The organism is Paenibacillus wynnii (assembly GCF_030812855.1).
Lineage (GTDB): Bacteria > Bacillota > Bacilli > Paenibacillales > Paenibacillaceae > Paenibacillus_AQ > Paenibacillus_AQ wynnii_A.
This window is the reverse complement of the sequence record NZ_JAUSTK010000005.1, coordinates 1-230,686: the sequence shown is the minus strand read 5'-3', so window position 1 is coordinate 230,686 and position 230,686 is coordinate 1. Positions and strand designations below refer to the sequence as shown.

Below are 230,686 nucleotides of genomic sequence, written 5' to 3'. Positions count from 1 at the left end.
GAACTGAGTGGATTGGTTCATGAATATTAACACCAAGACTAGAACTGGATATGAAAGCTCCATTGTAAAATACAAAAGAGCCAACATCTAATAATTCCTTTGGTAGAAAACTATATACGGCTCTTGGAGGACGAGCAGTAGCGAAGATTATTTGCATTCCTTGCTTATGACAAGCCATGACACTCTTGTAATTTCTGTCTGAAATCTTTTTTTCCGAGTTAAGTAGTGTTCCATCTAGGTCTAAAACTACTGCTGAGTACCTCATTGATTCACCTACTTACAATATTTATCTTCTAGGTTATTTCGGATAACGTTTCCGTGTTCACGACGCCCCACCACCTTAAAGTCCGAAGGACCGGCCGCGATGCGTTTAGGTGGTGCGGGTGTGTCCGCCTGAACTGCTTCCTTGCTACTGAAAATGCCTCATCGAATCCACTTCTAACTTCTGCCGGACCGAGGGCCGAATGGCCCGATGCGTGAATATGGTGTTAGCTGATGGAATTGCCTTCTTCGAAACAACTGACATATTCTCTTCTAAGTATTGAATACATCTTCTGGTCTGTAAATTCCCCCTTTACTTTTAATTGTTCTCTTAATATCCCTTCAAATGTCATCCCTAATTTCTTCATTACTTTTTCTGATCCTAGATTTTCAAAATTACAACGTCCTTCAATCCGGTTTAATTCTAACTCTTCAAACCCATACCTAATTATCGGTTTTGTCGCTTCCGTAATAATTCCCATGTTCCAAAAATCGTTTGATAGGGCAAATCCAATCTCAGTTCGTTTATGTAATTCATCTATACTAACAAATCCAGTTCTTCCAATAATCTTGTTCGTATCTTTATAAACTATTCCCCAATGATATGCTCCTTGAGAGTTATACTTATCAATTACTTGATTTATGTAATTTACTGAATCTTCTAATGACTTATGATTATCCCACCAGGTAAAAGTTGTAACTAACGGATTAGATGCAAATTCAAAATAATCACTAACATCTTCTAAATTCAATCTTCGTAAAAACAAGCGAGGTGTTTCGAAGACCGGAGAGTAATCAAATAGTTTATTAATTTCCATGTGTTTTATTCCTTTATAATAGATTTGCAGTTCTTTCAGATAACGTTTCCGTGTTCACGACGTCCCACCGACTTAAGGTCCGAAGGACCGGCCGCAATGCGGTTAGTCGGTGCGGATGTGACGCCTGAATCCACTTCCTCGACTTAGTGAACATATTGTTATATGCTGTGGCTGCCTTCAGTGAAATTACTACCTAATGTTTGATCAATCCTTGATCTATCATAATTTAATATCCATTCATTATAATCTCTATATAAATTCATTAATGCAGTTTTTGAATTCGAGACCACATCGCATCCCCTATCATCGTATACATGAAATATTGTTCCTGTAGTAAAATTAACAAAAAATACATCATGATAAATTTTTGGTTTGATCGCCACATCATTATTACAAATTGCTTTAATCATGCTCATATACTTAATGTCCCTTCCAAAACACTTTAAGATAAACCGATGTGTTTCAAAATCATCTATTCCATATACATCAGCAAATACATATGGAATTACTTTATGCTTTAAGCCTTTTAATACCTCTTTATTTGTAATATATCTTCGATAAACTTTAGGTTTTCGTCTTATTAGATTAGGCTCATCAGCAAAATGAGCATTAGTTACAACAAATATTTCATCGCTCTCTTTATGTAGGTATTTATAGATACTAATTGCCCTATCGTAAACTTGCTCCATATATTGTTGCTTATCAATCCTGAACATAGGTGGGTTCCCAAGCTCGAAACGAATCCCAATTTCCCAACTATAAAAGAGAGGCGGACATAGCATTAAGTCTGGAAAATGCTTATTCATATAGTCATCCAGGGTCATCTTACACCTCTTTTCATAGTCCTTGCAGCCATTGTATATAACGTTGTTGTATTCACGACGTCCCACCGACTTAAGGCGACGAATGTCGCCGAGCGCGATGCGCTTAGTCGGTGCGGATGTGTCCGGCTGAATCCGCTTCTTAGTTACTGCCAATTACATCACCGAACCCTCATCTAACTCCGGTCCGGACCGAGGGCCGAATGGCCCGAAGCGTGAATATCGTGTTATCTGATGTGCGACTCTTCTCAGAATTACCTTCATAGCATTCATTTTATTTCATCATTTCACTATTCTTCTTCCTATTTCATGTCCAAGTAATACTATTGGCACTAAAATCAAACCTACTGGAACACTCAATATAACCTCTTTCCATGTTACTAATTCTTTACTTGTCATATGATAAAATAGATACAACGTATAAGGCAGTACGATAATCACAGCGCTTACTACTCCCGGCGTATACATCTTTAAGTAAAATGATTGTCCTATATGTGTAAACACGTGTAATAGAAACAAAGCATTAAAAGATAAGAATATGAAGAACTTTCCTTGTTCTGCAGCTAAAAAAGTAAATGGAATAAAAACAATAAACTCGAGTAAAACTGCTACGGCAAATTGACTACTAGTAATATTAAACATCTTCTCTATCTGTTGCTTTATTCTAATAGGAACCTCAGTAATTACTTGATTTCTGTTTTTCTTAATCCACGGCTCAACCCATATAATTTCCTCTAAATCATGGAGAATAAAGACTACTATGAATAACCATACGAGTGTTTGTGAAGTCATAATGTAATCAATCTCCTCCGAATACTTTCTTAATATTAATTCTCTAGTCGCATTTCACATAACGGTTCCGTGTTCACGACGTCCCACCACCTTAAGCGAACGTAGTGAGCGGCCGCGATGCGGTTAGGTGGTGCGGATGTGTCCCGGAAATCACTTCTTCAACTTATCTCCCGGGACCGAGGGGGCTTGTCCCCCAATACGTGAACACATTGTTATAGGATGTCAATGCCTTCTATGAATTTGCTCCCACAATTCTTTTTCTAGGGTCATTTCTATTCCATTCCAATACTCACCGGTTAATGATTGGTATACGTTTTCATGTATCTGTCCTTTAATGAAGCCAACTTTCTCATAGCAACGAATCGCTTGCGTATTGATATGAAAGACATTTAGTTTTATTCTTTTCAATGAGAATTCTTCAAATCCTATTCGAACTAATTCTTTTAGTACTGTGGTTCCTATGCCTTTACCTCGATATTGTTCTGACTTAATTAAAAATCTACCTACAACTGCTTCACTTTTTATTAGATCCATCCTACATAGCTGGACTGAGCCAATAGTTTCTTGTGTCGAAGTATCAATGATCTTATAAATAAAAACACCGGCATCTATTGCATTGATCCCTTTACTATAATGATCTTCTATTTGTTTGACTGTTAATGGATAGCTATAAGTATTTCCTGCCCACTGATAGATAAAATCTTCGTCGTGAGCATTTACCCATTCTACGATTAGCGAAAAATCGGCTTCTGTTAGTGGTTTTAATTCGATCTTCATTCTTTCAACCCTCACTTAATTGATTTGCATTGATTTCTTATAACGTCCGCGTATTACCGACGTCCAAACGGCTTAAGGACCATAGGTCCGGGTGGCTCTGCCACTAAGCCGGTTGGATGTGTCACCTGAATTTACTTCTTCGAAATTTCCTCCTGGTGACCAAGGAAACGTAGTGACCGCTGTGGTAATGCAATGTTAGATAATGTCGCCACTTCTCCGAAATGCTTCGTAAATTATTTAATTAGTTTTTAACCATTCTTTCTCTTCCATCATTAGCTCCAACGTTATACCTTCAATAACAATAGCAGTTAAGCCTGTTTCTGTTTTTGTTTCATGCCATTCCTCTGCTTCCCAGTATGCTGCAAATCCTGCCTTAATAATTAATTCTTTATCCCCTTTGCCCTTAACGATTCCTTCACCACTCATAACTAAAAACAATTGTGGTGTCACCGCTTGATGAAGGCCAACTATTCCATTTGCTTCAATGTACATACATCCAACGTGAGTATCTTTAGTTCCATTTAAAATTTTTGTCATTATAAGGTTTTTACTATCAAAGGCATCAATTTTCTTCCCTGTTTCACTTCCAAAGTTATAAATTTTCATTTTGCCCCATTCTTGTTTCTGTAGTTATCAGTATTTTCTTTATGTTTTTTACCATGTTCGGCGATTTCATCTAACGTTGGTGTATTCACGAACCCTCACTGGCTTAAGGAGGGGAAGCCCCGGGTCCGACGGACTTAGCCAGTACAGGGTTGTCTGCTGACTCCACTTCTTCGAAAACCCTCTGCAGACCAAGGCCCCGTCAGGGTCCACAGCGTGAATACTGTGTTAGCTGATGTTGCTGTCTTCTTCGAACTACTAAAAATATATCTTTACATCTTTAAATTCATGCACTCCCGATCCATGTCTAGCTAGTCCTTTATTCAATAGATCTTGGCATGCTCTATTGACTTCAGTGATAAAATTCTTATTCAAGTCCATTTCATTATGTCCAGGCAATATCTTTGTTATATGTTCTATACGGCTTATCTTTCCTACTGATTTCACAAACAACAAGGGATCTGTTGTGGGGTAGAATGCAAACAAAGTTCCCTTGTAAAGTAAATCTCCAGTATATAAGTACCCTTGCTCTGCTTCATAAACACAAAGATGTCCTGGGGAGTGACCGGGTGTATGTAAAATAGTTAGAATTCTGTTGCCTAGATCTATCATTTCATTATCCCTTAATAATGCGGTGGGCTTACCCCGAAAAGGTTCATATTCTTCTATTTTAAAACTCTCTGGTAGGGGCTTGGTAATATCTCTAATTACATCACGACGAATAACTTCGATTGGTAATCCAGGCATTCCATTCTCTAACCAATCTTTCTCAAATTCATGCACATATATTTCATCAAAAAGCCCGTGGTTACCTATATGATCCCAATGTACATGAGTTGTAATCACTTTAATTGGTAATGAAGTTAGTTGATCAACTACTCTTTTGATATTACAAATTCCGATACCTGTATCTATCAACGCAGCATATTCATCACCTATAACTAGATATGAATGAACTTTCTCCCAATGACCATATTCACTTATAGCAAATGTCATTGAGTCGATCTCTTCGATTGTAAACCAATTATTTATGTTCAAGGATGCTCCTCCTCCTTTATATATTCTTTACAGCAATTTCAGCTAACGTTGTTGGATTCACGAACCCTCACTGGCTTAAGGGGCATAAGCCCCGGGTCCGACGGACTTAGCCAGTGCAGGGTTGTCTGCTGACTCGACTTCCTCGAAATGCCTCTGCAGACCAAGGGCCGTACGGCCCGAAGCGTGAATACGTTGTTAGGCGATGGTAATGCCATCATTGAAATTACTTACGATAGGTCTTTAATAATTTGTATAGCCCTTGGGTTTCCTATAATTCTTATGCCTTTATTAAAGTTTCTAATCTGCCATGATTCCTCATCATTCGGATCTGATACAAATGTTTTTAATATATTCCCTTCATCTATTTCGATCACTACATCATTCGTTATTGGTTCTATAGATAATTTCTTTATTGTCTTGAAATATAGAGTTTTTAATTGTTCTATAATATTGGAATGTTCTACTTCATCATCGGTTTGAGCTTCTCTTGATCCGGTAATCACTCGTTCAGTATTCCTAAAATGCCATGTTGGTTCTAACCAAATACTAAATCCTTGGTTCAGGTCATCTGGTTCACAATCACAATATATAATTAATGAATTCCTGGCCAATCGAACAAATCGAACTTTTCGATCCTGTATTGATTGTATTGTTTCAATTATTTCTTCTGGCATCATCGCATCACCTTTAATATTGAGTTTGCATTACTTTCGCCTAACGTTTCCGTGTTCACGACGTCCCACCACCTTAAGGTCTGAAGGACCGGCCACGACGCGGTTAGGTAGTGCGGATGTGTCCGCTGAATCTGCTTCCTTGCTACTGAAATTCCTCTCCGAATCGCACTTCTAACTTCTGCGGACCGAGGGGGCTTGTCCCCCGATGCGTGAACACATTGTTATAGGATGTCAGTGCCTTCAATGAATTTACTCATATCAAACCCTCTTCCAATCATCCGGGACAAGCAACCATATACCAGGCATTACACATTTATTCTCATCAATATAGTCTGAAGGAGTATACCTAAAAGGATTTTTAAGTATCTGCTCCACCTGATTAATTGTATTTTGATTTGTTAGAGTTATTTGTTGCTTATCATAAGAATCCAGAAAAGATGTTATTCTTTCTTTATCCACTTCATAAATCTCGTTTTGCAATTCACTAAACCAACCTTCATAGTAATCAGATAAGGGGCCGCCCATTCCATGAGGGCACCCTGTTGAACTTTTACTAGGATCTACATAACACCACCAAGTTACATCAGATACTAGGATCCCTATCTCAGAAACTGCATTAATAAATGGTTTTAAAAAATCTTTCATAGTAATGCAGTCGATATATCCACTACCTACCGGCTGAACTTTATATTGAGTCAATAAATAATCTATTTGATCAATAAATTCCTTCTTCATTGAATTCAAATAATCAAAATACTTCATCGAAATCACATCCAGTCAATGGTTTGCACTGATTTCCTATAACGTTCCCGTATTCACGAACCCGTAGGGTTGTCTGCCTGTTTCAACACCCACGAATTATCTACTTGCAGACCCAGGGCCGAACGGCCCGCAGCGTGAATGATGTGTTATGTGATGTTGCCCCTACCTGAGATTTCTTTCAAAGTACTTAAATATTTCTAGACCTTTATAGTGTCTTAAATCTTTATATTGATTTCTATAATTACAATTCCAATAACTTATCATTCTAGCTCTTGTCTTCTGATAATAAGTTGGGTTCTCGGATATAAAGTTTAGATAGTTGTCTATGTTTAGATAGTTTAAATGTTCATATATTATTTCTTGAATTTCATAGACATATTCACCTGCTAATTGAATAACAAATGGTACGACAAGAGGTCTATCTACCAATATAATTTCTTTAAGTTTCCGTTCCCTTATATAGCCATTGTAATGTCGAGTAAAAAAACAATTCAATATATCTACTTGTTCAGAACTCAACTGACTCATTTGTTCGGTAGAAGGCTCCTCAAAATATATTCTATACGGTATGCTCAATAATTCATTATTCAAAGTAACCTCAAAGCAATCTGAATGAGGTAATGAACCTTGAAGTTTTAGATTACTATTGATTGTAGAAATATTACTTCCTTGATAAGACGGAAAGGCAGCATAATTAATTATATTTCGCATCCTTGATCCAACTTTCTTTAAATATGTTCAGGCAATTTCACATAACGTTGTTGTATTCCCGACGCCGAGAACCTTAAGGGAACTTGATCGCCCTTGCGAAGCTGGGCGATCATAACCGGCTGCCGCTTGCGGCAGTTAGGTTCGCAGGTGTGTCGCCTGAATCCTCTTCCCCGAAATACATCTTTAGCGACCAAGGGCCGTTAGGCCCGCGGCGGGAATGCGGTGTTATCCGAAGGAACCGGCTTCTTTGAAATACAAAAATAATTGACCTTAATATTCCTTATCTCATTCTCTCTTAAATTATTTCTCACCAATCATAAAAAACTGTTTGATTTGTTGATTCTCCGTACTAAAAGGTCGCCCATCATAATCTAGAAACCGAATATTCTTAAATCCCGCAGCCTCCAAAACTTGTACACTACAATGATTATTTACGTTTTTGGCATCAAGTCCTGTCTTATGTATCATCGTATCATTTGGTATATCAAATATGATTTCTTCATGTTCTGATGCACATGTTATTTTATTGTATTCGTGTCTTATTAGGTGATAAATTCCGTCCTTGTATGTCCAAGTACGACAATCATTGTGTCTAGTATCGGTATGATATTTATAGTAATTGTCATTCCACATTTCATAAATAAATACACCATTTTGTTTTAGTGCTTTAAATATTCGATGGACAGAGATTCCAGTTAGTTCTACCGGATCGGTCCAAATTGCAATATCAAATTCATTCTCGAAATTCAACTCATTAAAATCACATACTAAATAACGTGCTTTCTCAAAATCTATATAGTAGTCTCTAGAGTATTCAATGAACGTTTTAGAAATATCTATGCCAGTAACCTCATATCCTGATTTCAACCATACCTGATGATATCTAGATATTCCACAGGCAATATCAACAATTGTATTTGCATTACTTGGAAATAATTTTTGGAGTTTCTTCGCCATAACGATTTGGGTTTCTAGATCATCAAATCCCCAACTAATATATTGAGTATCATAGTCTTCTTCCCCATAGCGGTTGTATTTTTCCTCAATAATTTTCAACTTAATTCCCCCTTAATAGAATAAGTAACTACTTCTTTTTTTTCGGTTCTTTCGGATAACGTTGTCGTATTCCCGAACCCGTAGGGTTGTCTGCTTGTCTCCACTTCCTTGACCTAGCATCATGGCAGACCAAGGAGCGTAAGCGACGCAGCGGGAATATTGTGTTATGTGAAGTCATTGTCTTCTTTGATTACACTCAATTACTCAATTAATATTTATATAGCTTTATCGATCCCTTACTTCTTTATCATTCATCTAATATTTTTTCTCTAATCCATTCCTCTTTTTCATCCTTTCTAAAGGCGATCCAGCCAAGTGGCAAATTCGCTAGTTCCATAATACTTGGGTCGATCTTTGTAGCCTCTTTCAATGAAATGATTCTCGCATCTTCTTCTTTTGTTTGTTCACCAGTGTGAAATTGCCAGGCTCCATCTTCTTCATCATGACTTACGTATCTTATAGGTTTTACTCGTTCTAGGATTTCCTTCGTTGTAAATACAGCTAGATTTTCCGGATCTTCGAATAACCAGCTTTTCTTCACCGTCATCTCCTCCTGTATTTATATAGGTTTTGAATTTTTTATGATTTCACATAACGTCTTTTTTACGAACTTCGTAAAAGCTTTCTTCACCGGTGGTATTTGTGTACTTCGTAAATACTCGTCATATCGCTTTTTTGTGTACTTTTTCTTTGGTATCTCTGTCGTTACTCTCCAATTTGGTCACGAGGACTCTTAATTCGTCGAACATCGGTTACACTTACATGTGTATACAGCTCAGTTGTACGGGGGTTTTTATGGCCTAGTAGCTCTTGGATAAACCTCAATTCCTCCCTATTATAGTTTTTCATATTATTACGGATTCACGATTATTATGCCTTTGTCACCAACCGGATTTGCATTATCATTCTGATCCATTTCCATATATTCATAGGATATCCATTCAAAATTCCTTAAGCCGATTAATTCCGCAACTCGATATGCAGGATTAAGTTCAAATAATTCTTCTATATCACTTATCTTAAAGTATTTTAAGATTTCAAAAGCTGTTATATCGTTCTCTCTATCAGGATTACTATTCATAATTTCAATAATTTTACTCTTGTTAATCTCTTGATAATTATTTTCCACTTCCTCTTCCCAGGTACATTCATAATGAAACGTTCGATTTGTGCGCTCAAAAACACTAAGCGACCAGCCATGATCTTCAGCATAAATATAGTGAAGCAATAAACCGGAATTTTGAGTGATCAATTTATTATTTAACTCGAAGATTTCCCCTTCAGGTAGTAGGGTCACCCAGTTATTAGTTTCTGGATATACAAAACCTCCGATACCCGCATTTTGAAGTAAACTTATTCCTTCTTGTTGGTTATTGGATAGCAGGTGATAGCTTTCGCTGAATTCACTCATGTTTTTATCTCCTTCATTTTTAATTTTTTAACTCACACTTCACTCATATTTAGTAGTTTATTAAGTTCTCGCTTGGTAACTGGATGATATGTAAGAACGCGACCGTTTAAAATCACATTAAACACCCCAAAAGCAGAGGGAGCACTTTGTGCTTGTTTACAGTCCGTCAAATCGATAACTTGTGATCGCATAGCCCTTTCTTCTGCCACTTCAAGAATCATCTTCACAGCATCCTCAATATAGGGGCATTGGTCAGATTTTAAAATGGTTATACCCTCAATATATTCACTAGCCCGCTCATCCCAACCCACATTAAATCTAGGTATGGGTTCCTCATCGAATCTCTTAACGATTAATTCAAAGCAAGGTGGTGCTTGATCTACAGATTCAAAACCAAACTGCATAAAAAATGATTTATCCGCTAACCACGTTTCCGAACTAGTAATCATAGCCACTCCAGATTTCCCTTGTAATCTTGCATCATTTATACAGGCTTCAAGCAATATAGACCCGTAACCCTTACCCTTTCCTCTACCCACAATCCAAAGGCAATGAATGATCATGTAATTATTCCCGCTTATTCCTCTCCAGGCTACTTCGCTTGGCATATATTCTATAAATCCTTTGGGTTGTCCATCCTCTTCTATTATCTTTAATTTCAAATCTTCTTGAAATCTCTGTTTTAGCCATGCAAGTTTGTTTTGATACCCTTTTGATTTAGGTTTACTTCTCATACAGAAAAATCCTTTTTCATCCACATTTCCGTTATTGACATCGATAATTTCGAACATCTCAAGCCTCCTGTGGTCGATGTTAAGTCCTCCATTTTCTACTCAAAGAATGCTTCTGGATATCGGAATCCCCTAACTAAAACTTCATATGGTTTATCCTTATGTATTGTTGAGAAAAATAGTATTACGAACACTCTCAGTATACCAGTCGTTCTATATTTTGGAAATTAAATAAGGGAGATTGCAAAGTCTAATTAGACTTCGTAATCTCCCGCTGCTCTCGGAATTTTATTATTTGAATCTCTCATTCCAGCTTCATTAAAAACCCCGTTTTCAGATCTTTCATAAACCCTGCCCTCTCATAAAACCGAAGTACTTCTTCACGTTTAGAGCTCGTCATTAACATAACTTTGTAGCAATTATGTTGCTGAGCGACCTCTATAGCCTTTTGTAAAACCGCCTTTCCAAGCCCTTCTCTCCTGTAATCTTTATGCGATACTACATTCTCAATCAGGCCATAAGGTCTAGCATTTCTAGACAAATTCTTCAAAATATTAAGTACACACGAGGAAAGTAGTTCGCCATTTCGTTCAATAACAATGACCTTCATATATTTATCGTCAAGCATCTCATACCAAAGCCTTAGTAAGTCCTCATTAATTTCTAAATCAGGATAATCCAATATTTGGAATTCTCATAGTGTACATAATGTCGGATTTTCTACGATAGACCTTCAGATATAATAATTTCTGTCGTTTCAAATGCCTTTATCTTTGCCCGCCCACCAATTGGAAATGTAATTAAAGGGGATGTATGTCCAAAATCCACATCGGCAATCACAGGAATCCCAGCTAACTCCTTTTTGGTTTTAATGATTTTTGTCAGTAAATCCCTGGTCATCTTTGATGCTTTTTGAAATCTGCCTATAACGATACCATTTACTTTATGAAAATCCGATTGATGAATTAATGATTGCAAATCTCGTTCAAAGGTAGCAGGAGAGGATTCGTAATCATCTTCTAAAAATAGTATGGAGTTAGCCAGGCTAGGCATGTACTCGGTACCCTGCAGCAGGTTTAACGTACACAAATTGCCGCCAATTATCGTCCCCATCGCTTCCCCGTTGTTTATGGTGTATGGGCCTTCATTTTTTTCGTAGGTACGATTCTCCTGATCCAAGAACCACAGATCATCGCTCCACTGCTCGGAATGACCAATTGTAAAATCTTTTTCCTCAATCATTAATTTTTGAAAATATTCCAATGTATAATCATTTCCATAACGCATGGCGAAGGTTGAAAAATGGGGTCCGGAGTATGTAATTAATCCTGTTTTTGCGTAAATAGCATTGCTTAACGCTGTTATATCCGAGTATCCGCATAGACGCTTTGGATTGCTCTTGATGATCGAATAATCAATCTCTCTAAGTAACTGATTACAATTGAATCCTCCTATGGATGTTAATATACCCTTGACCAACGGATCCAGAAAAGCAGCGTGTAAATCCTCTATTCTGGACTCTATCGCCGATGAATCGAAATCATCTCTTTCATTTGCGTGTTTTGAAAAGGTAACCTCAAACCCGAATTTGTTAAGCTGCCTTACGGCCTGTTCTATATTCTCTGCTGCTACAATCGATAAACTCTCTGAAGGTGAAATCACCCGAATTTCGTCCCTGGGCTTTAACTTTTCTGCTCTCATAGGACACATCCTTTTTTTATGATCTTTTGATTAGATCCTCCCCGGATTGTGAAAAATATTAATCTAGAACCTTAAAGGAAGGGATAATTCCATGCATAAAATTCTCAGCCTCATCCTGGTTATGGGTGTTTCGCTGTTCAACCCTTTAAATACACATACATTCGCTCAAGAGAAGCCTCCTAAGGCCACCTCTGTTCTCAATCAATTAGAGAAAGATAGCCATGGAACTATGAATGTAAAATGGAACCCGAACGTTAATACTCCCTCATTGATCACCGGGAAATTATCATTGCCATCCAAACATTCACCGGAATGGATAGCACGAGGGTTTCTGAACAAATTAAGAACATTGTACGGTCTTCAAAATCTAAGTCGCGATCTAAAGGCGGTCAAAGTCGAGAAGAAAACAAATGTAATCAGGGTTCATTTTCAGCATCTGCTGTTCCAGATACCCGTCTGGAAGGACCAGTTAATCGTTGAAATGAGTAGTGATGGTGTTATACGAAAGGTCGAAGGCACCATACATCCGAATTTGGAACGTCAGCTCTTTCATCGGCCCATGCATGCAGCCATTTCAGAAAAACAAGCGATTAGAAGGGCCAAGGGATTAATTCCGAGGGAACTCGCAAAAGAACCCGAAGTGGAAAGCTATTACCTGCCTACACGTCCGGGAACTCCTCTCGTTTATGCCGTAAAGCTACAGTACGTCACACCTGACAAAACCACATTAACCCTTATCCACTCCCTCACTGGACGAATCATTGAAATTCAAGTACTCTGACTCGCAAAAAACAGTGCGTGCCGATGTTTACGTCGGCACGCACTTATGTTTAGATTAACTCCACACTGCACTTTCTACAAGGCGGTATTTCATTAACGCCAGGATAAAATCTACATAATAATCTTTGCGAACAATAACACGGAAGCGGTGATTCTCATAGGCATAAAATAATACGTCCGTATACACTCTATCTTCCTCAAAGAACTTTTGAATTTTCTTCATTCCCGCCCATTTATCTTCTGCCAAAACCCGAATTTCAAATTCAACATCCGTTTCCATCACCGTTTCTGAGATCTCAATAACATCCTTGTTAATTTGATAGGTTAGTTCCATATTAATCCTACGCCTCCTTTAATTCCTACATTAAGTATCTAAAGTATACGTAAAAACTCGAGATAACAATAGATAAAATCATTAGTGGAAAACCGTATTTCAGGTATTTCATGAACTTAATGGGATGCCCCTCTTTACCTGCCATGCCAGCAACAATAAGATTGGCGCTTGCCCCAATTAGAGATCCATTCCCCCCCAGACAGGCTCCTAAAGCCAGGCTCCACCACAGAGGCTCCAGATTACTAACACCCATATTGCCCATTTCTTGAATCATAGGGATCATTGTTGCAACAAATGGGATATTATCCAGGAAGGCTGATGCTATGGCACTGAGCCATAAAATTAGCAAGGAGGTCGCAACTGGGTCGCCGTTAGTTAATTCGATGGCTTGTGCAGCTAGTTTGGCGATTACACCTGTTTCTACGAGACCTGAAACCAGAACGAACAGTCCTACGAAGAAAAATATGGTAGTCCATTCTACTTTAGTGAATGCTGTTTCCATCATATGCTCACCCGTAAGCAGAAGCAGTATAAAAGCCCCGGCTAATGCCACTGTAGCTGATTCCAAGTGTAAAGACTGATGAAGGAAAAAACCAAGAATGGTAAGACCTAATACAGCTAGACATTTACGAAGTAATTTTGAATCCGCTATCAGCTCTTTTTCATCCATATCCATAATACTCTTGGTTAACGCTGGCGTTGTTTGTATTTGTTTGCGAAACAAGAGGATGAAGATAGGGACATAGACTATTAATACAATTACCGCGATGGGTGCTAAGTTGCTGATGAAGGACATAAAGGTTAATTCCTTAACTGCACTACCAATCATAATGTTTGGCGGATCACCAATTAGTGTAGCTGTACCTCCGACATTTGAGGCAATAATTTGTGTTAATAAAAATGGAATTGGCGGCACGCGCAGTTGACGTGTGATACTAAAGGTAACAGGTACCATAAGGAGCACTGTTGTCACGTTGTCCAGAAACGCCGAAGCAACAGCTGTAATCAGCGCCAAGGCTATAAGGATGCTTACTGGATTCCCTTTAGACTTTTTGGCGGCCCAGATGGCAATAAATTTAAACAGTCCCGTATCGGCGGTTATGCTTACAATAATCATCATCCCGATTAGTAGACCAAGTGTATTGAAATCAATATGATGCAGTGCCGTTTCCTGATCAACAATTCCTAACCCAACCATAAGTAATCCGCCGATCATGGCTACGATGGTCCGATGTATCTTTTCAGAAATAATTAGTGCGTAAATAACTAGAAAAATTCCTATTGCCCAGATTGCTTGCTGTTCCATGATGTTTTAATTCCTCCACTTTCCAAAAGATAATTTTGTATAGCTGAAAATAAAAAGAAGAAGCCCTTGGTGACAGGCTCCTCCGTTTTTGTATACCCTTATGAAATTAAGCAGTTCGCTTCGTAATAATTGAGTTAAGAATACAATGACACCCATTGGAAAGTCAAGATTAAGTACGGAGGATTTCCATTGCCCTCTTCATCTTCTTAATGTATTCCGGATCATTACTGGAGCACATATATTCTACCCTTGAAGAGCTATTTGTATGAATGTGATCCGTGCTTTGCAATAATTGGGATAATCTATTTACGGTACCGGCATTTCCATCAACAACTTGAATATGCTCAGGCAGCATCTCTTTCAAGATGTCGGTGTAGAAAGGAAAATGTGTGCAACCAAGTACAATCGTGCCGTAGTTCTCTAGGTCAAAGGTTGCCAGTTTTGTTGTAAAAAAATCCTGAATATTATTCCTGTCGAAGTTAAGTGCTTCGCAGTGCTCTACAAGCTCAGGTAAAGGCATCGAATCTACGATGCACTGTTCATCTACACGCGAGACCAGATTTGTATATTTGGATTGCTTTAAAGTCAGTTCGGTGGCAAAGACCAGCACTCTTTTACCGGTTGTACGGTTCATTTCCACAGCAGGTTTAACCGCAGGCTCCATCCCGATAATAGGAATACTATAGGAGTTTCTCAGTTCTGATATGGCTGAACTAGTTGCTGTATTACATGCGATGACCAGTGCTTTAACCTGCTCATTCATTATTCTGTCTACAGATTGTTTAACACATGCATTAACTTCTTCCATGGATTTCGTTCCGTACGGAACATGTAGGGTATCTGCGAAATACAAATAGTTTTCGTCAGGCAGTTGCTTTAATGCCTCATTTAAAACGGTGATCCCACCGATCCCTGAATCCAAAAACGCGATCCTCATGTCTCACACTCCTATAAAAAAACCAGCACATACATACACTATGCCGGAAGTTGAAGCTATGGTAAATGGTCATATTACTTATTAAATGGGTTTAGATGCGGTTTCCGCTCTTACCGGAATTGCTGCCTTTTGTTGATTCCGATCCCTTTGCCCCAGGTCCAGCAGGCACACCCTTTTTGACCTTAATAGGCTTAGCCGTTTTATTCCAACGGGTCCAGCCTTTGCTGCCTGTACCGCGTCCTGTGCCGCCACCCTTGCTTTTTGCACTCATATATCGATCTCTCCTTCAATATTCAGCATTCGTGTATTTCATCCATATATCTATCTTACCATTTTATTCAGCAGAATATTAAGAATAACACAAACCAACCGTCAGGCACACCTTTAAAGTGTTTATTCTTTGATGAAGTTTATTTGAACCAGCCCTTCTCTTTAAAACGGGTAATAGCTTCAATCCGGTTGCCTACACCAAGCTTATCCAAAATCACAGAGATATAATTACGTACGGTTCCTGTTGTAATGTACAGTTGACTGGCGATTTCCTTCGTATTTTTGCCGTCGGCTATTAGTCCGAGAACTTCTTTCTCCCGCTGTGTGAGCGGATTAGATTCTCCGCCGCCATAAGCCTCATCCATAAGCTCGGGGGCATATATCCGACGCCCGGTCATTACGTTGCGGATAGCAAGCGCCAACTCCTCGCTCGGGCTATCTTTCAGCAGATAAGCATTAACCCCAGCTTTTACTGCACGTTCGAAGTAACCTGCCCGGGCAAAAGTAGTGAGAATCATCACTTTACAGCCTGACCCCTTAATCGCCTCTGCGGCTTCAAGACCGCTCATAGCCGGCATCTCAATGTCCATGATACATACATCCGGTTTATGGATCTGCACCAGCATTACGGCTTCTTCCCCGTTGCTTGCCCTGCCTACCACCTTCATATCCTCTTCTAAATCAAGCAGCGAGGCCAATGCCCCCAGCAGCATTCGCTGATCCTCGGCAATCACAATTTTTATCATACATTAGCCTCCTGTCCGGGCTGTTGAAATACATTGGGCACTTTAATGACAAGGGTCGTCCCCTGATCACTAACGATATCCATACAGCCGTTTACAAATTCTAGTCTCTCTCTCATTCCTTGCAATCCATGTCCTTTAAAATATACATTACTAACTGCAATTCCTGCTCCATTATCCTTCACCTTAATCGTAAGGTCCGTACGGGACGGCTCAATAATGATTTGACACTCCTTGGCTTTACTGTGCTTTACCACATTGGTAACGGCTTCTTTAATACACATGCTTAAGACATTCTCAGTAATAAGTGACGTATTGGTCAGCTTCGGGTTACCTTCTAATATGAATTCAATTTCAGCTGCCTCTAAAAGCTGTCGTATCCGCAGAAGCTCATCCTCCAACCGAATACCGCGCATCTGCGTAACCATCTCACGTACCTCTTTCAAGGCACTTCTTGCCGTCTGGCGTACATCATTAATCTCAGAAATCGCTTGCGTCGGATTTTTGGTAATCAGCTTGCCGGCCAAATCGCTTTTCAGCCCAATGAGTGAGAGCTTCTGACCCAACGTATCATGCAGATCACGGGCAATCCGCTGACGCTCTTCTTGCTTGACCAACTCCGAAATACGCTTATTTGCATTCTCCAGCTGACCTTGCAGCTTATCCTGATTGTTGCGGTTATAGGTAGTCACTGGAAGCAGAACAACAGCAATCATACTCACAAGAACGAAGGGCAGCTGGGTAATGAACACTGGGTTTCGCGAAAGTAATCCATAGTTTATCGTAACGATAGTCGTCACCAAATGTATTGAATATAGGGTAAAGAAACCAATACGATTCTGTATGTTACCAATAAAAAAAGCCAGGAAAAGTGCAAAGTAAACATATCCGAACAACAGTGTCATCGCGATGGAGACCACAATCTGTACACTTGTCCAGAAATAAACGACCCAGCCTTTGGATATAAAAGAAAGCACATAACATACGAAAAAAACAGCAATCATGATAATTCCGGATACTACTTCATACGTGGAGGAGGACCGAAAAATAAAGTAAAAAGGCAAAATGTAAAAAACAGCCCAGACATAAGGACTTAGACCCGTACTTTTGTGAAAGATATGATGCCACTTCTGCATGTCCGCCATCCTTTTTCCATGGATTGATACCCTTATTTTAGCATAAACCCGACCACATCCGGTAAACCACATTAAAAAGAGAAGAAGATCAAAACCGGTAAGCATTGCTCGGCTTTGATCTCCCTATAAATTACTGCTTATGGTCTGCACTGATTTATGCTATTCATTTTGTAATCTGCGCTGCTTAATGATTAGAGCTTCAGCCGCGGGTTCCGGATTGCGAAGTCTTGATTTTAGCTGTTTGAAGTTGATAAAAGCTTTATTCTCCTCATCCCATAAGCGGTAGTGCAGCGCCTTAAGGCTTGTTTTGATGGTGATGGTCGTTGCCTTTTGCAGCGGCGGTGTAGCGTTATGTGCTTTTTCCAAATTATAATTAGGTACTTTTGGACTCAAATGATGAACATGGTGGAATCCGATATTACCCGTGATCCACTGGAGCAGCTTAGGCAGTTTATAGTAGGAGCTTCCTTCTACAGCCGCTTGGACATAACTCCAATCCTCTTCCTTCTCGAAGAAGGTGTCCTCGAACTGGTGCTGAACATAGAACAACCAAATCCCGAGAAAACCGGATACAAATATAATAGGGAGCTGAACCAGAAGAAAAGACTGCCAGCCGATAGCCCATGTAAGTAATCCGTACACAGCAGCAATGGAGAAGTTAGTCAGATAGGTGTTCATCCGTTCCTTACGTTTAGCGCCTTTGGCATTAAACCGGTATTGAACCACAAAGACTGCAATCGGTCCGATCCCGAAAATCACCAACGGATGACGGTAGAACCTGTAATATAGTTGCTTCCAAGCACTTGAGGCCTCATATTCCTCAACGGTCATAATCCAGATATCACCGATTCCTCTTTTGTCGAGGTTGCTGCTGCCGGCATGATGAATGGAATGGCTATGCTTCCACTGCCGATAAGGAACTAGGGAAATGACACCCGTAATGGTGCCGATAATATCGTTGGCCTTACGACTTTTAAAGAACGATCCATGACAGCAATCATGGCAAATAATAAACGTTCGGATCACAAACCCGGCTGTCGGAACCGCCAACAGAAGCGTAAGCCAGTAGGAAACAGACAGGCTGAGATAAGTTGCGTACCACAAGAACACAAGCGGCACCAAGGTATTCACAAGCTGTCTTATGCTCGCTTTTCGATCATATTTTTCGTAAGGGGCAACACTCTTTTTTAGGTTGGTGAGCTGTTTGGTGTGATCTTTGTTCATTGTAAGGGTTCCTCCTTGATGTTTCTGGGAAAGAAAATCTACATGTATCTATATTTAATTATAGATATTGTATCCCCTGTTTGTTAGACATAAACATCAAGTGGAGAGTATGACATTTGTCATACTCAAGAGCAAAATTAATGGTTTGCAAGGTTTTAATTGACGTTTAGAGAAAATTAATTATATAGACTGAACTTTTGATTTACAGGTGAATTCAAAGCCCATCATTAACTTCCAACAGGTTCGTATTGATGCTTCTCATCAACGTAGTAACGTTAATTCGGATACAAGGCGCTTGCTACCGCTCCTATGGTTTTCATATTACCTTTCGTTCCTTCTCGCTCTTTGAATTTTTTTTCTTCAGCTTATTCAGCTTATTTAGAAGGAATTTTTCCTACTAATTTAAAGATTCAAACCCTTTGGTTTTATTTAGAGGGAATCTTCCCCTCTAATATCAGGTTTTAGTACAATATAGATAATTTTGTTGAATTTATAGGGATTTTTTCCCTCTATATGTTGATTAAACGGTTTTATTTATGATTTACAGGGAAGCTTTCCCTCTAAACTTTATTTATGACGGTTGTCCTACATGAACACCTAATTATTTTCGTATGGCTGCTCTCGGCTCGAAGTCTAAACATTCGCCGTTGTTATTACACACTCCCAAAGAGAAATCTTAAGTACAATCTATGTATATAGACTGAACTAAATAACAACCTCGGGGTGGTAGTAACGAAAGGTGATTTTGGAACTGGAAGAGCGTCAGCGACCGCCCGAAAGCTTTCCGTAGGAAAGCTCGCATCGTAAGCATAAGCTGTCTCTGGATTTCATCCGCGGACAGCGGTACAAATCAAAGAAATCGGGAGACGACAACAGCGGCTGGAAATCCAAACATTCACTGTAGTAACTACCACACTCCCAACAAGTAAGTCTTTAGTACAATCTATATAGAAGTAATAAAATGGTAAGATGCCTACTCGCGAATATTTACTACTGTGGAAAATATAGAGGAAGGCCAGTGATGATGGCAAATAAATTGATTTAATAAACAGTTCACACTGAAACCAGCGGAGAGGACGGACTGATTGCGGAAAAGCGGTAGCGGTCGCCTTTGTCTCCGGATGTACACTGCTAAGTGTTATTCAATACATCTGGAGACAACAGCGATTGTAGCAACGGTCCGTTCGCGGAGGTCCATTCAGCCACATCTTGCCTAATTTACCTCTTTAGCATTCTGCTCGCGATACTCTGTAGGCGTCTTGCCTGTAGCTCTTTTGAACACCTGAGTAAAATATCTGGAGTCCTGGTAACCGACAAGCGGTGCAATCTGGTACACCTTTACATTACTGTTCTGCAGAATATATTTCGCTTTCTCCATTCGACAGTTGGTAACATACTCCAAAAAGGTATAGCCTGATATTTGCTTGAACAGCGTACAGAAATGGCTAATGCTAAGATCCGCCAGCTCGGATACTTCCTCAATGCTAAGATCTTTATGATAATTACTGTCGATATACCGTATGGCTTTCTCAATAACACTTCGTCCGTCCTCACGGGTCACGGTCTTGTTGCTTTGCAGCATCCATTCCCGAAATTCCTGCTTCAGAGCATCTATCATCTCATTTAGGGTTTCCAGCGTATGCAGTTTGCCTAGCAATCCGTCCAAGGACCAATCTGCCAGTAAATTTAAATGCTCAAATTGTCTATACAGGACAACAACCATCTCAATGATGAGCCGCTCAGCTATTTCTTTGGGAAAAGCCTGCACCTCGATAAATGCTGACATCTCATCGAATAGGGTTAGCATTCGCTCCAAATTCAAGGTTCGGATACTGTCTATTAACGCGGCTTCCAATTCCTTAGGGTATTTGATTTCCCGACTTCCTGGAATTAACTTATCTTCATCAATATATACTCCAGCCTGACCGGAATAGAAACGTTGATATAATGCTTTTGCTGCCAAAGGATAGATGGTGCTCAGTTGATCAATTCCACGCGTGTTGCGGCTAATTCCTACGGAGCAAGATAATTTGGAATATCTTTTAATCGAACGAGTCAAGTTTTCTCCGAGACTTACCTTCTCGTTGCTTAATGAACCCGGAAACAGAATAATCCACTCGCCGTTATGAAAAGGAAACACCGTCAGCCCACCATTTTCCATGGACCATTCCTCTGTTATATTCCGGATCGCGAACAGCCATAGTCGTTTCTCTTCGGCACTCCACTTCGCAGTCAGGGACGCATAATCGTCGAGTTGGACGACTGCCATGAAATAATCTCCCTCCAGCTCACTGTTCTCCAGCCACTGTAGATGCTGTAAGGGACGCGGATTGCCCAAGGTGAATTCTGCAAACATACGCTCTCTGGCTAATAAGGACAGCATATGTACCGAATGTAGCAGCTGATCATTCTCTTTCTGTTGGTCCAACCTTGCTTTGGCTCGGGTTAGCATTTCAGTCAGCTCTTCATGATCAATAGGCTTCAGTAAATAGTCGAAAGCTCCCTGCCGGAGTGCTTCCCGGGCATACTCAAACTCCCCATAGCCGCTTATAAAAATAAAGATCAGCTTGGAATTGCGGGACAGTACTTCTTTCATTAAAGTAATTCCATCTATAACAGGCATTCGAATATCGCTAATGATAATATGCGGAGAGCTTTCGCTGATCAGGCGAAGAGCTGCCTCCCCGTTCCTCGCTTCACCAACTATATCGAGCTGAAGATCATTCCACGGAATGGCCATTTTCAAGCTGCGAAGAATGATAGGTTCGTCATCGACCAATATCACTTTGTAGTTCTCTTGTTGCACTCCCAATTGCAGCACCTCCAAGTATTAATTAACGATCGAGCTTTGAATCAGTTTCCAGTACTGCTCAGAAGCCGACTGCAGTTGCTGTAGTGCATGGTCTGAATCCACACTGTCACCAATCATTTCTTCGATCACACTCAAAAACGTCTTTTTCACTTCCGGTGACAAAACATTGTCATAGGGAACAAAGCTCAGACGACTCTCCTCCATAAGGCGCATGACCTGAGCAAAGACAGGCCCTGTCTTCTCGGGATCAAAGGATATCCGCATGGACGGAATACGCAAACCTTCATATACAATACGTGTCTGCACGTCCTTCGTGTAAAAAGCCTTCATTAGCTCTAGGGCCGCTTCCCGCTTAGCTCCATTTAGATTAGAGGACAGACCGATCCCCATGGTATACCCACCGGCAATGGACGCCTCCTCACCAACCTTTAACGTAGGGAATGAGATAACCCCCACTTCATTTTGAAAATTAGCTGGCGTATCCCCGCCGGAGAATAAATTAATATCCCAGTTTCCGTTCAAATACATGGCGGCTTTTCCACTGGTAAACAGGTGCACGGCCTTCTCCGTGGATAGATCGTTAGCTTCCGGACTGAAAGCACCGACTTTGATCCATTTATCTAGATGGTTGAAGGCTTGTAAATATTCTTTATTCTGAAATGTAGACTGTTCCTTCCCTGTCACCAGATTATTGATAAGCGTTGAACCTGCATACCTATCCATCAAGTATTGGGCAAAAATCCCCGCCGGCCACCGATCCTCATTCCCTAGCGCAAAGGGGATATATCCGTTCTTCTTCAATTTGATGATAGCTGCATCCAATTCCTCTATGGTCTCAGGGATCCTTATGTTCAGCTTACTGAATAGAGTTTTGTTGTAATACAAAGGTTCGGCGTTCCCCTCAATGGGCAGGCCATAGATATGTTTGTTCAACGTCCACAGATGAATATCCTTGAACTGGTTGCCCAGCTCATTCTCTTCCACAAAATCAGATAAATCCATCAATCGGTTGGAACGTATATAAGGCTCAATCTCCGCCCCCCCGAATAATACAAACATATCCGGAGGTGTGCCGGTTACCATCTCACTCTTCAGCTTTTGTTCACGGTGGATGGTCTGATCGAGGCCTTCAAAGTTTACTTTAACGTTCGGATGTGATTTCTGATAGTCACTCACGATCTCTTCAAAAATACTCAGCAACGGACGGTCATGCTCCTTAATCCAAAAGTGGCGAAACGTCAGCGTTATTTTATCCGGTGATTGATCTTCTATAGGTTCCCTGTCACCCAGGGTTATAAAAAGGACGGCACTAGTCATAGAGACAACATATAGCAGGATCCATCCCCATTTCATTAGCCACTTCACGGCATTCTCCCCTTTTGTCCCTGATGTTCAAGGTAGTATTTTTGGTATCCGGATGCGAATGGTTGAACCGAACCCAGGGGATGAACATACAAGAATGCCGTAAGGGCTGCCAAAACGAATGTTTAAGCGTTCATGTACATTTTTGAGTCCTACACCGCTGTCATTGTATTTCTTCTGATTGCCGGTTTCTTTATCCCAAAGACTTTGCAATGTCAAAAGGTCGAAGCCCGGCCCGTTATCCTTCACCATAATGATAAGATCAGGCCCGACCTCGCTTGCCTCAAGTACAATCGTACCCGGATCCTCCATCTGCTCTATGGCGTGGTACAGAGCATTCTCTACAATAGGCTGAACAATCAGCTTCTGTGTCATATAGGTTCTGAGATTCTCAGGAATTTCAATAGCATAGGAGAATTTATCCTCAAAACGGAATTTCTGAATATCCAAGTAATGACGAACGTGCTCGAATTCCATATGCAGCGGGATAAGCTCTTGGTTTTGACTGATACTGATACGCAGCAACTTGCCGAGAGAGATCACCATTTTACTAATATCCTTATTGCCCTGCAGAACGGCCATCGAGTTAATGGATTCCAGTGAATTATAGATAAAATGAGGATTTATCTGCGCCATCAGCGCTTGCAGCTCCGCTTCTTTCTTGCGCCCCTGCTCGGTCTGCACCTGTTCAATCAATTCATTGATTTGCGTACTCATCTGATTGAATCCGTCAATCAGCAGGTCACTTTCGTCATCCGCGCGATGGGGTGTAGTAATGGGCATAAATATCCCCTGCTTCACCCGCTTCATTCCGTTCACAGCACTGTTAATACTACGTACAAGTCGGGTAACGAAATAACGGTCAAACAAAACTGCAGACAGCAGAGAAACCATGACCAAGATGATCGCAATGTTGCGGATCGTGTCCGATTCCGAGGAAATGAGATTCATCGGTGTAATCGCTACCAAATACCAATCTAAATTATGCGAAGGGAGGAAAGTAATCAGTGATTTCTCGTCCTCATAATTGTCAATGTAATAGTCTTGTTCTTTGGAATAATCGCTTTCCAGAAACGGAAAATCTGTCCGCTGCCCAATGTGTTCACCGGATTTATTGAAGACTATATTCCCTTGCTTATTCACAAGCAAAATATCACCTTTCTTCAAGGTGGCTGCTTCCCAAAAAATCTGATCGAGCAGATCCGGTTTCACATAGACGACCAGATAGCCGATATCCTCCAACGAGTAATAATCCTTAATGACTCTGGCCTGAATGAGCACTGGATTTCCGGATTGAGCAGATCCATTCTCCCCGGGACCGTACCAGACAGGACGCCCTTCAGCGCTTACCATCGAACCGAACCAGGTTTGTTTTTTCATATCTTCATAAGACATGGGTGCATTATATTGATATAACAGCTGATCCTTACTATAAAGACTGAATGAAGTAATCATAGGATGATTGATCAGCAGGTTATTGATTTCTTGTTTGCGGTCATAAGTAATTACAAAATCAGGTTGCTTAAGTGTCTGTTGAATGGCTGGCTGTGTGATTGCGGAATTTGAAATAGAGGCTATTTCACTGAGTGCGAATTTCAGCTTACGGTCGGTCTCCAGAAGAGAGATCCAGTAGAAATTACTTGATTTCTTCTCCATGGCATTCGAGAAATTAATATACGTTACGGTTCCCATTAATATCACTGGAATAAACACGAGAAGAATAATAGCGAACAAGATTTTACGGCGGAGCTTCATCGTCTTTCCCTTCCTCCTGCTGTCTCTGTTCTCTAGTATTCTTCACCATGTTCAAAAGTCCTTGCTTGCACTGGAAAAGAGTCTTAACTTTTTATAGCTCCTGAGGTAAGACCGGCTATAACCCAACGGCTGAACAACAGGAATACAACTAGTAAAGGAAGTGTTGCTGTAAAGGTCGCTGACATAATCATCCCGTAATCGATACCGTCCCGCGTAGTAAACAGCTGCTGCAATGCGATTTGAATCGTGTAATGCTCCCGACTTTTTAACACAACCAAAGGCCAGAAGAAATCATTCCACACCGTCATGAAATTCAAAATACCAAGTGTCGCCATCGCCGGAGTAATGACCGGGATCGCAATGTTCCAAAAGATACGGAAATGTCCGCCTCCATCAATCCGGCCTGCTTCAATCAGTTCCGTATGTACAGCGGTGGAAATATACTGACGCATCCAGAAAATCCCGAATGCATTTACCATGGCAGGAACGATTAGTGCCTTGAAGGAGTCGATCCAGTGAAGCTTGGCCATAATGACATACGTTGGCAGAACCCCAAGCTGCTGTGGAACGAACAGTGTAGCAATGACAAAATAAAACAATATATTTTTGAACGGAAATTCATACTTAGCAAAGGCATATCCAGCCAATGTGCAGAAGAACACAACCGAAATCGTAACCATGGAAGAAACGAACAAGGAGTTCCCTATCGCTTGGAAGAAATCAGACTTCTCCAACACTCTTTTGAAATTATCTATGAACTGATCTCCTAAGGTTAGAAGCGGTGGTACGTGAAACACTGCACCCTTATCGTTTGATGCGACAACAAACATCCAATAAAAAGGGAATACTGAGACTAGAGCACCAAGAATGAGAATGAAGTAAAAGCCGATTTTGCCTAGCAACCCCATATCGTCCGGTTTCTTACGAAAAACACCTAATGTACTCATTTTTTTCTCCCTCCTGTATCTCCGCCCATGCGGCTGGAGACCAGCATATTAATAACAGAGAAAATGATCGTAACTAGGAACAGCATAACTGCGGTAGCCGCTGCCGTACCGAAGAATCCATTACGGAATGCCTCACTGTACAAATAAGTTACCATAGTAACACCTTCCTGCCTTGTTGAGCCTGTTCCGGATTGACCTAGGAATACATAAGGTTCCGTAAATAATTGCAGGGCGCCAATGGTCGAAATAAGGGTTACAAAGACGATGAACGGTTTCAACAACGGCAATGTAATGAAGGTAAACTGCTGCCTTCTGTTCGCACCGTCAATTCGAGCCGCCTCATACAAGTCTGTAGGTATGCTCTGGAGTCCAGAAAGGAAAATAATTGCGTTATAACCCGTCCAGCGCCACATCACCATCGTGGAAATTGCTATTTTCACACCCCACCAACCGGAGTTAAAGGCCATGCTTTCGAGTCCAAGACCATTTAACATCCAGTTAATCATTCCGTTATTACCGAACAGGGTGCTGAATACCAAGGTAACCGCCACAATCGAAGTAATATTGGGCATAAAGAATAAAATACGGAAGGTTTTCTTAAAGCGAGTCATTCCTGACTGCAGCAGTACTGCAATCAAGAGTGCCAACATGATTTGGGGAACGGTTCCCATTACTCCCATAATCAGCGTATTGCTGAAAGATATCCAAAAGGTAGGGTCACTCGTAATCAATTCATAGTTTTTCATGCCCACATATTTCATAGGGCCCATAGCATCCCATTTGAAGAAAGACAAATAAATTGTGAAGAATATCGGGTACAGTCCAAATATCGAGAACAGAATAAAGAATGGAGATATGAAAGTATACGCAGTTATGCGGCTCCGTCTTTGTTCAGTTAAAAAAGGACGTTTGCTCTCGGCATGCGGACTAATCAATACAGGTTGTGCCATGTCACACCTCCAGTTAATATACGGATAAATCCGGGTTCACAGAGCTTACAGCTCCCCGTTAAACCCGGACATTTCACTCATTTTGGTTCGAATTTAGCTGCGTTCTGCAAGCTTCTTCGCTTGTTTTACTGCTTCATCCCACTCTTTGGCCGGGTCTGCCTTTTTCTCCAATACGTTTTTCAGGGCGTTTTTGAAGAAAGTATCTGTTTGGTCATGCAAAGGTCCGTAGAATACCGGTTTTACGCGTTGTGCAGCTTTACCATATTCAACTGCTGTAACTTGATCTCCGAAGAATGCATCTTTACCTTCTGTGAAGGCAGGATCTTCGAACAATGCTGGAATCGAAGGCATAAGGCCTACAGATTTAAATGATCCCAATTGGTTCTCTTTGTTAAGTGCAAATTGAATGAAATCGTAAGCCTCTTTAGAATGCTTGCCTTCTTTAGGCAGTGTCAGGAATGAACCGCCCCAGTTACCAGCACCTTCTGGAAGTTGCGTAATGGACCATTTTCCAGTTGAATCCGGAGCATTGGTCTTGATGTTGCCAGCCATCCATGCAGGTCCAAGAACGACTGCAAATCCGCCGTCTGTCATGCCTTGACCCCATTCAGGGGACCATAACATTGCATTGCTGATCCAACCTTCTTGAATGCCTTTAACTGTAAAATCATACGCTTTTTTCACTTGTGGATTGGTGTCACCAATGAATGAGCCATCTGTTTTGCTGAAATAGATTTCATCTTGAGACTGGTCACGAAGTGCATTGAACACCAAATCTGTTACGTCTGCAAAAGGTTTACCGGTTTTTTCCTTGTACTGTTTGGCAACGGTTGCAAACTTATCCCAAGTATCAAGTGCTGCTCCTAATCCTGCTGGATCTACTGGCAGGCCGGCTTCCTTCATCAGATCTGAACGGTAATACACAACCGTTGGACCGATATCCGTTGGAAGACCGAGTTGGAAGCTGCCGTCCACAGAGGAACCTTGTTTCCATTTCCAGTCGAGATAGTTAGCTTGAATGTCTTTCGCACCTAAATCATTCAAGTTGTAGAATTTATCCTGAGCGCTGATGAAACGTTCCATGAAACCGATCTCAAGTTGGAAAATATCAGGAGCACCCGATCCTGCCGACAACGCTGTGGTCAGGTTGTTGTGGTGAGCGGTTTGATCGCCTGTATTTTGGAACTTGAAGGTTACGTTTGGATGTTCTTTCGTATACTCTTTAGCCAGATCTTCATAGTCAACAATACCGAGTGTCCAGACGGAAAGCTCAACCTTTTCTGCGGGCTCAGCAGTCTCTTCAGTTTTTGTAGCATCGTTTGTTGCAGCGGTGTTACCTGAAGTGTTCTTGGAATCATTAGTGCTGTTCTTGGCATTGTTGTTGCCTCCGCATGCTGCAAGTGAAGCTACAAGCATGATAGCAACCAACATCAGTGCCAAATGTTTTACTCTTTTCATTCATCTGTACCCCTTTCGACTATTTCTCTTACATTTTCCAGTGTACAGTAGGCATTCTTTTTTTTTGAGGAGGCAAACTTCCGATTTAAGGTGGAAATACTTACGGTTTTGTTTGTACATTAAAAAGAGTTGCCCCAACAGCCCATAAATAGCTGTTAGGAAAACTCTATATTTTGATGATAATAGCCCGTTAATTATCCCGTTTAAGCAGCTGGGAATTGGCAAGATACAACGTAATGACCAGTACCAGAATTGCTACGGCGTAAACCAGTGTGTCGAATGGATTCTCGTGATCAATAATGATCAGTCGAATAATCGCCGTAATTCCGATATAGATAAAATAACGGAGTGGGAAATGATGTCTTGCCTCGAAATACTTGATGATTAAGGCAATGAACTCGAAATACAAAAAATAAATCAGAATACCCTCCAATAAATCCAGCTTACTTAAATCTCCCTTGTCATTTATGAAGCCAAAGATATACAGCGTCTCCTTCCCTAGAAATGTAACAAGAATGAGCGCCAACACAATTAGAGCGATGTTCAAAACCCACTGAAGGACTTGCGGAATGTACTCAAATTTATTTTTCATTTTCAACTCGATCACCTCCTCCACTAAAAGTAACTTCAGTATAGTAGTGATTCCGTTTTCACAGCAAGCACGCCATGGAATTTCGGTTAAAGGTTGGTTTTCTTTTTCACCAAAGGTATACTGTTGTTACTTCTATTTATAGCTTTGAACAACTTGATCAGAGGAGATTTCTAACCTATGCCTATTAACCGCCCTATAATTACTGATACCGAATTACAGGAAGCGATGGATCGCAAATTGCATGTCCGTGTCTTCCAGGATGATCACATGGTGGTTTCCAGTGCTGCTGTCGTGCGCTTTACTGATGCTGATGTCGTGTTGCAGTCAAGAGTAAGCGATCTAGCCTATTATTCCCGACGAACCTGCGAATTCTATGAGGTTAGATCTTAATCTAAGTACAGGAGTGGATGGAGATGACCGAAAAACACATTCTTCGTGTGGCAACCGTAGAAATTCCCGTAACAAATTTGGGAGAGTCCATTTCTTGGTATTCAAAGAATCTTGGCACATCTATCCTTACAAAAACTGATCATACAGCTATGCTGACTTATTCAGCCACAAATTCCTCGGGTGAACCTACTCTTTATCTGGTAGAAACCAGTGACAATGAGCGTTTAACCTTTAAAAACAGTCATACAGATATCACCCATAGTGTTATTGATTTCTATGTTCCTGACCTCATAGCATTTCATGCATTCCTATCCGAGAATGGAGTCACCGTAACCCCATTACATCTATTTCCGGATGGAAAAGGACTAGGGGGATTCGGGTTTCGCGATCCGAGTGGAAATTCCTTCGGAGCTACTAATATTGTTCATTCCTAATGGCTAGAACAACAAAAAGCCGAATGCATCGACCCTAACCAAGGGCCTTACATTCGGCTTTTCACATGTCAACCTATTAGGAAGTTCTTTATTTGCTTGTTCCATGGTTTGATCTCAATTTCTCGTTCAGAACTTCCTGAAAGCTTAGGGTGGTCTTATCGGATTTCTCTAGCTTTGGATTGACCACGGGCTGAGGTCTAAAAAACTGATGATTGAAAGCCATAAGATTATGTACTGTCATACTCATTTACTTCAACCTCCTTCCGTAATCTTTCCAATGAATTTACGATAGATGCGAAATTTCTTATTCCTTATTTACCCCGGTCTTTCCAATCCTAAACATTTTTTTAATGATCCCTCACCTAAAAAAAATGACTTAAGTATCAGCTTTGTAGCTAATACTTAAGTCGACTTCATAAACCATAGGAATTAAATTCAATCGTTTATTTCTGGGATAACCCTTCTATGACTTTATCAATATTCCATTTAATCATCTTAAGGTAAGTGTCCCCTTCTTCGCCTTTTTTAGCTAAAGAATCGGTAAATATTTTTGAATAAATCGGTACCCCTGTTTCATTTGAGATGGTATCCATTGTTTTCGGATTAACGCTTGTTTCTATGAATAAAGCAGGTACTTGATTTTCATCAATGATTTTAATAATTTTTTTCATTTGTTCCGGCGTTCCTTGGCTATCTGTATTGATCTCCCAGATAAAAGCTGATTTAAATCCATAGGCGTTCGAAAAATATTTGAAAGCCCCCTCGCTTGTAACAAGAATACGTCTCTCTTGTGGGATTTCTTCTACAGCTTTTTTTGCATATTGATCCATTTCCTCAAGCTGTTTAACATAATCAGTTTGATTTTTTAGATAAAACTCTCTGTTGTCTGGATCTTTTTCAATTACACGCTGTGTGATGATATCTACATACTTTATTGAATTCTGAATATCTAGCCAAGCATGGGGATCTTCTTGAGTTTCTTTCCCTTTTTCGCTTAAATAGATGGGAGTTACTTCTTCTGAAACAGCAAATGCAACATCTTTTTTATTGGTCACTTCGAGAAGGTCCTGAAACCATCCCTTACCCGTTTCAAGGTTCAATCCGTTATAGAAAACTAAATCTGCGCCTGATACTTTGCTTGTATCCGAGGGTAACGGATCATACATATGGGGGTCCGTTCCGATGGGCACCATACTGTATACTTCAGCTTTATCCCCTACAATATTTTCTGTCATATCAGCGATAATGGAGTAAGTTGCAACAATTTTCAACTTATCATTATCGGCTTCCTCTTCACCAACATTTGAACACGCGGCAAGTAGCAACATAAACATTGTCAAAGATAGTATTTTTATTTTCTTCATCACTATTTCAGCCCTTTTCTTAGAAAATTATTTTTAGGTGAGAGTATAAATGAGATACTAAACATGCTTACTCCTACCAAGACGATCGTAGCACTTGTCGGCAAATTAAAGCTAAAGCTCGCAAACACCCCTACTACTCCTGAAAGAGCACCAACCGCCGAGGCTAAAAAAATCATGTGGGATAATTTATTCGTCCACAAATAGGATGTGGCTGCCGGAATAACCAGCATTGCGATCACAAGTACAATCCCTACCTGAGACAATGAAGATACGGTGACCACTGATAGAAGCATCATCAATAGATAATGATAGAAACCCGTTCTTAAACCATATGCCTTTGAGACTATCGGATCAAACGAACTGATTAAGAGTTCCTTGTATAACAATATAATTATCGCGATAACAACAATCATAATCATAAACGATCTCGTTAACTCAGACTGTGGGATGGCTAGAATGTTACCAAACAAAATATGCGTTAGATCAAGTCCGCTTTTGGCATAGGTGATCAGGACAATGCCAAGTGCAAAAAATGAGCTGAGAATAATTCCGATGGAGGTATCGCTTTTAATATTGCTGCGGCTTGTAATAAATTGAATGAGAATTGCGGCTAAAAGACCAAATAGTGAGGCTCCCAGAAGGATATTAATCCCTAAGATATAAGATAACGCTACACCAGGTAGTACAGCGTGAGATAAGGCATCTCCCATCAACGACATCTTTCTTAGAACAATAAAACTTCCTAACGCTCCTGAAACGATGCCAAGAATGATGGCAGATAATCCGGCGTTTAGCGCATAGACTGGAATGTTCAACAAAGCAGATAAAAAATCAATCATTATCCCCCCCTCCCATCCCTTTGATGATCACATTTCCTAAGGAGGACCCATAGGCACGGCGAATATTCTCAGTTGTAAAGGTGTCTTTAACATCACCAAAAGCAATCATTTTTTTATTGAGGATAATTATTTTATCAAAATATTCCTCGACTTCATGCAAATCGTGATGAACGACCAGTATCGTTTTCCCTTCTTCGCGAAGTTGCTTCAGCAGGTCTACAATAATTTTCTCACTGACCAGATCTATGCCGACAAAAGGTTCATCCAAGAAAAATACATGGGCTTGTTGTGCTAGTGCCCTGGCAATGAAGACCCTTTGAAGCTGTCCCCCGGATAAATTACTGATTTGTTTATTCGCAAGGTCACTTATATCCACCATTGCCATACAATGCTCGACCCTTTCCCGCTCTTTTTTTCCGGGACGCTGGAAAAGTCTCAAGTTTGGGTACGTTCCAGTCAGCACTGTATCTTTCACGGTTATTGGAAAAGAAAGGTCAATATCATTTTTTTGCGGTACATATGCAATCTTCCGTTTATACTCAGAAATACCTCTCCCCTCGACCATAATCGTTCCGGTTCTTTTTTTTATGACTTCTAACAACGCCTTAATGAATGTAGATTTACCAGCACCGTTCGGCCCAATAATACCAACGACATGCCCAAAGGGTATTTCTATACTTACATTTTCCAGTGCAGAATTACCGAAATAATCAACATTTAAGTCATTAATCTCGATCATAACAAAACTCCTTATCTCCTATGAGTATCTTATGTAGCTTTACTTTCATCATCTCCTGTTCGTTAAAGGCTGAGATAATTTGCACTAATACTTCTGAGAACCATGAGGTTTCTAATCTACGACAGCTTGTAATTCCATTAGGAAATTTATTGGACTGAAATAATTTTTGTTTCCTTCAAGAAACAATGATGTAATTATACATAAAAGTTTCCTACGGGAAACATTTATTCTTCTACTCAATATATTTAAATTTAGGCAAAGTGTCAATAATAATTTAAATTTTCTTGATTTATGCTTAGTCTAGTCCAATCCACTTAACATCCCCTTCGCTCAACAAGTAGATTAGTTGTATCCAAAATAAAAATCCGGAATCAGTTCATTGAAAAATATGGTATAATTACCCTGTTTCAAAGGTTCTTTGCTGACTTTTAATGATTGTGTACAGCTAAATAATGGAGGGAAATCATGTTTAAATTATTTATAGGTTATATTTTGCTTAGTAGGATCGTGGGAAATCCCTTTCTCGCAATACTTATTCTGCTGGTCATTGTGTACTTGCTGGATCGCAAGTACGTGGGGATCTTCCCCAACGTTACCAAGCCTTTTCGCCGAGCCAGACAAATCTCCAAGCTGCGTACTTCAATTTTATTAAACCCTAATGATGTGGCGTCCAAATATGAGCTAGCCCGGCATTTATCAGATCGTAAGCGATATTCAGAAGCCAAAGATTTATTTCTTCAAATCCAATCCCGCTATGATCAATCCGCTGAGTTTTGGGTAGAGTTAGGGCTCGTGAATCTGAAGCTGGGACAATTGGAAGAGGGGGAATCGCAGATGCTTCAAGGGCTTGCGATCAACTCTAAAGCTCAATATGGCCAACCTTATTTACGACTTGCCGAAGGCTTTCGTGATACGGACCGTGACAAAGCATTGTGTTATGTAAGTCAATTTCAAGAGATCCATACCTCCTCAAGCGAGGCTTATTACTTAGCTGGCTCCATGTATAGGGCTTTAGGCAGAGAAGATGACGCAAAACGGTCTTTCGCAGAATGCACAGCCATTTATCGCTCACTCCCCAAATATAAAAAACGGCAGGAACGCCGTTGGGCACTTCGCAGCTTTTTCGCTAAAATGAGATAATTAGCCACTACATACATAAGTAAAAACCTTTCACACATTACAAGTTAAAAACGCAGGCAGCCTCCGGTTTATAGGAGACTGCCTGCGTTTTATTAATGCACTTTAATTACATTTTCAATTCATTTGAAGAAGGCTCGCTTGGTTTAACTCTGAAAGGCCACCAATTCCCCCGTCCAAAGATCCGTACCATAACCGGTACAAAGAATGGCAGGAAGATCAAGGCATACAAGGCCAATCCAACGAGTACTACGGTTGCAATCTGCATCATCGACAATACTCCTGAAGGATACATGGAAGCGAAGGTGCCACCGAGAATAACTACGGCTGACAGGATCACTGTCCCCATATTCCGCATCGCATGAAGTATGGCTTCGCGCACATCCCAGGTTTTGTTCTCGTTAAAGCGCGCCATAAGGAAGATACTGTAGTCTACTCCAAGTGCTACTAACATTACAAAACTGAAGAACGGCGTAGTCCAGGTAATCCCTGAATAGCCTAGCAGATTCACAAATATAGCCTCAGTTACACCTAAAGATGTAAAATAGGTGATTACCAATGAAACAATAAGATAAATAGGCATAACTATGGAGCGGAGCAGTAGAACCAAGATAATAAAGATCCCGCCAAGCATCAAAATAACGGTACGTGTGTAATCTTCATTGGATATTTTCTGTAGATCGCTGTAAGTACTTGTAACCCCGCTAATGGCTGTTTCAGCATTTTCCAACTTGGTCCCGATAACAGCACGGTCCACTGCTGCCTGAATATCTCCAACATTATCAATTGCTTCTGAGCTGTACGGGTTCTGTGAGAACACTACGTCCATAGTCATAACCTTGCGGTCACCAGATAAATAGTTGTCAAAAACCGTCTGGATCCCTTCCGCCTCAAGAGCCTCGGCAGGTACAAAAAATCCGCTCAACTCATCATTCTTGGCTGCCTGAATCTGACTCAGGTAGTCTTGTGCGGAGTCCAGACCGCCTGTAATCTGCTTCAAACCATCCGCACTGTCGCTTAGTCCTGCGGTCAGCTCTCCGATTTGGCCCGTCAGTTGGCCAAAACCGTCTACAAGCTGCTGTTGTCCACCTTGAAGTTGATCCAGGCCTCCTGAAATAGCAGGAATTTTATCAACAATTTGGCCTTGGCCGGCTGCGGCCTGATTAAGACCTGATTGCAGCTGACCTATTCCTGCAACCAGCTTCTCCAAGCCTTGAGCCAGAGCGGTTTGACCCGCAGCGGCTTTGGCATACCCTGCATTAGCCTCATTCAAGCCTGAAGCTGCGCCTTTTAATTGACCCGAGACTTGATCCAGGCCTGCCGCAAGCTTGGAGGTTCCTGTACCGCTGGCGGTCACAGTCCCCTTAATGGTCTGATAGTTAACATCCTGCAGAAGATCAGGATGGCTAGTTTCCAGGCCTGTAAAGGACGTTCCTAATCCGTTGAGCGCTGTCGCTACACCTTCAAGCTGATCTTGAAGCTGTCCCAGCCCCCCACTCAATGCTGTTAATCCACCGCCGATTTTTGTATAACCTGCCAGCAGTGCCTCATTGGCATCTGCTAACTTCTGAGCACTTGCCGCTGCTTGCTGCAGTCCGGCTTTGATCTCTCCTGCTCCGGTGGATCCGCTTTTTATGCCGTTCTCAATACGGGATAGTCCATCGCCCAAAGCAACTATGCCTTCTTTGAGATCCGAAGTACCTTTTGTGAGTTTGGCACTGCCTGCAACTGCCTCATTAAGCTTCGGCGCATTGTCACTCAGTTGCTTGCTCGCCTCAGACAAACCCGTCTGAATTTGAGTTAATCCCGCATTGGTCTGATCTAGACCATCCGATAGTGTTCCCACCTGCGTTGGAATTAGAAAGTCATTAATTACCTCTCCAGCCGGGCGTGACATACTGCGTACAGATTTAACACCCTCTACCTTTTCCAGTTCACGGCTGATTTTCTCAGCCAAGCCCATATATTCAGAGGTATCCATTCGATCATCATTTTTGATCACAATCTTGCCCGGCATGGCTTCACCTGGAGAGAAGCTCTCAGAGATGATATTAAAGCCTTTAACCGAAGCATAGTCTGAACCAATCTCATCCATGCTGTTGAAGGAAAGTTTGCCGTCATACGTAGCCAAAAAGGGAATAACAACCGCAGCAACAATCAGCATTGCTGCCCAAGGTTTTTTTAAGGAAAAAGAACCTGCTGCTCCCCATATCCGACTCTCACTATGCTCAAGCTTGCCGCGTGACGGCCAGAACATTTTTTTGCCCAATACAGCCATGAAGAAAGGCACAACGGTAACTAAAGCCAGCAGCATCACAGCAATCCCTACTGCAACTGCAACCGCTGAACGATAAAGAACGAATTTAGAAAATCCAATGGCCACGAAACCAACGAATACCGCCAGCCCTGAATAAAAGACCGTTCCCCCTGCCTTACGGTAGGTTGCGATAATGGCACTTTTGGTATCTTCTGAGCTGGTAAGCTCTTCTTTGAACCGGCTGATCAAGAGGATACAATAATCGGTCCCTATCCCAAACATGACAGCCACCATAAATATTTGCGTAAAGGTCGATAATGGAAAAGAGTACAAATCGACCAAAAAGGCCACAATCGATTGAGCAACAATGTAGCTAAGCCCAACGGTCAGCAGCGGTACAAACGGTGCAACGAACGAACGGAACACCACAAACAGAATAAGTAGAATAAATACAACTGTAATGTATTCGGATTTCTTCAATCCCGCTTCCGAGCTGGCAATCGTGTCCTCGGTAATTAGTCCTTCACTGGTCAAGTAATGATCAGCATCAACATCCGACAGTAATGCATCTACTTTAGCAGGAAGCTCTTTAACAGCCTCTTCACCACCCATAACGGACAATGCCACCATAAGGGTCTTGCCGTCTTTGGCAACTAAAGTTTCCTTCAGTTCAGTTTGTGTAAATGGGTCAACAATGGAGTTAATCTGCAGAGCTTCTTTGTTCGCGAACAGCTTCTCTACACCCTGCTTAATGCTTTGTGTTTCTTCGGTACCAATACCCTTAGGTTTATTGAATACCAATGCCACCTGATGCAGCGTTTCCCCGCCCTTGGCTGCTGATACTTCCTTCATAATCTCAGCAGCCCTTGATGAGGTATAGCCGGCTGGAACCGAAATTTGTCCCTTCTCACGAACGAGATCCGATATCGCCGGTGCCGTCATAAATAAGACTACTGCTGCTGCGAGCCAAATAAGAATAACGGCCCATCTTGCTTTTAAAATGGTCTTCAATTGTTTTTCCCTCCTGAATCCTGCATTAGACTTCCCAACTTCTCAAACATCCTTATGAACATCTCAATATCACTTTCCTCAAAATGGAACAAGTACGGAGAGACGATTTCTTGAACCTGCTTCTCCGCAGCATCAAATATGCTTTTTCCATACTCCGTCATCGACAGGTATACCTGGCGGCGGTCATTCTCATCCCGGGTGCGTTCAATCATACCTGCTTCCACTAACCGATTGGTCATAGCTGTGATCGAACTTTTACCCACAGCAAAGGATTCTGCTAAATGAGTAGAGGTACACAGTTCCTGACCTTGGATCAGCCTTAAAATGAGATACTGGTCGCTGGTCAGTTCTTCCGAAATGCTGTCTCTGATCTGGGCATTAATCCGCCTTGTCACGACGAGGTAGGCATCCATGTAGCGATTGATCCAATGTTGAGCCTCTTTATTCAATGATTCGACCTCCGCTAATAGTTCAACTATGAAATAGTTTCATTGTAAAACTATATTGCCTACTCCTAAAAAAGTCAAATAAAAAAGAGCTCCCCTGCAGTATAAATTCACTGTAAGGAAACCCTATTCTTAAAAATATATCTTATTCCATATCTTCGGACTCTTCCGTTTCATACACACAGCGGAACATTTCAATTCCTGCACCATTGACACCCAGACTATATACCATAAACCCTAAGTTGCGATAAAAGTTAGCCGCCACTTCATCCTCTGTCTCTGCCATTAGATAACGGGGTTCGCGTGAGGTCAGCAGCTCCAAAATCATACCTCGTGCATAGCCTTTGCCTCTATTTTCGGGGAGGACGGCCATATGTTTCACTTCCAGTGAACCGTCTTCCGTTTCTTCGAAGCCTACAAGGCCTAGCAATAACTGCTCCTCTTCCCAACCAAATAATTGGAGTGCCGCTTGTTCGCTATATTCTGACGAGGTATGCTGAAGTGCATCAGGCTCGTCAATTACAGCATAAGTAAGCAGCTCATTCACCTCCGGGGTTCCTAAGAGGTGCTTTATATCTTTTAACATGTATGTAAATCCTCCTACATTTCTGAATTCATCTTGGAAAACCGGAGTAAACTATACCCTGTCCAAATGCCAACCAGATTCAACAGCAGATCATCGACATCGAAGCTGCCTACATGAAGCAGCATTTGCATCATTTCCAATATGAGAATGATAAATATCGCATACAGCGTGAGTCTTGTCAAAGAGTATAATCGATTCCGAATGAACGGGAGCATAAATCCAAAAGGAACGAACACTACGATATTCCCAATTAAATTTACTAGCCGATCGGTTAGAGCTACTCCGTTACCAAGATTAAGGAAGAGGAACACTGTACGCAAAGGCACGAGATTATACTTCAAGATACCCCCGGTATGAATCTCTCTCCCAAAACCGATAAACATCCAATAGATAACTGTTACACTATAAAGGATTAATGCTGGTCCTATTAATCGGCGTAGCCACTTCACGCTACTCCTTTGAATCGGCACTACTGTACGCCTTCAATAATTTCAATACTTCCATCGTTTTTGCCGATGATAGCTAAATCTGCGATTCCAATAAACAACCCGTGCTCCACAACTCCAGGAATCCCCTGCAATTTAAGTGCAAGATCAGCAGCCGAATCAATAGCTTCAAAATGGCAGTCTGCTATGTAATTACCGTTGTCTGTCTTATATAACTCGTCTCCGTTCTTACGAAGCACTGGCTTACAGCCCAGCTTAGCCAACTCCGCAACGGTCCATTCCCTGGCAAAAGTAATAATCTCTACCGGAAGCGGGAATTTCCCAAGTGTGGTTACGGCTTTGCTTTCATCGGCAACAACGATCATCCGTGTGCTATTACTGGCTACGATCTTTTCGCGGAGCAGTGCACCTCCACCGCCTTTGATTAACTGCAGCTTACTATCCAACTCGTCCGCTCCGTCAATCGTCAAATCCAGACTATCAATATCCCCGAAGGCCACAAGAGGGATTCCCAGCTCGCGTGCTTGATCCTCAGAAGCTTGGGATGTTGCGACTGCGGTAATTTTCAACCCTTCACTGACACGTTCTCCTAGCTTGCGTATAGCCCAGTAGGCTGTCGACCCCGTACCCAGACCCACCTTCATTCCATCCTGCACATACTCTACTGCTTTTTCTGCGGCCAACTGCTTAACATTGATACTCATTTAAATACCCCCATGTTATCCGTTATAATGATCTATATTGAAATTGTGATAAACCCAAGAATAGGAGGATTTCAGATGAGAACCGAAAACCAGATCCAATCTAAAATCAATGAACTCACACTTCAGCGCAGAGCACTGGAATCACGTCTGACGCCATTAGAAGAAAACAGTCCGCAGCAGGATAACCTTAAAGCCCAGCTCACCCGTCTCGAAGACATGCTGATGATGCTGGAATGGGTCATGAATGCACCTGTAGGTAAATATCATGCCTAAATGTGAGGTTTAGCCTAATTACAGAACTTTCCCGTAACAGAGACTGTCTGGATCTCCCACATAAGGGCCGTACAGATCAATAGGCTGGTAGCCGTGCTTGACATAAAGTGCAATGGCTTCCGGCTGTTTGATCCCTGTCTCCAGTCTAATCTCCCTATAACCTGAAACCACTGCCTTCTCTTCGAGGAACAGTAGCATATTCGTAGCTATTCCCATCTTGCGGGAGTTGGGGTCGACATAAAAACGTTTCAGTTCCATCGCAGGAGTCATTAAGTGCAAATCATCCAGTGGCCGCAATCCCCCACACCCCACCGGTTTCTCATTTAAATAACCAACCACAAAAATCATTTCCCTTACCTTTGGGTCTTCAAAGTCGACGCCATAGATATTCTCGTGAGGATATCGTTGCTTCAGATCTATGTCCAAATGCTCAATAAGCGCCCTTAAATCAGTATGATCTGACTGGACTACAACAAAGTTCACATCTGTTACCGGTATCACTAACTTCCCCCTCCAGAGCCATTGTTATTACGTGTTCTATATACGATCATTATAAAGGCTAAGCTGTGTGTCATACAATTCTGCATTTTCATTCGCATAACAAATAAAATCTATATCCCCTTGCCATTTCGTAATAAATGTTGATTTGCAAGATAGGCTACCTCCTTTGCAGCTTTCTCTAAGTTGACGATCAACTCCATCTCATCGGTACCCCGGACTTTATCTATAAAAGCTTCATACTGTATCAGGAGGCCTCTGACAGCAGCTTGTCTAATATGGTTCAGCATCCAACTCTGTCCATCCTCCAGTACCATTTCACCTTTGCCCTCAGTAACCCTGCAAAGGGTTAGTGCAGCCTCATCGGACTCTGTCGAAGGGACTGCGTGGGCATCTGTCAAAACCGTCAGTTGAAACAGCGCAACGGCCTCTGATTTCACGTCCAGATCTGCTGCAGAGTAATTATATACGGAATATGTTAATGAGGTACTACGGGGTGCAGCGCCAGATTCATCACGACTAATTATCAATTTACTATTTTTATAAGCTAATATTCCGCCTGCAGCCAACAATAAGAAAACAACAGCCAATAAAATGTATATCATCCGTCAGCCACCATCCCGTTTCTTCTAAAAAACGAATTACATCGATAATATATTAACATCAATACCCTGATTTAGCAGTCCCCAATCTAATTTGAACGATCTCATTGTACAATATGAAGCTATCGGAATCTATAAAGTTATTTTGAAATATTCAAATTAACAGTTGAAACTTTGTTGGACATGTATCATAATGTATTTTAGAACGACTGCTTGTCAATCCATATGGAATTCAAGGGAGGATAACCGGAAATGAAGTTTTTCTTGGACACTGGAAACATTGAGGAAATCAAACGTATTACCCGCCTGGGATTAGTGGATGGCGTGACGACGAACCCGTCGTTGATCGCTAAAGAAGGCAGACTTTTTAAAGATGTTATCAAAGAAATCGTTGCGATCGTACCCGGACCTGTAAGCGCTGAAGTTATTGGTCTCAAAGCAGAAGAAATGCTTAAAGAAGCTTATGAAATCGCTGAGTGGGCACCGAATGTTGTTATTAAGCTGCCTATGACCGAAGATGGCTTGGAAGCTTGTTATGAGCTCACCAAGAAAGGCATCAAGACGAATGTGACACTGGTATTCTCCGCGGCTCAAGGCCTTATGGCCGCCAAAGCCGGAGCTACCTACATCAGTCCTTTTGTTGGCCGTCTGGATGATATTGGTGTTGATGGCATGAAGCTGATCAAGGATTTGAAAACCATCCTGACCAACTACGGCATGACTTCAGAAATCATTGCTGCAAGTATTCGCAACATTGCCCATGTTGAGCAAGCCGCTATTGCTGGAGCACATATTGCTACCATCCCAGGCTCTCTCTTGCCTTCGCTCTGGAAACACCCGCTTACTGATAATGGTATCGAACGTTTCTTGAAGGATTGGGAATCCGTTCCTCAAGCATAAGATAAACTACCTGTAATAGAGAATAAGGCTGTCACCCAAGTAGATACTTCTACTCAGGCGACAGCCTTTTGTATATTATTGGGTCAACCAGGAGATAACTGGTTGGCTTTATTGACCATTTAACTTGTTACGCAGGCATTAATAGAAACCACGCTTCCAATAGAACAAGAGAATATAACAGCTGCACTGGCCGGATTGCAGCAAAAACAAATTCAGGAGCTGCGTGAAGTGTTAGATTTGATTTATCACAATACAGAAACTTGACTTTCCGTTTACGTCACTGTGTCGGGAACGATTTCGTTCTGACTTCGCCTGCCGTTTCACCGGGTTTGGGGAAACTACGCTCTTACAGGTAGCCGAATCCGGGTTGCGGACCAGTCCATCGTCGAATTAGAGAGGAAAATGCCGCTAATCCTGAACGAAACGCCACGAATTTGGGATTAAATAGGGAATATTCCTAAAATTTTATGCATACCGCCCCAAAGAGATAACGTTAAGATACTTGTGTATGAGAGTAGCAGTATCTCCCCAGGTTTCCGCTACAAATACGGTAAATCGTGTACCTACAAACAACACCCGAGAAACTACTTCCTTCTCTCTTACACAAACTTCTTGACGCTACCAAAACTCGGAGATAATCAGTGAAATAGATGTATTTTATACACTTATATCTAGCCTTTGGCGCTCGGAAGTATGGATAGATGTATTTTGTGCAACTAAAAAGATGAATATGCCGGTTAAACCCCGGAATACCCAAAAATAAGTGTATAAAGTGCAATTAAACACCCTAAAGTGTGCTAAGGGAGAAATATAAGTGTACATTGTGCAACTGTATATTTTGAAAACCATACGGGGTGCCGGGTGCAAAAATAGAGGATGAACTCCCCTCTATGGGCGTAACGAATTTCTGTCCTTCTCTTCACCTGTCAAGCACTGATCTTGGTGTTGTGCCAGAATAGGAGAAAGAAACTTTGAACAAGACTTCGGAACGGGCCGATAGCATCAACACCATGCTGCTACTTCGTATGCTCTTTGGCATCAGTTTTGGAATGGCTAGTAACCTAGGGGTGGCAACGGGAACCCTGCTCCTTGGTTCCATCGCAATGTTCACCAGCTATGCCGTCATGTACCGTTTTTCTGCATTAGCTCCGGGTATTCTATTGGTGGTTTATATCACATATTTGGCTGTTAATGCTCGAAGTTCCCATAGATCTACTTATTCAGTATCCAATGATCAACGTGCCCGCTGACGCCGAATATGGCGTATATTCCGCCCTGACTTATCCTTATGCCTACCGCTCTTCTTCCCTGTTTTGTCTTCACTCGGTGTTACGGCGAACAAGGTCAGTAAACCGCCAACGACTCCCACAGCAGCCAGGCTGCCGAATAACACCCAATGTCCTCTCGGCATTAGCAGAGAAACCACGGGTGGGCCCACCGCCACTCCGATAAAACGCATACTGCTATATAAGGAGGTTATAGTCCCGCGATTATCCTTTTCAATTCCCTCCGTAATTAGTGCATCCATGCAAGGTAACGCCACTCCGATCCCGATCCCCACCAAACTTAGAAAGCTTAATAAAAAGAAAATCCCTTTCCCGAATCCGGCAACAATCATTGCTGCTGTAAGCAGCACCATACCGGCAAAGCCAAGCCACTTCATCAGCCTTTTGTTTTGACCAATGATCTTCCCACCGCCGTAAGAGGATAGACATAGGAGTGTAAGAGGAATTGCGAGAACAAAACCCTTTGTAGTCCCATGTAATTGATATTTCGTTTCCAGTGTCTCTGATAAATAAAACAGAACACCGAAAATCAGGAACATGCAGATACCGCCTATCGCAAAAATAGCATACAGCCAACGGCCTTTTTTATGCAAAACGCGTTTGATTTCAGACATGAATTCTCGGATGTTCGGCTTCTCGGCATCTTCATCTTTTTCCGGTTTACTAACTAGAAATAATACCATCAGAAAGGATATAAAACAGAGAATAGGAATTGCAATAAAAGGCGCATACCACAACAGTGTTCCGAGATACGCTCCTAGAATCGGACTTAGAACTTTGCCGAAAGTATTGGAGGTCTCGATAATTCCTAAGCTTTTGCTAATTTCCTTCTCATCATTGAACAAGTCACCTACAAAGGGTAGAACAATAGGAAAAGCACCTGCGGCTCCGATTCCCTGTAAAAATCGACCTGCTAAAATGACCCAGTAAGCGGTGATTCCGTCCATAAAAAAAGCTGCCGCTACACAGATGGCTCCACCTAACCCTGCAAGGATAAGGCTCGGTAATATTACTACTTTCCGTCCATAACGGTCAGAGAGAAAGCCGGCAATAGGAATCAGTATGATGGCCACTAACCCAAAAACCGTAATCAACATACTGACTTGAAACGTTGATATATCCAGTTCCTTAGATATTTGCGGCAAGATAGGGATAAGCATGGAGTTCCCGAGGGTCATAATTAGCGGAATGGAGGCCAATGCAACCAGATCCCATTTTTTATCCTTCATGTTCTGACCACCTTTGTCTTTGTTCGCAGTAGTCATTATTGTGGTTTAAATCTTCCCCTTTATTCATGAATATAAAAAACCACCCTCGTATAAAACGGAAGGTGGCCAGCGATTGAGTTGAGTGATATTAGACTTGCACGGACTCTGCAATTAAGGATTGAGACTTGGCGACTGGTAAAAAGCGGCTTGCCTCACCCAAGCTGTATATATGAAGTAAATGCATCGCTCTTGTGCAAGCTGTATAGAATAATTTCCGTTCACTTTCTCGGCTGTATCTTTGATCCGAACCGTCATAGATAATGACAGCATCGAATTCAACTCCTTTTGCCAAATAAGCCGGCAGCACAAGCGTACCCTTTTGAAAATTAGGGGTCTCTTTCGTAACGAGTCTCACCTGTAGTTTTCCTTCTAATTGGGTACAGACCTGTTCGCTTTCCTCAGCTGTTTTACAGATAACGGCTACATAATGGAACCCACGCGAGTGTAGTTCTCGAATATCAGCTTCCACCGCAGTGAGCAGCTCCTGCTCAGTAGAGACCACACTTAACAGGGGTTCTTCACCACGGCGATTAAACGGAATGATCCGTTCTCCTCCGGGAATCATAGCCCGTGTAAATTCTACAATCTCATACGTCGAACGGTAGCTGCGTGTCAGCGAGATCACTTCTGTATTCTCTTCCCCATACACACTGACTAAGCTGGACAGATCCCCAAGTACTTCACCCTGTGCGTAGATGGCTTGATTAAGGTCACCGAGAACGGTCATTTTGGCGCGTGGAAACAATCTGCGCATGAACTCAAGCTGAAACGGTGAATAATCCTGAACCTCATCAACGATAACATGACGAATTAATGTATTGGTTCGGAAGCCTTGACTGAGCTCCTTTAAGTATAAGAAAGGTGTAGCATCTTCATATGAAAGCTCATTAGTATGAATGGAGCTTAAGGTCTGTGCACATATATTATCCCACTCAAGGGGAAGTTCTTGATCGCCATTAAGACGTTCAAAGAGTTCAAGATTCGTGAATAATGAGCTGTACAGACCTTTTACATCTACAAAACGGCCACGTTTCACCCATCTTCTCAACGGCTTCAGACGCTGGCTGACAATATAACGTCCCAGCAACTCTTTTTCCGTATCATAATCATTGAACGTTTCTCCCTTCCCACGTTTCTTCCGCAGCATCATCTGATAGGCCCGATGATATTCATCCGAATCCAGCATCTCAATTTGATCCTCTACCCAGCTCGCACTACGTTCCACATGACCGAAGTCGGAAATTTGCTTCAGCAGCCAGCCTGTCATTAACTCAATACGGTTAGCCAGCTTAATGGCGGGATCAAAGCCGTAGAACTTCTTGAGCATATCCTCCTTGCTTACAACAATGCGCCCTTGAAATACGACAGGCTTAAACTGCATGCCTTCATGTTCTAACAGAAAAACATACCTGCGGATAACATCTAGGAAGGATACAGAGGATTTGTAGGTTATTCCTGCTCTGCGGATACTCGCTGTTGGTACATCAGGAGCATTTAGGAGACTTTCTGTCTGCGTGAAGACATCCTCCAGCTGGAACTCCTGACCCAATCGGTGCTCCAGATACATTTGAAAGGTGGTCTGCTGCATATTTTCTTCACCCAGTTCAGGCAGAACTGTTGATACATAGCTGTTAAATAGAGGATTTGGGGAAAATAAAAGCATTTGATCAGCCTGCAGGACTTCACGGTATTTATACAGCAGATAAGCTACCCTTTGAAGTGCGGCAGATGTCTTACCGCTACCCGCTGCCCCTTGAACGACTAGCATTCGACTTTTATCATTTCGGATAATGGCGTTTTGTTCCTTCTGTATAGTAGCTACAATGCTTTTCATGCGGTCATCCGCACTATGGCTCAGAACTTGCTGCAGCAGCTCGTCCCCAATCGTCACACCTGTATCAAACATAACTTCTATATTACCTTCATCTATAACAAATTGGCGCTTTAGATCCATAGTACCCGATACTATGCCGCTCGGGGTATCATAGGCAGCCGGCCCAGGTGCACCGTCGTAATAAAGACTCGATATGGGGGCTCGCCAATCGTAAATCAGGAAAGTCCCGTCCTCCTCCATGAGAGAACCGATACCCAAATAGATCTGTTCCGACTTCCCATCAGGTTTCTCAGTAAAATCTATTCGGCCGAAATAAGGGGAGACTACCAGCTTTTTATATTTTTTCAGTGCCTTACTGGATTGTAAATGATGCCGCTCGCGCTCTGACAGAATCTGCGATTGCTGACGAAGACTTGTAGAGGTTTCACCCAGATCATCTGGACTACTAAAGTTCACGGTAACCTCTTCCCAGAAATCTTTACGCATTTCTACTACATCGGTTCGGTGGAGCCCGAGTTCTTCAGATAACACTCGAATACGGCTGGATAAAAGCTTAGTAACACCACTGACTCGATCTTGTTCTTCTTTCCATTGGCTTTCGTTATTCGTCACTATTTTTCATCCCCTTTAAAAGGTTGACATCGAGTATCTGTCATGTCTTCTGTGTAAACCTCTATTTATCCTTCTCCTCAACCATTCGGTTAATTTGATCGGCTACCCGATCCAACCTTTCCAATTGGTAACCATATTCATACACAGCCGCTGCGACGATAGACAATCGAAGCTGTCCGGATTTCTCAGTATTATACCCCAGAATAGCTGACTCAAGAAACCGGTCATTCTCATCACCGAGCAAAAGGGTATCCGTAGTATTCGGCTTCAGCTTGTCTTCAAATTTAAGTAGGATATGTTCATGATATTTGATTAATTGCTCTAGATGTCGATCAAAGAGCTCATCAATTTGTCCGGTGCGCTCCGCCTGAAAATAATGACGATCAACCGCCTCTAGTACCTCATAGCCCTTTTGAACGGTCGCCAGCAAATTCTTGTACACGACCATCTGTCGCGTTTGGCTATACTTAGGACGTCTGAGTTGTTTCTGCTCCTCTTCGAACAGACTGTATTTATCAGTTAGTGATTTAATGGAGCCTTCAAGTGCATTTTTCTCGTCACGAAAGACGCTTTCTTTCATTTCATGGGAAACCGCCGTTCGCAGCAGTAAAGATAAACTTGTAAAAACATTCTCGATCTGCTGAATATATTGCTTCCGGGGCTTCGGTGGGAACACAATAATATTAATTAAAAAGGCAGATATGATACCTGTAAGTGTCAGCAAGAAACGGTTCAGTGCAAATTCCCACTGCCCGGAGGCTTCCATAACAGAAATTACAGTGACAAGCGTAAGTCCTATAGTGTCCCCGCGGTTCATCTTCATACTAATCATAATGACCAGAATACATACAAGACCGACAACAATCGGTTCATTAGACAAAAGCATTCCGCCTAAAAGAGCAATCACGGCCCCGATGGAACTGGTCTGGATCTGATCCAGAAAATAACGCCAGGAACGATAAATGGATGGCTGCATTGCAAAAATAGCCGCAATCGCCGCGCCAACTGGAGATGGAAATTGAAGCAGTGCGGACAAGTATAGAGCAAGAGTCACTGCCATTCCCGTTTTAAGTATGCGGGCGCCAAAAGCCAAATTCATCCCTCCTATAATTGATATCTTTCTTGCTCCTATTTAGCCTGAAATTTTCCATTTAGGGAATAATGATACTGCAGCAGCCCAAAACCCACCAAAGAGGAGGTGTAAGAATGAGTAAGAATATCACAAAAATCCTTGCCCTGGCAATAACAGCGACTCTATTCTGCCTATCTCCATCAACCGGATTTACAGGAAGTGCTGGAGCGGAGAAAGCAACCCCTTCCCCCTCACGTACTACCCCGGATTCAAGTCATCGGCATATGCACCACCATGGTAAAGACGGAAAAGTCCGTGCTGGTAAGCATTTCATTATAAAGGAGTCTTCCAGACTGCTGGAAATGGAGCCTTCCTCCCTTGTTGAGAATCTAAAAGCCGGAAAAACGCTATCTCAGCTCGCTTTGGAGAAAAAAGGCTGGACTGAGGATCAGTATGTACAAAAATTGGCTGAGTCCGCAGGTCGGAATATGGATAAGGCCGTAGCTGAAGGCCGTATTACCGATTTAGAAGCGAAGAAGCTCAAGGAACAGCTCCCCATTATTTTAAAGCTTAAAATTAATAATATGGATATATTTCACGAATAGAATGAAATGCAACTCCTCACACCTTCTTGAACTCTCAGGAAGGTGTGTTTTGATATCCGCGGTACATCTGCAAGAATCCAATAGAAAGCATAAGCCAAGCTGCGCTGGCAGTATATCCACCTATTACATCACTGGGATAGTGAACACCGAGATAAACACGACTCCATCCGATTCCGGTGGTGATGAGAATCGTTCCAGCGATCAATAATCTGCGCCCGGATTTTGAGCTTATAGAGTGCCACAGTAGATACGCGATTACGACGTACAAAGAAAAGGCTGTCATGGAATGACCGCTTGGAAAGCTATGTCCTTCCTGTTCGATCATTTGATATATAGTAGGTCTCGCACGATGAAACTGAAGTTTCAGGAACATATTCAGAATCTGAGAGCCAAGAACCACTACCCAAAGAAACAATACAAGCTCCATCCGATGCCTTACAACAATAATGAGCAGCACCATGGTAATTAATGCAAGCTCAAGAGCCAATTGCGAAGAGCCTACAAAAGATAAGCTTTTAGCCAGCGATGTCAGAAAAGGCGACTCCACCGACTGCACTTTATTGATGATATAGAGATCTAGATTGGACACCCAGTTATTTACCACCAGAACAGCTATCGCTGCGAAAACCAAAGTAAATACAATAAACAGGACAAATCCCCTAAAACCATATTTCACAGAACTCATAAATGCCCCCCGATGAGTAATTGTTACTCCCATCACCAACCCATTTCCTGAGAGAGACTTTCCCGTGGTATACTTGCTTAGAAATTAATTCACGGAGATGGAGTGCTGCCAAGTGGAAAGTCTCAAGCTGCAAGAACGTTTGTTGAATCAATTCATATCCACAAAGGTACCGGTAACGATTTTTACAACTAACGGTGTCAAAATGCAGGGCCTTGTAACCTCTTACGACGCCTTTACCATCACACTGCATGGTCAGGGTGACGGGAGACAGAACGTACTGTTCAAATCAGCAGTATCTACTATCGTTCCCCTAAAGCCAGTCTCTCTTAAGTAAGATTAGATCTTATCTATACTCTGCTTTACTTCACAGTTTGATCCATCAATTTCTACCACAACACATTAAAAATGAGAACACCGGACATTAAATCCGGTGTTCTTTCCTGTCTATAGGTTAAACAAAGCCGGTTTGACACATACCGGTTTGGATACTTCAGCTGTATTTCCTGTAAAGGCAAGACGTCCTGTATCTCTATCCAATGAGAACACCACTAAATTGTCAGCGTCGCGGTTGGCGACAATGAGATAACCGCCATCCGGTGTTACCGTGAAGTGTCGCGGATGTCCTCCCCGTGTAGATACATGCTCAATGAAAGTAAGCTTCGCCGTTGCTGGATCAACAGCATATACGACAATACTGTCCATCCCCCGATTTGACCCATATACAAATCGTCCATCCACAGACAGGGTGATCTCAGCACAAATATTGTCTCCTATGAAATCTTCCGGCAATGTAGATACCGTCATAATAGTATTCAGGAGCCCTGTCTCAGGATCATAGGTAAAGGATGTAATCGTGGAATCCACTTCATTAATGACATAAGCTGATCTTCCGTCCGGGTGGAAGGTGAAATGACGAGGACCAGCTCCGGAGTGAAGTACTGTTTCCCCTTGATACACCCATTTCCCATTAAGCCGGTCAATACTATAACTTCGGATGACATCAAGACCCAGATCAGGAACGAATATGAAACGTCCATCCGGACTGAATATTGCAGAGTGAGGATGCGGGCGATCCTGACGAACAGGATCAGTCCCATGACCTGTATGAACCGCTACATCACACAATCGGCCGGTCTTTCCGTCTTCATCCAGTGAGAGCAAACCCACGCTTCCTCCATGATAACTGCATACCACTAGGTACTGACTCTCCGCGTCTCGGGAAATATGACAGGTTGTCGTCTGACCTTTGCCTCCGGCAGGCATTGTTGCTGTGCGGTTCAGTTCACTCAATTCCCCTGACTCTGGATGGATCGCGTATGCCGCTACTTCCCCTTCCTTACCACCTTCACCATTAGGCTTTTCTCCAATAGCATACAATCTCAATCTGACAGGATCTACCTCCACAAACGTTGGATTGGTCAGCCCTTTTACTTTATGTAGCAGACTCAGTGTCCCTCCGGCTTCTTCATTAAATTCAAATACTTGAATACCATCGTCAGCTTTATCAGAATAGGAGCCTGTAAAAAGCAGCATTTTTGCATGTTTATTCATTATATTGTTCCTCCTTCAAAGGTGCAGACTCGTTCTCCGACTTCCCGCCGCAGCATCAGCCATTAATATAATTTACAATTTTTCAGCGTCCATGACAAATGCAACGCATAAAATGTCATAAAATATTTTAAAAATAAGGCTTCTCAAGCCTACAGGAATATGATATGATGAAAGCGCTAACATTAATCTTTTATTCCGTATAAAGGGGGAACATGAATGAGTAGCATCCTGCTGGAAGCCAAAAATGTATATGAGGACTTCGAGGTGGAAACGGACATTCTGTTCTTTAAGGTCGGAGAGCACGACCTAGTCATTTTTCACGGCAGAAACTATAACATTAAAAAGAGAATGTCTGCCGAGCAATTGAATCGTTTAATGTCCCATTCAAGTTTCTATCATGTGAACGGCGGCTGTTATGTCAATCTAAACAAAATCAGTTCCATCGAGGATGACTGCATTTATTTTGGGGAAATGGGCTTGTATGCGAAGCAAGTTCGAGTCCCGAGACGGAAACAGGAAAGTATCCGTCATCTCCTAAGAGGACGACTCAGCTCATAAATTGCTAGTAATTTCCCCGTATTCAAAAGGCCGGAAGAACATGGGCAACCGTGATTCTTCCGGTTTTTTGCTTTTCTTAATGAAAACTTAAAAAGAAAAAGTGCTTTTTTATACTTTCTTAAGGTATCATGTGAAGTTTTCTGATAAAGTTGTAGAAAGACAGGCAACACCTATATTGAAGGGAGTCATTAATACTAATGGATAAAAAAGACTACAACGAAAATGAACATCTGGAAAACAACGGAACTACGGAAGAACACAACGCTTCCGATAACGAAATTGAAGGTCCTCTCGTCGAGGAAACCAGCCCAGTGGTAGAAGAGGTCATTACCTCCGAGCCTTCTGTTGCTGCGGAAATAGAGGAAAGCGTTCCCGTGATGAGTAAAGTAGGCGCAGCTCCTGCTGTCGTTGAATCCTCTCCAAAAAGCAATAAGGGCTGGATGGTTGCTTCACTGATTCTGGCAGCAGCACTTATTGTTGTTCTAATTAAACCTCCCTTCCAAAAAGCAGACGGTGAAGCAGCTGTCGCTACGGTAAACGGAACAAACATTACGAAGGATCAGTTATACGCTAAACTTGTTGAAGCCGGTGGCGAAAATACTCTTAAATCAATGATTACCACCACCATCGTTGAACAAGAAGCCAAAAAGGCCAATGTGCCTGCAGTAACTGATGCGGATATTAATACAGAAATTGAAGATCTCAAGACTCAATTCGGTGGTGAAGCTGCCCTGAATTCTGCGCTTAGTCAAAGCGGCATGACCATTGATGATCTTAAGAAGCAAATGCCTATACAAGTTCAACTGCGTAAAATTTTAGAGCCGCAAATTAAGATTACAGATGATGAAGTTAAAAAATATTATGAAGATAACAAAGCAACTTACGATACTGTAGAACAGGTTCGCGCTTCCCATATTCTCGTAGAAACCCAAGCTGAAGCAGATGCCATCCTGAAACAACTTAAGGATGGAGCTGACTTCGCCGCACTTGCTCAAGAAAAATCTACAGATACAGGTTCGAAGGACAACGGCGGTGATCTTGATTTCTTCAATCGTGAAGCTATGGATCCTAGCTTCGGAGATGCAGCCTTCAAGCTGAAGGTTGGAGAAACCAGCGGTGCTGTGAAATCTGAATACGGCTTCCATATTATTAAAGTAACAGATCGTAAAGAAGCACATACTTCTACTTTTGAAGAGAAAAAAGAAGAAGTTCGCAAAACCCTCATCACTCAAAAAGTTTCTGAAATGTCCGCTACCTGGTTGGAAGAAACCACAACGAAAGCAAAAATTACTAATACCCTTACTGATCCTAAAGATGACGCTGCAGCAACAGAAGCTCCAGCAGCAACCGAAGCGCCAGCTACTGAATAACTTTACCCTACACCAAAGAAGGACAAGGCCTAGGAGCCCTGTCCTTCTTTTTTTATGCTTTTTAATGATCTTTTTTCGAATTTGTTGATTATTTAAATACTTTTACACGTTGTTCAATGGGTTGGAACTCCTTAGGACCTGGTGCAGCTGCGATCGAACCGAAGGGAAGCTCAGCGATCAATTTCCATTCCGCGGGAATGCCCCAAGTTTCTTTCACTTCATCATCAATCAGCGGATTATAATGCTGCAATGAAGCCCCAAGGCCAACTTCAGCAAATGCTGTCCATACTACGAATTGAAGCATACCTGAGGATTGATTGGACCAGATCGGGAAATTATCAGCATAAGCTGCATAGTTTTCCTGTAGCTGCTTCACAACCGCCTGATCCTCAAAGAATAAGACCGTTCCGTATCCACTCTTAAATGAACCCATCTTTTGTGCAGTACCTTCAAATTGATCTGCAGGAACAATCTTACGTAAGGTTTCTGTGGTAATATCCCATAATTTATCATGTTGCTCTCCCAAAAGAACTACAGCTCTAGAGGTTTGGGAGTTGAACGAAGTAGGGCTATGTAGAACCGCCTCTTCAACAATCTCTTGGATTTTAGCATCGGATATAGGGGATTCTTTACTGATCGCATATACAGACCGTCTGGTTTTAACAGCCTCAAAGAAATTACTCTGCATTAATTCACTACCTCCATTTAATTAAGATTTAGTTCACAACATTTCCTGACCAACGTCTATTGTCCCTAATTTCTTGTTTTTTTATTCCGATATATATAATAACCTGGATAAGCTATAATGAATCAGCCAATGTGTTGAAAGAAGGTATATGGAATGGATTTATGGACAACATCACTTTTAAAAAAAGGAAGGCCTCTCCTCCCTCTGCTCATCCTTTCAGCAAGTATCGGTCTGGCAGGATGTAAGGACGCCGGTTCTACTAATTCCTTATCGACAACAACAGCGAATATGGGAGATCGTAAGGCCGTTTCCTTCTGGGTGGCTACAGATCTTCACTATCTGGATAAAGGACTACAGGACGGAGGCCAAGCTTTCCAGACCTATGTGAACGGAGGAGACGGAAAGCTACTTCCTTATATAGATGAGATTACTGAAGCCTTTGTCTACGATATAAATCAGCAGAAGCCTAACTTTATCATTCTTAGTGGAGATATCACGAATAATGGAGAACGCAGCAGTCACGAAGAATTAACAAAAAAGCTACACCGAATTGAAAAGGCAGGAACCGCAGTTTATGTTATTCCTGGGAATCATGATCTATTTAATCCTTGGGCAAGAGCCTTTAAAGATGATAAACAGATCGTTGTCGATAGTATCACGGATAAAGAATTTGCTACAATGTACGGTCAGTATGGGTATGATGAAGCACTGTTTCGTGATAAGGAAACGCTCAGCTATGTAGTAAGAGCCGCTCCAGGTTTATGGCTCCTGATGATCGATAGCAGCCAATACTCAAATAACCGTAAATTCGGCTTTCCCCAGACGGACGGACGAGTGGCTCCATCTACTCTGAAATGGATAGACGAGTCTGTGAAGTCTGCAGCCAAGGAACATGCCTCCATTATTACTGTTCTGCATCATAACCTGTTGGACCATACCAGTATGTCTATCTCCGGATTTAAGCTGAATAACAGCCAGGAAACCATGATGAATTTCCGCAAAAACGGCCTTAACCTAGCTTTATCAGGGCATATTCATATGCAAGATATACGCCTTGATCCTGACCCTAATAATAAATCAGCAGATTCTATCTTAAGTCCCGTTTATGATATCGCTACCAGCGCTTTTGCAGTTAACCCTCACCAATATGGGGCTATGTCCTTTGATCCTAATACTAGGTCTGTTAACTACAAGTCGGTGCCTGTTAATGTTGAAGGTTGGGCTAAAGCTAACAAAATTTCAGATCCTAATCTAACAAGCTTCAAAGCTTATGCTGAAAAAAGCTTCGCAAAGGGTTCGTATACCAAAGCTTACAACAGTCTAAAAGAAAGTGATTTTACAGAAGAACAAAAAGTATCGATGGCCGAAGCCATGTCTGCTCTAAATGTACGGTACTTTGCCGGGACTGCTGGAAGTCGCGTTGCAGACCTCATGGATATGCCGGGTTTCAAGTTATGGAATGAAGTGACTGACGGGTTCATTCCTGGTTATATACAGACTATGATTGCCCCTAAGGAACCAGATAATGTGGCCCTGGAAGTTGTTCTGACAAAAAGATAATCAGATAAAAGAAGCCCGACTCCCTCCGCAGTTATGCGGTATGAGTGCCGGGCTTATTGTTTGGGACGTTTTAAAGATAGTAACAGCAATGACAACTATTCACGATCAATTAAGATATAGCCGTCGCTGTCCTTTTCTATTGTTGCTTGTAAGGATTCTACCAAGATACGAAGCGGTACATAAGTGTCTCCATACTCATCCACGAATACCTTGGTTTCAAGCTTAACCTTAACTCCGTCAATTACAGCTACATTTGAGCCAATTTTGAAACTGAGTTTTTTGCCGCTAAGATCATCCGTTACAATAATCTGGCGGTTTGCTCCATCCCATTCTACTTTGGCATCCAAATCTTGAGCTACATAACGAAGAGGAACCATTGTTGTATTACCAACAACAACCGGATAATAATATTCATCATCAGGAGCGATAACTAATGATTTTTTTGTAATACCCATATCCTCTTTCAGGATACGATATGCATTTGAATTCACATCAAAGTTTCTCATGGTTTGACCTGGAGTAAGCGGGATGGAAGATAAATCAAGTGCACCCTCAGTACTCATTTGATCAGCCGTAACCTTGCCGTTGATATTCCAAGATTCACTTTGCGCTTTGAAGGAAATACTCTTCAAAGGAAGATCTTCGCTAGATGGCAGCGCTACGTTCAATTCCACGTTCTGCTTGCGAACATGAAGTCCGCTGTCCACAAAGAGGTCCACGCTTAGTTTCGTATCCTTGCTTAATACAGTCTTCAGTTCCGGTGTGGTTTCATACAGGTTATCTAGCTGTTTGTCATAAACCAACAACACAGCATCAACTGCAAGTTTTACCGCATCTTGAAGGACTGTCACAACATCTTCTTTATTGTCCAGTGGAATTTCTCCCAAGCCTAAGAGCTCATCGGCAGAATCACCAGCTGATTTAATGATAGGAAGTAAATAATCATATAAACCGTTAAGAAGCTCTGTTAAGCCTTCTGCATCCTTAGATACTGATTTAAGGAAAGCTTTAAGAAGTGCAGGAAATTCCTCTCCTGTAACTTCAGCATGTAGTTTAGTCATGCTTACTTGCTCTCCATAAACAGCCTCTGTAACCGGGCTTACCTGAATTACGGAAGGATTCGGCAGGTTCTTGACCACAAAGCGGGTCATGATTTTGGATACTTCCTCGGCCTTAGCAGTATCCAGACCTTCCTCACCTAGCAATGCTTGATAGTCAGCAATAGGGTAGTAGAATGGCTGCTTAGCACCTTCTACAGTAAATACCACAGCTTCCTTATCTAAGTATACTGAGAATGGCAAGTTCAACTTTTTAAAAATCACAGAACCTTGGGCAGAAATATTACCATTGTCCTGAAGCTTAACATGACTAACATTTAAGGAGAATGAATTGATAAGTTCGATCATGTCCTTATCCTCTTGGCTAATACCAGCTGCAGGTACAGCATTTAAGGAGAACGTCATATTGGATTCTGATGATTTGATGTCGACGTTTCCGATCAATGCTTTTGTGGTATCAAATCCACCAATGGATTGACAGCCTGCCAGGATTAATAATACTGCGATGAAAGGGACAAACCATTTTGAGCGTGCGATAAATTTCCTCATTACATTTCTCCTCTACCTGGGATAATTTGATAACCTGTTTATTATCTCAGTAAGGGTAAGATTTGTAAATTATCAGTTTTTACTTAATTAGAATATAGTTTTATTAAAGCTAGTATCAACAGGTGCCCCGGGTAAAAAGACCACCATGCTATTCGTGGGACACGCCGCTTCTCTAAATGTCCCCAAAAGGCTGGAACGAAAACAATGATAAATGTAGGCAATAAGCTTGCCATCTGTATAACCCAACCGCTATAGAATAAGTAAAAGGTATTCAGTAACAAATGACCTAGTACCATCCAATAAGATTGGGTATAGCGATAAATCAGCACCAGCAGCAACCCGTACGCTCCATAGTCGACAGGGAAATAATCCATAATAACACTAACTCCAGCAACCATTATTAACCCAAGCCATGGGTTTGGAAAACGATCCAGTACTACCAAGACAAGAGCAGACAAAAGTAATGTAAATACGACATTTAGTCCATGAGGATCTAGCGCCAGATTATAGGGCAGCTGTGCCAGAACTGCAATCAACAGCAGTCGTAATAAATATTTCGGTTTGGAGGATGTATGAAGATGCCCTTGAACGAGGGCGTAACAATAGATCGGAAAAGCAATTCTTCCGACATACCTCCAAGCCATATCCTGTGGAAAAAAGATATATCCGATATGGTCAATCAGCATCGTTAACATGGCAATAAGCTGCAAGGGGGGCCTCCCTCTTTTTTTTCCTTATATTATCTAATGATTTGCCCATCTCCGCAAGTTGCGAAAATAAGCCGCTCTCCGAGGTGAATCGGAAGCGGCTGGGAAGATAAATATCCTATTAAGAGGTTTTCGATTTATTGTAGATATCAAATCCAACTGCCAGCAGGAGCACAAGTCCCTTGATCCCTTGCTGCCAGTCTACACCCAGACCTACGAGAGACATCCCGTTATTCATAACACCCATTACGAGACCACCAATTATAGCCCCGATTACGGTTCCGATCCCCCCTGAAGCAGAGGCCCCACCGATAAAGCAAGCGGCGATAGCGTCAAGCTCGAAGTTAGTACCCGCTTTAGGTGTTGCTGAGTTCAGTCGGGCTGCGAATACAAGTCCGGATAAGGCTGCTAATACGCCCATGTTAACGAATACCCAGAATGTAACTCGCTTCGTTTTAACACCGGAAAGGCCTGCTGCCTTCTCATTACCACCCAATGCGTAGATGTGCCGGCCCATGGTCATCCGATTCATCACGAAGGAGTATATAGCGATAAGCACCAACAGAATTACGAGTATGTTCGGAATCCCGTTATATTGAGCCAGTACAAAAGTGAATGCATTAATTACGAGGACAAGCGCAGCTGACTTAGCAAAAGACAGCCAAACTGAGGATTGTTCGAAACCGTATTTGGCTTGAATTTTACGGGTTTTGAATTCCTGATACACAACTAGTGTGGAAAGAAGGACGCCTATTACAAGCGTTAGCACATGCATCGTACTTCCATTAAATAGATCGGGTATAAATCCCGAACTGATTTTCTGGAATGACTTCGGAAAAGGAGCTATCGATTGCCCATTTAACACGATCATTGTCAAGCCACGGAACAACAACATTCCCGCCAGCGTAACAATGAATGCCGGTATTTTGATATAGGCTACCCAGAACCCCTGCCAGGCACCTACAAGTGCACCCATTAACAAGGATAGAATAACGGCGAGTACCGGATTCATTTGCATGTCCACCATCATTATTGCTGAAAATGCACCAATAAATGCGGCTACCGACCCTACAGAAAGGTCAATATGACCGGTAATAATGACTAACACCATCCCGATTGCCAGCACAAGAATATAGCTGTTCTGGAGGATCAGGTTAGTTACGTTAAGCGGCTTTAGCAAAATTCCATCTGTAAGGATTTGAAAGAAAATGGATATAAAGATCAGTGCAATAATCATGCCGTATTGGCGGATATTTTTTTTGAAAAGTTCACCTATGGCTCCCATTTGGTATTACCCCCTGCTTCGTGTCATGTATTTCATTAATATCTCCTGCGTCGCATCCTGACGATCTACTTCTCCGCTGATATGCCCTTCATTCATAATGTAGATCCGGTCACACATCCCAAGAATTTCCGGAAGCTCCGAGGAGATGACTAGCACACCTTTACCTTCAGACGCCAGCTGATTGATAATTGAATAGATTTCATATTTGGCACCTACGTCAATACCACGGGTAGGTTCATCCAAGATGAGAATATCCGGCCCCGTATAGATCCATTTACTCAGTACAACCTTTTGCTGATTACCACCACTGAGATTAACTGTTTTTTGCAAGATACTTGGTGATTTGATATTCAGCTTTCTACGGTATTCCTCCGCAACCAGCACCTCTTCGTTCTCGTTAATAACACCATACTTGGAAAGCTTCTTCAGACTGCTCAAAGAAATATTGCGCTTAATATCATCAATTAGAATAAGCCCATAATGTTTGCGATCCTCAGTAACATAAGCTAAACCATGCTCCATGGCCTTGTTAATGTCCGTTAAATGTACTTCCTTACCGTGCATGAATACTTGACCACTGATGCGTTTACCGTAAGATCTGCCAAAGACACTCATGGCAAGCTCAGTTCGCCCAGCACCCATCAACCCTGCGATCCCCACCACTTCACCGCGGCGGATATTCATATTTATATTATTCAGCATTTTGCGATCCTGTTGAGTCGGATGGTACACATTCCAGTTCCGGACTTCAAAGATTGTTTCTCCAATCTCTGGAGTACGTTCGGGATATCGATTCGTCAGATCACGCCCAACCATTCCCTTGATAATGACATCTTCGGTAACCTGATCTTTCTTCATATCAAGGGTCTGTATCGTCTGGCCGTCACGAAGAATCGTTACAGAATCCGCTATCTTCTCGATTTCGTTCAATTTATGCGAAATGATAATGGACGAGATCCCTTGTTTTTTGAGCTCCAAAATAAGCTCCAGCAGATTCTCACTATCATCCTCATTGAGTGCCGCAGTGGGTTCGTCGAGAATAAGCAACTTAACTTCCTTGGAGAGTGCTTTTGCGATCTCTACCAGTTGCTGTTTACCGACCCCGATAGTAGATACCTGTGTAAACGGCGATTCCTTAAGGCCGACGGTTTGCAGCAGTCCTCTTGTCTTAACCGTCGTTTCGTTCCAGTTGATCACCCCACGCTTCGCCTGCTCATTCCCGAGGAAGATGTTTTCCGAAATCGACAAATACGGAATTAACGCCAGTTCTTGATGGATAATAACAATCCCAAGACTTTCGCTATCCTTTATATCTTTGAACTGGCAGACCTGTCCTTTGTATAAAATATCTCCATCATAGTTTCCGTGAGGATACACACCGCTGAGCACTTTCATCAGAGTAGATTTACCGGCGCCATTCTCTCCGCATAAAGCGTGAATTTCGCCCTCTTTAACCTTTAAGTTAACATTTGAGAGTGCCTTAACCCCGGGAAACGTTTTGGTTATTCCCTTCATCTCCAAAATGTAGTCTGTCAATGCTTTTCACCCAGCTTTCCTTGTGACTGTAATAACGGAAGCGGCAAGCGGGCTTTATTCAGACCCACCGCCGCATCCTCATTTTTTCTATCCAGTTAACTAAGTAGATCACTGGATATCCATTACCGGCTAATTATTGACCGAGTTGATCTTTAGTGTAATATCCGCCTTCTACGAGAACCTTATCTAGATTAGTAGCATCAACAGATACCGGCTCCAGCAAATATGCAGGTACGATTTTGACACCATTGTCATAGGTTTTTGTATCATTCACTTCTGCTTCTGTTCCTTTAAGCACGCTTTCAGTCATCTCAACCGCTTTCTTTGCAAGCTCACGAGTATCTTTAAATACGGTTTGTGTCTGTTCGCCAGCCAAGATAGATTTCACGGAAGCAAGCTCAGCATCTTGACCTGTTACAACTGGAAGCTTCTTGTCTCCTGAACCATAACCAATACCTTTAAGCGAGGAGAGAATACCGATACTGATACCATCATAAGGTGAAAGTACTGCATCCAGATTGTCGGAAGCATAGTTCGCGCTCAGCAGGTTATCCATACGGGCTTGAGCTGCTGCTCCATCCCAACGAAGGGTGGCAACTTGATCCATAGTTGTCTGTTTACTGCGAACAACCAATTTACCGGATTCAATATAAGGATTCAGGATGGACATTGCTCCATCAAAGAAGAAGTAAGCATTGTTATCATCCGGGGAACCGCCGAACAGCTCAATATTGAAAGGTCCCTTGCCTTCTTTCAGTCCAAGTTTTTCTTCAATGTATGAGCCTTGAAGCACTCCGACTTTAAAGTTATCGAAAGTAGCATAATAGTCTACATATTCACTTTTTTTGATTAATCGGTCATAAGCGATAACTTTTACGTTGGCATCATGTGCTTTTTGCAGGACATCTGTCAGAGCCTCGCCGTCGATTGAAGCGATTACAATTGCATTTACGCCTTTAGTGATCATATTCTCAATTTGGGAAACCTGATTCTCAACTACGTCCTCAGCATATTGAAGGTCAGTACCATAACCCAGCTTCTCGAACTCTTTTACCATGTTGTTGCCGTCATTAACCCAACGCTCCGAAGATTTGGTAGGCATTGCAATCCCGACCTTACCTTTGTCTCCTTCAGAACTGCCACTAGAACCATTTCCACAAGCGGATAAAATAAGTACAAGTGCCATCGTCAACATCATCCATGAATACTTTTTCATTTGGCAATACCCCCTGAACTATTCTTTGTCTTTACGAAAGCCAATGCTTCGTTTGACAAGTTGAGTATAGCAAGGCAGTGTGGGTGTGGTATTTACAATGAAACTACTGTTTTTATAAAAATCGAACCTTTGTTAGCGTTTTCATAAATAGGCGCAAAAAATAAGGGAGTTCCAATCACCATATAAATGGCTAAAGGAACACCCTTATCTTTAGAGCAACACTTTAGGGAGAGCCGTATTACATTCCTTCGACGACGGTGCTGGAAACCCCCTCTACTTTTACAGACATGTAAACGTCTATGGGATCCTCTCGATCTACTTTAAAACCAAACCGTTCATAAAGACGTCTAGCAGAACTGCCTTGTAGAACATTCAATGTTACACGTTTTCCTTTTACATCATTTTGTTCAAGCAGTTTTTTTAATACTTGACTGCCGACTCCATTACCTTGGTAAAGGGGTTGAATATAAAAATGTTCCAATAAAAAACCCTCTAACGTCGGTTTAAAAGCTATGCAGCCCACAAAAGAAGCGTCTGCCTCAATGATCCAAGTATAAACGGCTTCAAATGCATTACGGAATCGTTGGCGAACTTTCTCTTCATCAAACCTTCCCAACCTAGTTAAATCATCACGAAGTACAATAGCCCGTAAATTAGCGAGGGTCTCAACATCTGAATTCTGGGACTTGCGAAGAGTAATCTCTTTCATCTAATTGTAACAACTCCTTGTTTACCTAAGTTACACTGCCATCTTCCGGAGTTGCCCCTTTGCGGAATTGCAGAGGAGATACACCCGTTTGCTTTTTAAAAGAGGTACTGAAATAATGCTGAGTCTCATAACCTGTCCGCTCTGCAACTTCATTAACACTCATATCCGTTGCATTCAACAACTGTGCAGCCTTCCGAATTCGAATCTGTGTCAAATAAGCCCCAAAGGACGTGCCTAGTTCCTGCTTGAACAGCCTGCTGAGATAAACCGGAGAAGCCTGCAGCATGCCTGCCATTGAATCCAGAGTCAAGCCATATTCGCTGTAATGCTCTAGCATGTATTGCTTCGCTCTTCGGACTAAAGGGGATAACGGCACTTCCTTAGAAAGAGTTACTCTACACTTGCGGTAGGCGGCAGAAAGCTCTGTAATGTCTCCCTCAACCAGCTCAATACCAACCTCTACGGCGATCTTCAGGTGAAGTCGGACCTCTTGTTCCACACGTGCCAGCACGGCCTCTGCGTTATTCTCCCATAAAAGAACAACAATTAGACCGGTAGTATCACGAAAAATAGCTTTAGGATATTCATTTAATAACTCCATGGTAATATTCTCTATCGCAAACAAAAACAGCTGCCGTTCGTTCTCCTTCATTCCTGAGTTCTGTACTTCCCAACGCCAGCGGATAATGCCTAGCAATTCAGGACGAATTAAAGGCAATTGCAAAAAGTTGAGCTGTTCCATAATCTCGGACGGACTCAAGTTGCCGTCGAGCCATTCCTGACAGAAGCGCTCACGCAGCAACGGGAAATTTTTCAGGATTTGCCTGGAGGCCTGCTCCAAATGCTGACTCTTCTGTCGCTCGGATTCCAGCTCATCCCTTATCCCCCGTATCACCTGTGTCAGTTGTTTTGGATCAGCAGGCTTAAGAATATAATCATTAACTTGGAGTCTAATCGATTCCTGAGCGTAAGTAAACTCATCATGTCCAGTAATCACAATGATCTTGCAGGCTGGCAGTTTCTCTCTAAGATTTTTCATTAGCTCGATTCCGTGCATAATAGGCATATTAAGGTCAACGAGCGCAATATGAATACTGTGCTTCAGGGCATTTTCCAGCGCTTCCTCGCCATCCTCCGCTTCCGTTACAACCTGCAGCCCCAGGCCTTCCCAATCCACCGACTGCCGAATTCCTTCTCGAATGATGTACTCATCATCCGCAATCATAACTCTCCAGCGTTCCATAGCATGTACCTCCATGTGCAGTTACTCTATATGCTTTTATGCGTGTTATAGCTATCTCGGACAATTGGATGGCGAACGATCACGGTAGTTCCGGTTCCTATTTCACTATCAATGTGAAGACCATATTCTTGACCGTATGTTAGACGAATCCGCGCCTGAACGTTCAGAATACCATATCCGCTCCCCGTACTATCAGGTACATGTTGCTCCGCACCTGATTCCTGCTCTAGCCCTATTCTGTCCAGCTTCTGTCTTAACATAGCAAGGCGGTCCGGCGGTATACCGGCTCCATTGTCCCGAACGGTCATGTAAAGATCCCCTTTTGCCTCGGTCACTTCAATAGAGATATGTCCTGGGCCACGCCGCTCTTTGATCCCGTGATAAATCGCATTTTCTACAATCGGCTGCAACAAAAGCTTCAGTACATAAAACTCCTGCAGCTGCGGATCTGCTTCAATACTATAGGCAAGCTTGCTGCTGTACCTTACCTGCTGAATTTTCAAATAGCTGACAATATGCTCGAGTTCATCCGCCAAAGGAACAATGTCACTTCCCTTGCTTAATCCGAGACGAAATAGCCGTGATAGTGAATGTACCACTTCCGCAATGTCTTCGGCCCCTTTATTGCGAGCCATCCAATGTATCGTATCCAAAGTGTTATACAAGAAATGCGGCTTAATGTGGGCTTGCAGGCTGCGCAGCTCCGCTTCCCTCTTCTGCCTTTCCTGTAGTTCTGTCAAAGAAAGCAAGCGGGATATTTGTGCCAGCATGGCATTAAAACTTCGTCCCAGCATCCCAATTTCATCGGAACGCTCGCCCCAGTACCGTATGGTTAAATCCCCGGATTCCGCTTTGCTCATAAATGACATCAGCTGTCCGATAGGCCGTGAAATAGAATAAGCCAGATAAAAAGATGCCGTCATGCCCAGCATGCAGACCACGAATACAAAGGTGACGACATTAAACGTAATTTCTCTGACCCCATAGGCTGATTCCTCCATCGGAAAAACACCCAAAGTCGTCCATCCGGTAAATGGAGAGGTTCTGTAAATCATCTGTATATGCCTTCCATCCACCTTCTCTGAGGAAATACCAGAAGTTTCAGTGAATAGCTTCATAGGTATATTCTTGATAAGTGGATGCTGCGGTGTATATATCATATCCCCGCTGCTGTCCACCACTGTTAAATAACCGGTTTTGCCAAGTGTAACATCTCTAGCTGTCTCTGCAATAACACGAAGCTTCAAATCCACCAGCACAACACCTTGCACGACTTGAGTCTCCGGATCAATAATGGCTCTTACTGCGGATACAACTTCACTTTCCTTATAATCTGCATGTGACCTTACTGCCCGACCATAGGGATGTCCAACAATTTTGAAAATCCCCTTATTATCAACAGCTGCCTTATACCACTCTTCGTCCGTGACACTAGTTCCAGAGCGCGTATACATCTCATTACTAATGAAATCGCCCCCGCTGTTCACCACCATGATACCAGCGATTTCCGAGCTCAGTGTCGTGAATCCCTGTAGAAATTTACGTATATTATATTCAGCAGATTCACCGCTGGTGGTTCCCGAAATATCAGTGGATATCCCTTTCGCTAAAAACTTCTGAACCCCTGGATCGAAGGAGATTAAATAAGTGATCTTCTGCAGATTCTCAACGTCATTCTCCAGTGCCGTATTAACTTTTCCAATCAACTGGATCGTATTCTCATTACTCTGATCTTCAACAATACGGTCTACAGTCCAGCCTATCAGCAGTCCTAAGCCGATGGAGGGCAAAATACTAATGAGTAAAAAGTGTACAATTAGCTTGTAGCGTAAAGGTAGATTATTTAACTTCAGACTGTCCATCGTAATTCGTGATTTACGGGTCATTGTTCAACCCTCCTCTTGCAGCAGTTACTTTGCATAGTAGTTATCCACATTTGCCCGCGTAACTACATCAATTCCTGTATTCACCGTATCTGGAACCGTCATAGGCTTGTACTGAGAATATCCCGAAGGCGCGGCAGCAAGATCACGATTAAGCTGAAATAGTTCCATAAGTGACCAATACCCCATATTCCAAGTACCCTGGGCCATAGTAGCTGAGATGATGCCGTTTTTCACTAAATCAAGAGTTCCCTTGTCAGTGTCAAAGCTGATGATTTTGGGAGATACTCCTGTCCCTTTATGTGCTTGTACCGCTTCAGCAACACCTATACCGCCATTCGATTCTGTAGCAAATATTCCTGAGAGCCCCGGATAGCGTGTTAGTATTTGTTCAGCGGCCTCTCTGGAATAGACTTGATCACCCCGTCCATCCTGAACAGCAACAACCTCCATTCCCGGGTAATCATTGATTATAGTGTCACGAAAACCATCTGTACGCTCCTGATGATTATGCTGATCGGGTGTGGTAACAATAGCTATCTTGCCGGCACTCCCTGTCAGTTCGGCCATTTTGTGGGCTGCTTCTATTCCGGCACTATAATTATCCGTGCCCAAAAAGGAATAGGCCTTGCTATTCGGTGCTCCTGAGTCAAATAGGACTACGGGAATACCGCTCTCCACCGCTTTGTTGATAGTAGCGGTTAGAAGCTTGGAGTTTACTGCCGAGATGGCAATTCCTGCAGGCTTTTTGGCAATTACTTGCTCAAGCACGGTCATTTGTTCATTTGCATTATGTTGAGTAGAACCATGATATTCTACGGAGACATTCAATTCTTCGGCCCCGTCCTCGAAGCCCTTCAGGACACTTTTCCAATAATCGATCCCACTCTGAAAAGTAACCATAACATAGGTATCTTCTATATTCCCCCGTAACCCAGTTGTCTCCCATGGATCTGCAGTTCGTGCCTGAAGCTTGTAATTCAGTACATATACGAGGAAAATTCCAATTAGAAAGACATAAACAAGCCACAGCTTTTTCATACTGAAACCCCTTTCAATTGTGAATATGGGTAAAGTGACCCATGCCCATCATACCCCTTTTAATTTACAAAATAAATATCTATTTCACAAATATATAAAGAAAAGAGGCTCACGGAAGTCTCCTTCCATAATGCCTCTTCTAAGTAAAAATAATACCTAAAACTATGCTTTCACGTACAAACGGCTGCTTTCTTCCCAATATTCCCCTGGCTGCAAACTGAAGAGTCCAATTTCGTCTGCTGGCAGGTCAACATGCGGGGCATTCACCAGATTGATTTGCGGTTCCGGGCAAAAGAAACCTTCTGTAGCAAAGTTGTTCCAGATCATCCATTGTTTATAGGAGGTTCCTACATCATAAACAAGGGTCACTCCTGCTTTGCTATCCGTGAGTTCCATTCGATTGCGTCCGTTTTGTGCTACAGCGGTGTAATGGTTGTCCATAGCTGCATAAAAAGGATACACGCCTTCGTTGCGAAGAGCTACTTCCTCCGGCTGCAGCTCCTGATAACCACCTGTAGGCAGCATCCGTTCGTTCAGCTCCCAACGATCACCGATCGTAAGCTTAACACGATAATCCTGAGCCGAGCTTCCAGGTGCAAACGGAGCATTGACCGCGGTATGGAACGCCAGCAGACAAGGCATGATATCGTCCCCGTCATTATGCACAAGAAGCTGTTGGGACAATCCGCCCTCTCCAAGGGTATAACGCAGCTTAATGGTATATTTATGTGGGAGATATTGATAGGAATCATGATTTTCATCTACTTGTATCTTCACGGTAACAAAGCTTTCGCTTACGCCGCTGCCGAATTCCTCAACTTCCCAGGCAGCTGTATGTAAGAACCCATGCAAATGATTGCCTGTTGCGGCTTCATTGACCGGAAACTGGTACACTTGTCCATTCCACGGAAACTTTCCATCTTCGTAACGATTTGGAGGAAACAGCACTGGTATTCCATGAATGCCCGGGTTTTGTCTGAAAGCTTCCATTTCCTCTGCACCAGGCTCGTGCAGAAAACGGTAACCGTTTTCGGTATCACGGAAGCAAATTAAATTTCCCCCGATTCCAGGCAGCACTGCTGCCTCATAACGTCCGGCTTTCAACCAAATAGCAGCTTCGCCTTCATATTGTCCTTCAAATGCTGAAATTGACATAATAACTATAACTCTCCCTTCCAGAATCAAAAAATATCTCTGCACTTGTTAGATTACCACAACTTGCCTCTGAAGCGACATGTCAATTTATAATTGCTCTACTTCAACACTCATTACATGGTTGATATGCTTAACATCATAATAAATTTCGGTAGCATAATCCCTGTCCGGTGCAGACAAAACCATGTCTATCAATTGTCTTCCGTCTTCTAAATCTTTAATTTTCATTCTGCGGATCACTCTAGTGCCGCCTTTGGACTTCTTGTTCTCATTTTCTTGGCGGTTCTCAATTTTTTGAATTACTTCGGTTAAGACATAGTTGGCTTCCATAATAATTTTGACGGAGACCTCATGTTTGTTCAATCCCTCCGGGCCAATCGCCTTGATTAAATGCGGAACCACATTAACCGCGAACATTAAAAGCACTACAGCATAAGCAGCCTCAACATAAAAGCCCGCCCCTACCGCTATTCCAATCCCGGAAGCCGTCCAGATTAATGCTGCCGAGGTTAAACCGGAGATTGCATCCCCGCCTCTTCTGAGAATAACTCCTGCTCCCAGAAAACCGATCCCGCTTACAATTTGAGCTGCCAACCGCATTGGGTCCATATTAGGATGGTTGGGATTTGCGAATTTGTCGTATGCATGGATGGAGACAACAGTGACAAGACAACTTGCGATACTAATGACCATACTGGTCCGAATCCCCAACGGCTTCTGTTTCAGTTGCCGGTCAATACCGATGAAAAGCCCGAACAGCATGGCAAGAAGTAATTTGACTAACGCTTCTGTGTGCATTTGCATAGAAACCTCTCCTTAACTTGATAAACACAGTATATTATAACGGATAACAAGTGATTTGATTATTATTATTTTATTTATTCTATTTAAGATGAACGTAAAATGTTAACTTAAGCCTCAGGAGTTACTACAGCGAAGATTTGACTTCCGGCCGCTGTTGTCGTAAGACTTTCTTTGATTTAACCTTCTTAAAGCGGTTGAAATCCGGATAGAGCTTCTGCTTTCGAAGCGAGCTTTCCTACGGAAAGCTTTTGAGCGGTTGCTATCGCTCCCACAGTTCCAATTTTCCCCAGGATTATTTTAGAAGGAATTTTTCCTACTAAGTTAAGGATTGAACCACCTATTGAGTTATTTAGTGGTAATTTTTCCCTCTAAATTCAGGTTTTAGCCTCAAAAAGCCTCAAAGTGGATAATCTCCTAGCATTTAGAGGGGATATTTCCCTCTAAATGTTGATTACAAGGTTTTATTTGTGATTTAGAGGGGAATTTTCCCTCTAAACTTTATTTGCCACGGATTCAGACTCCTAGTAGCTAACTGGATCAAACACAAACTTGTAATTATCCGTTACTGGAGAACAATCAAATCAATTTAAGTTGAGAATATACACCAAAAAGACTTGAATATGTTGTCTCATTCCAGACTTCATATCCAAGCCTTAATTGGGTCGTAGCTTATTGGACAATCCTATCCAAGCATCATTCGATCATCAGCCAGCTTGTGGCCGCTTATCGCTTCAAATTCACCTAGAAGACGTTCAACCGTAAGATCCTTTTTACGTGTCTCATCAATATCCAGAATCACGCTTCCCTTGTCCATCATAATCAAGCGGTTTCCGAGCCGTATAGCCTGCTCCATATTATGAGTGACCATAAGTGTGGTCAATTTCTTCTCTCGGACTATGGTTTCTGTCAGCTTCGTAATCAACTCTGCACGGGAAGGGTCCAATGCTGCTGTATGCTCATCCAGTAACAAGATTTGGGGTTGAGTGAAGGTGGCCATAAGAAGGCTTAGTGCTTGTCTCTCCCCACCGGAAAGCAGGCCAACCTTCGCACGCAGCCTGTTCTCCAACCCGATTCCCAAGTGTTCCAGCTGCTCACGGAACAGATTGCGCTTCGCTGAATTCACACCGAACGACAGTCTCCGGTTTTTGCCGCGCTTATACGCCATCGCCAAATTCTCTTCAATCGTCATATGCGGAGCGGTCCCAGCCATCGGATCTTGAAAGACCCGACCAATCCAACGGCTTCGTTGATACTCAGCCAGATGGCTTATTGAATTACCTTCAATCCGAACTTCACCAAGATCTGGCTTCATTACACCGGAAATGATATTCATCAGAGTGGATTTACCAGCCCCGTTGCTACCAATTATCGTAACGAAATCTCCAGAATGCAGTTCGAGGTCTATGCCCAGAAGCGCAATTTTTTCATCGGGTGTCCCGGGATTAAAGAGCTTGGTTACATTATCTAGCTTTAGCATCGATATTGCCCCCCTTCTTACTGTTAAGGGCCTGTTCAGCCAATTCAATGGTCCGCTTCCGGGCCGTGCTTTTGAGCTTCAGGAACCGCTGTACAGAAGGGAATACAAGAGCAACAATAACAATGATAGCAGTAATCAGTTTCAGATCGGAAGCCTCAAGCCAGTCAACTCTCAAGGCAAGTGCCACTACTATCCTATAGACGATGGAACCAAGTACAACCGCCAGTGTTGCGCGGAACACACTCCCTCTTCCAAAGATAGCCTCACCAATGATCACAGAAGCCAATCCGATAACAATCATACCAATACCCATAGAGGAATCGGCAAAAGCCATGTACTGGGCGATTAGGGCTCCCGAGAGCGCAACCATTCCGTTCGACAGGCTTATACCGAGAATAGTCGTATTATCTGTGTTTACTCCAAAGCTTCGAATCATACGTGCATTATCACCAGTTGCCCGCAGTGCAAGACCCAAATCCGTTCGCAGGAAGAGATCCATAAGCACCTTCACAAAAATAACTACAAAAGGCATGACAAGTAGCGGATTTATCGAAGTGAAGAGAGAGTCATCTCCCATTAATGAAACATTGGGTTTCCCCAAGATCCGTAAATTAATAGAGTAGAGCGCAATCATCATCAGAATTCCTGACAAGAGGCCGTTTATTTTTCCTTTGGTGTGAAGCAGCCCCGTACACATTCCGGCAGCCATCCCTCCGCCAAATGCAGCCAGCGTTGCCAGCCACGGTGAGAAACCATTAGAAATCATTACAGCAGCAATAGCACCGCCTGTTGTATAGCTTCCGTCCACGGTTAGATCAGGAAAATCTAAAATTCGAAATGTAATATATACTCCTAGAGCCATAAAAGAAAATAACAGCCCCAGTTCAATAGCTCCAATTATTTGTTCTGACATAGGTGACTTCCTCCCTCAAACGGCAGAGGAGCGCTCTCTTAAGGAAACGCTCCTCACATCTCTAATGTGTCTTATTGAATAATATTATTGGTTTGATCAGCAACATCTGCCTTCATAGCATCTGTTACTTCAATACCTTGGGCTGCAGCAGCCTTAAGGTTGAGAATAAGGTCCAGCTTTTCCTGCATCGTAACTTTTAAATCGCCGACTTTCTTACCATTCTTGAGAATCTCTACAGCCATTTGCCCTACTTGGTATCCATGGTCGTAGTATTTAAATCCAACTGTTGCAAAAGCACCCTTCTCAACCGTATCACGGTCACTTGCAAAGAACGGCATTTTATTATCATTAGCGGTCTGAATGATCGTATCTACTCCGCTAACCACCGTATTGTCCAGTGTAATATACAATGCATCTGCTCGGCCTATAAGTGATTCGGCGGCCTGTTTCACTTCAGAAGTATTCGTAATGGCTGCCTTTACTAACTCAATTCCATGCTTATCGAGAGCTTTCTTGGCCAAATCTGCCATGATAACTGCATTCTGTTCGCCTTCATTAATAACGAGCCCCAGTCTCTTTACCTTAGGAAAGTTGGCTGCAATATAATCCATCAGTCTAGTAATGGCTTCAGGATTAGTATCCGATGCGCCGGATACATTACCGCCCGGGTGCTCTAGATCAGTAACAATTTTGGCATCCAGTGGGTCAGTAACAGCTGCGAAAAGAATAGGTGTGTCGTTCTTCATCGATTGCACAACGGCTTGAGCGGAAGGTGTCGCGATGGCAAGTACTAAATCATTGTCATCCGCCGCAATTTTCTGGGCGATCGACAGATTGTTGGTGGCATCCGCTTGTGCATTTTCGAAATCCACTTTCAGGTTCTCACCCTCAACGATTCCAGCGTCTTTTAACGCAGCTAGAATCCCTTCTCGGGTTGCATCAAGTGCAGGATGCTCTACATATTGTGATATGGCAATTTTGTATGACTTCGCCTCAGCATTGCCCGCAGCTGCATTTCCTGCGTTCGTACCAGTACCTGTATTCGTGTTCGCAGCAGAATTATTATTTCCGCAACCTGCGGCAATCAGTGCCAAACATAAACTTAAACCCGCCCAGACTTTTTTCTTTTTCATCTCAATACCCCTTTTCGTTTACGGTATCAGCGCGTGCATTGGAAGTAGCGCTACAGCATTGTCGCTTTTATAGATAAAAGCGTTAAAGTGTAAGCTCCCACAAACCTTACATATGCCTAGGAAAATCTATTAAACTAATATTATATGGAGGTTGAATATCCGTCAATCATTTATGCACCCGCCATATTTTACAAAATAAGCACAATCTCAATTTTTTATTAATGAAGAGAGTTGATTTCCTTGACATACATTGCCTTACTCTGAATACATAAAAAAACGCCCTCTGCACAAACTTAACTTACAGTTTATTCGGGGAGCGTGTGACATGATTTCTTTTCAGCAAAAAATTCGATCTATCCTAATTCTGACGGTTGTTATCTCGACTGGTACAGCTTGCGGCAATACACAAAACGCGAACACTCAATCTGCCGACTCTAGTTCACAGTACAGAACAGCTTCCTCAAGCTATATCGAGAAATCTGCAATAACAGATCAGACAGGTAAGACATGGGTTCCGCTTGAACCTGCAATAGCCTCTCTCGGATACCGTATTAAAGATGAATCCTCAACCGGAGGCTACGCCAAAATCGGCTACAGCGATGTGATGTACATGATGCGTCCTTCTTCGAGGAAAGTATACTCCCTTGGCAAGCAGTTCTACTTACCGGAAGCCCCACAACGACGAAACGGTCATATTTATTTGACGACCACCTCGTTATCGAAATTACTGCAAACTAAGGTAAGCGTAAATTCAAAAAACGGTGAGGTTATGATAGACACCCCTACAGAGCCTATAAATAACAACCAGGTTCAGTCTTTCCGAATCCAAAGTAGTACTTCCGTGGATACTGATGAATTAGTTTCCTACGCTAGAAGGTTTATGGGTGTTCCGTACGTATTTGGAGCTGGACCCTACGAGGATACCAAGACCTTTGACTGCTCTTCTTTTACCCGTCATGTATACCGAAAATTCGGTGTCAACTTGCCGCGGTTAGCCAAAGATCAGGATAACTTGGGGCGGCGTGTCGATCGTAGCGAGCTACAGCAAGGCGACTTAATATTCTTTACTGTACCCGGACGGTTTAAAAGTAATGCGATTCCTGGACATGTCGGCATTTATATCGGAAATGGTAAGTTTATTCACACCTGGGGTGACCCTGGGGTACAGATAAGTGATTTGGATAAAGGTTATTGGAGTGATGTTGTTCTTCATATGCAGCGTATTCATTAAAATAAACTCCTAAAAAAGCGTACCTGCCTCTGTCGGGCGGGTACGCTTTTTTATTGTGAATACCTTATCACATACCTTAGCGGAACATCCCCCATAGACGAATAAGATGAAAGGTGTTATTAGGGTCAATTTTCTGAGCAATAATAAACTTTACAATTTGTTCTTCTTGTGTAGATGTTAATTTCTCACTCATCACACCTGCTGCATTGCGCACCAGCCTACGTACAATCGCACCGTCCTGAAGATCCTTCTTAGAGATTCCATTGATCATATTTTTAACACGTTCCTTGATCGCAGGATTCTTCATCTTCAGCTTAATCCGTTCAACGAGCTGTGGGCTGATTCCAAATTGCTGATAATTCAAGCTCGGCACCCCCAATCATATCCAATCTTGCTTAGTATATGTTGGAGAAGTGCCGCATGTGCCTAATTAATCAATTAAATCCCCTTGGAAAATCTGCTCGCCCTGAAGATAACTCCGTAACGGAGCGAAGTCAGGAGAAGTCCAGAATTGAGCATCCTTAAGCAATTCCGCCGCATCGTCCCGTGCTTGTTCTAGAACATCGAAGTCAGCAGTCATGTCCGCCAAGCGGAACTCCGGCAATCCGCTCTGCTTCGTCCCGAAGAAATCTCCGGGTCCACGCAGCTCCAAATCCCTCCGCGAGACTTCGAATCCGTCATCCGTTTCTGTCATAGCGCTCATCCGTTCCCGCCCAATTTCAGATTTCGGATCAGCAACCAGTACACAGAAAGAGGCGTGCACTCCTCTGCCTACCCGCCCACGCAGCTGGTGCAGCTGTGACAAGCCGAAGCGGTCCGCATCCATGATAACCATCAGTGTAGCATTCGGAACGTCAACACCAACCTCTACAACCGTTGTGGAGACCAGCAATTGCAGTTCATTGCTATAGAACGCGCGCATAACCTCGTCCTTTTCACTCGGAGTCATCCGTCCATGCAATAACCCAACTTTAAAGTCCGGAAAGGCCTGACTCATCTGAATATGGAGATCAATAACATTCTGAACATCCAACTTGTCCGACTCTTCAATGAGGGGACAAATGAGATACGCTTGCCGCCCTTGGCCTACCTCACGTCTAATTAGCTTTAATACTCTCTCCATAAGATCATGCTTCACCCAGTAGGTAGTAATGGGTACACGCCCTTTGGGGCGCTCCGACAGCGTAGACACATCCATATCCCCAAATACGGTAATGGCCAGTGTACGCGGAATAGGGGTGGCTGTCATCGTAAGTACATCGGGGTTGTAGCCTTTACGGCGCAATACACCGCGTTGATTCACTCCGAATCGATGCTGCTCATCCGTCACAACCATCCCAAGACTCCGAAAGAACACATCCTCCTGGATCAAGGCATGGGTTCCTACAACAATATCCGTCATCCCCATTTGGAGTGAAGCTAATAAATCTTTACGTTTACGTCCGTTTACGCTTCCTGTTAGCAATCCAACCGTAATCCCAAACGGCTCAAACATCTTCGTAAGAGACCTCATGTGCTGCTCAGCTAAAATCTCCGTTGGAACCATAAGAGCTCCCTGAAACCCTGAGCGAACAGTGGTGAATAATGCAATGGCAGCCAGAACAGTTTTGCCTGAGCCTACATCCCCTTGCAATAACCGATTCATACAATAGGGAGAGCGCATATCATGGAGAATTTCGAGCTCCACAGTTTTTTGTGCATCTGTCAGCTCAAACGGAAGACTGCGGACAAACTGCCGAATCGTAGCGTTATCCGCGGTATGAACAACTCCGTCCATCCGTCCGCGATTTAGTACACGGAAAGCTTGTACCTTTAATTGAAAAAGAAACAATTCTTCGTAAACCATACGCCGCCGGCCCTGCTGCCCTTCCTGACTGTCCTCAGGCTTGTGAATCGTAGCGATTGCCCGTTTCCGGGGCATGAAATCGTATTTCCTCATAATCGAATGAGGTAAAATTTCCGGGATTAGATCGCCGAACTGCTGCAAGGCCTGATGAATAACTTTTCTAATCCATGACTGCGTAATCTTGGCACCTACAGAATATACAGGCTGCAGCGTACCCGTCTTTCCTTCACCTCGGTCAGGAAATTCATAATCAGTTACTGTAATTTGATTCCGCTTCTGATCCCACTTGCCTGTAAGAACAATTTCCCGCCCTATGGTCAGCTGTTCACGTACATATTGACGGTTGAACCAGGTCGCAGTGAACATCCATGGCTCCGCCACCATTTTGCAGCTTAGACGTGATTTGCCGCCGAAACGTTGCAGCACAGGTATGCCGATCACTTTGGTTTCCAGGGTAACTTTATCCCCATGCTTTACCTCGCTTAACGTTCGAGGCCGATAATCCTCATAGCGAAACGGATAATATTCCAGCAAATCCTTCACTGTAGAAACGCCAAAGGCGTGGAGCTCGCCTTGCTTTTGAGCGCTCACGCCAGTTATTTTCTTAACTTCAATTTTATCTAAAGAATGTGTCATGTTCATCCCTCATTATGCGGGCCAGATGAATACGGCTAAAGTTCCGTTTCCGACATGGCTGCCAACCACAGGACCTATGTTGGTTAGCACTTGCTCTTCCAGCGTGAAATGCCCCGCCAGTTCGTTAAGGAATTCCTTGCCGGACTCCGGTTCAGCGGTATGACCCACAGCCACATTAATTTTATTCACACCCTGCAGATCTGCCTTGAACAGCTCGATCATACGGGCAACTGCCTTCTTCCGTCCTCTGACCTTCTCAACCGCATAAATAACACCTTCGGAGTCAATCGAGAGAATCGGTTTGATATTCAGTAATGTACCCAGTACAGCAGAAGCTTTACCGATCCTGCCTCCCTTTTGAAGATACTCCAACGTATCCACCAAAAAGTACAATTTACGGGAAAGACGCAGCTTTTCTACGGATTCCAGAATTTCCGGAACTGATTTACCCTCTGCAGATAATCTGGCCGCGTGAGTTACCATTACACCGAAACCGTAGGACGCAGAAAGGGTATCCACAACCGTTATCCCTTCCCCCTCTTCCTCAAGCATGGATTTAGCCAGCATTGCGGATTGGTAGGTCCCACTTAGAGCGGAAGAAATATGAAGGGAAAGAATAGAACTATCCGGATAACGCTCTAAAATAGTCCGGTAAACATTCATATACTCTATCGGTGACGGTTGAGAAGTAGTCGGCAGCTGTAGAGAACGGGGAAGACGCTCATAAAACTGCTCTGGTGTCATATCCAAATTATCCCGGAAAGCTTCTTCGCCGAACATTAATGTCAATGGGACTACCTCAATACCCAGTGCTTCCGCCATTGCTGGCGGGATATCGGAAGTACTATCGGTTACGATTATGGTACGATTCATAGATTGCCTCCCCCATTTAATTACACACACCGCTATATTTTAGAGTAATAAGTTCAGGTTACGGCTCCACGGAAAATAAATAGTAGTAAATAGGTTGGCCGCCCTCATGTATCTCAACTTCCACATCTGGATAGGTCTCATTCAACCACTGCCCCAAAGTCTCCGTAACTTCCGCATTCGCTTCTTCACCAATCAAGATCGTGATGATTTCATCGCCATTCTCAATCATATTGGATAATAAAGCTGTACTGGAGGCTAAAAGATCATCCGCAGCAGCGACAATTTTTGAATTGGAAATTCCGATAAATTGTCCTGCTTTAATCTCTAGTTCGTCAAAGCTGGTATCACGCACTGCATGGGTCACCTGGCCCGATTTAACCTGGGAGATAGCCTCAAGCATGTTCTCAGTATTACTCTCGACTGCATCCTCTTCCTGAAAAGCAAAGGCGGCCGCAATCCCTTGTGGAATACTCTTGCTTGGGATCACTGTAATATCACGTTCACCCTCCAACAGCTCCTTGGCCTGTTGTGCAGCCAATATAATGTTAGAGTTGTTAGGCAGAATATAAACATGCTTCGCAGATATAGAAGAGATCGCATTTACGAAATCCTCTGTGCTCGGGTTCATGGTCTGGCCTCCTGCCAGGACGGCATCTACTCCAAGACTTTTGAAAATATCAGCAATTCCCTTGCCGGATGACACCGCTATGAAACCAAAGGGAGCCAAATCGTCCGCTGGGGGTACCGCCGGAGCTTGAATACTGCTTATCTCCTTAGGAATATCTGCAAAAACCTCAGGCATTGGAGCAATATCCATTCCAGCTGTAAGCAGGTCACGATGCTGTTCACGCATATTTAAAATATGAATTTGTGTGATCTCTCCAAATTTCAAGGCCAGATTAAGAACCTCACCCGGAGCTTTGGAGTGCACATGCACTTTAATGGTCTCATCATCTGAAATAACGATAATGGAATCACCATTAACTGATAACGCTTTCCGAAATGCATCCTCATCAAAATCCGCTACAGCGGTTCCGCCTAGATGACGATTAATGAAAAATTCCATATCGTATAAGAATTCAATGTCTTCCGTAGACAGCTGGGATTGCGCAGTAGTCTGTACCGTAGTTAAGGCAAGATCAGTTTTCGTTAATACGGAAACTGGCACAGTCTTCACTGGAACGGCTTGTCCCTGTGATGGGGCGCTAACGGAATGTTCACCGTTCGTAAGGTACTGGTGGAAGCCTTCGTAGATGTAGACTAGGCCTTGTCCCCCAGAGTCAACAACACCTACCTGCTTAAGCACAGGCAACAGCTCAGGTGTATTTGCTAATGCTTCTTTGGCTTTCGACAATACTTCTGTCATCAGCTCAGTAACATCGCTTGTACGACGGGCATAATAAACAGCATGTCTTGCAGCTTCTTTGGCAACGGTAAGAATAGTTCCTTCAACCGGTTTAACAACTGCTTTATAAGCGGTATCTACTCCTGTTTGCAATGCTGCTGCAAATTGTACTGTACTAAGCTCTTCATGCTGCGCAGAATACCGGCTAAATCCTCTGAACAACTGAGACAGTATTACACCTGAGTTGCCGCGTGCGCCCATTAAAAGACCTTTAGAGAGGACACCAGCACACTGCCCAACAGAGGATGTATTATTCTTCTTCAATTCATTCGCACCTGCGGTCATCGTCAAATTCATATTAGTCCCCGTATCACCATCTGGAACCGGAAAAACATTTAAAGAATTGACGTGCTCAGCATGCTGCTGCAGCTTTTCCGCACCTGCTAAAACCATTGCGGTAAAGTCTGTTCCATTTATAGAACGCTTGCTCAATGAGAATTCCCCTTCCTAACTTCATGCCTAATCAACGCATTCATTAACTGGACATAATACACTAATTTATATTGTACTATAAGAGACAAAAGAAATAAATGTTTTTGAATCGGTTGACGTAGCATTTTTTACTGTGATATTATATTTAAGTATTGTTTTATGCAGGTGTAAGTAACAAGGAGGTGTAATATATGTCCCGCAAATGTGCAGTAACAGGCAAAAGCCCAAGTACTGGAAACCACGTGTCTCACGCAAACAACCGCAATCGTCGTTCTTGGGGAGTTAACGTTCAGAAGGTCCGTATCTTGGTAAACGGCAAACCGAAACGCGTATACGTCAGCACCCGTGCTTTGAAATCCGGTAAAGTTGAGCGCGTCTAGTTTCTAGAAACTTCCAGACCCGACCTATATTTTTTATCAAGCAAAAAGCACCCTTTACATTTGTAAGGTGCTTTTTTTCATGTTTTCTTTTGTCTTAGGGACTCAGCTTTTCTGAAATGTATTCAGAATTGCTTTCACAAACCCTCCCAAAAATCTCGGCAGCTTGAATGTGTAAAATTTCATAATTCACCCTCCCATCATTTCATGCCTTACGGTAGGAGACTAACTCTTAATCCGAAGCGAAACGGCATTGCAGTCCTCTCCGTTCCATAAGAAGAAACGGCTTAGCCGTCTTTAACTAGACGACACCCGTTTCTCGTAGAAATATAAGAAGGATTGTGGGAACCTTATTTCTTTCTTATATTTCAATAAAAAGGCTACATGAGATTTCTGCTCATGTAACCATATTTATGCGTATGGGGCTTATCCTATTACCTTAAGTCTTCTTAATGGCCTCTTACTGGGCCTTTTCATTCGCCGCTGCACGAATAGAGGCAATCGCCGCTGCACGGTCACTCCGACCAAATACCGCGTTGCCAGCCACTAATACATCCGCTCCGGCTTCTGCAACCAACGCAGCCGTTGACTCTGCAATGCCACCGTCCACTTCAATACGAAGACCGGGATTTACTTCATCCGCCCACTGGCGGATCTGCCGAATTTTACGCAAAGTCCCAGGAATGAACGCTTGACCTCCAAAACCGGGGTTCACTGTCATCACCAGCACCATATCTACATCCATAAGTACTTCACGAATAGCAGATGCAGGAGTCCCTGGATTTATCGCTACGCCAGCCAATAACCCAAGCTCCTTAATTTGGTGAATGACACGATGTAAATGAATGCAAGCCTCTGCATGAACTGTAATCACTCCGGCGCCTGCGGCAGCAAAATCAGATATATAACGTTCGGGTGCTTCGATCATCAGATGTACATCCAGCGGCAATGACGTATGGGCTGACACTGCTTTTACTATTGAAGGTCCTAAAGTAATATTGGGCACAAAATGTCCATCCATTACATCTACATGGATCCAATCCGCACCGCTGGCTTCAGCTTCTGCTACTTCAGCACCCAATGCGGCGAAATCCGCCGACAACAGGGATGGGGCAATAATAATCATCGAATCAGTACCTCCGCTTCTTATCCTTCATTTCTTGATAGAACAGTTTGTAATGTTCATAACGGCTTTGCGCGATATTTCCTGCTTCCAAAGCTTCAATTACGCGGCAATCTGGTTCATGCAGATGACTACACCCGCGAAATTTGCATTGTTCCGCAAGAGGGACAAACTCACGAAAGCAGGCGGAGAGTTCATCGACTTCAAGCTCAAGGAAGTCCAACTGACTAAAGCCTGGAGTGTCTGCTACAAATCCGCCCTCTCCGATATCCATCAGCTCAACATGGCGAGTTGTATGGCGTCCTCTGCCCAATCTCAGACTAATCTCACCGGTCTCCAGAAGAAGGCCGGGTACAATCCGATTCAGTAAAGTTGACTTGCCCACACCAGATTGTCCGGAAAATACACTGATAATCCCTGACAATCGTTTTCGCAGGTCTTCACTTCCGGAACCCGTCAGTGAACTTGTAACCATCACTTCATAACCAATACGTTCATATAATTCTTTTACTTGATTTGTTGTTTCTTGGTCATTTTCTGCTAAATCCTGTTTGGTAAGAACAATCAACGTTTCAATCCCGGAATGCTCAATGTGTACCAGGAATTTATCCAATAAATTCAGATTCATATCCGGCTCGCGAACCGAAAACAGCAGTACTGCTAGACTGACGTTAGCGACAGTTGGTCTTATCAGTTCAGAAATTCTCGGCAGAATTTCAGTAACGGTACCTTCTCCGTTTTCTGTTAGAACATAGACTACCCGATCACCAACAAGGGGGGTAATTCCTCTGTTTTTGAAGACACCACGCCCCCTGCATGTTACAGCCGTTTCCTCCGAGGCTATTGCCCCTTCCCGAAGCGGTTTGACGTAGTAGTATCCGCTTAAAGCCTTAGTAATTACTCCTTCAGGCATACATAGTGAGCCTTCCTCTCCTGAGTTGGTTTCTCTACTCAATTGCCGTTCTTTACTTTTTCTTTACCCTTGGGCTTATCACTTTGGAATCCAGTCTGATCTACTTCGCCATTTACTGTACCGCCATCTCCTGGATCAACCGGAGTGATGGTTGGATCCGTTGCCGGATCTTGGGTTGCTGGCTGATCCGTTGGTTGCTGTGTCGGCTCCGGCGTAGGTTCTCCCACAAGCTCAGGTATCTGCACCGTGTTGTTTTTGGCATCCATATAGGAAACCAGATAGGTCTCAAAGAATTCGCCATCACGATAAAGGGAGACAACCCCATCCTTATTCGGCGCTAACACCAGATTCACAGACAACACCTGACTTTTACCAACCGTCCGAGTTCCCCATTCCTGATTCTCACCATTGTTCCGTGCATCTGCAAAAACAATTCGCATCTTGGTCTTTTTACCATTCTGTGTAGGAGCAACAGGTAAATTAAAAGTATATTCCAGAGCTTCAGGCGGATAGCCTGTGCTTAAATAAATGGTTATTTTGGTTTCTGGTGCTACAGGGGTACCTTTATCATAAGGCCATTGTTTAGTTACCTTGCCCTTGTCTACAGTAAAGCTGGAATCTTCCTTCACGTCACCAAGCACAAGATTGAATTCCTCAAGCTTCGCTTCAGCCTCCTTCTCAGTAAGGCCGGTTAGATCGGGCATATCAATACTTTCTTCACCCTTACTAACGATAAGTGTAACCTGAGCCGTTTCCGGGTCAAACTCGCTGTTCGGAAGCGGGTCCTGCGTTATGACTAGCCCCGTCTCTACGTCTGAGCTGTTGCGGCTGTCCGAAGTAATTCGGTTCTCCGTTACCCCTTGAGCAATCAAAGCTTGAGTTGCTTCTTCAAGTGTCTTTCCAGAAAGGTCCAGCATGCTTGCCATAGGTTTGGCTATACTCACTGAAAGCACAATACTTGTGCCTTTTTTCACCATCGTTTCCTCAGGCTTGCTTTGATCAAAGACAATACCTTCAGCGTAATTAGGGTTGTACTCTTTAATCACTGGATCATCTATTAGTAGACCTACTTCATCCAGTTTAAGCTTTGCATCCTCAAGAGAAATATTGACCACATTAGGTACAGCCACCTCTGGAACGTCCAGCATGGACTTTACATACCAGACAACGCTAAACATAGCCACTAAAAGCAGTAAGGTAAGTCCAATCCATAATGTAGGACTGAGCCATTTCTTCTTCCCTGGGGTCACTGGATACTCGTCCTCTACCCGCTGCATCCTTTCACTGCTACCGTTACGGGAACCAGCCACTCTCTGAAGAGGTTTGATCGCAGGAATAATACGGGTCTTGTCCTCATCATATTCATCATGGAAGTCTACTTTTGACTCACTGCGACGCTCCGGGAGCAGACAGGTTTCTAAATCTTGTAACATTTCCTTGGCAGAATGATACCGTTCCTCCGGATTCTTACGCATGGATCTTAGAATTACGTTCTCCACGCTCTGCGGAATTAATGAATTCAATTTCTTAGGCTCTTCAAAATCCTCTTGCAGGTGCTTTAGGGCAATACTAATCGGACTTTCCCCTAAAAAAGGCAGGCTTCCGGTCAGCATCTGGTACAATACAATCCCTAAGGAATACAAATCGGATTTCTCACCAGTAGTTACACCTTTAGCATGCTCCGGGGAAAAATAATGTACTGAACCAACAACAGAGCCGGTTTGTGTAATTGTTGTGGAGGTAACCGCGCGTGCAATACCAAAATCAGTCACTTTGACTCTTCCATTACGTCCAATAAGTATATTATGAGGCTTGATATCACGGTGAATAATCTGATTCTGATGTGCATGATCGAGTGCATCGCAAATCTGCGAAGCTATGCGTACAGACTCATCCACTTGCAGTGGAGCCCGTTCTTTTATGATTTCATTCAAATTCTTGCCTTCGATATATTCCATAACGATATAATGAATTTCATCTTCCTGTCCTACATCATAAATACTGACCACATTCGGATGAGATAAGGAAGCTGCTGATTGCGCCTCCCGCCGGAACCGGCGAATAAATTCTTCATCATGCACAAACTGACTGCGTAAAACTTTAATAGCGACGTTTCGGTTCAACAATATATCATGGGCTCTATATACGAGCGCCATTCCGCCTCCACCTATCCGTTCGATGACTTGGTAACGGCCGCCCAACTCGTGACCGATCATAAGTCCCACCCCTTTGCTTCGGGCACAGAGGCCTCTTCTTGATGTTCCAACATAGCGACGCTAATATTATCGCCGCCGCCGGCAAGTAATGCCAGCTGAAGTAATCGGTCTGCTCTTTCCTCTAGCGTTATTTCCAATATCCCTGCTACTTTCCCCAAATGCTCCGTGCTGACAAAATTACTTAAGCCATCACTGCATAGGAGCAGTACTTCCCCGGGATCTAGCGCTACTGCTGTCAGTTCAACCTTGGTTTCCGCATCCGTCCCCAGTGCTCTCGTAAGTACATTTCGGCGAGGATGGTGTTCAAGCTCCTCCAGGCTGATCTGCCCGTTCTTAAACAGCTCATTGACCAGCGTATGATCTTCAGTTAGCTGAGTCGCAATACCTTCCTTCACCTTGTAAGCTCTACTGTCGCCGATGTGACCTATATATCCGGCTGATCCTTTCAGCAGTACAGCAACGACTGTTGTACCCATATTGTGGTACTTCTCGTCACTGGATGCTTCTTTGAAGACAGTATCATTTGCCTCCAGTATTGCGGCGGATATGGCTTCCCTCAGCCCATCATCAGAAGTATCCGGCTGAAGACTGTCAAGCTTGCATTTCATATCATTTAGTGCGAGCTTGCTTGCGATGTCACCAGCCTGATGTCCGCCCATTCCGTCGGCGATAATGCCAAGTGTATAACCGTGGCGCGTAGCGCCGACCCAGACTGAATCCTCATTGACGGAACGTACCCGGCCAATGTCGCTGGCATGAACTGTTCTGATCAAATATCCTCACCCCAACTCCATGTGTTTAGCGCGCAGCTGTCCGCACGCGGCTGCGATATCATGGCCTTGCTCACGGCGTATTGTAACATTCACTCCATGATCTGCCAATATCCGTTGAAATTCAAAGATGTCATTGCGGGAAGTTCGAACATACTTGCGTTCCGGAACGTGATTTACCGGAATCAGGTTGACGTGACACAGCATCGTTTTCAGCACACCGGCCAATTCCTCGGCATGCTCCGGCTGGTCATTAACTCCGCCGATCAACGCATATTCAAAGCTTACGCGCCGACCTGTTTTGGCCTGGTAATAACGCAAGGATTCAATTACATCGTCAAAAGGGTAACGCCGATTAACCGGCATCAGCTTGGAACGCAGCGCATCGTTAGGTGCGTGAATGGAGATCGCCAGATTGATCTGCGTATCCTCATCCGCGAATTTATAAATGTTTGGCACAATACCGCTGGTGGATACCGTGATATGGCGTTGTCCTATATTAAGACCCTTTTCATGGATCATCAGACGCAAAAACCTCATGGTTGCATCATAGTTCTCAAACGGTTCCCCGGTACCCATAATTACGATACTACTGACACGTTCACCGCGGGTATCCAGAATTTGTTGGGATCGTACCACCTGAGCAACAATCTCGCCTGCCGTCAGGTCACGCTTCAAACCTCCAAGGGTAGACGCACAGAATGTACACCCGATTCGGCAGCCGACCTGTGTGGTTACACAAACGCTGTTGCCGTAGTTATGCTTCATGATTACAGTCTCAATCGCATGATCATCATGCAGACCGAACAGGAATTTAACTGTACCGTCCTTAGACTCCAGCTTAGTTATTTCTTTCAATGCGTCTATTGAAAATTGTTCTTGAAGCTTTTCACGCAGACCTTTGGAGAGGTTGCTCATTGCTTCAAATTCATTCACACGTTTCACATACAGCCAATCAAAAATCTGCCCACCGCGAAAAGCCGGTTCTCCGTTGTCTTTGGCCCATTGCTGCAACTCTTCCAGAGAAAAATCATATATTAAAGGTTTCATTATAGTTAGCACCTGTTCTTTCATAAGGATATGCTTATTATTTCTCATTCTTCCTATTTTAACATAAAATTTAGACACGGTAAAAGAAAAGCCCACCGGGAGAGCCCGGCAGGCGGGATTGCCTTTTAGAAGCAGTCCATCTACAAGCGACGCTGAAGACAGGAAATAAAGAACCCGTCACTCCCAAAATGATTCGGTAAAATCTGAATTCCTTCTCCTCTTGCCAGCGCAGTTTCTTGAAGACGACCCCATATCGAAGATGAAAAGGTTACCGCGGAGAAGTCCGGATTCATGTCTAAAAAGGAGGTGACGATATCGCCGTTCTCTGCTTGCTCCGTCGTACATGTACTGTATACCAGCAAACCCCCCGGCTTAAGCAGTTTCGAGACCGATTCTAGAAGTCCCTTCTGTAATGCAGCAATGCTTGCCACATCTTCCGGCTCTTTTCGCCATTTCAAATCGGGCTTGCGGCGGATAACTCCCAAACCGGAGCAAGGAGCATCCAGCAAGATCCGATCAAAGGAAGAATGCTCACAAGTACTATCTAAATCCATTGCATCTGCACTGCCAGTTACGATGCTCTCCAACCCGAGGCGCTCTGCCTGATCAGAGATTAGCTTGGCTTTATGGAGATGCAGATCATTAGCGTAAACATAACCTTCGTCTTTCATGAGCTCAGCCATATGAGCGGTCTTACCGCCTGGTGCTGCACAGCAATCAAGAACTTTCATCCCTGGCTCTGGAGCTACAGCTTCAGCTACAAGCATTGAGCTCTCATCCTGAATCGACAAGTAACCGTCACGATACCAAGATGTAAGTGCCATATTGCCTCCGCCTTTGACTACAATACCATACGGACTAACCTCAGAAGCTAAAGCGTTCAGCCCCTGTTCCTGCATTTCATTAAGCAACTTCTCGGGGCTGATCATAGTTGTATTGACCCGAACACTTACTGCCGGCGGTTCATTATTAGCAGTACACATGGCCTCTGCTATCTCCGCACCATATTCAGTGATCCAGCGCTTCACCATCCATAAAGGGTGGGAGTGCTGGAGTGAGATACGTTTGGCCTCGCTTAGATTTTCTGGCAAAACTGGCAGATCGCCGGCCCGCAGTACACTGCGGAGAACGCCGTTTACCATACCGGAAATTCCCTGGTGTCCACGTTTCTTGGAAATATTAACCGCTTCATTAACAGCCGCATGCGAAGGAATTCGATCTAGATACATGATCTGATAGAGACTGAGCCGAAGTAAACTCCGTACCCAAGGCTGCAGCTTAACAATCCCTTTACTAACAAACTGCTCCAGCACAAAATCCAGCGTAATCAGCCGGGAGATTGTACCGTAAACAAGCTCTGTGGCAAGCCCTGCATCTTCTCTGCTTAATCCTGATTTTTGCAGACTGCTGTTCAGAAGCAAATTACTGTAAGCTCCCTGCTCATCCACACGAACCAGCACATCAAGTGCAACCTCCCTGGCTGTTAATGCTCTGAGCTTGGGATTATTACTTTGCCCTTTTTTACGGCCCTTGCCGCTGTCACCCGGGCTCACACTAGCACCGTTCCAGGTTTCATCGACCCGCCGCGCGCAAAGTCACTTGCACTCATGGCTTTTTTACCGGCAGGCTGAACAGATGTTAGAAGTAGAACGCCGTCTCCGGTCTTCACTAGAATACCTTGCTCATTCAATGCAAGAACCGTACCGGGCACAACATTGGCATTTGCCGATTCAAACGTTAAACCGGGAGCATTCGAGGGATTCGCTGCCGCCCACACCTTGAACGTCTCTTCATTCCAGAGCGTAAACACACCGGAAAACGGTACTAATCCTCGTATCCGATTGTAAATATCCCGGGAACCAGCATTCCAGTCTATCCGCTCATCTTCTCTTTTAAGGTTAGGAGCATAAGTAGCTTCGCTGTCATCCTGAGATATTGCAGGAACAGGTCCGCTTACCAAACGCTGCATCTCCGACTTCAACAAATCCCTGCCGGCCAAGCTTAGCTTCTCGAACAGAGTACCCGCCGTATCGGCCTCGTCAATCGGGACCTCCACCTTCGAGATCATATCCCCTGTATCCAGACCTTCAGCCATATACATCAATGTAACACCTGTCACCTTATCTCCGTTGATCACGGAACGCTGAATAGGTGCACCTCCGCGATATTTCGGGAGTAAGGATCCATGGACGTTTACACAGCCGCGCACCGGCAAATCCAGCACTGCTTTTGGCAATATTTGACCGTATGCGGCTGTTATAATCAACTCGGGCTCATAGGCAGCAAGTTCTGCTACAGCCTCCTCACGGCGCAATCGTTCAGGCTGTAAGACGGGCAGACCTAGTGACAATGCTGCTTCCTTCACAGGTGAGGGCGTAAGAGTCTTTTTTCTGCCCTGCGGCCGATCGGGCTGGGTCAGCACAGCTACGACATTGTATCCTTCTTCAACCAGCATTTGCAGACATGGCACCGCAAAGGCAGGTGTGCCCATGAACACAATCTTCATTTTGTTCACTCCTCAGTCTCGTTACGGTCAAGTTTCATCTCATATACCTTCTCAGCAATATCTGTAAACAATACTCCGTTAAGGTGATCTATCTCATGCTGAAACGCCCGTGCCAGAAGTCCACTGCCGGTAATTGTTATTTCTTCACCTTCCCGGTTAAGGCCACGAACAGTTACTGTTTCCGCCCGGCGTACATCTCCGTTAATTCCCGGAATACTCAGGCAGCCCTCTGGACCCAGCTGTTCCCCCTCAGAGTGAATAATCTCTGGATTAATCATTTTAATCAACCCGTTCTCATCATCAGCATCTATAACGATCAACCGCTTTAGGATTCCTACTTGCGGTGCTGCTAATCCGACACCTTCAGCGTCATACATCGTATGAGCCATATCATCAAGCAGTTTTTTAACATTAGGTGTAACTACTGCTACTTCTTTTGCCCGTTTGTGCAACACATCATCCGGTTCTAGTACGATCATTCGAATTGCCATACTGCCAACACCTTCCTTGTCTTGAACATAGTCCCGTAGTATTTTATCATATTAAGAAACGGATTTTTCGTCTTTTTTGAAATAATTTTGAAGTAAAAGTTGCAATTCATATTATTTCCTTCTATTTCAAAAGAAATTACATTAACATCTGAGGATCCACATCGATGCTGATTTGAAGACCCGTATCACGTGCTGAATCTTCCAATTCCTCTGCTATTTCTCGTGCAAGACCGATGGCATTAATTGAACCTCGCCACTTTATAATACATTGAAACCGGTATCTGCCTTTCAGCCGCGGCATTGGAGATGCCACCGGGCCCAATAGCTCTAACGCATCTGAGGACTGTTTATCCAAACTGCCGTACCATCTTCGTTGCCTAGCTTTACCCTGTAAATTCAGAGCATAATTCTCCGAAAGTCGAAGTAGAACGGGCAACTGCTCATGTGACAATGTAACCAGAATCAACCTGCAATATGGCGGGTAATGCAAACCTCTGCGATGATTCAATTCTTCCAGCATAAACGAAGTGTAATCATGACCGCTTGCATGAACAATCGAGTAATGCTCGGGGGTGTACGATTGAACTACAACCTCACCCGGGAGTTGATGGCGTCCCGCTCTTCCCGCGACTTGCGTCAGCAGTTGAAAGGTTTTTTCCGCGGCCCGAAAATCCGGTAAATTAAGCGCAGAATCAGCGGTAATTACACCCACCAGCGTTACGTCGGGGAAATCCAATCCCTTGGCTACCATTTGAGTACCCAGAAGAACATCAGCCTTCTTATCTCTAAATTGGCCTAACAGTTTTTCATGGGAACCCTTCTCTGTGGTAGTATCCACATCCATACGAATTACGCGAATCCCTGGAAAAAGTTTGCCCAACTCCTCTTCCACCCGTTGTGTTCCTGTTCCAAAAAAGCGAATATGCTCACTAGCACATTCCGGACATTCCTTTGGTGACGGTTCAGCATGTCCACAGTAATGGCAGCGCAAATTGTCGCTGCGGCTGTGGTACGTTAAAGAAATGTCACATTCCGGACAACCGGCCACATATCCGCAGCTGCGGCACATGACAAAGGTGGAGAATCCCCGCCGGTTCAGTAAAAGCACGGTTTGCTCCCCTCGGGTTAACCTCGCAGCCAATGAGCTGTGGAGCAAACGGCTAAACATGGACCTGTTGCCTTCTTTTAACTCCTCGCGCATATCCACGATTTGTACCTGGGGCAATTCATTGCCTAATGCCCTGCTTGGCATCTCCAGCAATATCGGGGAAAAATGGAGGTCACTCTGCGTTCTAGCGGCATAATAGCTCTCTAAAGAAGGTGTCGCTGAACCTAAAATAACCACAGCATCACCCTGCTCAGCCCTGCGGACAGCTACATCACGGGCATGATACTTAGGATTTTCTTCTTGTTTGTATGAGCCTTCATGCTCCTCATCCATGATGATCAGTCCCAGATTGGTAAATGGAGCAAATATAGCAGAACGAGCCCCGACAGCCACAGTAGCCTTGCCTTCGCGGATCTTGCGCCATTCGTCATACCTTTCACCGACAGACAAACGGCTATGCATTACAGCCACCCCGCTGCCAAACCGGCCTTTAAATCTTTCCACCATTTGCGGAGTAAGCGATATTTCCGGCACAAGAACAACAGCTTGCCGACCTTGATCCATACATCGTTGGATAGACTGCAAATAGATTTCCGTCTTCCCGCTCCCCGTCACCCCATGCAATAAAAAAACTTCATGCCGCAGCTCATCAACAGTCCTTGCTATTCGTTTATATACTACTTCTTGTTCTTCCGTTAGCAAAAGAGGTTCTGTTGGTTTGAAATCACGGCCTCGGTAGGGGTCCCGATATACTTCTATCTCACTGATTTCAATGTAGCCTTTCTCCTCCAAGCTTTTTACAGTGCCTGCGGTGACTTGCAGCATAGCTAGGACTTCTTTCAGAGGCAGGGGAAGCATAGCTTCCATTTCTATTAGAAAAGAGAGCACTTCCTTCTGACGCGCAGATCTAGCCGGAAAGCTGCTCAGTGCTTCCCGGGCTGAATCTGCACCTACGGCTAAGTTAACCGCTTTTAGTTTCTTTTTGCCCATTTTGTCTTTAATCGTCTGACTCTCGACAAGTACGCCTCGACGCAGCATAAACTTCACAGATTCCGCTGCCTCAGGGAAAGTCCGGGTTAACTGCTTCATCGATACCTCGCCGCCGCTTCGTGTTATGAAGTCCGTAATTTCACGTTCTTCACGACCCGTATCTGGAAACATCGGGAACAGTTCCTCATCCAAAAATATTGAATCCGCACTATTGTCAGCAGCCTGATCGTCTACAGGTTCACCAAGTGAAATAAACCGTTCAGCTTTACCCTTTAAAGCCGTCGGGAGCATGGCCTGCAGCGCCGAAATTCGGCGGCATGCATATCTTTGGCTCATCCACTCCCCCAAATCAATTAACTCCGGTGAAAGAGGTGGAATTAAATCCAAGACTTCCTGGATAGGCTTTAATCCCGGGACTTCTCTAACATCCCCTGACTCAAAAGCGATGACAAACCCCTGAACTGTACGGTGGCCGAAAGGAACTGCCACCCGGCTGCCCACTTCAATCCAAACGCGCAGAGGCTGGGGAATGGAATAATCAAAAGGCCGGTCAGTGCTGCGGACAGGAACATCGACAATGACCTTGGCAATATCCATTATATAGTTGCTCCGGAAATACGTTCTGCCGCCAACGCAAGAAGCTGGCGGGCAACCTCATCTTTGGAAAGCTGCGGGAGACTGATTACCAAGCCGTCTCGATCAAAGATAGATACTATATTGGTGTCGACTCCAAAACCTGCTCCGGCGACACTGACATCATTCGCAACGATCAGATCACAATTTTTACGAACCAGCTTATCTCTAGCATAGCTCTCTAAATTGCCGGTCTCGGCAGCGAAACCAATTAGAAATTGATTCCCTTTATGCTTGCCGAGCGTTTCCAATATATCAGTAGTCTTTATAAGTTCAAGCGTCATAGAGTCTCCACTTTTTTTAATCTTGGTTTGCATGCTCTGTTCAGGGCGATAATCAGACACCGCCGCCGCTTTAATAAGAATGTCACAATCCTCCCAGAGTGAATAAACCGCTTCTAGCATATCTTCGGCAGATTGAACCTTGACCACCTTAATATCATGCGGGGGCTTGTCGTCTGTGCGGGCAGCCACCAGAGTGACATCCGCTCCCATTGCGCGCGCTGCACTAGCAATGGCGAAACCCATTTTACCGGATGAATCATTGGAAATGTATCGCACCGGATCAATTCTTTCAATCGTACCTCCAGCCGTAACAACTACCTTTTTTCCAGCTAAAGGACCTGATTGAACACTCTGCTGCTGTCTGAAAAAAGTCTCAATGCAGCTTACTATAGCTTCAGGCTCCTCCAATCGTCCTTTACCAACATAACCGCAAGCCAGTAATCCTTCGCCTGGTTCTATAAAATGCACGCCGCGGTCTGCGAGTATATTCATATTGTGTATAACTGCCGGATGCTGGTACATATGTACGTTCATTGCAGGAGCCACCATTACAGGGGCCGTTGTTGCCAGCAGAGTAGTCGATAGCATGTCATCAGCAAGACCATGTGCCATTTTAGCAATGATATTGGCAGTTGCCGGAGCAACAAGTACGAGATCAGCAGAATCGGCAAGGTCGATATGAGAAATAGAGGACGGATCACGTTCTTGAAACGTATCACTATATACGCGTTGCTTCGATAAGGACTGCAGTGTCAGCTCTGTTATGAATTCCTTCGCGGATGCCGTCATAATCACATGTACCTCAGCACCCTTTTGCACAAGCTTACTGCACAAAGAAGCCGCTTTATAGGCCGCAATGCCTCCGGTAATGCCGAGGATTATTGTTTTACCCTTTAACATGATATTCCCTCCCATGTCTGTCTCTAACAATCGGGTTTTTTGGACATATTTCTTATAGGATAAGAAAAAAATAACAACCTTCCGGTTGTCAGGTACAGCCCAATCCGGGCTATCATAAATCATTTGTATTACATAAATAACTAGAACCTTAATAAGAAACGACATCCCCGTCATGAAGATAAGACAGTGAGCGTTTCCGCAAAAAATATAAGCAACTTATAATAGGTTCTATAAATTGCTCATATCACAGTTTACTAATAGTTGTTTGTACGGTATCGAACCAAGTAAAGACTATTCTTCGTCTTCTTCTCCGCGAGTAACAATAAGGCGATCTTCATATATTTCCTCAAGTGCAATGCCGACCTGTTTGTGAGATTTTGGTGATTTGATATCTGTCTTGCCGCCTTCCCGCAATTCTCTCGCCCGGCGAGATGATGCTACTACCAGGGAATACTTACTGTCGACTTTAGTCATCATTTCATCTATCGATGGATATAACATGGGACACCTCTTCATAGTTTAGTTTAACTCGGTTAACAAATTACCTGATTTTACAATGTTCGGCCATAATGATACTTTCTATCCTCTTGCAGGCCAGATCAATTTCATCATTAACCACTGCGTAATCGTAATGCCTCATCAGATTAATCTCATCTTCGGCTACAGACATGCGGTGATTAATAATATCCGGGTGTTCTGTTCCACGACCGCGAATCCGATCTTTAAGCTCATCCATAGATGGAGGAAGAAGGAATACAAATATGCCCTCAGGAAATTTCTCCTTAACCTTGAGTGCACCCTGTACCTCAATTTCGAGAATAATATCTTTCCCGCTTTCAAGTGTCCGCTCTACGAAATCTCTGGGAGTACCGTAAAAATTGCCCACGTACTCCGCATATTCAAGCAACTGGTCAGCCGCAATCATATCGGCAAACTGTTCCTTGGTTTTGAAAAAATAATTAACGCCATCCTGTTCGCCTACTCGTGGAGTACGCGTAGTAGCAGACACCGAATAGACCAGTCTTGGCATTTTTGGCCGTAAAGCAGTGCAAACGGTTCCTTTACCGACTCCAGAAGGGCCGGATAATACGATTAGTAATCCTTTTGACATAATACACTCCAATTAGTTGTTATTCGTCGTTATCGTCGTCTTTACTGGACAAGCGGTGTGCTACAGTCTCCGGTTGAACAGCTGACAAAATGACATGATCACTGTCTGTAATAATGACGGCACGCGTCCGACGACCGTATGTAGCATCAATCAGCATATGCCGGTCTCTAGCTTCCTGGATAATCCGCTTAATCGGTGCAGATTCCGGGCTGACTATGGAAATGATACGATTAGCCGATACAATATTTCCAAAGCCGATGTTAATAAGTTTGATTGCCATGTTCCGGTTGTTCCCCCCAAAAGTTACAGCTTGTCTTTACTAAAAGACCCTACTCTAAATTCGCGGCTTGTTCTCGGATTTTCTCCAGCTCTGCTTTCATTTCAAGAGCACGGTTGATCAGAGTCAAGTGGTTGCTTTTAGAACCTATGGTATTCGTTTCTCTGTTCATCTCTTGAATTAGAAAATCCAGTTTGCGTCCCACTGGCTCATTCTCTCCTAGGAGTGTTCTGCATTGCTCAATATGACTATACAGTCGAGTCAACTCTTCATCAATATTGCAGCGGTCGGCAAAAATTGCAATTTCCATCCCGAATTTATGCTCATCAAAAGGAAATGTTCCATCATTAAGCTCATTAAGGCGTTGTCGAAGCTTATCACGATATTCACTTACAACTGATGGGGCTAGTTCCAGCATTTCATTATGAAGCTGCTCAAGTTTCGCCAGCCTTAGCTCCAAATCGGCAGTTAGGTAACTTCCCTCTCTAGCCCTCATCTGAAGCAAGGAATGAATGCTTTGTTCCAAGCCTTCTACCAAGGTTGCCTGCCAGGAATCCGATATAACAGGCTCTAGGGCAACACCTTCACCGTTCTCCATTACTCCGTGTAAAGTCAATATATCGCGGAGGCTAAGCTCACCCATCAAACCAAACTCACTTTTCAGTTCCTCAGCTGCCTTCAAATAAGACCTTACGATTGGGATGTTCAGAACCGGACCAGAAGCTGTATCTTCTTCATCTTGTTCTCTGTTGATTGTGACATCAACCCGTCCCCGTTTGATATGCTGTTGAACCTTTCTTCTCAGCACATCCTCAAAAAAAGTCCATTCCCGGGGCATCCGCAGCACAATTTCGGAGTATCGGTGATTCACCGATTTAACTTCGAACGTAATCTTGTAGCCGCCGAATAACAGAAACGATTGACCGTATCCGGTCATGCTAAATGACATCGGCATCACATCCATTACACTATTGTAATTGATTATTACTAGCGAAACAAGGGGGACAATTTACGTCCGGACTTCTCCCACACATACTCTAACAGCTGTACACACATGTCATAGAACATAAACGGTGTCATCAGATAGATCCCATTGAAGTGCTCTGTAGCTGCATCGAGCAGCTCTTTGGCAATAGCTACTCCCTCTGCGCGGCCTTCCTCACCTTCAAGACCTTTCATCCGCAACCTCACTTCATCAGAGAGTTGGATACCAGGCACTTCATTATGAAGGTATTCCGCATTTCGTCCGCTAGCCAGCGGCATAACTCCGATAAAGACAGGAATATCAAGATGTGCCGTTGCTTTGGCAATATTTGCAATCAACTCACAATCATATACAGGCTGAGTCATAATATAATCGGCTCCCGATGCAATCTTTTTCTCCAGACGCTGAACCGCTTTATCCAAATGCTTCACATTCGGGTTAAAGGCTGCACCGATGACGAAGTTAGCCTTTTGCTTAAGTGGTTTGCCTGAGAATGCAATGCCGTCGTTCAATTGCTTAATCATCCGAATGATCTCGAATGAGGTTAAGTCGTATACCGAACTGGATCCAGGTAAATCTCCGAACCGGGCAGGATCACCCGTTACAGCCAAGACATGATCGATTCCAAGGGCATCAAACCCCATCAAATGGGATTGTGTTCCAATAAGATTACGGTCACGGCAGGCAATATGCACAAGCGGACGAAGACCAGTCCGTGCCTGCACCAGATGTCCTAACGCCATGTTGCTCATCCGGGTAACAGCCAAGGAATTATCAGCTAATGTTAATGCATCCGCACCTGCTCTACGCAATGCCTCAGCACCTTTCATAAACTTGGCTATATCCAGATCACGAGGTGGATCCAGCTCCACAATTACCGTATGCCGTTCTTTAGCAAGATCAACCAGAGTCGGCTCTCCGCCGCTTTTCCCAGTATCATCGCCAAAATGCTCCTGAATTTGTACTCTCTCTACAACACGGGAGGTCGGTACAGGAAGTGGCTGCGGGATATAACCTTGGAGTGCAGTGGCAATCTCTGCAATATGCTGCGGCGTTGTTCCACAGCAGCCCCCAATAATCCGACTTCCCATATCTGCAAAAGTTAACGCCATCTCACCAAAATATTCAGGTGAAGCTCCGTATTTGTATTCGCCATCCACATAATCCGCCACTCCTGCATTCGGATACACAGATACAGGAAGTACAAGACTGCCCTGCAAATGCTTAAGTGCTCTCTTAATCCCGTTCGGACCTGTTCGGCAGTTGAAACCTATAATATCAGCGCCATCATTCTCCAGAATCCGAAAAGCTTCTGGCAAACTAAGTCCATCCAATGTTCGTGCTGTTTCATCAACTGCCAATTGGCAGATAACAGGAAGTTTACTATGTTTACGAACGGTACGAAGAGCTAAATGGAGTTCTTCTACATCGTAGAAGGTTTCCAGCATAATGCCGTCAACATCCTCTTCCAGCAGGGCAATAATTTGTTGTCCGAAATATTTCTTGAGTTCTGCTGCCGAGAGATTAGCTCGCTTGCCGGCCCGTATTGAACCCACTGCACCGACGACATATCCATTCGTACCAGCAGCACGGCGGGCAATTCTGACCCCGGCGCGGTTTATTTCTTCTACCTTAGATTCCAATCCGTATTTGGACAGCTTGTCATAGTTAGCCGAGAACGTATTACTCTCCAGCAAGACGGCACCCGCCTCTATATAGCTGCGATGAACATCTTCAATGACCTCAGGTGAGGTTAGGTTCAGTTCTTCATAGGAGATTCCTACTGGAAAACCCTTCTGATATAAATAGGTACCCATCGCTCCGTCCCCGACAAGTACAGTTTTTCCCCATGCAGACCGCAAATCGGGCTTCATTAGAGCCCCTCCCCTACCCATAGTTTCATACTAATGTAACATAAATCGGGAGGATTGATAAGCTTTCTCGACAAAAGAAGACCCAACGTTCGTCTAGGCGTGCATGCGGACCGTTCCATTGCTTCATAATATAATCAGTACGAATATAACGAACAACGGAGGAGTCGAACAACTATGAAAAAGCTGATCCGAAAACAGCTGCTCAAAAAATACGCCGTAACCGCGCTTCTTTCGGTGCTTGGACTTCTGTATCTGTACGTAGGTGATGTGATATTCGGGTATGGCATGAACAACATAAGCAACCTAACTTCCTTTTTATTTTTCACTATTTTTGAAAAGCTGCTCGGAGTCATCCTGTTTATTATCCTGTTAGGTCCGGATCTTCTTCACTGGATCACCGGACATCAACCGGGACGGGAAGCCGAACGATAACGCCTGAAGTTAGCGACAATTATCAAGGCAGTCGGGATGACAATGGTGAAGAAGGGAAGGACGTCGGAAAGGAGTTGCCCTCCCTCGTCCAGATGTTCCGTTAAACTACGGGCGTTTAGTATAGAAGAAAATAAAATAATTAACGCTGAGGGATAGATCATGGTACGGTAAGGAAGACCGAACAGATCTGAGATACCGACTAATGCCGCTCCGTAGAAAACTGCAATTTTGAAAAAAACCCCGATAATCAGCAGCATGACTACCAGAATGTCCAATCGCTGGATTAATTCAGACAGGGCCAATTTGCTTATGGTGGACAATAGCGGAAACGGTGAACGTTCTACCATATCGCTGCCGAGAACCGTGATGTTGACGATTGAGGTGTAGCTGATCAGCAGTCCAGCCAGAAGCATGGCGGCGGGGATGACCCATACTCCTTTTCTATCGTTACTGAGATATGGCATCAGCATAGTGAAACAGATGATTTCACCGAACGGGAACATATAATTTTGCCGGACCACCGAAATCGCCACGGGCAGAAATCCGTCCCCCAGCACGGGAAATAAACGCTTCCATTCCATTTCCCCGGACAAAAGGGCCAGCACTGTAAAGATCGCGCCGATTGACAGCGCAAGGAACAGAAAGATTAGGGATGTTCTCGCCAACACCTCGATTCCTTTATGCAGAACATAAGCGCAGGACAAGATCATCAATGCGCCTACGACCAGAATCGGTGTGCGGTGCAGGGTTGCCATTACAAGCAGAGCACTGCCGTCGCGCAAATCGCGGCCCGCCGTATTCATGAACATTACCACATAAAGAATGGCCACTGCCGCTCCCAAATGTTTGCCGAGAATCTCACGTGCATAACGAGACAATGGCATGTCTGGATACAGCTTGTAAAGATAAGCGTAACCCGCGAATATGACAAGCCCCGCCATACAACCGACCAGTATGGAAATCCAGGCGTCTCTGCCGGATACCATACCGACATTGACAAGAAGCGCCGTTCCCAGTTCAAACAGGAGCGTAAGCGAAAAAAACTGTAACAATCCTATTTTTGGACCTCTCATGAACTTCCTCCTTTCTTATTCCCTGTTTTCGACTGGAAGGAACGGGTCCTCATATCGGTATGTCTGATAACGGACTTCACCTTGATGTTCACTTCACAGCGGGTAAAAACGGTATTCCAACGGTCCTGCACCTTTTTCCATCCTTTCGGATTATCCCGTTCGACTGCTTCTGAGAAACCGAGGTAATCGCTCTTGAATTTCATGGCTGCCTTGACGGCAGCCTCAGTTTCCTCCTTTGTCTGCTCACTTAAACGTTTCTCCAAATCTCTCAGCACCTCCGCCCTTGTCAAATCAAGTGGGCCTGAGGATTCTTTCAGTCCGGCCTGTTGTCCAATGCTTATGTTAATGATCGGATGCTCCGGATCCTTGGCATTTGCTTTTACAGTAGTATGAACCATAAATATGTTAAATGCTGCCACATTATCTTCTCCGAGTTCGATGATAGAATCATGCTGCTGCAGCTTGTTATACAGGCGGCTTGTGCCTTTTCCCTCCGCACCGTCCAGAAATCCCACCAGCTTGTCTTTGCTGAATACGGCGAGACCGGAAGTCCTTAATATGGCCTTTGGCTCGATATCCTCCACATTTTTTTTGCTTCCCCCCGATTCCTGATCGCCGCTTACAACCACACCATTGATAATCGCGCCCGCTCCTTTGGCCTCAATACCGCGGATTACATCGTCTGTTTCCACCTTGAAATTAAACCCGAAACCCTTGGATGTGGTTTCAAGCTTCTGCACAAGATCGCTGGAAGGAATTTTTCCGAAAACGGTGATGATTGACAGGATGTCTTTAGCCGGCTGCCCTCTGGATATGAATAGCAGACTGCTCAGTCGCATCCCGGAGTCCCGCTCCAGAAAATCCATAATATCTGAAATCCCTTCGCGGGCAAGCTCCTCCGAAATAATGATCACCCGGACATGACCCAGGGACAGATACCGTGCGACTTTCCTGGATGCGTTGCCCAGCGCCTCGTATAACGACCTGCCGCTTCCACTGTACAAGACGACCGGGGAATTTCCCCTGCTGTTTTTACCCGAGATTTCATCCGCCACGACCACTTGGAATGAGACTGTGTATTTTTGATCCTTTGACAGGTCTTTGTCGATGGACATACCCGAAACAATGGCCCTGCGGTTCAGCTCAATGCTGTCCCAGCAGCTTGTCAACATCAGAAGAAAGACACCCGAGAGCAGAAACAACGTTAATTTTCTAAGCATCGGTTCGCCCATCCTTTCCGGAAGACGACAACCCGTCATCAATACTAGCAGTATTATCCGCATTTTTTGTTTTATGAGGACGGAGACTGATCATCCACATGGGTACTCTCACTAAAGTATCCTTCTGTCCTCTCAAGGAAAACGGACTGAACGGGGATAAATATGGAACACCGAACGATCGCAGGCTGTTCAAATGGGCAACCAATACTATCAATCCAAGTGTAATGCCATAAAAACCGAATAAGGAGGCAACAATTATAAAGCCAAAACGGATGATTCGTCCCGCAATCGCCAGATTGTAGGCGGGAATCGCGAAGCTGGCAATACCTGTAAGTGCCACCACAATAACCATAACCGGCGTAATGATGCCTGCTTCCACAACCGCCTGGCCCAGGATCAAGGCGCCGACAACTGAGACAGTCTGCCCTACAGCTCTTGGCATACGAGTGCCGGCTTCCCTCAGGATTTCAAAAGCAATCTCCATCAGCACCGCCTCAATTGCAGCCGGAAACGGGACGTTCTCCCGTTGGGCCAGCAAGCTGATCAGCATCGGTGTCGGTATCATTTCATAATGAAAGGTGGTCAGCGCTATATATATCGAAGGTCCGAGAAGCAAAATGATAAAGCTGATATAACGAACCAAACGCATTAATGTGGCAATATCGAACCTTTGGGCATAATCATCAGTCGATTGGAAAAATTGGGCGAACACCGTAGGCAAAATAAGCACAAAAGGCGTGCCGTCAACGATCAGCGCGATTCTGCCTTCCAGCAGATTGGCCGCCACTACATCCGGACGTTCCGTATTATAGAGAGTAGGGAACGGTGTAAACACCTTATCCTGAATAAGCTGCTCGATATATGAGGATTCGAGAACCGCCTCAATATCGATTTTTTTCAGCCTCGTTCTCACTTCGTCTACGATCTTGTCATCCGCCCTATCTTTAATATACAGAATAGCGACGTCCGTATTCGTTACTGTGCCGATATTCATAAATTCAAACCACAGCTTTGGAGATTTGATCCGCCTGCGGATCAGTGAAATATTCGTATTCACCGATTCTACGAAGGCATCTTTCGGTCCCCGAATCACCAGCTGGGAGGAAGGCTCGGTAATGCTTCGCCCTTCACCGCCTTTCGTATCCCCCACAATGGCCTTGTTACAACCATCCAGCAGAATGAGGGTGTACCCCGACAGAATGGCGATCATCATGTCGTTCCAATCGCTTTTGATTTTGGCGTCGCCCAATTCCAGCGCCCTGTTCAAAATAAACTGAAGTATCTCCTCCGGCACCCGGGACATATCCGGCGAAGTGACGACGGAGTTTTCGAGCAGTGACCTCATTACAAAATCATTTACGGCAACAGAATTTACCAGGCCGTCCATATAGACGGTAGCAGCTTGTAACGGGTCTTCACCGCCGATTTGAACATGTCTGATTGTCAGGTCGGGACTGGCCCCGAGCTCCCGCTCAATGTTGTCCAGCATCTGCTTGAGATCTTTTGAAATTTTTGGAGCGGCGCCTTGTCCTATTTTGGACGAGGTTTCATTCGAAGCCTTTTTACGTTTGCCGCCCCGATTGATGTACTCACTGTATTTCATCCACCTCCGCTCCTATCCCGCTTCTTTTTCCCATTATTTGCGACTCCAGCTTTTGTTATACGCCTTAAGGGAAAATGGGAATTGCCGCTATTGAACGGCAAAAAACCGCCGTTAGATGACGGCGGTTAAGAAAACAAGATTCGTTATCGGTAAATCCGGTTGTTTGTTAGGAAACTGAACCCGTATACACAACCTCGGCAGGACCCGTCATGTACACATGATTATCTTCTTCATTCCATTCAATATACAGGTCGCCGCCCTTGAGGCTGATCCAAGCGGAACGATCAGTAAGTCCATTGAGAACGGAAGATACCAGAGTAGCACATGCACCCGTTCCACAGGCCAGTGTTGGACCCGCGCCGCGTTCCCAGACACGCATATCAACCCGTCCACGGTCGAGAACAGTTGCAAATTCCACATTTACTTTTCTCGGGAACAAAGGATGAACTTCAAGCTTCGGACCCCAGGTCGAAAGGTCAAAAGAAACAGCATCATCTACATAAATAACACAATGCGGATTCCCCATAGAAACGGACGTGAACTTAAATTCAGTTCCATCCGCTTCAATAGAACGATCCATCACTGGCTCTGCGTCAATGGCTACAGGAATTTGTGGACCTGACAGTACAGGCTCACCCATATCAACAGTTACTGTTACTACAACTCCGTCTTTAACATTTAGCGTAACCTTTTGTTCTCCGGCTCCGATCGTTTCGATTACAATTTCTTCGGAGCTTACAAGACCGTGATCATATACGTACTTGGATACACAACGGATGGCGTTCCCGCATTGCTCCGCTTCAGAGCCATCCGAGTTCATGATACGCATCATGTAGTCGCCGCGCTCCGAAGGTAGAATATATACCAAACCGTCAGCACCAATACCAAAGAATCGATTACATAATTTTATGGCTAATTCAGAGGCATTCGCGGGCAATTCCTGCTCTCCAAAAACGACGATAAAGTCGTTGCCAAGTCCGTGCATTTTTGTGAATTCCATTGAAACGTCCACTCCCTTAAAATTAACTGCAACAAGCATACCTCAAGGAGTGGAGCAATGCTATTGATTTTATGCCGAAAATTTTGTACTTTTTATCATTGGACGATTGCTGCCCCGGCTCCGTTTTCTTTTACCGCTCCAGACACTACCAGCTCCCATTACAAAGGTTGGTATGCCTGCAGTTACCAGAACGAGACACCATTCGCGGAAGTTTAACGGCACTGTTTTGAAAACTGGCTGCAGGACCGGAAGATACATGACCACAATCATAAGGATCACAGAGGACAACACAGCTAGTACCAAGTATTTATTCTGGAACGGATTCCGGTGAAAAACAGAACGGGAACTGCGGCAATCGAACACATGAATCAATTGGGCCATAACCAGCGTTGCGAAGGCTACCGACTGAGCGCGAATGAGCTGGGATGGACTATCCGGTGCAATACGAAGCGTCAGCCAAAAAGCAGATAAGGTGCATAAGCCGATCAGAATTCCACGGCTGACGATTTTCCAGCCCAAGCGGCGGGCAAAAATGTTTTCTTTAGCACCACGTGGTTTGTGCTCCATCAAATCCTTCTCAGGCTGATCCACACCAAGAGCCATTGCAGGCAGTCCGTCGGTGACCAGATTCACCCATAGGATCTGAATCGGCACGAGCGGCAGAGGCAGACCCAACATCATCGCAAAAAACATCGTTAATATTTCACCTACATTAGAGGCAAGCAAGTAACGGATGAATTTACGGATATTCTCATAAATATTTCTTCCTTCTTCAATAGCAGCCACTATTGTGGAAAAGTTATCGTCACCCAATATCAATGATGACGCTTCTTTAGTCACATCCGTTCCGGTAATCCCCATGGAAATACCGATATCTGCCGCTTTTACCGCAGGCGCATCATTTACTCCGTCTCCCGTCATCGCCACCACGTGTCCATGACGTTGCAGAGATTTTACAATCCGGAGTTTATGCTCAGGGGATACGCGCGCGTAAACGTACACATTGTCGGATACTTTATCCAGGTCATCCTCACTCATCCGTGAGATCTGACTACCCGTTAGAACGGTACCTCCACGTTGAAGAATTCCCAACTGATGGGCGATGGCTTCAGCGGTGGTGCCGTGGTCACCAGTAATCATCACGGTCTTGATACCAGCCTTTCGGGTAATGCTAATCGCATCGCGCACCTCCCGACGCGGCGGATCAATCATTCCCGCTAATCCAATGAAGATTAACTGACCTTCTGCCTCTTTCTCATTGGATGCAACCTCATTAGGCCGCATATCACGATAAGCCATACCTAAGACGCGTAGCGCTCCAGAAGCCATGCCCTCGTTGGCATCAAGCACCTTCTGCCGCAAAGTAGGTGTACATGGAACCACACCACCATCCCAGAGCATATACGAGCAGCGACCCAATAGGACATCAGGCGCTCCTTTTGTGCAGATCATTCGTCCGCCGGGTTGGCTTACAATAACAGACATAAGCTTGCGCTCGGAATCGAAGGGGAATTCCTTCTCCCGGGTGAAAGAGACAGCAAGAGATTTAGCAGTCAGTCCCATTTTTCCTGAGAGGGCTACGAGCGCTCCTTCAGTAGGGTCTCCCTTCAGCTCCCAAACCGAGGATTCATTCTGAATTATATCCCCTTCAACAGCTTTCCCTTTCCCTTTTCGCTTACTGTTGTCCGTGGGAATTGTCTCATTAATTTCCGCATTGCTGCATAAAGCCGCAACCTGCAACAATCTGCGTAGGCTCTGATCATGCTTAAGATCTATTGGTCTGCCCTTATCCAGAATCTGGCCTACAGGTGCATAACCTTCCCCTGTTACATCCAGATTTCGGCCTCCCGACCACAGACGGGTTACCGTCATTTTATTCTGTGTTAATGTACCGGTCTTATCAGAGCAAATCACCGAAGCACAGCCTAGGGTTTCTACAGAAGGCAGTTTACGGACTATGGCTTTGCGTTTGATCATCCGTTGGACACCCAGTGCGAGCGCGATGGTAACAATTGCTGGCAGCCCCTCAGGGATTGCTGCTACTGCGAGACTGACGCCAGCTAGAAACATTGCTGCGGCAGGCTGACCGTGCATGATACCTGCAACGACAACAACAATAGTCAAGCCCAAAGATACATAGATCAGGATTTTCCCCAGTTGCTCCAGACGATGCTGTAGAGGTGTTTCCTGGGAGTCTGTGTTTTGGATCAGATCGGCGATTTTCCCCATCTCTGTATCCATTCCGGTTCGAATGACAATGGCTCTCCCTGTACCTCTAGTCACCATCGTTCCCATAAATCCGATATTCCTCTGGTCACCCAGTGGAACCTCCTCCGCCTGAATGGGCTCCGAGTGTTTGGCTACGGGTAGGGATTCCCCGGTTAATGCGGATTCCTCCGCATATAGTGCGCTGCACTCCAGCCAACGGATGTCTGCCGGAATTCGATCTCCGCTCTCCAGCATCACTATATCTCCGGGCAGTAGCATTTTAGCAGGAATGATCTGGCTTTTCCCTTGACGAAGTACTTTGGCTGAAGGAGCAGATAATTGCTTCAAAGCCCGAAGTGAGCGCTCGGCACGAAACTCCTGAACAAATCCGAGGACCGCATTCAGCACAATAATTACAATAATCGTGACGGCATCCAGATATTCACCCAGCAGTCCGGATACCAGAGTCGCACCCATCAACACCAGTACCATGAAGTCCTTGAACTGGTTCAACAGCAGGGTAAACGGGGAAACTTTCTTTCCCTCTGAGAGTTCATTTAACCCGCTCGACTTGCGTCTTTCCACGGCATCCTCTTCACTTAGGCCCGTTTGCGGATTAACGCTGAACATCCTTTGAAGCTCCTCTGCACCGAGCCGGTGCCAACTGTTTTGTTCCATGACCTTTCTATCCCCTCCCGGTCGATTCTTGCCTTCCGGCGGCACACAGCTTTTCCACCTGTTTAAGACCAATGTATTCAGGGTCGTCCCGAAATATCACCCTCATCCCAAGTCCCCTTTTGCGCGAACCGAGTAAAGTGTGGCATCATAGGTAGTGGAACGAAATTTATTTTATCGCGACAGGAGAAGTTTATTATGGCATTAGACGGTATTGTTACCCGTTCCATCGTGCATGAGCTTCAATCATGTGTAGGGGCACGGATAGGAAAGATATATCAACCAAGCACTCACGATCTCATATTTAATCTGCGGGGATCGGGAAACAGCAAGCTGCTTCTCTCTGCGAATCCTACATACCCGCGCATACATTTTACAGAAAGAAGCTCCATCAACCCCTCTGAAGCACCTATGTTCTGCATGCTGATGCGCAAGCACTGTGAGGGCGGAACCATTGAAAGTATTACACAAGTGGGAATGGAACGAATTATCCACATGATCGTTAGAACTCGGGATGAGCTTGGTGATGTCTCTGCCAAAAAAATCATTATCGAGTTGATGGGACGACATAGCAACATCATCCTTACTGAACTTAACTCGGGAACAATTATAGACGGGATTCACCATGTTACCCCTTCAATAAGCAGCTACCGAATTGTAATGCCCGGATTCGCTTACACAGAGCCTCCTCAGCAGCATAAGCTGAACCCACTGGAAATTAGCGAAGATGAATTTCTTAGCTTAATCTCAAAGGCCGAACAAGATATCCCAGAGGTTGATACAGAGGCAATAGGTGATTTGGAGGAAGAACTCAAGGCTGACGGTTCCGGTGGGCCTGCACCTTCGGTGGACCCACTAGGTTGGATTGTGCATGCTTTTAGCGGAATCAGTCCTCTCATTGCGGGAGAAATCGTGCAGCGTTATACAAGCTCTGGAGCCCTTATTGCTACTCTTGGATTCAGCATAGAAAATCAAATGCAGTTATGGGAAGCCTTCAGCTCCATTATGGAGCAAGTGCGCGAGAATCAATTTTCTCCTGTTGCGGGTGCAAATGCCAAAGGCAAACTGATCTTCTCTGCGATACCGTTAACGCTTTTGGCAGATGCCGTGAAAGAATACAGCTCCATCAGCCAGTGTATGGAAGACTACTACGGGGATAAAGCGGAGCGGGATACCGTTAAGCAGCGGGTAAGTGATCTGATTCGCTTCCTTGGGAACGAACGCAGTAAGAACGTCAAGAAGCTTGCCAAGCTTCAAGAGGATCTGGATGAAGCCCAGGAGGCTGATCGCTACCGGATCTGGGGTGAATTATTGTTCAGTTCGCTTCATACCGTCTCCAAAGGGGACAAATCTGCCACCCTGGTGAATTACTATGATGAGAATCAATCAGATATTGTCATTCCGCTGGACCCGCTGCTTAACCCATCGGATAATGCTCAACGCTATTTTAAAAAATACAACAAGTATAAGAACAGTCTGCTCGTAATTGATGAACAGCTTATCAAGACCCATGAGGAAATAGCCTACATGGAGAGTCTGCTCCAGCAGCTTGCTCACGCGTCTTTGAATGACATTGAAGAAATCCGTGAAGAGCTGGTTGGTCAGGGATACCTGCGCGATCGTAACAAAAAGGGTAAAAAGAAGAAAAAAACGACAAGGCCTACTTTGCAGGTATTCACTTCTTCTGAGGGGATAGACATCTATGTCGGTAAAAACAATCTCCAAAACGAATATGTTACCAACAAACTAGCTTCATCGAATGATACCTGGCTGCATACTAAGGATATACCGGGATCACATGTTGTCATCCGCAGTGAGACGTTTGGAGATGCGACCCTTGAAGAAGCGGCTCAACTCGCTGCATACTTCAGTCAGGCTAAGCAATCCAGCAGTGTACCGGTAGACTGCACTCTTATCCGTCATGTACGCAAACCGAGCGGTTCTAAGCCTGGTTTTGTCATTTATGATCATCAGAAAACATTATTTGTCACCCCCGATGAAGATCGGATTAAGAGTCTTCCAAGCAGTTTGAAAAGTTAACGGATAGAATGCAAAAACCTCCATGCCACAGACGCTAAAACGTCGGGTATGGAGGTTTTTTCAGTTAGTTCTTCAACTGCTTCAGAACTTCGACAGTGACGGATACACTGCCTATGTCCCCATGAAATATTACACCTTGCCGCGCACCATGGAAATCCGAACCGCCGGTAACGACCATTTCAAATTCCTCAGCCAAAGCAAGATAACGCGCTTCCTCAGCAGGGCCGTGATCCGAATGATAGACCTCAATGCCTATGAAAGCACCTTGCTCCACTATTGAACGAACCAGTTCTTCATCCCCGTACAGACCGGGATGAGCCAATACAGGCGCCCCTCCTGCTTCGATAATCCACTGACAAGCTTCTACGGGAGTAATCCGCGGTGGTGACACGTATGCTGCCGCCCCCTCGGCCAAATATTTATCAAAAGCATCCCGCATATCTATAGCAGCCCCTAATCGAACTAACTCATCAGCAATGTGGGGGCGGCCGATACTTTCATCCGGTTTCAACTCACGTCCGATACCCGATATTACGGAATCCATGGTAATAGAAATCCCAAGCTTTTGCAGCTTGAGGAGGATGGCTTCATTCCTTAGTGCCCGGGTATCTCTCAGTTCAGCTAAACGTGATAAAAATAAGTCGTTTTCCCAATCGATATAATACCCAAGCACATGAATATCTTTCCCACCGGCTCGTGTACTGATTTCAACACCCGGCACCACCGTTATTCCGTATTGTATTCCTGCTTCTAAGGCTTCCGATATCCCCGCTACAGTATCATGATCCGTAATCGCTACTGCCGCCAAGCCCTTTACCCGAGCAAGCCTCACATTTTCCGCTGGAGGTTGCATACCGTCTGAGGCTTGCGTATGTGTGTGCAGGTCGCAGCGATTAGCCATCGGTTTCATTTCGTTCTCCATTTCAACTCACTCCATTCCTCACGAAGAATGCCCCTTTAAATACCGATCTCGAACCAGTTCGTCTCTTCCGAGACCCAATATCTGCCTACAGTCCCTTTCAGTTCACCAGCAATTTCGATAACTAGATAGTTTCGTGCTGACTCAGTACCTGCAAACTTCAAATCCGGTCTATATTTCTCTGCATACTCATCATAACTGACTTTCTTCAAAGGCTTATAAGGGCCATTCCAGTTCAGATGCTCGCGGTCATCCGATTGTCATTCACCATCACCCCTCTAATGCATGTTGCCGTAAAAAAGTCAGAAATGTGACCGCCGAAATCGGCAGAAGTGTCGACTTCAGATGTATGGCATAAAACTGTCTTTTGAAGGAAGCATCGGAGATATTCAAGATTTTCAAAAGCCCCAGCGTCACCTCATGCTTCACTGATGAAGTTGAAATCATAGTAATGCCCAAGCCTGCCTCCACCGCCGATTTCACCGCTCCTGTACTGCCTAATTCCATAACAATTTGTATATCGCTCGGATTCAGTCCTTTGGCCAGTATTTCTTCCTCCATGACCCGGCGCGTACCCGACCCCTGCTCCCTCAGCACGAACTTATACTGCAAGGCTTCCTCAAGGGTAACCTCATTCCGCTCCGCAAGCGGGTGATCAGCCGGTACAATCAGCTTCAATTCATCCCCCATTACAGGTTCAATGACCATATCAGGATGGGTAACCGGTGCCTCAATTAAGCCGAAATTCAACTGATGTCTCGTAATCTCATCCATAATCTGAGTGGTGTTCATCACTTTCATCATAATGGATATATGAGGATATGTTTTCCCAAACGGGCCCAAGAGCCGTGGAAGTACATATTCACCTATAGTCAGGCTTGCACCGAGCTGTAATCGCCCCTCAAGCATGTGGGTGAATGCGGACATGGCTATATCCGTTTCCTTGAACAATTCAATACTGCGCAGTGCATAGGGCATCAATGCTCTCCCTGCCTCCGAGAGAACGATCTTTTTGGTGGAGCGGTTAAACAGCTTAGTCCCGAAATAATCCTCGAGTGCCTGCACTTGCATGGTTACTGCCGGTTGTGTCATATGTAGTGCCTGAGCTGCCGAAGAGAAACTGCCTCGTTCCGACACGGTATAAAAAATATGTAGCTGATGAAAATTCATTCTGTCACTCCTATCATTGAATAACTAACCGGGTGAACTGCACACCACCTTAGAGGTGGGAGCTTCTTGGTCAATAGAGCTACTGCTCCAAGTTTACCCAAGCTTATGGGCTAGTCCCTAACCCGGTAAGTCCAATTTACATTGCTAGTTTCAACAAGTTCTGCGCAGCGTTAATGTCTCTGTCATGTTGGGAGTTACATTCTGGACAAGTCCACTCACGGACACCTAACTTCTTAGTCTCAGCGTTTTTATATCCACAACATGAACATAATTGGCTGCTTGCGTAATGCTTGGGAGCAATAATTACATCCCTGCCATACCATGACGCTTTGTATTCGATCATGGATCTAAACATCGCCCAAGATACTTCAGATATGGCTTTAGCTAATTTGTGATTCTGCATCATGTTCTTTACGCGCAAGTCTTCCATGACGATCACTTGGTTATCGTTAATCATGTCGGAAGAAGCTTTGTGTAAAAAGTCTTTACGCTGATTGGCTATTTTTTCATGCATAATGGCAACTTTAACTTTTGCTTTGTTGCGATTATTTGAACCTTTTTTCTTGCGTGATAACGAGCGTTGTAACTTCGCTAATCTCAATTCAGATTTTCTTAGATGCTTTGGATTGTCAATAACATCTCCATCAGAAGTGATTGCGAATGATTTAAGTCCAAGATCGACTCCGATTTTTTTATCTAATTTTGGGAGATGGGTCATTTCCGTTTCAACCAGTACGGAAGCAAAGTATTTTCCTGATGGCGTTTTGGATACGGTGCAAGATTTGATTAACCCCGTGAATTGACGATGTAGCTTAATCCTGATTTTTGTCTTCAGCTTGGGAATTTTAATATATCCATCTTCAATGGCTATGGTTCCGTTTTGATTGTTTGTTGTGAAGCTACGGTTGTTCGTCTTCTTGCTTTTGAATTTAGGGAAGCCAACGTTCTTATTACGGAAGAAATTCTTATAGGCTTTGTCTAGGTTGAGTTGCGCGTTTGCCAAAGCCAAACTATCCACTTCTTTAAGCCATTCAAACTCTTTTTTGTACGGGGCGGGAGTATTGCCCAGCATCTTTTCGGTTTGCTTATAGTATTCGATCTTATCCGCAAGCATCTTATTGTAGATGAACCGTACGCAGCCGAATACTTTTGCTAAATATTCTTGTTGCCCGTGGCTTGGATAGATGCGATATTTGTAGGCTTTCAGCAAGTTTCCACCTCATTTCTTACCTTGAGTTTCAATATACTTTTGGATTACATCAATAGGCGCTCCACCCGTAGTTATTAGGCAAAAACTTCTCGACCAGAAATACTCCTTCCACAGTTGTTTACGAATATCTGGGAATTCCTACTTGATAAGTCGAGAGGAAGCACTTTTATAAGCGTTGAGGAATTTGGAAATGTCGGTATTGGGATGTGTCTTCATAAGAACGTGAACATGATCCTTGTCATGATTCCATTCTTGGACCTATTACATTTCTACGATACTTCACGACTAGAATAAGATGAAAATGAAGTGAGAACACTGAATGGTTATTAGAGTCTAACTCCATTAATAACACAACCTTTTATGTAATAGGACTGAATACTTCTAATGTATCGTTTTAAGTTGGATTAGTCAAAGAAGGAAGACCGTTGCCATTCATCCCACCACTTTTGAAGTGGGGGAATTCTGACAACCAATTGTTAAAAAAAGGACATGCGGCCTCCAGCCGCATGCCTCATGTTCACATCATTCTGCTACCCTGCGTTACCGGAATCACAGCTTGACAATATTGTTGTCATCTTACCTCATTGCCGCAGGTAGATCAAGCTTCTAAACCCTTAACTTGACACACAACATCCATATCATCTATGTAACAGCATCCTTTGATCTTTTTGCATTTTTTTTTGATTCGTGCTGCTTCACCGGATATGTCTTCTATCGAGTCAAACTTACGGGACCGGTTGGTTACAACGGCGACAGAGATCGAAACAAGTGGAATTTCCTCCATTTTTCCAGACCGACTCTCCGTCAGTACATACCGCTGCACCAAATGCTGCTCATGATAAAAGCTCTTTACCATGGTTTCGAATTCCCTAATGATGGTCTTACAGCTTTCCAAATAGTTATAATCTTTAAGAAATATTATAAAATCGTCCCCGCCGATATGTCCCAGAAATCCACCTAGACGAAGCGTACAATGCTTTAATATCTCCGCGGTTGATTGAAGCATTCGGTCGCCTTCCTTAAAGCCGTATGTATCGTTATAGGCCTTGAAATGATCAAGATCTATGTACAAAACACTGAATTGATCCTGAAGCAGCGATTTTACCAGCCATTCACTAATACTCAAATTCCCGGGCAGACCCGTTAATGGATTTAAAAAGCTAGCAGCCACAGCTTGGATCTCGGCAAAATTTAGAAGTAAATCACGTACACTCACAGCGCCGAATAATTGTCCCTCATGCGTGACAATCACATAATCATACAGATTCTCTTCCTTACGATTCATAGCAAGCTTGCTAACCTCAGTGATGGCTGTTTTATACTGTACAACAAGTGGATGCTTATCCATCAGCAATTCAATGGATCTCCCCATAAAAAGCGTATAGCCGTATAATGTCCCTATTTGCTGATAAAACCTTATTCTCATAATGAGCGCGATTGGATGACCGTTGTCATAAACAACCACACCCTGAAGCCGGGGATTGCTTTTAAAAATATGATCTACGAATTCGCATTTGCTATTACGGGGAATATGCGGGATTTGCTCGGCAATTTCCCCGATTTGGAGAAGCATATTTATCGCCCCTTCCTACCGGACATTGATGGGTAGCCCTTGATCAACATACTCCTTAATAGATCCATCTGTTGGTTGGGAGACTGGCCTCCCCAAAGCATAACCTTGACCGTAATCAATACCTGACTTCTGTAAAAAATACAGTTCCTCTTTCGTTTCGATTCCCTCGGCTATCACTCTTGTTGATGAACGATGGGCATATTCCCTAATCAGCTCTAATAATTCCTGCTGCTCCGAGTTATTATTAATCCCACGGATCAATGACTTGTCCAGTTTAATGAATTCTGGCTTCAAATAAACTATTGTCTTTAGGCTGTTGTATCCGGAGCCAGCATCATCGACAGCAATTCGAAAACCCTGATCGCGATAATGCGACAAGGCTTTCTCAAAGCTTGCATAGTCTTGTACAGCCTGACGTTCCGTTAATTCGAAAACAACACGACTCGGAGATAAACCCAGCCCTTTCATAAGTTCCACGGTTTCCCCACTTTTATGTCGTGAATCATTCAGGATACCAGGATGCATATTGATGAAGATTAGCTTAGTGTTGTCATTCTCTATTGTAGGATTCGTCAATCTCTCCACATAACGAGTAAGCGACATTCGGCGGCAGTTCTTTTCAAGCCTGAACATCAACTCTGTTTCTCCTGCGAATTCATAAAAAAGCTCGGTTGTAGGAAATTGCGGTGAAGTCGGTGGCCTGTTCAGCACTTCATGTCCGATCGTTTGTCCACTCTGTAGCTGAAGGATCGGCTGAAAGTATGTATCCATTAGACCTTTATTCACAATATCCAGGACCGCCCCCAATTTCTTTAGCTCCTGCATTTCATTCTTCATTCTTTCGTTCAAATGCTGAAAATAATAAGGAATCGCAGATAACTGCCTATGTATTTGTAAACGTTTATTCATAATCTCTCCCATAAGCTTTTTCGTAAAAAAATCTGTCGCTCACCACCAGCATACTTTAGAAATATTAACCCATGATAAAGTAATCAAAATATCTTATCTTTGGCTGGAATAACAAAAAATAAGGAGACGCTTAACAGCCAGTCTCCAATAATAACCGGAGACTGGCTGTTAATTTTACATTTATGTTCATTTTGAATTAAAGAGGATTGATTACATTCGTAGAAAAAGTTACTTATGGTCCAATCCCCTTTTATGCCATTTACACGACTCTACTTACGTTTACGTCTTTTCCTAATCATCTTCACCCGGCGGGCTTGGCGCAGCAAAGAATAATAAGCCCTCAAATCCCGCAGCTGGGGGGTGATTGAAACTTTACCGAGAAATGAGACAATAGTCATACAATAAAGCTGGTGACCGGAATGATTCCGCTCACCTGTAAGCTCTGAGAACTCGGCTATAACCACCATGTCATTATCAATTAAATAAGCATTCTGATCATGTTGTGAATAAGGCTTCATCCGTTTCTGTCTTAGGGATTGCCATATCCATGGTGCAATGTCATCTTCACTACTACCCTCTACACTAATCCGGTCCAAATATCGACTTTTCGCATGATTTGATATCACAATGTCAGCAACCCGGTAGTCATTCAGCAGGATGTGGAAGGGCTCATATTTGCCCCACAATTCTGTTCCCTTATCGCCCATCATCATCACACTCCACCGTATCATGCACTTATTGTTGTCATCTTACCGCATTGCCGAAGGTTCTACAAGCTTTTGCCTCTTCAGAAGGATGTGCCAGCTCCTTATAATTAAAACAAGATATCTTGTAATTCCTACAAAAAAACAGGCGCCAAATTCACGCCTGTTCATTACCCTATTCCGGTCTACAGTCCATAATAACGTGACTTGTCCGGTCCATTGCTGGTATATTCCGTTTTCAATTCATTACGGTAAGATCTTTCTATCTTTCTTACATACGAAAGTCTGCGGACATTCTTCATAACTTCTTCAGCCCGATCTGCATTCACGTACATAACCGCGTAGTGCATCTTCCGTGAAACATAATGCAGTGTTCCATATTTCTCAAGGTTACGCGCTGCTTTAATGTCACTTACCCAAATGATATAACCTGTACGTTCTGCAAACATAAGCTCTTCCGCCTTCCTGTCTCTCTTTATCCCGGCTGCCTTAACCGCATGAGCAACTGCCGCCGCTGCCGCAACCGCCCTTAGGTAATGGATTGTTACTAGGAACCTTTATGCTGTTCGACACAGAGAAGGCAATCGTTTCCGACATCGAAAAAAGAATGTCATCCAGTGTTTTTTCAGCCATCTTGAAGTTAACAACCTCTTCGAATTGCTCGAGCTCAGCTTCAACCGCTGAAACCTCATCTTTGGCCGAATGATAGTTCGGATGAAAATGTCCGAATCTCTGAGTCTCATCGAACAGCTCCTTCTTACTCTGAAGCCGCTTAATCATCGCCTGGATTTCAGGGCTCGCGTCAACCTGCCCTTTCCAGTATAGGTAATCCGACACTTCGGCGGATTGATTAATCATGTCGCCCAATTCATAGGCGTATGTCAGCACTTCAGCCATATCGACCGTGTTCAATTCCGCTACGCTCATGAACTTCATCTCAATTCTATGTGAAATGTTGATCTACCTTAATGGTAGTCTCGTTTATCATAACATATCCAGTTGCTGTAACAGAAGGGGGAATTGTTATCGGGCGTGGAATAATCAGCTGCATCTCTTTCCAACTGCCCGCAGGAAACTCCCGTTCCTCTGGGCTCTCTCCTACTTCGCTGGACATGATATACCCCTCTATACGCCAGGGGTTGCCCAAAATACGCGTAGGTATGAACTCCTGAATTTCTTCCTCAATGGCAAGACGCACCTTAATCCCCCAGGTCAATGCTTGCTCCATCATTTTCTGAGCGGTAGTAGTGTGATAGCGGTGGAGCTCCTTAAACCACATAGAGGGTATGCTTTCTTCTTCCATCAAGAGTGGAACATCTGGTTCAAGCGGCGCCGGTTGTAAATAGAGTATCGGACTGTTTATAGAAATCAGACCCTGCTGAGTATTTGCTGAAGAAAGAGTATAACCGCTTGGATGCTCTGACCTCTTCAGATAACATTCGGGTCTTGCTGTTAAATTCCCTGCTTCTCTGCCCTGCACGCCATGAGGAGGGACTAGCCCTGCCGCTGTAAGCTCCTTACGAACGTACTGCTCGTGTTCTTTCAGTACGCTGAAATGTGCCGTTCCCAACCGACATAGCAGGCCCTGCAGCCTTGGATGTGCAGCAATGGCATCTGCATCCTCTTCCTCTCTGCAGGTTAAGAGTAAAACGTCGGCAAAGGATGTTCGCCCGATATCCTTTCCCCATTGTTCTAACACGAGTCTTACCTCTTGCGGGAGACCTCCCAGCGTATGATCATCTAACCAGGAGACGACCTCTTCCGGAGGCATCCTCCTATCGTAGGCCAACTCCAACTGCTCCCGTGATAATCGAAAGCTCCACATGGAATCGATAGATAGTAACTCAGCACAGCAGGCCAGGCACCAGCGAACGTAATATGGAACATCTGGGGGCACAAGCACTTCTAAGTCTGATTGCACGATGAACTTAGCTGGAGAAGCTGACACAGGGTGGGTTCTGGTCGTGAACCCCTCTAATTGAGGCTTCAACTTTATCCAGCGGAAGCACAAGCCACCTTCCCGGTTAGTTCCAACCTGACACCAGCCAAAACCAGCCAAGCACTCCAGCCAAGCCAAGCTTGATGCCTCTAGACCCGCACGTTGTATGGGCATTACCAGACCTCTGGATTCCATCCAATCCAGTAATTGGGTTAGAGACAACCATTCCCTTACTACAAATTCAGGACGTGCTATTAGATACCGAAAATGCTGAGCGGCTGGATCAGAACACCCGTAGCGTTTCATAGCCAGATTAAAGAGCATATCCGACATTACGGACTCAGCTAGGTTTAACCAGCTTTCCAAAACTTCAACACAGAGGATATATTCGCTTTCTTCCCGCTTTATTAATCCCAGAAATAGCATCAAATCAAGCATTACCGCAGCAGGCAGTGTGTAGATATCAGGGGATGGATACCCTAGGGAAAGGCCTCGCAAATGCTTATCTTGAAGGGTAAGTTTGGAGGTTAGCCTAGTTATATTCTTCTTATGAATGCTGCCCTTACCTGTAATAGGCAACCCCTCCTGCTCCACGAACAGCAAGGCTTGAAACAGCTCATTGGCCAGTCCTATACCCTCTTCCATATGTATATGAACCTCACTGCTGTCTTCTAAACAAGCTGTATAGGGAAAGAAGCGGCTTTGAAGTGTGAGGAGATGTTCTTCAGGGATATAATACAGCTTCTCACCCCACATTTTTTGCAAAGCCACAAGGAATCCTGCTTGACGCAGCTCAGACAAGGCAAGTCTTTGTTCTGCACGACACAGATTTACCGGCCTGAATTGCTCCTCTTTCCCTTCTTCAAAAGGTTGACCTGCATAAGCTGCATATATCTTCTTCAGCAGTGCCTCCGCATGGGCTGTTAATTGAATCAATGACTATCCACTCCATTCAACTCCGCGTATTTCACCTCATATTGGTACCCCTGTTCTGTCAAAAACATCCGACGTCGCAGCGAAAAATCCTGCTCTCTGCTAGCCTCCGACACCAGCGTATAGAAGTAAGCTTTATTTTCACCTGACTTCGGCCTTAAAATGCGGCCAAGACGTTGAGCTTCCTCCTGACGCGAGCCGAAAGCACCCGATATCTCTATCGCGACACTGGCATCCGGCAGATTTACAGCAAAATTGGCCACTTTTGAGACCACCAGCACAGGCAGCATCCCTTCGTTAAATGCGGTGTACAATTCCATTCTCTCCGCTTGCGGTGTTTTACCTGTAATTAGAGGGGCTCCTAATTCTTCCGCCATGTGAACCAGCTGTTGAATATATTGACCGATAATCAAAATAGAGGCTTTTTTATGCCTGCTGAGCAGCTTCTCCACAACAGCCGCTTTGACCGGATTAGTAGCGGCCAGCCGAAATTTTTCTCTGGCGGATGCATACATATATTCATGCTTAAGAAGGTTTTTCATGGGCACAACCATCTCCACACATTCCACCTCGGCAATCCATCCTTCCTTTTCCAGAACCCTCCAAGGCAGATCATAACGTTTGGGTCCAATTAGGGAAAATACATCTCCCTCCCGTCCATCTTCCCGAACAAGGGTAGCGGTAAGTCCAAGACGCCGTGTGGCTTGAATATCCGCCGTTGCGCGAAAAACTGGAGCCGGTAGCAAATGAACCTCATCATAAATAATGAGGCCCCAATTACGTTCTTCAAAGAGACTCATATGGTGGAACTCTCCGCCTTTTGTGTGTCGGTGCGTTAAAATTTGATAAGTAGCTACAGTTACGGGCCGAACCTGCCTCTTCTCACCTGTATATTCGCCAATTTCGTCTGCTGAAAGATTAGTACGTTGTGCAAGCTCATTCATCCATTGCCTTACAGAGGTTGTATTGGAGGTAAGAATGAGCGTTTCACACTGCAGGGCTTTCAGCACTGCCATCCCCACCACCGTTTTACCTGCTCCGCACGGAAGTACAATTACACCGCTGCCTTCACTGCCGGCTTTCCCCTCAAAATGCTCCACGGCGTCCTTCTGATACTCTCTTAATTCAAAGCTGCTGTCTTTCCATGAAACACTCAAGGATTGGCCTTCATGATAACCTGCATAATCCAATATAGGATAGCCCAGCGCTGTCAGCTCTTGCTTCAATTGACCGCGCCTTGAAGTGGAACAGGTCATCTCGCGCAGACCGGCTCTCCGAAGCCCAAGAGCTTGTAGAGCCATTTGCTGATCCAGTTCATCTAACAAGACCCCTTCATCGCTTCGTAGGATCATTTGGCCCGGATCTACAGCATCCGAATGAAGTGTCAAACGACCGTATCTGGACATGATCAGTCGAATCTCTTCCTCAAGTCCTGAAGGTACCTCATAGCGTGATAAGTTCCTAAGATCGGTCACAATCTCATCCACTGTTAATCCTAGTGAAGCCGCGTTCCAGAGAGATAAGTTACTGATACGGTAAGTATGATAGGAAGGTGGACTTTTTATAAGCTCAGCAAACGCAGAAAGTTTTACTCTTGCAGCCTCGAACTCTGTATGTAGACATTCTAAAAGTATGAATCGGTCCCTTCGAACAACACATGCTCCTCTTCCTTCCACACAACCATCCTCCTTTCGGTCACCCGAATAGCTGAAAAAGCCCATTCCGGTTACGGACATGAGCTTTCCACTGTTAACTTATCCTAATGTAAATGTTGTTCAGAGATTTCGCTCAGGGCTCGGCCGGCTTCATCCACATAGTTGTGGCGCACTGCCAAATCACCGATAGACACAACACCGATCAATTTACCGTCTTGAACTACAGGCAGCCGGCGAATTTGCTGGGATGCCATCAGTTCAACCGCTTCATCTACGGAAGTATCTTCTGAAGCTGTGCGGATATTCGTACTCATTACTTGTTCAACGGAACTGGATCCCGAATGCTTGTCAGCATATCCACGAAGGACTAGATCACGGTCTGTAATTACCCCAATCAGAGTTTTGCTGTCCGTACTGTCCACTACCGGAACAAACCCTGTGTCATTATCTCTCATAATAACGGCTACCTCATAAATATTATCCTGAGGGGTCACGGTAATAGGATTCCTAGTCATAGCTTCTTTTACAGTTCTCAAGGTTAGAACCCTCCTCTTGTTATGGTGAAACATGAGAGTAGGTTCTCCGTAATTACAAGAATTATTCGACTTGCTTCTCGTTCAGTCGCGAATCCGCCATAGCTATCAGCAGCTTCACACCATGAAGCAATGCATCTTCATCGAAGTTAAATCGGCTGTGATGATGAGGATATACAGCATCCTTATCAGAATTTCCCGCTCCAACGAAGATAAAACAACCAGGAATATGCTTAACATAATAAGAAAAATCCTCTGCAGGCATCAACTTCTCCATCGTGATAACCTCCACGGATTCACCTAACGCCCGTGGCGCTTCTCTGAAAAAACGCTCGGTTTCAGTCTCATCGTTGACCAACGGTGGATAACCCATCAAATAATCCACTTTCGCTTCGGCACCGTATGCACCCGCAACCGCTGACGCCATCTCTTCAATCCTGCGCCGAATCACATACCTCGTTTCCTCATCGAAAGCGCGAACCGTACCGGTAATCCGACATTTCTCTGCAACAACATTCTGGGCGAAGCCTCCTTGTATCGTGCCCACACTGAGAACCGCAGGACGCAACGGATTTACCGAGCGGCTTACAATGCTCTGAAGCTGTGTCACCAGTGCGGCTCCGGCCACAATGCTGTCAATCGTAAGATGCGGGATTCCTCCGTGTCCACCTTTACCGATAATATCAATGAAAAACTCATCCGCAGAGGCCATTAGAGGCCCCGCAGCGCTGGCTACAGTACCTACGGAAAGCGGTGTCCATAGATGAAGACCATAAACTGCGTCCGCACCGGTCAGGACTCCCTCAGCAATCATACCCAGAGCTCCGCCGGGACAGACTTCCTCTGCAGGCTGGAACAGAAAACGAATTTCTCCTTCAAGTTCGTCCCGCCTACTGCTGTAATACGCTGCCGCTCCAAGGAGCATTGCGGTATGTCCATCATGGCCGCATGCATGCATGACACCCTCATTTATCGAAGTATAAGGACACTCACTCTCTTCCCTGATCGGGAGCGCATCCATATCGGCACGGAGCACAACAGTCCTCCCCGTCTTCTTGCCCTTTATAATTCCTATGAGTCCATAACCCGATGTGCTTTTCTTAACCTCAATTCCGAAGCCTATCAGCTTGTCCTCCACAAACGCAGAGGTCTCCCGTTCCTGATAAGACAATTCCGGATGACGATGCAAATGACGGCGCCATTTCACCATATCCGGCAGCAGCTGTTCAACTGTCACCTGCTCCATATTTTCTCCATCCCTTCCCTAAAAGTCGCCCCCATACAAATTGGAAGCCATCCTTTTTCTCTATACCCGCAAAAATCAATAATATGCCTTTTATTGTAGCAGAAACATGAAAAACTGTGTATTACACACGTCCCTCCAGTCTTGCACAACCCATAGAAACATACTATCATGAGGTAGAACGTGAACATTTTGTTAAAAAAAATAATCATTATACTCATAAGGGGGATATGTGCGCCATGATTTTTGAGAACACGGGCCTCGTGGGACTTCAAAGTGATCTTCTCTACCTGGACGAAAGCGCGGAAAAAGCAGGGTTTATACGTTGGCAGTGGGAATACTATCGTGCCACTTATGACTGCAAGATTGAAGACAAGCAGAACGGCGGCGAATATTTCCTTCGAGTAAATACCCGTGCTGTCGAAGGTAAACTGGAGAAACCGGACACTGTGCTTGCTATTGAAGCCGTTTACTTGGGCAAGGCAACTTTCCCTCACGGTTTGGAATACGAGTCTCCTGTGCCACAACCAGTGCTTGAGATTGCGGGAAAACGCATTTTGGAACTAAAGCAGCTGCTTGAGGCTTGAACAGGAGCACAACAATGAAATCAAAGAGTACTCCCGCTAAAAAAGGAACCCCTGATTTTCAATTATTGATACTTACGCTTCTGCTTGTTGGCTTTGGAGTAATTATGGTGTTCAGCTCAAGTTCCAGCCTTTACTTTAGAGGAGATCCGTTATATTTCTTAAAACGCCAGCTTGTTTGGGTGGTCCTTGGCAGCTTCGTCATGTTCACAGTGATGAATATTCATTACAGCAGATTCAAGAAATGGTATGCTCCCATATTCATTATTACACTTATTTTATTACTGATGGTCGCATCTACCGAAAGAATCAATGGTGCGAAGAGCTGGCTCAGTATAGGTAGTCTAGGAATTCAACCGACAGAGCTCGCCAAAATTTCTATCATCTTGTACCTCTCCGCTCTTATCACCAAAAAGGGTGAACGGCTAAGAGATTTCCGAACTGGCTATATCCCCGTTATGGTTATTGTCGGCATCGTTGCCGGATTAATTATGATGCAGCCTGACTTAGGCTCATGCCTCATTTTGGTAGCTACAAGCGGTCTTGTGGTGTTTGCAGGGGGAGCGAGCTTGAAGCATATTCTAGCCTCCATTGTGCTGCTTGTGCTCGGCGCTGGTCTTGTCTTGGGGGCCAAAACAGTAGTTGACTCCTTTTCACCTGTGCAAGAGAAGTCTGTGGCGGAGCAAGACTACAAGAAAGGCCGTATTGAGGCGTTTATAGATCCTTATGACGACCCAAAAGGCACCGGCTACAACATCATCCAGTCTTTGACTGCATTGGGTCAAGGAGGCGTAAGTGGTGCCGGTTTCGGTCAAAGCGTACAGAAGCTGAACTATCTAAAAAATCCAGAGACAGATTTCATCTTCGCTGTTATGGGAGAAGAGCTGGGTTTTGTAGGGACTGCACTTTTTCTACTCATCTATTTATATTTTATTTGGAGGGGTATTTTAATTGCACTAAGGTGTCCTGATCCCTTCGGAACACTTGTAGGGATTGGAATAATGGGCTGGATCGCCATTCAAGCGTTTGTTAATATTGGAGGCGTGACGAAGACCATCCCGTTAACGGGTGTCACCTTGCCTTTTATCAGCTACGGAGGATCCTCTATGCTGGTCATGATGCTCTCCATGGGAATTATGCTTAGTATCTCTCGAGAATCTAACCGTCCAGCCAAAGAGGAAGTTACGAAATCTGTAACGACGGTCAGACAGGTGCGTGCAAGATAGCGAACAATTCAGTGAATCACAAACATCAAACAGCAAGTCTTCGGTAACTCGTAGACCTGCTGTTTTTTTACTTTGCATGATATGAACAGGAAAAAGGCTATCTTATTCGTAGAAAAACTACAAATAGGATAGCCTCAGTAAAGCGCTGCCAGATTCTCACATCACCAAGCAGTTATGAGCCGTTTAAGAAATCTCATCATTTTTAAAGGCAACGCCTTCAACCTTAACATTAACTTCTACGATATGAAGTCCTGTCATGCTCTCCACAGCTGAACGTACATTCTGCTGCAACATCCGGCATACCTCATGGATAGGTGTTTCATAGAGAACGATAATACGCAGATCTACAGCAGCTTCCAGTTGACCCACTTCAACGGTTACACCCTTTTGCACATTTTTGCCGCTAAGGCGTTTTGCCCAGCCCTCTGACAAGCCTCCTGACATGGCTGCAATCCCTGGAGTCTCCAAAGCAGCCAATCCGGCAATTTTTGAGACCACATCATTAGAGATACGTATATTTCCCATTTCCAGCTGAAGTTGTTCCGCCATGCCAAATCCCCCTTACACTCATTATCAATTATTGTAATTCCTAAACAGGCTAAAAAGCAAATCACTTTCTCTCTCCGTTTACATACTGGGTCAATTTGGGTATATTGAGTATGAAATAAATATACATAAATTGGACTGGAGTGAGCTATCACATGAAAAAATGGATTTCTCCATCACTACTCATCGTCACCTTTGCGCTTAGCGCGATAGGACATTATGCAAACTGGGACCACACACTTCAGTTTATCCTTTCTGCCATCGCTGTCGTTTTTGTAGCCGGTTTTCTAGGCAGAGCAACGGAAAGTGTAGCTCATTATGCAGGACAACGTCTGGGTGGTTTTCTTAACGCAACCTTTGGTAATGCTGCCGAGCTGATTATCGCGTTCTTCCTCGTAAAAGAAGGATTATACGATATGGTTAAGGCAAGTCTGACTGGCTCTATCATCGGTAATTTATTGCTTGTTCTTGGTCTCAGTATATTTGCCGGGGGCTTGAAGTTCAAGATACAAAATTTCAACGTTACGCTTGCTGGGCTTAATGGATCCTTAATGATCGTAGCCGTGATCGCCTTATTCGTTCCCGCTATGTTCTTTAACACACATTCCATTACAGAAAGAGATACGGATCTTCTCAGTCTGATTGTTGCTGGACTGCTCATTGCGTCTTATCTGGCGTGGCTCGTCTTCTCCATGATTACACATAAAAAGTTCCTGGATGACGTAACTGAAGATAACGAAGAAGAATTGCCTAATGAACATGCACCTGTATGGTCCAAAAAGAAATCAATCCTTTATTTGGTGCTAGCGACCGTTATGGTAGCTTTCGTCAGTGAATGGCTTGTGGGAACACTCGAAACATTGACAGAACGCTTCGGACTCAGTGAACTGTTCGTAGGAGCATTCCTTGTAGCTATCATTGGTAATGCTGCCGAGCATAGTGCAGCCATTCTACTTGCCATGAAGAATAAAATGGGTGCAGCTGTAGAAATAGCTGTAGGAAGCAGTCTTCAAATCGCCTTGTTCGTAGCTCCAGTGCTTATTTTCGCGAGTTATTTTATGGGCGACACGATGGACATCGTTTTTACAGCTATTGAGTTAGTAGCAATCGGTGTATCTGTTTTTATTGCTAAATCGATTATTCAGGATGGTTCAACCAACTGGTACGAAGGACTGCTGCTGTTAGCGGTATACCTCATTTTAGGCGTCTCCTTCTATCTTGTATAACTTTTTAGGATAAGCAAAAAGCGCACATGAGCGGCTCCCGGGCTCTCTTGTGCGCTTTTAATTTTGGCTAAGAAAAATCTTGTCCGATAATTAAGCAGTAAGAATCAGACTTTATTGCTTCGCCTTGTTATTTAATGCCTCGTATAAAACGGCCAAATTCCGTTCCAGCTTGCTTAATACTAACTTGCCTGTAAGTTCAGACACCAGACCCGCTCTGACGGCGAAGTCAACTTCCTTAGAGAAACCGTACATTTGGGTATCCAGCACTTCCTCATAGAGAGGGCAGTAACGCGTGGCCAGATTTTCCATCTGCACTTCGATAAGCTTCTCAATTTTATCGGCATCTTCTTGTAGAAGAGTAATTGCTTTAAGATTAAGCTGTTCCTGCAAATCCGATGAAGTCATGCATCTTCCCCCCCATGTCCAAAAGTTAAACAGTAATCCTATTTAATTTAATATTAGTCGAAATCGGATATCAATACAAGAATACAGTTTTTTAGAATTAAAAAAACGTCCCGTCAAAATCGACAAGACGTTTCGGGAAAAGAATTTACTCCGCTACAACAGTAAAATTCAAACCGTGTTTGGCGAATACATCGCTCATTGCCTTCTTCGCTTCTTCAGCATCAGTGCCATGCACATGCAGTTCATAGCTTTGGCTGGATACCAATGTAGTGAATAACCCAAGGATACTCTTTACATCAATGTACTTGTTTTCTGCTTGAAGAACGATAGAAGAATTGAACTGGCTCGCTGTTTGGGCAATATCAACGATTGCCGCATTGTTACTGGACATATGAATCCCTCCGCAACCTGAATATGAACATGATCTACTTGTAATCAATTCCATGATACATTGAATTCGCTTACTCGCGCAAGGTGTTTTCTTATCTTCTATTTTACTTCAGGTTCTCTGGATTAAGACCTTCCAGCTCGGGAAGAACAAAAATACCGTCTTTACGGATAAGGATATCGTCAAAATAGATCTCTCCGCCACCATATTCCGGCCGTTGAATCAGCACAAGGTCCCAATGAATGGAGGAGCGGTTGCCGTTATCCGTTACTTCATATGCTTGGCCCGGTGTGAAATGAAGGCTACCTGCGATTTTTTCATCAAAAAGAATATCCTTCATCGGGTGCAGTATGTACGGATTAAACCCGATCGCAAATTCACCGATATGACGTGCTCCCTCATCCGAATCCAAAATATCATTCAGACGTTCGCTATCGTTACTTGAAGCCTCAACGATTTTACCGTTCTCAAAGCTAAATTTCACATTCTCAAAAGTTACCCCGTTATATAGGGTCGCAGCATTGTAGCTGATTGTACCATTAACGGAATTACGAATAGGTGCGCTGTATACTTCGCCATCCGGAATGTTTTTCTGACCGGAACATTTCTCGGCTCCAATCCCTTTAATAGAGAAGGTAAGCTCCGTGCCGGGACCTGATATACGTACTTTGTCTGTTCTTTTCATCAGATCAGCCAGCGCATCCTGTGCCTTATCCATTTTGGCATAATCCAGATTGCAGACTTCAAAATAGAAATCCTCAAAAGCTTCTGTGCTCGTATTAGCGAGCTGCGCCATGCTGGCATTTGGATAACGTAAGACTACCCATTTCGTATGTTTTACCCGTTGTTCACTGTGAATTGGGTGGGAATACAGGGAGTTATATAGCTTCATCTTCTCTTCAGGTACATCTGACAGGTCGTTAACATTCTCGCCCGCACGGATACCGATATAGCAGTCCATTTGTTTCATTCGGTTCAAATCAATCTCAGCCCACGCCTGCAAACTTTCCTTAGTTGCATATTTAAGCATACTGCGTTGTACCGTCCGGTCTGTTAGCTGGACAAAAGCATGTCCGCCAACCTTGCCGATTTCTTCTACAATCGCATTGATCAAGTCTCGCTCATTGCCAATCATTTCGACGAGCACGTTCTCGCCTGGCTGTACATTTACGGAGTACCCGATAAGGTTTTCCGCCAGCTTTTGAATTCTGGGATCTTTCATCTTCCTCTTCCTTCCTCTTCCTCTTCCTAAAAATCACATACTTATCTATTGTAGCACTCTCAATAAAGAGCGCAAGACTTCAGTTGCCCTGTGATAATTAACGATAACCATAGAAGTTAACCTGAGCTACATAGGTTTCACTCAGGGCATTCTGAGCATCCCCTGAGTAACTAATTGTTCGTGTCCATGCCAAACGTTGTGGAAGATTGCGCCTACTGTCCACATTCAAATGGTAAATGGTCTTCACTTGAGCCCGTTCAAGCTTGGTCTTAAGCTCTGCATTCTTCTTTTCCCAAAATGTATCCAATACTTTTTTAAGCACCGGTTTGTTGGACGTTAGTGTATTCTCCTTGGTTTGTCCAAAGGTACGAAGAGCTGACATCTCCTGCTCCAACTGGTTAATCAGTTGCTGGCGGGCTTCTGCTGGGGAAAGCTCTATGCGCAATACCCGGACCCCTCTTCCTGCTCCAGCTTCCTCAGTCACTGTCTTATCCAGCCCCTCAAGCTCCTCTAGCTGATGTAAGGGATTAAGGCGCGGCAGTGGATTACCTTCTTGCGAGGAGGATTCTGAAAGCACCTTCCACCCCCCCTCTATTTTCTCCAGCTTGCTATAATAGGACGGTTTGTCAGTAGCACTCGAAGCTTTCTTTATTTGATTAGTAGACTCAGGCTTGGTGGTTTCCCCATCCGGAAGTAGCGTATACAGTGTTACCTTATTGTGATCCTTCACGTTCCCGCCATAATATACGGACGCGTATGGAGTCCCTTCACTACCTCGCAACAATGCCGTAGCACCCTCAAAGGTAACCCCGTCACTACCCGCCATTCCTGCCAGTGCCAGATCCAAATATTCACCGGCTGGTTTGTCACTCAGCTTATTGCAACCACTGCTATAAATGCAGGTTATTAATACGACCCATGTCATTATCCATTTCCGAACCGCCGGATTTGTCATCATCCCCAGACCCTTCCTTACCCAATTTTATTTTAGGGTCTCCTTATAGGCAGGGGTTATACTGACCAATGCTCCAAATCTTTTAATTTCCATAAAAAAATCCCTGAGGATTTAGCCTCAAGGATTTTCCACTCTGCTCTCGGTTTGTTTACTATCAATTACGACTCGGTTTCGACCATTGTTCTTCGCTTCATATAATGCCATATCTGCACGATAAAATAATGATTCCACACTCACTCGTTCGTCCGTCCAGCTCCATTCAGCAATCCCGCAGGACACAGTAACATGCGGCTCTGTCTCCTCCTGAACCCGTGTACGAATTCGTTCGGCTACGAAAGCTGCCTGCTGCACGCCAAGCTGCGGTAAATATACAGCCAGTTCTTCACCACCCCATCTGGCGGCAATATCTCCCCTTCGGATCGATGACTTTACGATATCACTGACCTGCTTCAGGATTTTATCGCCTTTCTGATGACCGTAAGTATCGTTAACCAGCTTGAATTGATCAATATCAACAACAATTAAAGAACCGCAGAAATCAGTACCCTGTCTGTTCTTGATCTCTTCATCCAGATAATGCCGTGCGTAGAGCCCTGTGAGGCTGTCTCTGTTCGCCAGACGGCGTACCTCCGCATGTAAACGCGCGTTACCGACAGCAAGTCCGATATGGCCTGCCATAGCTTGCAGCAGACGATAGTTATCATATGAGAAAAAATGGGCATCCCGGTGGGTCAGCATAATGGCTCCACGCACCTCTCCGCCTACACTAAGCGGAGTTGCAATTATGGATTGGGATTTAGTTGCATCCATCAGCTTGGAGGCCGTCTCCGAGTGTTGCAGATAATCAGATAATATCAACGGCTCCCCGGTAGAGTAGACCCTTCCTCCTATCCCTTGCCCGATATCTATCATTTCATTAAGCAAAGCGGGATAATTGCAGGCTATGGCCTCAAGCCCGCCCTTTTCCTCGTCTAAATGAAGAATACAACAATAATCCGCCTGGAACATTTCCAGCAGCTCCTCAAAGGCAAATTGAAAAATCTCACCCAGGCGCAAGCTCTGGTTCAGACGCTGAGTGAGCTCATTGCTCATGCGCAATTCACGAATCAGCTGATTGGACCGTTCATATAACTTGGCATTCTCAAAGGCAGTACCCGCTGTATCAGCCACCATAGTCAGAAAGCGCAGGTCAACATCCGGAAAGTCGGGATTAAATATCACCATATGAAAAACACCATAAACCCCTTGCTTTCCACCGAGGGGAAGACCGATTTCTAGATATCTATTGTCTACATTGCTAGTTTGAATCGCTACCCGCCCATCCTTGAATGCCCTGGCACATACATCGTTACTCTCCCATCGAGGGGGGAGCGGCTTCACTTGAGGATGAGCACTACGGTGATCCTGTGACATAAATAGCACTAACCTGGCTCCTGGGTACATTGCACAAATACTCTCAATAACTTCAATAAGCACAGAGTCCACATCAATATTATCGTGCATCCGTTGAACAATTTGAAACAACACTGAATGACGGACGCTCTCTCGTTCGGCATTCTGATGTACACTTGCCAGATCAGATACAAAGACATGCTCGAATGTGCGGTAAAAACAGGTCTTATAATGCAGAGCCATGGCTTCAGCTATCTCCCGGCCGCCCTTCTCATACTGCTCCGTTGACATAGCACAGCCAAGCAGAGCAAAAACATCCCCCTTGGAGCGCGTCAAAATAGGCACACTCAAGAAGGTTATGCTTTTTCCGTCTTCCACCAATTCTAGGTTGTAGGACTTACGGGAAAGCAAACTTAATCCAGCAGCATCTTCCCAATAGGAATTCCAATGCTCTGGACTCTTAGTTAAATAGTGTACACGTTTACCTTCATAATTAAGGACACACCAACTCCACGATTCAGTGAATGGGAGGGCAGCTTGTCCCTTGAACCATTCATTAAAGCTGTCAGCAATCAGATCTGCGGCATAAGGGAAATCATAGGATACGATGTCCGTATCCCTAAGCCATGCGGTAGGATCTTCAGAATCGTCTTTTGTCAACATGGTGTCCTGTACCAGCACTTGGCTGCCTTTATGACCGTAAGCTTCCTGCTCTGACATAAAGAGGATCCCCTTAGTTTCTCAATTTAAAAACCTTGTTCCGATAACATTTAATGATTTAATCATATTTTACTCTGTTTCTTTCCTTAATGCATTATATTTTCCACAAATCCCGGATTTTTTTTAGGTCCTAAGAACTAACGACAAAGATTGACAAAATCTCTTTAAACATGCGCTTGACTTTGTTGGTAGTTTTCATATAATATTTATTGTTGAACAAGACTGTAACTAGTCTTATATTGGGCGTAACGTTGTGTCACCCTCACGCGTGTTCGTTACTATCAGGGCAGCGGCTGAACTTCCCTAATAGTGTGGATCTATAATCTTCCACGGATACGGCACGCGGCACAAATAGGCCCCACCTGAAATTTCAAATAAAAAGGAGTCTACTATAACATGGCACGTTACACAGGACCTAAATTTAAACTCAGCCGCCGTCTAGGCATATCCCTTAGCGGTACAGGTAAAGATTTGAAACGCCCTTTCCCACCGGGACAACACGGCGCTAACCAACGCAGAAAAGTAAGTAACTACGGAATGCAGCTTTTGGAAAAACAAAAACTGCGTCATATGTACGGCTTGGGAGAGAAACAATTTAAAACTCTCTTCACTAAAGCACAAAAAATCCAAGGTATCGCCGGCGAAAACTTTATGTTCTTGCTTGAGAGCCGCCTGGACAACCTCGTTTACCGTCTTGGATTCGCTAACTCCCGCGCTGGAGCGCGTCAGTTGGTATCCCACGGTCACGTAACTGTTAACGGCAAAAAAGTTGACATTGCATCTTACCGTGTTAGCACTGGTGATGTAATTGGTCTTCGCGAAAGAAGCCGCACTATGACTTCAATCAAAGAAGCTCTTACTAACCGTTCACACCTTCCTGCTTACTTGGAATATGCTGATGGATCTTTCGAAGGTAAATATATCCGTTTGCCAGAACGTTCCGAGCTGTCCCAAGATATCGATGAAAAACAAATCGTCGAATTCTACAACCGTTAAGATTTATCTTATCGGCAGTAGTTTAGAAACCCTCCGGATTAATCCGGAGGGTTTCTTGTGTTTTATATATTTAGCCCAATGTGAGTCTAGCGAACTTACGTTTACCTACCTGCAGAATATCTCCCTCTTGCGGTGTGAATTCTGCATTCGGGTCCTCCTGCTTTTCTTCGTTCAGCTTCACAGAACCCTGCTGGATACTCCGCTTCGCCTCACCATTGGAACCTGAAAACCCGACAAGAGTGAGCAGCTTAACAAGCTTTATTGTTCCGTTCTCAAGTTCAACTGCCGGAACAGCATAGATTTCAATGTCTTCCGGAAGCGCCCGTTGCTGGAATACCGTCACGAAATGCTGCTGTGCAGCATCTGCCCTTTCCACACTGTGGTACATTCGTACAAAGGTATGTGCCAATTGCATTTTCGCATCTCTTGGATGAACTACACCCTCCTGCAATTCTTCCTTCAGAACAGTAAGCTCTTGATTGCTGATATCCGTAGCCAATTCGTAGTATTTCAACATTAATTCATCCGGTACAGACATGGTTTTACCGTAAATTTCATTGGGCTCTTCATCAATCCCGATATAGTTGCCAAGACTTTTACTCATCTTTTGAACACCGTCAAGACCTTCGAGCAAAGGAGTCAGAATTGCAGCTTGCGCAGCCACACCGTATTCCTTTTGCAGCGTCCTTCCCATAAGCAGGTTGAACTTCTGATCCGTTCCGCCGAGTTCCACATCACTTTTCAAAGCTACAGAATCCATCCCCTGCATCAGCGGGTAGAAGAATTCGTGAATACTGATTGGAAGACCACCTTGAAAGCGTTTAGTAAAGTCGTCCCGCTCCATCATTCTAGCTACCGTTACTTTCGCAGATAAGGTAACCACATCGGCGAAGGACATCGGGCTGAGCCATTCGGAGTTGTAGTAGACTTTTGTTTTTTCAGGGTCCAGAATTTTGTAAATTTGCTTCTTGTAGGTCTCAGCATTCCGCTGTACATCTTCCTCCGTCAATTGCTTCCGAGTTTCCGATTTACCTGTTGGATCACCAATCCGTCCAGTAAAATCACCAATGATTAGCTGCACCTGATGTCCCAGCTCCTGGAATTGGCGAAGCTTGTGCATTACAACGGTGTGTCCAACGTGAATATCCGGTGCTGAAGGGTCAAGTCCTAACTTCACATTAAGTGGAACTCCGCTCACAATAGACTTCATAACCTTCTGTTTTAATTCTGCCACCGGTACGATCTCTACCACACCGCGCGATATGACTTCAAGCTGACGCTCAACTTCCTGCTGCTGGGCTGCTGATAATTCTTCCCACTTCATTCTTACCCCTCCTAAAAATTTGTATAATTTGTGAAACAAAGTCTATTATGTGAGTGTTCACCTAATCAGATTAGACGTTTCAGCCACGCAAAAAAGCCCCTTTATCATCCCAAGGGACGAGAAAGAGGCTCGCGGTACCACCCTAATTAAAATCCTTGTTACTCCCCGACGGAGCCAAAGATTTTCACTTCATTGCCATAACGGGATAACACCCGGTGCCGGACTACTGAGCAGGAACTTAGCCCTTGCCTTTCCTCTGGACAGCTCCAGACTGTAATTCAAAGGGGCCTGTTATTGGTTCGCACCACCCACCGACTCTCTGAAAACATAAGGCAGCCCTTCTACTGATGTCTTTCCGCGCCTTTTTGATTATCTAATTGTTTTCATTTATATCACATGCTCTTAAAAAAAGTCAAACAGGAAAGAAACCGGAATGAGTTATAAGCGCATTCAAAAACGCCAAATTGTGCTATAATAGTTCCGTTATAAAGGAGGATTATCGTCGATGGCTGAAGAGAACAAGAAAAAGACTGCAAAGAAACATCCCCCAAGGAAAAGAACCTGGCTGAACAGGGTCGGCTCTGTGGTAAAGTGGATGTTTATCCTTGGCATTATGGGCATTCTGTTTGCCGGCGGTGCCGTGACAGGCTATATTACTTCTATTGTACAAGATGACCCTGTCCGCTCCGAGCAATTAATTCAGCAGCAAGTTAGCCAGAACGCTATAACCGGATTTGCTTATTTCCGTGACGGCACCCCAATCGGCCAACTCCGTACGGAGGAAGACCGCAGACTCATTGAATACAACAATATTCCACAGATTATTATTGATGCAGTTCTTGCTATAGAGGACAATAATTTCTATGAGCATGATGGCGTTGATGTGAGCGGGACCTTACGTGCGGTTAAGCAAAAGCTGCTTAATGAATCTGTCCAAACCGGCGGCAGCACACTTACCCAACAACTTGCAAGACGTGTGTTCCTAAATTTGGACCGAACAGAGGATCGGAAGATCAAAGAAATTTTACTTTCGCTGCGTCTGGAACGCTTTTTAAGCAAACCGGAGATATTAACAGCCTATTTAAACAAGGTGCCATTCGGGAACGGTTCAAATGGTTATAATGTGTTCGGAATTAAAGCTGCATCCAAAGGCGTATTTGGTCAAGATGATCTGGATAAGTTGAATATTGCGCAAGCCGCATATTTGGCAGGTCTACCACAGCTCCCCTCCAAATATTCTGCATTTAACGGATTGGGAGAATTTAACGAGGCAGCTTTTAAGAGAGCTATTGACCGTCAGCAGCTTGTACTGCGCCGTATGCTGGAGGAGAACAAAATTACGACCTCACAATACGATGAGGCCCTAGCCTTTGATATCAAGGGCGCACTTGCGCCACACACAGCAAAAGCGTATGCGACTTACCCGTATCTAATGTTGGAAACAGAGCGTAAAGCTGCAGAGATTATGCTTTCTATTAACCAAGACAAGGATGGGGTAACCGGTACTGCAGACGATACCAACTCGGGAGATGATCCTGTTTTATTGGAGGAGGCCCGTCAGCAGCTCATGACCGGTGGCTACCGCATATACACCACTATTGATAAAAAAGTGTACAGTGCGATGCACACCATCTCTGAAAACAGTGAAAACTTTACTAAGGACAGCAAGAGCAAGGGCAAAGAACAAACAGCAGGCATAATGATCGATAATAAAACAGGTGCTATTCTCGGGATGATCGAAGGCCGTGACTTCAATCTGGAGCAGATGAACTACGCTACACAAATGGTCCGTCAACCCGGATCCACTATGAAGCCTATCGCGGCCTATTTACCTGCATTGGATAGCGGATTGATTCAACCAGCGGGGATCTTGGATGATGCTCCGATTATTTTGAAGGATGGATCCAAAGGCTTCCACATTCCCAAAAATGCCAATAACCGGTACCAAGGTCTTGTTACTGCACGTTATGCTCTGAATAAATCGCTCAACCTGCCTGCACTGAAGCTATTTAATGAAAAGGTAGGCATCGAAGATTCATGGGCATTTGCTAAGAAGCTTGGAATTACAACCATTCAGGACGAAGATTATAGCGCTAAGACCGGTGTTCTAGGTGGACTGCGTTACGGTGTATCCGTTGAAGAGCTGGCTAATGCATACTCTTCTATTGGTAACAAAGGTACATTTTCGGATGCCTACATGATTGAAAAGATTGCGGATTCGCAAGGGAAAATTGTCTATCACCACAAAGTGACTCCGGAGCAGGTATACTCCGAACAAACCGCATATCTTATGACAGATATGCTGCGAACTGTTATTACTGAGGGTACTGCCAGCACAGTGAAAAGCAACTACAAGCATTTTGGCGACATTCCAATCGTCGGTAAAACGGGTTCCACTCAGAATTACGCCGATGTTTGGTTTATGGGTCTGACACCTGATGTTACACTTGGAATGTGGGTGGGTTATAAAGAGCCTATTAACACGCTCCAAGGGGATACTCAGAAACGTCAAGCTCAATCTTTATGGGCCAAGGTCATGAATGCCGTTATTGAGAAAAGACCGGAGTTATTCGTAACACCGAAGTTTACTCAGCCCAAAGGAATTGTTAAAAAGACCGTTTCCGCATACAGTGGAAAGCTCCCTACTGATCTGACTGATAAATTTACAACCGATTTATTTAACGTTAAGTTTATTCCAAAAGATAGTGATGATGGAATCACGAAAGCTAGATATATTACATTCAATGAAATTAATTACATTCCTCAGGAAGGGACGCCTGAAGAGTTTTTGAAGGAAAAAATTGTTGTATCACGGGAGAAACCGATTCAGGATCTCGTAAAAGAGCTGTTGGCAGCTTTTCCGGCTATGAACGAGCATGAGCCCTTGGCATATTATTTACCTGAGGATGCCAAAAATGATATGCCAACTGAAGTAGACCCGCGTGTGGATGATGGTCAGGCGCCTTCTCCGGCCACTAATATTGCCATCTCTTATAGTTCCGGCAAAGCTGTCATTACATTTTCACCTAGCGGCTCTTCGGATGTAGTCGGCTATCGTCTATACCGTTCACTGAACGGCGGACCTTTTCAAGTGCAGTCTGTACTTATGGCTGGTGAAAAAACGATCTTTCAACCAGGCACACCTGCCAGCATGAGTGCCTCCTTCTATGTCACCGCTGTTGACGTAGCGGGCCATGAAACAACCTCTGCCAGTGTTGCTGGAGGAGCAGCAGCTACACCTACTCCTACCGTAACTCCAATACCTACTGTAGCGCCTACACCAGGCTCAGAGGTCATCCCTGAAGCCACTGATCCAGGTAGTATTATCATAGATCCCGGCGTTGGAGAGGTACCTCTTGCACCCCCTGGCAGTAATAGCGCTAGCGGCATCAATGCTGATTCTAATAATGCTAGTCCTAATAATGGTAGTACTAATAATGCTGGTGGTAATAAGAATAAAAAGTAAAATACTCTATAGGATGCCTACACACCATCCTATAGATGCTTCAAACATCAAAGGCCGCTCCCTTATTTATAGGGAACGGCCTTTTTGCGATCTATTCTAATCCTCGATCGTCGATAAATCTCCGGCGGGAAGATGCAGCTCCCATGCCTTTAGTACACGGCGCATGATTTTACCGGATCGCGTCTTCGGAAGTTTATCCTTGAATTCGATCTCACGCGGTGCTGCATGAGCAGAGAGTCCAGCTTTGACAAAGGCAGCGATCTCCTCCTTCAAAGCGGCCGACGGGTGATAGCCCTCCCTTAAGGAAATGAATGCCTTAATAACTTCACCTCGTATAGCGTCAGGTTTGCCGATTACACCTGCTTCCGCCACAGCCGGATGCTCCACCAGCTTGCTCTCCACCTCAAATGGACCGATTCGCTCACCCGAGGTGTTGATGACATCGTCAATGCGGCCTTGAAACCAGAAGTAACCTTCATCATCCATGTAGGCCGAATCCCCGGAAATGTACCATCCCGGAATTCTGAAATACTCTGAATATTTAGCCGGGTTATTCCAGATCATCTTCATCATGGAGGGCCAAGGGGTTCGGATCGCCAGATTTCCCATTGTATAAGGCGGGACAACATTTCCCCGGTCATCCAATATGGCTGCTTCAATTCCGGGCAGAGGTCGTCCCATGGAGCCGGGTTTGATATCCATGCCTGGATAATTGCAGATCAGCTGCGCACCAGTCTCGGTCATCCACCAGGTATCGTGGATCCGCTGTTGGTATACCTTCTCCCCCCATCTTACCACTTCAGGATTAAGTGGCTCCCCTACTGACATGACATGCCTTAGACTGCTTAGGTCAGCGCCTTCGAGACTGCTTTTTCCTGCACCCATCAGCATACGGAACGCTGTTGGCGCACTATACCATACCGTCACGGCATTACGCTCAATAGTCTTATACCAGTCTTGCGGACTGAATCTTCCGCCTCGGATCACATTCGTAACCCCGTTCAGCCATGGGGCAAAAATCCCATAAGAGGTTCCTGTCACCCATCCCGGATCTGCTGTACACCAATAAATATCCTCCGGCTGTAAATCCAGAACTATTTTTCCTGTATAATAATGTTGAATCATTGCTCTTTGTACATGGTATACTCCTTTGGGCTTGCCCGTAGAGCCTGAAGTATAATGTATAATAAGGCCATCATCCAAACCTAACCATTCCAGTTCCATATCAGGTGAAGCGGAGGCCATCTCATCATCGAAGCTGATCTCTCCTTGCTCGGGATCGGAATCTCCACCAACCAAAATGATATGCCTCAGCTCAGGGAGTTCCTCGCGCTTCACACGTTTCAGCAGTTCAGGGGTTGTGACCAGCGCTACAGCTCCGCTGTCAGCCAGTCTATCCTTCACGGCTGTCTCCATAAAGGCTTCGAACAGAGGGCCGGCTACTGCTCCCACCTTCAGTATTCCGAGCAGGCTGAAGTACAGCTCCGGCTGGCGGGGCATAAAGATAAATACTCTTTCTCCTTTGCCAATTCCGTATTTCCGCAGAACATTACCGAACCGATTAGACCGTTCCATCAGATCGGAATAAGTATAGACCTCTTCCCGTGATGCGTCACTGTAGAGCAAAGCTGTAGCGTTTCCACGTCCTTCCAGAACATGGCGGTCGACCGCTTCGAAGGCCATATTCACCTTGCCTGTATCGTACCAGGAGAAATGCCGCTCAGCATCCTCCCAGGTAAATTCGGCTACGGCCCGGTCATAATCCGGCATGTTAGAATTCAGCACCCGTCCCGGTATAATTTCGCTATGGACTTGACCCATTACTGTTGCCTCCCTCACTGATTTAACTTAAGCTTAGGTATGACTCTCTCATAATTAATGATGTCAATGTATCAATTGTGAACTTTTTATGTCAAAATCAGTATATCACAGGAAGCGTTTTCATTCCATGGTTTATGATGATTTGAGAGGAGCCGGGCTATGGAGCACCGCAAAGTACTCAGCACCCATACCATTGTGTTCGCCGAAAAGGTAATCACTGTTCAAGGTCCTCTTTCACCATGGCTTATAGAAGGTTTGGACATTCATCCTGATCTGGATGCTTTCCGCAGGCCTAAGGAACAAAAAGAAGCCTTGCTAGAGATAGCAGGACTTCCTGAAGGTCGAATTCTTGCGGCGATCGAGAACAATACCATCATTGGCTATGTAACTTTTCACTATCCCGATGAGATGGAATTATGGTCACAAGGCGGTATGGAAGATCTTATTGAGCTTGGAGCGGTTGAGGTTGCGAATGATTACCGGGGTGCAGGGCTGGCTCGGTTGTTGATCACCACAGCTTTTGAGGAAGAGCAATTAGAGAACTGTATCGTCTTCACAACCGAATATTATTGGCATTGGGATTTAAAGGGCAGCGGATTAGATGTATGGGGCTACCGACATATGATGGAGAAGCTGATGAAAATCGTGAATATGGTATGGTATGCTACGGATAATCCGGAAATTTGCTCGCATCCTGCAAACTGTCTTATGGTTCGAATCGGTAAAGAGGTGCCCTTATCCTCTGAGGAATTATTTGACCGCGTACGTTTCAGACAACGATTTATGTACTAACTCTAATCCAGCGTTAATCTTTAGTCCTTCCTTATAAGGATGGCAGCATGTACTCTAAAATTGCATGTGAACGCCTTGAAGCTTCAACCGTGAACTCTGTAAAGTTAACATGTGCGGAACCGTCGGCTTTATCGGACATGGAGCGAATGATGATAAAAGGAGTACTGTTCATATAGCAGGTCTGTGCAACAGCTGCTCCCTCCATTTCGGCACAAACACCCCCGAACTCTTCCCTAAGTCGGGTTACAGTCTCCAGACTGGCAATAAATTGATCCCCAGAGAGTACTTTACCTGTCATATATTGTACCTGCAGCTCACAGCAAGCCTTCTGTGCCAGCCCAATCAGTTCCGGGTCCGCCGGGAAAGAGGATACCTCCTGAAAGGGAATAATTCCTCGGGCAAATCCCAGGGGTGTAACATCCATATCATGCTGCATGCACTCTGAAGATATAACGATATCACCTATATTCAGTTCAGGATGCAATGCTCCTGCAACCCCTGTAAACAGTACCTGCGAAGCCTTAAAAGTATCTATTAAGACTTGGGTAGTTACCGCTGCATTCACCTTGCCGACACCTGATTTACAGACAACTACAGATCTATCTGCAAAAGTCCCCCTATAAAACTGAATTCCGCATTTCATTTCCAGGCTCTTGTTCTCCATACCTCTTAGCAGCAAATTGATTTCTTCGTCCATCGCACCGATAATACCTATAATTTTATCCAAATGTACTCTTGCTCCTCTCATTAAAATGACGATAAAAAACATAAAAAGCTCCAAAAGGAGCTTTCCACGTAATAGCTATTAAAGGGTGAACTACTTGTTCACATGACTGACAGACAAGCGAAGAATCGTCTCATGGGGCAAAATAACGCGCGGATTCTCTACGGTTTCTTTCTTCATCAGCTTCGTCAAAAGTCTCATGGCTACCGCACCCAGGTCATACATAGGTTGAGCTACGGTTGTAAGCAATGGACGTACCATGGAAGCCATACGAATGTTATCTACACTCATAATTGAGAAATCATCCGGCACTTTAAGACCTTCATCCTGAATACTGTGAATCGCCCCGATAGCCATTTCATCTGTTGCACAGAAGATAGCAGTCGGTTTCTTCTTGAGCCCCAGGAAGTATTTCATGGCTTCGACACCGGATTCGTAACGATAGTTACCGATGCGAACAAGATCTTCCTGATACTCAATACCAGCAGCCTCTAAGGCCTTTTTATATCCATGGAAACGCGCGTAGCCGTTAGCTGGATCCTGAAGAGTTCCGCTAATCATCGCAATCTCACGATGCCCGTGGCGGATCAGCGTGTTCACTGCATCCAATGCTGCGGTTTCATGGTCAATATCTACGGAAGGATAAGTACCCTTCTCATCGCGCGTTGCACACAATACAATGGGAACTGCAGAAGTCTGGAATGCTTGAATATGCTCTTCCGTTACCGTTCCACCCATAAAGAGCAGACCGTCGACCTGTTTCTCCAAGAGTGTATTAATAACGCGAATTTCCTTCTCTTTACGTTTGTCTGCATTACATAAAATAATGTTGTAATGATACATATTAGCGATATCTTCAATCCCGCGTGCGATTTCAGCAAATATCGAGTTGGAGATATCAGGGATAACAACCCCAACGGTTGTCGTTTTCTTACTAGCGAGACCTCTCGCTACAGCATTAGGACGATAGCCCAAACGCTCAATTGCTTCAAATACTTTCTTCCGGGTCTGCGGTTTCACGTTAGGGTTATTATTCACAACCCGTGATACCGTAGCCATAGATACGCCGGCTTCTCGCGCTACATCGTAAATGGTTACCGTCAAATTACTCTCTCCATTGCGATAAATTTTATCGTTCGACTAATTAAAATTATGATACGACACTTTGTACTTTTGTGCAATGATAACGCTTCAATTTCCATTTAAAAACTTTCAAACACAAAGCGTAGTGCAGAAAAGTGATCTAAATCGATTTGTATTACCCACTGATTTATCTCACCTCCTACTGAATCAGTACATCTATTTCTATCGTAACAAAATACGACTGAAAAATCCAACATTCGTGAAAAATTTTCATTAATTTTGCAGAAAAACTTTTCATTTCGCTCTTTCGGGGGAAGATTGAGTCAATTGAGACAGTCTAATAGCAGTTTCTTCCATCCATTCTCTATCAACACTAGCACTCGCAAATTGATATATATCAAGCAGTAGATCAATTCGTCCTTGAATAGCCGAGTTGATCGCCTCTTCTAAATGCGATAACTCGACTGTAGTAAAACCCGCAAAGGTTTCTTTCAGAACATTAGCCCATTCATTTCTTTCGGCAAAGGAGACCTGCCGTTTGTCAGAGGACCCGCCTAACTCCTTAATCAACATTCCCAGATCACGTTTGATACTTGGCAACGGCTCATATCGTGAGCATTCACCGCAAGTATATACAGGTACTCCTGTTATTTTTACCTTGGCGCTATAAATCAGCGTATGCATATGTATTGTCATGCCACCACCGCAGCTGCATGATTTTTTAAGTAGATTATCTTTAAGCATCTCTCACACCTCAAGCATTTAATTGAAAGGATACGAACAGTAATTACGAACAGTTCCTTTTTCAATTTAAATATTCGACCTCCCTTTTCGAAATCCTTCTCATTTGCATATCATGTTTTATTTACCAAATGTTCAAAGTATTACATTCTTCAAGATGACTTCATATTTCAAATTTGCTACAATATACAGGATCATGTATCTGGGAGGAGCTAACTGCAATGAGACTTGCCGGTAAAAAGGTAATCGCACTATTAGATGATGAAGTAGAGGATTTGGAGTTATGGTATCCCGTATACCGGGTTAGAGAAGAAGGCGCTGAGGTACATCTTGCTGGGCTAACCAAAGATAAAGTCTATACTGGAAAATATGGCGTTCCTGCCAAAGCTGATTATTCGTGGGATGAATTGAATGCTGCTGATTATGACGGAATACTTGTTCCAGGTGGATGGGCTCCGGACAAGCTGCGCCGTTACCCTAAGGTTCTCGAGCTCGTTCGTGATATGCATGAAGCTAAGAAGCCGATCGGGCAGATCTGCCACGCAGGATGGGTGCTGATATCAGCCAAGATTCTGGAAGGTGTTACAGTAACCTCGACACCGGGTATCCGGGATGATATGGAGAATGCCGGTGCCATCTGGAAAGATGAAGCGGTTGTCGTGGACGGTCACATTATCTCCGCACGTCGTCCACCTGACCTCCCTCCATACGGCAAAGCATTTTGTGATGCTCTAGCCGGAGAATAATAAGAAGCCCTGCGTTCACGATTAGGTGAATTGCAGGGCTTTTTTTTGATTATAGGCTAGCTTTAAATGCCATTTCTGGCTATCTGATTTTAACTCTATCCGTTTCCTGAATAGGATTGGAATAAAAAGTGAGATTAAAGGTAAGGGGTTGAGGAAGCTTTTCAGATCCCACATTAAAAAAGAACGTCGTTGTGCTTCCTTTTTCATCATGGCGAGGTTCACCAGTTGTTGAATAGGTAAAGTGATCCGGTCTAAACATAAAGTGTCCACTACCTGTTCCATCCACAAAGTTATCACTAATTCCCAATCCATAACTTAAACTTTCCTTCCCCTCTTCCTTGGGAGTAAACAACGTTAAAGCTAAGACTCCATCTTTTTCAACAGTCTTCTCATCAGAGATAGTGAGACGATTATCAGGAGCCTTAATTATGGTTGACGTTTCAGTATTTATGACGAGATCCCGCTTGGACTTCTCCAATCCCTCAATACCTTCTACCTCTAATGTCATCCTGCTATCTTTATCCAAGTTGTCATTATAAAAAATTAATGTTTCTGTTCCTAACCCATGCTCAGTGATATTTAACACTTTGGCGTTTTTACCTTTACCTAAAATAATTTTGGGTGAAATCAGACTATTGATCTGCATCGTATTACCCTTTTGATAAGGTATTATATCTACATAAATACCGGTAGCTGCTATATAAGCCTGCTCTACTACGATCTTCTGCCCAGCAATGTTTAGACTTCGGTTAACCGTTACAGTACGAGAATTCTTTTGTAATTGATCAGTTTCAAGTGTAAAGGGAACGCTTAATGTGGTTCTATACTTATCACTGCTGGAGAGCATGGCCTCAGGTGTTTGTGGGGTAACTGACATATTAGCCACCAACTCCTTAAGTCCTTCCTGATCTTCACTCCACATATATTGAATCAACATGCGCGTTACACCCGGTTTCCCGATGTTATCACTATCGATGACAAAGAACGATGACTGACCACTCGTAGTATTACTTGTTGCATTATCTAATGATCCCCCATGTAGCAGTACATCATGTTGTGTCTTATTCTGAAAGGTATACAGTGCGATCATACTTTTTTTATCTGCAACCACACCATTCAATGTTAACATATAACCGTCTTTTTCCTCTGAAGACACGCCTATGGTTTGCACTATTCCTGCCTCTAGCGCTGACTTCAGGGAAATATTATCTTTTATAATTGGACGAAAAACCTCAAATTCACCCCAGCTCTTGGGAGGAAGCTGAGCGTGCTCGGGTTCAAAATTACTTTGTAACCAAGGCACAATCACGAATAGTGCAGCTGCCATAGCGGCCAGTACCACTATTGTAAATCCTCTGTTCAGGGAAAATCTCTTCCGGCTGCCGCGAAGAATACCGCCATGGATGGCTGCATCGAGCTTTAGATCCGACAATTCATCCGCTTTGGTGATCATATTTTGAAAATAGTCCTTGAGTAGATTTTCTTCAGGTTCAGCCATGATACTGATCCCCCTTCCCTTTCATTTTATCCCTCAGCTGTTTCAATCCTTTATTCAGCCAGGTTTTGATGGTACCCTCCGGCTTCTCGAGCACCTCTGCAATTTGAGTCAGCGTCATATCCCGGTAATACTTAAGTACCAGCACCTGTCGATATTTCGGTTTGACGTTATCCAGCGCCTTTTCCATATCCAGCCTTCGGTCGCTAGCAAGCTCCATTACTCCGCCCTCAAACCTCTGTGGCTCTGCTGTAATTTTCCGCTTCCTCCGTTTCAATTCATCCATACAGCAATTGATCAGAATACGGATCATCCACGGTGTAAGCCGTTCTGGATCTTTCAGGCTTTTACGCTTGATCCATGCCCTGCAGGTCGCTTCCTGCAGCACTTCCAGCGCATCTGCTTCATTTCGCAAATAGCTGAAGGCAATGCCGTAAAGATTTCTTTTCTGCTGAGAGACCTGCTCGAAGAACAATTCTTCCTCGGAGATATGCACATCTTCGCCCTTCATAATGTTCTCCATCCCCCTGATTACGCCCTCCTTGCCGCTCTACACTCTTGGCTTTTTAACTTCTATATATAATGACTCTGCTGTAAGGTAAACGGTTTTTGTTTTTTGAGCTGTGAATTTTGCAAAAAGAAAAAGCCCGGCAATGAATTGCCGGACTTTCAAGAACAATGCCTTGTGCTTATCGAAATTCCAATGGATGTATGTCCTTTTGACCAGCGAACTTAAGAGGTTTTTCCGTGTATATTTAAGACGTTAACTGGTGTAATCCCACCTGAAGTGGCAAAATGGCTTAACTGCTCCTCTGTCTCAGAGCTTGTACGATTCTTTAAACAAACCTTAGCAATGGATATAGCATCGGATGCAACAGTATTCAATGTACGGTGTTTTACCTTGAGCAAGGACTGCGGTGACATGCTAAGCTCATTGATTCCAAGCTCCAGCCATAACGGAATAGAGCGCTCATCCGCAGCCATTTCACCACAAACACTCACATGAATACCTGCATTCTGTGCAGCCTCCACGGTCATGCGGATCATTCGGAGTACTGCAGGATGATACGGATGATACATGTGAGCTATATGCTCATTCATCCGGTCTACGGCAAGAACATACTGTACCAAGTCATTGGTGCCGATACTGAAAAAGTCAACTTCCTGAGCCAGGTAGTCACTGATCATGACAGCAGCAGGAACCTCAATCATTATTCCTACAGGCATCTTCCGATTGTAGGGTACTTTACGTTGCTCCAAATCAACCATTACCTCATTCAATACAGCCTTTGCTTCCTGCACTTCCTCTATGGAAGATATCATCGGAAACATCAGTTTGATATTCCCGTAAGCACTGGCACGCAGGATAGCCCTTAGCTGTGTTTTGAACATGTCCTTCCGGTCCAGACTGATCCGTATGGCCCGGTAACCGAGGAAGGGATTTTGTTCTTCCGGAAGCTGGAAATAATCCAGATGCTTGTCTCCGCCAATATCAAGGGTTCGAATCACAACAGAGTGGTTTCCGACCTTTTCGGCGACCAGCTTGTACACTTCGAATTGTTCCTCTTCACTAGGAAATGAATCCCGATCCATGTAGAGAAATTCCGTCCGGAACAAGCCTACCCCTTCTGCTCCATACTTCAGTGCCATGTTCAGTTCCTTGACCGAGCTAATATTGCCTGCCAAACGTATGGTTACGCCATCTTTTGTGACGGATTGAACGGTTGAGAGCAGCTCCAGCTGTTCACGTTTTTTATGTTGTTTTTCACGCATTAGGGCATATTCACGTACGGTCGACTCATCAGGATGCAGTTGCACCGAACCCGTCTCACCATCCAAAACAATCATATCACCCGTTTGAATGGGATTAGACAGCTTATTCTCCAGCCCTGCCACTAATGGGATCCCAAGTGCCCGAGCCATGATGGACGAATGTGAAGTTTTACTGCCCATCATCGTTACGATGCCTAGTACATAGGTTGGATTCAAATGGGCTAACTGAGAAGGGGACAGCTCTTTGGCGACCAGAATGTAAGGCTGGGTATCCGAAGGTAACGTTACTTCAGGTGCGCCCAGCAAATGCTTGAGCAATCGGTTGCCGACATCTTTGATATCAACCGCCCGCTCCTTCATATATTCATCATCCAGGAGATCAAACATCGCTACAAAATGATCAATGGCTTCTTTTACAGCAACCTCAGCAGCTTTGTACTGCCGTTCTATAATTCCGCGAATTTCGCTCATAAACACCGGATCATCCAGAATCGCCAAATGCGCATCAAATATACTCGATTCCTCAGGACCCACAACTTCCCGGAATTCTTTTTTGATAAACTCTATTTCGTCCTTGGAGGTACGGATACCCTCATATAAACGCTCAAATTCTTTAGCTAGATCCACCGGGTTCACTTCATTGTCTGGCAAACTCCATTCCCAGTTCGGCAAGACAAAGGCCTTCCCGATGGCAACACCTGCTGCGGCGCCAATGCCTTGTATCATGGTTCTATCCCTCCAACATTACTCTCATGTAATACAACGGACATCACAGAAGACTGTCCCTTTTTCACGTTTTTAAATGGAGCATAACTCCAAGATTTCACACGGTCAGGGTTCGTAATCACCATGGGTGTCGCTAGTGAGGTTGCATGTTCACGCAGATATGCCAAATCAAATTTGACAAGCAACTGACCGGGTTCTACGCTATCGCCTTCCTTCACTAACGCCTCGAAAGGTCCTTTGAGCTGTGACGTATCGATACCGATATGCATCAACACTTCTAGTCCTTCCGGAGTCGCGATACCTATCGCGTGCATTGTTGGATACACATGCATGACCTTGCCGTAAACGGGAGATACAAGCTCACCTTTATCAGGCAAAAAGGCTACACCGTCACCGACAAGCTTAGCAGCAAAAATATGATCGGGCACTTCTTCAATCGGCATCATCCTACCTTGCATAGGGGCTCCGAACAGCACCTGCGGCAGATCACGCACCAATAGCTTGTTGATTTCTTCACGTATAAGTTCGGAATACGTACCAAATACCACCTGTACATTCCCGCCTCCGAGCTTAATAATTCCTGCAGAACCAAGACCTTTTAAAGCGCTCGTATCGATATACCGGTCCTTATGCACAGTAAGCCTTAATCGGGTAATACAGGCTTGAACCTGCACAATGTTCTCCTTACCGCCCAGCGCCTCTAAAATCAGCGGAGCCTGATAAGGGATATTTCCGGCCCAATCGCCCAGTTCGGAACCTTCCTCCCGTCCGGGGGTGGGGATCTGAAAACGGCGGATCGCCCATCGAAACAGATTGTAATAGACAATTCCATAACCGGCACCAATAGGAATCAGCAACCAGGCTCTCTGTGATAAGTGCAAGTTCAAAAAGAAATCAATGGCCCCTGCCGAATAAGAAAATCCATGGTGAATTCCCAGCCAATAGGTTAGCGCCATCGCTAGACCTGACATTACGGTATGAAGAGCAAATAAATAAGGAGATGCGAACAGAAATGCAAATTCGATTTGTTCCGATACACCTGTCAAAAAGCATACCAAAGCCGCGCGCAAAAAGGTCTTTCGGATCTTTGGCTTCAAATCCTCCCGAGCTTCCTGAATAATTGCAAAAGCTATAGCAGGCAGCGCAAACATCATGATGGGGAACAACCCCGCCATAAAAACACCTGCTGTAGGATCTCCGGCAAAAAAGCGCGGCAAATCACCCTGAAGGACTGTACCGTCAGGCGTAGTAAATGAACCTAACTGAAACCAGAATACATTATTAAGGATATGGTGAAGCCCGAAAGCGGTCAGCACCCTGTATAATACCCCATAAAGAAATAGTGAAAAACCACCGGTCACTTCAACTACTCTGAAGAGATTGTCTAAACCCATCTGTAAAAGTGGCGCAACACCAAGCATTACCCAAGCAAATAATGCGGAAAACATTCCCATAATCAACAAAACAAAACGCGATCCTCCAAAAAACTGAATCGCTTCCGGCAGCTTAATATTCTTAAATCGGTTATGAGCAATACCGGCGACAATCCCAAGAATAATACCGATTAAGGTAGCGGGTTGAATATTTCCGTCGCCCATATGAAGAACTATCCGATCATAAATATACATTCCGGCCAGTGCCGCAAGTCCCGCCGGTCCAGCCTGATTAGACAATCCCCACGCTACACCAATAGCGAATATATAAGGCATATAGTAAATTATCCCTTGCCCCGCATATGTAGCTACTTCGGATACCGAAGAAAGTCCCCATGCAGACCACGATAAACTGCCGATACTCAGCAGTATAGCTGCCGCTGGCAGTACCATGGTGGGAAGCATTATGGCTCTGCCCAATTGCTGCAAAGATCCGAGCCAATTCAAGGCGACCCTCTCCTTTCTTTCTATTATGAATGGTAAGCGCTGCGTTATCTTTTGTCAAAAAGAAAACAGGTTACTCATAGTATCTACACAACTCATTAGAAATCCACTTAATGAGGCCTTTTAACCAATTACTCAGACATTTATTATACTTAAGTATTCTTATTTGTGCACGGCTATTTCATCGAACAAATCCAAAGACACTAAATGCACATAGTCAGATCGCTCCATTGTGCATAATTGATGAAAAACTTTCCGAAACCATGGGTTGGGTTGGGTTGGGTTGGGTTGGGTTGGGTTGGGTTGGGTTGGGTTGGGTTTGCTACTATTTTTTTTGGTTTGCAGTCTTATTGGTTTCCTTGTGTGATTTAGTTGTACTTTATGCAGCTAAAATACCCTCATTTGTACATAAAAGTAAAATAGTTGCACTTTGTACATCTATATATCCCATTTCCAGCTTAAACACCAGCTAGAGCAGGATTTAAGTGCACAAAGTACAACTAAATACTATATTGAAGCATTTTTGAGTTTTTAAGTGTAAAAAGTACAATTATATTTGTTCGATTGCTCTTAATTTCTCAAAAGCACTCTTAATGCTCCTCATTTCTTATATTTCATCGATCATTCTCCTATTCTTCAAACTTCCCTTAATTACTTACTCTTAGTTATTCTTAGCTATTCTTAGCTATTCTTAGTTTCTCTCTTTACTCTTACTTTTGTTCACACTCATATCTCCACTTTCAGCATATCCACCAGTCCAACAAACTTCTACCCCATATGATCCAACTGCATCGTCCTCACCTCGTAGTATCGAACCCGTTCCCCCTTCTTAACTGGCTTTAAAAGGCCTTTCTCACAAAGTGTGCTCAGCAACCTATAGGCCGTCCGGAAGTTAATCTGAAAATGAGTAGTTACATCCTTAGGACGTAGGGGTCTCCCCAGAGACCAGGCGAAGCGAAGCACTTCCTTCTCCTCGGACAAAATATCCGTGACGTTTGATTGTCGAGCTAAAAAAGGTGCCAGCACTAATTGCAGAAGCATACGGCATACCTCGGGACGCTGCTGGACATCATCAAAAGAAAAATGGATCATTTTCCATCCCATCCCAGTGAGAAAAGTCTCCCGATTCACAGCATAGCTGAATTTCTCGCGATCCATATCTTTAATGTGGCTTTGGAAGCCGTCGCATTCGATTCCGAAACGTCCACCGTTTTGCGGAAGGTATGCAAAATCTAAAAATTGCGATTTGCGGTTCCAGTCGTAAATTTCGTATTCCGGGTGTAGATGCTCCAGCGTGCCAAATAACGGCCACCATACATTTTGCAGCAACAGTTTCTCCGCATAGTTGTGTCCTCTAAGTAATCTGCCTTTCCTCTCCCCCGCCCGCTGATCCTCGTGATGGGCGATAAATAAACGGTGTGCTTCTTCGAACTCCATCAATATATTCTCCTCCTTACATAACAAAAAAAACGCCCTGTATGCCGCAGTTTCTTGCGGATAAAGGACGTTCTTCGTCTAGAGTCAGTATACCAATCTTCCCCCGTAATATCTAGAACCGTTTGCCAAAGGGTTCCGGGGTTCCGGGGTTCCGGGGTTCCGGGGTTCCGGGGTTCCGGGGTTCCGGGGTTCCGGGGTTCCGGGGTTCCGGGGTTTCGGGGTCCCGGGGTTCTGGGGTTCTGGGGTTCCGGGATTCCAGTTACTTCCGGCTGCGGCCCCGCATCGTGATGGCTTCTTCAACCTTGATGCAGCTGTCCATAATGGCGATCATCCCGTTCTCAGCGCAGATTTCTGCGGCTTCCTCGTTGACAATCCCCTGCTGCAGCCACAGCACGTTAGCGCCAATAGCAGCGGCTTCACGGGCCACCTCTGCGCAGTATTCACTCCGGCGGAACACGTTGACGATATCTACCGGTTCAGGGATATCCGCTAGGGTGTGATAGCACTTTTCACCCAGAATTTCTCCGTCAACGGAAGGGTTGACGGGAATAATACGGTACCCTCGGCTTTGCATCGCTCCTGCAACCATATAGGAAGTGCGGTCTGTCTTGTCAGAGAGACCCACAACTGCAATATTGCCGGCGGAAGCCAGTAAATCTCCGATCTGCTCACGGGTCGGATTCTCAAAGCTCATTTCGATCACCCTTTCTAAGCTTAAATAAATAACTTAAGTTAGTTTAGTTTACCCATTCTACATTCGCTCCAAGCGCCCGAAGGTGATCAAAATACTGAGGGTACGACTTGGCAACATGATGTGCGTCCTTTATCACCAGCGGCTGGCGGGCACGTAGTCCCACAACTGTCAAAGCCATGATTACGCGGTGATCATAATGTGCATTAATCGTTACGCCGCCCTCCACTCCCTCAGGCATCCCGTGCACGATGATCTCATCCCGGCGTTCTTCAACCTTCGCACCCGCCTTGGTCAGCTCTGCAAGGTAATCAGTTATACGGTCACATTCCTTATACCGAAGGTTCTCCACGTTATAAAAACGCGAGGTTCCCTCTGCAAATACAGCTGCCGCAACCATAGCCAGAACAGCATCTGTAGCGGCATCCCCGTCAAATTCAACAGCCTTCAGGATACCTGTTCCCTGAACATGTACAATTCCATCCTCATGCGTAAGGGGGACTTCCATCATACGCAGCACATCAACAATGGCTCTCTCACCCTGTTTGCTCTTCTCCGCAAGACGATGGATTTTCACATCTGACTTGGTGACTGCAGCTGCGGCCAGAACTGCTGCAGAACCAGGGTAATCCCCCTGTACAGTATATGTTTTGGCTGCATAAGATTGACGGCCCGGAACCTTGAAGGACATGTAATCGTCCGCTGCATGCACAATGATCCCTGCCTGCTCAAGCACCTCAAGCGTCTGTCCGACAACTACCTTGGACTTCAGATCATCGAGGACTACAATTTCACTATCTTCATGAAGTAACGGAGTCAAAAAGAGCAAAGCGCTCAGATATTGCGAGCTAACGGCTCCTGATACCGATATTTTACCGCCCACAGGGTTCCCGCCGCGTATGGTAATCGGAAGTCTGCCTTGATTATGATCAACTTCAACTCCAAGCTGGCCTAGAGCTGTAATAAGATCATCGTGCGGACGTTTACCGAGCGAATCGGGGTACGTATTCACAAAAGTTACCTCTGGAGAGAGAGCAGCGACTGCCATTAGAAAGCGAAGTACAGCTCCAGCATTCCCTACATTCAGTTCCTTAATATTTCGTGGGTGGCGTCCAAATCCCTTAATGACAATCTTCTCGTTATCTTCGGTAAGCTCTGCACCCAAATCAGCGATACAACGGCGGATGGCATCGCTGTCCTCGCTGTGTGCAGGATGATAAATCGTGCTGGTGCCTTCAGACAGTGCAGCTACAAGCAAATAGCGGGTTGTATAGTTTTTGGAAGAGAGGGCTCCGAATTCTCCAAGCAAGGATGGCGTAGGCCTTACAATAACGTCCATAGTTAATAGCTCTCCTTTTAATTGTGAAGTTTGTATGTACGGCTCTGTTTGACAGGGCATTCCGCGCTTGTGGTATTATGATATCAATCTTCTTACGAAAAGAGGTCACAACCATGAATAATATTCCCCAAATCACAGCTGAAGAATTACGCCAGCGTATTATAGCAGGTGAAGACCTTATTCTTATCGACGTTCGAGAAGATGATGAGGTTGCCCTCGGAATGATACCAGGTGCGCTGCACATCCCAATGGGTGAGATCCCCTACCGTACTGATGATATAACAAATGATGCCGAGGTTATCTTCATTTGCCGATCCGGCGCCCGCAGCCAGCGTGTCTGTGAATATCTACAACACCAAGGCTATAACAAAACGGCTAATCTAAGCGGCGGCATGATTGAATGGAGCACTTAAAAGCTCAACCGCGGTAGTGCATTAAAATATGTTGCGACACTTGTGCCGCACTAAGTCCCGATGTATCGACTGCGCAATGCGCGAACAGGTAGGCATTCTTACGCTGCTCCAATAAGCGTTTGACCCGTTCTTCCGCGTTGCCAGCGAGCAGCGGTCGATTAGCATCTGCACCTACGCGTGAAATAATATCCTCAGCAGTAGCTGTCAACGTGACTACAAAGCCACTCGTAAGCATTAACGACGAATTTCCAGGAGCTAAGACCGAGCCCCCACCTGTCGAAATCACTTTTCCCTCCATCTGAAGAACACGTTGTAGCATAGCTGACTCTACTTGACGAAAGTATTCTTCCCCGCGATCCTTGAAGATCTCAGGTATCGTAAGCTGTTCCTGTTCTACAATGAGATGATCCAAATCCACGAACTCATAGCCCAGCGTCTCAGCCACAAGAGTGCCTGCAGTTGATTTGCCTGTACCCATCATTCCGACTAGAATGATATTCTTCCTAGCCTGATTGCTTACTATGCTCACTTCTTGTTCTTCTGCATCCCCAGTCATGACTACCCTCCAACCGCGACATTTGTCATATCATAACACAGGGTTAAAACTTTAGACAACGTTCATCTCCAGGCTTTTATAGGTAGCTGATGGTATAAAAAAAGCCCGAAAGCCCCGCTTTGGGCGGAAACTTCCAGGCCACTTCGAACGATATATGTCAGAATATTACTCAGACAACCAGTTGTGGTGGAATACGCCTTCTTTGTCCACACGTTTGAAGGTGTGAGCTCCGAAGTAGTCACGTTGTGCCTGAAGCAAATTCGCTGGCAGACGTTCTGTACGGTAGCTGTCATAGTAAGCAAGAGCACTGGAGAAGCCAGGAACCGGAATTCCCAGAGTTACTGCAGACGCAATTACTTTACGCCAAGCATCCTGATACGAAGTCATGATGTCTTTGAAGAACGGATCTAGCAGCAGGTTTTTCAGATCTGCATTGTTCTCGTAAGCATCAGTGATGTTTTGAAGGAAGCGGGAACGAATGATACACCCTCCGCGCCAAATTTTAGCCAAGTTACCGTATTTCAAATCCCAGCCGTACTCATCAGAAGCTACACGAAGCTGTGCAAAGCCTTGGGCATAAGATACGATTTTGCTTGCGAAAAGCGCCTTGCGTACGTTCTCGATAAACTCAGCCTTATCGCCTTGGAAAGGCTCTGTTGCAGGTCCGCTTAACACTTTGCTTGCTTCAACACGCTCATCCTTCATTGCTGAGAGGAAACGGGAGAATACGGATTCTGTAATCATGGACAAAGGTACGCCGAGATCAAGGGAGCTTTGGCTGGTCCATTTACCTGTTCCTTTTTGGCCGGCAGAATCCAGAATAACGTCAACCATCGGTTTGCCTGTTTCTTCATCATACTGTGCAAAAATATCTGTAGTGATCTCGATCAAATAGCTGTCGAGTTCGCCGTTGTTCCACTCTTTGAAGATACTGTGCAGTTCTTTGGCATCCAGACCAAGTACATCCTTCAGCAAATGGTAAGCTTCACAGATCAACTGCATGTCGCCGTATTCGATACCGTTATGCACCATTTTCACATAGTGTCCGGCACCGTCCGGTCCAATATATGTACAGCAAGGCTCTCCGTCTACCATGGCTGAGATCGCAGTAAGGATTGGCTCAACAAGCTTATACGCGCTTTCTTGGCCGCCAGGCATAATGGAAGGTCCTTTAAGGGCTCCTTCTTCTCCGCCGGAAACTCCAGTTCCGATGAATCGGAAACCTTGTTCTTCCAGCTCTTTGCTGCGGCGAACCGTATCAGGGAAATAAGCGTTACCGCCATCAATAATGATATCGCCTTGGTCTAGAAAAGGAATCAGTTGCTCGATTGTTGAGTCTGTCGCTTTTCCAGCTTGAACCATAATTAGAATCTTACGTGGTGTTTCCAAAGATTGAACGAATTCCTCAACAGTAAAGGCACCTGTCAGGTTTTTGCCTTGCGCTTCGCTCAGGAGATCATGTGTCTTCTCCGGGGAGCGGTTGAATACCGATACCGAAAATCCTTTGCTCTCGATGTTCAGAGCCAAATTTTTGCCCATTACCGCCAGGCCAATAACGCCGATTTGTTGTTTTGCCATCTGGTCCTCCACCCTTTGCACCCTATATTTTTTGTGTGTAATCCATTTCTCACAGAACAAGAATACCATCCCTTACAGGTACAGCAAAGCTCGTCCTGCATTAAGAGATCAATTTCATTGACAAAGTATCATGTAAGGAAATTGAATCCACAATGTAACCATTTTAACGCTTTTATCGACAGAAGTGAACCCCTCTTACCAACTTATAGTACAAAATTAAGACATCCCGTTGCCGGGATGCCTGTTTTGTTCACCTATTACTCCGCTGACCATTCCAGCTTTCTTAATTCATTTGATAAAAAAGCCAGCTTTATTTTACATCGTTGTGCCTCTAGAACATTCTCCGATTGTATAGCTTCATTCAGTCGATCAAGCTGCTCATCCACCTCAATTTTGCGCTGTGTAATCCGCTCTTCGCCTTCGTTGGAGTAATATAATTTGGTAAGCTCTTGATCCGTAAGAAGCGGCCCTTTCTGGAACACCACTCGCTGATGGTAGCCTGATATCTCCACTAGACGAATCACTTCCCCGAACATAATATTTTCAATGATAATCTGGCGATCACGGAAACGTTTGACGACCGCATGCCCGCGTAAATCACCTATCAGCTTCTCCATCCACTCGGCCAGACGGGCATCACGAATCATATAGTCCCCCACCAGTTTATATCCTTCTCTAATCCGCTGAAAACGCAGCTTCACCAGCTTCCGGCCGGTGCGGACCGAAATAACAAATATATTCTCACTCTCGCTCCAATACAGGGAATAACCATCCTGAATTAAGTCCTTAATCAAATCCTGAATATGCTGGCGTTCGAACCGGAGCTCCAAATTGCAGTATTCCACTTCAACATTTTTGTTCACGGCACTCCCCCCTAAAAGCTTTGCACCTTAGCAAAGCCGACTTGGTACACATCTGCCTAAATACGAGAGTCAAACGGACTGCCGGACTTCAACTTGAAATAAATTCCTTTTTGCGTTCATCCTGCTCTTATTTTATACTTCAGTTTATGTAGCGGTAACTTGGTTATTGACTATTTTTACCCGTAACGGGTCTTCTCCAAACTTTTTATTTATTACTAACCATAGTTTGGAAAAAAATGAAGAATCCGATCAAATTTATGAGGTGGCATCTATGGCATTTACCGGTTTTGCAGCAGAAGACTTCGAAGTATTTGACATTCCAGGCCTGGAGCCACGGATGAACGCCCTAATCTCACGAGTACGTCCTAAGCTGACTGAGCTTGGTATGGAAATGGCACCTGTACTATCTGTGCTTTGTGGAGAAGAAATGTTCCCTCATGTGGCCAAACATGCCCGCCGGACCGTTCATGCTCCCCATGATACTTGGGTGGCTTGGGGACCCAACAAACGCGGATATAAGGCTCTGCCCCATTTTCAGGTAGGCATGTTCAAAAGCCATTTATTTATCGTCTTTGCAATTATTTATGAAAGTGATAATAAAGTTGTTTTTGCCAAGGCTCTTACCGAACAGATCTCCAAAATCCGCAAGGAACTTCCCGGCAACTTTTTCTGGTCTACAGATCATCTGGATCCCCGGGGTATACCTCAGGCCGATATGAGTGATGAACATTTCGCCGAGCTGGCCCGTAAACTACGTGAGGTTAAAAAAGGCGAGGTCACCTGTGGTTTGCGCTTGGATAAGAACGACCCGATCCTCGAAGATGGCGCAGCTCTATTGAACGTGATACAGGAGACTTTCGAAATACTGCTTCCCTTGTACCGCATGTCATTTTAATCCTTGAATGATAGGATTCCACTCCATATAAAAAGCCGCTGGTTCACCGTTTATCGGCGACCAGCGGCCTTTTTAATGCAACTCTGCTTTTAGCTTCGTTCTATGAACAATCAGGAGATGCAGAATGAACAGCAGCAGCATCACCAATGCACTAGCCAAAAAAGGCACGCCGTGACCGACAGTATCCCACAGCTTACCCGACAACACAGGACCTGCAACCATACCGGAACCTTGCAGGGTCAGGAATAGCCCCCATACCGTTCCCCTTTCGCCTTTTGGAATCTGCTTGGCTAGAAAGGCATTCCATGCAGGCAGGATCAGTGCATAACTTATCCCTACAAGCATCACAGAGACAAAAGCTAAAGGCAACCATCGTATTTGCGAGAACAGAGCCATCGAGACCGCTGCAAGAAGAAAACCAACATTTAGAAATGCTGTTGTTCCAATCCGATCGACCCATCTCCCGGCAGGAATTAGAGCCAAAACGGTAATCCCGCCCCCAGCTATTAATAGTAAACTGAATTGGTTAGGTGTTACATGCAATTCACTTCGAGCAAACAATGTTACTACAGGAGTCATAAGTCCGATCGCAAAAGCCTGCAGAAAAAGCGCAGGATATAGAAGCCGGCTGACCTTCAATGTAGTTCGGACCTGATGCAGCGTTCTTTTCAGGCTAGCCCAAGGGTTGAGCCGTTTACGCATCCCGTGAGTACCCTCGGCCGTACCATGTGAGCTTGAATGTGCCGTATGACTAATCCGTGAAGGAAGGAGAAGTGAGACCCCTACCACCGCCAAAGCGCACCCAAGTAGTACTAGGAACGCCAGCCTATAACTGTGACCACCATGATCCATTAAAAAGTTAACGGTTATAGGGCCAATTCCCGTTCCTGCAAGTGAAGCCATCTCTACAGCACCCATTGCCGCACCGCTGCTGCCGCTTTTGGTTGAACCAGCGAGATCTGTCACACCTGTCATTACACAAGGCCAGAGCGGAGATGTTCCGACGCCAAGGATAAGACAGGCTACAGAAAGCCATACTGCGTCCGTAACATAAATGATCATAGTTACTGCCAGAACGATAAGAAGAAGAGCTCCTGTCATCGTCCAGCGATACCCTATTCGCTCCATAATCCAGCCTGATGGACTTCGGAACAGGTTATCGCCCAAGTATTGCATCGCGAAGGCAAAACCAACCACGGTCACCGACAGCCCGAGTATATTCTCCATATAAACCGGGAGCAGCGCAACGAGCAATGATCCCTTCACAAATTCAACTAAAAAAATGATAACCCACATCTTGACGATAAACGGTGAAGCCAGATTAATATGTGTACGTTGTTCAGCAGTGCCATGCATTCCATCACATCCTAGTAAAATGTCGATTGTTTTGTTATACTGATGCTTGCCCTAAAAATTACTCTTCGCGAAAGGTTGTGACAGTATTAAATGAATCAACACCGTACTCCCCTCTTCACTGCTCTTAAAAAGCATGCCGCCGGTAATCCCGTTCAGTTTCATATTCCCGGGCATAAGAAGGGGCTAGGAACCGATGCCGAATTCCGTGAGTTTATCGGCGATAACGCTCTATCCATAGATCTGATTAACATCGCACCTCTTGACGATCTTCATCAGCCTACCGGAGTAATTCAGGAAGCACAGAAGTTGGCGGCTAAGGCTTTCGGCGCTGATTATACGTATTTCAGCGTCCAAGGCACCAGCAATGCTATCATGACAATGATACTTTCTGTATGCTCACCTGGAGAAAAAATTATCGTACCGCGTAACATTCACAAGTCAGTCATGTCAGCGATCATTTTCTCTGGAGCCAAGCCGGTTTTTGTCTCACCTGTACAGGATGAGAATCTTGGGATAGATCACGGTATAACCACCAGTTCGCTGGAACGCGCCATTAAGCGCCATCCGGATGCCAAAGGCGTCCTCGTAATTAATCCTACGTATTTTGGCGTATGTGCCGACCTGCGTTCGATTGTGGATTTGGCCCATAGCTACGGAATTCCCGTACTGGTAGATGAGGCGCACGGAGTACTGATTCATTTTCATGAGGATTTACCAGTATCAGCCATGCAGGCTGGTGCGGATATGGCAGCGACCAGTGTCCATAAATTGGGCGGCTCCATGACGCAGAGCTCGGTATTGAATCTAAATGCTAAGACCGGTCTTGTCAACCCGCAGCGGGTACAAACGATTCTAAGCATGCTGACCACAACTTCAACATCATACATTTTGCTAGCATCCTTGGATACGTCCAGACGCAATCTTGCCCTGAACGGCCATGAGATGGCTGCTAGAACCATTGCACTGTCCAACTATGCCCGCGACACCATTAATAATATTGAGGGCTTGTACAGCTTCGGTAAAGAGATCCTGGGTACCGAGGCAACCTTTGACATTGATCCAACCAAGCTGAACATTCATGTCCGCCATCTGGGTATCACCGGATATGAGACAGAGAACTGGCTGCGTCAGAAATACAACATCGAAGTAGAGCTTAGTGACATGTATAACATTCTTTGCCTTATTACCCCAGGTGATACCCAAGAATCAGTAGATAAACTTCTTGCTGCCTTGCGGGTGCTGTCTGCCATTCACTACAGCAAAGGTGAAATATATGAATTGAAGGTGCAAGTACCTGAAATTCCACAGCTTGCCCTAATTCCAAGAGACGCATTTTATGCAGATACAGAGCTGGTTCCATTCCGGGAATCCGCGGGATATATCATCGCAGAATTCATTTATGTATACCCTCCGGGCATTCCTATTCTCCTCCCCGGGGAAGTCATTACACAGGATAACATCGATTATATCATTGACCATGTCGAAATCGGACTCCCGGTAAAGGGACCCGAGGATCGCAGCATAACCAATGTCAAGGTCATTGTAGAGGCTAATCCAATCTCCTGATTCCATCAGATCTCAATCAAAAACCCGATACCATACGGTATCGGGTTTTTACCATCGAAATCTATTCTTGCTGAGCAAGTAACTCGTTATAAGCAGCTTCTACAGCATTCCATTCAGCTTCGTCTTCGATATTGTATAGTACCATTTCTTCGTTTTCTTCTTCCATACGCAGAATGATACCATCTGCTTCAGGGTTCTCGCGTTCCAGCAGCAATGCGTATAATTTCTCAGCTACGTCGAATGTTTCTACCAGAACCATCTCCACGTCTTCGCCTTGCTCGTTCGTCAAGGTCAGCACAAACTCCTCGTGCTCATGGTCGTGATCATGTCCGCAACCGCATGCTTCACCATGTTCATGGCCATGCTCATGTTTGTGATCGCTCATTGAAATACCTCACTTTTAAGTTGAATTATCCTACGCATAGTATCGTACCACGTTAGATAAGATCAGGTCAATTTGCAAGAAGCTCATATTTCTAATTGAGCGCAGTGATTACTTTTTCGGACACAAGTACGTAATCTCCGTTCTTTTCACCCTTGATATAGAAGCCTACCCGATACTTACCGCTCTCCTTGAAATCATAAGTGAATTCTGAGGTTGGAAACCAAAAGTTATCTTTACGGGAACCCTCAAGCTCCTGAGATTGAATATCTTTTACGTTGCCCGACGGATCTGTAATCGCTACTTTAACTGCCGAAATTTCATCGGTTAGACTGTCTACTTGACTGAATACCTTGAATTTAAGCTTTCCTACATTCACGTTGCCAAATACGGTATCACCTTTGAAAAGAAAAATATGCACATTCGGTTTAAGAATCTTCACTTTTCCGGAGTCATCCCATGTTACAACTCCACCCGCTTCCCTAACAGGGATATACGTTTTACCATCAATTAAATAACCGCCGTCTGCCATTTCTTTACCGTTGCTCCACACCCGAATCTTCTGGGTTACAGCGTCAGCGAATAACAGTGAGCTTCCCATCAGGGAAAATACAATCACGCATAGAGCAATTTTTTTCCATCTCATAATATAGGAACCCTCCAAACAATTCATGCTGTTAATATATACTTCGATCTCTCAGTCAAGTTGCGGAGATTAGAGACAAAAATTTCATTATTTTCATCATATCTCGCATATATCTTCCCGAGTTGGATACTTCTCCTACAATTAGGCAAAATACCATTACTATTATTTTCAAAGGTTGGGAATCTGATGGATAACTTTAGTAACAACGACAATAAGAACCGCCGATACAAAGCCCATGTCAGTATATTCGGCACAACTCAAATTCACTTGCAGAACCCCTATATCATCGCTTGGTGGTCAGCTGCATTCCCTGGCTTCGGTCATCTTCTGCTCAACAAATATCTACGTGGGCTTTCCTTGTTTACATGGGAAGTAATAGTCAACTACAACTCTAAAATCAACATAGCCATGGTACATTCATTTTGCGGGGACATTGAAATGGCAAAAGAAGTGTTAGAACTAAGATGGATGCTTATGTACATACCTGTGTATATTTTCGGGATTTGGGACAGCTATCGTACAAGTGTTGATATGAACAAAGTATTTCTGCTGGCTGATAGAGAGAATGCTCCCTTTAATACTTTTTCCATTGGAGCCCTTGAAGTTAACTACTTAGATAAAAGAAACCCCATTATGTCCGTTGTATGGTCATTGTTTACACCGGGGCTTGGACAATTGTACATCCATCGCATTCTAACTGCTTTATTCTCCCTTGTATGGACGATTCTCTTTCTGTATTTCTCTAAGTCTTTGATTGCAGTGCATTACCTTTTCCTTGGAGATATTTCACATTCGACAGCAGTGCTGGATAAAGAATGGCTGTTATATATACCTTCGATGTGGGGATTTGCTGTTTATGATTCGTATATAAACACGGTGGAGAATAACAGGCTGTTCGAAGCGGAACAAAAAAATTATCTTATCAATCATTTTCAGAATCCAAATTTTAAGATTAAAAAAGAGAAAGCGGTGGACCTTCCTTGATCCAAATCTTCTCCACTTTTGAGCATTCCATAAATTTAGAATTAGCCATTAGTTCGCTTGAAGAGAACGGAATCCAAAAAGAACATATCTTTGCTGTCCCTTTAGCCAATCGCAAAAAAGAACGCAATCTCTTCGACAGCATACATAATGCAGATGGTATTTCACTGGTCAGCACAGGTGCAGCATTAGGCACTGCTTTTTCGGTTATTGGAGCAAGCATAGGTTTCAAGCTGCAGTGGGGTCCGATTTATTGGGGACTTATCGGTGCCATATCAGGTTTTTTATTAGGTTTTTTGATTGATTTGTTTTATTACAAAATAGTTCGGAGAAGCCACAGGATTCTACGGGGAAAAAGACCTGAAGTCATATTGATTATAGAATGTGATGAGGCAAAGGGAGATACCGTGGAACACATTCTTTGGCATCACTTTGCCTTAGGGACAGCACGGATAGGTTAACCGTCCTCCTAATTTTTTGATTTGCAGAACCGTCTATAGATCCTCAGTAACTGCATTATAGAGGTATGCCACTCGATATATTTTAATCCGTGAGTAAAAGAGAGCTGAAGTTTCACATCATAGATGAATAACTTAACACCTCTTTTGTGATACTAGAACTGAGGAGGCGATTACAATGGAACAAGGAAATACACAGCAAAATCAGCAGGAGGAAGTTGTTGCCGTTAGAAAAAACGGAGATGGCGATATTGTTGATTTGAAGTTAACTTCCGGAAAAGTTGTCGATTATAAAACCGCCCAGTCGATGGTAAAGAATAATGAAATTCAGAACTTAAACGTCTTTAAGGGTCGGGATAACGAAGAGCATCTCAGATCCAACGCAGATGGACGTAAAGACAACAATCTTGATAATTTGCCCAACTTTTAATCTACTATCACTTATAAGACAGAAAAAAAGGCCCAGCATCCGCTGAGCCTTTTGTTTTTTATAGTGTATAAAACTCAAGTATCGCAACACATTTTATTAAAGAGCTTTTTGCATCCGCACATGAAGAATCCCTGCATCATAGAAAGGCTCGGTAGAAATAACCTCATAGCCCAGCTTAGTATAGAACGGTTCTGCCTGGCATTGTCCATCCAATATCGAAGTCTCCAGCCCTAGCTCACGGGCCATTTCTTCTAGAGCCAGCAGAAGTACACGTCCATACCCCTTAGAACGATAATCCTTTAAGACAGCCACACGCTGCATTTTGGCAGCACCCGCTTTGTAATAAATCAATCTCCCAGTAGCGACGGCAATTCCCTCATCCATAAGGAGGATATGATAAGCATTACAGCCAATCACATCGTACTCATCAATTTCCTCTTCAGCCGGTACCTTTTGTTCCTCTACAAATACCTTTGTGCGAATATCCAGCCCCACCTGAAGCTGCTCCTCTGTCGTAACACGTACAATTTCAGCTGCCATCACCCTAAACTCCTCTCTCTATATCCAAACGATAATTGACCCATTATACAGAACATTCTTTTTTCTGTATAGCCGTGTCCTCGACCTGTATAAGAGAGTTTCCAGCCTTACCCCGATGTCGACCTTAATCGGCGGTGTAGACATCTTCAGGAATGGACCGGTCGTATACATCCTGCATAACTGGAGTCAAAGGTTCGTAACGGGTGTCTGTATGCAAACTTTCTTTCATAGACGGCATTTCTCTTAGTTCCTTATATACCGGAGCTTGCTCCTCTTTGGAACAACCTGCAAGCACCAATAGCAGTAATACAAACGCTGCTGACAACCATCTTGTTTTGTAAGGCAAAATTATAAACCCCTTTCGTCTTTACCCTGCTGCAACACATCGTTAACAGCTTTGACGATTTGGGTCATTCTAAACACTCGGAGGTTTACAGATTACACATTGCCTACAGCATGCACCAAATACATCATACCAGCTAAGAATCCGGCTAAAAGAAAATAAGCTGTGCCGTACTTCCAGCGTGCGCTAACAGGTACATCGTAGTATTTATCATTATCAAAGACTGTAAGTTGTACCTCCAAATGCATTTTGAGATGCAATCCATTTTCTAATAATACCCTTTCCAAACCTATAACTTTGACTTTATGGATTAACCCTTGCAGGGGAAGAGGCATTGTACCTTCAAACTTCAGACCTTCCCATTGTGTTGTAACGTACTGCTGTTGATTCATATCGCTATAAGTGCTGAAAGGCAGATCTCTTCGATGCTCGGGTCCCGGAATTAGATACCCCTCAGCCAGCAAAGGCTCCACTGGAATTAAAAAACCTCTCGTAATAGACTGCAGCCCACTCTTTTTGCGCCGCCGGATATACTTATTAAACAAATCATAGGCAAATAGTGCCCAAATGATAAAGAACAAGATCGATTTTAAATAAAGAATGACGACCAGACCGCCTACAAGTCCAACCAACCATAACCAGCGTGTAACCGCGATAGCAATACGGCCTCCGTCCAGCGGATGGATCGGCAGCAAATTAATTAAGTTCAGAAAGAAACCAATATAAGCAAGTGAAAACAGCAGCGGACTATCCATATAATAAGCTGCTCCAAAAACGGCTACTGCCCCCAATGTACCGAGCACCGGACCGCCAAAGGCAATATAAGCTTCCGTCTTGGCATCCAGTGGACGCCTTTTCATAGCAATTAAAGCCCCGACGAAAGGTATAAATAACGGAGCACTGACCGGAAGGCCTTTCTGCTTGGCCGCAATAACGTGACCCAACTCATGTACAAGCAGGAGCAGTACAAAACCTGTTGCGAATCCCCAAGGGTAAATAAGTGCGTATGCCCAAATCGAAACCATCATTGAAAGAAGAGGGCCGACAATTTTACTGAACTTCAGAATGGATAAAAGAGCCTTTCCTTTAACTAATAAAAAAGCAGCACCGCCGCCTAACCATTTTAGCGGATTTAGATTATTTTTTTTCGGTTCATTTTGCGACAAGTTCTCAAACTCCTTCATCTTAAATTTATCTATGCAGTTCACAGTTGGTTGTATCCTTCTATTTTAACATAGCGGCACGGAGTTTTCCTCTTCGAGGGAGTAAGCTGACCGCCTATATATAAAGGGTTGAAGAATGCAGCACGTTTCCCGAAAAAAGCAAAAAAGAGCGGGATACGCCTATTTATCTGACTTCTTTGGAGGAAAAATAAACAAGAGACCCCGTCGGCGTAAATGCCGGCGAGGTCTCTTGTTTGTCCAGATATTAACGGCTGACCATTATTAAGACAGCCGTTAGTCGTCGTATCATCTATGTGGATGTTGATCGTTGTTTTTGAATTTAACAACTTCATCCAGATCCTTGATCATTTCTTTGCGGCGATCATTCTTATCCTGCTGCATTTGCTGGGCCTGGTGGCTGTTCACGGGGTCTTGCTCCAGCTCTTTAACAGTATTGATTAAATTTTTATCCGGTATGTTGGAATGCTCCATGGTTTTGCCTCCCTCTATTCAATTTCAAGTTCTGTTATATGTTCCTCATGAAGGTACCGAACTATACAAGCTTTCATCTATGTTTTTAAACTCCTATGGTCAAGTTTTATTTAAATTTTAAAATCGACAAAACAAGACACTTTAATTTAATATACTACTATAAGGCTCTACAGCTTTACTTTCGGCATAAGCGCCCGAATGGAAGGGGACAAAAGGATTGAACCTGTCGGAAGTTTTATTAACCTTAGTCGTTTATTTACTCCCTATGCTGTTCTTTTTCTATATGGGTCTTGATGTTCTGGTACGAAATCCAAAAAAAACCGAACATAGGCTGGTCAGCCTGATCACTGCATGCTATTTCCTGCTGTTCCTCGAAGAGTACGTCCGATTCTTATTGCCTATTAATTATAGTCCTCCATTGACTGCAATAATGTTTTCTAGTATAGGCATTATGCTTCCAGGACTTGGCTTTCACTTCTTCGCCAAAATAACAAGGATGGATATGCGGTTACCTAAGCTATTGAACCCGTATATTTTTTATGTCCATCTTCTGATCATCCCCATAAATATATTCGGGAACAAAAATTTCATATCCTCTCAAAAGTTCATAACAGCCGGAGTTTGGAAATGGCCCGTCTTTAACTCTGCTTATTATGCGGGGCTGACCGTCAGCATTCTGATTAGCGCTCTAACCTTGTTGATACTGTTCAAAGCTAAGTCGAGTACAAGTTCACCTGAGTATAAAGCGATTTTTAATTTGATGATTGTGGGCACTATTCTAACCTTAGGTTGGACTGGTGTATTCGGATACTTTCGATTTGGAGAAAAGATTCCCCCTTTCCCCTATTTATACGCAGGTATTATATGGTGCTTCCTTCTCCAGCTTGCCATGAAAAAATATGAGTTTCTGAACTTCAATAACCAAAGGTACGAGAAACTGTTCAATCTCAACCCTGCAGCTATATTACTTATTGAAATTTCAGGCATCATAAAGGAAGCCAATCCCAGCGCCAGATTAATGCTCAATCATATTGATCTGGATCACGCGGTACTGAACGCTTTAGCTAGTGCAGAGCTTAGTAACAGCCTGAAGAAAAGACAGGAAATTAAGGAGCTGGAGACATCCATTCAAAACGGGGACCAATTTTTAGACGTTCTAATTGATGGTGATTATGTCACCGTGGATAATCAGCCCCATGTCATTTTGATCATTCGAAATATAACCTTACAGAAGGAGAATCAGAAACAAATTGTTTTCCTCGCTTACCATGATCCTTTGACCCTGCTTCCGAACCGGAGGTACTTCTACGAAAAGCTGGCTGGAGCTATTAATGAGGCTAAGTCGCTTGGTCATCATTTGGCAGTTATTCTTATCGATCTAGATGATTTCAAGGATACGAACGATAGATATGGGCATGAGGCAGGAGATGAGGTGCTGCGGCATACCGCACACTTGATCAAGGAGGTTGTAGGCCAAAAGGGCGTAGCGGCAAGATTGGGCGGAGATGAATTTGTACTTTTCCTAAGTCCCGTTCCGTCTATTTCATATGTTCAGGATACCCTCCAGCAGTTAGAAACCAAGTTCTTGCACTCCGATCTACAGTATAAGGATAAAAGCCTCACTATTAAAATGAGTATGGGTTTTAGCTTTTATCCGGAGGATGGACAAGACGAAGATACTATTCTGAATAATGCAGATAAAGCCATGTATCGTACCAAAAGAAATCGGAAGCAGCTTCTGTAGAGGACAACTGCCCTATGATTCCACCATCTCACCTCCGCCAACATGAAGAATTTGCCCCGATACATAGGCAGAATCATCTGAGGCCAGGTATACATAAGCCGGTGCTAATTCAAAAGGCTGCCCTGCCCGTTTCATCGGAACCTCTGTTCCAAAGGTCTTAACCTTTTCTGCCGGGAAGCTTGCCGGAATTAAGGGTGTCCAGATGGGCCCGGGGGCTACTCCATTCACCCGGATTTTCTGATCTACTAATGAAAGTGAAAGAGCTCTAGTAAACGATACGATAGCCCCTTTCGTGGAAGAGTAATCAATTAACGTTTTCTCTCCCCGATAAGCGGTCACAGATGCCGTGTTGATGATAGAACTGCCAGCCTTCATATGGGGCAGAGCCGCTTTAGTAATATAAAAATAGGATAGGACATTCGTCCGAAACGTCGTATCCAATTGGGCACTTGTGATATCAAGAATACTCTGCTGAGGAAACTGGACGGCGTGATTATTCACAAGAACATCAATCTTCCCGAAGGCCTCCACCGCTTTCATAACAGCAGACTTGCAGTTCTCCTCTTCCTTTAGATCCGTGGTCATGGTTAAGCATTTTCTTCCGAGCTGCTCTATTCGCTGTCTCGTCTCAGCGGCATCCTGATGTTCATCATAATAAACAATAACTATATCTGCACCTTCCTTGGCAAAGGCGATTGCCGTTGCCCGACCAATCCCGCTGTCCCCGCCTGAGATAAGGGCAACTTTGTTCGTAAGCTTTCCGCTTCCTATATAACTTGGATTCTCCGAGATGGGACGAGGAACCATTAAGTATTCAAATCCCGGCTGCCTCCTCTGTTCCTGCGGTGGGAATGTCAGCGGAACGTTCTTACATTGAACCTCCGAACTATAATATGGATAAGACGGATACATGGCCGCTTCTCTCCTTTATGTTCAATTCGTGTAATAACGTTATTAAACAGATAGAGAAATCATATGCGGCTATGCTAGGCCATTATGTGCTTATGAAAATGTATGATATTCGCGGACTGACTAAAAAACAATTGCATTCAACATTATTCCTATGGTATTATAAATTTCGTTGCAGGACGGTAGCTCAGCGGGAGAGCACTATCTTGACAGGGTAGGGGTCATGGGTTCGAATCCCATCCGTCCTATATGTTCAATTGTAGTAAGGGTTTGAATCATATTCATCCCTCATCTATAATTGGTGGTCACACTGTGACCCGTTTATAAAATAAAAGACCATTACTTTTAAGGACACATAATCCTTTAAGGTGGTGGTCTTTTTGCTATTAAAATTTGCTCTCTCCGAATTCAAATCAGACCGGATGTATCGTAATGTCTCTGATCGTACTCTCACCGCTTACATGGGACTAATGAATGAATTCCACCAATACTGTGTTCAGCATGAAATCATTAATGTTGAAGATTGCACAGCATCATTTGTTAAACAGTATTTGTTACAGTGTAAGGAAAAAGGTAATAATCCTACAACGGTAAACTCCAAGTTACACATCCTCAAGATATTTTTCAATTACTTTGAAACTGAAATGGAAGTATTCACTCCTAAAACCAATCCAACCAAACGAATAATCTTTGCCAAAGAAGATGTTAAGATTGAAGTTTTCACCGATGCTCAAATTAAACAAATGTTACGCTTTTACCAATCCATCAAATATCGTGACAAATCCTTATATGCTTATCGTGATTACTTTCTTATTATTTGGCTGTTAGGCTCTGCGTGTCGTTTAGGCGAGACAGTGAGTTTAAGATGGTCAGACGTTGATCTAGTGAATCAAGTTATCACTGTTAATGGTAAAAAGAGAGTTGCCAGTAGTATTCCAATGTCAGACAGATTGAAGCGTGAATTTATTGAGTATCGTATATTCGTTGAGAAATACTTTCCAACTATGCCTGAAACAGTGTTTACAGATCGGAAAGGAAAACAGTTAACAGATAACGCCTTGAAAATGGTATTCAAACATTTGAAGGTAATTATGAACTTCAAGAATGTACGTCTCTCCTGTCATACATTCAGACATACCGCAGCCCACTCCATGATTATGGCTGGTTGTGATATTGGAACAATTCAAAAATTACTCAGACACAGTAACATCTCTATGACCCTGAAATATTTCTCACTTTGGGGAACGGCATTAGCCGAACAGAATGAGAAATTCAATCCTCTGAACAATATGGATATATAACTCTAAAAAAAACTATAATTTTAAGGGAGATAATTAAAAATGGAAACGACTGAGATGATTGAATTGGCTAAATATGCGCTTGTATTGACTATACCTTTTGAATTAATAGGAGTATCCGTTGGTAAAACTTATCCAATCCTAACGAATGAATTTAGTGGTGAAATGTATTTAATTGACGATGATGGCAGAGAAAACTCAGGTGCGCTCATGATGTGCGAGACAATGTTGTTCGTGTGATGACTGTTTAGTAAAACATTAAAACCCTTATAATCTTATAGGGTTTTTTTTGATTTGCTAGCGCTTTAGAAAACACCTTAAACCCCATATATACATTGACTATTTTAAGAATTCTTATCAATCGTAATGTGAGGGGTAAAGTAGAAAAAGTGTTAGCATTTAGAATGGTATTTATCAGTATGAGAAGCGTTAGCAAATAGAAATAGAAATCCGACAATTAGAAAACTATATAAACCTGTGTTTTATCAACGTTTACTAGGCTAAATTCAACATTTCCCATGTTCTATTTATCAGTATGGGTAGTAAAATTGTTACTTTTTAGAAAAACGCTGTAACCCTTGCGGCTCTAAGGTTGAGGTCACTTTCCGAAGGTTTATTTATCAGTGTGAAGTTATAACGTGGTATTTATCAGTATGGGAGACATTCACCAATATCTCATTTTAACTGAAAAACGACACAAAAAAACCTGAAATCCCTTACTCCATATACGATCTCAAGGTTCCCATATGATAGAAGATAATAATAGGAAACTGTCCATAAATGAAATGAGTCAAAATAACCATATAAAATATAGTTTTTTTAACACTCTGATAATTTTTATATATGAGGAACTATGGAAGTGCAAAATGCACCTCTAAAAAAAAGCGATAAAAATGACTTTCTCCATTAAACCGCTAAATCATTGATTCATTTGATACTATTACAATTTTGTCTATTACGGATATAGAAGCAGAATAAAATGTTAAGGGTTTAGGATTTCTCCGTATACCGTGAAAACAATGGGTTAAATGTGAGTAGACAACACGATCTTTGGTCACCTAGCCATATAAACAAAGGGAATTGTTCAAAATCGTAATGGTCTTTTAAGGAGAGCATAATAAACTTTACCATTTAGAAATCAATTCTAATCGTTTAGAATACCCTTGTTTTACCTATGTTTTATCAAGGTTAATTCTCTCTATAGATTTTTTTATATAGTGATAGAATAAGCGGATTTAAATCTGTGGACACTTTTGAAATAGAATGTCCAAGTTTAGAAACCCCTTTATTATCCGCATTTTATAAGGCTCAAACAGGTGTAAAGTAAAAACTGCTAATAAGGGATAAAGAACATCAAAATCAGTTCACATGTTTTAGGAATTCAATTCAGGAAAATAGAACCCTTTAATATCATAGGTTTTATAACGCTCATTGCCCTGTCGAGTCAATTTCTTATATATGGAAGAAGGAAGAAAAATGAGAAAGTCTGCTTTAACCTTATAAACATAGACCTTTTTCACCACTTTAAAAGAACGCTAATAAGGGATAAAGAACAGCATTTTTCAGTTTACATTGAAAGTTAGATGCTCCCTCCTACCCCATGCCCCATAAAACAAGTCTTTCATTACAAACACTATTGAAAAAACTCACCGCCATTTCCCCCATATAAATCAACGCTATTTTGCTCATACCTCAAAACACCTAATAGGGAAGAAAGATAGCAGACGTTCCCAATGTGTCATTCTCCAAAGTTTAGCCTGCACGTCAGTCATGTACCAAAACTTTACCACTTAGAAATCACCTCTAACCCCACTTACAATAAGCGTTTCTAAAGATTTTCTATGAGATGTAATGATGAGGAGTATTTGTAAATCTTGTGGACAATTGGGAACGCTGTGTTTTTTATCGTTAAGAGCCATTTTTCAATGTCAAATGGTTAAGTTCACCCTTGAACTTGACCTCTCTAATTAACAATAACCCTACAAATCAACGTTTAAGACAAAATCCTTAATGGTCTTTTAAGGAGAGCAATAGTTAAACCTTGTCACGAAATGCCGACATTCGGTTATTATTCGTTAAAGTCAATGTTTATAAGGTTTTTATACTCATGTTCATAACGAAAAAATCCATTTTCGCTACCACCTATGAATTAAATAACTAATTAAACGTGGATTTATCAAGGCACTTTAAAAATATGTAAATATATGGTTGATGGTGTTTAAGGAGACGTTCCGTGTGTAACGAAAAGTGGCATAAGAATAAACATAAATATAAAAAAAGCGAGAAAATGAAATCAGTTGAAATAGTCATATAGAATATAGGTTTTTTGACACATTACAATATTTTATATATACGATAGTACACCTTAATTTTTCCATTGATCTCATATCAACCGATGTGGCATGAATGAAGGAATTAACGTTACCTTCCTATTCTCTCATGAGGGCATCCAATGGATGTCTTTTTTTAATAAAAAAATTTACATGAGGGAATCGAATAATACAAACCAGAGAGGATGGAATGAATGGAATTTACACCAGAACAACAGGCTCATATTGATCAGATGTTAGCCGACACAAAGGCGACATGGGAAACAGAGGTACTTACTCCACTGACCGCTGAACGTGATGGCTTACTTCAATTTAAACCAGTCGATAAGTCAGATGCAGAAAAGGCACTGGAACAACGTGAAGCAGATTTATTCAAAAAGGAAGTTGGCTTGGAATTGAAAGCCAATAAGATGGATGATTTTGCTGAATTTTTAAATGTGTCCAATGCTGATGAATTGAAAGTTAAGGTTACTCAACTTAACAAGATTTTAGAAGCCAGAAAGATTAACAATGCCTATGTCCCTGAAGACCACAAACAGACAACCGCCTATGATCAAGCAGCCGCTAAGAATGATGTAAACGGCATGATTGGTGCAAAATTAGCAAAACTGTTCAACTAAACCCAAATAGAAAAGGATGATTAATAATGTTTAAAACTACTAACCTTACTGCCGGAGAAAAAATTTCACTGGTGAATGAAATTACAAAAATCGGAATCCAAGACACACCTCTTACTTCCCTGTTGATGGCGAAAGGACTTGTTGGTAAAGCCAACGGAACTGTTCAGACTTGGAGAGAAAAATCCCTTGATACAACTTCTGATATCGGAGCAATTGAAGGATCTGAAACTCCTGTTTTTTATGAATCTGCTCGTGCTGAGTTAAACAACATTCTAGAAATCTTCAGTAAAGGTGTATCCATTTCTGGCACACAGAACGCAATCAATGTAACTGGTCAAGGTAATGTATTCAGTGGTGAAGTTGCTGACCGTCTACTTGAAATTAAAGTAGCAATGGAAAAGGCAATTACTTCTGGTACACGTAATGATGCTTCTTTAACTCCTTTTATTCGCCGTATGGATGGTCTTGAAAAGTGGGCGCATGCTTCTAACCTGCTTACTGGTGCAGCGAGTGGTATTGTGACTGAGGATGAAGTTAAAAACACAGTTAAGAAACTATGGACGCAAGGAAACCAATCTGGTCAATACTTCGCATTGGTTAATGCTGACCTGAAGGAAAAGATTGATGCCTTGTACAAAGATAAATACAGTTACATCGCACAGCAAAATGTGTTTGGTCTGATTGTTGATACCATTCGCACAAACTACGGTAGCCTGAACCTTGTCCTAAGCAGACATGCTTCTGTTGATAAAATGACTATCTTTGATGCTGGCATGTTGTCCCTGGACTATCTCCGTCAACCTGAGTTTGAAGCACTTGCAAAAGTGGGCGATTCTGTTCGTGGTTTGGTTACAGCAGAAGCAACTCTACGTGTAGGTTCCAAGAAAGCCGTTGCACAATACACATTGAAAGCCTAATACATAATCAATTGGGGTTTGTATCTAATACAGACCCCTTTTATTTTATAAATTTATTTAGGGAGATAACAATCATGAATGATCGGATGGAGTGGAAAATTAAGCGGATTCAGCACCAAATTAAACAGAATACCGTAGCAGAACATTTACAATGTTCCAGCACTCTCATATCTCTGTATGAGAACAACAAAGGTGACATGTCAGAATACAAAATCAACCAATATAAGCAATTTATCAGTAATAACTAAACTATAACAAGGTAGGTGTCAAAAATGGATCGACTATTTATTTAACTCCCTTTGTGACTGTGATTGGCTACTGTAAAAGGTAAATTTAAACCAATCGTCATTACATAGGGAGCACCAAAGTAAGAGTTAGGTGATTCTTTATCCATCTAACTATGCAAAAACAACTCAAAGACAAATTTCCACAATGGTGTAATGACTCACAGCACGGCAAATTTAACCTGTGTATGTCTGATGATTTAGATTCCCTGTTCTCTTGTTCAATTCTGAAAAAGTTGTTCGGTTACGAAGTCAAATACTTTTATGATTTTGATTCAATCTATTCAGCACCTCATATTCATAAACCTACAGTATGCGTTGATATTGCCGTTGAACAAGGAATGACATGGGATAATCACGTAGTTAAAATAATGCCAAATGACAGTATAAATCCTCAATCAGCCAACATAAACGCAATCAATGATATCAGCCGCAGGAACTATTTTAACAAGTATGCAGGTTCCACCCTCCTACAAATCATATCCTATTACAATATCCCCATTCCTAAGAGTAGAGAAGCCCGTTTAATCCTCCTAGCCATTGATTCCAGTTACATGGGACATTACAACAAAGATTTTAAGGACACTCATAGACGCTATATGGAACAGTTAGAATTGTATGAGTTAATAGACGTATTGGAACAAGAAACGTCTGTACAGGCGTACTATGATGTTAAACACAAATATAATCTAAACGGCAAGATTTCAATTAACAACGGATATTTGAATACAACAATTGACCTTGTAGCCATGCAAGGCTTATTTGACGTTGACCTGAGATTGTCAGAAGAGAGTTTTATGAAAAGTTATGAGTTCGGTGATCGTGGTAGACACTCTGCTATTGGAATATCAAAACCCGATGTATTCAGTTTCGCCTTAACAAGTAGAAATGAATATAAATATACGACAGCAGGATGCAAGGTAGTTTAACTAAATTGTTGAGGGTACGTAATAATTTCGTATCCTCTCTTTATATTCACATAACTAAAGGAGATAATTAAAAATGGAAAATACACAACGCTATTTTTACTGTTATGACAAACGGCTGCGTAATCAGTTAATGAAGAATAGCCAATCATACATCTGTTCAGGACTCCATCAACAAACACTAAATCCATTCTGGCAATTCCCCTTCACGGAAGAATTGAAGCGTGTCATTACAGAGTATAATCACAAAAAGAAATCGTAATAATATCACCCTTAAAAAAAGTGTGACAAAATGAATTCTAAAAATCGTTAATATATAAGGTTTTAAGTCGTTATATTTGACAAAACACCTAAAGGGGTACAACAACACCTATAATAGTTTGACAAAATAAATTAAAGAGTATACATTTATGAAATATAAGTTTGACAAAATGACCCAAAAACGGATATATACTGTTTTGTTGAAAATATTCTAAATAAACCTTGTTTCATATGGGTATTTTTATTTTAATACATAATATGCCATTTGACAAAATGATAAAAAGTGTATACTAATTTATTGTAATAGTATGACAAAATGACGCTAAAACGGATATATTATTAATATATATAATAACTAGATATAAATATACTAATATTTCCTAGTGTAACGCTACGCTTATTCCCTAGTTATTAAATTTCAACTTCGTTTAAGGATTAAGTTCAATAGAGGTAAACCTTAAAGATTAAGGTCAAAAGCGCTTGAACATGTATTAATTGTATTTTAATTCTCTGCCCTTATTCAACTTTATTCATTATAGATTTATAAATTAGTCAGGAGATGCGTTAATGAAATTTGTAGATAGTCATATTAAGGTTAAATCTAATTGGTTTGACAAAGGTAATATTTTTAGCAAGGTTGGTGCAGACGCTTTCCTTCTTTATCTAACACTGTATAGATACCATATTTATAATCAAGATAAATGTACTTTTGCAACCAGCATGAAAATGCTGAAGAAAGAAACGGGTTTTACTATTGATAAAACTAAAGAGTTGTTTAAAATTCTTATTCGTTACAAAGTTATTCAATGCTCTGTCACAAGATGGGATAGATATGAAGATGACGGATTTATGCTTGTTACAGCGCTTGATCTTCCCAATACAAAGAGAGAAAAAGGGAACAAAGGAAATGAATACGATGCTCCTGTTACAGATGCAGACCATTATATTAGTATTGATTTGAAATTAATGCAATATTACTTAGATAATGGTTTAGGATGTTCCGAGATTGCCTTTTACTGTTTAATTCGTAAGTATAGTAACAACAACGAGAGAAAATGTTGGATGTCTATTAATAAAATGGCTGACACTTTAGGGTTCTCCAATGATAAGGTACATAAGATGGTTCATACGCTCAACCGTATGAGATTGATGGGTTCAGAGTATAGACAAAACGGAACACGGACGATAAACGGTGTCAAGAAAATGTCTTATCGGTTTGAGCATGTTATTTTCGGTAATATCACTACTTTAGATAGTTTGAGAGAATCATTCAAATCAATTATTGATAAGAATATCAAAAAATGGGACAAACAAAAGGAAAGAAAGAATAAAGTCAAAACAAGTGCTAACCCCTTTATTGATGATGAATTAAACTCTGATGATATCGTCATAGAAGAACAGGAAGATTATGAACCATTGAATGACTACCTGAACTTGAGTGACGACAATCCATTCTAAGTGTCAATTCATAACAGTAATTCTATGAATCCGAACGTCAACTATATAGGTAGGGTAATTGGGAGGGTGAGCAATCGACCCTTCTTTTTTGTTATTCAATTATAAGGAAATCAAAGGAGATAATATGATGAGTAAAATTAAAAAGGTAATGGATAAAGCGTTCGTAAAATTGGTAATGGTGATTGTTTATATTTGTTTTGGATATATGCTTTCCAATCTAATATTTAGTATTCGTGATCTAATCAAGGGTATCTACCGTATCGTTACAGGAGGTTAAGTTCATGACAATTTATGATGTGTTAAAGAAACTACCATATAAGAAGCAACTATACATAAAGTACAAATTCAATATCTGGATGCAACATGAACGGAATATGACTGAGGAAGAGTTTCTGAAACAAGTGGATTTAAAAGGCATGGGTACATATTATCGTTGGGAGCGGAGTCCTGAATATAAACATATCGTTTCAATTGTCTTAGCAGCGAAACAGGCAAATGATTTGTTGACGATATATGAGAATTTGAAGAAGAAAGTTGAATCAGATCCCAATCCTAAAGATATTGAGATGATGCTCAAACTGATGAAAGAGATTAATTTGCATAACAAGGAAGCAGAGAAATTCTTTGCGGCTGATGAGGATGAAAATGACAAGGATGATGATTTGGAGTTGTAGAGTAGCGTTGAGTTAAATAATTTTACTCTGCCAACAGTAAGTGAGGTGTCTTGTCATTTTGCAAAGACACCTCCTCTACTCCACTTCTATCATCATTATTGAGTTTAAGAGTCTCAGTAGCGATTTGTTATTGAATCTGACTCCCCAACCTTAGAGAGTGAGTTTGACTGCTTTAAAATTAGTTGTCTTACGCATTTTGCGGTTGACGATGAATCCGTAATCCAAAGTAAAGGAGGTGTCAAATTGGAACGAACAGATATATTTATTAAATCAACAATTGGAATTGTCACAGGATTAGTGTCATGGATGATAGGTGGATTTGGATTAGTTTTCACGGTGCTCATAGGTTTGATGATGATAGATTTCATAACAGGTTTCATGGTCGGTATATATGAGAAGAATATAAACAGTCGAATCGGTACATTGGGATTGATTCGGAAAACATATGTAATTTTATTGATCGGCGCTGTGTTCATGGTTGAATCTGCTGTATTGGGGAGCAATGGAATAATCACAGACGGAATATCAGGTGCATTCGTTGTTGTGGAACTGGTGAGTATTGTTGAAAATGGCGGTAAACTTGGAATTAAATTACCTGACAAAGTTAAGGATTTGATTCTAGTACTGAAAAATAAGGATAAATCAGAGGTTGAATAATAATACATAGGAATGTATGAACTGGACTCGACTAAATTGTTGAGTCCTTTTTTGCGTTCAGAAAGGAGTATTCATGGTAGTAGCAGCGGTTAAAAAGAAAAGTAAATTTGATATGGTTATGGATGATTTCAAGGCGTTTGCCAAGAATTTCATCAAGATCGTTGACAATGAAGGTAATACTATTCCCTTCCTGCTAAATAAAGAACAAGCCGAGTTTGTAGATACGATGCAAAAGTTTAATATTATTGCCAAGTCAAGACAGATCGGATTCTCCACAATGTCTCTGGGAATCTGTTTGTACAATGCGGTCAAGTATCCCAATACAAACTATATGATTGTATCTTTGTCTGGTGAGTCTGTAACATCCCTTTTTGAAAAATTAAAGTTTATGAATGATAACCTTCCAAGAGAAAAATACCCCTTCCCTAAGACGATGAGAGACAACCGAGGGGAATTAGTGTTAGAGAATGGATCAAGGGTACAAGTGGCAGCCAGTGACGGTAAATCTATTGGTCGGGGATCGACATTCCAATACATATTGATTAGTGAGATGGCGTTCTATGGTGGCGACCAAACAAAAGTATTAACGAGTTTAGAGCAAGCACTAGCCAAGAATAATACAAGTAGGCTCGTAATTGAGACAACGGCTAACGGTACAGCAAACTATTACTATGAGTTGTTTATGAAGAGTTGGAAAGGTAAAACCAACTATAAGGCATTCTTCTATGGCTGGACTTCTGATGCTTATAAAGAACAGTTTAGATTTGAACATGATACTGCCGAGGAATGGTTTAAGTTAAATAACAAGGGTCAACGGTTAATGGCAAAAGATTTAACGGATGAAGAAAAACGAATACATAATATGGGCGCTAATTTAAGAATGTTGATGTGGAGACAGTGGAAACTATCCTCTATGCAATTGATTGACTTTCAAACGGAGTATCCCTCCTATCCAGAAGAAGCATTTAAAACGAGTGGTCAGAATGTATTTGATCAATCTAAGATTCTTGAACGCATTGAGAATCTCCTCCCTCCTCTCTCCAGAGATGAATTGAAAACTGAATTACCTGAAACGTTACTCAAATACATCGGCAGAGGTTTGAATGTCTACCATTTGCCTAAACGTAATGTTAAATATTACGGTGGTAGTGACGTTTCTAGTGGTTCAGGTGGTGACTCATCAAGTTTATCGTTAATGGATTCTGATGGAGTTCAGGCGTTAGCATTTGCTAATAATAAAGTGAGCGTGTATGAGTTTGCAGAGTTCCTAAATGCAGTTGGACGCTATTATAACTACGCCTTCCTTGCCGTTGAAAAGAACAGTTATGGCTTACCCGTCATTGAGCGGCTTAGAAACGATTACAGTTACATGAATTTATATAAACATAAAACGTTTGACCAAAAGGGTAATAAGAAATTTATCCTTGGTTGGCTTACTACGGATAAAACTAAAGCAATCATGATAAGTGACTATAAGGAATCATTTGAGAAAGGTTTAATCCTTGTTGAAGATAAGGACACCTTACAACAAATGATTCTTTTTGTTGAGCAAAACGGCAAAATGGGCAACGTCAAAGGGAAAAACAATCATGATGACTTGGTTATCAGTCATTCATTAGCAGTCCAAGCAATGAAAAATAACAAATGGTATGTCTAAAAGGAGCGTGTGAGATGAGTAAAATTGAAGAGTTTATTAATGACTTTGGATATAGCAATCAATGGTTCGTGGAGTATGTAAATGAAGTAAACAATCAGATGAGAGTTATGGGGATTCTTGATATTAAAGAATACATATCAGGTTTGCACGATATCAGTACCAGACCCAATGAGATGTTTAACGGTAAAGAGTTTGTTCCTAGACGGATTGTATTGCAATATGCAAAGAGATTGTTAGAATTTGGAACAGCATACCTGATTGGGAATAAGGTCACTCTAACAGGCAATGAGAGTGTTGTAGAAGCCGTTAAAAGTGTTTACAAGAACGGATATGATAAACTCGACTTTGATTTAGTACATAGTGTTAATCGTTATGGCAATTCATACGAGTATGTTTATGTTAAGGATGGCAAGATTACAAGTAAACTAATAGATGTGGCAGACTCCTTCCCTGTTGTATCCTCTGAGAATGAATACATTGCATTCGTTGAGTCGTATACAGTTAGCAATGTGACATTTTATAATGTCTACTATGAAGATAGAGTTGAGAAGTATTCTAATTCTGGTGGAACATTACAGAGTCGTGGATCATTTGCTAATCTGAGTGGATTGCCTGTCTTGTATCGGAATGATAATCCTATTGATGATGTGTTTGGACGAAGTGATTTGTTAGACTATAAGAGTATATTGGATTCTATGGAGGATTTGATTAGTAAGAGTACGGATGCTTTCTATAAGCACATTACAGGGATTCCTGTGATTAAAGGGCAGCAACTTACAGGTGACAAACTACCTACATCAATAGTTGGTGCTGGATTGGTACTGGATTCAGATGCAGAGTTTACATTTGAACAGAATCAATTTGATCATCAAGCGTTTGAGACGTTATATAAGCATCTTATGATGAGTCTACTTGATGTGAGTGGAACGCCTGGGATTATACTTGGGAAGACTGATATTTCAAATTTGAGTGAAGTTTCAATTAAACTTTTGTTCTCATTATCGAATATCAAAGCCATGATCGGTGAGAAGTATATTAAAGAAGGCATGAAGCAACGTAATGATAAGATTAGAAGATTGTTAGAGATGCAGGGTATTGTATTTGTAGATGCTGAATGGGATACCTTGGATATCGTGTTCCAGTATGCTATGCCACAATCTGAGAAGGATATCATAGACAATCTGCAGGTGTTAAAGGATATGGGAGCCATTAGTATAGAAAGTATCTTAGGACACTCTCCGTATACAACAGATGTGAATAGCGAATTGGTAAGATTAAGTGAAGAAACGGTAAAGAGTGATACTGTTGTCGATGATGGAAATAAAGATTAATGGTAATGACTACGATTATGTAGATGGGACTTGTAATACATAAGAGTAGATATATCGTGGAACATTTCCCGTGGAACAATGTTGATTCGCGCACACTTATATATATGATTATTATAGGTGTGCCGCTGGTCAATATTATATAGGGTATTCAGAAATTTTTGTTCATTTCTCTGTCAATTTTTCATTAAATTTGATCTATTATCACCATATTATTCCATTTAAAGCCTATTTCCTCTCTAAATACCTTATAAGTATAGTTATACGGTAACTACAGGGCTTAAATGGTATAGAATATATCTTCTATACCATTTAGGACACTATAGAGTCTAGTTAGTGGTCTAAATATCGACTAATATTATCCAATTGACTGATTCTGGACGCTGATTTGTACTATTATACATATGATCTGGTAGTCCAGTAAGGGGGAGGATTCAATCCGTTACCCCAAACTTTAAAAAGAGTGCTCTAGCATATGGGTTTACCCATGAACTAAAAAAAATAAAAAAAGGGAATTGTTCCCTATTTTTAAACCACTATCCATATTATTTTCTAATCCTATATACCTACATATTGCATGGTGGTAAAATTTAGGTAAAACGCATTAGGGGGTTTGGTAGGTGAATACACTGAGGAAAAGTCTTGTGATGGGTATTGCTGGATTGATATTTGTTGTGGGGATTAGTGGGTGTGGGGATGGAGAAAGTACACACCTGTCTAAAAATAATTTATATGAGTCTATACAGTCAGAAAATTGGTTTAGCGCTAAGAGATATCTAGATGAAGACAATTTAAGAACAAATGAAAAATTTAGTCTCTTAGCCTCGTACATAGACTTAAGAATCGGTTTTAATGTAGGCATTATGAATGGCGAAGAAAATTATGATGAATTAAAAGGTATAGTTGACGAAATCAAACTACAACTAGAAAATTACGATGGAGACTTTAAGGAACAGATGGATTCGTTTGTTAGCAATTTTGACAATGAATACGACTCATTTAATCGCCAACCTAAAGTTGAAGAAAGTGAAACAATTGACATGTCTCTCCCCTTTGTTGGAATGTCAGAAGATGAACTTCTTAATACATTGTGGGGAAAGCCAAAAGACATAAATAAAACCACTACTAAGTATGGTGTGTCCGAGCAATGGGTTTATGGAAGTAATAAATTTGTTTATTTGGACGATGGAATTGTAACTGCAATACAAGAATAGATAGTTAACCGATACTTTCAGACCACTAACCATATATTTTTCTAATCCTATATACCTATTTCCTTGCTGATGGTAGAATTTAGGTAAAATGTATGGGAGGTGATCCAGTGAATGGGATAAATAAAATTACTTGGACAGCAATCATCGTTTCCATTATTGGTTTTTTATCTATTATCATATTTGGAAAAGAAAGTTTCCTTCCAGTTATATTCGTTATTCCAGCCATTGTCTTATTTATTATCGCTTTTATAAAACATCAAAAAGAAAGTCTAAGACAATTAGAAATTGAACAAGCAAAGGCTTCTGCTACGAGAGCCAGCAAAGAATTAGATACTTTAAAAAGATTATTTGATCAAGAAATGATTAGCGAACAAGAGTATGAGTTAAAAAAAGAATCTGTAAGAAAAAAATATGCTTCTTATATCAGTAAATATGTAGAAGAGTAAAAATACAATAAATCTGTAAAAATGGGAGCAGAGTATGAAACGGATTAATGAGATTAGGAAAATTCTCGTAAGCATGATAACCTTTGTTTTGGTTTTGGGGATTGTTGGGTGTTCAGGAAGTGGAAACGGGGATATGATTACTATCTTCGATGATCTGAAACTAAAACAAGAATATGCATCTATTATTGATGATACAGTTGTTGAGGATGCAATTAGTAAGGTTTACACTTCTATCGTGAATAAATATAACAATAGGGATAAAGATACTAATCTAATAGAAATGGACAATGAAATATTAGTTGCATTGAATATCATACAAACCAGTGCTCAACTCTCTATGGATGATGATAACAAATTTGATTCGCTTTTGGATTTGGCAAGTATATTTACTGTTATCATTGATGGAACAAAATATAAGGAACCACTATTAGACAAAAACGAAAACGGTGAATACATAATCGAAAATGGAGCGCATATCAGCCCAGAAGATATCTTGATAATTAAGGAGGAAATAACAAATAATTTAAATAAGTATTTTGAATAGAATTAGTAAATTAGACATCCATGTGATGTCTTTTTATATGCCTAAAATCCCCAATCCCCAATTATCTTCAAACCACTAACCATTTTATTTATCTGATTCTATATACCTACAATAATTCGGATGGTAGAATTTAGGTAAAATGTGAATTGGGGATGTTTTTGTTATGAAGAAAAAGATTATTATTGTTTCTGCAATCATTATTGTGATCTTTATGGTAATAAGCATAAAGAATGCACAAGCCATTCATCAAAGAATAACCGAAGAGCGCAATCATGTTGAGTTCACAGATGAATTTAAAAATGAATTAAACACGTTACTTGATAAAAAAGATTACTCAACTGTCGCTGATAAGACTTTGATTTTACAGAGTGGTAATGAAGAAATTGACGCATACTACTCTTTTGCCAAAGCCATGATTTCATATCTTGAGTATGATCGTGAAGAAGCAGGATTTTACTTTGATTCAATACCTCGCAAATATAATTTAGAGTTTGCAGAAAGATATATGAAAGATACTATGGCAATAAATGAACAAAGAAGACAAATTGAAAATGCTAAATATGCTAATCAACCACCCGCTATTGGGGAAACGAAAGAACAACTTAAAACATCTAGTTGGGGATTGCCGAAAGACATTAATAAAACAATTACAGAAAACAATATCTCAGAACAATGGGTTTATGGTGATGGCAAATATGTATACTTGGAGAATGGAATTGTAACAACCATACAAAAATGAATATCCAAGCCTACTCTAACCAGTAGGTTTTTTCTATGTCCAAAATACTCAATACAAAGGAGCAATCACATGAAATTTACTGAACGCCTTCAACTTGAAACACAAGGTATTACCCTCTCCCCTGCTGAACTATCCATATATTTAGAAGAAGAAGGAGTTACCAATCCTGAACTGGAATATGACCCATCATCTAATGCTAGTAAGCGTCAAATCTATTCAGCAGCGTTGTCCATTCTGAACAGTATTGCAAATAATCCGTCCATGATGAAATCATATAAAAGTGACGATATCACTATTACTGATTTTGCGGATTCAATTCAATCCAGAATAGATCAATTAGAACGGAAGATACGCATGATGTCCGTCACAGATGATTCATCCAGCAACAGTTCAACGTTTATGTTATTTAATTCATAAGAAAGGAGCGATCCAATGTTCGATATATTCGGTAAGTCCGATACAGACGATTTGGAGTTTATACTTAGTCAAATTGGTTCCGATGTACTCATTAATGATTCCTCAACAGTCACAAGAGCATTAGTCAGCAATACGAATCTTGAACAAAACTATGATGATAAAAAGATATCTTCCCTATCACCTCTCTCTCGTGGTGATTTTGTTGTTTATGAAGGCAACAAATATATGATTATCTCCGAAATCAACACTCAACGCTATAACAAATATAAAGGTATAATGCACCGTTTACCTCATACTGTAATTGTTAATTCGGCGTGTCGTTTTATTCATGTGGATTGTTATATTACTGTAGGTAATTTGGGTGTGACTGAGGGAAAGGTAATATCTGTCCTAGATGGCAATGTAACTCTCTATACTAAAGAGTATTATAAGGAATTGGGACTTAAAATTGATTCTAAGTTCTTTGTTGATGGTCAAAAGTTCAAAGTTGTAGGAATTGATACATTTTCTCAAAAGGGGATTCTAATATTATCCTGTGAAAAGGATTTAATTGATTCTGCTACAGACGATGTGATTAATGGAATTGCAGGAGGATTATCTTGCGCTGTGAACATTACGAATGAGCCAACTTCCATAATGATCGGTAATACGCTTCAATTGGCTTGGACAAGTACAAACAATGTTCCAGTCACATTCACATCATCTAACAATGCTATTGCCACTGTGAGCGATACAGGGCTTGTAACTGGAATTACAGAAGGTGGTTTTACCGTTACTGTCTCAAACAGTACAAATGGATTTATCTATGATACATTAGCCATTTCTATCTATGCACCTGAAGTCTATACAATGTCACTTTACAACACTGTTAATAAACATAATCTGGCTTACAATGAGCAAATCATTGTAAATAAAAATGTATATTTGAATGGTGCGCTTGCTACTGATAAGACGGTTACATATTCACTTGTTTATGCTGATCAAATTACAGCCGTACCTTCTACTGTTGCGACAATCAGTGTTGATTCTGCTAATATTGCTACTGTAACAAATCTGAATACAGGTGTTGCCGATGAATCAATTTATGTTAAGGCAGTCCTTGACAATGACAATTCAAAGGTAAATTACTATTCATTAACCTTGGCTTATCCGGTTACAGTTGTGAAGACAATTACTCTATCTCCAACTAGTGCAACTTATGTGAGTATAACGAAAGGCTCCAGTGTAGGAAAAACATTTACCGCAACAGTATCTAGTGGAGTAGAGGATGTAGCATGGGAAATATTCGCAGACGATAAAGTAAGCCCATCTGACCCAGCCAATTATTCAATTTTGAGTCAAACGACATCAACTATTCAGATTAAAGGATTAGTACTTTCATATATTCAATTGAAATGCTATTTATTAAGTGATCCAAGTGTGATTACTTGGCAACGGATTAGAATTAGGAGTGCAATCTAAGACCACTATCTTCCTAATTTGGATAGAACACTTTACATTCAGGACTGACCACTTTATAATACAACTATCAAGTTCTTAAATTTGATGGTCGATTAATTATAAACGTTGTCGGAGTAAGGTAGAATCACATTTCCTATCGGTCATTCTTGACAGGGTAGGGGTCATGGGTTCGAATCCCATCCGTCCTATATGTGGAAAGCCTTATTTTATAAGGCTTTTTTGCTTTTTATGGACAGAAAATAGACATGCCAAAGAAGCCGTTGCCCCCTTGTGGTCACGGATTGGTCACGAGCATATAAATCTGCACAAATAAAATAAGCGACCTCCCTGATTTCTGGAAGATCGCTTATTCATCATCTCTCAAATTGTTTTTACTGTTCACCGATTGTTGCTCATCATAATTATTCCTCATTTGTATGTTCTCCTTAGGATGCCAGCATCAATGAAGCATGAGTGTGACGAAGACTGTGAAAGGATATTCATTTTATCTTTGCCTTCTTAATCAGATTGTACAATGCACGATTCAAATTGCGGGAGTTTAGTGGTGTTCCCACAGCCGTGCAGACAACAAGATCATGATTGTTATAGACTTCTCCTGCATGCAACCGCTCTTTGATCTGGCGTCTGCGGTGTTTTTGCAGTGCCTCAATCGTTTGATCGGAAAGAGCGATATTGCGATTGCTTGCCTTTGTTTTAGTCGTTGAGATCAATTCCGTGCTGTTATGTCGTAAAGTCTGGACCACACGGAGCATCTTGTTATCAAAATCAATATCTTTCCACCGCATTCCCAAAATCTCACTTTGACGCATCCCCGTCCAGGCCGCTATAAAGAAGGCAATCTGGTAGCGAGTCTCACGTGCTGACCATAGAAAAACGTTCAATTCCCTCATATCTGCTACCTTGGAATGTATAGAATCTGAGTAGGTCAGTCCCTTTACTTTTGACTGTTACGCCGTTGCCCAGCAAAGATTTTACTTTCTTCAACGCTTCGGACTCAGTAAGAGCAATTTCACTAGCTGCATGCTTCGGTTCGATAGCGACCACTTTCCATGTTTCTTTCCAGGCAGTGTCAACATGTGAGAAAAAATAATCTTATCCGTCTCATTCTCAACCAACGACCCTAGTTTACTTATCTGCACTATATCATCCAATAAACTGTCATCACCTGAAGGATGGAAATGTCTATGTTGGATTGGAGCAAGTTTAATTACCCTGCCAACATAAAGTATTTCTGAATTACATTTCTGATACCGCATTTTTCCTCCTTTAGATAGCAAGAGACAGACTACTAAATTAGCTAGTCTATCTCTTGTCTTAATTTATAAAACTAATGAACTACTTATCTTTTTCAAAACTTCTAATTTCATTTTTCTTCTTTTCAATACGCACATTTCATCAAAGTGGAATTTGTTATTTCCTATTTGGTTTTCTCGTTAGAAACAATAGTGGATAGGCAGTCGATTTTATCTACTTCCGCACTGGTCTGATATACTTAAAATACCGTTCCGGATTAAAATAAAAGTAAATTATTCTACCGGGGGAAGTATCAAAGCAGTAACCAGTGCCTGCAAAATCAAAAGTTGCCATTGCCTTTTCAATCTTTTCCTCCACACTACGATTTTCCTGCTCATAATCGAATGGCCCATGTTCAAAAACAATATACTCAGCTTCGGGAACATCAATCATAAGCATTTGAGGTGGTACTTCGCCTTTATAATCAAAAGGAAGTCGTACACCATAACACTCTGTACGTGGAATACCCCAATCGCAGAGTCTGCCGTCCGGGTCATTAATGTACGCCATAATCTGACCGCTGCCGCCGTTAGATTCGCTCCCACCATCGTCATCCAATTTGCCCTTGATACTATCGAGTAAGCCGCAAATTGTTTCGCAGTCCTGTCCCGGAATAAGACTTTGCTTTTGCCAAAAATCCCAATACCCATTACTCTCATAGTTATTAATGTGCAAAAATTTGTGAGCGGGAATGGTTACAAAATAAATTTTAACATCATCTGTAGATTTCATCATCCCAATCTCTCCCAATCCTAAAAAGTAGCGGTCGAAAGGGTTTATTTTTGTACGAAGAACGACAGGCTTAGGCTTTTTTCGGTATTCACTTGGAGTTACACCATATGTTCCCTTAAAAGCTCTGGTAAAAGCTTCATGTGATGAAAAACCATAATCAAAAGCAATATCTAAAAGGCTTTTTTCACTATCCCGAACTTCTTTTAGTGCAAAGGCTAATTTTCTATGCCGCAGATAATCCCTAAATTGCATACCCGATATTTCTTTGAATTTTCTCGTTGTATAAAATTCGGAATAACCCAGCCTGCGAGAAAGAAAGCGTAGTGTCAAGGCTTCGTCATTATAATTTTTAATACATTTGTCAATTTCATCAACGATTATTTGAATTTGTTTCTGCCACTCGTACATTCGTCTATTCACCTCGTTTCAATCACCCTACATTTATTATAAAGAAATAGAGAGATTACTGTTTGATTTTACTTGCTGTTATTTCATTTTTCTCTTTTAAGTTCTGCACCGTTGCCATTCTCCATGCTATGATAGCTTCTTTTAACCGCGGCTTTATAGACCTCGCGTGGATGCACAATGGCACTATCTAAAGAGCCAATAGCTATCACCTCCTTTCAAGCTGCATTCCATTTTTGGATTGCAGTTCTCCCTATAAAGTAGATAAGAAATCAAAAGAAGTTTTCGCCAATTTTGGCGTAAACTCTAAATACCTTCATCTCCTTGGTTAAATTCAACTTCAATCTTCCTTTTCTTTGATGCATACAAAGCAATACAAAAGACCTGTTATATGAAGTCCGTGCAAGTCGCAAATGGGTAGGCCGGGGCTAAATATTCTACAATTCCAAACAAAAATAGCCGTTTCTCCAAAACGGAAAAACGGCTGGTTTAATGCAAAATTTTTTATTTTATTTTTTGGAATCCTATAAGAACAAGCATTAGCAGGTACGCGTTCCTAATCAAATGGACATTCCTGTGTACTTCAGCGTATTAAGCGGTAATATACTCTACAGCAGTCCTTGAACCCACCGCCTTCGGAGATGCTACAAACAAATCAAGGACCTGGATAAGCCCTCCAGAGTCCTTATTTTTATTGTGAATTTTCAAAACCAAACCAGACAACATGTTAAAGCTTTATAGATTTGATTTCACTTTCACCAAGCCCTGTCGCCTTAGCTACAGCTGCATAATCCATCCCCATTGCCAGCAAGTTACGAGCTACTTGAAGTTTACCCTCAATAATTCCAGCGGACTTTGCCCCTTCAACCATAGATGCTTCATCATGCAGATATTTCTGTCTGGCCTCATACAATCGTCTGGCATCCGAATCCTGACTTAAATATTGCACAGTATCCATTGCCTTCCCCAATTCCGGCTCATTCATCTTCAGCACCTCCCAGTGTGATGTATCGGCACCCTTTAAGAACAACAGCCAATTGATCAGTCCACCCTCAGACGGAACGCTATGCTCATCTAATTTTGGCAACTCCAGGAAATGCACCTCAATATCGTCAATTAAGGATATCCCGGTCCGGTCTTCTCGCAGATGAAATACGTTATGATATTGCTCATTAAATTAAATAAAAGCCTGGGACCAAAACAAAAAATAAACATAGAGTATAAAGTTAAGATATATTCTTTTTCTTCTCTTTTATATTTCCATTCCATGAAAGCACGAAAACTTAATGAAATAAGAAAGTAGCCAATAAGCCAGAGATAGGATTATCAACAAACCATATTGATAAACAGTATTTTTTAACTAGATCGTGAATTACTGTACTTAAGTAACCGGTAGCGTTAGCTTAACAAGCCACATTAAAAGTCGGTTTCTTAGCGTACAGGAATTCGACTTTTTTAGGTTGGAATTTGGTTAACGTATATTATCCGCGTTTTGTCGGCAGGACCCCTATATATAAAGCTGAGGGCGCGTGCTCACAGCGCAGTAGCGCCTGCAACTGGGTTTATCTATTAGTCTGAGAGATAATCAGTTATACTACTTACTTGTTCAAAATATAACTGAACAACCTGTTTTCAAAAAAGCTATTCAGTTGGGTTGTTCAACGCTTATTTTTTCTTACCCACACGATTCAGAATGCTTTTGTTCAAATTATTGCGTAACTTATCATCCCATCTTTTCGCTTGGTCGGTAAGTCCATTGGCGAATGCTATCACGTCTTCACCTGTCACTTCCAATACGTCTTTGCCATCTACCGCACCAGCTTCAAACAAATCAATGAGATCGTACTGGATTCTCAGCATATCCATGCCACTTCCAGAGGCGAAACCCCACATATAGTTGCAGATTTTTTTATAGGCTTCTGGGTAGTCGCCTGGCAAAGCTTCCACACGCGCCATCATTTCTTTGTATTCTTTTTTCTCCTCAAGTATCTTTTTGATGAAATTTACCATGGTATTTAACCTCCTACCTTATTTTTTATTCATCCATATTTTTACTTGCTCTTCAACTCTACTCTCAATTTCTTTTTTCAAATCTACTTGCCCTCCTAATATACTCACCGATTCTCCATCTAGTTTTGAGAGAGCCATCAATTCGTCGGCAAATGCCGCCACGTCTTCACCGGTAACATCTAGCACATGCTTGCCTTCTGCTGCACTAGCTTCAAACAGTTCATACAAATTGATGATTTCTTCACCAAATCCATATCCGAAATTCCACATGTACTTTTGAATCTTTTTGAACACAAAGGCGTAATCTTTCGGTAGGGAATTTACTTTTTTCATAAATGCTTTGTATTCCTTCTTGCTTTCTAAATCGCCAATGATTAGCTCTATAAATTTCTTCATATTATTTCTCCCCCTTTAGGATATTAATTTTTAATGAGACAAAATCCCATTTTTCCCAAAAGTGTTCGAGTTCCTTGTGTCCTGCATTATTTAATGAATAAAATTTGCGAGGAGGACCCATTTCAGAACGCTTTTTCTCGATATTCACTAATTCTTTCTTTTCCAGTCGCACCAAAATGGTGTAGACCGTACCCTCAACAACCTCTGTAAAGCCCATTTCATTAAGGCGGCGGGTAATCTCGTAGCCGTAAATATCTCCCCGGCTGATAATTTCCAGCACACAACCTTCCAACACACCTTTGAGCATTTCTGTTAAATTTTCCATAGCATACACCTCCTAAGCTAATAAGTTATATAGTATTAAGTATTACTTAGTACCGGTATATTGTAGTACTATGTAGAGAGGGTGTCAAGTGTGCATATATGAACTTGTTTTGGATTATTATTGTATGCCAAGCTGCTCGGAGTACGGAAGTGGGCAAACTCAGCTAATAGAACCTTAAATTTTCGCGATAATAATTTCGACCTCCAATTCACATTGTTATAGTTACTTGTTTCCTTTATAAATAACCCAAGATAAAATAGTAGTTGGATTATAATGAATTCAGTCTTTGACTTATCTGCAGCGGTAGTTATTGCTCCAACCGCCTTGGCTGCTGTTATAGATCGTTGAAATGTACGACTGTGAGGTTGAATAGGAAAACTTTGTTATTTATTTTAAGGGAAAAATGGGTGAAGACGCAGTACATAACATAGAAGTAACTGAGAGAAGATCGACAATGAAATTGCTAAAAAAGATTTTACTCATCACTAACCTAGCTTTACTTTCTGTATCCATGCTCACAAGTCCAGCTAACTTGATTTATGCAGCACAAGAAGTAAAGGTAACCTCAATTTCTGTAAAAGGTCCTTCAAGGCTTAAGAACGCGATAGTTATTGAGTCAGGAGTTTATACCGACAGCGATGGCGCGAAAGATAAGATCGTTTTTTAATCCAGGGTGAGGAACCATCAGACTCCAAAAGTGAAATGGTCATTTTAATTAAAGATGATAAAATAGGCTGGGGTTATTCCTCTTCCGACAAGGATAAATCAGGATTTAACGAGATAAGAAAACTCTTCAAAGAACCTGTACCTGACACCTCTATTTCTGGGGAGGCTTCTTCTTCCAAAAGCGAGCAGTCCACTGAAAGAATGCTGAGCGAAATCAGTAACTTTGTCATTTCTGACATTTGGAATGTTGGATTTGTGGATATTAGTTCATATATCCATAGTGGTACAAGCTCTACAGGTCAAAAATTAGACGTCGATTTTACAATTGAACAATTAGGAAAAACGATGACCAAGAAGAGGAATATGATACCTACGTGAATGGACTAGATACAAAATATGATTCAATAAAGAAACTATGGACAAAACTCTCAGGAGAAACCGATCGTATGTATAAACAAATTCAGGACACCCATCCGAAAGCGAATGATACAAATTCAAATTTTGATACAGGTATTTTCAATCAATACATGGACGCCTTTATTGATGAAGTGAACGATTTGACAAAATCATAATAAAATATAATAGCCCTGACTACAATAATAGTAGCAGGGCTATTTATTATGTGTTCGCTGATTATTTTCCCTTTATACTTAAATTAGCGGACATTCATCCGATATAGTTAATAGGTCTCATTTTTTTAAATATCGTCCGGGATCCTTTAACTGATAAGGAGTGATAATATGCTAAACGAACTAAAAATAGGGCTTGCAAAGAAACAAGTGGTAAGCTTACATACAAAAGATGGGGAAATAGTAATGGGTATTCCAGAGGACAGTTCTATGGAAACTAAAGCTAAATTGCGGAATGGGCTTGCTGTTAGATACATACCTTACGAAGACATTATGCATGTTATGAGGATAATACCTTTGCCGAAATATAAAAATAAACCAATTACTGGATACCAACAACTAAAATAACACCGTGGAGGAAACATAACTTTAGTGGAGATCTCCGATTTGTATTGAACAAACTATTCGCATATAGACTTTCGTAGGCTTCACTACTTTAGTCCGTTCAGTCATAGCGATTATATATTCGAACCAAAAATAGAGTGTCAGACTTTGAGTCGGTGATGAGTCAGTTTTAAGCACTAAAGACAGATAAAATACAACGCCTTACAGCCACACTGCCGGCTTATTATACCGTTTTTGATATACTACATACAAAGGTCAGAATCTACGAGGACTGCCGTTAATGAAACGCAGAGAGATTCTGTCGGGGATTACAATTTCATCAGGATAACATTACCCGCAAACGCATGAAAATAATTACTAATTGTTTTCGTAAGAAGCATCCTTATTCGATACATACGTTTAAACCGGTGCCTAATGTCAAAACAGCGGCAACCTTGGACCGAAATAAAAGTCCTAAGCTGCCGCTAGTTTATGGAACTAAATTTTGTTATTTGTAGCCTTGTTCTTTCTCTATCCTTGATTATTTAAGTTACTTCCTCTGTTGTACGGCCAAAACATGATCGGAATTAGTAATAAAGAAAGGATACTACCAGTAAAAGAGAGAGCTGCATAGCTCGAATGTGCAACCACCATCCCTGATAATGCTCCTCCGGAGGCACCCGCCAATGCTATTAGAACATCTACTGATCCTTGTACTTTGGCTCTATTCGTAGGCGTTGTTGAGTCTACAATTAAAGCAGTTCCACTAATTAAGCCAAAATTCCATCCCAATCCTAGAAGTGAAAGAGCGACTATTAACATAACCATTGAGTCGGCAGGTGCAAGTGCAGCTACAACCCCCGAAGTAAGTAATGTTACACCTGAAGCAACAGCCATTATCTTGCGTCCGATTTTATCAACCAATATACCAGTAATTAAAGACGGGAGATACATTGAACCGATATGAAATCCTATAACTAAGCCTACATCACCCAGCCCATGTCCATGATGCTTCATATGTACTGGTGTCATTGTCATAATCGCAACCATAACAATCTGAGTTAAAATCATGACCGAAGCCCCAAGAATTACACCTCTTCGCTCTAATGGCTGTCCCAATTGATTATCAGTATATTGTCTGGCACCAACTGAACGAACGGCGAGAGCATTCGCGATCAGAAGCGGATCAGGACGAAGGAATATGAGCAGTATAATACCAGCTAATATATATGCCGCTGCTGCTAAAATAAATGGTCCGCCTAGACTGGGAATACCCATTGAAACTGCAAACTCTCCTGTTACGTTAACAAGATTCGGTCCGGCCACTGCTCCAATTGTTGTGAATACCATCGCCATACTTGCCGCTGTTGCTCTCTGTTTTGAGTTTGCTAAATCTGTACCGGCATATCGGGCCTGCAAATTAGTTGCAGTTCCTGCACCGTAAACAAGAAGGGCGGGAAGGAGCAGCCAAATACTATTTAGAACGGCAGCTATTATAACACCAATTGCTCCTATACCACCTGTAATAAATCCTAAACCCAATCCAAATCTTCTACCATGCTTCTGAGATATTCTTCCGACCAACAAAGCTGCAACTGCTGAACCAAGCGTAAATAAAGCTGTTGGAACACCAGTGAAGTCATCTGTGCCAAGCATATCCTGAGCCAGTAAAGCTCCCACAGTTACTCCAGCTGCAAGTCCTGCACCTCCGAATATCTGAGAAAATATAACAGTAACTAGTGTGCGACGATACAGTTTTCGCTGTTTATCCGGTGATTCAATGTAACTATTTATTATTTCTTCTTGTTTGATTGAGGATTTCGACATATGCATTCAAAACATCCTTCCACAGCATTGAACTAAGTTTTTTGTGCAACGTTAAAATGTCACCGTCTTATCGGCCCACTCAACGAGTTCTACACAATCATTCATTGTGGAGATAGGACACTGAGTTGAATCTTCCAACTCTCTAGACTTCAAGCATGCCCCGCAAGCCAACAATTCTCCACCTTGAACATTAAAAGTTGTCATTTGTTCAAATACATTATGTTGTGGATGGGTAATAGACTCACATTCTACGGCTTCTCCCATTAAGAAAAACCTAACTTTATGTTGTTTCTTTAGTGCCGCGTTAGCGAATCGAAACGCATTCCACGCTTTCTCAGACTCTTTTGTTTGGAGAATAATCCCTAACTTCATGGAGCTAACACTTCCTTACCTACATAGTCATTCCATTCATGAACGCTTTTATCCAAACGACTCGCATCAAACCCCTGAGCTTTAAGCAACTCAATAGCTTTAATAGCCATCAAGCAATAAGGTCCACGGCAATAAGCGACAATTTTTGTGTCTTGTGGCAAAGCGGATAACTGCTCAGCCAGTTCTTCAATTGGGATCGATAGTGCGCCTGGAATATGAGCTGCGTCATATTCATCTTTAGGCCGTACATCCAGAAGAGTAATCTCTCCAGACTCTAAGTGTTTTAATAATTCGTCCATTGATACTGCTTCAACTTCTGAAAATTGGCCCATAAATTGTTCCTTTATGTGCTGTACTTCAATCAATTGTTTCTCTGAAAGATCATAAAAAGAGTTCAAGAAATGCAAAACAGCTGGATCGGCTAATTCATAATAAACGAAATTTCCACGCTTTCTAAAATCAACAAGCTTCGCGTAATAAAGAGATTGCAAATGTTGAGAAACATTTGCGATAGACATTGAAGTGATTTGGGATATCCTCTCTACTGATTTTGGACCTTGTGTAAGTACATCAAGGATCTCTAATCTTTTTGGGCTAGATAAACACTTGCCAATGCGAGCGAATTCTGTAAATAACTCATCTTTAAATTCTCTCTCTTTCACACTAAACACCCCTCAACTATTCAATTAATTTATTGAATAGTTTAACTTTATGTTATTCCTGTTTGAATGTCAACTTGCTTGTCAGCCAAACGTCAGTCTAACATCTGAAAAAAAGAGGTGTGCTGAAGTAAGCACACCTCTTTAAAATCTATCTAATTGTTCTCAAAGAATTTTCTGAGCTTTAATTTCATCTTCCAACATGTAGTTCTGTTTCTGAATCACCAAAGGATTGTGATGAGCATTTAACACCTCATTGAATCCTTTAACTATGAGCCATATCGCTAGAGTCATTTCATAAAGGGCTACCGGTATCGCCAAAATGGCTCCCCACGTTGAAAGTTGAAGAATGATACCGAACATTTCTAAGATGGCTGCAAGAAAGATTAGTGTTGCTCCGGTAAGACCCATGACGGAAATAAATCGGGGAACGAGTTTTGATGTATAGAGTAGATAACTGCACATCATCGTATTGATGCCCAGCATGAAATTAGGGCCTAACATAAAGGTCCAGTCGTGTACGGCTTTTAATAATGAACCTGATGTTTGAAAAGAGGATGCATTCGGTGCTCCTGCTTTTACGAATTCCTGACTTAAGGTCAATAAGGACAATACGCTGATTACACCCACAGTAATAATTACGGCTTCAAGAAACCTGAAACAAACATACCCAAGAGCTAGACTTTCATTTTGCTTTCTTAGTAATGGAAACAATGTAATCGAAGTGCCAATAGCTGAACAGACCAGAATTAATTCGAAAACCGCTCCAAGTATGACCTGGTTTGCATTTTCAGAACCTTGAATTAGATAATCGGGGCCATTAAGGATAGGATCATATAAAATAAGACCAAATATTGAAGTAACCGCAGCAAGTATAAATAGAACTCCTACAAGCATTGCTCTTTTCTTATTGGTATTCATTAGTTAGTTCCCTTCTTTCTATACTTTTTCAGTGCCACCGATCGCCGTGCTTCTTCACGTAGTGTGTAAACACATAGCGCCAAGGAATGACGAAAGGAAAAATCACGACCAGCAAGCAGGATGAGGCCGTCGCCCAGGTTGACTCATCCATTTGACCGGAGAACCACAGTGGGAGCGCAACAACGATCAGCCAAATCGACTTCCATACCAATTCCCATAGAAGTAAAGGCAACATTTGCAGCGGATACCGCAGTCCTAGAACTGAAAGAGCCGAAAAGGCGGCCAGCATGCAGGCGACCACTCCTTCCATCAGTTCCCACGGCTCTTCTTGGTGGATGACTCCAGGCCATACCACGATACCGAGTCCCACGATGATAAGAAGGTACAGTCCCCTCAGTAAATAAAGACGAAACAACGAGACCTCGTTCATTCTAACAGCCCTGTTAGCATCCATTTGTTCCGTCTCCTTTTTTGAATTTATTTCGTTACAGTGATGACCACGTTCCCCTTTTTGTGTTTTTTCTCAACGTACCTATGAGCATCGGGAATCTGTTCAAATGAATAGCTTCTGTCTATGACCGGCTTGATCTTACCAGCCTCAGTAAGCTCTTTCAGAAGGATTAGATCTTCAATACGTTGCTTTTCTGACATGTCCACACTCACATATTTCCCGTTCGGGTGAAGCACCTTCTTGCATGTTGATTTTGTTATTTTCGATGTTTTTTTCCCAACGGCATCAAAGATTAAATCAAAACGTTCTTCACTTGCTGTGAAATCCTGTTTCGTATAATCAATTACTCTATCGGCGCCTATAGATTTCACCATTTCAAGATTCGTAGTACTGCATACCCCTGTTACATCCGCCCCATAATATTTGGCAAGCTGTACCGCATAAGTACCTACACTTCCAGACGCTCCATAAATCAGTACCTTCGTTCCACCCGTGATATTTCCTTTTCTAAGATAACTTAACGCGGTAATTCCCCCAACAGGAACAGCGGCGGCCTCCTCATAGGTGACATTAGTCGGTTTGACGGCTACCATTCCATCTTCAGATAGACATCTGTACTCGGCATATGCACCAAAGCTAATACCAGTGCATGCAAAAACTTGATCACCTTTCTCAAACCGTGTTACACCTTTGCCTAGGGCTTCAACTTCTCCAGCTAACTCAAATCCTAAGATTTGTACTTTTTTGGGCCTTAAAAGACCATTGTAAAGTCTTGCTAGGTATGGGTCAGCCTTCCGCATACGCCAGTCCCCTGCAGTTACCGTTGTCGCATATATTTTCACCAATATTTCATTGTCCTTGGGTGTAGGTTTTTCTACCTCTTTCAGATGAAGAACATCGGGAGATCCGTATTTGGAGTAGACCATTGCTTTCATATTTATCCCCTCCTACTAAACATAATTCTTCTTCATCCATCCCGTGATACTGAGACCCTCTAATTCATGTAATTCTTCCACATCAGCCATTCTAAGTAATGAACCCTCTTTGATCGCAATGAAGCTGTCCAGTAATGATTCGATTTCCGTAGTCTCGTGACACGTCATGATTAATGTCTGAGATTCCAAGTCAACATAAGAAATCATTCCTCTAACGATGGATTCCCGCACCATAGGGTCAAGTCCGGAAAATGGCTCATCCATCAAAAGGTAGGGTACTTCTCTGGCCAAAGTAAGCATGATTTTTAGTCGACCGCGATTTCCTTTGGAGAGATTTTTAATTTTCATATCAGGCTCCAGCTGCATAAACTTCATGATTTCATCCGCTTTAGCCATGTTAAAGTCAGTAAACTGGGAAGCTTGAAAATCCATTGCTTCTTTTACTGTGTATATGTGATAAAAAGAACCAACCTCCGATAAATAGGAAACGACTTTGCTGATTCTTCGATTGGCTCTTTCTCCATTTACCGTTACACTCCCACTCGTGGGAAGGGATAGTCCGGAAATAAGTCTGAGTAGCGTTGACTTCCCACTGCCGTTCTCACCCACAATGCCAATGATTTTACCTATAGGCAAAGATAATGAAATGTCCTTAAGTGCAGACTGTTTCATATATTTTTTAGAAACATTAGTCATTTGAATCACGCTGCTCATCTCCTATCTCAAATTTGTCTAAGTGGTCTTTCAGCCCTGAAATCATCTCAGATGAGCTGTATCCCATTTCCTGCATGACCTCGACGAATAACTGTATCTGCTCATGTTTCAAATGTTCTCGTTGTTGAACCAACCGATCTTCTTGTTCCGTAACAAATGTACCTTGGCCTCTTCTCGTTTCCAGAATGCCTTCACGCTCTAACTCACTGTAAGTACGCTGAATTGTGTTTGGATTAACACTGTATTTTATCCCCATATCACGGACAGAAGGAAGCTTCTCCCCTGCTTTCAATTCTTTGCTTACAATTTGTCGATTAATTCGATCTGCTAATTGCAGATAAATTGGCTTTGAAGCATTAAAGTCATCCATCGTTTACACCTCAACTTTGTTGTCCATGATCCACGCGGTCAGAAAGAACACTCCAATGATAATAATGAAGTTATAGAGATATTCTCCTGCATAGGTTTGTAAAGGATCTATTGAAAATGTAGGGAAATCATAGGTAATGTTCCCCCATCTAGTTACTAATCGATATAGATTAGTGGATTCGAATAGGGCAGATGCCCAAGGTGGTATGATAACAGCCCCAATAACTACTAACCAGCTCCAACGCCCGATTGTATTCTTAACAAATTGGAATAGCGCCCAAAGAAATAACACCCAAACGCCAATTGCTGTAGAGATCATAATAATATGGGGGAAAATGATTAATGCTGATATCCAAGTATCCGCCCAATACGCTTCAAATAAGTTGAACTTAGGTATAACCAGCAATCCCGACATCACATATAACATCAATAAGGAAATCACGATCATAATAAGCCCGTTTACAATTTTACTAATTAACAATGTAGAAGCTGGTTGGGGATTATGCAGCCACAAATGCAGCTGATTCACCTCTATCCTCAAACTGATAAACACAATAATCGGAACATATAAAGCATGAAAAACAACAGCAACTACTAAAGGAATAAACATAAGCAATGTATTACCTGCTATCGTCCCCAAATATATCGTCAACATTACCATCAACAAATTAATTACAAGTCCTACGAAAAACACGGTTCTTGTTAATTTAAAATCTTTTTTCAATAAAGCTGCCCATGCTCTCATCCCGATCTCCCCTTCTCAATGAATTGAACCAATGAATTAGTGTACTACGGCAATAATACACTAATTCATCGATTCATGTAAATAGGCAATAAAAAAAAAGAAGCAACGAAGGAAAAACCCTCATTACTTCCTGTGTACGTATTTTCGAGTAGTTCTAATTCATCTCCTCCATTTTTGGCGATTCATAATGAGTGCGTATTTCGCGATTTTTAGCATATATGTATAAGTCCAAGGCTGCGATTACTCTAAGGGCCATTTTGACAAATAACACAAACGCGCATAACCCCATTCCTACTGTCACTAACCAGATAAATATTGAAAAAAAACCTAAACCCCCAACGAAAAATGTTCCTGAACTTGTTGACATCCTACTTCATCTCCTTAGTAATTTTTGGTGGAACATTCCATACAGGTTTTCGTATTTCTAATTAAAGGGGATGATCTAATGTTTGTATTTATCGGAGTCCTGTTAATCGGAGTCCTATTAATCGGATATGGCATATTTGCTATCCGTAACCCTACGTTTGGGTGGCGCATGAGTGAAGGATGGAAAGTCAAAGGGGACTCGGAGCCAAGCGAAGGGTATATACTCTCTATGAAATTCGGTGGCCTGGTAGTTATAGTAATGGGGTCATTTTTCTTAATAGTTAGCCTTCTAAAACTACTGCTCTAATTCCCCTTGTATTTCCAGAGATCACTTCGACAAAAAAACGAGCCGCTGACAGCTCGTTTTTTCAATTCATATCCTATTAACCAATTAGGAGTGCAATATTTCCCTCTTGTTTACCTTAACACCCGATAAAGATTGATCAAACATATCGAGGATATATAGAAAACGTTCAGCTTCACGGAATACATGATCCGCCAACAACGGATGAATGATGCTTTTTATCCGGCATTCTTCGATTAAATCACGTGCTGTTTTCTTGAAATCACGCAATGACTTCACTGATACTCGATTCTCATCAACAAACTGACTCAGTAAGGGGACGGTCTGAGATTGCGGACGCATACTGCTCAAATCAGCAGCTTGGAACATCAGCGTATCAAAGTCATTACTAAACTCCTTGGCTTGATCGACCAATTTACGTTCGGATGGATCCAGCAGATGCCCGATAAATTTAGCGTGATCAGCCATGATTTTTAGGAAAAAGACATTTTCATCGATAATAGCATCCGGTAATGGTTCTAATGTTCCTGAATTGAGTTCATCCAAGCGGTTCCTGAAATAATTAGCCTCCCTGCTTACATGATCGACTAACAAAGGAAAATTAGTTCCTCCCGGAAGTTTGCACTGCAGTATAAGCCCTAGCACCATTCTTTTAAATGCCCAAATATTAGTCGTTGCAACACGAACCTCTGTATTAAAGTCCTTAATCATGTTTGGATCTGCATCCATTTGGTACTCATGCGACCTTCTCTCAATATTCTCAAATATAGTATAAAAACGATTAGCTTCGCTTTTAAGTTGAGTATCCTCAGCTCTAAAGCCCAACCCAAGAAAAAGGGCATGCTCTTTCATGATTCTGGACCAAAACCTTATTTCATCTAATGAACGGGCAACAAAAACGTCCAAACTTACTCCCCCTTCGCAAAATATCACTTGCTACAGGTATATGGAGTTATTTTGTCCATTATGTTATCCGAATTCATCAGCTGGTTTACCTCTCTTCATACTATCTACACATTTTAGGTGTATAAATGAAATATAAAGCTTTGAGGAGGTGACTTAATAATGGGTTCAGTTATAGCTCAATGCATACATACCTGTGGTGCACATGGTACCGAACTGGCTAACTGTATTTTAATGATGCTGGGAATCAAATAAAATTCTTATTGAAGTCATACAAAAAAGCACCCTGTTTAGGGTGCTTTTTTTACGGGTTCTACTACGCCTCGATTTCCATATGAAAATTCCCTTCAACGAACCCCACCCTTTTCTCCATACACTTGTATGTAAGCCCCTAGGAACTTCTGGCCTCCTGTATATGAATATAGTTAATTCCTTGCGAAGTCAATTTAGCTTCACTGGTATGGGCTATAAGTGCTTGATTCTTCTTCCCTTTTCCGCGCGAAAAACTAATATTGTGGGCCAACTTATTCTCTACTATCTGTTGTAAAGCGCTGTGAAATCCGTCTAAGGTTGCTCCTTCAAAGTCTCCTAATACCGGTTCTTTACCAACTTCAATGATCTTGAGAATTTGATAGATTAATGTCTTTGTGGCAGCCATATTTGTCACCTCCATGTTTACCATTATATTCGACAACGATGATAGCTTACCTCTTTTTTCCAAAATAACTAAGAAAAGCGTTCTCATTTGATACTTATTTGTCTTTTTCATTCTGTCAGTTCCTATTTCATTCATTTTTATGATTGATTTCTGTCTCAATATATTCTACAATAAGCTCATAAACGCGCGTTTATGAAAGAGGGGACACCATGCGCAGCGAAGATATAGCTAAGTTGGCCGGGGTTTCCCGTAGTACGGTATCCCGTGTGATCAACAATTACACCAATGTCCCTGAAGAGACTCGTGCCAAGGTGTTGAAGGTCATTGAGCAGCATCAATACGAACCGAATAGCTTTGCCCGTGCTCTGGCCGGCAAGAAGACGGATACGATTGGGCTGTTCGCAATCAGTATGAGTGAGAAGGAGAACACGACCCGGATTTATCAGAATAATTACTTCGCTCCCTTCGTCGATGCGGTAGTTGACACGGCGAATGCACGCGGATGTTATGTACTGATCCATACCGTATACTCTCCCGATGATTTCCTGAAGGTGAAGCAGGCTTTCCTGCAGAAACGGATTGACGGCGGCATCATCGTCGGCACTCAGAAGGATATCAATATCGTTCGGGAGATGGTAGGTTTGAACTCCCCGCTCGTCCTTATTGATTATGACATTTCAGAGATTATGGCTGAGCATCTAGACCGTAATCATCTGGCCATCGTGAACTCTAAAGACTACGAGGGTACGACAGAAGCTATCGAATATTTGATAGGTTTGGGCCATCGGGAAATCGGCATGATCTGCGGACAAATGAATACGTATTCCGGACGGGAACGTTATATGGCTTATGAGGATACGTTGAAGAAACATGGCCTGCCTCTGAATGAAAGGTTCATCCTGAAAGGTGACTTTTTGAAAGAGTTGGCTTATGAGGAAATCAAGAATCTGCTGACATCAGGAGAATCCTTGCCGACCGCGTTCTTCTCTGCCAACGATGATATGGCCATATCGGTAATGGAAGCGTTATCGGAGCATGGAATATCTATCCCTGAGGATATGTCCATTGCCGGATTCGATGATATCCAAATGGCATCCCGTATTCAACCCAAGTTGACCTCTGTAAAACTGCCGATTTATGAAATGTCCAAGGCTGCCGTAGAAAAGGTTATTGAGCTGTGCGATTCAGAGCAGCCTACCTTTAGTACAATCAGCTTCCCGGCGCGGCTGGTCGAAAGAGATTCCTGCCAGCACCCGAAGAAGTAGCAACCTTCGAGAGAGAAGTATTTAAATGTATGAACCCTTCCCTTCCCCGAGGGACTTTTTTCCCGCCAAAATAAACGCGCGTTCACAATCGAAAGGAGACTTTTCACTCATGAAATTCGGAACCTTTGACGACACTCGTAAAGAGTATGTAATTAACACCCCAAAAACGCCTTACCCTTGGATCAACTACCTCGGCAACGAGCAGTTTTTCGGCCTGATCTCCAACACTGCCGGGGGTTACACCTTCTACCGGGATGCCCGGATGAGAAGACTTACCCGTTACCGGTATAACAATATTCCACTGGATACAGGCGGACGCTACTACTATCTGTATGACGACGGTGATTTCTGGACCCCGGGCTGGATGCCGGTTAAGCGCGATCTCGATTTCTACGAGTGCCGCCATGGTCTGGGCTATACCTCCATCACTGGCGAACGTAATGGCATTTCCGTAAATCAGCTCGCTTTCGTACCGATGGGACACAATGCTGAGGTGCATCGTCTTGTGGTGAAGAATACCGGCACAGAGAAGAAATCCGTGAAGCTGTTCTCTTTTGCCGAATTCTGCTTATGGAACGCACAGGACGACATGACCAACTTCCAGCGCAACCTGAGCTGCGGTGAGGTGGAAGTCAAGGATTCTGTCATTTATCACAAAACCGAATACCGCGAACGTAGAAACCACTACGCTTTCTACTCGGTAAATAAAGAAATCGCCGGCTTCGATACAGACCGCGAATCCTTCGTAGGCATGTACAATGGCTTGGATGCTCCGCAGGCAGTTGCTGCCGGTGAAGCTACCAATTCGGTAGCCAGCGGCTGGTCGCCGATTGGTTCCCATGCCCTGAACATCACGCTGGAACCAGGCGAAGAGCAAAGCTTCATCTTCGTGCTCGGCTATATCGAGAACCCTGAAGATGAGAAATGGGAAGCTCTGAATGTCATCAACAAAAAACCGGCTCTGGCTGTCATCGAACAGTTCGCTACTGACGCTCAAGTAGACGCTGCTCTAGCTGTTCTGGCTGCACACTGGGACAACCTGCTGTCCAAATATCAGATCCAAAGCGGTGACGACAAGCTTAACCGTATGGTTAACATCTGGAATCCGTACCAATGTATGGTTACCTTCAATATGTCCCGTTCTGCTTCATACTTCGAATCCGGCATCGGCCGCGGTATGGGCTTCCGGGATTCCAACCAGGACTTGCTCGGCTTCGTGCATCAAATACCTGAACGCGCTAAAGAGCGTATTCTGGATATCGCAGCTACCCAATTTGAAGACGGCAGTGCTTATCACCAGTATCAGCCGCTTACGAAAAAGGGCAACAATGAAGTCGGTACCGGCTTCAACGATGATCCACTTTGGTTGATCTTGGGAACAGCTGCTTACATCAAAGAAACCGGAGATACGTCCATTCTGGATGAGCAAGTTTCGTTCGACAGCGATCCAAATAACACAGCTACCCTATTCGAGCACTTGAGACTTTCCTTCGAACATGTAACGAATAACCTCGGACCTCATGGCTTGCCGCTGATCGGCCGTGCGGACTGGAATGACTGTCTGAACTTGAACTGTTTCTCCAAAGAGCCGGGTGAGTCTTTCCAAACGACTGCCAACATTGAAGGTCGTGTAGCTGAATCCGTCTTTATCGCGGGTCTCTTCGTCTTCGTTGGTCCAGATTATGCTGAAATTTGCCGGATGCGCGGACTTGATGATGTTGCCGTTGATGCGGAAAACAAAATCAAGAACATGAGTGAAATTACTTTGACACACGGCTTCGACGGCGACTGGTTCCTGCGCGCTTATGACCACTACGGCGACAAGATTGGCAGCAAGGAAAATGAAGAAGGCCAAATCTTTATCGAGCCGCAAGGCATTTGTGTTATGGCCGGTATCGGCGTAGAGAACGGTAAAGCTGAAAAAGCCCTTACGTCCGTTCAAGAACGTCTGGATACTAAATACGGTATCGTCTTGCAACAACCTCCTTATTCCAAGTATTATCTTAACCTGGGTGAAATTTCGACGTATCCACCAGGATACAAAGAAAACGCTGGTATTTTCTGTCACAACAACCCGTGGATAATGATAGCTGAGACCATGCTGGGCCATGGCGACAGAGCATTTGAACTGTATACAAAGATTGCTCCTTCCTACTTGGAGGACATTAGCGAAATCCACCGTATGGAGCCTTATGTATATTCGCAAATGATCGCCGGTAAAGATGCAATCCGTCACGGTGAAGCGAAAAACTCTTGGCTAACCGGTACCGCTGCTTGGAACTATGTAGCGATTACCCAATCCATTCTCGGTATACAAGCGGATTTCAACGGGCTGAAGGTTGATCCTTGTATCCCTACAGAGTGGGACAGCTTCGAAATCACCCGCGTATTCCGCGGAGATACGTATGTAATCCAAATTAAGAACCCGAACCATGTATCTAAAGGCGTAGCAAGTCTCACGCTTGACGGAGTAGCTGTTGAAGGCAACATCATTGCTCCTGTGGGCGACGGCGCTGTGCATCAAGTAGTTGTAGTCCTTGGCTAAAATGCGATAATTCATAAGTTAAAAAGCAATAATTCGTAAGTTAAAAAGCAACCCGGCCCATCCGCTAAACAGCGGTAAGGCACGGGTTGCTTTTTTTTATGAGATATATAGATTATGCTTTGTCTTCAGGTATCCATACCTTCATCTCTCCGCTACCGCGGTTCCCCCATAAATAATACGGAACAGCTTTTATAGCAACCGTTTCAATCGGTGCCTTCTCCGTTCCATACAGCCCCCCGGTCCATCCCTGTTGATCTATTCGTGAGCCGCTCCCTTCAACCACTACCGCACCGCCTAGCAGCGTCTCGTCAAACGTTTCAGTGAAGGTTCCACCTTCGCTTAAGGAAATAGAGCTTAAAGGTTCCCCATTATCTGCACCTTCGAGGCAATACACCAGCGGTCCGCGCTGAATGGCGACTTTGTGAGCATCCGCCCTCAAGTTCGGATGGGCATATATACGATGCGCCTCCATAGGCACCTGTGCCTCGATCACATCCCCAGCTCTCCACGTTCTGAGGATAATCCGGTATCCCTGCTCAACACTTTCATCCATCGAGATCGCCGCTCCATTGATTCTAATCTCCATTCCTTTACTCCATGACGGAATACGCAAGGCAAGCCCAAACTCAGCTTCGGCTGCGGGATTAACCTTCATTGTGACCGTCCCATCCCACGGAAACTCAGATTGCTGATGTATGCTAACTGCCGTACCTCCCAGCTCCGTTACCACTTCGCTGCCAATATACAAATTGGTGTAAAGTGTATCCCCGTGGGTCGTGTAAATAAACCGGTTAAGCGAGGTTAACAAGCGGGCTACATTAGGCGGGCAGCAGGAGCAGCCGAACCATCCTTGGCGCTCGGATTTAACATGATGCTTGCCGGGATTGCAGGTGCAGGCTTGAGGCCACACTTCCAGCGGATTCACATAGAAATAATGCTTACCATCCTGAGCCATAGAACCCAGTACATTGTTATATAGAGCCCGTTCCATAACATCCGCATATTGGGCATCCGGGCTCAGTCTCAGCATTCTTTGTGCAAAAAAGATTAGGCCGATTGAAGCGCAAGTCTCTGCATATACCGTATCGTTAGGCAGATCGTAATCGAACGTAAACGCTTCGCCTATATGCGTAGAACCGATCCCTCCAGTGATATACAGCTGCTTGTCAGCCATATTGTTCCACAATCTCACACAAGCATTGTATAGCTCCTTATCACCTGTAATAGCAGCTAGATCAGCCATAGCCGTGTACATGTAAACAGCGCGGACCGAATGTCCAACTGCCACCGTCTGCTCTCTTACTGGAGCGTGGGACTGGTTATATTTTAAATCCAAGCTGTCCGTCTTCATCCCGCTCCAATGGCTGTTCCGCCCGCGCTTCTCCCATTCCTGCAAAAGAAAATACGGCGCTTGCCCTCTCTCGTCAATAAAAAAGCTGCTAAGCTTCAGATACTTCTCTTCCCCTGTAAGACGGTACAATTTAACGAGCGCCAGTTCAATCTCCTGATGACCATCATAGCCCTTAAGCTTCCCTTCCTCCGGACCAAAAACAGAATCAATATAATCTACCATTCTGCACATAATGTCCAACAGTTTTCTTTTACCAGTGGCTTCATAGTACGCAATAGCAGCTTCAATAAAATGACCGGCACAATAAAGCTCGTGACACTCGTTCAAGTTGGTCCAGCGTTTCTCCGGCTCTTTAATTGTAAAATAAGTATTCAAATACCCGTCAGCCTGCTGAGCCTCGCCAATCAGATCGATAAGCTCATCGGCCTGTTGCTCCAGCTCGGAATCACGTTTGATGCTCAAAGAATAACCTACAGCTTCCAGCCACTTCGCCAAATCGCTGTCTTGGAAAACCATTCCTCCGAACTCGCCCTTCTTTCGGCCTGCTGCAATCTCGAAATTAGATACCGCATAGCTCGGCTCGGCTTCCGGTACTCTGTCATGCAGAGCCTCATATTGATAAGGAATTACCACATCCTGAACCAGACGAATGTAACGGCCCCAAAAGTTATCCTGAATAGTCACCTGCTGAGGAGAACCTCCTATGCCAGGATGAATAGTGTTAGTGGACGCTGCGTCGTTCCCTATTTTGCTCATGAAATCTCCCTTTCAGTTATCCTATTTTGTACTCGCTAATTGAAATTATAGACTGTAAAATAAATTAAAAATACAATCATAAGCAACCGTGTTTTTGCACTATTTCACACAAATCAAAGGAGCCTCTTTATGGAAAATAACCCTTCATACATTCATCTGGCCGCCCCGCCGTTTCCTTATTTTCTGGAATGTGACCGCACTGTATATCAGCCTGGAGATCAACACCCAAATCGGAAACGCATTGGTGTATTTGACTTACTTATTGTGGAACAGGGATGTTTATTTATGGGTGAAGAGAACAGCCAGTGGGAGGTGCCGGCTGGTCACACGTTACTACTGCTCCCGGATCATTATCACTATGCCGTCAAACCATGTGAGGAGATTACCACGTTTATGTGGGTCCACTTTCATACGGTTGGGGACTGGGTTCAGGCGGAGGGTGATCCTGCTTATATCAACCGTGAAGCACACTTGCGGCAGTTTCTCACACATCCCTATACTATCCGAGTGCCGCAATTCGGACCACTGCCTGACTTTTTGGAGCGTAAAGCCCAACTGGAGATGCTGCTGCAGCTGTCCAGTGGACGACGCTCCCATGCGGTGTGGCAGCAGCAGCGTATTTTTGAAGAGCTGCTCCGAATGATGGATCTAGCCCAGCATGATTCTGCTGGAAGCACCACTGCAGGAATAGCCGAGAAAACGGAGGCCTATATTCGTAATCATTATGCGGAACCGATTACCAACGCCTCTCTCTCAGATGCCCTCCATTTTCATTATAATTACCTTGCCCGCTGCATGAAGCGTGTCTACGGTCTCACTCCCATGGAGTATTTAACAGACTACCGTTTGGAGCAGGCTAAATTACTGCTGCTCAAAACAGAGATTTCCATATCCGGGATTGCAGAGCGTGTCGGTTATGAGAGCACCGCTTATTTTTCAAGGCGTTTCGCCCATAAAACCGGAATATCTCCGCTTCGCTTCCGCAAACGCTATTCCCGTTAACTGGCGGCATTTGGTCTGGCCCAGCAGAATAAGAAAGACTCCTGCGGACAAGCTATAAGCGTTCATAACTTATCTATAAAGGAGTGTGCTAACATGGGTATTCTAGACGGTAATCCGAAGGACGAGCCGATGCATTACGGTGAAATATCGGGTCTGTGGCAGTATTCCACCGCAGCCAAAGCGATGTTCTCCAGCCTGCAGGCCTACCGTTACCATGCGGGGGATAAAGACTTAAAAAGAGTCATTGATGACTTTATAGATCTGGCCCACCGGGAAATTAAAGATTGTGACAAGCTGCTCAAAGATAACGGAATTCTTCCTTCCCCTGCTCTGCCGGACCGTCCGACCGCTAAGATGGAGGATATCCCTGTGGGTGCACGGTTCTCTGATCCTGAAATCGCAGCCATGCTATCTGCAAACGTTGCCGTGGGTCTGGTTCACTGCAGTCAAATCATGGGCATGTCCATCCGTGAGGATATCGCCGCACTTTTCTTAAAGACGCATACCCTTAAGGCAAATTTGGGTCTCTCTATTCTAAGACTAACTAAAGAAAAGGGCTGGCTTGTTCCCCCTCCGCTTCAGGTAAATAGGGAACTGGTAAATGCTTAATCTTATTCTCAAATCCTGCGAAAGCAGGATTTTTTAGTGTGCAACCCCCAAAATATATATTGAAAGTACTTCTTGCAGCAAGTTTCTCCAAGGATAAGCATATTCATAAGACATGCCTTAATGTGGAGATGCTAAATATGCAAACATGGCTTACATACGTTGTTATTCTTGTGGGGAGTTTACTGATTGCAACAGGAACTAACTTCTTTTTGGTTCCCTACAAAATTCTGGATGGGGGAATTATTGGGATAGCTCTTATTCTCAATTATATGACCGGAACCAAAATCGGATTATCTATCTTACTGTGCAGCTTGCCGATACTCCTACTAGCTTGGTTCAAAGATCGGGAGCTCATTTACAGCAGCCTGTTGGGTCTACTATGTTCTTCGTTCCTAATCGAGGTTACAGGACCACTCAAGTACTACTTTTTGTATTATATTGAGTTAGGCTCCATCTCCTCCGCTATCATTGGCGGTTTTCTAATGGGAAGCGGTTTGGGGTTAATGCTGCGCTTTAAGGCTAGTACAGGGGGAACAGATTTTCTCGCTCAATTTATGAAGAGGTACATTCCGATCAATGTCGGACTTCTGATCTTTTTGACAGATGCTGTGATTATTAGTGCTGGCGGTTTACTCATTTCTAAGGAAACTTTCCTGCATTCAATCTTAACCATAGCCTCCGGCGGAGTGGCAACAGGCTTATGCACCCTCGAAACCTGAACGTAATGGAAATAAGTATGCATATACACGATCATATGTTCGTATTATAATGATAATAAATCTGCTAAGCCCTCACCTTGGAGCGTGTGAACCATGAAAAAAGAACGTATCATTATGCTGTCCGACTGCCAAAGCTTCTATGCCTCTGTTGAGAAAGCCTCTAATCCCCAGTACAGCAATCTACCGCTGGTCGTTGCCGGAGATCCGGCCAGACGGAGCGGAATTGTACTGGCGGCTTGCCCGCTAGCCAAGGCCTTCGGCATTACTACGGCTGAAACCTTGAAGGAAGCACTGACCAAATGCCCTGAGCTGATCGTGGCCAGACCACGGATGCAGCATTATATAGATGTTTCCGCCCAAATCACAGACATTTTGCGTAAATACAGTGATTTGGTGGAGCCTTATTCCATCGATGAGCAATTTATTGATATTACAGGCAGCCTGTCCTTATTCGGCAGCCCACGGCAGATTGCCGTAGCTATTCAGGATGTAATTCGCAGGGATACGGGTGTGTATACTCGAATCGGCATCAGCTATTCCAAGGTTACCGCCAAGATGGCCTGCGATTTATGGGCGAAGAAGAACGGCAACGGCCTGTTCTCTCTTTCCAAGGAGCAGCTTCCGGCATTGCTATGGCCGCAGCCCATTGGTCAGCTGTTCATGGTAGGCCGCCGCATGTCAGCCCATTTCCAAAGCATGGGCTTAACTACCATCGGGCATCTGGCCCAAATGCCTCTGGCTGAGCTAAAGTGGCGGATGCGCGAGAAGTTCCGCAAAAAATGCGACATTGATGCAGAGCTGTACTGGCGAATCGCTAACGGTATGGACGATAGCCCGGTGAATCCGGCCACCTATGAGGCAGCACCCAAAAGCGTCGGGCATCAGATGACCCTTCCCCGGGATTACCCCACGTTACCGGAGATTAAGACTATACTCTTGGAACTATCTGAGTTGGTATGCAGACGGTGCCGTAACCTGAAGGTTAACGGTGCAGTTGTATCCGTCGGCTGCCAAGGCGCCAGCTTCGATCAACCTACTGGTTTTTCGAGGCAGGTCACCATGAGTGACCCGACAAATGCCACCAATCTGGTATATGAAGCAGCCGTAGCCCTATTTCGGGTACATTGGGATGGTCAGCCCGTACGCCGGGTCCACCTCAGTCTCTCCAATCTTAGCGATGAGAACCAGTACCAGCTGACGCTATTCGAATCACGCCCCCGCTACCGGGAACTGGAACGGGCCACCGATGACTTAAAGGATAAATACGGCGATACCATTATTGGACGGGCCGCTTCATTTACCGGTTCTGGGCAGATCAAGGAACGCGCCGGCAAGATCGGGGGACATTATAAATAAAATTTGACTGGAAAATTATTAATTAATGGGATAAGGGTTGATATTTTCGAACAATGAGGCGACAATCGTAAGATATAACATTCTAGGGGAGGGTCGAAAGAAGTTGGACAGCACAGGCTACAACAGCAATACTTCTATACATGAAATTATTGACCTCTGCCTTCTAGCCGGAAAAATCATGCTGCAGAGCGGTGCGGAAACTTACCGAGTAGAGGATACTATGACACGTATGGCGGCATCTCTCGGATTCCCGGGAGCCCATAGCTATGTAACGCCAACCGTTATTATGTTCACTACCAGCAGGATCGAACCCGCTAAGCTGTTCCGAATCGCGGAGCGGACAACGGATTTACAAAAGGTATCCGAGGTCAATGACATCTCACGCCGTCTCAGCGAACGCCAAATTACAGCTGCTGAAGCGCGCGAGCGCCTCAGTGAGGTAGATGACGCTGCCCATGCTTATCCTATTTGGCTGCAAATTGCTGCCGCAGCACTAACGGGTGCCTGCTTCACTGTGATGTTCAAAGGAAGCTTGTGGGACGCCCTCCCGGCGTTGTTTATATCAGGATTAGGATATGGAGCGGTGATTTATTTGCATTGGATTGTACAAGTAAGATTCTTTGCAGAATTCTCCGCCTCATTCCTAATAGGTCTTCTCGCCTTTTATTCTGTCCAGGTAGGCTTAGGGCAGGAAATGGATAAAATTATTATTGGTTCTGTAATGCCATTAGTGCCAGGGCTGCTCATCACAAATGCGGTTCGTGATTTAATGGCTGGCCATTTGGTCTCAGGTCTATCCAAAGGAGCCGACGCTTTTTTGACGGCGTTTGCGATCGGAACCGGGATCGGTCTAGTACTCTCACTTTTTTAATCATCCCTGCGAAAGAGGTTAGTCGTTCATGATTTTGCAACTTATAACCAGTTTTATCGCCGCTGCTACGTTCTGCATTCTGTTCAATGCTCCTAAGCGCGCACTGCTACAATGCGGAATTGCCGGTATGGTGGGATGGATGGTTTATCTACAGCTGGATCAGGAGTGGGAAGCCGTCATCGCCACTTTCGGCGCTACGGTCGTTGTGGGTGTTATCAGCCAAATTTTTGCCCGTTCTTTCAAAATGCCTGTCATCATTTTCAGTGTTGGCGGCATTATTCCACTTGTACCGGGCGGTATGGCTTATGACGCTATGCGGAAGTTCGTGGAGAACGATAATACCCAAGCTGTACAAATTGCCACGCAGGCTTTATTACTCTCCGGGGCTATCGCTACAGGTCTTGTACTGAGTGAAGTGCTCGGACAAATGTTTCGCCGAAAAAACAAATAAAGGCTCCCCTAAATAAGGAGTCCTTCACAAAAAATGTCCGCCCACACAAGGATGTAGTCCTTATGCCAGGCGGGCATTTTTTTAAGCCAGTATACTGTTGATGCTGTTATTCTTAATCCAGGATAAGGCTAACGTACCTTCTCCCGCATGGATACCTGCGACAGGAACAAAGGTCATAATCTCTGTGCGTAAAGTTGGAGCCATATCCTTGATTTCTTCTTCCAGCTTCAAGGCTTCTTCCATATTGTTAGCATGCATAATGCACACATCTTTAATGAGTTCCAGATCCTTTTTCAGAATCTCCAGCAGTCTTTGCTTGGTCTTCTTGAACGTCCGGATTTTCTCATCCACAATAACCTTACCTTCGTCAAAACGCAGCAGCAGATTGATGCGCAGCAATTGGCCCAATACCAGCTGAGAGCCGGACAATCGTCCACCGCGGTGAAGATGCGTCAAGCTGGAAGGGATTAAGTAAAAGGACATATTTTGAATAATATTCTCAATCTTCTCTTTGATTTCATTCACGGAAAAGCCCATGTTATGCCAATGAATTCCCCGCATAATCATTTCCCGGATCGGATAAGCTCCAACCTTGGAATCAATTCCAACGATAGAAGTTTCGGCGATCTCAGCAGCCTGTAAAGAGGTGCTAAATGTACCGCTAAGCTCTGATGAGCAGTGTACAGCGATAATTTCTTCGTATTCACCCTTTAACTGCTCGTACAATTCGATGAACTCACCAATTGGCGGCTGAGAACTGCTCACTTTTTCGTGCTCACGCATTTTATCATAGAACTGTTCAGGGGTAATTTCTATATTTTCTTTGTAGCTCTCATCGTTAACAATTAGACGCAACGGCACAATGTACACGTGGTTATTCCTGGCAAATTCGGGATCAAGTGTACTGGTGCTATCCGTTACCCAAGCGATAGGTTTCATAGAGTCACTTCTCTCTTTCGTGAGGAAAATAGTTGGATGAATCTTATAAAGTATACCTGAAAACCAGCGTCAATACACGGAAAACACGGACTTCTTACGAACTTTTTTCGACATTTTACCGGTTTATATATGACAAATATACCTATGAAACAGGGGGCGTTTTATGTTATGGAACTCGTGTTTCCAATGATTTTTTGGTAACTGGCGATGTCCAGTCTTCTGCCGAACTTGCTGCCAATTTCCTTAAAGTAGGCACTTTGTTCATACCCATTTCTCTGAAACAGCTGACGGCTTCGTTCATTCTCCGAACATACGGTAGCCACCAGGACATGAAATTCAAGTTCGGCAGCTTTCTTTTCGATAAAATGCAGGGCACTCTCCCCTATACCTCTACCCGTACAGCCCGGTTTCAAATACACACTGATTTCACCAGAAGTATCGTAGGCTTGTTTGTTCTTGTGGCGAGTAATAAGCACATAACCCAGCATCTCACCGCCTTGCAGGACGGCGAACGATTTGAACCTTGGATCTCCATTCAGCATAGCTTGCCGCATCTCAGTTAAGCTAAGGGGCTCCGTGTGAAAAGAAACCGTAGTGTTCAGCACATAATAGTTATAAATATCGAGCACTTCCGGCAGATGTTCTTCCTCAATTTCGGCAAATGAAAGTGTTGTTACGGTTATATCGCTCATTCTTAATCCCCCTTGAAGTGTTTCCAATTCCCTATGTATTTTCGTTATTATAGCGTAAAGATTTCAACGGGGGCAAAGCTCATTTCATCTATTGACAAAAATATTTATTTGTGTTATAATATAAAATTTTGCTATTGAAATAAATTATTGAATTCAGTATGATATGCATTGTCTCAAGACTACCGCCATAACGGAGGGATCTAATGCATATTGCCAAAGGAATAGAAATGTTGGAACTAACGGTACAGGTCATGGGCGGAAGTGACACCCTATATCCTACCCTGTTCTGGGATGAGAATTCAGCGGTGTTGGTGGATACCGGCTACCCCGGTCTGCTGGGAAAATTTAAGGAGGCTTTTAGAGAGGCTAACGTACCTTGGTCTAAGCTGCGCACTATTATCATCACCCATCAGGATTTGGACCATATCGGAAGCCTGCCCTCTATCCTGACAGAAGGCCCTTCGGAGCTTGCGGTTCTGGCACATGAAATCGAGCAGCCTTATATTCAAGGTGACAAAATGCTGCTAAAGCATACACCGGAGGCTCTGGCTGCTGCTGAAGCCATGATTCCAGCACATGTACCTGAGGAATGGCGACGGGCGTTTCTATCCTTGCTCGCAAACCCACCCAAAGGAAGAGTGGATAACACCATTGGGAACAGGGATAGACTGCCCTATGCAGGTGGAATAACAGTCATTCATACGCCTGGCCATAGCCCGGGCCATCTTAGCCTGTACCATCATGAGAGCCAGACACTTATAGCCGGTGATGCATTAACTGTCCTGGACGGTGAGTTGTATGGACCTGACCCAAGAGCTACCCCAAATCTGAAAGAAGCCCTAATTTCATTGACCCATTTCAGCGAATATGAGATTAAGACAGTCATTTGCTATCACGGCGGCCTGTACCAAGGAGATATACAGAAACGAATTACCGAACTGACCTCAGAGGGGAATACAGAAGGTTAATATATTAAAAAGAGGCAAAGCCGCAAACCGACTCTGCCTCTCTTGATCTTATTCAGGATTCACGAAGTCAGGAAATCCTGGTGTATCGATTACTTTCAGCGTCTTCGCTTCATCCACATATAAGCTTCCGGCTCCGCCAACTACAATCAGTCTCGTGCCGGGTAGATTTCTTAGCGCTTCAACAAGGATATTTCCGGCATCCACATGCAGATGTTCCTCCCCCATCGGAGCGGCAAAAGCATTTACTTCAACGTCAAAACCCTTCAAATCTTCAGACGTTAAAGCAAACACATCTTTCTCAACCACATTGGCTTTTGGGTTAGTAACCTTAGATGAAGACCGTACGATCGCTGTTACCTCATGACCTCTATCCAACGCTTCCTTAACGATACGACTTCCCGCTTTCCCACTGGCACCAATAACTGCAATTTCCATCCCCTGTACCCTCCTAATTTTTATAGCGAGTGCTTAACTATATAAATTGCACTAAAGATTTACTCCTTGGGAATTGGGAATGTAGTAGTAACTATGGAGTATGTTAGGCTTTGAGTTTCCAACCGTGAGTGGCCTTACGAAGATGTTTAGGAGTTCATATAGGACCAAGCGGTGAGAACCACTCACAGATTTGTTTGTTCTCTAGTAACTGATAATTACAAGTTTGTTTTAGAACCCGTTTGCTACGAGGACTCTGTACCTGTCATAAATAAAGTTTAGAGGGAAAGCTTCCCTGTAAATCATAAATAAAACCGTTTAATCAACATATAGAGGGAAAAAATCCCTATAAATTCAATAAAATTATCTATATTGTACTAAAACCTGATATTAGAGGGGAAGATTCCCTCTAAATAACACCAAAGGGTTTGAATCCTTAAATTAGTAGGAAAAATTCCTTCTAAATAAGCTGAATAGGCTGAAGAAAAAAATCAAAGAGCGAGAAGGAACGAAAGGTAATATGAAAACCATAGGAGCGGTAGCAAGCGCCTTGTATCCAAAATTAACGTTACTACGTTTATGAGAAGCATCAATACGAACCTGTTGGAAGTTAATGATGGGCTTTCAGTCTATATAGTAATTTAATTCCAATGTTCCACGGATCTCTAAGAACCGGCACGCCGTCCAATTCATCCACTGTATACCCAGCCTTGCGGACTCGTTCCACTACAGCTGAACGTTCTTCATCGCTTGGCAGCAGCAAGGTGAAATAATCAATCCCCGCCGCATCTACCGGGGCTGCAGGTGCACCTTGACCGGCCCAAATATTAAGACCGATATGGTGATGATATCCTCCGGCCGAAATGAACATTGCCGCGTCTCCATAATAAGCAGTCAGTTCAAAGCCGAGCAAATCAACATAGAAATTCTTGGCTTTGCCCAGATCTCCTACGTGAAAATGAACATGCCCAATCACGGTTCCCGCAGGCAAACCACTCCATGTGAGATCTTCGGAAGCTGCCAACAGCCCATCCACATCGACCGGATCCGTACTCATGACAACATGCCCTTCAGCGTCGTGTCTCCAGGAATCCCTTGGACGGTCACGATAAATCTCAATCCCGTTATTATCCGGATCCTGAATGTACAGCGCTTCACTCACCAGATGATCACCTTGGCCTACATGAATCCCCGAAGAGATCAAATTACGCAATACCAGCCCTAGACTAGGACGATCCGGAACAAGAATAGCAAAATGATATAATCCGGCTACCGAATTCCTGCGCAGCACCTTCGCATTCTCAATTTCCCGCAGAATCAATAGAACATTCTGTCCATCCGCAGTCATCTCGACCTCCCGGCCCTTCTGCCGCAAAACCTTCAGCCCTACGACATTTTGATAAAAATCCAGTGAACGCTCCAATTCGCTGACTCTAATCTGCACTAGACCAATCTCGACATCCTGGTGCAGCGTTGTAGTTGTTCCACTCATACATAAATCCTCCCTTAATCTTCTTTGAACATCCTAAAGATAGATAATCAGTATTGTTCACTGTTAATAAATTAAACATTAAACTTGTAATCATTCCAGTTACACACTTACTTTCTTAAGTATAGCTGGTTTCATTATGTTTGTAAAGAACGAAATGGTTTTTGTGACAAATGTTATATTATGTTACATAAAAGGCTAAAATACAGGCGATATTTGATTAAAACTTAATTATTTAGAATTTTTACGTTATGTTTATTGACACAAACTAAAAAGCTATTTATAGTAACAGTTAAGATTCATTAGCTCGACGACACAATGATGTGTCCTCCGCGAGCCCGAGGTTCAAAACTTAATAAAAGTCAGTTACGATGACGTAGCTGCATAGGCAATGAGGCCGATTCACTTAATTCGCATATTATGCGGGTTCTGTTAGTCGGCCTTTTTTCGCCCAGAGATGAAATAAGATAAGAATGGAGGATTTACAGAGATTATTGAAGTATTTCATGAAAAGAATTAGGCAGTTCAACTATTAAAGGGGGTTTTTGTAATGGAAGCAAAAAGTTTTCGTAAAGCAGGTCACTCTCCAAGTTTGTTGTCAGCCTTTCTGTACTTTGATGTAAGCTTTATGATTTGGGTGCTTTGTGGGTCCTTATCCCTTTTCATTACTAAGGATTTTGGTTTGTCAGATACTCAGAAAGCAACGATGGTTGCCATTCCTATCCTGGGTGGATCCGTATTTCGGATACCGATGGGGATCTTGGCAGATCGTATCGGTGCTAAAAAGGCAGGACTTATTGGGATGATCCTTACCATTCTCCCTCTGCTCTGGGGCTGGTTAGGCGGAACGAACTTGCTCCAAATTCAATCCATTGGATTTTTACTCGGTTTTGCCGGTGCGAGCTTTGCCGTCTCGCTTTCCTTAGCCAGCCGCTGGTACCCTCCTCAATATCAAGGTCTGGCGATGGGGATTGCCGGAGCAGGAAATAGCGGTACTGCACTCGCTACCTTTTTCGGACCTCAATTAGCAGAAGCTTATGGATGGCACAATGTGTTTGGTCTCGCCATTATCCCTTTGGTCATCGTACTTATCGTCTATGCCATCCTCGCTAAGGATGCTCCTAATGCGCCTGCACCTAAAACTATGAAGGATTACCTCAGTGTGTTTAAATTTGCAGAAACCTGGTGGTTCTCCATTTTCTACGCAATTACCTTCGGCGGTTTTGTTGGATTTGCCAGCTACTTCAGCATTTTCTTCTATGATGTGTACGGGGATAACGTAAACCCTGGGGGTATTACCAAGGTACAGGTAGGTTACTTGGTGACCATAACAGTCATCGCAGGCAGCTTCTTTAGACCTGTAGGCGGTTGGATTGCAGATAAAATCGGCGGAATGCGCTTCTTGGGTATTTTGTACAGTGTGATTACAATAAGTGCGTTTGCGATTGCTACGATGCCTAGTTCTTTCCTGGTTATGCTTATTTATACAAGTGTTATGATGGCTTGCCTGGGGATGGGTAACGGATCGGTGTTCCAAATTGTTCCTCAACGTTTTTCCAAGGAAATCGGCGTTGTAACTGGAATCGTGGGTGCTGCCGGCGGCTTGGGAGGATATTTACTTCCTAAATATATACTGGGTCCTTTAAAAGAATCGACAGGCTCACATGTAACTGGGTTTCTAGTTGTGGGTAGCATTGTTCTAGTAACCACACTTATCTTCATTGCGGTTACTCGCTCATGGAAAAAGTCCTGGGCCTCAACGGAATCGGGAATTAATTTCTAAAAATACTTAATCGGTGCTTGAGCACTACCAAGGCGGTGCATCCACATGACAACAAAAAAAGTAAAAAGTGTCTGTCCCTATTGTGGTGTTGGCTGCGGGATTGTGCTCGAGGTGTCCGATAATCGCGTAGTTAAAGTCACCGGGGATAAAGAGCATCCTGCCAATTTCGGAAGACTGTGCACCAAAGGGAGCAGCTGCGCTGAAGCCATCACGGAATCAGGGCGAATGGAATACGCGTACAGACGCAACGCTCGCGGGCAGAAGCCGATAAAAGTCGGGATTGATGAAACCATCTCCGAAACTGCCCAAAGACTACGGGCCATTCTAGATAAGCACGGCCCGGATGCACTGTCTTTTTATGTATCCGGTCAAATGTCTCTCGAAGCACAATATCTGATCAACAAGCTGGCCAAGGGCTACGTTCGTACGAACAACATCGAATCCAATTCAAGGTTATGCATGGCAAGTGCGGGCACCGGATACAAGCTTTCTCTTGGATCTGATGGCCCTCCGGGTTCCTATCAGGATATTGAAAAGACGAATTTGTTTTTTGTTATCGGGGCAAATATGGCTGACTGTCATCCAATCCTGTTCCTTCGGGTTATGGATCGGCTTAAAGCCGGTGCCAAGATGATCGTCGTGGACCCGCGCCGTAATACTACCGCAGATAAGGCCTCACTCTATTTGCAGATCAAGCCAGGTACAGATCTAGCCCTGCTGAATGGCATCTTGCATTTATTAGTTAAGAACGGTCATACGGACCCGGATTTTATTGCCCAATTCACTTCAGGTTGGGAGAACATGGCTGCCTTGCTGGAGGATTACACTCCAGATAAGGTGGCTGAAATCACCGGCCTTGCTGAGGCCGATATTCGTCAGGCAGCACTATGGATCGGCGAGTCTCCAGAGTGGATGTCTTGCTGGACCATGGGGCTGAACCAAAGCACTCACGGCACTTGGCATACCAATGCCATCTGCAACCTACATCTGGCTACAGGGAAAATATGCCGCCCAGGAAGCGGCCCCTTCTCACTCACAGGTCAACCCAATGCCATGGGGGGCAGAGAGATGGGCTATATGGGGCCCGGCTTACCCGGACAACGTTCCGTATTGGTTGAAGCCGATCGTAGATTTATAGAAGATCTATGGAGTGTACCTCAAGGTACTCTCAGGACTGAAGTGGGGTCCGGCACTATTTCCATGTTCGAAAGTATGCAAGCCGGAGATATCAAAGCCTGCTGGATTATTTGCACAAACCCGGTTGCCACCGTACCCAATCGTAAAAACGTCATCGCAGGTTTACAGAAAGCTGAACTGGTCATAACGCAGGATGCATTCTTCGAAACAGAAACAAATTCGTATGCCGATATTATGCTGCCCGGAGCATTATGGTCTGAAAGTGAAGGGGTTATGATTAACTCCGAACGCAATCTAACCTTAGCGCAGAAAGCAGTCGAGCCACCTGGAGAAACCTTGCCTGACTGGCAGATTATCGCTCGTGTTGCCTGCGAAATGGGCTTCTCCTCTGGATTTTCCTACGCCTCCTCGGCCGAAGTCTATCTGGAAATTCAGCAGGCTTGGAATCCTAAGAGCGGCTATGACATCCGGGGAGCTTCCTACGAACGATTACGTGAAGCGCCTATTCAATGGCCTTGTGCTCCGGGCAGTCCTAATCAAAATCCGATCCGTTATTTGAATAATGGATTCAGCCAAACCCTTAGAGTAGATGTAGATGGCAGCAGTCCGCGAATCGTTTTCCCCACAGAAAGTGGAAAGGGAATGTTCTGGGCACGCCCCTATTTACCTCCTCATGAAATGCCGGACAACGAATATCCTTTGGTGCTGAACACAGGTCGTTTACAGCATCAATGGCACACGATGACCAAAACAGGAAAGATTCCAAAGCTTAATAAGTTGAACCCGGGCCCTTTCATCGAGATCCATGCCGAAGATGCAGCAGCGCTTGGCATACTGAACCAGGATCCTGTGGAAATTAGATCTCGGCGAGGTCTGGCGATCCTGCCGGCGGTTGTTACCGACCGAGTACGCCCCGGAAATTGCTTTGCACCTTTCCATTGGAATGATGTATTTGGTAACCATCTGGCCATAAATGACGTTACGAGCGATGCGATCGATCCGATATCCTTTCAGCCCGAATTCAAATTCTGCTCCGTCTCTATTGTCAGAGCTGAAGTTAATAAAGTTGCAGTCCCTATTCCCGCTGTTGAAGCTGCTATCAAACAAAAGGAGGTCGTGCACATGGCGCAAATGGATACGCTCGCCAGCATACTTGGAATTGAATCCTATCCCCCACTGACTTTGAATGATCATGAAAAAATATACGTTTCCGGACTCATAACCAGTCTGCGCACCAAGGAATCGCTGCAATCACCCGGCATTCCGGTCCTGCCTCCTACCGCCCCCCTTGAACCCGCCAAGCGAATTTGGCTGGATGGCTTGTTAGCAGGATTATTTTCCCGCACTTATCTTCCTGAACCTGTTGCATCGGAAATAACCACTGTGTCTACGCAAATTAAGAAAACAGCAAAAACACCGGTCACCATTGTTTGGGCCTCACAAACCGGCAATGCGGAAGATGCAGCCCAAGACTGTGCCCATAAGCTGCGGTCCGCAGGGCATGATACCCGACTTGTAAATATGAATGAGTATCCACTAACTGACCTTTCTCAAGAACGCTTTGTTCTATTCGTGACGAGCACATTTGGCGCTGGGGATCCTCCAGATAACGGTGAATACTTTTGGCGCTCTTTAAATACAGATCATGCCCCCGGTTTGTCGAATCTGCATTATGCAGTACTCGCCTTCGGCGATTCCAACTTTGATCAATTTTGCGGGTTTGGGCGAAATCTGGATACACGTCTGGAACAGCTTGGTGCACAGCGGTTCTATGATTGTGTCGATTGCGATACGGATTTCGAGGAGCAGGTGGAATCGTGGATTATGGCTATTGAAACGGCATTAGACGAGTCCGCAAGCCAACCGGTGGCGGTGAAAGCACTCGATCCTATAAAGTCCACAGAAGAAGCTGAAATCTCAAAAAAAAACGGTTATGACCGTGATCATCCGCTCCACACACAAATTCTGACCAACCGACTTCTTAGCAGAGACAATTCGGAGAAAGAAACACGCCATTATGTATTTAATCTCAAGGACACCGATTTACAATTTGAAGCCGGTGATGCACTGGGGGTCTGGCCGTCCAACTGCCCGGAGCTCATTGATGAGCTTTTAACTGCCACTCAATTACAGCCTTCCGTTACGGTTACGCTAAAAGAGCATGGAGAAACGCCTTTATATGAGGCGATGCTCCGGCATTTGGACATTACCCGTATAACACCAGCGATGCTCCAGTTCATTCAAGAGCATACAAACAGCAGTTTATTAGGTGATCTTCTCAAGAAAGAAAATAAAAACCAGTTGCAGAAATGGCTATGGGGACGGCAATTAATTGATTTACTTCAAGAGTTCCCTGTATCGGCCAGTGCACAGGACTTCATAACAATGCTCAAGCCTATGCAGCCCCGACTGTATTCTATTTCATCGAGTCCCAACGCGAATCCAGATGAGGTTCACGTAACCGTGTCGACTGTACGCTATGAATATAACGGTAAAATACGCAAGGGTGTATGCTCCACGTTCCTTGCAGATCAAGCGATGCATCATACCGAAATTCCTATCTTTATTCAGAGATCCGCCCATTTCCGCCCACCGGCAAATCCGGATGTACCGATGATTATGGTCGGGCCGGGTACCGGTGTCGGGCCTTTCCGAGGTTTCTTGCAAGAACGCCAAGCCATAAGCGCCAAGGGCCGGAACTGGTTAATATTCGGAGAGCAGCGGGAGGATAGCGATTTCTACTTCAAGGAGGAGTTAGACGCCATACAGAAGGACGGCTATCTTCATCGCCTGGACACCGCCTTTTCACGGGATCAGGACGAGAAAATCTATGTTCAGCACCGCATGCTTGAGCATGGAGCGGAACTGTGGTCATGGCTCGCAGAAGGTGCCCACTTCTATGTATGTGGAGATGCCAATAGAATGGCCAAAGAGGTCGATACCGCACTTAAAAAAGTCATTCAAGTGCATGGTGGAATGAACGCGGATGAGGCGGAAGGATACGTAAGAGAGATGTCTCAATCGAAGAGATATTCACGGGATGTCTATTAACTTGAGGGAATTTCATTCACGATCTGCTCAAGGGTAACCTCGTGAAGAACATGCTCCATGGCTTTCTGCGCCAGTGAGAATACAGGTAGAATAGCTCCGGCAATATTCTTACCCACCGGACATGACGGATTGGGGTGCTCATGAACAGAGAACAAGGAATCCTCTTCTACGGCATGAACTGCCTTATAAATCTGGAGAAGAGTAATCTCGGCTGAACTGCGCGCAAGCTTGGCTCCTGCCACTCCAGGGCGAACATTAACCAGACCTGCTTCCTTCAGCATGCCCGTAATACGTCTGATCACGACGGGATTTGTATTTACACTGCCGGCAATCCATTCGGAGGTACTTTTGCCTTCTTTATTTTGATCCAGAAGCGTTAAGATATGGATAGCAACCGCAAACCGAGTGCTGATGTTCATAGGAATCTCTCCTTATTTTCTTAGAGCAAGCTCATTACATTGAGGATCTCAGCAACCTGAGGGCCATACTTTTTACTAAGCCGCGCTTTACCGAGATTACTCTTCACAATCTTGATGACTCGAGCATCCCTGCTCTGAGCAAATTTGCGCAGCATGGCAAAACCCGCCACCGGTTCACTCGCAACAAATACACTTAGACTATACTCCAACCCTTTGGACAGTACGCGAAAATGCTCTGGATCACCCTTCACTCCGGCATTGGCGGCTAGTCGATCCATCATTTCTGTCGCCAAGTTTAGGCAATACAAGGCATTGTCTTGAACCTTAAGTAACGGTGGATGGGCTAATGCTGCAACAAAGGCTCGCTGTTCGAGCTGAGTCGCTCCCGGTCCCCAGCGATCCCACAGTTGGCACAGGAGAGTAAAATCATATTCCCCGATACTCTGCATTCCCATCGCAGCTGCCTCGCGCATTCGCCATCTGGAATCATTCATTGCCGATTTCAAAATTCCCCGAATAACACTCTGCCGTTCCTCCTCCGCATACCCATAATAAGCGCCGGAGGCTCTAACTGCACAGAAAGTCAGAAACACACGAGGATCGTTCGTATCTACCTCTTCCTCTGATGAGTTTACCCAAAAGTGGAGCAGCTCCCAGGCTGTATCTGTTAGGTCCAATTTGCCACAGCATTTCGTAAAACTGTCCGACAACTCCAGATTGGCCCTCGGTCCAGGCAGATGGCTTTCTTTTAGCATATAATCAGTAAGCTGAGCTCTCTCTGCGATGTCGTTTATCCATTGTTCCAACGGCACTGTCACATTCTTTTGCGGAGTCATGCTTGGTTCCCCCTAGATTAGTTTCAATCCTCAGTTACACTAGTCAGAATAACTGGCGCACCCTTCGTAACGATAATTGTATGCTCAAACTGCGCTACCCGGCTGTTATCCGATACACTGAGTGTCCATCCGTCCGACTGCTGCTGCACATAATCTTCCCCGGTAGATAAGAAAGGTTCAATTGTAATCACTTGACCCTCCTTCAATACAGTGGTTTCACGTGAATTATAATAGGGCAGGATTTCAAACGGCTTCTCGTGCAATGATTTGCCAATTCCATGGCTGCACAGGTTCCGCACAATGTTATAGCCTCTTTTACGGGCTTCCCGTTCCATCACTCTGCCGATCTCGTTGACCTTCATCCCTGCTCTAAGATGGTTAATTACGCTCATCATAGTTTCTTCGGTATTACGGCACAGGTGCAGAATCTTATCATCGTAGGGCGGAAGCTGAAATGACTCCCCTGCATCCCCAAAGTATCCATTTAGTTCAGCAGATACATCAATATTAATCAGATCTCCAGCTGCAATGACTCTTGATCCCGGAATTCCATGGGCTACCTCTTCATTAACACTGATGCAGGTGCTTCCCGGGAAATCGTACGTTTTCTTGGGAGCGGATATTGCGCCGAATTGCTCCAATATCTTTGCCCCAAACTGATCGAGCTCCGCAGTAGTCATACCTGGCGCTGCTTTCTTCTTCATCTCGTCAATCGTATAGCCTACCACTTTCCCTATGACTTGAAGACCTGCTAAATCTATGGGTGTATTGCAAATCATAAACTCACTTCCCTCTCATTACTATGTAGTTCAATATCGTATCGGATGTTACAGCCAATCAATACAGTAGTTCCCTTAACTTATCTGAGTATTTCACCGGAATGGAATAGCCTTGGCTACTATGTTCAGGAGAAACAAGTAATCCCCTATACCCTTTGTCTTTTCTTAACGTAAGATAATAATCCTCTGCTTTGCCATTCTTGTAGATAACCTTCATATTAAATTCAATACCGTAATCAAGCTCGCCATTCATCTTCTTGCTCTTATTCATGGCTGCAGCAACTATTTTGATAGACGCCTTATCTGTGAGAGTTCTGGTCTCAAAGGGGGCCTCTAGCTTCTCAGGATTAAGGGCATGATAAATTAATAAAATCTCTGACACCTTATTTGCATTAATATATTCAATACCGTTCTGACATCCGCTTAATGCTAGGATACAGAGGATAAGAATAAATAAAACGGATTTTCTGATGATGATAACCACCTCCGAATACATATCAACCCTGTAATTATAACAGCACCGGGAAGCTTAATAAATCTAATGTGCGTAATTAAGAAGCTAAAGCTTATGGTTCAAAACTAAAATCAATCGATGATCATTTGTGAAGCAAGCCGCTACGGGTCGGAGGGTTCTAGCGATCGCTGCCGTTTCTCCAGAATCCCTCCGACCCTCCGCTCTGTTCGATTATAAAACTCTGATTTTAAGAGTGAGGCGAACTCATTACTTTATATTATAAAAAGACTGAACCGTCTACCAGAGCACGATTCAGTCTTCCCTAATTATATATAAAAAATATATTATATTGATTGTACTTAAGATTTACTCCTTGGAAATGTGGTAGATTGTTCTCTAGTAAACGATAAATACAAGTTTGTTTTAGATCCAGTTTGCTGCTAGGACTCTGTCCCTGTGAAAAAATAAAGTTTAGAGGGAAAGTTTCCCCATAAATTCAACAAAGTTATCTATATTGGGTAGCGTCAAGAAGTTTGTGTAAGAAAGTAGAAGTATCTCCCCAGTTATCCGCGACAATTACGGCAATTCGTCTACCTACATGGGTTTCAATTTACATAGTTGCACAACGTACACTTATATTTCTCCCTTAACACACTTTAGGGTGTTTAATTGCACTTTATACACTTATTTTTTGGTATTCCGGGGTTTAACCGGCATATTCGTGTTTTTAATTGCACAAAGTACATCTATCCATACATCCGAGCGCCAAAAGCTAGAAATAAGTGTGTAAAATACATCTATTTCACGGACTACCTCCGAGTTTTCGGTAGCGTCAAGAAGTTTGTGTAAGAGATTAGGAAGTAATTTTCCCGGGAGTTTGTTAGTAGGTGTGGATACTCTTTGGGGCGGGGGAACCCCGCCCCAAAGAGTAAGGGAATCAGGCTGTTTCCTCCCGCCCTTCCTGTACCGGGTATCGCGCTTCAAACATCTCGTTTAGTTTCTTCTTGACCTCTAGATCACCAAAGCTGCGAATAACTCGTTCCGCAAAACGTTCGTTGTAGAACTCTCTTGGCCGCCCACATAGAAGCCAAGGATTTGACGGTGTCCGTCTTCGTCGATACCCATGGCAAAATAAACGACTTCACCGCTACCGTACTACGCTTGAGTTTCACGTACAAACCATCTAGGTAGATCACTGAGTAACGTTTTTGTAAGGGACGCATTTGCCACTGCTGGATATCCTCCAGCACAGTAGCAGTGATGTTGCTGACGGTAGAGGGGGAATAGTGGCTGCCAAACATACTTTCAATAAAACGGGCCACATCTCGCGTACCTATCCCGCTTTTGTACATCTGAATGACGGCCTTCTCCAGCCAGCCGTCTCGCCGCTGGTACGGCTCAAACATGTGAGTTTGAAAGTCCCCGTTACGATCTCGAGGCACCTGAAGCTCCTCCAGATTTCCGTACTTGGTGTGCAGACTGCGTTTGTAATAACCGTTACGGCTATTACGCTCACCGGCTTGTTCGTTTCCATGAAGTGCTGACGTTTATGAGAAGCATCAAGGTCTATTTAGCTGATTACGCCAACGGCTCTCAGCCAAGCATCAGCAATCAGGGCATGGCCTGCCGGAGACGGATGAACACCGTCTGGTGCCCAATAGGAGGACTCCGCTTTGACAGAAGCCGCAGCAAACAATCCGTCAAGCGGAACAAGCACTGCACCATACTCACGTGCCAGTTCGCGCACGATATGTATTTTAGGATCCAGATCCGTACGCCATCCTTTGCGATCCTCAGGCACGGGAAGAACAAACGGTTCAATAAGAACCAGCTTGGCATCGAGAGTTTCCCGTGTGCGCTCAATCAAATCCCGATAGGTGGCTTCGAACTGCTCCGCCGTAGTTTCCTCCCCGGAATCCATGCGGCGCCAGGTATCGTTAATTCCAATATATATGGATACCCACGTCGGTTTCAAATCCAGACAATCCTTATCCCAGCGCTCTTGCAGATCCACCGCACGATTGCCGCCGATACCGCGGTTAATAAAAGTAAGATTCTTCTCAGGATACATATGCCCCATACGCGCGGCAACCATTAGTGCATAACCTACACCCAGGGAGGAAGCGTCTTCATAATTACGTCCCCAATCCGTAATACTGTCTCCTTGAAATAATACAACGTCATTTGGCTTAAAAGTCATACATGGAGTCCTCCTCAATATTCTCTTGGAAATAACCCATCTATTATATCAAAGTTACCTCCAACATCGCATTGTCCCTTATTGTGCAAATTTATTTAATTTCCTTTCCAACTTCAGTATCGGATCGATATAGACACTTGCCTCATTGTTATGAACACATCTGAAATATAGACTGCGCATGCAATTTTTCGTATTCACCCGTGTGATATACTGTCTCCGACTCCGCGGCCAGCTGCAGCAATCTCCCAACTGACCTATCCACTCTACCATTATCGGGTGCGGCAGTAGTTGAAGGAATAGAATCGTATCCACAATACTGGCAATTCGTTCATCCTCTTCGTCACTGAACATATACCATCCGTTATATAGCATTCCTTTAACAACTGCCAGAACCTCCAGCTGAACAGCCGGATCGCTCTCTTTACATTTCACTAATTCTTCAAGTGCATCCGCTCCATGCGCCGCACCATGTGCCCAACCTCCTTCAGTCAAATAGCCCCGTAGATCTTTTTCCTCTTGATAGTATCGGAGCAAGGAGTTCTTCACATGACTAAATTCCGTTTGAACTAAAAAAGGTTGCAGAATGTGCCGTTGTAAAATTAAAGTAACCACAAGCACAGTAAACGTCCTAGTAAATACAGTTGAGTCTCCCTCACTGCCGATATGGTAAAACAGATGCTGCTCATCAAGCAGAACAGAAAGAATGGAACGAAGCTCCACCTCACTAAACTGCTGTTGTTCAATGATCCATTTGTAGAAGGTCGGATAAATAAGCTCGTCACGTAATTCGGACTGTGGATCCCCGATATATTGCAACATCAAATTCACATAATCCCACATGATTTCACCTTCGTTCAGGTGATAATTATTCGCTTCTATTCTTTGCAAATCAATCAACAATCGTCCTCTAGAGACTATCAAGTTACTCTCCCCTTTAATAATCTATATCACTTCTTTAGTTTAAATAATTTTACTTTATTTGCCATGTAATAATTCCCAATTATCTATCCTTCTAAAAAATAAAACATACATTAATGCTTTCGACTTACTCTGCAAACAGTATAAATTTTATCATTGACGTTCTAATATAACTGTGTTATCTTGAGTTAGTAACTAAATGTAAGTTTATTTATTAAGTTCACTTATTGATTATTATTAACCACAAAAATAAACCTGGAGGTCATTAGTATGAGTACTTTTACAGATCTAGTTCAATCCCGCAGATCCGCTAATAATTTTGTGGAGGGCATCAAGATCCCACTTAGTGAGCTGGAAGAAATGTTCTCACAAGCACGGCTAGCACCCTCGGCATATAATCTTCAACATACCCATTATAAAGTCATCGCTGACGAGAATTTAAAAGAAGAGATTCGGAACGGAGCTTACGGCCAATATAAAATCCATTCAGCCTCTGCGGTCATTGTAGTACTCGGGGATAAGTATGCTTATCTGCAAGCGCCTGAAATATATGGTGGACTTAAGATGCTCGGAGCCATGACAGAGGAGCAATATGATCAAACCATCGAATCCATTAACAACGCCTACATAGGAAATGACACCTTCCAGCGTGAAGATGCCATCCGTAATGCTTCCCTCTCTGCCATGCAGTTCATGCTCATTGCTAAGGATAAAGGCTGGGATACTTGCCCGATGATCGGCTTCGATCCGGAAGCCATCAAGGCGACTCTACAGTTGCCTGAGAATCTTGTTCCTATCATGCTTATCACCATCGGCAAAGATAACCAACATAAGATCAGACCCCGCGGATACCGCAAGCCTGTGAATGAATTCGTAGAATTTATAGGGGTATAAGAAGTAAAAGAACACAAAGAAGCTGTCCGGCGCATATGCCGGACAGCTTCTTTTACATTTTAAAGGGAGGTTTGTTCGTTCCCTGGTTTCACTACAGTTTTACTTATACCCTTTTGAACCGCCACAGTACACTTTGGAAGTCCCCGTGAAGATTCGGGAGCGGAAGTCCGGCATACATCAAGTGATCTCCACCGTAGACGCCTCCTCCTTCAACCCACTCATAATCAGCTTCCGGATCGAGACCCTTAAGACGCAAATAATGCAATGGATCGTTGGGCTCCGCCAGTACCCGGGCATACACGACTACGGCTTCCGACTTATCTTCTGAGACAATTAGCCAAGAGGTTTCATTGCCTTCAAATGGACTAAGAAGTCGATATTGATCACCGAATTGAACAAGGCTACGGAGTTCTTTATATAGAGCTACCTGTCCGCGTACGATTTCTTTATCCTCTTCCGAGAACTTCGTTAAGTCCAACTCATACCCGAAATTTCCGGACATTGCGATATGGCCCCGCAGCTCAAGGGAAGTATTACGATGAACCTGATGGTTCGGTATAGCCGATACATGACTGCCCATGGAGCTTAGCGGATAAACAATACTTGTACCATACTGAATTTTCAGTCGGCTGATTGCATCCGTATTATCACTTGTCCACGTTTGCGGCATATAATACAGCATGCCCGGATCAAAACGGCCCCCGCCTCCCGAACAGCTCTCGAATAACACATTAGGGAATTCAGAAGTGATGCGTTCAAGCACACCGTAGAGACCTAAAATATAACGATGAGCTGTCTCCCGTTGTCTTTCTGAAGGCAACAATGCCGAACCAATCTCCGTCATATTCCGGTTCATATCCCATTTCACATAAGTGATCGGTGCGCTGCGCAGAACATCGGCAATACGATCCCCAATAGCCTGACATACATCCTCACGCGAGAAGTCAAGAACAAGCTGCATCCGGCCTACCGTTCTGCGGCGGTTAGGGACATGCAAGCACCAATCGGGGTGCTGGCGGTACAGCTCACTATCCGGTGAAATCATCTCAGGCTCGAACCAAAGACCGAACTGCATGTCCAGGTTGTTCACCCGCCGTGCCAAATCATCCAATCCGTCCGGCAGTTTCTTAGGGTCCACGAACCAGTCACCCAGTGAAGTTTTGTCATCATCCCTGTGACCAAACCAGCCATCGTCGAGAACAAATAACTCCAAGCCAAGCTCACTGCCGGCCCGGGCAATACCCTCAATTTTTTCAGCGTTAAAGTCAAAATAAGTCGCTTCCCAGTTGTTAACCAAGACTGGACGAGTCTGATCACGGAAGGTGCCGCGGCATAGGCGGGTACGATACAATTTATGATAGGTTCTGGACATAGAGCCGATTCCGTCAGACGAGAATACCAGTACGGCTTCTGGAGTCTGGAATGACTGTCCCGCTTCAAGCAGCCAGTTGAAATCAAATGGGTTAATTCCGATCGACAGACGGGCAGTTTGATACGGTTCCACCTCTACTTGCGCGGAGAAATTGCCGCTATATACAAGACTTACCCCGTATACATCACCATGATCTTCATCTGCACCTTTAGAGAGAAGTGCTACAAACGGATTATGTCCATGACTGCTAGCCCCTCTGCGGCTTTCAACTCCCTGCATTCCTGAAGCCAGTGCTCTTCTTTCCATATATCTTTCCCGTGCCCACGAGCCCGACAAATGAAGCAAATCGTAGTTAGAATCACGGAAATCGATGCTCATACTAAGACCACGTAGCAACTTCAGGGAGTCCGTTCCTTCATTCACAAATCGAACAGAACGAGTGATTGCATTCAATTCATTAAACACAGTATAGGATAAAATAATACGCATCCCTGCCGTAGCATCGAACAGCTCCAACTCCAGCGTCTCTGCTTCATCCTCATGCTCAGCATAAGTAGAAGGAAGTCCTTCAAGCGTTGGTTTCCCTTTGTATATGCGGTGCTTATCGTAAATAGCTTCAGAGGCAGTAGTTCCGTTCTCGGCTTGGATCTGATAGGCGGGGTGACGGAAATCTCCAACGCCGTAAGCAGGATATTCCTGCGGTATAGTATCATAGGAGATCGTCATATCTTCCGGAAAAGGACTTGGAGAAAATGAGCATCTTTCTGCCCGTTGCAGGATGGAGGACAGTCCTCCTGATCGGATTTTTCTACCCCAATATACATGTACTGGTATTCCGACATGGAGAAGCTGAATAACATAGCTGGTTTCTTTACTTTGTAGATGAAAGATACGTTCCTTAGAGTTATATTGAATTCCCATGATACCCTCCGCTTTCTATCATTCTGCAATTTTCCATACAAATTTCATTATATAATGAAATCGCTTCATTTTCACTCCAACAATTTCACTAAAAATCCCACATTATTTAACATACTGCAAAATAGCAATAGCTGCCCGTTCCCTACGCTCAACGTCATCACTGTGCAGAGCCTTCTTCAGAACCTCTAGTGCTTCAGCGATAGTCTTATCATCTACATACACTGATGTCCTGGAAACCGGCGGACTCTCCAAGAGGTTTGAACTCCATTTATTTAATTGCGCACTGGCTATTGGATGCTGAAATTGAGTTATCATCTCCGGCTGAGCCAGAAGCTCCTGCACCTCTATATTTAGTTCAGCACGCGGAATTCGGGTTAACCAAGTCACACCCCTGCGATGACACAGACCATTAGCCGGCGTGTCTGACAAATCATCATAGAAATAATCCCCAAGATCGCCCAAATGAGCCGTATCTTCATCCGCAACCAATATATAATCCCCATCCTGCATTAAATGTACAAAAAGTTTAACTGTCTCTAGCTGGCCCTTCAGAACTTTGTCCTTAGACCCGTAGGCTGTCACTAATCTTTCCATCACTTCCGCTTCATCAACGTTCTCCAAATTTCCTACTCCACGAAGTTCTATGCTAACAAAGTTATCATCGAGAAACTTCGAGATATACCCAACACCATAAGGATCAGCTTTCATTTGATACAGGTTCAACTGTGTTCCTCCATCTCTCGTAATCAAGTAATAGGTTACCGCTAGTTATACGCTATCATCTTGCTTTATGTAGTCGATAAAATGCTTATAATACCCTGTGGATCGTTCATTTACAAATTGACCGTCATTATCGGGATCTTCTAATAATTTATGCAGAGCTGGGCCGCCAGTGTAAGGCTCAACTACGCAGGAGCGAATCTTTGTCGCTTGAATGGCTTTGTGAGGACATGAATAGATACAACGCATGCACCAAATGCATTCTTGTCCAAAGGAGAGCCCTTCTTTACCTTCTGCAATATTAGATGTAGGACAGTCTCTAACACATTTCAGACATAGTGTACAAGAGGATGTAGTCTTCAATCCTTTTGCAAAAGCCTTGCCTCCATGGGTGTCTTCAAAGTAATATACCATCTTAAGAGCTTTCTCAAGAACTGGATGGATCCGTAATACTCTTGGCGTTCGACTCAGGACTTCCTCTGCTAAGATTTCCACCTTATGCAGCGCTGTCTCGTAGAGCTGTTTATTCAACCGATCATCATACTTCATAAAAAAATTGCAGGGCATCGCAAAGATGGAATTATGAAAGGTATCATATCCTTTATTTCGCAAGCTCCGAATGACCGTGTTCGAAGCACCATGATTAACGTAGTGCGGGGAGGAGGCAGTCTTGAACACAAAAGTAGGTGTCCCGCCGCTATCAGGTAATTGCTCTACAAAACGTTCGACAATACCGGAGGCACCGAATCCAAGGACAGGATGACCTATTCCGATAAGACCGTATGCTTCATAGTCTTCAGATTGCTGACCCTTAAGAATGTTCTCAATTCTAAACAGATCCGGCCTTTGATCCTTTCGTTCTAATGCATCCGCTATGCGTTTGGCAATGATCTCCGTATTACCTGTACCCGAGAAATAAAAGATAGCTGCTTTCCGATTCTGCATTCTATCCCCTCCGCAAGTGTTTTCTATATTAAGCATTATATCCATTGATAATCTTGGCCTGCTGTGAGATTGTTTTTTATGAAAAACAAAGAAATCCGAAGATATAAAGCGCTTACAAAAGGAATGGGCCGAAAACTTCTCCAAATTTGAACTATTTGCGTTTTTACTATTTCGGGCATTCGGGTTATAGTTTAACTATCAACTCAAGGATAAATACTCTACTAGAAGGAAAGCTTGTCGAAGGTACAATTTATTCGGTAAGTAATCTTTAGTAGCAGAAGTCCTAGAGATTGATACTATATCTTTTATCCTAACGGTAAAGATTTCAATTCATCTTTCTAACGAAATGGTATGAGCTTCTTAAAGCTTAAATGATGAATAATCAACCCAATCGTAAAAAGAAGATGAAACGACGAAATTTATCGGATAGGATAGGCAGCAGTTTTGCCACCTCGGACGATTTCTATCGAAAGAGTGCTAAGGATAGGATAAGGAGTCTGAGAAGAACATGGGTATAGTGATTACAGCGTAAACCCCTACTATTGATGAGGTTATCAATAATAGGGGTTTTACGTGTGCCCTCCTATTTTCATATCAAGCCCCCGAATGATCTGCTGCATTCATCCTTCTAATTCTCAACATGTGATTGGCTCCCTTTTGAAATTCATAAGGAACCTTTATTTCTTCAGCAGTCCACCCCTGACTAACCATATACTCAATTAAAGGGTCTAAATGTTCATATCTCTGACTGGATAAATTCACTAAAGGAAAAATGCGAATTTCTTCCTTCGTTACACGCATCAGTTCCTGAAGGGTTTGCATATGAAAATCATAATCCAAACGATCCCCGTACATAAATAAGAAATGCGCCGATAGCGTCAATTCGAATTCTTGATCACGGAATGGCAGCTCAGGCAGTACTGCTGGAATATAGCGGTTTGAAACAGACGTTCGATCCTGTGTGCTGTCCGTTAGTGCTTCTATTCTTACCTTTCGTAAGCCGTCAATCGACTTAAAATACTCCCATACAAAGTTATCCTGCACCTTATCCAACTGATGCATAGCATGTTCTATATCCTGTAAGCCCTTTTGGGCCAGCTTCGCCGGAGTATGGTAATAAGCAATGTCAACCGCGGTTACGTCAGCGCCCAGAGTATTGGCCTTAGCTGTGAATGAACAGGCACCCGCCGGACAATCGAGTATTCTTCGTCCTGCCAATTCTTCCGGCAACAGATCAAACATCCGCATATATTCATCAAAAGTTCTTCCAATGAACACGATCCGGTCTAAATCCAACTTAGGCTCTTCACCACTCATAAGATCTCACCTCTCTTAAGTTCCTGTCTCATCTGAGATTTTACAAAGCATACCATATCTTTACTCTTCAGGAACAGGGTACAGATTCTATACATCAAAAATATGAAAGACCCTTACGAGAATGCTTCGGAAGGGTCTTTCTCTAAAAATATTGTAAGTATAATTACACGGAGATTAACTTAGTCTTTTTATAACAATTGAAGCATTTACGTTTGCCTGGGTTCCTCCAGCCAAAGACTGTAGGGTAACCGCTGCAGACGAGCTATGGTTCCGCAAGGTCAGCACATCCCCGGATGCCAGGGCAATTATAGCCTGCCCCGTATTTTGTTGAGTACCAGCTCCTGAACCATATATCGTTCCAGCTACAAGTGCCCCATTCAAAAATAATGCGAATTGGTTAGGTTCTACTCCCGATACTGAAAAATTAAGCTCATAAATACCCGCATCGGTAACCATTAATTCAGTAGTGCCCGGTGCATGTGTTATTCCAGGTGTAAGAATACCGTTCGTATCAAAAATCACATCAGCCTCAATGGGAACTACTCGGGATGCCAAGTTATAAATGTACCCAAACTGGGATAATCCACCTGCTGCTCCAGTTGCTCCGGCAGCACCTGTGGCACCTGCGGGTCCTGAAGATCCAGTAGCCCCGCTAGGTCCTGCTACACCCGCTGGTCCTGCTACTCCTGCTGGACCTGCAGGACCTGGAGGGCCTGCAATCCCACCGGGTCCGACGACTCCCGCGGGACCTGCAGGACCTGCGGGTCCTATGGCGCCAGCAGGTCCGTTAGGTCCCGCCGGACCTACAGGACCTGGAGGGCCTGCAATCCCACCGGGTCCGATGACTCCCGCGGGACCTGCAGGACCTGGAGGGCCTGCAATCCCACCGGGTCCGACGGCTCCCGCGGGACCTGCAGGACCTGCGGGTCCTATGGCGCCAGCAGGTCCGTTAGGTCCCGCCGGACCTACAGGACCTGGAGGGCCTGCGATCCCA

At 43.4% G+C, this 230,686-nt stretch carries 223 protein-coding genes, 1 tRNA gene, 4 pseudogenes and 1 other annotated feature (1 of these 229 cut by a window edge); of the genes and pseudogenes, 64 read left to right on the top strand and 164 right to left on the bottom strand.

The window, feature by feature from the left end; genetic code table 11:
* The 15 genes from J2T20_RS07780 to J2T20_RS07710 all read right to left on the bottom strand — a co-directional run.
* On the bottom strand, positions 1–265 hold the start of the coding sequence (locus J2T20_RS07780; RefSeq protein ID WP_307587153.1) for a Cof-type HAD-IIB family hydrolase. The gene continues 536 nt to the left of window position 1, outside the view; the window shows 265 of its 801 coding nt (coding positions 1–265); the start codon lies at positions 263–265; the stop codon falls past the left edge of the window.
* A gap of 223 nt (positions 266–488) precedes the next feature.
* Positions 489–1,079 carry a GNAT family N-acetyltransferase gene (locus tag J2T20_RS07775; protein WP_307587152.1) on the bottom strand — a complete coding sequence of 197 codons (591 nt, stop codon included), beginning with the start codon at positions 1,077–1,079 and terminating at the stop codon, positions 489–491.
* Positions 1,080–1,237: 158 nt separating this feature from the next.
* Positions 1,238–1,903, bottom strand: coding sequence for a DUF3885 domain-containing protein (locus J2T20_RS07770; RefSeq protein WP_307587149.1), 666 nt, complete (start codon positions 1,901–1,903; stop codon positions 1,238–1,240).
* 279 nt (positions 1,904–2,182) lie between these two features.
* A complete protein-coding gene (locus J2T20_RS07765; protein WP_307587148.1) occupies positions 2,183–2,692 on the bottom strand; it encodes an HXXEE domain-containing protein in 510 nt (169 codons plus the stop codon).
* A gap of 222 nt (positions 2,693–2,914) precedes the next feature.
* The gene (locus J2T20_RS07760; protein ID WP_307587146.1) at positions 2,915–3,469 is read right to left on the bottom strand and encodes a GNAT family N-acetyltransferase; all 555 of its coding nucleotides are present in this window, start codon (positions 3,467–3,469) and stop codon (positions 2,915–2,917) included.
* A 237-nt stretch (positions 3,470–3,706) separates the two neighbouring features.
* Positions 3,707–4,075 (bottom strand): cupin domain-containing protein, encoded by a 369-nt coding sequence (locus tag J2T20_RS07755; protein WP_307587144.1) that lies wholly within the window; start codon positions 4,073–4,075, stop codon positions 3,707–3,709.
* 255 nt (positions 4,076–4,330) lie between these two features.
* Entirely contained in the window at positions 4,331–5,068 is a 738-nt protein-coding gene (locus J2T20_RS07750) for an MBL fold metallo-hydrolase (RefSeq protein WP_373457772.1), read from the bottom strand.
* 269 nt (positions 5,069–5,337) lie between these two features.
* Positions 5,338–5,787 carry a hypothetical protein gene (locus J2T20_RS07745; protein WP_307587140.1) on the bottom strand — a complete coding sequence of 150 codons (450 nt, stop codon included), beginning with the start codon at positions 5,785–5,787 and terminating at the stop codon, positions 5,338–5,340.
* A 255-nt stretch (positions 5,788–6,042) separates the two neighbouring features.
* Positions 6,043–6,546, bottom strand: a complete 504-nt coding sequence (locus J2T20_RS07740) for a hypothetical protein (protein ID WP_307587138.1) — start codon at positions 6,544–6,546, stop codon at positions 6,043–6,045.
* A 1,011-nt stretch (positions 6,547–7,557) separates the two neighbouring features.
* The gene (locus tag J2T20_RS07735) at positions 7,558–8,313 is read right to left on the bottom strand and encodes a class I SAM-dependent methyltransferase (RefSeq protein ID WP_307587136.1); all 756 of its coding nucleotides are present in this window, start codon (positions 8,311–8,313) and stop codon (positions 7,558–7,560) included.
* A gap of 247 nt (positions 8,314–8,560) precedes the next feature.
* Positions 8,561–8,854 carry an immunity protein Imm33 domain-containing protein gene (locus J2T20_RS07730; protein WP_307587134.1) on the bottom strand — a complete coding sequence of 98 codons (294 nt, stop codon included), beginning with the start codon at positions 8,852–8,854 and terminating at the stop codon, positions 8,561–8,563.
* Positions 8,855–9,166: 312 nt separating this feature from the next.
* Positions 9,167–9,724, bottom strand: a complete 558-nt coding sequence (locus J2T20_RS07725; protein ID WP_307587132.1) for a hypothetical protein — start codon at positions 9,722–9,724, stop codon at positions 9,167–9,169.
* 32 nt (positions 9,725–9,756) lie between these two features.
* Complete coding sequence (locus J2T20_RS07720) at positions 9,757–10,515, bottom strand: GNAT family N-acetyltransferase (RefSeq protein ID WP_307587130.1); 759 nt, start codon at positions 10,513–10,515, stop codon at positions 9,757–9,759.
* Positions 10,516–10,759: 244 nt separating this feature from the next.
* On the bottom strand, positions 10,760–11,137 hold the full coding sequence (locus J2T20_RS07715; RefSeq protein ID WP_307587129.1) for a GNAT family N-acetyltransferase: 378 nt from the start codon (positions 11,135–11,137) through the stop codon (positions 10,760–10,762).
* 38 nt (positions 11,138–11,175) lie between these two features.
* Positions 11,176–12,156 (bottom strand): S66 family peptidase, encoded by a 981-nt coding sequence (locus tag J2T20_RS07710; protein WP_307587128.1) that lies wholly within the window; start codon positions 12,154–12,156, stop codon positions 11,176–11,178.
* A 91-nt stretch (positions 12,157–12,247) separates the two neighbouring features.
* Between J2T20_RS07710 and J2T20_RS07705 the strand changes: the two genes are divergently transcribed.
* On the top strand, positions 12,248–12,937 hold the full coding sequence (locus tag J2T20_RS07705) for a hypothetical protein (protein WP_307587126.1): 690 nt from the start codon (positions 12,248–12,250) through the stop codon (positions 12,935–12,937).
* Between the two features lie 54 nt (positions 12,938–12,991).
* On the opposite strand, the gene J2T20_RS07700 is transcribed toward J2T20_RS07705, so the two are convergent.
* The 14 genes from J2T20_RS07700 to psiE all read right to left on the bottom strand — a co-directional run bounded on the left by J2T20_RS07700 (position 12,992) and on the right by psiE (position 28,768).
* The gene (locus J2T20_RS07700; protein WP_307587124.1) at positions 12,992–13,270 is read right to left on the bottom strand and encodes a hypothetical protein; all 279 of its coding nucleotides are present in this window, start codon (positions 13,268–13,270) and stop codon (positions 12,992–12,994) included.
* A 25-nt stretch (positions 13,271–13,295) separates the two neighbouring features.
* Entirely contained in the window at positions 13,296–14,576 is a 1,281-nt protein-coding gene (locus J2T20_RS07695) for an ArsB/NhaD family transporter (RefSeq protein WP_307587122.1), read from the bottom strand.
* Positions 14,577–14,745: 169 nt separating this feature from the next.
* Complete coding sequence (gene murI / locus J2T20_RS07690; protein ID WP_307587120.1) at positions 14,746–15,513, bottom strand: glutamate racemase; 768 nt, start codon at positions 15,511–15,513, stop codon at positions 14,746–14,748.
* Positions 15,514–15,604: 91 nt separating this feature from the next.
* Positions 15,605–15,784: a DUF3934 family protein gene (locus tag J2T20_RS07685; protein WP_307587118.1), complete on the bottom strand. Its 180-nt coding sequence runs from the start codon at positions 15,782–15,784 to the stop codon at positions 15,605–15,607.
* A 139-nt stretch (positions 15,785–15,923) separates the two neighbouring features.
* A complete protein-coding gene (locus J2T20_RS07680) occupies positions 15,924–16,529 on the bottom strand; it encodes a response regulator transcription factor (protein WP_307587116.1) in 606 nt (201 codons plus the stop codon).
* Positions 16,526–17,662 carry a sensor histidine kinase gene (locus J2T20_RS07675; RefSeq protein ID WP_307587114.1) on the bottom strand — a complete coding sequence of 379 codons (1,137 nt, stop codon included), beginning with the start codon at positions 17,660–17,662 and terminating at the stop codon, positions 16,526–16,528. Before J2T20_RS07675 ends, J2T20_RS07680 begins: the two co-directional genes overlap by 4 nt.
* Before the next feature lie 159 nt (positions 17,663–17,821).
* Positions 17,822–18,886: a fatty acid desaturase gene (locus J2T20_RS07670; RefSeq protein ID WP_307587112.1), complete on the bottom strand. Its 1,065-nt coding sequence runs from the start codon at positions 18,884–18,886 to the stop codon at positions 17,822–17,824.
* Positions 18,887–20,099: 1,213 nt separating this feature from the next.
* Positions 20,100–21,698 carry a response regulator gene (locus J2T20_RS07665; RefSeq protein ID WP_307587110.1) on the bottom strand — a complete coding sequence of 533 codons (1,599 nt, stop codon included), beginning with the start codon at positions 21,696–21,698 and terminating at the stop codon, positions 20,100–20,102.
* Between the two features lie 18 nt (positions 21,699–21,716).
* Positions 21,717–23,063: an ABC transporter substrate-binding protein gene (locus tag J2T20_RS07660; RefSeq protein ID WP_307587108.1), complete on the bottom strand. Its 1,347-nt coding sequence runs from the start codon at positions 23,061–23,063 to the stop codon at positions 21,717–21,719.
* Between the two features lie 27 nt (positions 23,064–23,090).
* Complete coding sequence (locus J2T20_RS07655) at positions 23,091–24,815, bottom strand: cache domain-containing sensor histidine kinase (protein ID WP_307587106.1); 1,725 nt, start codon at positions 24,813–24,815, stop codon at positions 23,091–23,093.
* Positions 24,816–24,898: 83 nt separating this feature from the next.
* Positions 24,899–25,762 carry a carbohydrate ABC transporter permease gene (locus J2T20_RS07650; protein WP_307587104.1) on the bottom strand — a complete coding sequence of 288 codons (864 nt, stop codon included), beginning with the start codon at positions 25,760–25,762 and terminating at the stop codon, positions 24,899–24,901.
* A complete protein-coding gene (locus tag J2T20_RS07645) occupies positions 25,759–26,712 on the bottom strand; it encodes a carbohydrate ABC transporter permease (RefSeq protein WP_307587103.1) in 954 nt (317 codons plus the stop codon). The genes J2T20_RS07650 and J2T20_RS07645 overlap by 4 nt, the downstream gene beginning before the upstream one ends.
* Before the next feature lie 93 nt (positions 26,713–26,805).
* Positions 26,806–28,170: an ABC transporter substrate-binding protein gene (locus J2T20_RS07640; protein ID WP_307587101.1), complete on the bottom strand. Its 1,365-nt coding sequence runs from the start codon at positions 28,168–28,170 to the stop codon at positions 26,806–26,808.
* 190 nt (positions 28,171–28,360) lie between these two features.
* Complete coding sequence (gene psiE / locus J2T20_RS07635; protein WP_373457767.1) at positions 28,361–28,768, bottom strand: phosphate-starvation-inducible protein PsiE; 408 nt, start codon at positions 28,766–28,768, stop codon at positions 28,361–28,363.
* A 407-nt stretch (positions 28,769–29,175) separates the two neighbouring features.
* Between psiE and J2T20_RS07630 the strand changes: the two genes are divergently transcribed.
* Complete coding sequence (locus J2T20_RS07630) at positions 29,176–29,586, top strand: VOC family protein (protein ID WP_307587099.1); 411 nt, start codon at positions 29,176–29,178, stop codon at positions 29,584–29,586.
* Between the two features lie 88 nt (positions 29,587–29,674).
* On the opposite strand, the gene J2T20_RS07625 is transcribed toward J2T20_RS07630, so the two are convergent.
* The 4 genes from J2T20_RS07625 to J2T20_RS07610 form a co-directional block, all read right to left on the bottom strand.
* On the bottom strand, positions 29,675–29,833 hold the full coding sequence (locus tag J2T20_RS07625) for a hypothetical protein (RefSeq protein WP_307587097.1): 159 nt from the start codon (positions 29,831–29,833) through the stop codon (positions 29,675–29,677).
* A 196-nt stretch (positions 29,834–30,029) separates the two neighbouring features.
* Positions 30,030–30,950: a metal ABC transporter substrate-binding protein gene (locus tag J2T20_RS07620; RefSeq protein WP_307587095.1), complete on the bottom strand. Its 921-nt coding sequence runs from the start codon at positions 30,948–30,950 to the stop codon at positions 30,030–30,032.
* Positions 30,951–30,952: 2 nt separating this feature from the next.
* Positions 30,953–31,786: an iron chelate uptake ABC transporter family permease subunit gene (locus J2T20_RS07615; protein ID WP_373457771.1), complete on the bottom strand. Its 834-nt coding sequence runs from the start codon at positions 31,784–31,786 to the stop codon at positions 30,953–30,955.
* Positions 31,782–32,528, bottom strand: a complete 747-nt coding sequence (locus J2T20_RS07610; protein ID WP_307587093.1) for a metal ABC transporter ATP-binding protein — start codon at positions 32,526–32,528, stop codon at positions 31,782–31,784. Before J2T20_RS07610 ends, J2T20_RS07615 begins: the two co-directional genes overlap by 5 nt.
* Positions 32,529–32,993: 465 nt before the next feature.
* Between J2T20_RS07610 and J2T20_RS07605 the strand changes: the two genes are divergently transcribed.
* A complete protein-coding gene (locus J2T20_RS07605; RefSeq protein ID WP_307587091.1) occupies positions 32,994–33,668 on the top strand; it encodes a tetratricopeptide repeat protein in 675 nt (224 codons plus the stop codon).
* Between the two features lie 106 nt (positions 33,669–33,774).
* Here the strand turns inward: J2T20_RS07605 and J2T20_RS07600 are convergent, their stop codons facing one another.
* The 5 genes from J2T20_RS07600 to rpiA form a co-directional block, all read right to left on the bottom strand.
* Entirely contained in the window at positions 33,775–36,933 is a 3,159-nt protein-coding gene (locus J2T20_RS07600) for an MMPL family transporter (RefSeq protein ID WP_307587089.1), read from the bottom strand.
* Positions 36,930–37,382: a MarR family winged helix-turn-helix transcriptional regulator gene (locus tag J2T20_RS07595; RefSeq protein ID WP_307587087.1), complete on the bottom strand. Its 453-nt coding sequence runs from the start codon at positions 37,380–37,382 to the stop codon at positions 36,930–36,932. Before J2T20_RS07595 ends, J2T20_RS07600 begins: the two co-directional genes overlap by 4 nt.
* A 142-nt stretch (positions 37,383–37,524) precedes the next feature.
* Complete coding sequence (locus J2T20_RS07590) at positions 37,525–37,965, bottom strand: GNAT family N-acetyltransferase (protein WP_307587085.1); 441 nt, start codon at positions 37,963–37,965, stop codon at positions 37,525–37,527.
* Between the two features lie 14 nt (positions 37,966–37,979).
* A complete protein-coding gene (locus J2T20_RS07585) occupies positions 37,980–38,414 on the bottom strand; it encodes a VanZ family protein (protein WP_307587083.1) in 435 nt (144 codons plus the stop codon).
* Between the two features lie 20 nt (positions 38,415–38,434).
* A complete protein-coding gene (gene rpiA / locus J2T20_RS07580) occupies positions 38,435–39,109 on the bottom strand; it encodes a ribose-5-phosphate isomerase RpiA (protein WP_307587234.1) in 675 nt (224 codons plus the stop codon).
* Between the two features lie 81 nt (positions 39,110–39,190).
* Between rpiA and J2T20_RS07575 the strand changes: the two genes are divergently transcribed.
* Positions 39,191–39,388 (top strand): hypothetical protein, encoded by a 198-nt coding sequence (locus tag J2T20_RS07575; protein ID WP_307587082.1) that lies wholly within the window; start codon positions 39,191–39,193, stop codon positions 39,386–39,388.
* Between the two features lie 18 nt (positions 39,389–39,406).
* Here J2T20_RS07575 and J2T20_RS07570 read toward each other — a convergent pair whose 3' ends face one another.
* Together J2T20_RS07570 and J2T20_RS07565 are read right to left on the bottom strand one after the other, a co-directional pair.
* On the bottom strand, positions 39,407–39,889 hold the full coding sequence (locus J2T20_RS07570) for a GNAT family N-acetyltransferase (RefSeq protein ID WP_307587080.1): 483 nt from the start codon (positions 39,887–39,889) through the stop codon (positions 39,407–39,409).
* Between the two features lie 110 nt (positions 39,890–39,999).
* Positions 40,000–40,491, bottom strand: coding sequence for a hypothetical protein (locus tag J2T20_RS07565; protein WP_307587078.1), 492 nt, complete (start codon positions 40,489–40,491; stop codon positions 40,000–40,002).
* A gap of 249 nt (positions 40,492–40,740) precedes the next feature.
* Between J2T20_RS07565 and fsa the strand changes: the two genes are divergently transcribed.
* Entirely contained in the window at positions 40,741–41,388 is a 648-nt protein-coding gene (fsa, locus tag J2T20_RS07560; RefSeq protein ID WP_307587077.1) for a fructose-6-phosphate aldolase, read from the top strand.
* A 971-nt stretch (positions 41,389–42,359) separates the two neighbouring features.
* Positions 42,360–42,638 (top strand): hypothetical protein, encoded by a 279-nt coding sequence (locus J2T20_RS07555; RefSeq protein ID WP_307587076.1) that lies wholly within the window; start codon positions 42,360–42,362, stop codon positions 42,636–42,638.
* Here J2T20_RS07555 and J2T20_RS07550 read toward each other — a convergent pair.
* From J2T20_RS07550 to J2T20_RS07540, 3 genes are all read right to left on the bottom strand, one after another.
* Positions 42,623–43,903: an MFS transporter gene (locus J2T20_RS07550; protein ID WP_307587075.1), complete on the bottom strand. Its 1,281-nt coding sequence runs from the start codon at positions 43,901–43,903 to the stop codon at positions 42,623–42,625. The genes J2T20_RS07555 and J2T20_RS07550 overlap by 16 nt on opposite strands.
* Positions 43,904–44,030: 127 nt before the next feature.
* Positions 44,031–46,388, bottom strand: coding sequence for an RNA polymerase recycling motor HelD (gene helD / locus J2T20_RS07545; RefSeq protein WP_307587073.1), 2,358 nt, complete (start codon positions 46,386–46,388; stop codon positions 44,031–44,033).
* Between the two features lie 61 nt (positions 46,389–46,449).
* Positions 46,450–47,481, bottom strand: coding sequence for an FUSC family protein (locus tag J2T20_RS07540; RefSeq protein WP_307587072.1), 1,032 nt, complete (start codon positions 47,479–47,481; stop codon positions 46,450–46,452).
* Between the two features lie 113 nt (positions 47,482–47,594).
* On the opposite strand from J2T20_RS07540, the gene J2T20_RS07535 reads away from it, so the two are divergent.
* Entirely contained in the window at positions 47,595–48,065 is a 471-nt protein-coding gene (locus J2T20_RS07535; protein WP_307587070.1) for a hypothetical protein, read from the top strand.
* A 34-nt stretch (positions 48,066–48,099) separates the two neighbouring features.
* Here the strand turns inward: J2T20_RS07535 and J2T20_RS07530 are convergent, their stop codons facing one another.
* Positions 48,100–48,750: a phosphatase PAP2 family protein gene (locus J2T20_RS07530; RefSeq protein ID WP_307587069.1), complete on the bottom strand. Its 651-nt coding sequence runs from the start codon at positions 48,748–48,750 to the stop codon at positions 48,100–48,102.
* A gap of 112 nt (positions 48,751–48,862) precedes the next feature.
* Here J2T20_RS07530 and hfq point away from each other — a divergent pair, with 112 nt between their 5' ends.
* Positions 48,863–49,084 (top strand): RNA chaperone Hfq, encoded by a 222-nt coding sequence (gene hfq / locus J2T20_RS07525; protein WP_157261215.1) that lies wholly within the window; start codon positions 48,863–48,865, stop codon positions 49,082–49,084.
* A 110-nt stretch (positions 49,085–49,194) separates the two neighbouring features.
* Here the strand turns inward: hfq and J2T20_RS07520 are convergent, their stop codons facing one another.
* On the bottom strand, positions 49,195–50,301 hold the full coding sequence (locus tag J2T20_RS07520; RefSeq protein ID WP_307587067.1) for a lactonase family protein: 1,107 nt from the start codon (positions 50,299–50,301) through the stop codon (positions 49,195–49,197).
* Between the two features lie 216 nt (positions 50,302–50,517).
* Here J2T20_RS07520 and J2T20_RS07515 point away from each other — a divergent pair, with 216 nt between their 5' ends.
* Positions 50,518–50,859: a LytTR family transcriptional regulator DNA-binding domain-containing protein gene (locus J2T20_RS07515; RefSeq protein ID WP_307587065.1), complete on the top strand. Its 342-nt coding sequence runs from the start codon at positions 50,518–50,520 to the stop codon at positions 50,857–50,859.
* Between the two features lie 197 nt (positions 50,860–51,056).
* The gene (locus tag J2T20_RS07510) at positions 51,057–52,229 is read left to right on the top strand and encodes a peptidylprolyl isomerase (RefSeq protein WP_307587063.1); all 1,173 of its coding nucleotides are present in this window, start codon (positions 51,057–51,059) and stop codon (positions 52,227–52,229) included.
* Positions 52,230–52,317: 88 nt separating this feature from the next.
* Here J2T20_RS07510 and J2T20_RS07505 read toward each other — a convergent pair whose 3' ends face one another.
* Positions 52,318–52,917: a nitroreductase family protein gene (locus J2T20_RS07505; protein WP_307587061.1), complete on the bottom strand. Its 600-nt coding sequence runs from the start codon at positions 52,915–52,917 to the stop codon at positions 52,318–52,320.
* Between the two features lie 153 nt (positions 52,918–53,070).
* Between J2T20_RS07505 and J2T20_RS07500 the strand changes: the two genes are divergently transcribed.
* Entirely contained in the window at positions 53,071–54,477 is a 1,407-nt protein-coding gene (locus tag J2T20_RS07500; RefSeq protein ID WP_307587059.1) for a metallophosphoesterase, read from the top strand.
* A gap of 95 nt (positions 54,478–54,572) precedes the next feature.
* On the opposite strand, the gene J2T20_RS07495 is transcribed toward J2T20_RS07500, so the two are convergent.
* From J2T20_RS07495 to J2T20_RS07430, 14 genes are all read right to left on the bottom strand, one after another.
* Positions 54,573–56,084, bottom strand: a complete 1,512-nt coding sequence (locus tag J2T20_RS07495) for a copper amine oxidase N-terminal domain-containing protein (protein WP_307587058.1) — start codon at positions 56,082–56,084, stop codon at positions 54,573–54,575.
* A gap of 83 nt (positions 56,085–56,167) precedes the next feature.
* Positions 56,168–56,794, bottom strand: a complete 627-nt coding sequence (locus tag J2T20_RS07490) for a TraX family protein (protein ID WP_307587057.1) — start codon at positions 56,792–56,794, stop codon at positions 56,168–56,170.
* A gap of 118 nt (positions 56,795–56,912) precedes the next feature.
* Positions 56,913–58,076 (bottom strand): multiple monosaccharide ABC transporter permease, encoded by a 1,164-nt coding sequence (gene mmsB / locus J2T20_RS07485; RefSeq protein WP_307587056.1) that lies wholly within the window; start codon positions 58,074–58,076, stop codon positions 56,913–56,915.
* Between the two features lie 6 nt (positions 58,077–58,082).
* Positions 58,083–59,612, bottom strand: a complete 1,530-nt coding sequence (gene mmsA, locus J2T20_RS07480) for a multiple monosaccharide ABC transporter ATP-binding protein (protein ID WP_307587054.1) — start codon at positions 59,610–59,612, stop codon at positions 58,083–58,085.
* A 133-nt stretch (positions 59,613–59,745) separates the two neighbouring features.
* Positions 59,746–60,828, bottom strand: a complete 1,083-nt coding sequence (chvE, locus tag J2T20_RS07475; protein ID WP_307587052.1) for a multiple monosaccharide ABC transporter substrate-binding protein — start codon at positions 60,826–60,828, stop codon at positions 59,746–59,748.
* A 238-nt stretch (positions 60,829–61,066) separates the two neighbouring features.
* Positions 61,067–61,537, bottom strand: coding sequence for a GNAT family N-acetyltransferase (locus J2T20_RS07470; protein ID WP_307587050.1), 471 nt, complete (start codon positions 61,535–61,537; stop codon positions 61,067–61,069).
* Between the two features lie 25 nt (positions 61,538–61,562).
* Positions 61,563–62,780, bottom strand: a complete 1,218-nt coding sequence (locus J2T20_RS07465) for a response regulator (RefSeq protein ID WP_307587048.1) — start codon at positions 62,778–62,780, stop codon at positions 61,563–61,565.
* 26 nt (positions 62,781–62,806) lie between these two features.
* Positions 62,807–64,666, bottom strand: coding sequence for a cache domain-containing sensor histidine kinase (locus J2T20_RS07460; RefSeq protein WP_307587046.1), 1,860 nt, complete (start codon positions 64,664–64,666; stop codon positions 62,807–62,809).
* Between the two features lie 24 nt (positions 64,667–64,690).
* Positions 64,691–65,704 (bottom strand): substrate-binding domain-containing protein, encoded by a 1,014-nt coding sequence (locus J2T20_RS07455; RefSeq protein ID WP_307587044.1) that lies wholly within the window; start codon positions 65,702–65,704, stop codon positions 64,691–64,693.
* Positions 65,705–65,866: 162 nt separating this feature from the next.
* Positions 65,867–66,859 (bottom strand): aldose 1-epimerase, encoded by a 993-nt coding sequence (locus J2T20_RS07450; RefSeq protein WP_307587042.1) that lies wholly within the window; start codon positions 66,857–66,859, stop codon positions 65,867–65,869.
* Between the two features lie 87 nt (positions 66,860–66,946).
* Positions 66,947–67,657 (bottom strand): MgtC/SapB family protein, encoded by a 711-nt coding sequence (locus J2T20_RS07445; RefSeq protein WP_307587232.1) that lies wholly within the window; start codon positions 67,655–67,657, stop codon positions 66,947–66,949.
* Between the two features lie 688 nt (positions 67,658–68,345).
* Positions 68,346–69,140 carry an ABC transporter ATP-binding protein gene (locus tag J2T20_RS07440; RefSeq protein ID WP_307587040.1) on the bottom strand — a complete coding sequence of 265 codons (795 nt, stop codon included), beginning with the start codon at positions 69,138–69,140 and terminating at the stop codon, positions 68,346–68,348.
* Positions 69,124–70,053, bottom strand: a complete 930-nt coding sequence (locus tag J2T20_RS07435; RefSeq protein ID WP_307587038.1) for an ABC transporter permease — start codon at positions 70,051–70,053, stop codon at positions 69,124–69,126. The genes J2T20_RS07440 and J2T20_RS07435 overlap by 17 nt, the downstream gene beginning before the upstream one ends.
* A 71-nt stretch (positions 70,054–70,124) precedes the next feature.
* Positions 70,125–71,186 carry an ABC transporter substrate-binding protein gene (locus J2T20_RS07430; protein ID WP_307587036.1) on the bottom strand — a complete coding sequence of 354 codons (1,062 nt, stop codon included), beginning with the start codon at positions 71,184–71,186 and terminating at the stop codon, positions 70,125–70,127.
* Positions 71,187–71,511: 325 nt separating this feature from the next.
* On the opposite strand from J2T20_RS07430, the gene J2T20_RS07425 reads away from it, so the two are divergent.
* The gene (locus tag J2T20_RS07425) at positions 71,512–72,417 is read left to right on the top strand and encodes a C40 family peptidase (protein WP_307587034.1); all 906 of its coding nucleotides are present in this window, start codon (positions 71,512–71,514) and stop codon (positions 72,415–72,417) included.
* Positions 72,418–72,493: 76 nt separating this feature from the next.
* Here the strand turns inward: J2T20_RS07425 and J2T20_RS07420 are convergent, their stop codons facing one another.
* The 4 genes from J2T20_RS07420 to J2T20_RS07405 all read right to left on the bottom strand — a co-directional run bounded on the left by J2T20_RS07420 (position 72,494) and on the right by J2T20_RS07405 (position 77,609).
* Positions 72,494–72,781 carry a stage VI sporulation protein F gene (locus J2T20_RS07420; RefSeq protein ID WP_036654895.1) on the bottom strand — a complete coding sequence of 96 codons (288 nt, stop codon included), beginning with the start codon at positions 72,779–72,781 and terminating at the stop codon, positions 72,494–72,496.
* 66 nt (positions 72,782–72,847) lie between these two features.
* On the bottom strand, positions 72,848–74,899 hold the full coding sequence (gene recG / locus J2T20_RS07415; RefSeq protein WP_307587033.1) for an ATP-dependent DNA helicase RecG: 2,052 nt from the start codon (positions 74,897–74,899) through the stop codon (positions 72,848–72,850).
* A 12-nt stretch (positions 74,900–74,911) separates the two neighbouring features.
* Positions 74,912–75,772 (bottom strand): DegV family protein, encoded by an 861-nt coding sequence (locus J2T20_RS07410; protein ID WP_307587031.1) that lies wholly within the window; start codon positions 75,770–75,772, stop codon positions 74,912–74,914.
* Positions 75,773–75,830: 58 nt separating this feature from the next.
* Positions 75,831–77,609, bottom strand: a complete 1,779-nt coding sequence (locus J2T20_RS07405) for a DAK2 domain-containing protein (protein ID WP_307587030.1) — start codon at positions 77,607–77,609, stop codon at positions 75,831–75,833.
* Between the two features lie 191 nt (positions 77,610–77,800).
* Between J2T20_RS07405 and rpmB the strand changes: the two genes are divergently transcribed.
* Positions 77,801–77,989, top strand: coding sequence for a 50S ribosomal protein L28 (gene rpmB, locus J2T20_RS07400; RefSeq protein ID WP_307587029.1), 189 nt, complete (start codon positions 77,801–77,803; stop codon positions 77,987–77,989).
* Positions 77,990–78,091: 102 nt separating this feature from the next.
* On the opposite strand, the gene spoVM is transcribed toward rpmB, so the two are convergent.
* The 16 genes from spoVM to J2T20_RS07320 form a co-directional block, all read right to left on the bottom strand.
* The gene (gene spoVM / locus J2T20_RS07395; RefSeq protein ID WP_020431362.1) at positions 78,092–78,172 is read right to left on the bottom strand and encodes a stage V sporulation protein SpoVM; all 81 of its coding nucleotides are present in this window, start codon (positions 78,170–78,172) and stop codon (positions 78,092–78,094) included.
* A 274-nt stretch (positions 78,173–78,446) separates the two neighbouring features.
* Positions 78,447–79,112: a ribulose-phosphate 3-epimerase gene (gene rpe / locus J2T20_RS07390; RefSeq protein WP_307587027.1), complete on the bottom strand. Its 666-nt coding sequence runs from the start codon at positions 79,110–79,112 to the stop codon at positions 78,447–78,449.
* Between the two features lie 4 nt (positions 79,113–79,116).
* A complete protein-coding gene (gene rsgA / locus J2T20_RS07385; RefSeq protein ID WP_307587025.1) occupies positions 79,117–80,022 on the bottom strand; it encodes a ribosome small subunit-dependent GTPase A in 906 nt (301 codons plus the stop codon).
* Positions 80,023–80,060: 38 nt separating this feature from the next.
* Positions 80,061–82,238: a Stk1 family PASTA domain-containing Ser/Thr kinase gene (pknB, locus tag J2T20_RS07380; protein ID WP_307587023.1), complete on the bottom strand. Its 2,178-nt coding sequence runs from the start codon at positions 82,236–82,238 to the stop codon at positions 80,061–80,063.
* On the bottom strand, positions 82,235–83,011 hold the full coding sequence (locus J2T20_RS07375; RefSeq protein WP_307587022.1) for a Stp1/IreP family PP2C-type Ser/Thr phosphatase: 777 nt from the start codon (positions 83,009–83,011) through the stop codon (positions 82,235–82,237). Before J2T20_RS07375 ends, pknB begins: the two co-directional genes overlap by 4 nt.
* Before the next feature lie 6 nt (positions 83,012–83,017).
* The gene (gene rlmN / locus J2T20_RS07370) at positions 83,018–84,058 is read right to left on the bottom strand and encodes a 23S rRNA (adenine(2503)-C(2))-methyltransferase RlmN (protein WP_307587020.1); all 1,041 of its coding nucleotides are present in this window, start codon (positions 84,056–84,058) and stop codon (positions 83,018–83,020) included.
* 140 nt (positions 84,059–84,198) lie between these two features.
* Positions 84,199–85,611 (bottom strand): 16S rRNA (cytosine(967)-C(5))-methyltransferase RsmB, encoded by a 1,413-nt coding sequence (gene rsmB / locus J2T20_RS07365; protein WP_307587018.1) that lies wholly within the window; start codon positions 85,609–85,611, stop codon positions 84,199–84,201.
* Positions 85,608–86,564, bottom strand: coding sequence for a methionyl-tRNA formyltransferase (gene fmt, locus J2T20_RS07360; RefSeq protein ID WP_307587016.1), 957 nt, complete (start codon positions 86,562–86,564; stop codon positions 85,608–85,610). Before fmt ends, rsmB begins: the two co-directional genes overlap by 4 nt.
* Positions 86,565–86,569: 5 nt before the next feature.
* Positions 86,570–87,055 carry a peptide deformylase gene (gene def / locus J2T20_RS07355; protein ID WP_307587014.1) on the bottom strand — a complete coding sequence of 162 codons (486 nt, stop codon included), beginning with the start codon at positions 87,053–87,055 and terminating at the stop codon, positions 86,570–86,572.
* Between the two features lie 136 nt (positions 87,056–87,191).
* Positions 87,192–89,750 carry a primosomal protein N' gene (gene priA, locus J2T20_RS07350; protein WP_307587012.1) on the bottom strand — a complete coding sequence of 853 codons (2,559 nt, stop codon included), beginning with the start codon at positions 89,748–89,750 and terminating at the stop codon, positions 87,192–87,194.
* Positions 89,750–90,970: a bifunctional phosphopantothenoylcysteine decarboxylase/phosphopantothenate--cysteine ligase CoaBC gene (gene coaBC / locus J2T20_RS07345; protein WP_307587010.1), complete on the bottom strand. Its 1,221-nt coding sequence runs from the start codon at positions 90,968–90,970 to the stop codon at positions 89,750–89,752. Before coaBC ends, priA begins: the two co-directional genes overlap by 1 nt.
* 291 nt (positions 90,971–91,261) lie before the next feature.
* Positions 91,262–91,471 carry a DNA-directed RNA polymerase subunit omega gene (rpoZ, locus tag J2T20_RS07340; RefSeq protein ID WP_307587008.1) on the bottom strand — a complete coding sequence of 70 codons (210 nt, stop codon included), beginning with the start codon at positions 91,469–91,471 and terminating at the stop codon, positions 91,262–91,264.
* A 40-nt stretch (positions 91,472–91,511) separates the two neighbouring features.
* Positions 91,512–92,081 (bottom strand): guanylate kinase, encoded by a 570-nt coding sequence (gene gmk / locus J2T20_RS07335; RefSeq protein ID WP_307587006.1) that lies wholly within the window; start codon positions 92,079–92,081, stop codon positions 91,512–91,514.
* 19 nt (positions 92,082–92,100) lie between these two features.
* Positions 92,101–92,361 carry an extracellular matrix/biofilm regulator RemA gene (gene remA, locus J2T20_RS07330; RefSeq protein ID WP_006209218.1) on the bottom strand — a complete coding sequence of 87 codons (261 nt, stop codon included), beginning with the start codon at positions 92,359–92,361 and terminating at the stop codon, positions 92,101–92,103.
* A 49-nt stretch (positions 92,362–92,410) separates the two neighbouring features.
* The gene (locus J2T20_RS07325; RefSeq protein ID WP_307587004.1) at positions 92,411–93,307 is read right to left on the bottom strand and encodes a YicC/YloC family endoribonuclease; all 897 of its coding nucleotides are present in this window, start codon (positions 93,305–93,307) and stop codon (positions 92,411–92,413) included.
* 38 nt (positions 93,308–93,345) lie between these two features.
* The gene (locus J2T20_RS07320) at positions 93,346–95,217 is read right to left on the bottom strand and encodes a bifunctional homocysteine S-methyltransferase/methylenetetrahydrofolate reductase (protein ID WP_307587002.1); all 1,872 of its coding nucleotides are present in this window, start codon (positions 95,215–95,217) and stop codon (positions 93,346–93,348) included.
* 174 nt (positions 95,218–95,391) lie between these two features.
* Between J2T20_RS07320 and J2T20_RS07315 the strand changes: the two genes are divergently transcribed.
* Positions 95,392–95,649: a hypothetical protein gene (locus tag J2T20_RS07315; RefSeq protein WP_307587000.1), complete on the top strand. Its 258-nt coding sequence runs from the start codon at positions 95,392–95,394 to the stop codon at positions 95,647–95,649.
* Here the strand turns inward: J2T20_RS07315 and J2T20_RS07310 are convergent.
* The 5 genes from J2T20_RS07310 to J2T20_RS07290 all read right to left on the bottom strand — a co-directional run bounded on the left by J2T20_RS07310 (position 95,622) and on the right by J2T20_RS07290 (position 103,431).
* On the bottom strand, positions 95,622–96,722 hold the full coding sequence (locus tag J2T20_RS07310) for a GerAB/ArcD/ProY family transporter (RefSeq protein ID WP_307586998.1): 1,101 nt from the start codon (positions 96,720–96,722) through the stop codon (positions 95,622–95,624). The genes J2T20_RS07315 and J2T20_RS07310 overlap by 28 nt on opposite strands.
* The gene (locus J2T20_RS07305) at positions 96,719–97,942 is read right to left on the bottom strand and encodes a Ger(x)C family spore germination protein (RefSeq protein ID WP_307586996.1); all 1,224 of its coding nucleotides are present in this window, start codon (positions 97,940–97,942) and stop codon (positions 96,719–96,721) included. The genes J2T20_RS07310 and J2T20_RS07305 overlap by 4 nt, the downstream gene beginning before the upstream one ends.
* A complete protein-coding gene (locus tag J2T20_RS07300; protein ID WP_307586994.1) occupies positions 97,935–99,545 on the bottom strand; it encodes a spore germination protein in 1,611 nt (536 codons plus the stop codon). Before J2T20_RS07300 ends, J2T20_RS07305 begins: the two co-directional genes overlap by 8 nt.
* A 166-nt stretch (positions 99,546–99,711) precedes the next feature.
* Entirely contained in the window at positions 99,712–100,545 is an 834-nt protein-coding gene (dapF, locus tag J2T20_RS07295) for a diaminopimelate epimerase (RefSeq protein WP_307586993.1), read from the bottom strand.
* Between the two features lie 69 nt (positions 100,546–100,614).
* Positions 100,615–103,431 (bottom strand): calcium-translocating P-type ATPase, SERCA-type, encoded by a 2,817-nt coding sequence (locus tag J2T20_RS07290; protein ID WP_307586991.1) that lies wholly within the window; start codon positions 103,429–103,431, stop codon positions 100,615–100,617.
* Between the two features lie 195 nt (positions 103,432–103,626).
* Between J2T20_RS07290 and J2T20_RS07285 the strand changes: the two genes are divergently transcribed.
* Positions 103,627–105,468, top strand: a complete 1,842-nt coding sequence (locus J2T20_RS07285; RefSeq protein ID WP_307586989.1) for an Rqc2 family fibronectin-binding protein — start codon at positions 103,627–103,629, stop codon at positions 105,466–105,468.
* A gap of 64 nt (positions 105,469–105,532) precedes the next feature.
* On the opposite strand, the gene J2T20_RS07280 is transcribed toward J2T20_RS07285, so the two are convergent.
* The 14 genes and pseudogenes from J2T20_RS07280 to J2T20_RS07215 form a co-directional block, all read right to left on the bottom strand.
* Positions 105,533–106,378: a PHP domain-containing protein gene (locus J2T20_RS07280; protein ID WP_307587224.1), complete on the bottom strand. Its 846-nt coding sequence runs from the start codon at positions 106,376–106,378 to the stop codon at positions 105,533–105,535.
* A 47-nt stretch (positions 106,379–106,425) separates the two neighbouring features.
* The gene (locus J2T20_RS07275) at positions 106,426–106,599 is read right to left on the bottom strand and encodes a hypothetical protein (protein ID WP_307586987.1); all 174 of its coding nucleotides are present in this window, start codon (positions 106,597–106,599) and stop codon (positions 106,426–106,428) included.
* Positions 106,600–106,657: 58 nt separating this feature from the next.
* Positions 106,658–107,557 (bottom strand): selenium metabolism-associated LysR family transcriptional regulator, encoded by a 900-nt coding sequence (locus tag J2T20_RS07270; protein ID WP_307586985.1) that lies wholly within the window; start codon positions 107,555–107,557, stop codon positions 106,658–106,660.
* A 136-nt stretch (positions 107,558–107,693) separates the two neighbouring features.
* On the bottom strand, positions 107,694–108,767 hold the full coding sequence (gene tnpB / locus J2T20_RS07265) for an IS200/IS605 family element RNA-guided endonuclease TnpB (RefSeq protein WP_307586983.1): 1,074 nt from the start codon (positions 108,765–108,767) through the stop codon (positions 107,694–107,696).
* Between the two features lie 9 nt (positions 108,768–108,776).
* Positions 108,777–109,110: pseudogene (tnpA, locus tag J2T20_RS07260) on the bottom strand (IS200/IS605 family transposase).
* A 255-nt stretch (positions 109,111–109,365) separates the two neighbouring features.
* On the bottom strand, positions 109,366–110,340 hold the full coding sequence (locus tag J2T20_RS07255; protein WP_307586981.1) for a GGDEF domain-containing protein: 975 nt from the start codon (positions 110,338–110,340) through the stop codon (positions 109,366–109,368).
* 15 nt (positions 110,341–110,355) lie between these two features.
* A complete protein-coding gene (locus J2T20_RS07250; protein ID WP_307586979.1) occupies positions 110,356–111,249 on the bottom strand; it encodes an EAL domain-containing protein in 894 nt (297 codons plus the stop codon).
* A 269-nt stretch (positions 111,250–111,518) separates the two neighbouring features.
* Positions 111,519–111,962 carry a hypothetical protein gene (locus tag J2T20_RS07245; RefSeq protein WP_307586978.1) on the bottom strand — a complete coding sequence of 148 codons (444 nt, stop codon included), beginning with the start codon at positions 111,960–111,962 and terminating at the stop codon, positions 111,519–111,521.
* A gap of 176 nt (positions 111,963–112,138) precedes the next feature.
* Positions 112,139–112,402 carry a YlbG family protein gene (locus tag J2T20_RS07240; protein WP_307586977.1) on the bottom strand — a complete coding sequence of 88 codons (264 nt, stop codon included), beginning with the start codon at positions 112,400–112,402 and terminating at the stop codon, positions 112,139–112,141.
* A gap of 40 nt (positions 112,403–112,442) precedes the next feature.
* Positions 112,443–112,880, bottom strand: a complete 438-nt coding sequence (locus tag J2T20_RS07235; protein ID WP_307586975.1) for a YlbF family regulator — start codon at positions 112,878–112,880, stop codon at positions 112,443–112,445.
* A 16-nt stretch (positions 112,881–112,896) separates the two neighbouring features.
* On the bottom strand, positions 112,897–114,828 hold the full coding sequence (locus J2T20_RS07230) for a helicase-associated domain-containing protein (protein ID WP_307586974.1): 1,932 nt from the start codon (positions 114,826–114,828) through the stop codon (positions 112,897–112,899).
* The gene (locus J2T20_RS07225; protein ID WP_307586972.1) at positions 114,825–116,501 is read right to left on the bottom strand and encodes a DNA repair helicase XPB; all 1,677 of its coding nucleotides are present in this window, start codon (positions 116,499–116,501) and stop codon (positions 114,825–114,827) included. The genes J2T20_RS07230 and J2T20_RS07225 overlap by 4 nt, the downstream gene beginning before the upstream one ends.
* An 83-nt stretch (positions 116,502–116,584) precedes the next feature.
* Positions 116,585–117,049, bottom strand: a complete 465-nt coding sequence (locus J2T20_RS07220; protein WP_373457766.1) for a CBS domain-containing protein — start codon at positions 117,047–117,049, stop codon at positions 116,585–116,587.
* Between the two features lie 28 nt (positions 117,050–117,077).
* Positions 117,078–118,259, bottom strand: a complete 1,182-nt coding sequence (locus J2T20_RS07215) for an amidohydrolase (RefSeq protein WP_307586968.1) — start codon at positions 118,257–118,259, stop codon at positions 117,078–117,080.
* 236 nt (positions 118,260–118,495) lie between these two features.
* Between J2T20_RS07215 and J2T20_RS07210 the strand changes: the two genes are divergently transcribed.
* Positions 118,496–118,843, top strand: coding sequence for a YugN family protein (locus tag J2T20_RS07210; RefSeq protein WP_307586966.1), 348 nt, complete (start codon positions 118,496–118,498; stop codon positions 118,841–118,843).
* A 14-nt stretch (positions 118,844–118,857) separates the two neighbouring features.
* The gene (gene ftsW, locus J2T20_RS07205; protein WP_307586964.1) at positions 118,858–120,066 is read left to right on the top strand and encodes a putative lipid II flippase FtsW; all 1,209 of its coding nucleotides are present in this window, start codon (positions 118,858–118,860) and stop codon (positions 120,064–120,066) included.
* A gap of 183 nt (positions 120,067–120,249) precedes the next feature.
* Here ftsW and J2T20_RS07200 read toward each other — a convergent pair whose 3' ends face one another.
* The gene (locus tag J2T20_RS07200; protein ID WP_307586962.1) at positions 120,250–120,615 is read right to left on the bottom strand and encodes an Asp23/Gls24 family envelope stress response protein; all 366 of its coding nucleotides are present in this window, start codon (positions 120,613–120,615) and stop codon (positions 120,250–120,252) included.
* 152 nt (positions 120,616–120,767) lie between these two features.
* On the opposite strand from J2T20_RS07200, the gene cax reads away from it, so the two are divergent.
* A complete protein-coding gene (cax, locus tag J2T20_RS07195; protein ID WP_307586959.1) occupies positions 120,768–121,838 on the top strand; it encodes a calcium/proton exchanger in 1,071 nt (356 codons plus the stop codon).
* Between the two features lie 111 nt (positions 121,839–121,949).
* Here the strand turns inward: cax and J2T20_RS07190 are convergent, their stop codons facing one another.
* The 5 genes from J2T20_RS07190 to J2T20_RS07170 form a co-directional block, all read right to left on the bottom strand.
* Positions 121,950–122,243, bottom strand: a complete 294-nt coding sequence (locus tag J2T20_RS07190; protein WP_307586957.1) for a YlaN family protein — start codon at positions 122,241–122,243, stop codon at positions 121,950–121,952.
* A gap of 145 nt (positions 122,244–122,388) precedes the next feature.
* Positions 122,389–122,634, bottom strand: a complete 246-nt coding sequence (locus J2T20_RS07185) for an HPr family phosphocarrier protein (RefSeq protein WP_036654812.1) — start codon at positions 122,632–122,634, stop codon at positions 122,389–122,391.
* Positions 122,635–122,737: 103 nt separating this feature from the next.
* Positions 122,738–123,853, bottom strand: a complete 1,116-nt coding sequence (locus J2T20_RS07180; protein WP_307586956.1) for an aminopeptidase — start codon at positions 123,851–123,853, stop codon at positions 122,738–122,740.
* 97 nt (positions 123,854–123,950) lie between these two features.
* Positions 123,951–124,811 carry a hypothetical protein gene (locus J2T20_RS07175; RefSeq protein ID WP_307586955.1) on the bottom strand — a complete coding sequence of 287 codons (861 nt, stop codon included), beginning with the start codon at positions 124,809–124,811 and terminating at the stop codon, positions 123,951–123,953.
* 114 nt (positions 124,812–124,925) lie between these two features.
* Positions 124,926–126,920, bottom strand: coding sequence for a sensor domain-containing diguanylate cyclase (locus J2T20_RS07170; RefSeq protein WP_307586954.1), 1,995 nt, complete (start codon positions 126,918–126,920; stop codon positions 124,926–124,928).
* Between the two features lie 396 nt (positions 126,921–127,316).
* Between J2T20_RS07170 and rpsD the strand changes: the two genes are divergently transcribed.
* Positions 127,317–127,916: a 30S ribosomal protein S4 gene (gene rpsD / locus J2T20_RS07165; RefSeq protein ID WP_307586952.1), complete on the top strand. Its 600-nt coding sequence runs from the start codon at positions 127,317–127,319 to the stop codon at positions 127,914–127,916.
* A 70-nt stretch (positions 127,917–127,986) separates the two neighbouring features.
* On the opposite strand, the gene tyrS is transcribed toward rpsD, so the two are convergent.
* Positions 127,987–129,240 carry a tyrosine--tRNA ligase gene (gene tyrS, locus J2T20_RS07160; protein WP_307586950.1) on the bottom strand — a complete coding sequence of 418 codons (1,254 nt, stop codon included), beginning with the start codon at positions 129,238–129,240 and terminating at the stop codon, positions 127,987–127,989.
* A gap of 109 nt (positions 129,241–129,349) precedes the next feature.
* Positions 129,350–129,607: a binding site (T-box leader), on the bottom strand.
* A gap of 138 nt (positions 129,608–129,745) precedes the next feature.
* Here tyrS and J2T20_RS07155 point away from each other — a divergent pair.
* Entirely contained in the window at positions 129,746–132,706 is a 2,961-nt protein-coding gene (locus tag J2T20_RS07155; protein ID WP_307586947.1) for a transglycosylase domain-containing protein, read from the top strand.
* A 96-nt stretch (positions 132,707–132,802) separates the two neighbouring features.
* Here the strand turns inward: J2T20_RS07155 and acsA are convergent, their stop codons facing one another.
* Positions 132,803–134,527: an acetate--CoA ligase gene (gene acsA / locus J2T20_RS07150; protein ID WP_307586945.1), complete on the bottom strand. Its 1,725-nt coding sequence runs from the start codon at positions 134,525–134,527 to the stop codon at positions 132,803–132,805.
* 159 nt (positions 134,528–134,686) lie between these two features.
* On the opposite strand from acsA, the gene J2T20_RS07145 reads away from it, so the two are divergent.
* Positions 134,687–135,319 carry a GNAT family N-acetyltransferase gene (locus J2T20_RS07145; RefSeq protein ID WP_307586943.1) on the top strand — a complete coding sequence of 211 codons (633 nt, stop codon included), beginning with the start codon at positions 134,687–134,689 and terminating at the stop codon, positions 135,317–135,319.
* 31 nt (positions 135,320–135,350) lie between these two features.
* Here the strand turns inward: J2T20_RS07145 and J2T20_RS07140 are convergent, their stop codons facing one another.
* From J2T20_RS07140 to J2T20_RS07130, 3 genes are all read right to left on the bottom strand, one after another.
* A complete protein-coding gene (locus J2T20_RS07140; protein WP_307586941.1) occupies positions 135,351–136,046 on the bottom strand; it encodes a 5'-methylthioadenosine/adenosylhomocysteine nucleosidase in 696 nt (231 codons plus the stop codon).
* A gap of 90 nt (positions 136,047–136,136) precedes the next feature.
* On the bottom strand, positions 136,137–137,147 hold the full coding sequence (ccpA, locus tag J2T20_RS07135) for a catabolite control protein A (protein ID WP_307586939.1): 1,011 nt from the start codon (positions 137,145–137,147) through the stop codon (positions 136,137–136,139).
* Between the two features lie 273 nt (positions 137,148–137,420).
* Positions 137,421–137,822: a hypothetical protein gene (locus J2T20_RS07130; protein WP_307586938.1), complete on the bottom strand. Its 402-nt coding sequence runs from the start codon at positions 137,820–137,822 to the stop codon at positions 137,421–137,423.
* 266 nt (positions 137,823–138,088) lie between these two features.
* Here J2T20_RS07130 and J2T20_RS07125 point away from each other — a divergent pair, with 266 nt between their 5' ends.
* Positions 138,089–138,613 carry a type 1 glutamine amidotransferase domain-containing protein gene (locus J2T20_RS07125; RefSeq protein WP_307586936.1) on the top strand — a complete coding sequence of 175 codons (525 nt, stop codon included), beginning with the start codon at positions 138,089–138,091 and terminating at the stop codon, positions 138,611–138,613.
* Positions 138,614–138,692: 79 nt separating this feature from the next.
* Here J2T20_RS07125 and J2T20_RS07120 read toward each other — a convergent pair whose 3' ends face one another.
* The 7 genes from J2T20_RS07120 to aroA all read right to left on the bottom strand — a co-directional run bounded on the left by J2T20_RS07120 (position 138,693) and on the right by aroA (position 147,951).
* Positions 138,693–140,111: a hypothetical protein gene (locus J2T20_RS07120; protein WP_307586934.1), complete on the bottom strand. Its 1,419-nt coding sequence runs from the start codon at positions 140,109–140,111 to the stop codon at positions 138,693–138,695.
* Positions 140,104–140,619, bottom strand: a complete 516-nt coding sequence (locus J2T20_RS07115) for a sigma-70 family RNA polymerase sigma factor (RefSeq protein ID WP_307586932.1) — start codon at positions 140,617–140,619, stop codon at positions 140,104–140,106. The genes J2T20_RS07120 and J2T20_RS07115 overlap by 8 nt, the downstream gene beginning before the upstream one ends.
* 221 nt (positions 140,620–140,840) lie before the next feature.
* The gene (ptsP, locus tag J2T20_RS07110) at positions 140,841–142,607 is read right to left on the bottom strand and encodes a phosphoenolpyruvate--protein phosphotransferase (RefSeq protein WP_307586931.1); all 1,767 of its coding nucleotides are present in this window, start codon (positions 142,605–142,607) and stop codon (positions 140,841–140,843) included.
* Positions 142,604–144,487 (bottom strand): glucose PTS transporter subunit IIA, encoded by a 1,884-nt coding sequence (locus J2T20_RS07105; protein ID WP_307586930.1) that lies wholly within the window; start codon positions 144,485–144,487, stop codon positions 142,604–142,606. Before J2T20_RS07105 ends, ptsP begins: the two co-directional genes overlap by 4 nt.
* A gap of 765 nt (positions 144,488–145,252) precedes the next feature.
* Positions 145,253–145,921: a hypothetical protein gene (locus J2T20_RS07100; protein WP_307587222.1), complete on the bottom strand. Its 669-nt coding sequence runs from the start codon at positions 145,919–145,921 to the stop codon at positions 145,253–145,255.
* 259 nt (positions 145,922–146,180) lie between these two features.
* Complete coding sequence (locus J2T20_RS07095) at positions 146,181–146,615, bottom strand: CoA-binding protein (RefSeq protein WP_307586928.1); 435 nt, start codon at positions 146,613–146,615, stop codon at positions 146,181–146,183.
* Between the two features lie 43 nt (positions 146,616–146,658).
* A complete protein-coding gene (gene aroA / locus J2T20_RS07090) occupies positions 146,659–147,951 on the bottom strand; it encodes a 3-phosphoshikimate 1-carboxyvinyltransferase (RefSeq protein ID WP_307586927.1) in 1,293 nt (430 codons plus the stop codon).
* A gap of 113 nt (positions 147,952–148,064) precedes the next feature.
* On the opposite strand from aroA, the gene J2T20_RS07085 reads away from it, so the two are divergent.
* Complete coding sequence (locus tag J2T20_RS07085; protein WP_307586926.1) at positions 148,065–148,364, top strand: rhodanese-like domain-containing protein; 300 nt, start codon at positions 148,065–148,067, stop codon at positions 148,362–148,364.
* A 4-nt stretch (positions 148,365–148,368) separates the two neighbouring features.
* Here the strand turns inward: J2T20_RS07085 and J2T20_RS07080 are convergent, their stop codons facing one another.
* From J2T20_RS07080 to J2T20_RS07070, 3 genes are all read right to left on the bottom strand, one after another.
* Positions 148,369–148,920, bottom strand: coding sequence for a shikimate kinase (locus J2T20_RS07080; RefSeq protein WP_307586924.1), 552 nt, complete (start codon positions 148,918–148,920; stop codon positions 148,369–148,371).
* 165 nt (positions 148,921–149,085) lie between these two features.
* A complete protein-coding gene (gndA, locus tag J2T20_RS07075; protein ID WP_307586922.1) occupies positions 149,086–150,498 on the bottom strand; it encodes an NADP-dependent phosphogluconate dehydrogenase in 1,413 nt (470 codons plus the stop codon).
* A 257-nt stretch (positions 150,499–150,755) separates the two neighbouring features.
* Positions 150,756–151,361 (bottom strand): hypothetical protein, encoded by a 606-nt coding sequence (locus J2T20_RS07070; protein WP_307586920.1) that lies wholly within the window; start codon positions 151,359–151,361, stop codon positions 150,756–150,758.
* Positions 151,362–151,632: 271 nt separating this feature from the next.
* Between J2T20_RS07070 and J2T20_RS07065 the strand changes: the two genes are divergently transcribed.
* A complete protein-coding gene (locus J2T20_RS07065) occupies positions 151,633–152,256 on the top strand; it encodes a DUF1054 domain-containing protein (RefSeq protein WP_307586919.1) in 624 nt (207 codons plus the stop codon).
* A 72-nt stretch (positions 152,257–152,328) separates the two neighbouring features.
* Here J2T20_RS07065 and J2T20_RS07060 read toward each other — a convergent pair whose 3' ends face one another.
* A complete protein-coding gene (locus tag J2T20_RS07060; protein ID WP_307586917.1) occupies positions 152,329–153,612 on the bottom strand; it encodes an MFS transporter in 1,284 nt (427 codons plus the stop codon).
* 90 nt (positions 153,613–153,702) lie between these two features.
* Between J2T20_RS07060 and J2T20_RS07055 the strand changes: the two genes are divergently transcribed.
* Positions 153,703–155,178, top strand: a complete 1,476-nt coding sequence (locus J2T20_RS07055; RefSeq protein WP_307586916.1) for an aminotransferase class I/II-fold pyridoxal phosphate-dependent enzyme — start codon at positions 153,703–153,705, stop codon at positions 155,176–155,178.
* A gap of 61 nt (positions 155,179–155,239) precedes the next feature.
* On the opposite strand, the gene J2T20_RS07050 is transcribed toward J2T20_RS07055, so the two are convergent.
* The gene (locus tag J2T20_RS07050; RefSeq protein ID WP_307586914.1) at positions 155,240–155,563 is read right to left on the bottom strand and encodes a DUF1292 domain-containing protein; all 324 of its coding nucleotides are present in this window, start codon (positions 155,561–155,563) and stop codon (positions 155,240–155,242) included.
* 91 nt (positions 155,564–155,654) lie between these two features.
* Positions 155,655–156,206, bottom strand: coding sequence for a copper amine oxidase (locus tag J2T20_RS07045; RefSeq protein ID WP_307586912.1), 552 nt, complete (start codon positions 156,204–156,206; stop codon positions 155,655–155,657).
* 186 nt (positions 156,207–156,392) lie between these two features.
* Here J2T20_RS07045 and J2T20_RS07040 point away from each other — a divergent pair, with 186 nt between their 5' ends.
* From J2T20_RS07040 to J2T20_RS07030, 3 genes are all read left to right on the top strand, one after another.
* Entirely contained in the window at positions 156,393–157,190 is a 798-nt protein-coding gene (locus tag J2T20_RS07040) for a hypothetical protein (protein ID WP_307586910.1), read from the top strand.
* Positions 157,190–157,648, top strand: a complete 459-nt coding sequence (locus J2T20_RS07035) for a hypothetical protein (protein WP_307587220.1) — start codon at positions 157,190–157,192, stop codon at positions 157,646–157,648. Before J2T20_RS07040 ends, J2T20_RS07035 begins: the two co-directional genes overlap by 1 nt.
* Before the next feature lie 175 nt (positions 157,649–157,823).
* On the top strand, positions 157,824–158,075 hold the full coding sequence (locus tag J2T20_RS07030; protein ID WP_036654754.1) for a DUF3892 domain-containing protein: 252 nt from the start codon (positions 157,824–157,826) through the stop codon (positions 158,073–158,075).
* A 96-nt stretch (positions 158,076–158,171) separates the two neighbouring features.
* Here the strand turns inward: J2T20_RS07030 and J2T20_RS07025 are convergent, their stop codons facing one another.
* The 4 genes from J2T20_RS07025 to J2T20_RS07010 form a co-directional block, all read right to left on the bottom strand.
* Positions 158,172–158,615 (bottom strand): GNAT family N-acetyltransferase, encoded by a 444-nt coding sequence (locus J2T20_RS07025; protein WP_307586907.1) that lies wholly within the window; start codon positions 158,613–158,615, stop codon positions 158,172–158,174.
* Positions 158,616–158,739: 124 nt separating this feature from the next.
* Positions 158,740–158,961, bottom strand: a complete 222-nt coding sequence (locus J2T20_RS07020; protein WP_307586906.1) for a hypothetical protein — start codon at positions 158,959–158,961, stop codon at positions 158,740–158,742.
* A 92-nt stretch (positions 158,962–159,053) separates the two neighbouring features.
* A complete protein-coding gene (locus J2T20_RS07015; protein ID WP_307586903.1) occupies positions 159,054–160,124 on the bottom strand; it encodes a site-2 protease family protein in 1,071 nt (356 codons plus the stop codon).
* Positions 160,125–160,427: 303 nt separating this feature from the next.
* Positions 160,428–160,613, bottom strand: coding sequence for a hypothetical protein (locus J2T20_RS07010; protein WP_307586901.1), 186 nt, complete (start codon positions 160,611–160,613; stop codon positions 160,428–160,430).
* Between the two features lie 217 nt (positions 160,614–160,830).
* Between J2T20_RS07010 and J2T20_RS07005 the strand changes: the two genes are divergently transcribed.
* A complete protein-coding gene (locus tag J2T20_RS07005; protein ID WP_307586899.1) occupies positions 160,831–162,357 on the top strand; it encodes a GGDEF domain-containing protein in 1,527 nt (508 codons plus the stop codon).
* 12 nt (positions 162,358–162,369) lie between these two features.
* Here J2T20_RS07005 and J2T20_RS07000 read toward each other — a convergent pair whose 3' ends face one another.
* Positions 162,370–163,269 (bottom strand): SDR family oxidoreductase, encoded by a 900-nt coding sequence (locus J2T20_RS07000; protein ID WP_307586897.1) that lies wholly within the window; start codon positions 163,267–163,269, stop codon positions 162,370–162,372.
* A 173-nt stretch (positions 163,270–163,442) separates the two neighbouring features.
* On the opposite strand from J2T20_RS07000, the gene J2T20_RS06995 reads away from it, so the two are divergent.
* The 18 genes from J2T20_RS06995 (at position 163,443) to J2T20_RS06910 (ending at position 180,497) form a co-directional block, all read left to right on the top strand.
* A tRNA-Val gene (locus tag J2T20_RS06995) sits at positions 163,443–163,514 on the top strand.
* Between the two features lie 123 nt (positions 163,515–163,637).
* Entirely contained in the window at positions 163,638–164,567 is a 930-nt protein-coding gene (locus tag J2T20_RS06990; RefSeq protein ID WP_307587218.1) for a tyrosine-type recombinase/integrase, read from the top strand.
* A 39-nt stretch (positions 164,568–164,606) separates the two neighbouring features.
* Positions 164,607–164,804: a hypothetical protein gene (locus J2T20_RS06985; RefSeq protein WP_307586895.1), complete on the top strand. Its 198-nt coding sequence runs from the start codon at positions 164,607–164,609 to the stop codon at positions 164,802–164,804.
* A gap of 2,284 nt (positions 164,805–167,088) precedes the next feature.
* The gene (locus tag J2T20_RS06980; RefSeq protein WP_307586893.1) at positions 167,089–167,514 is read left to right on the top strand and encodes a hypothetical protein; all 426 of its coding nucleotides are present in this window, start codon (positions 167,089–167,091) and stop codon (positions 167,512–167,514) included.
* Between the two features lie 26 nt (positions 167,515–167,540).
* Positions 167,541–168,431 carry an SU10 major capsid protein gene (locus J2T20_RS06975; RefSeq protein ID WP_036654685.1) on the top strand — a complete coding sequence of 297 codons (891 nt, stop codon included), beginning with the start codon at positions 167,541–167,543 and terminating at the stop codon, positions 168,429–168,431.
* A gap of 74 nt (positions 168,432–168,505) precedes the next feature.
* Complete coding sequence (locus J2T20_RS06970) at positions 168,506–168,679, top strand: XRE family transcriptional regulator (protein WP_307586890.1); 174 nt, start codon at positions 168,506–168,508, stop codon at positions 168,677–168,679.
* 224 nt (positions 168,680–168,903) lie between these two features.
* Entirely contained in the window at positions 168,904–169,644 is a 741-nt protein-coding gene (locus tag J2T20_RS06965) for a hypothetical protein (RefSeq protein ID WP_307586889.1), read from the top strand.
* A gap of 825 nt (positions 169,645–170,469) precedes the next feature.
* Positions 170,470–171,360 carry a helix-turn-helix domain-containing protein gene (locus J2T20_RS06960; RefSeq protein ID WP_307586888.1) on the top strand — a complete coding sequence of 297 codons (891 nt, stop codon included), beginning with the start codon at positions 170,470–170,472 and terminating at the stop codon, positions 171,358–171,360.
* A gap of 281 nt (positions 171,361–171,641) precedes the next feature.
* Positions 171,642–172,034 carry a hypothetical protein gene (locus tag J2T20_RS06955; protein ID WP_307586886.1) on the top strand — a complete coding sequence of 131 codons (393 nt, stop codon included), beginning with the start codon at positions 171,642–171,644 and terminating at the stop codon, positions 172,032–172,034.
* 243 nt (positions 172,035–172,277) lie between these two features.
* Positions 172,278–172,691 (top strand): phage holin family protein, encoded by a 414-nt coding sequence (locus tag J2T20_RS06950; protein ID WP_307586884.1) that lies wholly within the window; start codon positions 172,278–172,280, stop codon positions 172,689–172,691.
* A 73-nt stretch (positions 172,692–172,764) separates the two neighbouring features.
* Positions 172,765–174,348, top strand: a complete 1,584-nt coding sequence (locus J2T20_RS06945) for a DNA packaging protein (RefSeq protein WP_307586882.1) — start codon at positions 172,765–172,767, stop codon at positions 174,346–174,348.
* Positions 174,349–174,362: 14 nt separating this feature from the next.
* The gene (locus tag J2T20_RS06940) at positions 174,363–175,679 is read left to right on the top strand and encodes a phage portal protein (RefSeq protein WP_307586881.1); all 1,317 of its coding nucleotides are present in this window, start codon (positions 174,363–174,365) and stop codon (positions 175,677–175,679) included.
* 617 nt (positions 175,680–176,296) lie between these two features.
* Positions 176,297–176,890, top strand: coding sequence for a hypothetical protein (locus tag J2T20_RS06935; protein ID WP_307586879.1), 594 nt, complete (start codon positions 176,297–176,299; stop codon positions 176,888–176,890).
* Between the two features lie 107 nt (positions 176,891–176,997).
* Positions 176,998–177,336, top strand: a complete 339-nt coding sequence (locus J2T20_RS06930; protein WP_307586878.1) for a hypothetical protein — start codon at positions 176,998–177,000, stop codon at positions 177,334–177,336.
* Positions 177,337–177,370: 34 nt separating this feature from the next.
* Positions 177,371–177,880 (top strand): hypothetical protein, encoded by a 510-nt coding sequence (locus J2T20_RS06925; protein ID WP_307586876.1) that lies wholly within the window; start codon positions 177,371–177,373, stop codon positions 177,878–177,880.
* Positions 177,881–178,043: 163 nt separating this feature from the next.
* Positions 178,044–178,619, top strand: a complete 576-nt coding sequence (locus J2T20_RS06920) for a hypothetical protein (protein WP_307586874.1) — start codon at positions 178,044–178,046, stop codon at positions 178,617–178,619.
* A gap of 69 nt (positions 178,620–178,688) precedes the next feature.
* Positions 178,689–179,036 carry a hypothetical protein gene (locus J2T20_RS06915; protein WP_307586873.1) on the top strand — a complete coding sequence of 116 codons (348 nt, stop codon included), beginning with the start codon at positions 178,689–178,691 and terminating at the stop codon, positions 179,034–179,036.
* A 15-nt stretch (positions 179,037–179,051) separates the two neighbouring features.
* Positions 179,052–180,497, top strand: coding sequence for an Ig-like domain-containing protein (locus J2T20_RS06910; RefSeq protein WP_307586872.1), 1,446 nt, complete (start codon positions 179,052–179,054; stop codon positions 180,495–180,497).
* Between the two features lie 479 nt (positions 180,498–180,976).
* On the opposite strand, the gene J2T20_RS06905 is transcribed toward J2T20_RS06910, so the two are convergent.
* From J2T20_RS06905 to J2T20_RS06880, 7 genes and pseudogenes are all read right to left on the bottom strand, one after another.
* A complete protein-coding gene (locus J2T20_RS06905) occupies positions 180,977–181,387 on the bottom strand; it encodes a site-specific integrase (RefSeq protein ID WP_307586870.1) in 411 nt (136 codons plus the stop codon).
* Positions 181,388–181,964: 577 nt separating this feature from the next.
* Entirely contained in the window at positions 181,965–182,930 is a 966-nt protein-coding gene (locus tag J2T20_RS06900; protein WP_307586869.1) for a helix-turn-helix transcriptional regulator, read from the bottom strand.
* A gap of 724 nt (positions 182,931–183,654) precedes the next feature.
* Positions 183,655–184,101 (bottom strand): annotated as a pseudogene (locus J2T20_RS06895) (Rpn family recombination-promoting nuclease/putative transposase); the annotation flags it as partial.
* The gene (locus tag J2T20_RS25720; RefSeq protein ID WP_373457770.1) at positions 184,044–184,235 is read right to left on the bottom strand and encodes a DUF4181 domain-containing protein; all 192 of its coding nucleotides are present in this window, start codon (positions 184,233–184,235) and stop codon (positions 184,044–184,046) included. The pseudogene J2T20_RS06895 and the gene J2T20_RS25720, both read right to left, overlap by 58 nt.
* Before the next feature lie 357 nt (positions 184,236–184,592).
* Positions 184,593–184,937: a DUF1048 domain-containing protein gene (locus tag J2T20_RS06890; RefSeq protein ID WP_307586867.1), complete on the bottom strand. Its 345-nt coding sequence runs from the start codon at positions 184,935–184,937 to the stop codon at positions 184,593–184,595.
* 18 nt (positions 184,938–184,955) lie between these two features.
* Entirely contained in the window at positions 184,956–185,333 is a 378-nt protein-coding gene (locus tag J2T20_RS06885) for a DUF1048 domain-containing protein (protein ID WP_307586865.1), read from the bottom strand.
* Position 185,334: 1 nt separating this feature from the next.
* A complete protein-coding gene (locus tag J2T20_RS06880) occupies positions 185,335–185,658 on the bottom strand; it encodes a PadR family transcriptional regulator (protein WP_307586863.1) in 324 nt (107 codons plus the stop codon).
* Between the two features lie 454 nt (positions 185,659–186,112).
* Between J2T20_RS06880 and J2T20_RS06875 the strand changes: the two genes are divergently transcribed.
* The 4 genes from J2T20_RS06875 to J2T20_RS06860 all read left to right on the top strand — a co-directional run bounded on the left by J2T20_RS06875 (position 186,113) and on the right by J2T20_RS06860 (position 187,301).
* Positions 186,113–186,325 (top strand): hypothetical protein, encoded by a 213-nt coding sequence (locus tag J2T20_RS06875; RefSeq protein WP_307586862.1) that lies wholly within the window; start codon positions 186,113–186,115, stop codon positions 186,323–186,325.
* 35 nt (positions 186,326–186,360) lie between these two features.
* Entirely contained in the window at positions 186,361–186,702 is a 342-nt protein-coding gene (locus tag J2T20_RS06870; RefSeq protein WP_307586860.1) for a hypothetical protein, read from the top strand.
* Positions 186,699–186,896 carry a hypothetical protein gene (locus tag J2T20_RS06865; protein ID WP_307586859.1) on the top strand — a complete coding sequence of 66 codons (198 nt, stop codon included), beginning with the start codon at positions 186,699–186,701 and terminating at the stop codon, positions 186,894–186,896. Before J2T20_RS06870 ends, J2T20_RS06865 begins: the two co-directional genes overlap by 4 nt.
* Before the next feature lie 168 nt (positions 186,897–187,064).
* Positions 187,065–187,301 (top strand): hypothetical protein, encoded by a 237-nt coding sequence (locus J2T20_RS06860; RefSeq protein ID WP_307586857.1) that lies wholly within the window; start codon positions 187,065–187,067, stop codon positions 187,299–187,301.
* Positions 187,302–187,808: 507 nt separating this feature from the next.
* On the opposite strand, the gene J2T20_RS06855 is transcribed toward J2T20_RS06860, so the two are convergent.
* From J2T20_RS06855 to J2T20_RS06810, 10 genes are all read right to left on the bottom strand, one after another.
* Entirely contained in the window at positions 187,809–189,104 is a 1,296-nt protein-coding gene (locus J2T20_RS06855) for an MFS transporter (protein ID WP_373457765.1), read from the bottom strand.
* Positions 189,105–189,155: 51 nt separating this feature from the next.
* On the bottom strand, positions 189,156–189,476 hold the full coding sequence (locus J2T20_RS06850) for a DsrE/DsrF/TusD sulfur relay family protein (RefSeq protein ID WP_307586853.1): 321 nt from the start codon (positions 189,474–189,476) through the stop codon (positions 189,156–189,158).
* Positions 189,473–190,138 (bottom strand): metalloregulator ArsR/SmtB family transcription factor, encoded by a 666-nt coding sequence (locus J2T20_RS06845; protein WP_307586850.1) that lies wholly within the window; start codon positions 190,136–190,138, stop codon positions 189,473–189,475. Before J2T20_RS06845 ends, J2T20_RS06850 begins: the two co-directional genes overlap by 4 nt.
* 162 nt (positions 190,139–190,300) lie before the next feature.
* Positions 190,301–191,056, bottom strand: a complete 756-nt coding sequence (locus tag J2T20_RS06840) for a DUF4386 domain-containing protein (RefSeq protein WP_307586848.1) — start codon at positions 191,054–191,056, stop codon at positions 190,301–190,303.
* Positions 191,057–191,084: 28 nt separating this feature from the next.
* Positions 191,085–191,510: a hypothetical protein gene (locus J2T20_RS06835; RefSeq protein ID WP_307586846.1), complete on the bottom strand. Its 426-nt coding sequence runs from the start codon at positions 191,508–191,510 to the stop codon at positions 191,085–191,087.
* Positions 191,511–191,533: 23 nt separating this feature from the next.
* A complete protein-coding gene (locus J2T20_RS06830) occupies positions 191,534–192,442 on the bottom strand; it encodes an NAD(P)-dependent alcohol dehydrogenase (RefSeq protein WP_307586844.1) in 909 nt (302 codons plus the stop codon).
* 15 nt (positions 192,443–192,457) lie between these two features.
* Positions 192,458–193,138, bottom strand: a complete 681-nt coding sequence (locus tag J2T20_RS06825; RefSeq protein WP_307587216.1) for an ATP-binding cassette domain-containing protein — start codon at positions 193,136–193,138, stop codon at positions 192,458–192,460.
* Positions 193,131–193,526, bottom strand: coding sequence for a GntR family transcriptional regulator (locus J2T20_RS06820; protein WP_307586842.1), 396 nt, complete (start codon positions 193,524–193,526; stop codon positions 193,131–193,133). The genes J2T20_RS06825 and J2T20_RS06820 overlap by 8 nt, the downstream gene beginning before the upstream one ends.
* 3 nt (positions 193,527–193,529) lie before the next feature.
* Positions 193,530–194,270, bottom strand: coding sequence for a hypothetical protein (locus J2T20_RS06815; RefSeq protein WP_307586841.1), 741 nt, complete (start codon positions 194,268–194,270; stop codon positions 193,530–193,532).
* 154 nt (positions 194,271–194,424) lie between these two features.
* Positions 194,425–194,637, bottom strand: a complete 213-nt coding sequence (locus J2T20_RS06810) for a hypothetical protein (protein WP_307586839.1) — start codon at positions 194,635–194,637, stop codon at positions 194,425–194,427.
* Between the two features lie 78 nt (positions 194,638–194,715).
* Between J2T20_RS06810 and J2T20_RS25715 the strand changes: the two genes are divergently transcribed.
* Positions 194,716–194,943: a DUF6199 family natural product biosynthesis protein gene (locus J2T20_RS25715; protein WP_373457764.1), complete on the top strand. Its 228-nt coding sequence runs from the start codon at positions 194,716–194,718 to the stop codon at positions 194,941–194,943.
* Positions 194,944–195,027: 84 nt separating this feature from the next.
* Here J2T20_RS25715 and J2T20_RS06805 read toward each other — a convergent pair whose 3' ends face one another.
* Both J2T20_RS06805 and J2T20_RS06800 read right to left on the bottom strand, forming a co-directional pair.
* On the bottom strand, positions 195,028–195,846 hold the full coding sequence (locus J2T20_RS06805; protein WP_307586837.1) for a DUF2935 domain-containing protein: 819 nt from the start codon (positions 195,844–195,846) through the stop codon (positions 195,028–195,030).
* Positions 195,847–196,234: 388 nt separating this feature from the next.
* On the bottom strand, positions 196,235–196,501 hold the full coding sequence (locus tag J2T20_RS06800; RefSeq protein ID WP_307586835.1) for a hypothetical protein: 267 nt from the start codon (positions 196,499–196,501) through the stop codon (positions 196,235–196,237).
* A 209-nt stretch (positions 196,502–196,710) separates the two neighbouring features.
* Between J2T20_RS06800 and J2T20_RS06795 the strand changes: the two genes are divergently transcribed.
* Positions 196,711–197,766 (top strand): LacI family DNA-binding transcriptional regulator, encoded by a 1,056-nt coding sequence (locus J2T20_RS06795; protein WP_307586834.1) that lies wholly within the window; start codon positions 196,711–196,713, stop codon positions 197,764–197,766.
* 109 nt (positions 197,767–197,875) lie between these two features.
* Positions 197,876–200,311, top strand: a complete 2,436-nt coding sequence (locus J2T20_RS06790; RefSeq protein ID WP_307586832.1) for a GH36-type glycosyl hydrolase domain-containing protein — start codon at positions 197,876–197,878, stop codon at positions 200,309–200,311.
* A 112-nt stretch (positions 200,312–200,423) separates the two neighbouring features.
* Here the strand turns inward: J2T20_RS06790 and J2T20_RS06785 are convergent, their stop codons facing one another.
* Positions 200,424–202,418, bottom strand: a complete 1,995-nt coding sequence (locus tag J2T20_RS06785; RefSeq protein ID WP_307586830.1) for a glycoside hydrolase family 127 protein — start codon at positions 202,416–202,418, stop codon at positions 200,424–200,426.
* A gap of 129 nt (positions 202,419–202,547) precedes the next feature.
* On the opposite strand from J2T20_RS06785, the gene J2T20_RS06780 reads away from it, so the two are divergent.
* From J2T20_RS06780 to J2T20_RS06755, 6 genes are all read left to right on the top strand, one after another.
* Positions 202,548–203,420 (top strand): helix-turn-helix transcriptional regulator, encoded by an 873-nt coding sequence (locus J2T20_RS06780; RefSeq protein WP_307586828.1) that lies wholly within the window; start codon positions 202,548–202,550, stop codon positions 203,418–203,420.
* A gap of 93 nt (positions 203,421–203,513) precedes the next feature.
* Entirely contained in the window at positions 203,514–204,029 is a 516-nt protein-coding gene (locus tag J2T20_RS06775; protein ID WP_307586826.1) for a DUF3231 family protein, read from the top strand.
* A gap of 137 nt (positions 204,030–204,166) precedes the next feature.
* Positions 204,167–204,748, top strand: a complete 582-nt coding sequence (locus J2T20_RS06770) for a YitT family protein (protein ID WP_307586824.1) — start codon at positions 204,167–204,169, stop codon at positions 204,746–204,748.
* 93 nt (positions 204,749–204,841) lie between these two features.
* Entirely contained in the window at positions 204,842–206,104 is a 1,263-nt protein-coding gene (locus J2T20_RS06765) for a DNA polymerase IV (protein ID WP_307586822.1), read from the top strand.
* 103 nt (positions 206,105–206,207) lie between these two features.
* Entirely contained in the window at positions 206,208–206,975 is a 768-nt protein-coding gene (locus J2T20_RS06760; RefSeq protein WP_307586820.1) for a threonine/serine exporter family protein, read from the top strand.
* 28 nt (positions 206,976–207,003) lie between these two features.
* Positions 207,004–207,426 carry a threonine/serine exporter family protein gene (locus J2T20_RS06755; protein WP_307586819.1) on the top strand — a complete coding sequence of 141 codons (423 nt, stop codon included), beginning with the start codon at positions 207,004–207,006 and terminating at the stop codon, positions 207,424–207,426.
* An 81-nt stretch (positions 207,427–207,507) separates the two neighbouring features.
* Here the strand turns inward: J2T20_RS06755 and J2T20_RS06750 are convergent, their stop codons facing one another.
* Together J2T20_RS06750 and J2T20_RS06745 are read right to left on the bottom strand one after the other, a co-directional pair.
* On the bottom strand, positions 207,508–208,365 hold the full coding sequence (locus J2T20_RS06750) for a DegV family protein (protein WP_307586818.1): 858 nt from the start codon (positions 208,363–208,365) through the stop codon (positions 207,508–207,510).
* A gap of 161 nt (positions 208,366–208,526) precedes the next feature.
* On the bottom strand, positions 208,527–209,057 hold the full coding sequence (locus J2T20_RS06745; RefSeq protein ID WP_307586816.1) for a GNAT family N-acetyltransferase: 531 nt from the start codon (positions 209,055–209,057) through the stop codon (positions 208,527–208,529).
* 203 nt (positions 209,058–209,260) lie between these two features.
* Here J2T20_RS06745 and J2T20_RS06740 point away from each other — a divergent pair, with 203 nt between their 5' ends.
* Positions 209,261–210,025 (top strand): MBL fold metallo-hydrolase, encoded by a 765-nt coding sequence (locus J2T20_RS06740; RefSeq protein ID WP_307586814.1) that lies wholly within the window; start codon positions 209,261–209,263, stop codon positions 210,023–210,025.
* Between the two features lie 69 nt (positions 210,026–210,094).
* On the opposite strand, the pseudogene J2T20_RS06735 reads toward J2T20_RS06740, so the two are convergent.
* Positions 210,095–210,460 (bottom strand): annotated as a pseudogene (locus tag J2T20_RS06735) (NAD(P)-dependent oxidoreductase); the annotation flags it as partial.
* 607 nt (positions 210,461–211,067) lie between these two features.
* Complete coding sequence (locus J2T20_RS06730) at positions 211,068–211,949, bottom strand: VOC family protein (protein ID WP_307586812.1); 882 nt, start codon at positions 211,947–211,949, stop codon at positions 211,068–211,070.
* Between the two features lie 547 nt (positions 211,950–212,496).
* On the opposite strand from J2T20_RS06730, the gene J2T20_RS06725 reads away from it, so the two are divergent.
* Positions 212,497–213,729: a nitrate/nitrite transporter gene (locus J2T20_RS06725; RefSeq protein ID WP_307586810.1), complete on the top strand. Its 1,233-nt coding sequence runs from the start codon at positions 212,497–212,499 to the stop codon at positions 213,727–213,729.
* A gap of 45 nt (positions 213,730–213,774) precedes the next feature.
* Positions 213,775–217,917, top strand: coding sequence for a bifunctional nitrate reductase/sulfite reductase flavoprotein subunit alpha (locus J2T20_RS06720; RefSeq protein WP_307586808.1), 4,143 nt, complete (start codon positions 213,775–213,777; stop codon positions 217,915–217,917).
* Here J2T20_RS06720 and J2T20_RS06715 read toward each other — a convergent pair.
* From J2T20_RS06715 to J2T20_RS06685, 7 genes and pseudogenes are all read right to left on the bottom strand, one after another.
* Positions 217,914–218,336, bottom strand: coding sequence for an Rrf2 family transcriptional regulator (locus J2T20_RS06715; protein ID WP_307586806.1), 423 nt, complete (start codon positions 218,334–218,336; stop codon positions 217,914–217,916). The genes J2T20_RS06720 and J2T20_RS06715 overlap by 4 nt on opposite strands.
* Before the next feature lie 20 nt (positions 218,337–218,356).
* Positions 218,357–219,172 (bottom strand): hypothetical protein, encoded by an 816-nt coding sequence (locus J2T20_RS06710; protein ID WP_307586804.1) that lies wholly within the window; start codon positions 219,170–219,172, stop codon positions 218,357–218,359.
* Between the two features lie 23 nt (positions 219,173–219,195).
* Entirely contained in the window at positions 219,196–219,951 is a 756-nt protein-coding gene (gene map, locus J2T20_RS06705; RefSeq protein WP_307586802.1) for a type I methionyl aminopeptidase, read from the bottom strand.
* Between the two features lie 58 nt (positions 219,952–220,009).
* A complete protein-coding gene (locus tag J2T20_RS06700) occupies positions 220,010–220,447 on the bottom strand; it encodes a hypothetical protein (RefSeq protein ID WP_307586801.1) in 438 nt (145 codons plus the stop codon).
* 1,017 nt (positions 220,448–221,464) lie between these two features.
* A pseudogene (locus J2T20_RS06695) lies at positions 221,465–221,925 on the bottom strand (IS256 family transposase); the annotation flags it as partial.
* 50 nt (positions 221,926–221,975) lie between these two features.
* Positions 221,976–222,605, bottom strand: a complete 630-nt coding sequence (locus J2T20_RS06690) for an SGNH/GDSL hydrolase family protein (RefSeq protein WP_307586800.1) — start codon at positions 222,603–222,605, stop codon at positions 221,976–221,978.
* A gap of 78 nt (positions 222,606–222,683) precedes the next feature.
* The gene (locus J2T20_RS06685; RefSeq protein WP_373457769.1) at positions 222,684–223,502 is read right to left on the bottom strand and encodes a DUF2785 domain-containing protein; all 819 of its coding nucleotides are present in this window, start codon (positions 223,500–223,502) and stop codon (positions 222,684–222,686) included.
* Positions 223,503–223,793: 291 nt separating this feature from the next.
* Here J2T20_RS06685 and J2T20_RS06680 point away from each other — a divergent pair, with 291 nt between their 5' ends.
* A complete protein-coding gene (locus J2T20_RS06680; RefSeq protein ID WP_307586796.1) occupies positions 223,794–224,417 on the top strand; it encodes a nitroreductase family protein in 624 nt (207 codons plus the stop codon).
* A 103-nt stretch (positions 224,418–224,520) separates the two neighbouring features.
* Here J2T20_RS06680 and J2T20_RS06675 read toward each other — a convergent pair whose 3' ends face one another.
* From J2T20_RS06675 to J2T20_RS06655, 5 genes are all read right to left on the bottom strand, one after another.
* Positions 224,521–226,710, bottom strand: a complete 2,190-nt coding sequence (locus J2T20_RS06675) for an alpha-galactosidase (protein ID WP_307586794.1) — start codon at positions 226,708–226,710, stop codon at positions 224,521–224,523.
* A gap of 102 nt (positions 226,711–226,812) precedes the next feature.
* Positions 226,813–227,433 (bottom strand): hypothetical protein, encoded by a 621-nt coding sequence (locus J2T20_RS06670; protein ID WP_307586792.1) that lies wholly within the window; start codon positions 227,431–227,433, stop codon positions 226,813–226,815.
* Positions 227,434–227,478: 45 nt separating this feature from the next.
* Positions 227,479–228,375, bottom strand: a complete 897-nt coding sequence (locus tag J2T20_RS06665; protein WP_307586791.1) for an EFR1 family ferrodoxin — start codon at positions 228,373–228,375, stop codon at positions 227,479–227,481.
* A gap of 594 nt (positions 228,376–228,969) precedes the next feature.
* Positions 228,970–229,692 (bottom strand): SAM-dependent methyltransferase, encoded by a 723-nt coding sequence (locus J2T20_RS06660; protein ID WP_307586790.1) that lies wholly within the window; start codon positions 229,690–229,692, stop codon positions 228,970–228,972.
* 174 nt (positions 229,693–229,866) lie between these two features.
* The coding region (locus J2T20_RS06655) for a BclA C-terminal domain-containing protein (RefSeq protein WP_307586788.1) at positions 229,867–230,686 on the bottom strand (820 nt) is incomplete at its 5' end.

Bases quoted from the DNA above. Each gene is read 5' to 3' on its own strand.
- J2T20_RS07775 (WP_307587152.1), bottom strand. From the start codon at position 1,079: ATGGAAATTAATAAACTATTTGATTACTCTCCGGTCTTCGAAACACCT.
- J2T20_RS07770 (WP_307587149.1), bottom strand. From the start codon at position 1,903: ATGACCCTGGATGACTATATGAATAAGCATTTTCCAGACTTAATGCTA.
- J2T20_RS07765 (WP_307587148.1), bottom strand. From the start codon at position 2,692: ATGACTTCACAAACACTCGTATGGTTATTCATAGTAGTCTTTATTCTC.
- J2T20_RS07760 (WP_307587146.1), bottom strand. From the start codon at position 3,469: ATGAAGATCGAATTAAAACCACTAACAGAAGCCGATTTTTCGCTAATC.
- J2T20_RS07755 (WP_307587144.1), bottom strand. From the start codon at position 4,075: ATGAAAATTTATAACTTTGGAAGTGAAACAGGGAAGAAAATTGATGCC.
- J2T20_RS07750 (WP_373457772.1), bottom strand. From the start codon at position 5,068: ATGACATTTGCTATAAGTGAATATGGTCATTGGGAGAAAGTTCATTCA.
- J2T20_RS07745 (WP_307587140.1), bottom strand. From the start codon at position 5,787: ATGATGCCAGAAGAAATAATTGAAACAATACAATCAATACAGGATCGA.
- J2T20_RS07740 (WP_307587138.1), bottom strand. From the start codon at position 6,546: ATGAAGTATTTTGATTATTTGAATTCAATGAAGAAGGAATTTATTGAT.
- J2T20_RS07725 (WP_307587132.1), bottom strand. From the start codon at position 9,724: ATGAGTGAATTCAGCGAAAGCTATCACCTGCTATCCAATAACCAACAA.
- J2T20_RS07720 (WP_307587130.1), bottom strand. From the start codon at position 10,515: ATGTTCGAAATTATCGATGTCAATAACGGAAATGTGGATGAAAAAGGA.
- J2T20_RS07710 (WP_307587128.1), bottom strand. From the start codon at position 12,156: ATGAGAGCAGAAAAGTTAAAGCCCAGGGACGAAATTCGGGTGATTTCA.
- J2T20_RS07705 (WP_307587126.1), top strand. From the start codon at position 12,248: ATGCATAAAATTCTCAGCCTCATCCTGGTTATGGGTGTTTCGCTGTTC.
- J2T20_RS07700 (WP_307587124.1), bottom strand. From the start codon at position 13,270: ATGGAACTAACCTATCAAATTAACAAGGATGTTATTGAGATCTCAGAA.
- J2T20_RS07695 (WP_307587122.1), bottom strand. From the start codon at position 14,576: ATGGAACAGCAAGCAATCTGGGCAATAGGAATTTTTCTAGTTATTTAC.
- murI (WP_307587120.1), bottom strand. From the start codon at position 15,513: ATGAGGATCGCGTTTTTGGATTCAGGGATCGGTGGGATCACCGTTTTA.
- J2T20_RS07685 (WP_307587118.1), bottom strand. From the start codon at position 15,784: ATGAGTGCAAAAAGCAAGGGTGGCGGCACAGGACGCGGTACAGGCAGC.
- J2T20_RS07680 (WP_307587116.1), bottom strand. From the start codon at position 16,529: ATGATAAAAATTGTGATTGCCGAGGATCAGCGAATGCTGCTGGGGGCA.
- J2T20_RS07675 (WP_307587114.1), bottom strand. From the start codon at position 17,662: ATGCAGAAGTGGCATCATATCTTTCACAAAAGTACGGGTCTAAGTCCT.
- J2T20_RS07670 (WP_307587112.1), bottom strand. From the start codon at position 18,886: ATGAACAAAGATCACACCAAACAGCTCACCAACCTAAAAAAGAGTGTT.
- J2T20_RS07655 (WP_307587106.1), bottom strand. From the start codon at position 24,815: ATGAAGCTCCGCCGTAAAATCTTGTTCGCTATTATTCTTCTCGTGTTT.
- J2T20_RS07650 (WP_307587104.1), bottom strand. From the start codon at position 25,762: ATGAGTACATTAGGTGTTTTTCGTAAGAAACCGGACGATATGGGGTTG.
- J2T20_RS07645 (WP_307587103.1), bottom strand. From the start codon at position 26,712: ATGGCACAACCTGTATTGATTAGTCCGCATGCCGAGAGCAAACGTCCT.
- J2T20_RS07640 (WP_307587101.1), bottom strand. From the start codon at position 28,170: ATGAAAAGAGTAAAACATTTGGCACTGATGTTGGTTGCTATCATGCTT.
- J2T20_RS07630 (WP_307587099.1), top strand. From the start codon at position 29,176: ATGACCGAAAAACACATTCTTCGTGTGGCAACCGTAGAAATTCCCGTA.
- J2T20_RS07625 (WP_307587097.1), bottom strand. From the start codon at position 29,833: ATGAGTATGACAGTACATAATCTTATGGCTTTCAATCATCAGTTTTTT.
- J2T20_RS07620 (WP_307587095.1), bottom strand. From the start codon at position 30,950: ATGAAGAAAATAAAAATACTATCTTTGACAATGTTTATGTTGCTACTT.
- J2T20_RS07610 (WP_307587093.1), bottom strand. From the start codon at position 32,528: ATGATCGAGATTAATGACTTAAATGTTGATTATTTCGGTAATTCTGCA.
- J2T20_RS07605 (WP_307587091.1), top strand. From the start codon at position 32,994: ATGTTTAAATTATTTATAGGTTATATTTTGCTTAGTAGGATCGTGGGA.
- J2T20_RS07590 (WP_307587085.1), bottom strand. From the start codon at position 37,965: ATGTTAAAAGATATAAAGCACCTCTTAGGAACCCCGGAGGTGAATGAG.
- J2T20_RS07575 (WP_307587082.1), top strand. From the start codon at position 39,191: ATGAGAACCGAAAACCAGATCCAATCTAAAATCAATGAACTCACACTT.
- J2T20_RS07565 (WP_307587078.1), bottom strand. From the start codon at position 40,491: ATGATATACATTTTATTGGCTGTTGTTTTCTTATTGTTGGCTGCAGGC.
- fsa (WP_307587077.1), top strand. From the start codon at position 40,741: ATGAAGTTTTTCTTGGACACTGGAAACATTGAGGAAATCAAACGTATT.
- J2T20_RS07550 (WP_307587075.1), bottom strand. From the start codon at position 43,903: ATGAAGGATAAAAAATGGGATCTGGTTGCATTGGCCTCCATTCCGCTA.
- J2T20_RS07535 (WP_307587070.1), top strand. From the start codon at position 47,595: ATGAGTAAGAATATCACAAAAATCCTTGCCCTGGCAATAACAGCGACT.
- J2T20_RS07530 (WP_307587069.1), bottom strand. From the start codon at position 48,750: ATGAGTTCTGTGAAATATGGTTTTAGGGGATTTGTCCTGTTTATTGTA.
- J2T20_RS07520 (WP_307587067.1), bottom strand. From the start codon at position 50,301: ATGAATAAACATGCAAAAATGCTGCTTTTTACAGGCTCCTATTCTGAT.
- J2T20_RS07515 (WP_307587065.1), top strand. From the start codon at position 50,518: ATGAGTAGCATCCTGCTGGAAGCCAAAAATGTATATGAGGACTTCGAG.
- J2T20_RS07510 (WP_307587063.1), top strand. From the start codon at position 51,057: ATGGATAAAAAAGACTACAACGAAAATGAACATCTGGAAAACAACGGA.
- J2T20_RS07505 (WP_307587061.1), bottom strand. From the start codon at position 52,917: ATGCAGAGTAATTTCTTTGAGGCTGTTAAAACCAGACGGTCTGTATAT.
- J2T20_RS07500 (WP_307587059.1), top strand. From the start codon at position 53,071: ATGGATTTATGGACAACATCACTTTTAAAAAAAGGAAGGCCTCTCCTC.
- J2T20_RS07495 (WP_307587058.1), bottom strand. From the start codon at position 56,084: ATGAGGAAATTTATCGCACGCTCAAAATGGTTTGTCCCTTTCATCGCA.
- mmsB (WP_307587056.1), bottom strand. From the start codon at position 58,076: ATGGGAGCCATAGGTGAACTTTTCAAAAAAAATATCCGCCAATACGGC.
- chvE (WP_307587052.1), bottom strand. From the start codon at position 60,828: ATGAAAAAGTATTCATGGATGATGTTGACGATGGCACTTGTACTTATT.
- J2T20_RS07470 (WP_307587050.1), bottom strand. From the start codon at position 61,537: ATGAAAGAGATTACTCTTCGCAAGTCCCAGAATTCAGATGTTGAGACC.
- J2T20_RS07465 (WP_307587048.1), bottom strand. From the start codon at position 62,780: ATGGAACGCTGGAGAGTTATGATTGCGGATGATGAGTACATCATTCGA.
- J2T20_RS07460 (WP_307587046.1), bottom strand. From the start codon at position 64,666: ATGACCCGTAAATCACGAATTACGATGGACAGTCTGAAGTTAAATAAT.
- J2T20_RS07455 (WP_307587044.1), bottom strand. From the start codon at position 65,704: ATGAAAAAGCTGTGGCTTGTTTATGTCTTTCTAATTGGAATTTTCCTC.
- J2T20_RS07450 (WP_307587042.1), bottom strand. From the start codon at position 66,859: ATGTCAATTTCAGCATTTGAAGGACAATATGAAGGCGAAGCTGCTATT.
- J2T20_RS07445 (WP_307587232.1), bottom strand. From the start codon at position 67,657: ATGCACACAGAAGCGTTAGTCAAATTACTTCTTGCCATGCTGTTCGGG.
- J2T20_RS07440 (WP_307587040.1), bottom strand. From the start codon at position 69,140: ATGCTAAAGCTAGATAATGTAACCAAGCTCTTTAATCCCGGGACACCC.
- J2T20_RS07435 (WP_307587038.1), bottom strand. From the start codon at position 70,053: ATGTCAGAACAAATAATTGGAGCTATTGAACTGGGGCTGTTATTTTCT.
- J2T20_RS07430 (WP_307587036.1), bottom strand. From the start codon at position 71,186: ATGAAAAAGAAAAAAGTCTGGGCGGGTTTAAGTTTATGTTTGGCACTG.
- J2T20_RS07425 (WP_307587034.1), top strand. From the start codon at position 71,512: ATGATTTCTTTTCAGCAAAAAATTCGATCTATCCTAATTCTGACGGTT.
- recG (WP_307587033.1), bottom strand. From the start codon at position 74,899: ATGACACATTCTTTAGATAAAATTGAAGTTAAGAAAATAACTGGCGTG.
- J2T20_RS07410 (WP_307587031.1), bottom strand. From the start codon at position 75,772: ATGAATCGTACCATAATCGTAACCGATAGTACTTCCGATATCCCGCCA.
- rpmB (WP_307587029.1), top strand. From the start codon at position 77,801: ATGTCCCGCAAATGTGCAGTAACAGGCAAAAGCCCAAGTACTGGAAAC.
- spoVM (WP_020431362.1), bottom strand. From the start codon at position 78,172: ATGAAATTTTACACATTCAAGCTGCCGAGATTTTTGGGAGGGTTTGTG.
- rpe (WP_307587027.1), bottom strand. From the start codon at position 79,112: ATGATTATTATTGCCCCATCCCTGTTGTCGGCGGATTTCGCCGCATTG.
- rsgA (WP_307587025.1), bottom strand. From the start codon at position 80,022: ATGCCTGAAGGAGTAATTACTAAGGCTTTAAGCGGATACTACTACGTC.
- pknB (WP_307587023.1), bottom strand. From the start codon at position 82,238: ATGATCGGTCACGAGTTGGGCGGCCGTTACCAAGTCATCGAACGGATA.
- rlmN (WP_307587020.1), bottom strand. From the start codon at position 84,058: ATGAAACCTTTAATATATGATTTTTCTCTGGAAGAGTTGCAGCAATGG.
- fmt (WP_307587016.1), bottom strand. From the start codon at position 86,564: ATGAAGATTGTGTTCATGGGCACACCTGCCTTTGCGGTGCCATGTCTG.
- def (WP_307587014.1), bottom strand. From the start codon at position 87,055: ATGGCAATTCGAATGATCGTACTAGAACCGGATGATGTGTTGCACAAA.
- priA (WP_307587012.1), bottom strand. From the start codon at position 89,750: ATGGATATTGCCAAGGTCATTGTCGATGTTCCTGTCCGCAGCACTGAC.
- coaBC (WP_307587010.1), bottom strand. From the start codon at position 90,970: ATGTTAAAGGGTAAAACAATAATCCTCGGCATTACCGGAGGCATTGCG.
- rpoZ (WP_307587008.1), bottom strand. From the start codon at position 91,471: ATGTTATATCCATCGATAGATGAAATGATGACTAAAGTCGACAGTAAG.
- gmk (WP_307587006.1), bottom strand. From the start codon at position 92,081: ATGTCAAAAGGATTACTAATCGTATTATCCGGCCCTTCTGGAGTCGGT.
- remA (WP_006209218.1), bottom strand. From the start codon at position 92,361: ATGGCAATCAAACTTATTAACATCGGCTTTGGAAATATTGTATCGGCT.
- J2T20_RS07325 (WP_307587004.1), bottom strand. From the start codon at position 93,307: ATGTCATTTAGCATGACCGGATACGGTCAATCGTTTCTGTTATTCGGC.
- J2T20_RS07320 (WP_307587002.1), bottom strand. From the start codon at position 95,217: ATGAAGCCCGATTTGCGGTCTGCATGGGGAAAAACTGTACTTGTCGGG.
- J2T20_RS07315 (WP_307587000.1), top strand. From the start codon at position 95,392: ATGAAAAAGCTGATCCGAAAACAGCTGCTCAAAAAATACGCCGTAACC.
- J2T20_RS07310 (WP_307586998.1), bottom strand. From the start codon at position 96,722: ATGAGAGGTCCAAAAATAGGATTGTTACAGTTTTTTTCGCTTACGCTC.
- J2T20_RS07305 (WP_307586996.1), bottom strand. From the start codon at position 97,942: ATGCTTAGAAAATTAACGTTGTTTCTGCTCTCGGGTGTCTTTCTTCTG.
- J2T20_RS07300 (WP_307586994.1), bottom strand. From the start codon at position 99,545: ATGAAATACAGTGAGTACATCAATCGGGGCGGCAAACGTAAAAAGGCT.
- dapF (WP_307586993.1), bottom strand. From the start codon at position 100,545: ATGGAATTCACAAAAATGCACGGACTTGGCAACGACTTTATCGTCGTT.
- J2T20_RS07290 (WP_307586991.1), bottom strand. From the start codon at position 103,431: ATGGAACAAAACAGTTGGCACCGGCTCGGTGCAGAGGAGCTTCAAAGG.
- J2T20_RS07285 (WP_307586989.1), top strand. From the start codon at position 103,627: ATGGCATTAGACGGTATTGTTACCCGTTCCATCGTGCATGAGCTTCAA.
- J2T20_RS07280 (WP_307587224.1), bottom strand. From the start codon at position 106,378: ATGAAACCGATGGCTAATCGCTGCGACCTGCACACACATACGCAAGCC.
- J2T20_RS07270 (WP_307586985.1), bottom strand. From the start codon at position 107,557: ATGAATTTTCATCAGCTACATATTTTTTATACCGTGTCGGAACGAGGC.
- J2T20_RS07255 (WP_307586981.1), bottom strand. From the start codon at position 110,340: ATGCTTCTCCAAATCGGGGAAATTGCCGAGCAAATCCCGCATATTCCC.
- J2T20_RS07250 (WP_307586979.1), bottom strand. From the start codon at position 111,249: ATGAATAAACGTTTACAAATACATAGGCAGTTATCTGCGATTCCTTAT.
- J2T20_RS07245 (WP_307586978.1), bottom strand. From the start codon at position 111,962: ATGATGATGGGCGATAAGGGAACAGAATTGTGGGGCAAATATGAGCCC.
- J2T20_RS07240 (WP_307586977.1), bottom strand. From the start codon at position 112,402: ATGTTTGCAGAACGTACAGGTTATATCATTTGGGTAAGTGACATTAAA.
- J2T20_RS07235 (WP_307586975.1), bottom strand. From the start codon at position 112,880: ATGAGCGTAGCGGAATTGAACACGGTCGATATGGCTGAAGTGCTGACA.
- J2T20_RS07220 (WP_373457766.1), bottom strand. From the start codon at position 117,049: ATGTTTCACCATAACAAGAGGAGGGTTCTAACCTTGAGAACTGTAAAA.
- J2T20_RS07215 (WP_307586968.1), bottom strand. From the start codon at position 118,259: ATGGAGCAGGTGACAGTTGAACAGCTGCTGCCGGATATGGTGAAATGG.
- J2T20_RS07210 (WP_307586966.1), top strand. From the start codon at position 118,496: ATGATTTTTGAGAACACGGGCCTCGTGGGACTTCAAAGTGATCTTCTC.
- ftsW (WP_307586964.1), top strand. From the start codon at position 118,858: ATGAAATCAAAGAGTACTCCCGCTAAAAAAGGAACCCCTGATTTTCAA.
- J2T20_RS07200 (WP_307586962.1), bottom strand. From the start codon at position 120,615: ATGGCGGAACAACTTCAGCTGGAAATGGGAAATATACGTATCTCTAAT.
- cax (WP_307586959.1), top strand. From the start codon at position 120,768: ATGAAAAAATGGATTTCTCCATCACTACTCATCGTCACCTTTGCGCTT.
- J2T20_RS07190 (WP_307586957.1), bottom strand. From the start codon at position 122,243: ATGACTTCATCGGATTTGCAGGAACAGCTTAATCTTAAAGCAATTACT.
- J2T20_RS07185 (WP_036654812.1), bottom strand. From the start codon at position 122,634: ATGTCCAGTAACAATGCGGCAATCGTTGATATTGCCCAAACAGCGAGC.
- J2T20_RS07180 (WP_307586956.1), bottom strand. From the start codon at position 123,853: ATGAAAGATCCCAGAATTCAAAAGCTGGCGGAAAACCTTATCGGGTAC.
- J2T20_RS07175 (WP_307586955.1), bottom strand. From the start codon at position 124,811: ATGATGACAAATCCGGCGGTTCGGAAATGGATAATGACATGGGTCGTA.
- J2T20_RS07170 (WP_307586954.1), bottom strand. From the start codon at position 126,920: ATGTCAGAGCAGGAAGCTTACGGTCATAAAGGCAGCCAAGTGCTGGTA.
- rpsD (WP_307586952.1), top strand. From the start codon at position 127,317: ATGGCACGTTACACAGGACCTAAATTTAAACTCAGCCGCCGTCTAGGC.
- tyrS (WP_307586950.1), bottom strand. From the start codon at position 129,240: ATGAAGTGGGAAGAATTATCAGCAGCCCAGCAGCAGGAAGTTGAGCGT.
- J2T20_RS07155 (WP_307586947.1), top strand. From the start codon at position 129,746: ATGGCTGAAGAGAACAAGAAAAAGACTGCAAAGAAACATCCCCCAAGG.
- acsA (WP_307586945.1), bottom strand. From the start codon at position 134,527: ATGGGTCAAGTCCATAGCGAAATTATACCGGGACGGGTGCTGAATTCT.
- J2T20_RS07145 (WP_307586943.1), top strand. From the start codon at position 134,687: ATGGAGCACCGCAAAGTACTCAGCACCCATACCATTGTGTTCGCCGAA.
- J2T20_RS07130 (WP_307586938.1), bottom strand. From the start codon at position 137,822: ATGACAATACATATGCATACGCTGATTTATAGCGCCAAGGTAAAAATA.
- J2T20_RS07125 (WP_307586936.1), top strand. From the start codon at position 138,089: ATGAGACTTGCCGGTAAAAAGGTAATCGCACTATTAGATGATGAAGTA.
- J2T20_RS07120 (WP_307586934.1), bottom strand. From the start codon at position 140,111: ATGGCTGAACCTGAAGAAAATCTACTCAAGGACTATTTTCAAAATATG.
- J2T20_RS07115 (WP_307586932.1), bottom strand. From the start codon at position 140,619: ATGAAGGGCGAAGATGTGCATATCTCCGAGGAAGAATTGTTCTTCGAG.
- ptsP (WP_307586931.1), bottom strand. From the start codon at position 142,607: ATGATACAAGGCATTGGCGCCGCAGCAGGTGTTGCCATCGGGAAGGCC.
- J2T20_RS07100 (WP_307587222.1), bottom strand. From the start codon at position 145,921: ATGGAGTTCGAAGAAGCACACCGTTTATTTATCGCCCATCACGAGGAT.
- J2T20_RS07095 (WP_307586928.1), bottom strand. From the start codon at position 146,615: ATGAGCTTTGAGAATCCGACCCGTGAGCAGATCGGAGATTTACTGGCT.
- aroA (WP_307586927.1), bottom strand. From the start codon at position 147,951: ATGGACGTTATTGTAAGGCCTACGCCATCCTTGCTTGGAGAATTCGGA.
- J2T20_RS07085 (WP_307586926.1), top strand. From the start codon at position 148,065: ATGAATAATATTCCCCAAATCACAGCTGAAGAATTACGCCAGCGTATT.
- J2T20_RS07080 (WP_307586924.1), bottom strand. From the start codon at position 148,920: ATGACTGGGGATGCAGAAGAACAAGAAGTGAGCATAGTAAGCAATCAG.
- gndA (WP_307586922.1), bottom strand. From the start codon at position 150,498: ATGGCAAAACAACAAATCGGCGTTATTGGCCTGGCGGTAATGGGCAAA.
- J2T20_RS07065 (WP_307586919.1), top strand. From the start codon at position 151,633: ATGGCATTTACCGGTTTTGCAGCAGAAGACTTCGAAGTATTTGACATT.
- J2T20_RS07060 (WP_307586917.1), bottom strand. From the start codon at position 153,612: ATGCATGGCACTGCTGAACAACGTACACATATTAATCTGGCTTCACCG.
- J2T20_RS07055 (WP_307586916.1), top strand. From the start codon at position 153,703: ATGAATCAACACCGTACTCCCCTCTTCACTGCTCTTAAAAAGCATGCC.
- J2T20_RS07050 (WP_307586914.1), bottom strand. From the start codon at position 155,563: ATGAGCGATCACAAACATGAGCATGGCCATGAACATGGTGAAGCATGC.
- J2T20_RS07045 (WP_307586912.1), bottom strand. From the start codon at position 156,206: ATGAGATGGAAAAAAATTGCTCTATGCGTGATTGTATTTTCCCTGATG.
- J2T20_RS07040 (WP_307586910.1), top strand. From the start codon at position 156,393: ATGGATAACTTTAGTAACAACGACAATAAGAACCGCCGATACAAAGCC.
- J2T20_RS07030 (WP_036654754.1), top strand. From the start codon at position 157,824: ATGGAACAAGGAAATACACAGCAAAATCAGCAGGAGGAAGTTGTTGCC.
- J2T20_RS07025 (WP_307586907.1), bottom strand. From the start codon at position 158,615: ATGGCAGCTGAAATTGTACGTGTTACGACAGAGGAGCAGCTTCAGGTG.
- J2T20_RS07010 (WP_307586901.1), bottom strand. From the start codon at position 160,613: ATGGAGCATTCCAACATACCGGATAAAAATTTAATCAATACTGTTAAA.
- J2T20_RS07000 (WP_307586897.1), bottom strand. From the start codon at position 163,269: ATGTATCCGTCTTATCCATATTATAGTTCGGAGGTTCAATGTAAGAAC.
- J2T20_RS06985 (WP_307586895.1), top strand. From the start codon at position 164,607: ATGGAAACGACTGAGATGATTGAATTGGCTAAATATGCGCTTGTATTG.
- J2T20_RS06980 (WP_307586893.1), top strand. From the start codon at position 167,089: ATGGAATTTACACCAGAACAACAGGCTCATATTGATCAGATGTTAGCC.
- J2T20_RS06975 (WP_036654685.1), top strand. From the start codon at position 167,541: ATGTTTAAAACTACTAACCTTACTGCCGGAGAAAAAATTTCACTGGTG.
- J2T20_RS06970 (WP_307586890.1), top strand. From the start codon at position 168,506: ATGAATGATCGGATGGAGTGGAAAATTAAGCGGATTCAGCACCAAATT.
- J2T20_RS06965 (WP_307586889.1), top strand. From the start codon at position 168,904: ATGTCTGATGATTTAGATTCCCTGTTCTCTTGTTCAATTCTGAAAAAG.
- J2T20_RS06960 (WP_307586888.1), top strand. From the start codon at position 170,470: ATGAAATTTGTAGATAGTCATATTAAGGTTAAATCTAATTGGTTTGAC.
- J2T20_RS06955 (WP_307586886.1), top strand. From the start codon at position 171,642: ATGACAATTTATGATGTGTTAAAGAAACTACCATATAAGAAGCAACTA.
- J2T20_RS06945 (WP_307586882.1), top strand. From the start codon at position 172,765: ATGGTAGTAGCAGCGGTTAAAAAGAAAAGTAAATTTGATATGGTTATG.
- J2T20_RS06940 (WP_307586881.1), top strand. From the start codon at position 174,363: ATGAGTAAAATTGAAGAGTTTATTAATGACTTTGGATATAGCAATCAA.
- J2T20_RS06925 (WP_307586876.1), top strand. From the start codon at position 177,371: ATGAAACGGATTAATGAGATTAGGAAAATTCTCGTAAGCATGATAACC.
- J2T20_RS06920 (WP_307586874.1), top strand. From the start codon at position 178,044: ATGAAGAAAAAGATTATTATTGTTTCTGCAATCATTATTGTGATCTTT.
- J2T20_RS06915 (WP_307586873.1), top strand. From the start codon at position 178,689: ATGAAATTTACTGAACGCCTTCAACTTGAAACACAAGGTATTACCCTC.
- J2T20_RS06910 (WP_307586872.1), top strand. From the start codon at position 179,052: ATGTTCGATATATTCGGTAAGTCCGATACAGACGATTTGGAGTTTATA.
- J2T20_RS06905 (WP_307586870.1), bottom strand. From the start codon at position 181,387: ATGAGGGAATTGAACGTTTTTCTATGGTCAGCACGTGAGACTCGCTAC.
- J2T20_RS06900 (WP_307586869.1), bottom strand. From the start codon at position 182,930: ATGTACGAGTGGCAGAAACAAATTCAAATAATCGTTGATGAAATTGAC.
- J2T20_RS06890 (WP_307586867.1), bottom strand. From the start codon at position 184,937: ATGGTAAATTTCATCAAAAAGATACTTGAGGAGAAAAAAGAATACAAA.
- J2T20_RS06885 (WP_307586865.1), bottom strand. From the start codon at position 185,333: ATGAAGAAATTTATAGAGCTAATCATTGGCGATTTAGAAAGCAAGAAG.
- J2T20_RS06880 (WP_307586863.1), bottom strand. From the start codon at position 185,658: ATGGAAAATTTAACAGAAATGCTCAAAGGTGTGTTGGAAGGTTGTGTG.
- J2T20_RS06875 (WP_307586862.1), top strand. From the start codon at position 186,113: ATGAAATTGCTAAAAAAGATTTTACTCATCACTAACCTAGCTTTACTT.
- J2T20_RS06870 (WP_307586860.1), top strand. From the start codon at position 186,361: ATGGTCATTTTAATTAAAGATGATAAAATAGGCTGGGGTTATTCCTCT.
- J2T20_RS06860 (WP_307586857.1), top strand. From the start codon at position 187,065: ATGCTAAACGAACTAAAAATAGGGCTTGCAAAGAAACAAGTGGTAAGC.
- J2T20_RS06855 (WP_373457765.1), bottom strand. From the start codon at position 189,104: ATGTCGAAATCCTCAATCAAACAAGAAGAAATAATAAATAGTTACATT.
- J2T20_RS06850 (WP_307586853.1), bottom strand. From the start codon at position 189,476: ATGAAGTTAGGGATTATTCTCCAAACAAAAGAGTCTGAGAAAGCGTGG.
- J2T20_RS06840 (WP_307586848.1), bottom strand. From the start codon at position 191,056: ATGAATACCAATAAGAAAAGAGCAATGCTTGTAGGAGTTCTATTTATA.
- J2T20_RS06835 (WP_307586846.1), bottom strand. From the start codon at position 191,510: ATGGATGCTAACAGGGCTGTTAGAATGAACGAGGTCTCGTTGTTTCGT.
- J2T20_RS06830 (WP_307586844.1), bottom strand. From the start codon at position 192,442: ATGAAAGCAATGGTCTACTCCAAATACGGATCTCCCGATGTTCTTCAT.
- J2T20_RS06825 (WP_307587216.1), bottom strand. From the start codon at position 193,138: ATGACTAATGTTTCTAAAAAATATATGAAACAGTCTGCACTTAAGGAC.
- J2T20_RS06820 (WP_307586842.1), bottom strand. From the start codon at position 193,526: ATGGATGACTTTAATGCTTCAAAGCCAATTTATCTGCAATTAGCAGAT.
- J2T20_RS06815 (WP_307586841.1), bottom strand. From the start codon at position 194,270: ATGAGAGCATGGGCAGCTTTATTGAAAAAAGATTTTAAATTAACAAGA.
- J2T20_RS06810 (WP_307586839.1), bottom strand. From the start codon at position 194,637: ATGTCAACAAGTTCAGGAACATTTTTCGTTGGGGGTTTAGGTTTTTTT.
- J2T20_RS25715 (WP_373457764.1), top strand. From the start codon at position 194,716: ATGTTTGTATTTATCGGAGTCCTGTTAATCGGAGTCCTATTAATCGGA.
- J2T20_RS06800 (WP_307586835.1), bottom strand. From the start codon at position 196,501: ATGGCTGCCACAAAGACATTAATCTATCAAATTCTCAAGATCATTGAA.
- J2T20_RS06795 (WP_307586834.1), top strand. From the start codon at position 196,711: ATGCGCAGCGAAGATATAGCTAAGTTGGCCGGGGTTTCCCGTAGTACG.
- J2T20_RS06790 (WP_307586832.1), top strand. From the start codon at position 197,876: ATGAAATTCGGAACCTTTGACGACACTCGTAAAGAGTATGTAATTAAC.
- J2T20_RS06785 (WP_307586830.1), bottom strand. From the start codon at position 202,418: ATGAGCAAAATAGGGAACGACGCAGCGTCCACTAACACTATTCATCCT.
- J2T20_RS06780 (WP_307586828.1), top strand. From the start codon at position 202,548: ATGGAAAATAACCCTTCATACATTCATCTGGCCGCCCCGCCGTTTCCT.
- J2T20_RS06775 (WP_307586826.1), top strand. From the start codon at position 203,514: ATGGGTATTCTAGACGGTAATCCGAAGGACGAGCCGATGCATTACGGT.
- J2T20_RS06770 (WP_307586824.1), top strand. From the start codon at position 204,167: ATGCAAACATGGCTTACATACGTTGTTATTCTTGTGGGGAGTTTACTG.
- J2T20_RS06765 (WP_307586822.1), top strand. From the start codon at position 204,842: ATGAAAAAAGAACGTATCATTATGCTGTCCGACTGCCAAAGCTTCTAT.
- J2T20_RS06755 (WP_307586819.1), top strand. From the start codon at position 207,004: ATGATTTTGCAACTTATAACCAGTTTTATCGCCGCTGCTACGTTCTGC.
- J2T20_RS06750 (WP_307586818.1), bottom strand. From the start codon at position 208,365: ATGAAACCTATCGCTTGGGTAACGGATAGCACCAGTACACTTGATCCC.
- J2T20_RS06745 (WP_307586816.1), bottom strand. From the start codon at position 209,057: ATGAGCGATATAACCGTAACAACACTTTCATTTGCCGAAATTGAGGAA.
- J2T20_RS06740 (WP_307586814.1), top strand. From the start codon at position 209,261: ATGCATATTGCCAAAGGAATAGAAATGTTGGAACTAACGGTACAGGTC.
- J2T20_RS06730 (WP_307586812.1), bottom strand. From the start codon at position 211,949: ATGAGTGGAACAACTACAACGCTGCACCAGGATGTCGAGATTGGTCTA.
- J2T20_RS06725 (WP_307586810.1), top strand. From the start codon at position 212,497: ATGGAAGCAAAAAGTTTTCGTAAAGCAGGTCACTCTCCAAGTTTGTTG.
- J2T20_RS06720 (WP_307586808.1), top strand. From the start codon at position 213,775: ATGACAACAAAAAAAGTAAAAAGTGTCTGTCCCTATTGTGGTGTTGGC.
- J2T20_RS06715 (WP_307586806.1), bottom strand. From the start codon at position 218,336: ATGAACATCAGCACTCGGTTTGCGGTTGCTATCCATATCTTAACGCTT.
- J2T20_RS06710 (WP_307586804.1), bottom strand. From the start codon at position 219,172: ATGACTCCGCAAAAGAATGTGACAGTGCCGTTGGAACAATGGATAAAC.
- map (WP_307586802.1), bottom strand. From the start codon at position 219,951: ATGATTTGCAATACACCCATAGATTTAGCAGGTCTTCAAGTCATAGGG.
- J2T20_RS06700 (WP_307586801.1), bottom strand. From the start codon at position 220,447: ATGTATTCGGAGGTGGTTATCATCATCAGAAAATCCGTTTTATTTATT.
- J2T20_RS06690 (WP_307586800.1), bottom strand. From the start codon at position 222,605: ATGACTTTTAAGCCAAATGACGTTGTATTATTTCAAGGAGACAGTATT.
- J2T20_RS06680 (WP_307586796.1), top strand. From the start codon at position 223,794: ATGAGTACTTTTACAGATCTAGTTCAATCCCGCAGATCCGCTAATAAT.
- J2T20_RS06675 (WP_307586794.1), bottom strand. From the start codon at position 226,710: ATGGGAATTCAATATAACTCTAAGGAACGTATCTTTCATCTACAAAGT.
- J2T20_RS06665 (WP_307586791.1), bottom strand. From the start codon at position 228,375: ATGCAGAATCGGAAAGCAGCTATCTTTTATTTCTCGGGTACAGGTAAT.
- J2T20_RS06660 (WP_307586790.1), bottom strand. From the start codon at position 229,692: ATGAGTGGTGAAGAGCCTAAGTTGGATTTAGACCGGATCGTGTTCATT.